Source organism: Pontibacter chinhatensis (genome assembly GCF_900113285.1).
In the GTDB taxonomy this organism is placed as follows: domain Bacteria; phylum Bacteroidota; class Bacteroidia; order Cytophagales; family Hymenobacteraceae; genus Pontibacter; species Pontibacter chinhatensis.
Genome location: NZ_FOOT01000002.1, coordinates 230,686 through 461,371, shown reverse-complemented (window position 1 = coordinate 461,371; position 230,686 = coordinate 230,686). Strand labels below are relative to the sequence as shown.

General features: G+C 53.6%; 170 protein-coding genes, 1 tRNA gene and 1 riboswitch (2 of these 172 running past the window's edge). Of the genes, 82 read left to right on the top strand and 89 right to left on the bottom strand.

Annotated features, from left to right (window positions below; translation table 11 throughout):
• The 14 genes from BM040_RS07200 to BM040_RS07130 all read left to right on the top strand — a co-directional run.
• A protein-coding gene (locus tag BM040_RS07200; protein ID WP_217646761.1) for a sulfatase family protein crosses the window boundary here: on the top strand, positions 1–1,165 show its 3' portion. The gene continues 374 nt to the left of window position 1, outside the view; the window shows 1,165 of its 1,539 coding nt (coding positions 375–1,539); its start codon lies off the left edge, out of view; it ends in the stop codon at positions 1,163–1,165.
• 356 nt (positions 1,166–1,521) lie between these two features.
• Complete coding sequence (locus tag BM040_RS07195; protein WP_092099833.1) at positions 1,522–4,044, top strand: glycoside hydrolase family 84 protein; 2,523 nt, start codon at positions 1,522–1,524, stop codon at positions 4,042–4,044.
• A 70-nt stretch (positions 4,045–4,114) separates the two neighbouring features.
• Positions 4,115–5,746, top strand: a complete 1,632-nt coding sequence (locus BM040_RS07190) for a beta-N-acetylhexosaminidase (RefSeq protein ID WP_092099832.1) — start codon at positions 4,115–4,117, stop codon at positions 5,744–5,746.
• Between the two features lie 220 nt (positions 5,747–5,966).
• Positions 5,967–7,664 (top strand): beta-N-acetylhexosaminidase, encoded by a 1,698-nt coding sequence (locus tag BM040_RS07185; protein ID WP_092099831.1) that lies wholly within the window; start codon positions 5,967–5,969, stop codon positions 7,662–7,664.
• Between the two features lie 91 nt (positions 7,665–7,755).
• Entirely contained in the window at positions 7,756–9,291 is a 1,536-nt protein-coding gene (locus tag BM040_RS07180; protein WP_092099830.1) for a sulfatase, read from the top strand.
• A gap of 39 nt (positions 9,292–9,330) precedes the next feature.
• Positions 9,331–10,881 (top strand): alpha-L-fucosidase, encoded by a 1,551-nt coding sequence (locus BM040_RS07175; protein ID WP_245756127.1) that lies wholly within the window; start codon positions 9,331–9,333, stop codon positions 10,879–10,881.
• Positions 10,882–11,319: 438 nt separating this feature from the next.
• Positions 11,320–13,644: a glycoside hydrolase family 20 protein gene (locus tag BM040_RS07165; RefSeq protein ID WP_217646724.1), complete on the top strand. Its 2,325-nt coding sequence runs from the start codon at positions 11,320–11,322 to the stop codon at positions 13,642–13,644.
• A gap of 158 nt (positions 13,645–13,802) precedes the next feature.
• A complete protein-coding gene (locus BM040_RS07160; protein WP_092099827.1) occupies positions 13,803–15,245 on the top strand; it encodes a glycoside hydrolase family 125 protein in 1,443 nt (480 codons plus the stop codon).
• Positions 15,246–15,462: 217 nt separating this feature from the next.
• Entirely contained in the window at positions 15,463–16,440 is a 978-nt protein-coding gene (locus BM040_RS07155) for an isoaspartyl peptidase/L-asparaginase family protein (RefSeq protein WP_092099826.1), read from the top strand.
• On the top strand, positions 16,421–17,173 hold the full coding sequence (locus BM040_RS07150; RefSeq protein ID WP_092099825.1) for a copper homeostasis protein CutC: 753 nt from the start codon (positions 16,421–16,423) through the stop codon (positions 17,171–17,173). Before BM040_RS07155 ends, BM040_RS07150 begins: the two co-directional genes overlap by 20 nt.
• A 516-nt stretch (positions 17,174–17,689) precedes the next feature.
• Positions 17,690–19,540: an alpha-L-fucosidase gene (locus tag BM040_RS07145; protein ID WP_092099824.1), complete on the top strand. Its 1,851-nt coding sequence runs from the start codon at positions 17,690–17,692 to the stop codon at positions 19,538–19,540.
• 269 nt (positions 19,541–19,809) lie between these two features.
• Positions 19,810–22,122 (top strand): family 20 glycosylhydrolase, encoded by a 2,313-nt coding sequence (locus tag BM040_RS07140; RefSeq protein ID WP_092099823.1) that lies wholly within the window; start codon positions 19,810–19,812, stop codon positions 22,120–22,122.
• A gap of 330 nt (positions 22,123–22,452) precedes the next feature.
• Positions 22,453–23,604, top strand: a complete 1,152-nt coding sequence (locus BM040_RS07135) for a carbohydrate-binding family 9-like protein (RefSeq protein ID WP_092099822.1) — start codon at positions 22,453–22,455, stop codon at positions 23,602–23,604.
• Positions 23,601–24,695, top strand: a complete 1,095-nt coding sequence (locus BM040_RS07130) for a family 10 glycosylhydrolase (RefSeq protein ID WP_092099821.1) — start codon at positions 23,601–23,603, stop codon at positions 24,693–24,695. Before BM040_RS07135 ends, BM040_RS07130 begins: the two co-directional genes overlap by 4 nt.
• 949 nt (positions 24,696–25,644) lie before the next feature.
• Here the strand turns inward: BM040_RS07130 and BM040_RS07120 are convergent.
• The 3 genes from BM040_RS07120 to BM040_RS07110 form a co-directional block, all read right to left on the bottom strand.
• Complete coding sequence (locus BM040_RS07120) at positions 25,645–26,328, bottom strand: 2'-5' RNA ligase family protein (RefSeq protein ID WP_092099819.1); 684 nt, start codon at positions 26,326–26,328, stop codon at positions 25,645–25,647.
• Between the two features lie 108 nt (positions 26,329–26,436).
• Entirely contained in the window at positions 26,437–28,737 is a 2,301-nt protein-coding gene (locus tag BM040_RS07115) for a GH92 family glycosyl hydrolase (protein WP_092099818.1), read from the bottom strand.
• Positions 28,738–28,903: 166 nt separating this feature from the next.
• Positions 28,904–31,255, bottom strand: coding sequence for a glycoside hydrolase family 20 protein (locus BM040_RS07110; protein WP_092099817.1), 2,352 nt, complete (start codon positions 31,253–31,255; stop codon positions 28,904–28,906).
• Between the two features lie 286 nt (positions 31,256–31,541).
• On the opposite strand from BM040_RS07110, the gene fucP reads away from it, so the two are divergent.
• The 9 genes from fucP to BM040_RS07065 all read left to right on the top strand — a co-directional run bounded on the left by fucP (position 31,542) and on the right by BM040_RS07065 (position 43,560).
• The gene (gene fucP, locus BM040_RS07105) at positions 31,542–32,807 is read left to right on the top strand and encodes an L-fucose:H+ symporter permease (protein ID WP_092099816.1); all 1,266 of its coding nucleotides are present in this window, start codon (positions 31,542–31,544) and stop codon (positions 32,805–32,807) included.
• A 1-nt stretch (position 32,808) separates the two neighbouring features.
• Entirely contained in the window at positions 32,809–33,138 is a 330-nt protein-coding gene (locus BM040_RS07100) for an L-rhamnose mutarotase (RefSeq protein ID WP_092099815.1), read from the top strand.
• A gap of 739 nt (positions 33,139–33,877) precedes the next feature.
• Complete coding sequence (locus BM040_RS07095; protein ID WP_092099814.1) at positions 33,878–35,533, top strand: UxaA family hydrolase; 1,656 nt, start codon at positions 33,878–33,880, stop codon at positions 35,531–35,533.
• Between the two features lie 91 nt (positions 35,534–35,624).
• Positions 35,625–36,389, top strand: a complete 765-nt coding sequence (locus BM040_RS07090; RefSeq protein WP_092099813.1) for an SDR family NAD(P)-dependent oxidoreductase — start codon at positions 35,625–35,627, stop codon at positions 36,387–36,389.
• 224 nt (positions 36,390–36,613) lie between these two features.
• Positions 36,614–37,465 (top strand): fumarylacetoacetate hydrolase family protein, encoded by an 852-nt coding sequence (locus tag BM040_RS07085; RefSeq protein ID WP_092099812.1) that lies wholly within the window; start codon positions 36,614–36,616, stop codon positions 37,463–37,465.
• Complete coding sequence (locus tag BM040_RS07080; protein WP_092099811.1) at positions 37,458–38,291, top strand: amidohydrolase family protein; 834 nt, start codon at positions 37,458–37,460, stop codon at positions 38,289–38,291. The genes BM040_RS07085 and BM040_RS07080 overlap by 8 nt, the downstream gene beginning before the upstream one ends.
• A gap of 2 nt (positions 38,292–38,293) precedes the next feature.
• Complete coding sequence (locus BM040_RS07075) at positions 38,294–39,073, top strand: L-fucose dehydrogenase (RefSeq protein ID WP_092099810.1); 780 nt, start codon at positions 38,294–38,296, stop codon at positions 39,071–39,073.
• A 109-nt stretch (positions 39,074–39,182) separates the two neighbouring features.
• Positions 39,183–41,468, top strand: coding sequence for a GH92 family glycosyl hydrolase (locus tag BM040_RS07070; RefSeq protein WP_092099809.1), 2,286 nt, complete (start codon positions 39,183–39,185; stop codon positions 41,466–41,468).
• Between the two features lie 685 nt (positions 41,469–42,153).
• Entirely contained in the window at positions 42,154–43,560 is a 1,407-nt protein-coding gene (locus BM040_RS07065) for an alpha-L-fucosidase (protein WP_092099808.1), read from the top strand.
• Between the two features lie 37 nt (positions 43,561–43,597).
• On the opposite strand, the gene BM040_RS07060 is transcribed toward BM040_RS07065, so the two are convergent.
• The 6 genes from BM040_RS07060 to BM040_RS07030 form a co-directional block, all read right to left on the bottom strand.
• On the bottom strand, positions 43,598–44,662 hold the full coding sequence (locus tag BM040_RS07060) for a LacI family DNA-binding transcriptional regulator (RefSeq protein ID WP_092099807.1): 1,065 nt from the start codon (positions 44,660–44,662) through the stop codon (positions 43,598–43,600).
• Between the two features lie 314 nt (positions 44,663–44,976).
• Positions 44,977–46,434 (bottom strand): Gfo/Idh/MocA family protein, encoded by a 1,458-nt coding sequence (locus tag BM040_RS07055; protein WP_092099806.1) that lies wholly within the window; start codon positions 46,432–46,434, stop codon positions 44,977–44,979.
• 54 nt (positions 46,435–46,488) lie between these two features.
• Positions 46,489–47,133 (bottom strand): carbohydrate-binding family 9-like protein, encoded by a 645-nt coding sequence (locus tag BM040_RS07050; RefSeq protein ID WP_092099805.1) that lies wholly within the window; start codon positions 47,131–47,133, stop codon positions 46,489–46,491.
• Positions 47,130–49,217: a phosphotransferase gene (locus tag BM040_RS21915; RefSeq protein WP_217646722.1), complete on the bottom strand. Its 2,088-nt coding sequence runs from the start codon at positions 49,215–49,217 to the stop codon at positions 47,130–47,132. Before BM040_RS21915 ends, BM040_RS07050 begins: the two co-directional genes overlap by 4 nt.
• A 409-nt stretch (positions 49,218–49,626) precedes the next feature.
• Positions 49,627–50,655: a LacI family DNA-binding transcriptional regulator gene (locus tag BM040_RS07035; RefSeq protein WP_092099804.1), complete on the bottom strand. Its 1,029-nt coding sequence runs from the start codon at positions 50,653–50,655 to the stop codon at positions 49,627–49,629.
• Between the two features lie 216 nt (positions 50,656–50,871).
• On the bottom strand, positions 50,872–52,017 hold the full coding sequence (locus BM040_RS07030) for a formylglycine-generating enzyme family protein (protein ID WP_092099803.1): 1,146 nt from the start codon (positions 52,015–52,017) through the stop codon (positions 50,872–50,874).
• Between the two features lie 456 nt (positions 52,018–52,473).
• Here BM040_RS07030 and BM040_RS07025 point away from each other — a divergent pair, with 456 nt between their 5' ends.
• From BM040_RS07025 to BM040_RS07010, 4 genes are all read left to right on the top strand, one after another.
• Positions 52,474–55,608, top strand: a complete 3,135-nt coding sequence (locus tag BM040_RS07025) for a SusC/RagA family TonB-linked outer membrane protein (RefSeq protein WP_092099802.1) — start codon at positions 52,474–52,476, stop codon at positions 55,606–55,608.
• Between the two features lie 43 nt (positions 55,609–55,651).
• Positions 55,652–57,340, top strand: coding sequence for a RagB/SusD family nutrient uptake outer membrane protein (locus BM040_RS07020; RefSeq protein WP_175491011.1), 1,689 nt, complete (start codon positions 55,652–55,654; stop codon positions 57,338–57,340).
• A 312-nt stretch (positions 57,341–57,652) separates the two neighbouring features.
• Entirely contained in the window at positions 57,653–60,778 is a 3,126-nt protein-coding gene (locus BM040_RS07015; RefSeq protein WP_175491010.1) for a SusC/RagA family TonB-linked outer membrane protein, read from the top strand.
• Positions 60,779–60,795: 17 nt separating this feature from the next.
• Positions 60,796–62,289: a RagB/SusD family nutrient uptake outer membrane protein gene (locus tag BM040_RS07010; protein ID WP_092099799.1), complete on the top strand. Its 1,494-nt coding sequence runs from the start codon at positions 60,796–60,798 to the stop codon at positions 62,287–62,289.
• Positions 62,290–62,882: 593 nt separating this feature from the next.
• Here BM040_RS07010 and BM040_RS07005 read toward each other — a convergent pair.
• Complete coding sequence (locus BM040_RS07005) at positions 62,883–66,041, bottom strand: beta-galactosidase, LacZ type (protein WP_217646720.1); 3,159 nt, start codon at positions 66,039–66,041, stop codon at positions 62,883–62,885.
• A 253-nt stretch (positions 66,042–66,294) separates the two neighbouring features.
• Between BM040_RS07005 and BM040_RS07000 the strand changes: the two genes are divergently transcribed.
• The 14 genes from BM040_RS07000 to BM040_RS06930 all read left to right on the top strand — a co-directional run bounded on the left by BM040_RS07000 (position 66,295) and on the right by BM040_RS06930 (position 88,365).
• Entirely contained in the window at positions 66,295–67,713 is a 1,419-nt protein-coding gene (locus BM040_RS07000; RefSeq protein WP_092099797.1) for an arylsulfatase, read from the top strand.
• A 55-nt stretch (positions 67,714–67,768) separates the two neighbouring features.
• Positions 67,769–70,132, top strand: coding sequence for a glycoside hydrolase family 95 protein (locus BM040_RS06995; protein ID WP_245756126.1), 2,364 nt, complete (start codon positions 67,769–67,771; stop codon positions 70,130–70,132).
• Positions 70,133–71,261: 1,129 nt separating this feature from the next.
• Entirely contained in the window at positions 71,262–72,812 is a 1,551-nt protein-coding gene (locus tag BM040_RS06985; protein ID WP_092099794.1) for a GAF domain-containing protein, read from the top strand.
• Positions 72,813–72,887: 75 nt separating this feature from the next.
• A complete protein-coding gene (locus tag BM040_RS06980; RefSeq protein WP_092099793.1) occupies positions 72,888–76,988 on the top strand; it encodes a chemotaxis protein CheB in 4,101 nt (1,366 codons plus the stop codon).
• Positions 76,989–77,484: 496 nt separating this feature from the next.
• Positions 77,485–79,164, top strand: a complete 1,680-nt coding sequence (locus tag BM040_RS06975) for a GMC oxidoreductase (RefSeq protein WP_092099792.1) — start codon at positions 77,485–77,487, stop codon at positions 79,162–79,164.
• A 124-nt stretch (positions 79,165–79,288) separates the two neighbouring features.
• On the top strand, positions 79,289–80,755 hold the full coding sequence (locus BM040_RS06970; RefSeq protein WP_092099791.1) for a Gfo/Idh/MocA family protein: 1,467 nt from the start codon (positions 79,289–79,291) through the stop codon (positions 80,753–80,755).
• 52 nt (positions 80,756–80,807) lie between these two features.
• On the top strand, positions 80,808–81,371 hold the full coding sequence (locus BM040_RS06965; RefSeq protein ID WP_092099790.1) for a gluconate 2-dehydrogenase subunit 3 family protein: 564 nt from the start codon (positions 80,808–80,810) through the stop codon (positions 81,369–81,371).
• Positions 81,372–81,595: 224 nt separating this feature from the next.
• Positions 81,596–82,759, top strand: a complete 1,164-nt coding sequence (locus BM040_RS06960) for a Gfo/Idh/MocA family protein (RefSeq protein ID WP_175491009.1) — start codon at positions 81,596–81,598, stop codon at positions 82,757–82,759.
• Positions 82,760–82,831: 72 nt separating this feature from the next.
• The gene (locus BM040_RS06955) at positions 82,832–83,887 is read left to right on the top strand and encodes a sugar phosphate isomerase/epimerase family protein (protein WP_092099788.1); all 1,056 of its coding nucleotides are present in this window, start codon (positions 82,832–82,834) and stop codon (positions 83,885–83,887) included.
• Positions 83,888–83,920: 33 nt separating this feature from the next.
• Entirely contained in the window at positions 83,921–84,427 is a 507-nt protein-coding gene (locus tag BM040_RS06950) for a c-type cytochrome (protein ID WP_092099787.1), read from the top strand.
• Positions 84,428–84,436: 9 nt separating this feature from the next.
• Positions 84,437–85,192, top strand: coding sequence for a 3-keto-disaccharide hydrolase (locus tag BM040_RS06945; protein WP_092099786.1), 756 nt, complete (start codon positions 84,437–84,439; stop codon positions 85,190–85,192).
• 30 nt (positions 85,193–85,222) lie between these two features.
• A complete protein-coding gene (locus BM040_RS06940; RefSeq protein WP_092099785.1) occupies positions 85,223–86,509 on the top strand; it encodes a nucleoside permease in 1,287 nt (428 codons plus the stop codon).
• Between the two features lie 15 nt (positions 86,510–86,524).
• On the top strand, positions 86,525–87,430 hold the full coding sequence (locus BM040_RS06935) for a hydroxypyruvate isomerase family protein (protein WP_092099784.1): 906 nt from the start codon (positions 86,525–86,527) through the stop codon (positions 87,428–87,430).
• 62 nt (positions 87,431–87,492) lie between these two features.
• Positions 87,493–88,365, top strand: coding sequence for a sugar phosphate isomerase/epimerase family protein (locus BM040_RS06930; RefSeq protein ID WP_092099783.1), 873 nt, complete (start codon positions 87,493–87,495; stop codon positions 88,363–88,365).
• A 78-nt stretch (positions 88,366–88,443) separates the two neighbouring features.
• Here BM040_RS06930 and BM040_RS06925 read toward each other — a convergent pair whose 3' ends face one another.
• The 6 genes from BM040_RS06925 to BM040_RS06900 all read right to left on the bottom strand — a co-directional run bounded on the left by BM040_RS06925 (position 88,444) and on the right by BM040_RS06900 (position 97,948).
• The gene (locus BM040_RS06925; RefSeq protein ID WP_092099782.1) at positions 88,444–88,893 is read right to left on the bottom strand and encodes a hypothetical protein; all 450 of its coding nucleotides are present in this window, start codon (positions 88,891–88,893) and stop codon (positions 88,444–88,446) included.
• Between the two features lie 321 nt (positions 88,894–89,214).
• Positions 89,215–90,522: a sugar MFS transporter gene (locus BM040_RS06920; protein ID WP_092099781.1), complete on the bottom strand. Its 1,308-nt coding sequence runs from the start codon at positions 90,520–90,522 to the stop codon at positions 89,215–89,217.
• Positions 90,523–90,805: 283 nt separating this feature from the next.
• Positions 90,806–92,083, bottom strand: a complete 1,278-nt coding sequence (locus BM040_RS06915; RefSeq protein ID WP_092099780.1) for an MgtC/SapB family protein — start codon at positions 92,081–92,083, stop codon at positions 90,806–90,808.
• An 88-nt stretch (positions 92,084–92,171) separates the two neighbouring features.
• Positions 92,172–93,509 (bottom strand): TolC family protein, encoded by a 1,338-nt coding sequence (locus tag BM040_RS06910; protein WP_092099779.1) that lies wholly within the window; start codon positions 93,507–93,509, stop codon positions 92,172–92,174.
• Positions 93,510–93,569: 60 nt separating this feature from the next.
• Positions 93,570–96,656, bottom strand: coding sequence for an efflux RND transporter permease subunit (locus tag BM040_RS06905; protein WP_092099778.1), 3,087 nt, complete (start codon positions 96,654–96,656; stop codon positions 93,570–93,572).
• Positions 96,657–96,817: 161 nt separating this feature from the next.
• Positions 96,818–97,948 (bottom strand): efflux RND transporter periplasmic adaptor subunit, encoded by a 1,131-nt coding sequence (locus tag BM040_RS06900; RefSeq protein WP_092099777.1) that lies wholly within the window; start codon positions 97,946–97,948, stop codon positions 96,818–96,820.
• 189 nt (positions 97,949–98,137) lie between these two features.
• Here BM040_RS06900 and BM040_RS06895 point away from each other — a divergent pair, with 189 nt between their 5' ends.
• Together BM040_RS06895 and BM040_RS06890 are read left to right on the top strand one after the other, a co-directional pair.
• Positions 98,138–98,479, top strand: coding sequence for an MGMT family protein (locus BM040_RS06895; RefSeq protein WP_092100302.1), 342 nt, complete (start codon positions 98,138–98,140; stop codon positions 98,477–98,479).
• A 58-nt stretch (positions 98,480–98,537) separates the two neighbouring features.
• Entirely contained in the window at positions 98,538–99,263 is a 726-nt protein-coding gene (locus BM040_RS06890) for a YoaK family protein (protein ID WP_092099776.1), read from the top strand.
• Between the two features lie 121 nt (positions 99,264–99,384).
• Here the strand turns inward: BM040_RS06890 and BM040_RS06885 are convergent, their stop codons facing one another.
• Positions 99,385–99,960: a DUF1579 family protein gene (locus BM040_RS06885; protein WP_092099775.1), complete on the bottom strand. Its 576-nt coding sequence runs from the start codon at positions 99,958–99,960 to the stop codon at positions 99,385–99,387.
• A 324-nt stretch (positions 99,961–100,284) separates the two neighbouring features.
• Between BM040_RS06885 and rlmH the strand changes: the two genes are divergently transcribed.
• Positions 100,285–100,758 (top strand): 23S rRNA (pseudouridine(1915)-N(3))-methyltransferase RlmH, encoded by a 474-nt coding sequence (gene rlmH, locus BM040_RS06875; protein WP_092099773.1) that lies wholly within the window; start codon positions 100,285–100,287, stop codon positions 100,756–100,758.
• A 5-nt stretch (positions 100,759–100,763) separates the two neighbouring features.
• Here rlmH and BM040_RS06870 read toward each other — a convergent pair whose 3' ends face one another.
• Entirely contained in the window at positions 100,764–101,303 is a 540-nt protein-coding gene (locus BM040_RS06870; protein ID WP_092099772.1) for a hypothetical protein, read from the bottom strand.
• A 255-nt stretch (positions 101,304–101,558) separates the two neighbouring features.
• On the opposite strand from BM040_RS06870, the gene BM040_RS06865 reads away from it, so the two are divergent.
• The 5 genes from BM040_RS06865 to BM040_RS06840 all read left to right on the top strand — a co-directional run bounded on the left by BM040_RS06865 (position 101,559) and on the right by BM040_RS06840 (position 106,424).
• The gene (locus tag BM040_RS06865) at positions 101,559–102,668 is read left to right on the top strand and encodes a sensor histidine kinase (RefSeq protein ID WP_092099771.1); all 1,110 of its coding nucleotides are present in this window, start codon (positions 101,559–101,561) and stop codon (positions 102,666–102,668) included.
• A 230-nt stretch (positions 102,669–102,898) separates the two neighbouring features.
• On the top strand, positions 102,899–103,657 hold the full coding sequence (locus tag BM040_RS06860; protein ID WP_092099770.1) for a LytR/AlgR family response regulator transcription factor: 759 nt from the start codon (positions 102,899–102,901) through the stop codon (positions 103,655–103,657).
• Positions 103,658–103,837: 180 nt separating this feature from the next.
• The gene (locus BM040_RS06855; RefSeq protein ID WP_092099769.1) at positions 103,838–104,878 is read left to right on the top strand and encodes a hypothetical protein; all 1,041 of its coding nucleotides are present in this window, start codon (positions 103,838–103,840) and stop codon (positions 104,876–104,878) included.
• Positions 104,879–105,347: 469 nt separating this feature from the next.
• Entirely contained in the window at positions 105,348–105,701 is a 354-nt protein-coding gene (locus BM040_RS06845; RefSeq protein ID WP_092100300.1) for a hypothetical protein, read from the top strand.
• Positions 105,702–105,887: 186 nt separating this feature from the next.
• Positions 105,888–106,424 carry a ferritin gene (locus BM040_RS06840; protein WP_092099767.1) on the top strand — a complete coding sequence of 179 codons (537 nt, stop codon included), beginning with the start codon at positions 105,888–105,890 and terminating at the stop codon, positions 106,422–106,424.
• Between the two features lie 63 nt (positions 106,425–106,487).
• On the opposite strand, the gene BM040_RS06835 is transcribed toward BM040_RS06840, so the two are convergent.
• From BM040_RS06835 to BM040_RS06825, 3 genes are all read right to left on the bottom strand, one after another.
• Positions 106,488–106,775 (bottom strand): (2Fe-2S) ferredoxin domain-containing protein, encoded by a 288-nt coding sequence (locus BM040_RS06835; RefSeq protein WP_092099766.1) that lies wholly within the window; start codon positions 106,773–106,775, stop codon positions 106,488–106,490.
• A 110-nt stretch (positions 106,776–106,885) separates the two neighbouring features.
• The gene (locus BM040_RS06830; RefSeq protein WP_092099765.1) at positions 106,886–107,311 is read right to left on the bottom strand and encodes a hypothetical protein; all 426 of its coding nucleotides are present in this window, start codon (positions 107,309–107,311) and stop codon (positions 106,886–106,888) included.
• A 44-nt stretch (positions 107,312–107,355) separates the two neighbouring features.
• Complete coding sequence (locus BM040_RS06825) at positions 107,356–108,156, bottom strand: hypothetical protein (protein WP_092099764.1); 801 nt, start codon at positions 108,154–108,156, stop codon at positions 107,356–107,358.
• A gap of 147 nt (positions 108,157–108,303) precedes the next feature.
• Between BM040_RS06825 and BM040_RS06820 the strand changes: the two genes are divergently transcribed.
• On the top strand, positions 108,304–110,757 hold the full coding sequence (locus BM040_RS06820; protein WP_092099763.1) for a S9 family peptidase: 2,454 nt from the start codon (positions 108,304–108,306) through the stop codon (positions 110,755–110,757).
• Positions 110,758–111,443: 686 nt separating this feature from the next.
• Here BM040_RS06820 and BM040_RS06815 read toward each other — a convergent pair.
• On the bottom strand, positions 111,444–112,208 hold the full coding sequence (locus BM040_RS06815; RefSeq protein ID WP_092099762.1) for a peptidylprolyl isomerase: 765 nt from the start codon (positions 112,206–112,208) through the stop codon (positions 111,444–111,446).
• 428 nt (positions 112,209–112,636) lie between these two features.
• On the opposite strand from BM040_RS06815, the gene BM040_RS06810 reads away from it, so the two are divergent.
• Entirely contained in the window at positions 112,637–113,815 is a 1,179-nt protein-coding gene (locus BM040_RS06810) for a S8 family serine peptidase (protein ID WP_245756125.1), read from the top strand.
• Between the two features lie 60 nt (positions 113,816–113,875).
• On the opposite strand, the gene BM040_RS06805 is transcribed toward BM040_RS06810, so the two are convergent.
• Positions 113,876–114,376 carry a GNAT family N-acetyltransferase gene (locus BM040_RS06805; RefSeq protein WP_092099760.1) on the bottom strand — a complete coding sequence of 167 codons (501 nt, stop codon included), beginning with the start codon at positions 114,374–114,376 and terminating at the stop codon, positions 113,876–113,878.
• A 132-nt stretch (positions 114,377–114,508) separates the two neighbouring features.
• Here BM040_RS06805 and BM040_RS06800 point away from each other — a divergent pair, with 132 nt between their 5' ends.
• From BM040_RS06800 to BM040_RS06785, 4 genes are all read left to right on the top strand, one after another.
• Entirely contained in the window at positions 114,509–115,507 is a 999-nt protein-coding gene (locus BM040_RS06800) for a quinone oxidoreductase family protein (RefSeq protein WP_092099759.1), read from the top strand.
• A gap of 87 nt (positions 115,508–115,594) precedes the next feature.
• The gene (locus tag BM040_RS06795) at positions 115,595–116,515 is read left to right on the top strand and encodes a serine hydrolase (protein ID WP_175491008.1); all 921 of its coding nucleotides are present in this window, start codon (positions 115,595–115,597) and stop codon (positions 116,513–116,515) included.
• 29 nt (positions 116,516–116,544) lie between these two features.
• Entirely contained in the window at positions 116,545–117,549 is a 1,005-nt protein-coding gene (locus tag BM040_RS06790) for an N-acetylmuramoyl-L-alanine amidase family protein (RefSeq protein WP_092099757.1), read from the top strand.
• A 31-nt stretch (positions 117,550–117,580) separates the two neighbouring features.
• Positions 117,581–118,267: an N-acetylmuramoyl-L-alanine amidase gene (locus tag BM040_RS06785; RefSeq protein ID WP_092099756.1), complete on the top strand. Its 687-nt coding sequence runs from the start codon at positions 117,581–117,583 to the stop codon at positions 118,265–118,267.
• Positions 118,268–119,168: 901 nt separating this feature from the next.
• Here BM040_RS06785 and BM040_RS06780 read toward each other — a convergent pair.
• Complete coding sequence (locus BM040_RS06780; RefSeq protein WP_092099755.1) at positions 119,169–121,352, bottom strand: S9 family peptidase; 2,184 nt, start codon at positions 121,350–121,352, stop codon at positions 119,169–119,171.
• 163 nt (positions 121,353–121,515) lie between these two features.
• Here BM040_RS06780 and BM040_RS06775 point away from each other — a divergent pair, with 163 nt between their 5' ends.
• On the top strand, positions 121,516–121,770 hold the full coding sequence (locus BM040_RS06775; protein ID WP_092099754.1) for an acyl-CoA-binding protein: 255 nt from the start codon (positions 121,516–121,518) through the stop codon (positions 121,768–121,770).
• Positions 121,771–121,827: 57 nt separating this feature from the next.
• On the opposite strand, the gene BM040_RS06770 is transcribed toward BM040_RS06775, so the two are convergent.
• The 4 genes from BM040_RS06770 to BM040_RS06755 all read right to left on the bottom strand — a co-directional run bounded on the left by BM040_RS06770 (position 121,828) and on the right by BM040_RS06755 (position 126,154).
• Complete coding sequence (locus tag BM040_RS06770) at positions 121,828–122,271, bottom strand: putative signal transducing protein (protein WP_092099753.1); 444 nt, start codon at positions 122,269–122,271, stop codon at positions 121,828–121,830.
• 10 nt (positions 122,272–122,281) lie between these two features.
• A complete protein-coding gene (locus BM040_RS06765) occupies positions 122,282–122,509 on the bottom strand; it encodes a CDGSH iron-sulfur domain-containing protein (protein ID WP_092099752.1) in 228 nt (75 codons plus the stop codon).
• A gap of 141 nt (positions 122,510–122,650) precedes the next feature.
• Positions 122,651–123,460 carry a hypothetical protein gene (locus BM040_RS06760; protein ID WP_092099751.1) on the bottom strand — a complete coding sequence of 270 codons (810 nt, stop codon included), beginning with the start codon at positions 123,458–123,460 and terminating at the stop codon, positions 122,651–122,653.
• A 252-nt stretch (positions 123,461–123,712) separates the two neighbouring features.
• The gene (locus BM040_RS06755) at positions 123,713–126,154 is read right to left on the bottom strand and encodes a GAF domain-containing protein (RefSeq protein ID WP_092099750.1); all 2,442 of its coding nucleotides are present in this window, start codon (positions 126,152–126,154) and stop codon (positions 123,713–123,715) included.
• 215 nt (positions 126,155–126,369) lie between these two features.
• On the opposite strand from BM040_RS06755, the gene BM040_RS06750 reads away from it, so the two are divergent.
• Positions 126,370–126,999 (top strand): hypothetical protein, encoded by a 630-nt coding sequence (locus BM040_RS06750; RefSeq protein ID WP_092099749.1) that lies wholly within the window; start codon positions 126,370–126,372, stop codon positions 126,997–126,999.
• A 76-nt stretch (positions 127,000–127,075) separates the two neighbouring features.
• On the opposite strand, the gene BM040_RS21695 is transcribed toward BM040_RS06750, so the two are convergent.
• Entirely contained in the window at positions 127,076–127,246 is a 171-nt protein-coding gene (locus tag BM040_RS21695) for a hypothetical protein (RefSeq protein ID WP_175491007.1), read from the bottom strand.
• A gap of 172 nt (positions 127,247–127,418) precedes the next feature.
• Here BM040_RS21695 and BM040_RS06745 point away from each other — a divergent pair, with 172 nt between their 5' ends.
• The 3 genes from BM040_RS06745 (at position 127,419) to BM040_RS06735 (ending at position 131,045) form a co-directional block, all read left to right on the top strand.
• Positions 127,419–128,033, top strand: coding sequence for a deoxynucleoside kinase (locus tag BM040_RS06745; RefSeq protein ID WP_092099748.1), 615 nt, complete (start codon positions 127,419–127,421; stop codon positions 128,031–128,033).
• 785 nt (positions 128,034–128,818) lie between these two features.
• Positions 128,819–130,477, top strand: coding sequence for a dipeptidyl-peptidase 3 family protein (locus BM040_RS06740; RefSeq protein ID WP_092099747.1), 1,659 nt, complete (start codon positions 128,819–128,821; stop codon positions 130,475–130,477).
• 352 nt (positions 130,478–130,829) lie between these two features.
• Positions 130,830–131,045 (top strand): hypothetical protein, encoded by a 216-nt coding sequence (locus BM040_RS06735; protein WP_092099746.1) that lies wholly within the window; start codon positions 130,830–130,832, stop codon positions 131,043–131,045.
• Positions 131,046–131,116: 71 nt separating this feature from the next.
• Here the strand turns inward: BM040_RS06735 and BM040_RS06730 are convergent, their stop codons facing one another.
• The 8 genes from BM040_RS06730 to BM040_RS06695 form a co-directional block, all read right to left on the bottom strand.
• Positions 131,117–132,625 (bottom strand): glycosyltransferase family 39 protein, encoded by a 1,509-nt coding sequence (locus tag BM040_RS06730; protein ID WP_175491006.1) that lies wholly within the window; start codon positions 132,623–132,625, stop codon positions 131,117–131,119.
• Between the two features lie 124 nt (positions 132,626–132,749).
• Complete coding sequence (locus BM040_RS06725; protein WP_092099744.1) at positions 132,750–133,895, bottom strand: NAD(P)/FAD-dependent oxidoreductase; 1,146 nt, start codon at positions 133,893–133,895, stop codon at positions 132,750–132,752.
• Between the two features lie 3 nt (positions 133,896–133,898).
• A complete protein-coding gene (locus BM040_RS06720) occupies positions 133,899–134,150 on the bottom strand; it encodes a hypothetical protein (protein WP_092099743.1) in 252 nt (83 codons plus the stop codon).
• Positions 134,102–134,800 (bottom strand): alpha/beta hydrolase, encoded by a 699-nt coding sequence (locus tag BM040_RS06715; protein ID WP_092099742.1) that lies wholly within the window; start codon positions 134,798–134,800, stop codon positions 134,102–134,104. The genes BM040_RS06720 and BM040_RS06715 overlap by 49 nt, the downstream gene beginning before the upstream one ends.
• A gap of 80 nt (positions 134,801–134,880) precedes the next feature.
• On the bottom strand, positions 134,881–135,828 hold the full coding sequence (locus BM040_RS06710; protein WP_092099741.1) for an alpha/beta fold hydrolase: 948 nt from the start codon (positions 135,826–135,828) through the stop codon (positions 134,881–134,883).
• Positions 135,829–136,001: 173 nt separating this feature from the next.
• The gene (locus BM040_RS06705; protein ID WP_092099740.1) at positions 136,002–136,403 is read right to left on the bottom strand and encodes an SPW repeat protein; all 402 of its coding nucleotides are present in this window, start codon (positions 136,401–136,403) and stop codon (positions 136,002–136,004) included.
• Positions 136,404–136,415: 12 nt separating this feature from the next.
• Positions 136,416–136,976, bottom strand: a complete 561-nt coding sequence (locus BM040_RS06700; protein ID WP_092099739.1) for a vitamin K epoxide reductase family protein — start codon at positions 136,974–136,976, stop codon at positions 136,416–136,418.
• A 149-nt stretch (positions 136,977–137,125) separates the two neighbouring features.
• On the bottom strand, positions 137,126–138,601 hold the full coding sequence (locus BM040_RS06695) for an APC family permease (protein ID WP_092099738.1): 1,476 nt from the start codon (positions 138,599–138,601) through the stop codon (positions 137,126–137,128).
• Between the two features lie 292 nt (positions 138,602–138,893).
• Between BM040_RS06695 and BM040_RS06690 the strand changes: the two genes are divergently transcribed.
• Positions 138,894–139,091 carry a hypothetical protein gene (locus BM040_RS06690; protein ID WP_092099737.1) on the top strand — a complete coding sequence of 66 codons (198 nt, stop codon included), beginning with the start codon at positions 138,894–138,896 and terminating at the stop codon, positions 139,089–139,091.
• Between the two features lie 24 nt (positions 139,092–139,115).
• Here BM040_RS06690 and BM040_RS06685 read toward each other — a convergent pair whose 3' ends face one another.
• From BM040_RS06685 to BM040_RS06670, 4 genes are all read right to left on the bottom strand, one after another.
• A complete protein-coding gene (locus tag BM040_RS06685; protein WP_245756124.1) occupies positions 139,116–139,598 on the bottom strand; it encodes a hypothetical protein in 483 nt (160 codons plus the stop codon).
• Between the two features lie 188 nt (positions 139,599–139,786).
• Positions 139,787–140,161 carry a hypothetical protein gene (locus BM040_RS06680; RefSeq protein WP_092099735.1) on the bottom strand — a complete coding sequence of 125 codons (375 nt, stop codon included), beginning with the start codon at positions 140,159–140,161 and terminating at the stop codon, positions 139,787–139,789.
• Complete coding sequence (locus tag BM040_RS06675) at positions 140,158–140,826, bottom strand: DUF2461 domain-containing protein (RefSeq protein WP_092099734.1); 669 nt, start codon at positions 140,824–140,826, stop codon at positions 140,158–140,160. Before BM040_RS06675 ends, BM040_RS06680 begins: the two co-directional genes overlap by 4 nt.
• Before the next feature lie 180 nt (positions 140,827–141,006).
• Positions 141,007–141,702, bottom strand: a complete 696-nt coding sequence (locus tag BM040_RS06670) for a hypothetical protein (protein ID WP_092099733.1) — start codon at positions 141,700–141,702, stop codon at positions 141,007–141,009.
• Positions 141,703–142,083: 381 nt separating this feature from the next.
• Between BM040_RS06670 and BM040_RS06665 the strand changes: the two genes are divergently transcribed.
• The 3 genes from BM040_RS06665 to BM040_RS06660 all read left to right on the top strand — a co-directional run bounded on the left by BM040_RS06665 (position 142,084) and on the right by BM040_RS06660 (position 146,560).
• Complete coding sequence (locus BM040_RS06665; RefSeq protein WP_092099732.1) at positions 142,084–144,615, top strand: PIG-L family deacetylase; 2,532 nt, start codon at positions 142,084–142,086, stop codon at positions 144,613–144,615.
• An 86-nt stretch (positions 144,616–144,701) separates the two neighbouring features.
• On the top strand, positions 144,702–144,848 hold the full coding sequence (locus BM040_RS21690; protein ID WP_175491005.1) for a hypothetical protein: 147 nt from the start codon (positions 144,702–144,704) through the stop codon (positions 144,846–144,848).
• Positions 144,845–146,560, top strand: a complete 1,716-nt coding sequence (locus tag BM040_RS06660) for a sodium:solute symporter family protein (protein ID WP_092099731.1) — start codon at positions 144,845–144,847, stop codon at positions 146,558–146,560. Before BM040_RS21690 ends, BM040_RS06660 begins: the two co-directional genes overlap by 4 nt.
• 535 nt (positions 146,561–147,095) lie before the next feature.
• Here BM040_RS06660 and BM040_RS06655 read toward each other — a convergent pair.
• Both BM040_RS06655 and BM040_RS06650 read right to left on the bottom strand, forming a co-directional pair.
• Complete coding sequence (locus BM040_RS06655) at positions 147,096–148,010, bottom strand: class I SAM-dependent methyltransferase (RefSeq protein WP_092099730.1); 915 nt, start codon at positions 148,008–148,010, stop codon at positions 147,096–147,098.
• Positions 148,011–148,092: 82 nt separating this feature from the next.
• Positions 148,093–148,962, bottom strand: a complete 870-nt coding sequence (locus tag BM040_RS06650; RefSeq protein WP_092099729.1) for a DUF2911 domain-containing protein — start codon at positions 148,960–148,962, stop codon at positions 148,093–148,095.
• Positions 148,963–149,163: 201 nt separating this feature from the next.
• A riboswitch (TPP riboswitch) is annotated at positions 149,164–149,266 on the top strand.
• Between the two features lie 78 nt (positions 149,267–149,344).
• Here BM040_RS06650 and BM040_RS06645 point away from each other — a divergent pair.
• Genes BM040_RS06645 through BM040_RS06630 form a run of 4 tightly spaced genes read left to right on the top strand, consistent with a single transcriptional unit; the run spans position 149,345 to position 152,041 of the window.
• Positions 149,345–150,070, top strand: a complete 726-nt coding sequence (locus BM040_RS06645) for a class I SAM-dependent methyltransferase (RefSeq protein WP_175491004.1) — start codon at positions 149,345–149,347, stop codon at positions 150,068–150,070.
• Positions 150,067–151,131 (top strand): AIR synthase-related protein, encoded by a 1,065-nt coding sequence (locus BM040_RS06640; RefSeq protein ID WP_092099728.1) that lies wholly within the window; start codon positions 150,067–150,069, stop codon positions 151,129–151,131. Before BM040_RS06645 ends, BM040_RS06640 begins: the two co-directional genes overlap by 4 nt.
• The gene (locus BM040_RS06635) at positions 151,128–151,778 is read left to right on the top strand and encodes a thiamine phosphate synthase (RefSeq protein WP_092099727.1); all 651 of its coding nucleotides are present in this window, start codon (positions 151,128–151,130) and stop codon (positions 151,776–151,778) included. The genes BM040_RS06640 and BM040_RS06635 overlap by 4 nt, the downstream gene beginning before the upstream one ends.
• The gene (locus BM040_RS06630) at positions 151,775–152,041 is read left to right on the top strand and encodes a Trm112 family protein (protein WP_092099726.1); all 267 of its coding nucleotides are present in this window, start codon (positions 151,775–151,777) and stop codon (positions 152,039–152,041) included. The genes BM040_RS06635 and BM040_RS06630 overlap by 4 nt, the downstream gene beginning before the upstream one ends.
• Positions 152,042–152,075: 34 nt before the next feature.
• On the opposite strand, the gene BM040_RS06625 is transcribed toward BM040_RS06630, so the two are convergent.
• The 9 genes from BM040_RS06625 to thpR form a co-directional block, all read right to left on the bottom strand.
• Positions 152,076–152,606, bottom strand: coding sequence for a hypothetical protein (locus BM040_RS06625; RefSeq protein ID WP_245756123.1), 531 nt, complete (start codon positions 152,604–152,606; stop codon positions 152,076–152,078).
• 378 nt (positions 152,607–152,984) lie between these two features.
• A complete protein-coding gene (locus BM040_RS06620; protein ID WP_092099725.1) occupies positions 152,985–154,805 on the bottom strand; it encodes an ABC transporter ATP-binding protein in 1,821 nt (606 codons plus the stop codon).
• A gap of 1,059 nt (positions 154,806–155,864) precedes the next feature.
• On the bottom strand, positions 155,865–157,343 hold the full coding sequence (locus BM040_RS06615) for a sodium:solute symporter (RefSeq protein ID WP_092099724.1): 1,479 nt from the start codon (positions 157,341–157,343) through the stop codon (positions 155,865–155,867).
• 67 nt (positions 157,344–157,410) lie between these two features.
• Positions 157,411–158,427, bottom strand: coding sequence for an MBL fold metallo-hydrolase (locus BM040_RS06610; protein ID WP_092099723.1), 1,017 nt, complete (start codon positions 158,425–158,427; stop codon positions 157,411–157,413).
• A 200-nt stretch (positions 158,428–158,627) separates the two neighbouring features.
• Positions 158,628–159,281 (bottom strand): hypothetical protein, encoded by a 654-nt coding sequence (locus BM040_RS06605; protein ID WP_245756122.1) that lies wholly within the window; start codon positions 159,279–159,281, stop codon positions 158,628–158,630.
• Positions 159,282–159,377: 96 nt separating this feature from the next.
• Complete coding sequence (locus BM040_RS06600) at positions 159,378–161,210, bottom strand: M61 family metallopeptidase (RefSeq protein WP_092099722.1); 1,833 nt, start codon at positions 161,208–161,210, stop codon at positions 159,378–159,380.
• 173 nt (positions 161,211–161,383) lie between these two features.
• Positions 161,384–162,052, bottom strand: a complete 669-nt coding sequence (locus tag BM040_RS06595; protein WP_092099721.1) for a class I SAM-dependent methyltransferase — start codon at positions 162,050–162,052, stop codon at positions 161,384–161,386.
• A 35-nt stretch (positions 162,053–162,087) separates the two neighbouring features.
• On the bottom strand, positions 162,088–162,579 hold the full coding sequence (locus BM040_RS06590) for a CinA family protein (protein ID WP_092099720.1): 492 nt from the start codon (positions 162,577–162,579) through the stop codon (positions 162,088–162,090).
• 59 nt (positions 162,580–162,638) lie between these two features.
• Positions 162,639–163,184, bottom strand: coding sequence for an RNA 2',3'-cyclic phosphodiesterase (gene thpR, locus BM040_RS06585; protein ID WP_092099719.1), 546 nt, complete (start codon positions 163,182–163,184; stop codon positions 162,639–162,641).
• A gap of 69 nt (positions 163,185–163,253) precedes the next feature.
• Here thpR and BM040_RS06580 point away from each other — a divergent pair, with 69 nt between their 5' ends.
• Both BM040_RS06580 and BM040_RS06575 read left to right on the top strand, forming a co-directional pair.
• Positions 163,254–163,973, top strand: a complete 720-nt coding sequence (locus tag BM040_RS06580; RefSeq protein ID WP_092099718.1) for a phosphatase PAP2 family protein — start codon at positions 163,254–163,256, stop codon at positions 163,971–163,973.
• Positions 163,974–164,080: 107 nt separating this feature from the next.
• Positions 164,081–164,162: transfer RNA gene (locus tag BM040_RS06575), tRNA-Leu, on the top strand.
• A gap of 774 nt (positions 164,163–164,936) precedes the next feature.
• On the opposite strand, the gene BM040_RS06570 is transcribed toward BM040_RS06575, so the two are convergent.
• Genes BM040_RS06570 through BM040_RS06560 form a run of 3 tightly spaced genes read right to left on the bottom strand, consistent with a single transcriptional unit; the run spans position 164,937 to position 167,981 of the window.
• On the bottom strand, positions 164,937–166,571 hold the full coding sequence (locus BM040_RS06570; RefSeq protein ID WP_092099717.1) for an ArnT family glycosyltransferase: 1,635 nt from the start codon (positions 166,569–166,571) through the stop codon (positions 164,937–164,939).
• Positions 166,572–166,576: 5 nt separating this feature from the next.
• Positions 166,577–167,233, bottom strand: coding sequence for a lipid-A-disaccharide synthase N-terminal domain-containing protein (locus tag BM040_RS06565; RefSeq protein WP_092099716.1), 657 nt, complete (start codon positions 167,231–167,233; stop codon positions 166,577–166,579).
• Positions 167,220–167,981, bottom strand: a complete 762-nt coding sequence (locus tag BM040_RS06560) for a glycosyltransferase (RefSeq protein WP_092099715.1) — start codon at positions 167,979–167,981, stop codon at positions 167,220–167,222. Before BM040_RS06560 ends, BM040_RS06565 begins: the two co-directional genes overlap by 14 nt.
• Before the next feature lie 23 nt (positions 167,982–168,004).
• On the opposite strand from BM040_RS06560, the gene BM040_RS06555 reads away from it, so the two are divergent.
• Positions 168,005–168,781: a phosphatase PAP2 family protein gene (locus tag BM040_RS06555; protein ID WP_092099714.1), complete on the top strand. Its 777-nt coding sequence runs from the start codon at positions 168,005–168,007 to the stop codon at positions 168,779–168,781.
• Positions 168,782–168,785: 4 nt separating this feature from the next.
• On the opposite strand, the gene BM040_RS06550 is transcribed toward BM040_RS06555, so the two are convergent.
• Positions 168,786–169,829, bottom strand: coding sequence for an NAD-dependent epimerase/dehydratase family protein (locus BM040_RS06550; RefSeq protein ID WP_092099713.1), 1,044 nt, complete (start codon positions 169,827–169,829; stop codon positions 168,786–168,788).
• A 354-nt stretch (positions 169,830–170,183) separates the two neighbouring features.
• On the opposite strand from BM040_RS06550, the gene BM040_RS06545 reads away from it, so the two are divergent.
• Complete coding sequence (locus tag BM040_RS06545) at positions 170,184–173,060, top strand: tetratricopeptide repeat protein (protein WP_092099712.1); 2,877 nt, start codon at positions 170,184–170,186, stop codon at positions 173,058–173,060.
• 37 nt (positions 173,061–173,097) lie between these two features.
• Entirely contained in the window at positions 173,098–173,676 is a 579-nt protein-coding gene (locus BM040_RS06540; protein ID WP_245756121.1) for a SixA phosphatase family protein, read from the top strand.
• A gap of 393 nt (positions 173,677–174,069) precedes the next feature.
• On the opposite strand, the gene BM040_RS06535 is transcribed toward BM040_RS06540, so the two are convergent.
• The 6 genes from BM040_RS06535 to BM040_RS06505 form a co-directional block, all read right to left on the bottom strand.
• Positions 174,070–174,501: an RDD family protein gene (locus tag BM040_RS06535; RefSeq protein ID WP_092099711.1), complete on the bottom strand. Its 432-nt coding sequence runs from the start codon at positions 174,499–174,501 to the stop codon at positions 174,070–174,072.
• Positions 174,502–174,645: 144 nt separating this feature from the next.
• Positions 174,646–175,134, bottom strand: a complete 489-nt coding sequence (locus BM040_RS06530; RefSeq protein ID WP_092099710.1) for an RDD family protein — start codon at positions 175,132–175,134, stop codon at positions 174,646–174,648.
• A gap of 110 nt (positions 175,135–175,244) precedes the next feature.
• Positions 175,245–176,234, bottom strand: coding sequence for a c-type cytochrome (locus tag BM040_RS06525; RefSeq protein WP_092099709.1), 990 nt, complete (start codon positions 176,232–176,234; stop codon positions 175,245–175,247).
• 214 nt (positions 176,235–176,448) lie between these two features.
• Positions 176,449–178,083, bottom strand: coding sequence for a M16 family metallopeptidase (locus tag BM040_RS06520; RefSeq protein WP_175491003.1), 1,635 nt, complete (start codon positions 178,081–178,083; stop codon positions 176,449–176,451).
• Between the two features lie 46 nt (positions 178,084–178,129).
• Complete coding sequence (locus BM040_RS06515; RefSeq protein ID WP_092099707.1) at positions 178,130–179,488, bottom strand: M16 family metallopeptidase; 1,359 nt, start codon at positions 179,486–179,488, stop codon at positions 178,130–178,132.
• Between the two features lie 815 nt (positions 179,489–180,303).
• Entirely contained in the window at positions 180,304–180,927 is a 624-nt protein-coding gene (locus BM040_RS06505; protein WP_092099705.1) for a MarC family protein, read from the bottom strand.
• 161 nt (positions 180,928–181,088) lie between these two features.
• On the opposite strand from BM040_RS06505, the gene BM040_RS06500 reads away from it, so the two are divergent.
• The 3 genes from BM040_RS06500 to BM040_RS06490 all read left to right on the top strand — a co-directional run bounded on the left by BM040_RS06500 (position 181,089) and on the right by BM040_RS06490 (position 184,022).
• Entirely contained in the window at positions 181,089–182,219 is a 1,131-nt protein-coding gene (locus BM040_RS06500; RefSeq protein ID WP_092099704.1) for a 5-(carboxyamino)imidazole ribonucleotide synthase, read from the top strand.
• A gap of 2 nt (positions 182,220–182,221) precedes the next feature.
• Positions 182,222–182,749, top strand: coding sequence for a 5-(carboxyamino)imidazole ribonucleotide mutase (purE, locus tag BM040_RS06495; RefSeq protein ID WP_092099703.1), 528 nt, complete (start codon positions 182,222–182,224; stop codon positions 182,747–182,749).
• A gap of 367 nt (positions 182,750–183,116) precedes the next feature.
• Positions 183,117–184,022, top strand: a complete 906-nt coding sequence (locus BM040_RS06490) for a hypothetical protein (RefSeq protein ID WP_175491002.1) — start codon at positions 183,117–183,119, stop codon at positions 184,020–184,022.
• Here the strand turns inward: BM040_RS06490 and BM040_RS06485 are convergent.
• The 16 genes from BM040_RS06485 to BM040_RS06410 all read right to left on the bottom strand — a co-directional run bounded on the left by BM040_RS06485 (position 184,019) and on the right by BM040_RS06410 (position 206,267).
• Entirely contained in the window at positions 184,019–185,056 is a 1,038-nt protein-coding gene (locus BM040_RS06485; RefSeq protein WP_092099701.1) for a glycosyltransferase family 2 protein, read from the bottom strand. The genes BM040_RS06490 and BM040_RS06485 overlap by 4 nt on opposite strands.
• An 81-nt stretch (positions 185,057–185,137) precedes the next feature.
• Positions 185,138–186,076 carry a glycosyltransferase family A protein gene (locus BM040_RS06480; protein WP_092099700.1) on the bottom strand — a complete coding sequence of 313 codons (939 nt, stop codon included), beginning with the start codon at positions 186,074–186,076 and terminating at the stop codon, positions 185,138–185,140.
• Positions 186,057–187,103, bottom strand: coding sequence for a polysaccharide deacetylase family protein (locus BM040_RS06475; protein ID WP_092099699.1), 1,047 nt, complete (start codon positions 187,101–187,103; stop codon positions 186,057–186,059). The genes BM040_RS06480 and BM040_RS06475 overlap by 20 nt, the downstream gene beginning before the upstream one ends.
• Positions 187,100–188,719, bottom strand: a complete 1,620-nt coding sequence (locus BM040_RS06470) for a glycosyltransferase (RefSeq protein WP_217646718.1) — start codon at positions 188,717–188,719, stop codon at positions 187,100–187,102. The genes BM040_RS06475 and BM040_RS06470 overlap by 4 nt, the downstream gene beginning before the upstream one ends.
• Before the next feature lie 13 nt (positions 188,720–188,732).
• Positions 188,733–189,992 carry a glycosyltransferase family 2 protein gene (locus tag BM040_RS06465; protein WP_092099697.1) on the bottom strand — a complete coding sequence of 420 codons (1,260 nt, stop codon included), beginning with the start codon at positions 189,990–189,992 and terminating at the stop codon, positions 188,733–188,735.
• A 4-nt stretch (positions 189,993–189,996) separates the two neighbouring features.
• Complete coding sequence (locus BM040_RS06460) at positions 189,997–191,286, bottom strand: ABC transporter ATP-binding protein (protein ID WP_092099696.1); 1,290 nt, start codon at positions 191,284–191,286, stop codon at positions 189,997–189,999.
• Between the two features lie 6 nt (positions 191,287–191,292).
• A complete protein-coding gene (locus BM040_RS06455) occupies positions 191,293–192,147 on the bottom strand; it encodes an ABC transporter permease (protein ID WP_092099695.1) in 855 nt (284 codons plus the stop codon).
• A 248-nt stretch (positions 192,148–192,395) separates the two neighbouring features.
• Positions 192,396–195,710, bottom strand: coding sequence for a right-handed parallel beta-helix repeat-containing protein (locus BM040_RS06450; protein ID WP_092099694.1), 3,315 nt, complete (start codon positions 195,708–195,710; stop codon positions 192,396–192,398).
• A gap of 658 nt (positions 195,711–196,368) precedes the next feature.
• On the bottom strand, positions 196,369–197,613 hold the full coding sequence (locus BM040_RS06445) for a porin family protein (protein ID WP_092099693.1): 1,245 nt from the start codon (positions 197,611–197,613) through the stop codon (positions 196,369–196,371).
• 165 nt (positions 197,614–197,778) lie between these two features.
• Entirely contained in the window at positions 197,779–199,710 is a 1,932-nt protein-coding gene (gene dnaK, locus BM040_RS06440) for a molecular chaperone DnaK (protein ID WP_092099692.1), read from the bottom strand.
• A 299-nt stretch (positions 199,711–200,009) separates the two neighbouring features.
• Positions 200,010–200,600: a hypothetical protein gene (locus tag BM040_RS06435; RefSeq protein WP_092099691.1), complete on the bottom strand. Its 591-nt coding sequence runs from the start codon at positions 200,598–200,600 to the stop codon at positions 200,010–200,012.
• 53 nt (positions 200,601–200,653) lie between these two features.
• Positions 200,654–201,355, bottom strand: a complete 702-nt coding sequence (locus tag BM040_RS06430; protein ID WP_092099690.1) for an SIMPL domain-containing protein — start codon at positions 201,353–201,355, stop codon at positions 200,654–200,656.
• A 16-nt stretch (positions 201,356–201,371) separates the two neighbouring features.
• Positions 201,372–201,887, bottom strand: coding sequence for a hypothetical protein (locus BM040_RS06425; RefSeq protein WP_092099689.1), 516 nt, complete (start codon positions 201,885–201,887; stop codon positions 201,372–201,374).
• 462 nt (positions 201,888–202,349) lie between these two features.
• The gene (locus BM040_RS06420) at positions 202,350–202,898 is read right to left on the bottom strand and encodes a serine O-acetyltransferase (RefSeq protein ID WP_092099688.1); all 549 of its coding nucleotides are present in this window, start codon (positions 202,896–202,898) and stop codon (positions 202,350–202,352) included.
• 624 nt (positions 202,899–203,522) lie between these two features.
• Positions 203,523–204,881, bottom strand: a complete 1,359-nt coding sequence (locus tag BM040_RS06415) for a dihydrolipoamide acetyltransferase family protein (RefSeq protein WP_092099687.1) — start codon at positions 204,879–204,881, stop codon at positions 203,523–203,525.
• A gap of 126 nt (positions 204,882–205,007) precedes the next feature.
• On the bottom strand, positions 205,008–206,267 hold the full coding sequence (locus BM040_RS06410) for a competence/damage-inducible protein A (protein ID WP_092099686.1): 1,260 nt from the start codon (positions 206,265–206,267) through the stop codon (positions 205,008–205,010).
• A 146-nt stretch (positions 206,268–206,413) separates the two neighbouring features.
• On the opposite strand from BM040_RS06410, the gene BM040_RS06405 reads away from it, so the two are divergent.
• The 3 genes from BM040_RS06405 to BM040_RS06395 all read left to right on the top strand — a co-directional run bounded on the left by BM040_RS06405 (position 206,414) and on the right by BM040_RS06395 (position 211,656).
• Complete coding sequence (locus BM040_RS06405) at positions 206,414–207,136, top strand: DUF4197 domain-containing protein (protein ID WP_092099685.1); 723 nt, start codon at positions 206,414–206,416, stop codon at positions 207,134–207,136.
• 154 nt (positions 207,137–207,290) lie between these two features.
• Positions 207,291–208,571: an erythromycin esterase family protein gene (locus tag BM040_RS06400; protein WP_092099684.1), complete on the top strand. Its 1,281-nt coding sequence runs from the start codon at positions 207,291–207,293 to the stop codon at positions 208,569–208,571.
• Positions 208,572–208,722: 151 nt separating this feature from the next.
• Entirely contained in the window at positions 208,723–211,656 is a 2,934-nt protein-coding gene (locus BM040_RS06395; RefSeq protein ID WP_139217777.1) for a ligand-binding sensor domain-containing protein, read from the top strand.
• Between the two features lie 125 nt (positions 211,657–211,781).
• On the opposite strand, the gene BM040_RS06390 is transcribed toward BM040_RS06395, so the two are convergent.
• From BM040_RS06390 to BM040_RS06335, 11 genes are all read right to left on the bottom strand, one after another.
• Entirely contained in the window at positions 211,782–212,627 is an 846-nt protein-coding gene (locus tag BM040_RS06390) for a glycoside hydrolase family 16 protein (protein WP_092099682.1), read from the bottom strand.
• Positions 212,628–212,769: 142 nt separating this feature from the next.
• Positions 212,770–214,215 (bottom strand): PKD domain-containing protein, encoded by a 1,446-nt coding sequence (locus BM040_RS06385; RefSeq protein WP_092099681.1) that lies wholly within the window; start codon positions 214,213–214,215, stop codon positions 212,770–212,772.
• A 33-nt stretch (positions 214,216–214,248) separates the two neighbouring features.
• Entirely contained in the window at positions 214,249–215,757 is a 1,509-nt protein-coding gene (locus BM040_RS06380) for a RagB/SusD family nutrient uptake outer membrane protein (protein ID WP_092099680.1), read from the bottom strand.
• Between the two features lie 18 nt (positions 215,758–215,775).
• Positions 215,776–218,934 (bottom strand): SusC/RagA family TonB-linked outer membrane protein, encoded by a 3,159-nt coding sequence (locus BM040_RS06375; protein ID WP_092099679.1) that lies wholly within the window; start codon positions 218,932–218,934, stop codon positions 215,776–215,778.
• Positions 218,935–219,468: 534 nt separating this feature from the next.
• On the bottom strand, positions 219,469–220,431 hold the full coding sequence (locus BM040_RS06370; protein WP_092099678.1) for a calcium/sodium antiporter: 963 nt from the start codon (positions 220,429–220,431) through the stop codon (positions 219,469–219,471).
• Positions 220,432–220,531: 100 nt separating this feature from the next.
• Positions 220,532–221,239 carry a YebC/PmpR family DNA-binding transcriptional regulator gene (locus tag BM040_RS06365; protein ID WP_092099677.1) on the bottom strand — a complete coding sequence of 236 codons (708 nt, stop codon included), beginning with the start codon at positions 221,237–221,239 and terminating at the stop codon, positions 220,532–220,534.
• 474 nt (positions 221,240–221,713) lie between these two features.
• A complete protein-coding gene (locus BM040_RS06360; RefSeq protein ID WP_092099676.1) occupies positions 221,714–222,349 on the bottom strand; it encodes an ABC transporter ATP-binding protein in 636 nt (211 codons plus the stop codon).
• Complete coding sequence (lpxA, locus tag BM040_RS06355; RefSeq protein WP_092099675.1) at positions 222,339–223,130, bottom strand: acyl-ACP--UDP-N-acetylglucosamine O-acyltransferase; 792 nt, start codon at positions 223,128–223,130, stop codon at positions 222,339–222,341. Before lpxA ends, BM040_RS06360 begins: the two co-directional genes overlap by 11 nt.
• The gene (locus tag BM040_RS06350) at positions 223,127–224,521 is read right to left on the bottom strand and encodes a bifunctional UDP-3-O-[3-hydroxymyristoyl] N-acetylglucosamine deacetylase/3-hydroxyacyl-ACP dehydratase (RefSeq protein ID WP_092099674.1); all 1,395 of its coding nucleotides are present in this window, start codon (positions 224,519–224,521) and stop codon (positions 223,127–223,129) included. The genes lpxA and BM040_RS06350 overlap by 4 nt, the downstream gene beginning before the upstream one ends.
• A 316-nt stretch (positions 224,522–224,837) precedes the next feature.
• A complete protein-coding gene (gene lpxD, locus BM040_RS06345) occupies positions 224,838–225,860 on the bottom strand; it encodes a UDP-3-O-(3-hydroxymyristoyl)glucosamine N-acyltransferase (protein ID WP_092099673.1) in 1,023 nt (340 codons plus the stop codon).
• An 804-nt stretch (positions 225,861–226,664) separates the two neighbouring features.
• Positions 226,665–227,894: an HD domain-containing protein gene (locus BM040_RS06335; RefSeq protein ID WP_092099671.1), complete on the bottom strand. Its 1,230-nt coding sequence runs from the start codon at positions 227,892–227,894 to the stop codon at positions 226,665–226,667.
• Positions 227,895–228,103: 209 nt separating this feature from the next.
• Between BM040_RS06335 and porX the strand changes: the two genes are divergently transcribed.
• From porX to BM040_RS06320, 3 genes are all read left to right on the top strand, one after another.
• A complete protein-coding gene (porX, locus tag BM040_RS06330) occupies positions 228,104–229,666 on the top strand; it encodes a T9SS response regulator signal transducer PorX (RefSeq protein ID WP_092099670.1) in 1,563 nt (520 codons plus the stop codon).
• Positions 229,659–230,114, top strand: coding sequence for a tRNA (adenosine(37)-N6)-threonylcarbamoyltransferase complex ATPase subunit type 1 TsaE (gene tsaE, locus BM040_RS06325; RefSeq protein WP_245756120.1), 456 nt, complete (start codon positions 229,659–229,661; stop codon positions 230,112–230,114). The genes porX and tsaE overlap by 8 nt, the downstream gene beginning before the upstream one ends.
• A gap of 412 nt (positions 230,115–230,526) precedes the next feature.
• On the top strand, positions 230,527–230,686 hold the 5' portion of the coding sequence (locus tag BM040_RS06320; protein ID WP_092099669.1) for an alanine dehydrogenase. The gene runs 1,067 nt beyond the window's last position; only the first 160 of its 1,227 coding nucleotides appear in the window; the start codon lies at positions 230,527–230,529; its stop codon lies beyond the right edge, outside the window.

The following is a 230,686-nucleotide window of genomic DNA, read 5'->3' as shown; positions in this document are numbered from 1 at the left end:
TCTGGAGAGCGACCCGCAGGGCTTCGACTACTGGAAAATCCTTCCGGGACAAGGGCACTACTTTAACCCCGACTTCATCAACATGGACGGCAGCCGCGAGCGCATCGAGGGCTACGTGACCAGTATCACCGAGGACGTGGCCGAGGAGTGGCTCGAGGGCCGCGACAAGAGCAAGCCCTTTGCCTTGGTTATCGGCCACAAGGCCACGCACCGCACCTGGATGCCGGACCTGGACGATATGGGCATGTTCGATGATAAAACCTTCCTGCTGCCAGCCAACTTCTACGACAACTACACCAACCGCGAGGCGGCCCGCGTGCAGGACATGACCATCGACAAAACGATGATTATGGGCTACGACCTGAAGATGTACCCGGATTATGACAACCTGAAAGAGGGCAACATCGTGCGCATGAATGCAGACCAGCGGGCCCGGTTCACGGCGTACTACAAACCCATCTACGACGACCTGATGGCGCGCAACCTGCAGGGCAAGGAACTGGTGGAGTGGAAGTACCAGCGCTACATGCGCGACTACCTGGCCACAGCCGCCTCGCTCGACCGCAGCATCGGCCGCACCTTGGATTACCTGGACAGGAACGGCCTGGCCGATAACACCATCGTGATTTACATGTCGGACCAGGGCTTCTACATGGGCGAGCACGGCTGGTTCGACAAGCGCTTTATGTACGAGGAGTCCTTCCGCACGCCGATGGTGATGCGCTACCCGGGCGTGGTAAAGCCGGGCACTACATCAGAGCACTTCGTAATGAACCTCGACATCGCCCCGACCATGCTCGATGCCGCCGGCGTGGCTATCCCGAAAGATATGCAGGGCGAGTCGTTCCTGCCGCTGCTGACCAGCAAGAAAGCCAAGGGCCGCGAGGCGATGTACTACCACTACTATGAGAACGGCGAGCACGCCGTCTCGCCGCACTTCGGCATCAAGACGGGCCGCTACAAGCTCATCCGTTTCTACAAAAGGGTAGAGGGCTGGGAGCTGTACGACCTGCAGAAAGACCCGAGCGAGATGAACAACCTCTACGGCAAGAAAGGCTACGAGAAAATCACCGCCAAGCTCAGAAAGCAGCTGGATGGCCTGATCCAAAAGTATGAGGACGATGGAGCCAAAGAACTACTGGCTAAAGAGGGCGGGAATCTGTAAAAGTATAATCTATCCAATAAGTTACTGCTGCTGGCGCGAGTTTGCAACTCGTGTCCTCCTATAAAGTCGGGTTTGTAACCCGACTGGGCTGAAAGCCCAAACAGTGGCAGGAGGCTTTGCCAACAGCAGGCGAGGTACAAAGACAATTATACTTATGGCGCGAGCGTCCTCGCTTGTGACCGGCAATAGTTGGGCCTCCCCGAGACTGCGCCCGGGACAGGCCGGCCCAGTCGGGTTACAAACTCGACATCATACCAAGGCACAAGTTTAAAACTTGCGCCAAGTAAAGAATAAAAGTATAATCTCTCCTGACCTTTCTAAGTCAGGAGAGACCAATAGCAACAAACTACACCATAATGATCACCCTTTTCCAACGCAGCCTGGCTGCATTTATACTTCTTATTTCCTTCGCTGCGACGGCGCAGCAAATTGTGCCGCAGCCGCAGCAGGCAAGTATCAGCCAACAGCGTTTCACGCCAGCCTACTATTACAAGGTAAGTGGCCTGAAAAAGGACCCGGCAACTCTAGAGTTGCTTAGTACCATTGTGCCAGTAGAGGGAAAAGGAAAATCGCTGCCGCTGAAGGTAAAGAAACTGAAGAAGGAGGAGGGGCCGCTGCAGCGCTCGGGTGCCTATAAGCTGGAGGTGAAGCCGGAAGGGATAAGTATAGAAGCTCCTGACGAGCGTGGGGTTTTCTACGCCGTGCAGACGCTGTCGCAGTTGGTGCAGCAAGGGGCCGACGGAAGTATAACCTTGCCCGAGGCTACCATCACCGACTACCCGGATGTGGCCTATCGCGGTACGGTGGAAGGCTTCTACGGTGAGCCCTGGAGCCACCAGGACCGACTGGAGCAGCTACGCTTTTACGGCAAACTCAAACTGAACACCTACATCTACGGTCCCAAGGACGACCCCTACCACTCCTCCCCGAACTGGCGCAAGCCATACCCCGAGCAGGAGGGGCAGCAGCTAAAAGAGGTGGTACAGGAAGCAAAACGTAACAAAGTGGATTTCGTGTGGGCCATCCATCCAGGTAAAGACATCCAGTGGAACCAGGCCGACAGCAGCGCCATCATCACCAAGTTTAACCAGATGTATGACCTGGGCGTGCGCGCCTTTGCCGTCTTCTTCGACGATATCTCGGGTGCCGGAACGGATGCCAAAATGCAGGCGAATATGCTCAACTTCATCCAGCGGCAGTTCATCAACCAGAAAAAAGACGTAGCCCCGCTGATTATGTGCCCGACCGAATACAACAAGGGTTGGGCGAACAAAGAGCCGGGTACCTACCTGGACATCCTGGGCGAACAGCTCGACCCGGCCATCCACGTGATGTGGACAGGCAACACCGTGGTACATGACATCACCAAAGAAGGACTGGAGTGGGTGAACAAGCGCATCCAGCGGCCGGCCTATGTGTGGTGGAATTTCCCAGTGAGCGACTACGTGCGCAACCACTTGTTGATGGGGCCTTCTTATGGCATCGATACTGAGGCGGTGCACGATATGTCGGGCTTTGTGACCAACCCGATGGACAAGGCCGAGGCTTCGAAGGTGGCGATTTTTGGCGTGGCTCTGTATAGCTGGAACATGAAAACCTATGACCCGCAGCAGGCCTGGGAAGCAGCCAACCAGTATGTGATGCCGGAGGCGCCGGAGGCTTTCCGCACCTTCAACGCCCATAACAGCGACCCTGGCCCTAACGGGCACCGCTACCGCCGCGATGAGTCGGTGGAGATAAAGCCCTACATCCATACTTTCCTGGAGACTTACAGAGACGGGCTGCACCCTTCAGTGGCGGAAGTGAGCAGGCTAAAGCAGGAGTTTGAACGTATAGCCAAGGCCCCTGCCGAAATTAGAAGCAAGAGCCAGAACAAGCGTCTGGTAGAGCAACTGGAGCCATGGCTGCTTCAGTTTGAGCTGCTGGGCAAAGCCGGTACTCATACGCTGGATATGGTGGACAGTCGCATCAACCTGAACCCTGCCGCTGCCTGGGCAAACTACCTGCGTGTAGAGGCTGTGTTGGATAGTATGGCGACGGTGGATGCCACGCTGAACCTGAACCCCTACCAACCAGGTGTTAAAACCGGCTCGCTGGTGCTGACGCCTTTTGTGGAGGAAGTCTTCAAAATTACCGGGAACCACTTCCTGGGCGGTAACCAAAATATAGCCAGTGCCGACGCCTCTGCCAGCTATAGCCAATCCCAGCGATTGGCGAACCAACCGCTGCTGGTGAACAACAAGGGGATTGCTTATTCGCCTATGCTGGAGGTAGCCTACCTGGATAGCGCCGAGTACATTGGTCTAAAACCGTCTGCGGCACTGCAGGCGCAGGCTTTATACTTTAACCTGAGCAACAACGACCTGCTGAGCTGGGGTGTTTTCGAAACCTCCAAAGACGGCAAAGTGTGGACGAAAGCCGAAGCCACCGCAGAGCGCGGCAAAGGAAGTATAAACCTTGCCGACCAAAGTATAACGTATGTGCGCTTCCGCAACGCCTCCGACAAACGCCAGAACTTTTACCTGAAGGAGTTTCGCCTGGAGGTGAAGCCGGCAGCCGGCGCGAACGAGTCTGTTTTTGCCCACGACAAAAGTATAAACACCTACCAAACGCTCACGAGCCAGCAGCCGGTAACGGTTACACTGCCTAAGGAGCTGAGGGGAGCAGGCCTCGTGATACTTTTAAAGAACGACGGCGCCAAGTATACCATCACCGCACCTGGCCGAAACGGAAGGCAGCAGACCATTTACAGCGGCAACCGCCCCTACATCGAGCTGGATAGCAGCAAACTGAAAAATGTATCGAAGCTAACTTTCGCCACGGAAAGCCAGCAGCCAGTGCGCATCTACGAACTGGTAAAGCAGGAGCCGGCCAGCTAAGCCGGAATCATACGTTGAAATCAACCTGACAATACAGCAAGCAACCTATACCTTTGATAAATTCTCTCTTATGAAGAAACTCTTTTACCTAATCCTCCTGGTTTGCATCGCCGCCTTCGATACCGGTGCGCAGGGCCTGAACATCATCCCAAGGCCCAACAAAATAGAGCTGGCAAAAGGGCAGTTTACCCTTAGTAACGCTAAAACCATTCAGTATACTTCCGGGGCAGAGAAGGAAGCTGCTTTCCTGAAAAACGCCTTGCAGGAGAAGTATAAATTGAACCTGTCAACCAATGCCGGCAAAGGAAAGAAGAACACCATCAGCCTGGAGCTGGATAAAAAGCTGTCCAAAGACCTGGGCAAAGAAGGGTATAGACTGACTGCCACGCCAACACAGGTAACCATCAAGGCGGCCACGGAAGCGGGTATCCATTACGGCATCCAGAGCTTGCTGCAGGCTATCCATACTTCTGAAGGCAAATTTATGCCTGCCGTTGCCATCGAAGACGTTCCCCGTTTCGAGTGGCGCGCCCTGCACCTGGATGAGGCCCGTCACTTTAAAGGAAAAGAGGAGGTAAAGCTGCTGCTGGATGAGATGGCCCGCCTGAAGATGAACACTTTCCACTGGCATTTGGTGGACGACCAGGGCTGGCGCATCGAGATCAAGAAATACCCGAAACTGACGGAGATTGGCTCGGTTAGAAAGAGCACGGCCGTTGGCGAGAAGAAGTGGAACAGCAACAAGCAGTCCGGGGAGCCGCACAGCGGGTTCTATACCCAGGAAGAAATCAAAGAACTCGTAGCCTATGCTGCCGAGCGCCACATAAACGTGGTGCCGGAAATCGAGATGCCGGGCCACGCCAGCGCTGCCATTGCCGCTTACCCTTGGTTGGGCACAGAAAATCAGAAGATTGAGGTACCGGTAAAATTCGGCCGCTTCTACGACATCTACGACGTGACCAACCCGAAAGTGCAGGAGTTCCTCCAGGACGTGCTGCAGGAGGTGTTCGCGCTGTTTCCTTCCAAGGTAATTCACATTGGCGGGGATGAAGTAGGGTATGAGGCATGGGAGAAATCGGAGAAGGTAAACGCTTACATGAAGGAGCACGGCATTAAGACCTACGCCGATTTGCAGGTGCATTTCACCAACAACATCTCGAAGTACATTGAGCAGAACGGCCGCCGCATGATGGGCTGGAATGAAATCATGGGCATCAACATCCACCCGGATTTTGAGGAGAAAAAAGCAGACGCCGACGCTGAGACCGAGCTGGCCAAAAACGTGGTGGTGCACTTCTGGAAGGGCGACGTGGAGCTAATTAAGCAGGCTGCCTCCAAAGGCTACCAGCTGGTGAACTCGCTGCACTCGATGACCTACCTGGACTATGACTACCGTTCAATCCCGTTGCAGAAAGCCTACAGCTTTGACCCGATTCCGCAGGAGCTGGCCAAAGAATACCATAAGAACATCATCGGCACCGGCTCTCAGATGTGGAGCGAGTGGATTCCGACGCGCGGCGAGATGCACTACCAGTTGTTTCCGCGCCTGGCTGCTTATGCCGAAGTAGGCTGGACGCAGCCACAGAACAAGAACTACGAGCAGTTCCGGCAGGCCCTGCTGCCGCTGTTGAAAGTATGGGAGGCTAGGGGCATCCATTTCGCCCCGCTTTCAGACGCGGAAGAACAAAAGAAGAACCAGTAATTTTTTAGACAAAGGATTTTTTGACAAAGGACAAAAGACAAGGGATATACTAAGTATAGTTGCAGCATACCGATGTCCCCCTTGGAAGGGGGTAGGGGGATGACAGGCTACCGAAAGGCCAGGCTATTCGCAACTTTTACACTTTAATCACCCTTTGTCCTTTGTCAAAAAAGTCCTTTGTCCAGAAACGGATTTATACTTTTAGCTTACCCTACACCACATGAAAAACAGGCCAACCCTACTGGTTTTATACTTTCTGCTCGGGCTTATACTTCCGCTGCAGGCGCAGCAGGTGAATATTATTCCGCAGCCGGTTAGCCTGGAACTGAAGGAGGGCTATTTTATACTTGATGCGCAAACCTCCATCCAGTTTAAGCGGGGGAACAAAGAGCTAGCCGCCCTGGCCGCATACTTTGCCAACCATGTAAAAGAGGTGTCCGGCTATACCTTGCCCCTGAATAAAAAGAAGGCAAAAGCCATCCGGTTTGAGCTGACAAGTATGGCAGACCTGGGAGCGGAAGGGTACAGGTTGAACGTATCGCCGGAAGCTATTCTGATTCAGGGCAGTACCAGGGCTGGGGTATTTTACGGACTGCAGTCGCTGATACAGACGCTGCCTGCCGTGCGCACCAACCAGGCGCTGCAGGTGCCGGCCATGGAAATCACGGACGAGCCACGCTTCGGCTGGCGCGGCATGATGCTGGACGTGAGCCGCCATTTCTATACAGTGGAAGCCATCAAGGAATTCATCGACCTGCTGGCCCTCTACAAGATGAACACTTTCCACTGGCACCTGACCGACAACGAGGGCTGGCGGCTGGAAATCAAGAAGTACCCGAAATTAACTTCCGTAGGTGCCTGGCGCCAGGAGATTCCGGGCAGTGTATACTATAAAAAGGATTCTACCTACCAGCAGCCTCTAACCGGCAAACCTTATACTTACGGCGGCTACTATACCCAGGAGCAGGCTAAAGAGGTGGTGGCCTATGCCATGGCGCGCAACATTACCGTGATTCCTGAAATTGATATTCCCGGCCACTCCGGCGCGGCGCTCACGGCTTACCCGGAGTTTTCCTGCGAGCGGCACCAGCAACAGGCGCCCAACTCCGCGCTTTGGAACGGCGTGATAGACCCCTTGCAGGTGAACCTGAATTACTGCGCCGGCAACGACAGCGCTTTCCTGTTTTTGCAGGACGTGCTGCAGGAGGTCATGGCGATTTTCCCATCCGAGTACGTGCACATTGGCGGCGACGAGGTGGACAAATCTTATTGGAAGAAGTGCCCGCGCTGCCAGGCACGCATGGCGGCAGAAGGATTAAAGAACGAAGAGGAGCTGCAGAGCTACTTCATCAAACGCATGGAGCAATACCTGCTGGCGCACAACAAAAAGCTCCTGGGCTGGGACGAGATTCTGGAAGGCGGCCTGGCCCCGACTGCTACCGTGATGAGCTGGCGCGGCGAAAAAGGCGGCATTGCTGCTGCCAAACAGGGGCACAACGTGGTGATGACACCCAGCGACCCGCTTTATTTTAACCGCTACCAGGCCGGCCCGGAAGGCGAGCCCTTTGCAGCCAGGTACTCCATTAACACGCTGGAGAAAGTGTACAAGTACAACCCGCACCCGGAAGAGTTAACAGCAGAAGAGCGCAAGCTTGTGCTGGGCGGGCAGTTTGCCATCTGGACTGAATTTGTCTCCTCGGTAGAGCACCTGGAGTACCTGCTCCTGCCGCGCATGCCGGCCCTTGCCGAAGCCCTCTGGACACCGCTGGAGAAGAAAGATTTTAACAGTTTTGTGAACCGCCTGAACAGCTGGCATTTTCCGGGGTGGGAGGCGAAAGGCATTCGCTTCCACCGGCAATACTACCAAAGCCGCACGCATGAGGGTAACCGGGAGGTGGTACAAAAGCCGGTGAATTAGAGCGTCGCGTTATCATCTATATTTAAGAGAAACCGGCAGGAAAGCAGTAAGGAGGTGATGTGTACTTCACCTGCGCTTTACATAGTTAAACATGAAGAGACTCTTTGTATGCATCACCCTTATACTTGCTGCCCTGGCCACCCAGGCGCAGCAGCGGCCTAACATTGTGGTGTTTCTGGTTGATGATATGGGTTGGATGGATACCTCGGTGCCCTTTGCCGGCAAAGTATACCCGCTGAACAAGCGTTACCACACGCCTAACATGGAGCGCCTGGCCCGGGAGGGGATGAAGTTTACGAATGCTTATGCCGCGCCGGTCTGCACGCCCTCGCGGGTAAGTATGATGACGGGAATGAACGCAGCGCACCATGGCGTGACGAACTGGACCATGCCCTTCAAGGACCGAAACTCCGACACGCCGGATGAGCAGCTGGATGTTGCCCCCTGGAACAAGTATGGGCTGAGTCCGGTAGCGGGCCTGCCGCATACGGTACATGCCAGGCCTTTGCCGCAGCTGCTCAACGAGGCCGGCTATATGACCATCCATGTTGGTAAGGGGCATTGGGCCACGCCGGGCACGCCGGGGGCTAACCCTTACAACCTGGGCTTCATCGTGAATGTGGCCGGACACGTAGCGGGCCGCCCACTCAGCTACCTGGGCGAGCAGAACTATGGCAACATCCAGGGCAAGCCCTACGACATCCACGCCGTGCCGGACATGGCCGAGTACTTCGGCTCGGATACTTACCTGACGGAGGCCATCACGCGGGAGGCCCTGAAAACCCTGGAGGCGCCCATCCGCAACCAGCAGCCCTTTTTCCTGCACCTGGCGCACTTTGCCCTGCACGACCCTTACGACCCGGACAAGCGCTATTTGCAGAAATACCTGGACGCAGGCCTGCCCCAGACCGAGGCTATCTACGCCAGTATGGTGGAGGGTATGGACAAGAGTCTGGGTGATGTGCTGGACTACCTGGAGAAAAAAGGCGTGGCCGGTAATACCATACTTCTTTTTATGAGCGACAACGGCGGCCTGAGTCTGGCCTATGCCGGTCGGGGCGAAGCCCACACGCAAAACCTACCGCTCAAGGCTGGTAAGGGTTCGGTTTATGAAGGAGGCATCCGGGTGCCGATGCTGGTGAAATGGCCCGGTGTGGTAAAGCCTGCTTCGGTTAATCCCACGCCTGTCATCATCGAGGATTTCTTCCCAACTATCCTGGAAATGGCGCAGGTGGGAAAGTATAACCTGGTGCAAAACGTGGACGGCCAAAGCGTTGTGCCTTTGCTGAAATCACCCTATAAAAAGCCTGCAGACCGTGCCCTTATCTGGCACGTGCCTAACAAGTGGACGCAGGAAGATGGCCCCGGCATCAATTACAAAAGCGCTATCCGCGAAGGCGACTGGAAACTGATTTACCACCAGCGCAACGGCAAAATGGAGCTCTACAACCTGAAAACAGACCTGGGCGAGACGACCGACCTGGTCACCAAACACCCTAAGCGCGTGAAGGAATTGGCCACCAAATTAGGTCAGCAACTGCGGGCCTGGGAGGCACCCATGCCCAGCTTCAAGGGCACAGGAAAGCCGGCGGCTATGCCCGACGAAGTGCTGCAAAGTATAAACTGACAAGTGTCATCTACAAGTAACTCTTACCCATACATGCAAATGAAAAAAATAACGACAAGCATTCTTGCTCTTCTGCTAGCAGTCGCAACACCGGCTCTTGCTCAGGAGGCAGGCGAAAAGGCTAACTACTTTATCATCCAGCCAGGCGAAACAGAGGCTGATATCATTCGTAAGGCAGCCAATGTGGTGCCTACGCCGCGCCAGCTGCGCTGGCAGCAACTGGAGCTGACGGCCTTTTTCCACGTCGGTGTGAACACGTTTACCAACCGCGAGTGGGGCACCGGTAAGGAAGACCCGGCCATCTTCAACCCCTCGCAGCTCGACGCCCGCCAGTGGGTGCGTGTGGCTAAGGAAGCCGGCATTAAGCAGGTGATTCTGACGGCCAAGCACCACGACGGCTTCTGCCTGTGGCCGACGGCCACTACGGAGCACTCGGTAAAGAACAGTCCTTGGAAAAACGGGCAGGGCGATTTGATGAAAGACGTGGCCGAGGCTTGCAAAGAGTATGGCATTGGCTTTGGCGTTTACCTCTCGCCCTGGGATATGAACTCGCCGGTGTATGGCTCCGACGCTTACAACGACCTGTTCATCGAGCAACTGACGGAGCTTTTGACCAACTACGGGCAGATAGACGAAGTATGGTTTGACGGCGCCAACGGCGAAGGACCGAACGGGAAGAAGCAAGTATATGATTTTGACCGCTGGTACCAGCACATCCGCAAGCTGCAACCTACGGCCACTATCGCCATTATGGGTCCGGACGTACGCTGGGTAGGCACTGAGACTGGCTATGGCCGCGAGACAGAGTGGAGCGTGGTGCCGGCCGACAACCTGGACCAGAACTCCGTGGCGGCGAACTCGCAGCAGGCAGTGGCTTTTAAGCCTACCGGTGATATGCGCGGTGAGGTGCTGGGCGGACGCGAGCAAATCCGCAACGCCAAGGGGCTGGTGTGGTACCCGGCTGAAACCGACGTGTCTATACGTCCGGGCTGGTTCTACCATCCTGCCGAAGATGACAAAGTAAAGTCGCCGGAGAAGCTGCTGGACATTTACTACAGCTCGGTGGGCCGCAACGGCGTCCTCCTGCTCAACATCCCGCCAGATACCAGAGGGCTCATCCATGAAAACGATGTGAAGGCGCTTCAGGGCTGGAAAAAGCTCATTGATGATACCTTTACCCAAAACCTGGCACAGGGCGCCAAAGTGAAGGTATCGGGCAAGAACAAGAAGGCTATGCTCGACGGCAAGTATGACACGCACTTCACCACCAAATCCGAGAAAGACACCACCGCTGTAATTGAGTTGCAGCTAAAAGGCGCGCAGACTTTTGATGTACTGATGCTGCAGGAAAATATCAGTGTAGGGCAGCGCGTTGAGAAGTTTGTGTTCGAGTACTGGAAAGACGGCCAGTGGCAGAAAGCAACCGAGGGCACCACCATCGGTTACAAGCGCCTGCTCCGCTTCGAGCCGATAACTACCAACAAAGTGCGCCTGCGCATCGAGTCGTCGAGGCTGAATCCGACTATCTCGGAAATCGGCCTCTTCAAGAATGCACTTGAAGGCATGGCTATTTCAGCAAATGAGCATTAGGAAGGTATAAAGTATAAAATTCAGGTTGCGATAAACCCACCCCCGCCCCTCTGAGGAGGGGAATTCGGGAAACTCGCTTGTTATGGCGCGAGCGTCCACGCTCGTGACGGGCTATCGTTGGGCCTCCGGGCCCAGTCGGATTTCAAATCCGACCTCATAGTAAGGCACGGGTTGCAAACCCGCGCCAGCAAGTGGGGAAGGAAACAGCCCTGCTCCGAGGAGGGGAATTATACTTACAGAAAAGACCCCCTTTGAAGGGGGTAGGGGGATGATAATCGCTCCAGAATTCCCCGCCTTGGAGGGGCAGGTTTCCACCTTCATCAAATGAGCGAGTTTTAAAGTATAAAACCTACTGGCACCAGCATAGCAAGTATAGCAGCATACCACTTTTATACTTACACGACACAAACAATAACCACAAAGCCTAAAGTGTCCCTTTTGGCAAAAGACTACACTACCATGATTAAGAAGCTCACCCTTCTACTAGCATTTTTCTTTCCCTTTCTGGCGCTGGCCCAGCAGCCGGTTAGTATCATCCCGCAGCCGGTTAGTGTGCAGCGCAGCGAAGGCCACTTCACTATCGACGGCCATACTTCCATCCACCTGGTAAACGGGAAAAAGGAGTTGAAGCCTGCGGCCGAATTTCTGGCGGCGCGAGTTAAGGAAATCTCCGGTTACGACCTGCCTATCAAAAACCGGAAAGGCAAAGCCATCAAACTGTCCATTGAAAGTATAAACAGCCTCGGTGAGGAAGGATACCAGCTGCAGGTAACGCCATCTGAGATAAGTATAAAAGCCAACTCCAAGGCCGGAATTATATACGGCATGCAGTCGGTGCTGCAAACTCTGCCTGCCGTGCGCACCAACGCGGCGCTGCAGGTACCGGCCATGACCATCACCGACTACCCGCGCTTTACCTGGCGCGGCATGCACCTGGATGTGAGCCGCCATTTCTTCTCGCCTGAGGCCGTGAAGCAGTACATCGACCTGATGGCCACCTACAAGCTCAACAGGTTCCACTGGCACCTGATAGACGATCCAGGCTGGCGCATCGAAATCAAGAAGTATCCGAAGCTGACCGATGTGGCTGCCTGGCGTGTGGACCATACCGATAAGCCCTGGGATACCAGGCCGCAAGCCAAACCGGGCGAGGAACCCACCTACGGCGGCTACTATACCCAGGAGCAGCTCAAAGATATTGTGGCCTATGCTGCCCAGCGTAATGTCACCATCGTGCCGGAAATCGAGATGCCGGGGCACGTGGCCTCTGCCATCGCCGCCTACCCGCACCTGAGCTGCAGCGGCAAGGAACAGCTGCCGCTTACGGGCGGGGATTATACGAACATGTCGTCTAACTACTGCCCGGGCAACGAGGAAGTGTTTACTTTTCTGGAGGATGTGCTCGATGAGGTGGTGGCGCTGTTTCCGGGGCAGTACGTGCACATCGGTGGTGATGAGGTAGACAAAGCAGGCTGGAAAAAGTGCCCCAAGTGCCAGCAGCGCATGGCCGACGAGGGCCTGAAGGATGAGGAGGAGCTGCAGAGCTACTTTATCAAGCGCATGGAAAACTACCTGCTCACCAAAAATCGCCGCATCATTGGCTGGGATGAGATTCTGGAAGGCGGGCTGGCCCCGCAGGCAACGGTGATGAGCTGGCGCGGCGAGAGCGGCGGCATCGAGGCAGCTAAGATGGGCCACGATGTAATCATGACACCCGGCTCCCCGGTATACTTCGACCACTACCAGGCAGGTCCGGAAGGAGAGCCGCTGGCCAACGGCGGTTTCAACACACTGAAGAAAGTATACGACTACGAGCCTATTCCGAAAGAGCTGACCGAAGCAGAGGCCAAGCACGTGCTGGGCGCCCAGGCTAACCTCTGGACCGAATTTATCACCACGGCCTCGTACGTGGAGTACATGGTGCTGCCCCGCATGCTTGCCCTGGCCGAAGTAGTATGGTCGCCGAAAGAAAGCCGCGATTGGGTGAGCTTTAACCAGCGCCTGCAGCCCCAATTCAGGGCCTTCGACCAGAAAGGGCTCAACTATTCCAAAGGCAACTTCACCGTGGATATCAAACCAAGCTCAGAGGGTGGGAAGCTGCTGGTGACGCTCTTCACAGAGGCAGTAAACGGTGATGTATACTATACCCTGGATGGTTCGGAGCCTACGACGCAAAGTATAAAGTATGCGCAGCCCATCCAGATTGACTCCTCGGTGGTGCTGAAAGCGGTGACGGTGGTGAACAGCAAGGTGATGGGCCAGAAACCGGCGGAGCAATCGTTCAGCATGCACCAGGCCGTGGGCCGTGAAGTGAAGTATGAAAACCCGGTAAGCAAGCACTACATGGCCGATGGCCCGAACTCCCTGACCGACGGGGTGCGCGGCCGGCATGCCGTGGGCAAGTACTGGCACGGCTTCAGCGGCCGGGACATGGTGGCGACGATTGATTTAGGCGAGACCAAGTCCATCTCCAACATCACGCTGGGTTGCCTGCAGCACTACCGCGACTGGATCATGATGCCGACCGCCGTGAAGTTTGAGGTCTCTGCTGATGGGAAGAATTTTAAGGAAGTAAGTACAGTGAAGAACCCGGTTTCGCCCGACGCGCAGGAGGCCACCATGCACGATTTCAAGGCTGCGTTTCCGGGGCAGAAGGCCAGGTATGTGCGGGTTACCGCTTACCACCTGAACGCGCTGCCCAAAGGCCATAACGGTGCCGGTCAGCCCGCCTGGCTTTTTGTCGATGAGATTGTAGTAAGGTAAGTATCAATGTTTAACCAGAGAAAGGGCGCAAGCGTCTGAGTATGTCCTAAGATATGTCATACTTATCGCTGCCGTGGCGCTACACTTTCGCCCTTATTCCATATATTTAAGAACTGAAAATTTACTGATCATCTGATCAAAGGAATTATAAAATACCCATGCCTACAAGAAGAGATTTTGTTAAAACCAGCGCCCTTGCGACAGCCGGTATCGCCGCGACAGGTTTTTCGTTTATGTCGTTTGCCCAGAAGGATAAGTTTGTGAGCCAGCGCCCGGAGGTGTCTAAACGCCATTTTACCAGCAAGGCGGTCGAGAAAACCATCAAGGATGTAAAAAAGAGCATCGCCGATAAGGAGCTTGCCTGGATGTTCGAAAACTGCCTCCCAAGCACCCTCGACACCACCGTGACCTACCAGGAGAAAAACGGTCGGCCGGATACGTATGTGATTACGGGCGATATTGACGCCATGTGGCTGCGCGACAGCTCGGCGCAAGTATGGCCCTACCTGGCACTGATGGACAAGGACAAGCCGCTGCAAAAACTGATTGCCGGCGTTATCAACCGCCAGACCAGCTACATCATCAAAGACCCGTACGCCAACGCTTTCTACGACGACCCGACGAAGGAAGGGGAGTGGGCCAAAGACCTGACCAAGATGCAGCCCGGCATCCACGAGCGTAAGTGGGAAATCGACTCGCTGTGCTACTCCATCCGCTTGGGCTACCACTACTGGAAAGCCTCCGGCGACACCGATCCGTTTGATGCGGAGTGGGAAAAGGCCATGCGCCTGGTGGTGCAAACCTTTAAAGAGCAGCAGCGCAAAGAGGGCAAAGGACCTTACAAGTTTCAGCGCGTAACCGGCTGGCAAACCGACACGGTGGCGGGCTCCGGCTACGGCAACCCCATCAAGCCGGTAGGCCTGATCTGCTCTACTTTCCGCCCCTCGGACGACGCCACGATTTACCTGTTCCTGGTGCCGGCCAACTTCTTTGCCGTTACCTCGCTGCGCCAGCTGGCCGAGATGAGCGAGAAAATCAAGAAGAACAAAACCTTTGCCGCCGAGTGCACCGCCCTGGCTGACGAGGTGGAGAAAGCCCTGAAGGAGTATGCCGCTGCCGAGCACCTGAACTATGGCAAAGTGCACCCGTTTGAGGTGGATGGCTACGGCAACAAGCTGTACATGGACGACGCCAACGTGCCAAGCCTGCTGGCGCTGCCATACCTAGGCTGCTGCTCCGTAGACGATCCGATTTACCAGAATACCCGCAAGTTTGTGCTGAGCGAGGATAACCCCTGGTACTTCAAAGGCAAATATGGCCAGGGCATCGGCGGGCCGCACACCGGTTTTGACCTGATCTGGCCGATGAGCATCATTATGCAAGCCATGACGAGCAAGTCGGAAGACGAGATAAAGCAGTGCCTGCAGATGCTGAAGAACACGCACGCCGGCACCGGCTTCATGCACGAGTCGTTCCACAAGGATGACCCGTCGAACTTTACCAGAAAGTGGTTTGCCTGGGTAAACACCCTGTTCGGAGAGCTGATTCTGAAGCTCCACGCCGAGCGTCAGCACCTGTTAAAAGCACAATACAAAGTATAAACCCACCCCTTGCCTTTTCTGAGGAGGGGAGGAGGACGAGAAAAACTGTTGAACACCCATTGTCATTCTGGAAGAAACTTGGTGGAAGGGAGGTTAAGCTTATGCTACCAGCCACCAAGATCCTTTCAGGATGACAAAAGGACAAACCTCCGACTCCTCCTGGAAGAATAACTATAACTGGTATTAAGCTGCACCCATAACCGCAACAACCTATAACATGAGCACCAGACGAAAATTCATAAAACTATCTGCCCTCGGCGCTGGCCTGCTGGGCGGCGGCTTCCAGTATGCGAGCGCCTTTGCCGGCTCGCTGGGAACGGCAAAAAGAAACAGGCCTGTGGTGATTTCTACCTGGAACCACGGCATACCGGCTAACGCCGCAGCCTGGGAGATCCTGAAGAAAAAGGGCACAGCGCTGGATGCCGTGGAAGCAGGCGTACGCGTACCCGAGGCCGACCCGGAAGTGCGCACTGTGGGTTACGGCGGCTACCCCGACCGGGAGGGCCATGTAACCCTGGATGCCTGCATCATGGACAAAGACAGCAACTGCGGCGCGGTGGCGTTTCTGGAGCACATCAAGCACCCGATTTCGGTAGCCCGCAAGGTGATGGAAGACACCCCGCACGTGATGCTGGTAGGAGAGGGAGCCCTGCAGTTCGCCTTAGAGAAAGGCTTCAAGAAAGAAAATCTCCTGACGCCGGAATCCGAAAAAGACTGGAAGAACTGGCTGAAGGAATCCAAGTATAAGCCGGTCATTAACATCGAAAACCACGACACCATCGGCATGCTGGCCCTGGACGCAAACGGTGACCTGGCCGGAGCCTGCACCACGAGCGGTGCCGCCTACAAAATGCACGGCCGCGTGGGCGACTCCCCCATCATCGGGGCCGGCTTGTTTGTGGACAATGAAGTAGGAGCCGCTACGGCTACCGGCTTGGGCGAGGCAGTTATCCGCATGGTGGGCAGCCACCTGGTGGTGGAACTCATGCGTCAGGGTAACTCGCCGGAGCAGGCTTGTAAACTAGCCGTAGATCGTATCATAGCCAAGCACAAAGACGTGAAAGACCTGCAGGTAGGCTTTATCGCGCTCAACAAGAATGGGGAATACGGCGGTTACTGCATCCACAAGGGATTCAACTATGCTGTGCAGGATAAATCGGGAGTGAAGCTGCTGGATGGAAAGAGCAAGTTCTAAACCGCTGCTGGAGATCTGCATCGAGTCGGTGGCCTCGGCTATTGCTGCCGAGCAGGGAGGCGCCCAGCGCGTGGAGCTGTGCGACTACCTGGCCGGTGGTGGCACTACGCCCAGCGCGGGTATGATTGAGGTAGTGCGTCAAAGTATACGCATCGGCCTGCACGTGCTCATCCGTCCGCGCCGTGGCGACTTTTTGTACTCCCCGGCCGAGTTTGAGGTGATGAAGCGTGATATACAGCTTTGCCGCCAATTAGGGGCAGACGGAGTCGTGATTGGGGCACTGACGAAAGACGGAAGTATAGACGTGGCCGGCACGCAGCAGCTGATAGAAGCAGCGGAAGGTATGAGCATCACCTTCCACCGCGCCTTCGACCGGGCAGCCGACCCTTACAAGGCCCTGGATGATTTGCTGCAACTGAACGTGCACCGCCTGCTCACGTCCGGCCAGCAGGAAACGGCCCTGCAAGGTGCCGGCCTCATCCGGGAGCTGCGCGAGCGCTCTGAAGGCAAACTCATCATCCTGCCCGGCGGCGGCGTAACTCCCGACAATGTGCGGGAATTGGTTGCTAAAACCGGTGTGCAGGAAGTACATGCGTCGGTGCGAAAATCCGTGGACAGCGACATGGTATACCGCAAAGACCAACCGGCTATGTCCAGTAACCGCGTGCTCTCCGAGTTCGAGCAACTGGTGGCTGATGTGGAGCAGGTGCGGGCGTTAGGTGCTGGTTGGTAGTTATTGGTTAGTAGTTGTCAGGTGCAGTTGCTGGCAAGACTATCATTTCGACGAGAGGAGAGGGAGCTTTTAGTAGTACCGGGTCAAACCACCCCTACCCCTCCTTAGCTAAGGAGGGGAGCTCTGTTCAAGTTGCATTAGCAGCAGCTATCGGCCTTATCCCAGCCTTTGGGTTGAGCGCCTTGTAGATTTCCGGTGCCGCTGTGGCGGCATTGCGACCGAAGGGTAGCAAAGGAAATGTACACCGCGCGATGCCTGAAGGCGAGGCCTCCCGGCCTGGGAGGGAGCCTAAGCCAGAGGTGCAACTTTAGGCAAGTAGGGCTGGAGGATGAACAGCAGCTAGTAAGGATAGCTTGGTTCAAGCAGAAGGAAGCAGGAGCTAGGAAAGTATAAACTAGCAAGTATAAAGTATAGCCAAAGTATAAACCTGGCTCGTGCGGATGACAAATCCGTCATTCTATACTTTCGGATTGTTAATCCGGAAGCGCGGGATAAAAAAAGTATAGCTCAAGTATAATGATAAACAAGTACAAACTATTACTCATCTTTCTCTTCGTGCTGAGCGGCAACTTCGCCTCCGCACAAGCTAAAAAAGCCACTCCGCAGGACAGCACCAAAATGCAGTGGTTCGGCGATGCCAAGCTCGGTATCTTCATCCACTGGGGCATTTACGGCGTGAACGGCATTCCGGAATCGTGGTCGTTTTTCAACAACTACATCAGCCACGAAGATTACATGAAGCAACTCGACGGCTTCACGGCAGACAAGTATAAACCGGAGGAATGGGCTAAACTTATTAAGGAATCCGGCGCGCGTTATTCGGTTATCACCACCAAGCACCACGATGGTGTAGCGCTGTGGGATACCAAGATGGGCGGCATCACCACCAAAAAGCACACGCCGGCTAAGCGCGACGTGCTCACGCCCTTTGTAGACGCGCTGCGCAAGGAAAACCTGAAAGTAGGCTTTTACTACTCGCTGCCTGACTGGAGCTACGCCGACTATGACGTGTTCACACGCGCCAAAAAACGCTACTCGATAACAGAGGAGCCTCGCCGCTGGAAGAAGTTTCTGAACTTCTATCAGGGGCAACTCCGCGAGCTTTCCAAAAACTATAACCCGGACCTCTATTGGTTCGACGGCGACTGGGAGCACAGCGCTGAGGAGTGGGAGTCAGAGAAAGTGCGCCAGATGCTGCTGGGCCACAACAAAAATGTGATTATCAACTCGCGCCTGAACCACTACGGCGATTACGCCACGCCAGAGCAGGGTGTGCCTGTGGTGCGTCCGCAGGATAAGTACTGGGAGCTTTGTCTGACCATGAACGACTCTTGGGGGCACTCGCCGCACGACCATCATTACAAGAGCCCAAACCAGGTCATCCGCACCTTCGCCGACTGCATCAGCAACGGCGGTAACCTGCTGCTCGACATAGGGCCAAAGCCGGACGGCACCATTCCGCAGGAGCAGGTGGCCATCCTGAAAGAGCTGGGCCGCTGGACAAATAAGCACGAAGAAGCGATTTTCGGAACGGTGGCCGGTATTCCGCAGGCGCACTTCCACGGCTACTCCACGCTGGCCAAAGACGGCAAAACTTTATACTTGTTCGTGGAGAACCAGGGAGCTGAGTCGGTGCGCGTGCAGGGGCTGGGCACACCGGTTAAAAGTATAAAAGTGGTGGGCAGCAAGGCTGCAGCCAAGTATGAGCAGCAGGGCAACACCACCTATATCCAAGTGCCTGCCAACGCCTACGATGAGCAGCTAACTGTACTGGCTTTGTCGTTTGAGCAACCCCTGAAACTGGCTTCGCCAGCGCCAGCCAAAATAGAACTGGCTCAGTTGCAGAAGGCTGGCAAGCTGGATGCCACGCAGCGCAACCGCACCATCCGCCAACTGGCTGATAATCTGCAGGCGGGTCAAAACCCGTTCCAGAACACTGCTTTACAGCCTGATGGCACGGAGGTGAAACAGCTCAAATTGGCTGATGCGGGCGTGGAGCGCTGGGTGAAAAAGCACGCCGAAACCATGTACAAAGCCAACCCGGGTCTGCCGGAGGGACATTACGAAGGAAACACATCGCTTTCTGAAGACAAGCAGACGCTATACTTATTCGTAGAGGGTAAGCCGACCGGCCCAATCGCCATCAAGGGAATCAAAAATAAGCTGCACCGTATCCGGGTGGTGGGCAATGGTACTTTGCTGGGCCACGAAATCTTCAACAAGCAGTACTGGAGCGAAATCCCCGGCATTGCCTACATCGACGTGCCGCACGACCTGCTGGACGAGGACCTGACTGTTATCGCTGTACTGCTTGATGGCCCGGTGTCGCTCTACCGTGAGGAAGTAAAGCCGATTGAGAGTAATTAGAAATACTTAACCCACCCCTCCCAAGAGACAGAGGTGGGTTTCAGAAGTATTATAGCGCGAGCGTCCTCGCTCGTGCTGAGTATAGGGGTGGCCTCTGGCCGCTGTTTCTACTAAATGGGCCAGAGGCCCCACGATAGCCGGTCACGAGCGAGGACGCTCGCGCCATGCATCTCAGACAGCAGTAACAGCTCTACCTGCAAACCAAACTTAAGAGTGACGCTGCAAAACAGCATCACTCAACACAGCTTACGCTTTTATACTTACATATTATGTTCAAACACTACCTTTACGCCCTACTTTTCACAGTTATTTTTCTTGGGGTGCAAACCTTGTCAACGGCGCAAACCCTCGACCCGAAGTACCCCCTGATTCCGTACCCAAGCTCACTGACCCCGCAGCAGGGCAGCTTTACCATCACCTCCAAAACCAAGCTGGTGCTGCCCAAGGAGAGCATTTTTAAGAACGAGGCCGAGCAGCTGCAATACCTGCTTTCCGGTAGCCTGGGCAAAAAGCTGAAAGAGGCAAAGAAAGCCTCCGCCAATTCCATTGTTTTCCAGTACGACCAAAGTATAAACACACCCGAAGGCTACCGCCTGAGCATCACGCCGAAGCAGGTAGTACTATCGGCGAAGGAATCGGCAGGCATGTTCCGGGCAGTGCAGACGCTGCGCCAACTGCTGCCGGCAAGTATAGAGCAGCAGGCAGCGCAGGCGCAGCTTATACTTCCGGCCCTGCAGATTCAGGACGAGCCGGTGTATGGCTGGCGCGGCATGCACCTGGACGTGAGCCGCCACTTCTTCACGACCGATTACCTGAAGAAGTTCATCGACCTGATGGCGCTTTACAAGTTTAACAAGCTGCACCTGCACCTGACCGACGACCAGGGATGGCGCATCGAAATCAAAAAGTACCCGAAACTGACCGAGGAAGGCGCATGGCGCACCTTCAACAACCACGACCGCGACGTGATTGCCCGTTCCAAAGAGAACCCGGATTTTGCCCTGGACGAGCGCCACGTGGTGCAGAAAAACGGGCAGACGATGTATGGCGGCTTCTATACGCAGGAGGAGATGAAGGACATCATCGCCTACGCTGCTGCCCGCCACATCGAAATCATCCCTGAAATTGACATGCCCGGCCACATGAAGGCCGCTATTGATGCCTACCCGTTCCTGACCTGCGGCGAATCGGGTTGGGGCGAGACGTTCTCCGTGCCGATTTGCCCGTGCAAGGAGAGCACCTATGAGTTTGCCGAGAACGTGTTCAACGAGATTATCGCGCTGTTCCCGAGCCAGTACATCCACCTGGGTGCCGACGAGGTGGAGAAAACCACCTGGGCCAACTCCGCCGGTTGCCAGGAGTTGATGAAGCGCGAGGGCCTGAAAAACGTGGAGGAGCTGCAGAGCTACTTTATTTACCGCATGCAAAAGTTCTTCCACTCCAAGGGCAAGACGCTGATTGGCTGGGATGAGATGCTGGAGGGTGGCATTAATTCGGATGCTGTGGTGATGTTCTGGCGCACCTGGGCACCCAATGCCCCACTGCACGCCGCCAGAAACGGCAACAAGGTCATCATGACGCCAAACAGCCCGCTATACTTCGACGGAATACCTGATAAGAAGTCAGTGTATAACGTGTACCATTTCAACGTGGTGCCGAAGGGGCTGAACGCCGAGGAAGCCAAGGCTATATTGGGGGCGCAGGCCAATATCTGGACCGAGTACATCCCCTCCGAGAACCGGGCCGAGTACATGTACATGCCGCGTATGACGGCGCTGGCTGAAGTGGTTTGGTCTGACAAGCGGGATTATGAGTCTTACCTGAAGCGCCTGCAGACACACTACAAACGCCTCGACGCGCTGGATGTAAACTACCGCCTGCCTGACCTGGAAGGTTTTATGGACGTGAACGTGTTCACCGACAAGGCCACGCTGGACATCCCAAAACCACTCGACAACCTGATTATCCGCTACACCACCGACGGCAGCCAGCCCACGACTTCTTCCAAGGTACTGGACAAGCCGCTGACAATTACGGAGACGACCACGCTCAAGATAGCTGCCTTTACACCGGAAGGCTTGAAAGGCGATACCTACACCACCACGTACGAAAAGCAGACGTATGCCAAGGCGGTAGCGGCTAAAAGTACAAAGCCAGGTTTGCAGGCGACCTACTACAAGGCGTCCTTCAAGAATACAGGAGGTATGACCAAGGCCACGCCAACCGGTGTGGCAGAGGTAGCGCAGCTGCAGGTTCCACGTGAGGCACAGGCGCCAAGCTTTGGCGTGCAATTCAGAAGTTACCTGGAGGTGCCGGAAACAGGAATCTATACTTTCTTTTTCACCTGCGACGATGGTGGCGTGCTGCGTATTGCCGACCGCCTGGTAGTGGATAACGACGGTCTGCACCCACCACAGGAGAAAATCGGTCAGGTAGCGCTGGAGAAAGGCTTGCAGCCATTTGCGCTGGATTTTATTGAAGGTGGCGGAGGCTATACTTTGCAGCTTCTTTACAGCAAAGACGGAGGAGAGCCGCAGCCCATTCCGGCCAGCTGGTTTAAGTATGCGCCTGCTGTGCAATAGTATAAAAAGTACATACCGCCAGTTTGAGCGCAGCTGTAACTGGTGGTAAAGTATGGCTGCCAGTTTGTAACTGGCGAAAGTATAGTTCTGATATGTGCCAGTTGCAATCGCCCTTTCGGATTTGCAATCCGAAAGTATAATACCCGCGGATTTGTCATCCGCAAGAGCAAAGGCAATAGCTACTGGCAAGTAAGCGGATTGCAAATCCGCAGTTAGTAGGGTTCCGAATTGCAAATCCGGAACAGCTTCCTACAACCATCAAGTATAAATTCTGCTTTAGCGTCTCTCTTTGATTTTTATAGATAAGGGAGACGCTTTTATACCTTACATATGATAAAGCATTACCTCACCCTTTGGCTGGTACTTTTTGCCGTACTGGCCGCGCAGGCAGAAGATAATCCCTCCGCGAAAGCGAAGCGAAAGGCTAAAACGGCCTCTCCGTTTGCTGGGCTGGAGCACCTGTTCACAGAACCGAAACATTACGTTACCCACTTCACAAAGGAGGCCCCCAATATAGACGGCCACCTCAACGACAAGGTATGGCAGCAAGCTGCCTGGACCGATTTGTTCACCGACATAGAAGGTGACTTAAAACCGGCGCCAACCTATGAGACGCGTGTGAAAATGGCCTGGGATAACGAGCATTTATACATTGCCGCCGAGATGAAAGAGCCGCACGTTTGGGCTAACCTGACGAAGCACGACGAAGTGGTGTTCTACGACAACGATTTCGAAGTATTCATCGACCCAGATAACGACACGCACCAGTATTTTGAGGTGGAGGTGAACGCGCTGAACACCATTTTCGACCTGTTCCTCTCTAAGCCTTACCGCAACAACAACGGCGCCCTGATTGCCTGGGATTTGCATGGGCTGAAGTCGGCAGTGCAGGTGCAGGGCACCCTCAACGACCCGACCGATACCGACGAAGGTTGGACGGTGGAAATGGCTATCCCGTTCCGCTCGGTAACGCTAGGGAATGTTACACGTGTACCCACCGAAGGCACGCTGTGGCGCATCAACTTCTCGCGGGTGCAGTGGGATGTGGATGTGGTAGACGGAAAGTATGTAAAGCGCAAAGGTGAGGACGGAAAGCCGTTGCCGGAGTATAACTGGGTGTGGTCGCCGCAAGGGGTGATTAACATGCACCTGCCCGAGCGTTGGGGATATTTATACTTCAGCCAGCAGCCTTCCGGTGAGCAAAGTATAAATTTCACCATGCCGTACGCCGAGATGCAGAAACAGTACCTGTGGCTGGTGTATTACCGCCAGAAAGAGTATTTTGGGAAGCACGGACGCTACAGTAAATCCTTGAAAGAGCTGGGCCTGAAAAACGGCAAGGTGGAGGTGGAAGGCAAGGCAAACCAGCTGAAACTGGAGGCGGGCACGCTGCAGTTCATGGCCGCCATACAAGGGCCCGACGGCAAAGTATGGAGCATCAACGAAAACGGATTTGTACAAACGATAAAAGGCTTACAATGAAAACAAGAAGATCCTTTCTGAAAGCGGGTGCGCTAGCCGGTCTGGCAGCAAGTATACCTGCGCCTGCTCTAGCCGAACTTGCCACAGCGCCAGCAGCTAAAAACAAACAGCTCAGGCACTGGGTATGGGTAAGGCCCAATAAAGCCGATAAAGAGGCTGAACTGCAGCGCCAGTACAAACGCTTCTACGAGGCAGGTATCCGGGGGATCTTTTTTGAGGCGGATAGCGAGAAGCATTTCCGGGCGGCCAAAGCTAACAAACTGGAGGCCCACCGCTGGATGTGGACCATGAACCGGGGCGAGAAGGAGTTGCTGCAAAAGCACCCGGAGTGGTATGCCCAGAACCGCAAGGGCGAGTCGTGTGCCGACAAGCCGCCGTATGTGGGGTACTACCGCTGGCTGTGCCCTTCCCGCGAGGAGGTGAAGCAGTACCTGGCCGAGGACGTGCGCAACATCCTCAGCAAAGATTACATCGACGGTATCCACCTCGATTATGTACGCTTCTGCGACGTGATTCTGCCGGTGAACCTGTGGAGTGATTATAAGATTGAGCAGACCAAAGAGCTGCCAGAGTACGACTACTGCTACTGTGAGGTGTGCCGCACTAAGTTCAAAGCATGGCGTGGCAAGGCCATCGAGGAACTGGAGTACCCGGAAGCCAGCCTGTCGTGGCGCCTGTACCGCTACAACGCCGTAAATACCATCGTCAACCACCTGGCCGAAGTGGCCAAGGAGAAGAAGAAACCCATCACGGCCGCCGTATTCCCAACCCCGGAGGTAGCCCGCCGCATCGTGCGGCAGGACTGGACCAACTGGAACCTGAACGCGGTGTACCCAATGATTTACCACGGTTTCTACAAAGAGGATGTTCGCTGGATAGGCGATGCCGTGACGGAAGGCGTGCACTTTCTGAATGGGAAATTCCCGCTCTACGCCGGTTTATACTTGCCTGACTTTAAAAGCAACGAAGAACTACAGCAAGGCATCGAAATCGCGCTGGCCAACGGAGCCAAGGGCGTGTCTATCTTCGGTGATGTGAATGAGCAGGTGCTGCAGGCGCTGGAACGCGCCTCGGCCTCGGTGAAGTTGTAGGAAAGTATAAAATCGAGCTGCCAACTGCAGCTCGATTTGTTTCTGCTGGTACTTATCTCCATTACGGAACTTTCCTGGCGCAAGTCTTCAGATTTGTGTCCTGTTATGACGTCGGGTTTGCCACCAGACTGGCTTGAAAAGCCATACTTGCGCTGACCATACTCTATACTTTGTCTGAATCAGGATCTTCAGGATTGAAAGATTAGCAGGATTGCAGTGCCGGGTCCAACCACCCCTTTATCCCCTCCTTAGCTAAGGCGGGGAGTCTGTGATTACTGGTGCGAAAGTATAAGTTTTATAGCTGCAGCTCTCGCGCGGACAGGTCGCGACCTGTCCCTACAAAGTATAAATCCACCCCCACTTGCTGGCGCGGGTTTGCAACCCGTGCCTTTCTATGAGGTCGGATTTGTAATCCGACTGGGCCGGAGGCCCAAGTATAGCGGGCGCCATAACAAGCGAGTTTACCAGAAGGAAATCGCATTGTCCAGAGAGGAGAATGATCTACAGGCGATTCTCATCCCCCTACCCCCTTCAAAGGGGGACTTGGCTGAAGTTGCATAGCAAGTGGCTATCGACCTTAACCCAGCCTTTGGGTTGAGCGCCTCGAGAGATTCCGGTGACGAGCGCAAGCGAGGCAGCCCGAGGTACGAGGGCAGGAAGCGAAAGCAGCGCGATGCCCGAAGGCGAGGCCTCCCGGCCTAGGAGGGCAGAAAGTAGGAGATGAAACGATAGGTATGTAAGTCTGGAGGATGAACTTTAACCGGTAAGGATAACTTGTGACCAGTTGTAGGAAGCGGCGGCTATGAAAGTACAACTCAAAGTATAAAAAGACACGAGCTACAAGCTCGCGCCAGCGAAAGTATAAATCAGGAAGTATAGCCAAAGTATATAAAGGCACAAGCGGATGCTTGCGCCAGAAGAGAGCAGCGGGGGAGAAGCAGCAATACACTTATCCTAACTTAAACCTACCCAACACCTTTACTTTCTCCGCCCGCTGGTACCAATCGTTGTACACCACCTCCAGTTCCTCCACCTCAAAGGTGCCGAAATCATAGGTTCTATAATTCTCCAGTAACCTTAAAAGCTTCTCCGGCTGCTGAACGGGTGCCCTGAACCGGAGTACCGTAGCGTGAGCGGTTTTTAAAGTATAGCGCTGGTCCAAAGACTGCAGCAGCGAGGTGGAGCTAAAGGCGGCGCGTATACTTTCCCGAAGCATCTGCAGGCTGTTGTCCAGTGGGAAGCCCTGTACCATGACAGCTTCTGGGGAGGCGGTGATGCCGTTGATATCAATTTCAAAAGGGCTGGCGTGGTGGGTTATACTTTCCAGCAACTGCACGTAATCCGCTGGTTTTACCGCGCTTAGTGTGAAGCTGGCAGTGCAGGAAATGATAGACAGGATGGTGATGTGCAGATCAGTGTCGGGATAGAAATACTGCTCCGGCGCTACCTGTTGCAGCTCGTCCAGAAAGGCGCGGATGCGCTCTCTTACCTCACAGGAGGGACGCGCCAGCAGGGTGATGCCAAGCCTGTCGTCAGCAGGGTTATCAATCCAGGGATCAAGCTTAAAGCTACCGGCCTCAAAGCCTGCCCGTGATTTCTCCCAAAGCGTGTTATAGTGCGTCTGCAGGTCCATTTTATACTTTCAAGTATGGCTGTGTCTTGCTCAAAGTATAAAGTTAAAAATAAAGCCCTCTATAGTAAATCTACAGAGGGCTTATACCTTATTGGGTGAGTTTATGGGTTACTGGGCAGGCTCGGATTTTGGTCGATCTGCTTTGGCTGTGCCCCAGGTAGGGCTTGGCGTGTTGCCCATCTCGAATACCAGTTTGCCGCCCTTTATCAGATCCCTGTGCAGGATGTAGGACTTGGTGTATGGCTTCCCGTCCAACGTAACACTTTGGATGTACTTGTTCTCCTTGCTGTTGTTGTTGGCCACAACCTCCAGCTTGTTGCCATTCGGTAAGGAAAGTGTGGCCTGATGCACAGCCGGGCTGCCGAACACGTAAGTACCGTTGGCAGGGTTTTGTGGATAGAAGCCCAGGGTAGAGAAAATATACCAGGCCGACATCTGGCCCACGTCCTCGTTGCCGATCAATCCGTCCGGTTTATCAGTATAAAAGTTCTCCACAATGAAGCGTACTTTCTCGGCCGTTTTCCAGGGCTGGCCCACGTAGGCGTACATATAAGTGATGTGGTGGCTTGGCTCGTTGCCGTGCGCATACTGCCCAATCAGGCCGGTGATGTCGTTCGAGGCCTCTTCGCCCATGTCGCCTTCCGCTACGAACAGCGAGTCCAGCTTCTGAGCAAAGGCTTCCTCACCGCCCATTAGGCTAATCAGGCCTTCCACGTCCTGCGGCACCAGCCAGGTGTACTGCCAGGAGTTGCCTTCGGAATAATCATCCTTGCGGTGCGTAGATTTAAACGGATCGAACGGCGTGCGCCACTCATTCTCAGAAACTCTGCCGCGCATAAAGCGGGTCTGTTTGTCGAAGTAGTTCTCGTAGTAGCGGCCGCGCTTGCTGAAGTATTCGTAATCGGCCTGCTTGCCTAGTTTTTTGGCCACCTGCGCGATGCTCCAGTCAGCAATGGCGTACTCCAGACCTTTGGCCACGCTTTCCACTTCCTCATCGGCAGGAATAAAGCCCAGCTCTTTCACGTAATTCACGCCAAACTCATTGCCCATGGCTGTGGCTTTCATGGCCTCAAAGGCCAGTTCATGGTCAAAACCGTCAAAGCCTTTCAACACGGCATCAGCCACCACCGTCACGCCACTGTAGCCCGGCATGGTGTTGGTTTCGTTGCCCATCAGGTGCCACACGGGCAGCTTACCCTGCTGCTGGTAAATGGCCAGCATCGAGTTAATCATGTCGTTCACACGGTCGGCCTGCGTGATGGTGAAGAGCGGGTGCGCCGCGCGGTAGGTGTCCCAGAGGGAGAAGGTGGTCAGGTTGGTGAAGTTGGCCTTCTCGTATACTTTCTTGTCGGTGCCGCGGTAGTCGCCGTTGTGGTCGTTGAAGATGGACGGGGCGATGAGCGTGTGGTAGAGGGCGGTGTAGAAGGTGCGCATCTGTACCGAATCCAGCGTGGCAATGCGTACTTTCTGCAGCTCGCGGTTCCAGGCAGCGTCAGCGTCGGCCACCACTTTCTCAAAATCCCAGTGCGGCACTTCGGCGTGAATGTTGGCAAACGCATTCTCGGCGCTCACCGGCGAGATGCCCACTTTCAGCTTTATCTTTTCGCCTTCCTGAGTTTTAAAATGTGCCACGCCTTTAATCATCCGGCCCTTGGAGGCAGGAACAGGCGAGGAGGCGGCTGTATCGACTACCTGGAAGCTCTCAAACTTCTCGATTGGCTTGGAGAACACGGCGGTAAAGTACACGCGCTGGTCGTTGGCCCATCCTTTGGAGAAGCGGTAGCCGGCCAGGGTGCTGTCGTTGAGCTGCTCGATAAAGGTCTCGGTCGGGGAGTCCCAGCCGATGCCCTCCTTCAGGTCAATGATGATGCTGGCCTCGTCAGACTTCGGGAACGTATACTGGTGGAAGCCCACGCGCTCGGTAGCCGTCAGCTCAGCCCCGATGTTGTAGCGCTTCAGCTTTACCGCATAATAGCCCGGTTTTACTGTTTCGTCGTCGTGCGAGAAAAGGGAGTAGTAGCCGCTGTTCGGGTCTTTTATACTTCCTTTCACCAGCTGCACCTTGCCTGTCACGGGCATCACCGAAATATCGCCCAAATCGCCGATGCCGGTGCCGCTCAGGTGGGTATGGGCAAAGCCGATGATGGTGGAGTCGGAGTAGTGGTAGCCGGAGCACCAGTCCCAGCCCTGGGTGATGTTGGTTGGTCCCAGTTGCACGGCCCCGAAGGGTACGTTAGCGCCCACAAACACGTGTCCGTGGTAGCTGGAACCGATGTAGGGGTCAACATACTGGGTAAGCGAACGGGTGTTGGGGTTGCTTTCTTGCTGGTTGGAGGTGGTGCAGGAGGCGGCGATGCATGCCAGCGCCACCAGAGGAGCTTTGAACTTTCGTAAAGCTTTCAGGTACATGAATTTTAAAGTATAGTTTTAAGATGGTAGCAGCGGCTGTAAGCTATACTTGCCAAACCGCCTGACTAAAGTAAGTATAAATCTGCTAGGGGAGAGCGTATGGCAGAAAAAAGGCAGGCCTCACTTCGATAAATGAGGCCTGCACTGGTTTTAACCTTAATTCTGTTTACTCTACTACAATTTCATCGGTGAAAATCCAGGCCTTTCTTCTGTCCTGCTCGGTACCTGGCATTGGGTTTTTGGCTGTTACCTTGATGTAGCGGGCCTTGGTGCCCGGAAGCTCTGCCGTCAGTACTTCCTTGAACACGCCCGGCTTATCGGTAAGCTCGGTTACTACCTTCACAGTTTTATACTTCTTACCATTCTTGGAAACGGCAAACTCTACCTGTGCCGGCAGCTGAATGCCGTCGTTCTTGGTTTGCAGGTAAGAACTGGTGATACGGTTCACCGGCTTTTTCTCCTTCAGGTCAATCACCGCCTCGAAATCATCGCCCAGGAAGCCCAGCCACTGGCCGTTGGTAAAGCTGTTGCTAGCTAGCTGGCCGTCTACCAGCGTCAGTCCGCCGGCAGCGGTGTAGTTGCGGTGAGGCGCGTTCTTCAGTTCTACGGAGTGTGCGAACGCCTTGTGCTGGTTCACGTCGCGGCTGCTTACCTTGCCCAGCATTTTGCCCTTCTCGTCAAAAGAAGCGGCCTTGATGGTAGCTGTGTTGCTTAGCTGGAACGGAGCAGTGTAAGCCTTCGAAGAAGTGGTTGGCTCGGAGCCATCCAGCGTGTAGTAGATTTTCGGGCCTTTGGCATCTGTCGCCAGGCTTACTGTAGCCACGCCTTGTGCCGGATCCACGGTGATGTTTTGCTTCACGTTGAAGGTGCTGCGTGCGTAGTTCACGCCCAGGTGGTCGTAGCGCTTGTACTGCTGCTGCATGCGGGTCTGGAAGTCGTTCCAGTTTTTCTGGGCAGCCGGCGTCCAGAGCACTTCCGACAGCGCAGAGATGCGCGGGAACACCATGTACTCCACGTGGTCTGTGCTTGGGATATACTCGGTCCAGAGGTTAGCCTGCGCGCCCAGAATGTACTTCTTCTCGTCCGCGGTCAGCTCTGCTGGCGTAGGCTCAAAGGAGTATACTTTCTCCAGTGTTACCAGGCCTCCGATAGCCGTTGGCTCCAGGCTTGGCTCGCCCTGGTAGTAGTCAAAGTATACATGCGAGCTCGGTGTCATCACCACATAATGCTTCTGCTTGGCGGCGGCAATGCCACCCTCGGTGCCTCTCCAGCTCATCACGAGCGCGTTCGGGGCCAGTCCACCCTCCAGTATCTCGTCCCAGCCAATGATGGTGCGGCCTTTCGCGTTCAGGAATTTCTCCATGCGCTGGATGAAGTAGCTTTGCAGCTCGTGCTCGTCCTTCAGGCCTTCGTCTTTGATGCGCTTCTGGCATTTAGGACACTCTTTCCAGCGGGTTTTTGGTGCCTCGTCGCCACCGATGTGCACAATCTTGCTTGGGAACAGGGCCAGCACCTCGGTCATCACGTCTTCCAGGAAAGTGAAGGTCTGTTCGTTTCCGGCGCAGAAGATGTCGTCAAATACACCCCATTTCTTCTCTACCTCAAAAGGGCCGCCGGTACAGGAAAGGTGCGGGTAGGTGGTAAGCGCCGCCACCGCGTGGCCCGGCATCTCGATTTCCGGTACTACGGTGATGTAACGCTCCTGCGCATACTTCACCACGTCCTTTATCTGCTCCTGGGTATAGAAACCGCCGTAGCGCTCGTTGGTGAACTTGTGTGGCTGGTCGCTGTAGTGCCCGATCAGGGTACCGTCGCGCCAGGCGCCTACTTTTGTCAGCTCCGGGTATTTCTTTATCTCGATGCGCCAGCCCTGGTCCTCGGTCAGGTGCCAGTGGAAGGTGTTCATCTTGTGCATGGCCAGGTAATCGATGTACTGCTTCACGAACTCCACCGGGAAGAAGTGACGGGCCACATCCAGGTGCATGCCGCGCCACTGGTAGCGTGGCTTGTCCACTACCTCCAGGGCCGGGATGCTAACGGGGGCTTTGGTGGGCTGTGCCGGCAAAAGCTGGCGCACGGTCTGCGTGCCCAGGAAAAGGCCATGTGGCTCCTTGGCAGCAAGTATGATGTTGTCAGATGTTACGTTCAACGTATAGCCTTCCGCGCCCAGCGTGTCCACCGGGGTGTTGAGCGTGAGGTGCAGGTAGTTGCTGCTGCCCTGGGCTGGCGCTTTCTGCTCTACCTTCGGCTGCACGCCGGTCATGTCCTTAATGTTCTTGGCCAGGTACTCCCCGATTTTGCGAAGCTCGTCGTTTTTCGGATCTACAAAGATTTTGGTGTCCTTGTTAAGGGCGAAGCTGCCGCTCTGCTGGGTTAACTTAACAGGCTGCGGGATAATGGAAACAGTTTGCTGCTGCACTGTGGTGGCCTGGGCAAAGGCAGGCACCGGGCTGAACAGTAGCCCAGACATCACACAAGCAGACGTGGCAATAGCTGCAATCGTACGCTTAAAATACATGTTGTAAAGAGTTATCAGGTGGTTGTTTACTAGTGATTTTAAATATTGTCTTCTTCTGTTATTAAACTGTGTTATCGAACACAAAGTATCTGAGGAAGCATAAAATTAGTATATATTTCCAAAAATATTCCGATTTTGTTGGTGACGGATTATGTAATACTTAAATTAAAGAATTAATCCTCTAAAATGCCACAGGAGGGGTTGATATAGGAAGGGGCACCACACGCAGCGTGCCCCGGCAGGAACTACCACAACGCGTTTAGATAACTAACCATACTTACAGCCTATGCAAGCAGCCAAAAAGAACAGGTACTTCCTGCCTTTTATACTTATCACCTCGCTGTTTTTTCTCTGGGGCTTTGCCCACAACCTGAACCCCATCCTTATCCCGCACCTGAAAAAGGCTTGTCAGCTGACGGATGTGCAGTCGGCTTTTATTGACTCGGCCTTCTTTATCGCTTACTTTTTGATGGCGCTGCCTGCGGGCTACTTTATGAGGCGTTTTGGCTATAAGAGCGGCATTGTACTGGGGCTGGTGCTGTTTGCAGTGGGCGCTTTCCTGTTTTACCCGGCAGCGGAACTTCGGATGTTCGGTTTTTTCCTGGGCGCCCTCTTTGTCATCGCCAGCGGACTTACGTTTCTGGAAACGGCGGCCAACCCTTATGTCACGGTGCTTGGCTCACCGGAAACTGCCACCCAACGCCTTAACTTCTCCCAATCGTTTAACGGACTTGCCGCCACGCTGGCCCCGCTGATGGGAGGCGTTTTCATACTTTCCGGCACCTCTTATACCGACGAAGAACTGGCTGCCATGCCGGCCAGTGAGGTAACTGCTTACCTCGACCTGGAGGCTTCCAGCGTGCAGGTGCCTTACCTGATCATCGGGCTGGTGGTGCTGGCAGTGGCGCTGGTGCTGTGGCGGGTGCCGCTGCCCGAGATACAAGAAGAGGAAGAGGTAGCAGAAACGGGTAGCGGGGAAAGTATCCTCAAGAAGCGTAACCTGATGCTGGGCGTGGTGACCCAGTTCTTCTATGTGGGCGCGCAGGTATGCATTGCCAGTTTCTTTATCCGCTTTTCGGGCAGTGCTGCCGGGGTTGGCGAGAAAACAGCTGCCATGCTGCTGGCCGTGGCGCTTTTCGGTTTTATGATCGGGCGCTTCGTAGGCACTTTCCTGATGCGGTTTATACCTCCGGCCAGGCTGTTGGCGATTTACGCTGTGCTTTGCTTCCTGCTTACGGTGGCAGCCGTGGCGGCCAGCGGCTACGTGTCTATCTATGCCCTGATGGGGGTGCAGTTCTTCATGTCTATCATGTTCCCGACCATTTTCTCGCTGAGTATACAGGGGCTGGGCGCCAAAACCAAACAGGCTTCGTCGCTGCTGATCATGTCGATTGTGGGGGGCGCGATTCTGCCGGTAGTGATGGGCGGCGTGTCCGACAGCTATAATATCCGGGTGGCTTACCTGGTGCCGGCCGTGTGCTTTTTGTTTGTTTTATACTTTGCCTACCGCAATATGGCTGTGAAGCAGCAGGAGGTAGCTTTAGTGCATTAACATGAAACGATACTGTTTAACACTCGACTTAAAAGACGACCCGGCGCTCATCGCCGAGTATGAGGCGTATCACCGGCAGGTATGGCCTGAGATACAGGCAAGCATAAAGGGCGCGGGCATACGCCATATGGATATTTACAGGTGGGGCAACCGGCTGTTTATGATCATGGAGGTGGACGAGAATTTCAGCTTTGAGCAGAAAGCCGCCATGGATGCCGGCAATCCGAAAGTGCAGGAGTGGGAAGAGCTGATGTGGAAGTACCAGCAGGCCCTGCCCGGCGTGGCAGCAGGGGAGAAATGGCAGCTGATGGAGCGGATTTTTGCGTTGTAGGGTCGGGTCCAACCACCCCTAACCCCTCCTTGTCTAAGGCGGGGAATTATTACCCCACCCCGGCCCTCCCCTAAAAACAGGGGAGGGAGTTCTGCTACTCCTATTGTCATCTCGAGCTGCGCGAGAGATCTATCTGGAATTCTAGTTAGATCTCTCCCGAAGGTCGAGATGACAGCAGGGGCAGGAGCTATCGAATTGATTCCCAGCCTTTGGGTTGAGCGCCTCGAGAGGTTCCGGTGACGAGTGCAAGCGAGGCAGCCCGAGGCACGAGGGCAGGAAGCGAAAGCAGCGCGATGCCCGAAGGCGAGCCCTCTCGGGCTTGAGAGCTCCAAAGCAAGATATGAAACAAGTCGCTTGTGGGAACTAGAGGATGAACGGCAGCTAGCAAGGATAGTTTGTGTCCAGTAGAAGGAAACAGGGGCTATGGAAAGTATAAATTGTAGTATAAAGTATGACTTACGCGGATTCTGAAATCCACAGCAACTTTGGTTCCGAATAAGGATGTCCGGAACAGCGGTGTAGCAAAGTATAAAATTTAGCAGAAGTATAAAGTATGGCTTTTCAAGCCACTCGGATTGCAAATCCGAGAAGATATAAAGGCACGAGTTGCAAACTCGCGCCAGCGATGAGAGATAGAATAAAGTATGGCTTTTCAGACCAGTCGAGGCACAGACTCGATAACGTTTATGGAACACAAGTATGAAGACTTAGGCCATTTGAAAGTATAACCGAGTACCCAATGATATCAGAAACCAAACAAACATACCTCCAGATCCACCCCAAAGACAACGTGCTGGTGGCGCTGCAGGACCAGCCAGCCGGCAGCCTGATTTACTTTGACGGGCAGGAATTTGCCCTGAAGGACATGGTGGCGGCCAAGCATAAGTTCACCATCACCGATATGGCCGCCGGTACCGAAGTATACATGTATGGCGTGCTGGTGGGCAAAACCACCTGCGCCCTGTCAGCCGGTAGCCTGCTGACCACCGAAAACTTGAAGCATGCAGCAGAGAGCTTTTCAAAGAAAACAGAGGATTACGAATGGCAGGCGCCGGACGTGAGCAAGTGGCAAAACCACACCTTCAGGGGCTATCACCGCGCTGACGGACAGGTGGGCACGCGCAATTACTGGCTGGTGCTGCCGCTGGTTTTCTGCGAGAACCGCAACATCGAAACGCTTAAAAACGCTTTCCTGAAAGAGCTGGGCTATACTTCCACCGACAAGTATGAAGTGCAGGTGCGGGAGTTGGTAGAACTATACAAACAGGGCAAAGACCTTCGGGAGTATACTTTTGACGCAGCTCCGGCTCATACGTCGCAGCAGCGCCTCTTCCCGAACGTGGATGGCGTGAAGTTTATCGTGCACGACGGGGGCTGTGGCGGTACCCGCGAAGATGCTGACAACCTTTGCGCTTTACTGGCGGGCTATTGCGTGAATCCCAACGTGGCCGGCATTACGGTGCTGAGCCTGGGCTGCCAGCATGCGCAGGTAAGTATACTTCAGGAAAAGCTCAAGGAGCGCGACCCGAACTTCTCCAAGCCGCTGCTGATTTTTGAGCAGCAGAAAGCTGCCTCAGAATCGGCGATGCTTACAGATGCAATCCTTCAGACATTCATAGGTATAGCCGAAGCCAATAGGATAGAACGACAGCCTGCCACGTTGGATAAACTGGTAGTGGGCGTGGAGTGCGGCGGTTCCGATGGTTTCTCTGGCATTTCAGCCAACCCGGCAGTGGGTTATGCAGCTGATTTAATTACTGCTTTGGGAGGCAAGGTGGTGCTGAGTGAGTTTCCGGAGCTGTGCGGAGTGGAGCAGGAACTGATTAACCGCTGCGTAGATGAGGAAACAGCCAACCGCTTCGTAACACTCATGCGCGATTACGCTGCCCGTGCTGAGGCCGTGGGCTCCGGTTTTGACATGAACCCTTCGCCGGGCAACATCCGCGACGGCTTGATTACGGACGCCATCAAATCAGCGGGGGCTGCTAAAAAGGGCGGTACTTCGCCGGTAACCGATGTGCTGGGCTATGGGCAATACGTGCGCCGCAGCGGCCTCACCTTGCTTTGTACCCCCGGTAACGACGTGGAAAGTACCACTGCTATGGCCGGTTCAGGCTGTACGGTTCAGCTGTTCACCACCGGCCTGGGCACGCCCACCGGCAACCCCATTTCTCCGGTCGTGAAAGTATCCAGCAACACCAGCCTCGCCACCCGCCTGCCCGACATCATCGACCTGGACGCCGGGCCGGTTATCAGCGGGGAGAAAACGATTGAGCAGTTAGGCGAGGAGATGCTGGAGTACATCATCGGTTTGGCCAGCGGCGAGTACGATACCAAAGCTATGGAACTGGGTCAGGACGACTTCATTTTCTGGAAGCGTGGCGTATCGCTTTAATGGTAGATTGTTTTAAAGTATAAATATCGCTTGAGACAAAGTATAAAGCATCAACCCAAACCCAATAAAAAATAACTAACAAAGAATAACCATGTTTGAGTTAACCGGAAAGAAGGCCGTGGTAACTGGTGGCGGAAGTGGCATCGGTAAGGCTATTTCCATTGTTTTTGCCCGGCAGGGCGCCGAGGTGCATATCATAGAGCTGAGCCACGAGGCGGCAGCGCAGATACTCGCCGAGATAGAAGCTAACGGCGGCAAAGCCTACTGCCATACGTGCGATGTGAGCAAGCAGGACCAGGTAAAGGCCGTCTTCGAAAGTATAGGCCAGGTGGATATCCTGGTTAACAACGCCGGCATCGCACATGTGGGCAACTTGGAAAACACCTCTGAAGCAGACCTGGACCGCATTTATCAGGTAAACGTGAAGGGCGCTTACAACTGCCTGCAGGCTGCCGTGTCAAGTATGAAACAGCACGGGGGCGGTGCTATCCTCAACCTGGCGTCCATTGCCTCGCATGTGGGCATACCCGACCGCTTTGCCTATACCATGAGCAAAGGCGCTATCCACGCCATGACCATGTCGGTAGCTAAGGATTACCTCGGTGCCAGCATCCGCTGCAACAGCATCTCGCCGGCACGCGTGCACACGCCTTTTGTGGATGGCTTTATCGCAAAGAACTACCCGGGCCAGGAAGAGGAGATGTTCGAAAAACTCTCCAAAACGCAGCCTATCGGACGCATGGCCAAACCAGAGGAAGTAGCCGCACTGGCTCTCTACCTGTGCTCCGACGAGGCCAGCTTCATCACCGGCTGCGATTATCCAATTGATGGCGGCTTTATCAAGCTGAATAATTAGGACTTGTTCCCGAATCTATAATTCTAAAGTCTCCCCTTGAGGGGAGTTAGAGGGGTGTTAGAATTTAGCAGATAACTTTTGCTACTGGCTTTACACCCCTATGGTCCCCTCAAGGGGACAGTTTTCTTTTATCGTGTAGGAGGTAAAGACCAACTTACTTTCTAAATCTAAAATAAACCGCTCCAGCGCAAGCTGAGAGCCAAAGTATACTTACAAAAATTACCATGAAATTAATCCGATTTGGTGAGCCGGGCCAGGAGAAAGCCGGCGTAATGCTGAACGATGTAAAGTATGACGTGTCAGCCTTTGGCGAAGACTATAATGAGCAGTTCTTCCAGAGCAACGGGCTGGAGCGCCTGAAGACCTACGTGCAGCAGAACGAAGGCAAGCTGCCGCAAGTGGCGGATGATGTTCGCCTGGGCTCGCCGATTGCCCGTCCGTCCAAGATTGTTTGCATCGGGTTAAATTACGCCGACCATGCCAAGGAAACAGGAGCCGCCATTCCGCAGGAGCCAATCGTGTTTTTTAAAGCTACCTCTGCGCTTTGCGGTCCGAACGATAACGTAATCATCCCCAAAAACTCCGAAAAGCTGGATTGGGAAGTGGAACTGGCCGTAATCATCGGCAAGAAAGCAAGCTATGTGTCGGAAGAGGAGGCGCTGGAGTACGTGGCCGGTTATGCCCTGCACAACGATTACAGCGAGCGCGCCTTCCAGCTGGAGCGCGGCGGGCAGTGGGTGAAAGGCAAAAGCAACGACACCTTTGCACCGGTTGGTCCGTTCCTGGCTACGCCGGACGAACTGGAAAATGTAGACAACCTGCGCCTGTGGCTGACCGTGAACGGCAAAACCATGCAGGACGGCACCACCGCCAACCTAATCTTCAAGATTCCTTTCCTGGTTTCTTACCTGAGCCAGTTTATGACCCTGCTGCCAGGCGATATGATTACCACGGGTACACCAGCCGGTGTGGGTCTGGGCATGAACCCGCAAGTATACCTTAAGGAGGGCGATGTGGTAGAGTTGGGCATCGACGGGCTGGGCTCTTCTAAGCAAACCGTAAAAGCCTATGCTTAAAATAGACGCCCACCAGCATTTCTGGAAGTATAACCCCTGGCGCGAGAGCTGGATAACCGACGAGATGGCGGCAATTCAGCGCGACTTCCTGCCCGGGGACCTGCAGCCCCTGCTGCACCAGCACGGCTTCGACGGCTGTGTGCTGGTGCAGTCGGCGCAGCCGGAGGAGGAAAACGATTTTCTGCTGGAGCAGGCCCAAAAGTATGATTTTGTGAAAGGCGTGGTTGGTTGGGTGGATTTGCTGGCCGAAGACGTGGAGGAGAAGCTGGCGCACTATAAGCAGTTCGAGAAGCTGAAGGGCTTCCGCTACATCCTGCAGGGCAATCCGGACCCGGCCATCATGCTGCGACCCGAGTTCATGCGCGGCGTGGGTAAGCTGGCCAAGTATGGCTATACCTACGATGTGCTCATCTACCCCAACCAGCTGGATTTCTCAAGGGAGTTCGTGGCAGCTTTCCCTGACCAACCTTTCGTGATTGACCACCTGGCCAAGCCCGACATCAGAAACCAAAGTATAGTTGACTGGCGGCAAAGTATGAAAGCCTTTGGTAAGTATGAAAATGTGTCTTGCAAAGTATCGGGCATGGTAACAGAGGCCGACTGGCAGCACTGGGAAAAAGAGGATTTCCGCCCCTACCTCGACACCATTGTGGAGACGTTCGGCACGAGCCGCCTGATGTTTGGTTCCGACTGGCCGGTGTGCCTGGTAGCCGCCAGATATGGCGAGATGCTGGGTATTGTGGAGGATTACTTTTCCGAATTCTCTAAAGAAGAACAGGCGGCCATTTTCGGCGGTAACGCTACCAAGTTTTACAACCTCACTTAAGTATGGATTTAGAACTCAAAGATAAGGTCATCATCGTAACCGGCGGGGCCAAGGGCATTGGCGAAGGCATCGTGCAGGTGCTGGCCAGTGAAGGTGCTATTCCTGTCATCATCGGCCGAAACAAAGAAGACAACCAGAAAACGCTGGCCGAAGTAGAGGCTGCCGGCGGACAGGCTTTTGAGGTGGTGGCCGAATTGACAGAACCCGCCGCTTGCGAAGAGGCGGTGCAGGCGGTGCTGCAAAAGTATGGCCGCATCGACGGATTGGTGAACAACGCGGGCGTGAACGATGGGGTAGGGCTGGAGAAGGGCAGCTACGACGCTTTTATGGCCTCGCTCCACAAGAACGTGGTGCACTATTACCTGATGGCGCATCATGCGTTGCCGGCACTAAAAGAGTCCAAAGGCGCGATTGTGAACATTGGCTCTAAAACGGCTGAGACCGGCCAGGGCGGAACCTCTGCCTACGCCGCCTCCAACGGCGCCCGCAATGCCCTTACCCGCGAGTGGGCCGTGGAACTGCTGCCCTATAGTATAAGAGTCAACGCCGTGATTGTGGCCGAAGCTTGGACACCGCTTTACGAATCCTGGATTAGCACGTTCGACAACCCGGAGGAGAAGCTGAAATCCATTACACAGAAAATTCCGCTGGAGCAGCGCATGACCACCACCACAGAGATTGCCAACACCGTGGCCTTTTTGCTCTCTCCGAAATCCAGCCATACCACCGGTCAGCTCATCCACGTGGACGGCGGCTATGTGCACCTGGACCGGGCTTTGTAACCGGAAAGTATAAATCAGCGCGGCACTTTATTCAGAATGTTGTATACTTGAAGGACGAAAAAACACCCTATCCTCTAAAGTATACAACATCCTGATTCGCTTACCTATCATGAGAAAACTTTTCCTGTTCCTTTTCACCCTTGTTACCTGCTCTGTCTCTGCCCAAACCGTTTTGGTGGATAAAGTGACAGACCCGGTGGAGTGGGTGAGCCCGCTGGTGGGCACCGACTCCAAACACAGCCTTTCGAACGGCAACACCTATCCAGCCATTGCCCTGCCTTGGGGCATGAACTTCTGGATGCCGCAGACCGGCAAGATGGGCGACGGCTGGGGCTACCAGTACAGCGCCGACAAAATCCGTGGCTTTAAGCAGACGCACCAGCCCTCGCCGTGGATGAACGATTACGGCCAGTTTGCCATCATGCCCGTTACCGGCAAGCTGCGTTTCGACCAGGACAGCCGCGCCAGCTGGTTTTCTCACAAAGCTGAGGTGGCCAAGCCCTACTACTACAGCGTATACCTGGCCGACCACGACGTAACGACCGAAATCACGCCAACCGAGCGTGCAGCCCGTTTCCGCTTTACCTTTCCCCAAACCGACAGCGCCTTTGTGGTAGTCGATGCCTTTGACCAGGGCTCTTATGTAAAGGTGATTCCGGGTGAGAACAAGATTGTTGGCTATACCACCAAAAACAGCGGCGGTGTGCCGGAGAACTTCAAGAACTACTTTGTTATCGTTTTCGACAAGCCTTTTGCCTATACCCACACCTGGCGCGACAGCGTGCTGAGCAATAACCTGGAACTGCAGGCCAACCACGTAGGGGCAGTTATTGGCTTCAAAACGAAGAAAGGGGAGCAGGTAAACGCCCGCGTGGCCTCTTCTTTCATCAGCCCAGAGCAGGCAGAGCTTAACCTGAGGGAAATCGGCAACGACGACTTTGAAACGGTGAAGACCAAAGGCAAGCAGACCTGGAACAAGCAGCTGAGCCGCGTGGCCGTGGAGGGCGGTACGCCTGAGCAAATTCGCACGTTCTACTCCAACCTGTACCGCACGCTGCTCTTCCCGCGTAAGTTTTATGAGCTTGATGCCAACGGCCAGGTGGTGCATTACAGCCCGTACAACGGCAAAGTGCTGCCCGGCTTTATGTATACCGACACCGGTTTCTGGGATACCTTCCGTGCCCTGTTTCCTTTCCTGAACCTGATGTACCCGTCTATTAATGCTGAGATTCAGGAAGGCCTGGCCAATACCTACAAAGAGGGTGGCTGGCTACCGGAGTGGGCGAGCCCCGGCTATCGCAACGTGATGGTGGGTAATAACTCTGCCTCCGTGGTGGCCGATGCTTACCTGAAAGGCATTCGCGGGCAGGATATCAAGGCACTTTATGAAGGCATGCTGAAGGGCGCTAACAACGAAGGGCCGCTGACGGCGGTAGGGCGTGCCGGTGCTTCCTACTACAACAAGCTGGGCTATGTGCCTTACGATGTGAAAATCAATGAGAACGCTGCCCGCACGCTGGAGTATGCGTACGACGACTTTGCCATCTACCAACTGGCCAAGGCCCTCAAGCGACCTAAGAAGGAAATCAACCTGTACGCCAGGCGTGCCCAGAACTACCGCAATCTCTACGACCCATCTACGGGCCTGATGCGCGGCAAGAACCAGGACGGTACATTCCAGAAACCGTTCAACCCCTTTAAGTGGGGTGATGCTTTTACCGAGGGCAACAGCTGGCACTACTCCTGGTCGGTGTTCCACGATGTGCAGGGCCTGATTGATTTGATGGGAGGCAAGGCTAATTTCACTGCCAAACTGGACTCTGTTTTCAGCCTGCCACCGGTGTATGACGAGAGTTACTACGGCTTTGTGATCCACGAGATTCGCGAGATGCAGATTGCCAACATGGGCCAGTACGCGCATGGCAACCAGCCCATCCAGCACATGATCTACCTCTACAACTATTCCGGCGAGCCCTGGAAGGCGCAATACTGGGTGCGCGAGACGATGAACCGCATGTATACTTCAGCGCCGGACGGCTACTGTGGCGACGAGGACAATGGCCAGACTTCGGCCTGGTACGTGTTCTCGGCTTTGGGCTTCTACCCGGTAACCCCGGCCGTCGATCAGTATGTGTTAGGCGCGCCGCTGTTCCGCAAGGCTACCCTGAAGCTGGAGAACGGCAAAGAGATCGTGATCAACGCATCGCAAAACAGCGACGAGAACCGCTACATCCAGAGCATGCGCCTCAACGGCAAAAGCTACGACAAAAACTGGCTGAGCTTCACGGAGCTGATGAAAGGGGCAAGTATGGACTTTGAGATGACCAACACGCCGAACAAGCAGCGCGGCACGAAAGAGGAAGCTTTTCCTTATTCGATGTCACGAGAAAAATAAGACTTCATCCCTCTCCTAAGTATAGGGGAGGGATGTCTTTTAGTATTGGGCCCAACCACCCCTGGCCCTTCCTTATCTATGGAGGGGAATTTCTGTTAACGATTAACACCCCTCTTGAGCATTGCTCGCAAGTTTCGAACTCTCGTTCTCACTTGTCCTCAAGGGGACAGTCTATACTTGTTGCATAGTATAGGCTGTGGCTATCGAATGATTCCCAGCCTTTGGGTTGAGCGCCTCGAGAGGTTCCGGTGACGAGCGAAGTGAGGCAGCCCGAGGCACGAGGGCAGGAAGCGAAAGCAGCGCGATGCCCGAAGGCGAGGCCTCCCGGCCTTGAGGGGACCAAAGCAGGAGATGAAACGAGCTGTTGGTGGGGCTGGAGGATGAACGGTAGCTAGTAAGTATAGCTTGGTTCAAGCGGGAGGAAGCAGGGGCTAGCAAAGTATAATTGGGCAAGTATAAAAAGTTACGAGCTACAAGCTCGCGCTAGCGAAAGTATAAATCAGCTAGCATAGCCAAAGTATAAGTATGGCTTTTCAAGCCACTCGGATTACAAATCCGAGAAGATAGGTAGGCACGGGTTGCAAACCCGCGCCAGCAGGGGAGACAGAGGCACGAGCGGACGCTTACGCCAGAGAAAGTATAAAGTATAGCTCAAGTATAAAAGTATAACCTAACCTACAACCCCATGCTACAACCCGGAAACAACCTCCCCAAAACCATCCTCCTGCTGCTCCTTGCCATACTTCCCTTTACCACTTTCGCACAGCAGCAAGCAACCCCTTCCTGGGCTAGGGAAACGGCGGAGGAGAAGGCTAAACGGATGCAGTGGTGGACAGAGGCACGCTTTGGGATGTTTATCCATTGGGGGCTGTACGCCGTGCCGGCGCGCCATGAGTGGGTGCAGTATTATGAGCAGATTCCGCCAGAGGAGTATAAAGCCCGGTACTTCGATAAGTTTAACCCTGACCTCTACGACCCGAAAGAGTGGGCCGCGCAGGCCAAAGCCGCCGGCATGAAGTATGTGGTGCTCACCGCGCGCCACCACGAAGGGTTTAGCCTGTGGGATACAAAATACAGCGACTTTAAAGCGCCCAACACACCGGCAGGCAAAGACCTTATTAAACCATACTTAGACGCCTTCCGGGAGGCGGGGCTGAAGGTAGGGTTTTACTACTCGCTCATCGACTGGCAACATCCCGACTTTACTATCGACGGCACCCATGCCCTGCGAAACAGCAAAGAGGCCCGCGCCACCAACAGCAACCGCGACATGGACAAGTACCGCCAGTTCATGAAAAACCAGCTGACCGAGCTCCTGACCAAGTATGGCAAAATAGACCAGCTCTTTCTGGATTACTCGTACCCCGGCCCCGACGGGAAAGGCAGGCAAGACTGGGATAGCGAAGGCCTGCTCAAACTCATCCGGAAGCATCAGCCGCACATCATCGTGAACGACCGTATGGATTTGAACGACGTGGATTGGGGCTGGGACTACCGCACGCCCGAGCAGTTTATGCCGCAGGAATGGGTAAAGGATAACGGTCGCCGCGTTCCATGGGAAACCTGCCAGACTTTCTCCGGCTCCTGGGGCTACCACCGCGACGAAAACACCTGGAAGAGCACCAACCAGCTAATCGCCATGCTGATTGAAACCGTGAGCAAGGGAGGAAACCTGCTGCTGAACGTGGGACCAACGGCACGGGGCAACTTTGATGCGCGGGCGACGGAGCGTCTGGAGGGTATTGGGCAGTGGATGAAGTATAACAACCGCGCCATCTATGGCTGCACCCAGGCCCCCGAGGAGTTCCAGAAACCGGATAATTGCTTCCTGACCTATAACCCCGAAACCAAGCGCCTGTACGTGCACCTGCTGCAGTGGCCTTTCAAGACCTTATACCTGCCGGGCTATAAGGGCAAGGTGAAGTATGCGCAGTTCCTGCACGATGGCTCGGAGATAAAGTATACTTCCCGCTCCAATGCCAGCGCCAGCGAGCACATGGCCATCACTGCCGGCGAAAACGACCTGATTGTGCACCTGCCGGTGGAGAAGCCCCAGGTGGAGATTCCCGTAATAGAGCTGTTTCTGGAGTAGGAGGGAGCAAGTATAAACCAGCGCCTCCGCTGCAGCCTTACTGGTCTGCCTCGATGTAGTAGTGGAGGTTTTCCTTGGTGATGATATCCAGGGGCAGGTACTTGATCGGGTTGTTCTTCTTCTTGAAGATCAGGTGGTCTGCCAGCCCTTGAATGCCCCAATAGCCCTGGCCTTTCGGGTTCTGGTTGATCAGGAAGTTGATGCGGTTGGTGTTCAGGTGCGCCAGGTTCTCCTCTATCAGGTCGTAACCCACCAGGTGCACCTGCTGCAGCTTTTTCTGCGCCAGGTAATCGGCCATGATGTGGGCCTTGGAGTTAGTTACAAAAACGCCTCTGATGTCCGGGGTATCCTTAAAAAGTTTGTCCAGTTGCTGGGTTATACTTTGCTTGCCGCCGCTCTGCACGTCTATCTGCACCACGTTATACTTGCTTTCCAGCTCCTGAGTCACGAAGTAGTCCACAAAGCCCTGCTCCTTGCTGATGAGGTGGGAGGAGTTGGCTACGTCCTCCTCGATGTGGGCCACTACAAAGGATGCATTCTCTTTGTTACCGTAATGCAGCAGCTTGGCCGCCAGAAAACCACTCTGGTAAGAGTCCTGGCCAATGTACATGAGCGGCTCATAGTTGGGGATGTGCGTGTTGAAGAGCACAAACGGGATGCCCTGGCGCTTCCACTTGCTAAAGTGCGCCAGCGACTGGCGGTAGAACACGGGAGCCACCAGAATGCCGTCGAAAGGCTTAGCGGCCAGTTTTTCTGCTTCTTTCACAAAAGACTCTGCGGAAAAAGGATCAAAGCAGAATTGTGATACCCGCATGCCATACTGCTGCAGTTCCTCCTCCGCCTTTTCAATCCCTTCCTGCGGGGCCTTCCAGTAGCTGTCGAAAGCGGGATCGGGGATTAGGGCGGCTACCTGGTAGGTTTTGTTATTCACCAGGGCACGGGCCAGGATGTTGGGCTTGTAGTTAAGCTCTTCTGCTATTTGAAGTACCCGCTGGCGTACGTCTTCAGCCACCCTTCCGCGGTTATGCAGCACACGATCCACGGTTCCCGTTGATACGTTCGCTTTCTCAGCGATATCCTTTATCCTAATAACCTTGTTCAACTTCTGCGTCTCTTTTGTGAATTTATACTTTGCCCCGCTACTAACTTTAGCGGAAGGTTTATACTTTGTTCCGGCACATGCCTGCAAAACGACCAGTCAGCAAAAGCGGTTCAAACACCTTATTAGCCGGGGTTCATACAATTATGTCGCAACAATATATAAAATTACATGAATATAACTTGTAAGCGAAGTATAAATGAGCAAAAGTATAGCCGTAAGCAAACGGAAGTATAAAAAAAGCCCCGGCGTTAGCGGCCGGGGCTTTTAGATAAAGTATAACTTCTTGCGCCTAAGACAGCGCGTTATACTTTGGTTTAGTTTGATTTAACGATCACGTTAGTTGTGCCGCCGCCTGCCAGCGAAAGATCCACAGGGGCGTTGGTTTGCCAGGCACCGGCAGTAAAGTCCGGCACGTCGATGGAGTTGGAGCGGTTAGCTACCGACCACTCGCTCAGCAAGCCAACAGCCGTCCAGGAAGCCGCGTCGTACACGTCCTGGTCCAGTGGCAGTCCGTTGCGCAGGCAGTCGATCAGGCGCCAGTCCATCATGAAGTCCATGCCGCCGTGGCCGCCGATCTTCTTGGCCATCTCGCCAATTCTCTTCACGATTTCCGGCGTGTACTGCTCCTCCAGCGCTTTTACCTCCTCTTTGGACAGCCAGCCGTGGCCCGTGGCGATCTTTTGCTCCGGCCACTTGCGGGCGATGCCCTTGGTGCCGCTCACCAGGTGAATTCTGGAGTATGGGCGCGGCGAAGTCACGTCGTGCTGGATCATGATGGTGCGGCCTTTCTTGGTGCGGATGGTCGTGGTGTTCATGTTGCCACGGTAAGTGTCCTGCACAAACTCTTTGTAGAAATTATCGCCCTCGGCACGCTTCTGCGCCTCCTCGTACATCATAAAGTCGTCGCTCGAAACGGAGGTCAGGTAATCCATCACGTCGCCGCGGTTCACGTTCATGATCTGGCAGATCGGGCCGAGACCGTGGGTAGGATAGAGGCTGCCGTTGCGGTTCATGTTCTCCTTCAGGCGCCACATGTCCTGGTAGCCGTTCTTGTCGAAGTTCAGGTCCACCAGCTGGTGAATGTAGGCTCCCTCACCGTGTATGATTTCCCCGAAATATCCTTGGCGGGCCATGTTCAGCGTCAGGATCTCGAAGAAGTCGTAGCAGCAGTTCTCCAGCATCATGCAGTGCTTCTTGGTGCGCTCCGATGTCTCCACCAGCTGCCAGCACTCTTCTATGGTCGTGGCGGCCGGAACCTCCACGGCGGCGTGCTTGCCGTGCTCCATAGCATATACTGCCTGTGGAGTGTGCAGGTGCCAGGGCGTCGTGATATAAACCAGGTCGATATCATCCCTGTCGAACATTTCCTTCCATGAGTCTTCCTTGCCGGAGTATAAAGTAGGGTTGTGGGCAGTGCCGGTTCTTTCCTGCAGCTGCTGCTTCACCTTCTCGGCACGCTCCGGTATCAGGTCGCAGAGCGCTACGATTTCTACGCCTTCAATATTGCTCATGCGGTATACGGCACCCGGGCCTCTCATGCCTAGGCCTACAAAGCCGATGCGCACTTTGTCAAGCTTCGGGGCGCTGTAGCCGCTCATGTTAAACTGTTGCGTATACTTGCGCTTGGCCTGCTGCGCAATCTGGTCGAGGTTAGACTTTGCCTGCTCTTCTGCTGCGCTGCCTGTGGCACAGCCCGCCAGCAGACCTGTGCCGGCTATACTTATACCAGCCAGACCAGATAGTTTCAGGAATTCTCTGCGGTTGCTACTCATGGTTTTAAGGTTTTAGTTAAGCTGATGTTCTTATCTGTTAAATAAGCATATATGCTATGCGAACGAGATGGCCCCAAAGTACTCCGGCCTATGAAAGTCCGGCTCAGGTGCCTCGATGGGGTGCCATGCCAGGAAATGGGGCTCGGGCAGGTCATCCCCGCACTTGTAAAAGTTGCCCCGGGCCTGCAGCCCCGAAAAATTTTCCAACTGGTGCTCCGTAAACACTGATGCGGGTATCCGGAGGGTCAGTTCCCATGCTTTGCCGGTGCGGCCATGGTTCAGTACCTTCAGGTGCGCCAGGTGCTCTATCTCTGAGATAACCGTGGCGGGCAGCAGTTTCCTGTTATGCCTGTCCGGTCCGTAGCCTAGCAGGCAGGTGCCCAGGCAGTTTACCTCCAGGTTGTAGTAGGCCTCCTCCTCTCCAAACGAGATGAAGAACTCTACGCAGCTGTCCTTGTACACCGGATCATTCGTATTTCTGTACCTGGCCAGCACGTTTTCCTCCTCCACTTTATACTTCAGGTAAAGGCTATCCGCACCGTGTGCCAGTGTAAACGCCACCTCAGGCTGCGTGCCACCATTTGCCCAGGGGGCTGAGTCAATCCGCTTCGCCGGGAGCTGGTCGAGTTTGCTGCCTACCAGGTCAAGCGGGCTGCCGGGCGGCAGGTCAGGAATGAACGGAACCGTCAGTTGCTTCATTTTTCTTGTCTCAGCTGCTCAGCGGCAACTGCTTTATATGCCTGCGATGTTTTCTGAATCGTATTCTGCAGCCGCTCTTTGTTCTCCTCCAGTACCTCCACCAGCCTGAACTGCGCTCTGGCCCGTTGCAGGTTGTGCTCCGGGAAGTGAATCTTGTAATAGTTGTCTCCGTCAATGTAATCGGTCAGGAAGCGCACCCCCATGATGAAGGGCAGCAGCCTTACGCCAGGCTCCAGCGACTTTACCTCTTCTTCGGTAAGGAAGGCGTTGGTTTCCTGCAGAAAACCTTCCGTGAAAGCTTTGAACAGGTCGTAGTCTACCTTTATCTTGCTCAGGTCCGCTTCGTCCTCAGCCGCCTTATTCACTGTCGTCCGGATAGCATCACCAAAGTCGTACGCCACATATCCAGGCATAACCGTGTCCAGGTCTATCACGCAGAGGGCCTTGTCATACTTGTCGAGCAGCACGTTGTTGAACTTCGTGTCGTTGTGCGTGGTGCGGAGCGGCAGTTTGCCCTCGCGGCCAAGCCGGCGGATGGTGCTCATCTCCTCGGCGCGCTGCTGCACAAAGCCTAGCTCTTTGCTAACCTGTGCCACTCTTCCTACCGGGTCCTGCTTCACGGCTTCTGCCAGCAGGCGCAGCCTGTTTTCAATGTTATGGAAGTCCGGGATGGAGTCGTGCAGCTGTGTGGCATCCAGGTCAGCCAATAGCGCCAGGAACCTGCCAAACGCCTTGCCTCCTTCGAAGGCTTGCTGCGGCGTTTCCACGATATCATAGCTGCGGGTGCCTTCCAGCAGCAGGTACACTCTCCAGAAGTTCCCCTCCGGATCCTGGTAATAGCTCTGGTTGTTCAGCGTTGGCACTAGCGTAAGCACTTCTTCCTCCGGGCGCGCACCCGGTATATCCTGCAGCTTCTGGCGCAGGTGTTCTGTCACCTGCTCAATGTTCTCCATCAGCAGGGGCACGTTTTTGAAAACGTGGTGGTTGACGCGCTGCAGCAGGTAATCAGGGCACTCCGGTTGGCTGTTCTTAACAGCATAGGTGTCGTGGATATGGCCTGAGCCATAAAGCATGACGCTGCTGATGCCTCCCTCCAGTGCAAAGTGCGCGAGTACATCCCGCAGCTTTGTGTCCGCCTGCTGGTCGGTTTCTTTACCGTGTTGCTGTGTAGCGTTTTCCCATAACTGACTCGGGTATACTTTCGCTTCGATAAGTTTTGCTATTTGTCTGGTGGTGTTAGCCTTGTCTTCTGGATAAGTCACGCCAAACCATTTCTCAGGTGTGGGGATAACCTTTACCTGCGCGGTGCCGGCCGCCAGCATCTGGTTTACCACCGATGGAAGGTAAAACTCAGACTTCAGCTCCTGTCCTTTTTCATCCAGAAACGCCTTCAGGTACTGCCCGAAGTAGGGGAGTACAGAAGGCTTAAAGGCCATCAGGTTCATGGATACCAGCTCGTTGCCGGTCAGTTGCCAGTGGTGTGCGCCCTCGTCCTGCACGGTTATACTTCCGTCGGGGGTGCGGGTAATCTGAGTGAGCTCCGTCAGGGAGGCTAGGGCCCCGTTGGGGGCTTGTGTGCAGATGCCGCGCGACACGCTGCCGTGCTCCGAGAGGGTGTTGGCCAACGTGTACGCGATCAGTCCATACTCCTGCGCATCGGTACTCTCCTGCAGGAAATCGGCTGCCAGCTTAAAGGACTCGTATCCGTAAAAATCATCGGCGTTGATAACGGCAAAGGGCTCCTGTATGCTGGAGGAGGCTACCCAAACGGCGTGGGCAGTGCCCCATGGTTTGCTGCGACCTTCCGGTACATGGTACCCTTCCGGCAGCATGTCAAGTTCCTGGGCCACGTAGGCTACCGGTATGTGTGCCGGCAACCTTTCCTGCATCAGTGCTTTAAACTCCTGCTCTATCGACTCCCGGATAACGAACACAACTTTGCCGAATCCCGCTTTTACAGCGTCGTGGATGGAGTACTCAATAATGGTCTCACCGTTAGGGCCAAAGGCATCCAACTGTTTCAGGCTGCCATACCTGGAAGCCATGCCGGCTGCAAGTACCAGTAAAGTTGGGCTTTTATGCATGTAATGTGCTTTAACTGTACTACAAGAGTGAATGTCGTTGCTGCTAGTGAGCGATTATTCACTCATTCAAGGGTTTATACTTTGTTAAGGGTAAATGCTGTATACTTTTTACAAGCCTGCCGGCGCATGGTTTCTCATATTAAAAAGAGTAGCGGCCGAAGCATATTAGCACATAAAAAGGAAGAAACTGCTTAAAAGTAAATAGCCCTATATTACAAAGCAAGAAAAAAGTGCTTTATGTTTACGAACACGCAAGCTTGCAAGTCAATCCTGAATGCACAGCCGACACCCTAGGAACTGCATCTGGCGTCCGTTTCGGCACTTTATATAATCCTATGGGTAATGTTGGATTCTGTATTAATGGACTTTCCTCACTAACCGTAAAGTATAACTGGTAGCCACACGCTACTTACTGCTGGCCGCTCTCTATCAGCTGGGACTCCACAATAACTTTGTAGAAAGCCTGCTGGCGTGGGTACTGTTCCTCGTTGGAGCGTAGCAGGTCCAAAAGGATTTCGGTTGCCTTCTGCCCCTGCTGGTAAGGGAACTGTTCTACAGAAGCGAGCGGCGCGAAATCCATGTACTCCATCATGGGCAGGTTGGCGTAGCTCACAAACTCCAGGTCCTTATTAATACGGATGCCCAGGCGGCGTGCATGCTTCTGGGCGTACAGCCACACGTAGTCGTTGAAGGTGACAATGGCGGTGGCCTTACGCTTGTTGGCCAGCAACTCCTCCAGGGCTGCTATGGTGCCTTCCTCGGTCAGGTCGCAGCCAATTATAAGGGAGGGGTCATACTTTAGCCTGCTCTTCTGCATTGCCTTGATATAACCCTCCCGCCGCTCGGTGCTGGCATAAAGAGTGTCGGGGCCGTTAATCATGCCGATGGCCCGGTGCCCCTTTTTTAGCAGGTACGACACGGCCTCCATGGTGCCGGTTACCATATTGCAGGCGACGGAGTGGATGCCGTTAATGGGCGGGATGCGGTCGAAAAACACAACCGGAATATTATACTGGTTCAGGCAGCTGAAGTGCTCAAACGTGGAGGTGGTTTTCGCAACAGATACCAGCAGGCCGTCCACACGGTGGCTCTTCATTTTATCTACCAGCTGTTTTTCCTTCTCCTCATCGTCGTGCGATTGGGCGAGCAGCACCGTGTAGTTTCTTTTGTAGGCTGTGTCCTCGATGGCGCTTATGGCCGAGGAGAAGAAAGCCTCCGAGAGATCCGGCAGAATCACACCTATCGTATAGGTTTTGCCCTGCTGAAAATGCACTGCTGTCTGGTTGCGCTCGTAATTGAGCTCTTTGGCCAGCTGCTTCACCTTTTCGCTGGTAACCGTGCCAATGCTGGGGTGGTCGTGCAGCGCCCTGGACACGGTAGAGGTGGATACGTTCAGTATCCGGGCGATTTCCTTGATAGTAACTGGTTTCCGTGACATGGTAATAAGTATAGCAGGCTAGATTTCAGGATATGGTTTCTCAGGCAATGTGCGGCAGGCGGAATGCAAGATCAGAGAAAATAGAAAATAATGTATATATTTCTTGTGTGTTCGTTCACAAATTATATCTTTGTTATCAACAAGCTTTAGGGAAGCTGAGTGTTTTTAGTTAGTATTAGGTGAATGCATGCCTCCGTGAAAGCGGGGGCATTTTCATTATTTATCCTTCACGCATCGGAAACCCACGTGCTCCATGCTGCTGTCTTCCGTGGTTTTCATGCGGGCGGCTACCCTGAAGCCGGAGCAGTAGCTGTCGTTGCACAGGAAGGACCCGCCCCTGATCACTCTTTTCCGGGCATGCGGCTCATCCGGGTCGTAGCTGGTGGCCGGCCCTGCAGGGTTTTTTACCCCCACTGCAGTATGGATTGTGCTGTAATAATTGCTGTGGTAATTGTCGGCACACCACTCCCATACATTACCGGCCATGTCGTAGAGGCCTGCATTGTTGGGGGCATAGGATTTAACAGGTGCCGTGTGATAGTAGCCGTCCTGCTCCGTGTTTTTTGTCGGGAAGGTGCCGCTCCAGGTGTTCGCTTTAGGCTGGCCTTTGTGAATGGGCTCGTTGCCCCAGGGGTAGAGGTTGTTTTGAGTGCCTCCGCGTGCGGCCCATTCCCATTCTGCCTCTGTGGGAAGCCTTTTGCCGGCCCACTTGGCATAAGCCTGCGCGTCGTGCCAGGAGATGTGGACTACCGGATGATTCTCTTTTCCCTTTATACTACTACCGGGGCCATGAGGCTGTCTCCAGTTGGCGCCTTCCTGCCAGGTCCACCAGCTGGCGAAATCGCGCAGGTCTACCTGGCCCTTTGGCGACTGGAATACCAGCGAGGCAGCCACCAGCAGGCTCTCGTCCGGCTTAGGCGTGCCGGGTGGCAGCTGTTTCTTCAGTTCTTCCCAATCCGGTTTCTGCTCGGCCGTGGTCACGTAGCCGGTGGCCTCCACAAAGCGGGCAAATTCGGCGTTGGTTACCTCCGTGGCATCCATCCAGAAGCCATCCACTGTTACTTTATGCTTGGGGTATTCATCCGGGCGTGCCTGGTCGTTATCAGCCCCCATCATAAACGTGCCCCCCTCAATCCATACCATTGCCTTTTGCGCATCCTCTGCCGGGTTTTCGGTAGCAGATGGTTCCATACTTTTCGGAGCAGCAAAGCGCGGTGGAGCGGAGGAAATGCAGCAGGAGGCCACAGAATCGCGTGGGGGAGAGGCGGTAGTTATGGTGTTTTGCTGCTCTCCCGGCTGTTGCTGGCCGCAGGAAAACAACGCTATAATGGTAAGAGCAGGAAGCAAGCGCTGGTAATTCATGAAAGTAAGTTACAAAAGCATTTTGGGCGAAGCAAGAATAAAGTAATCGTACACGCAAACTGTTTGACTGCCTTGCCCTAACGCATAGATTATCACCCTGCCAGAGGCGACTTCGGTAACTGGGCGCAAACGTTTGTTTATACTTCTCATATACTTAATCTAGCCTTAACACAGGCTTCACAATAACTTCAGGTGATAGGCATCACCGAAAAACATACCATCTATACTTTCTAACAGGCCTTAAAAGCCCTAAGTATCTTACTTGTTATACGCAAGATGTCCTACAGACAGAATAAGTAATGTTTAAACACTGATGGTATGGCACAAAACCTAACAGTATGCAAACGTTTGTGTGCTGAAACTTCGGCCAATTTTAGGGGATTCAGCTTTTAAAATCCTAGTTTAACAGAAGTGTTTACGAGCACACTCATAATAATCACTAATCCTATAAAAAGTATGAAGCAGTGTTATGGTCGGGATGGATCCACCCTTGGTGGAAACCACTTCCAGAAGCAAAGGCACCACATGGGCGGAATAAGCTTGCTGGTAAGTGCCTTGTTTTTCCTTCTCAGCATTACTACCGGTTACGCCCAGGAGCGGCGGCAGGTAGAGGGTAAAGTAGTTGATGAGCAGAATGAACCGCTCATAGGCCTTACCGTTGTGGTAAAGAACACCACCACGGGCACCACCACCAGGCCGGATGGTACCTTTACAATTGCCGCGGCCCCAACCGATGTGCTGGTATTCTCCTACATCGGGTATGAAACCAGAGAGGTAACCGTGGGCAACCAGGCCAACATCAGCGTTACGATGAAACCGGATGCCAAGAGCCTGGAAGAAGTAGTGGTAGTGGGCTACGGCACCCAGAAGCGGGCGGATGTAACCGGCTCGGTGGCTACAGTAGATACCAAGCAACTGACCGAGCGCCCGGTAACATCTATTCAGAATGCGCTGCAAGGTGTTTCGCCAGGCCTGACTGTAATACAGCGCCCCGGGGATGTGGGCAGCGTAGGCACGATTACCGTGCGCGGACGCACCAACCTGGGTTCTCCCGGCCCGATGATCATTATTGATGGTATACCGGCATCGGATACAGAGCTGGCGGCGCTTAACCCGAACGACATCGAGAACATGTCAGTGCTCAAAGACGCCTCCGCAGCCTCTATCTACGGATCGAGGGCGGCTAACGGGGTGATTGTGGTAACCACCAGGACTGGAAAGAACACTGAGAAAACCACCGTTGGCTTTAACGCCAACTACGGCTTCCAGTCGCCTACCCGCCTCCCTGAATACATGGATGCTGTGGGATATGCCCGTTTCTACAACGAGGCGATGAGCAATGCTGGCAAGGCCCCTGCCTATACAGAGGAGCAGATCCAGAAGTTCGCCAACGGAAGCGAGCCGGATATGTACCCGAACACCAACTGGTACGACCTGGTGCTGCGCGATGCGGCGCCTCAGAGCGACATTAACCTTAACATCTCCTCCAGCGGCAAATCTACCAGCTATTACCTGGGCGCTTCCTACTTTAACCAGCAGTCGCTGCTGCCGGGCAAGGATATGGACCGCTACACGGTAAAGCTCAATACCAATACGGATGTATTCCCTGAGATCCTGAAAGTAGGAACCAACATTTCCTTCATCCGCCAGGATTACGACACCGAGGGTGCGGGCTTCAGCTGGACAGAACTGAACCGTTCGCTTCCGGTAACAGTGGCCCGCCACTCCGACAGCTCCTGGGGCTCTGTGAGCGGTGGATCAGCCAACGCGAATACCGCTGCCCGAAACCAGTTGCGCCTGATGGAAGAGGGCGGTAGCAGCTGGTCACGCAACAATTACCTGCAAACGGCAGCCAACGCTAGCCTGACTCCTCTGGAAGGTTTGACCATAAACGGCCTTGCTTCCTTGAAGTATTCCAACCTAATGAACTGGTCCTTTAACAGCAGGATGGATCCTATCGTGAACTTTATCACGAAACAACCTATGAATGCCTCGGCAGTGGCAGTTAACCAGATGCAGGAGAACTGGGGGCGTCGTCAGGAGATCCTGACCCAGGGAACAGCGAGCTACGAGCGTACTTTTGGCGACCATACCGGTAAAATCATGGTGGGTGCCTCACAGGAGAGCAACGTGTACCGCACAGCATTCCTGGGCCGCAAGAACTTCCCGAACGATGAAATGACTACCATTGGCACAGGTTCGGCAAGCCCGGAGAATATTGTTTCTGGCGCCAACAGTACCGCCGAGACGCAGTGGGCCATCCGCTCTTTCTTCGGCCGCGTGAACTATGATTTCAAGAACAAGTACCTGTTTGAAGGTAGCTTGCGCGCAGACTATTCTTCTCGCTTCCACCCGGATCAGCGTGAGGCAGTGTTTCCTTCCTTCTCGGCTGGCTGGAGACTTTCCGAAGAGCCGTTTATCAAGAACATCTCCTGGATTGACAACCTGAAACTGCGCGGCTCCTGGGGTGCCCTGGGCAACCAGGACGTGGTGCCACCAGGGAACTACTATTCCCTGCTGAAAACAGGCTATGCCTACAACTTTGACGGCAATGCCGTGGATGGTGCCTGGCAAGAAACGGGTGCTAACGCATTGGCCACCTGGGAGAAAGTATACATGACCGACTTTGGTATTGACTTCTCCATTTTCAGGGGTAAGCTGGATGTGGTGGCTGACTACTACATTAAGAACACCGAGGGTATCCTGATGCAGCTGCCGGTGCTGTCTACCTACGGACTGGCTGCGCCTTTCAGAAATGCGGCCGAGACACGCAACAAAGGTATAGAGCTGAACCTGGTGCACAACGGAGCCATTGGATCAGACTTTACCTATACTATCGGGGCTAACTTCTCTAAAATCAATAACGAGATTATAAGCCTGGGTGGCGTAGAGGAGCGCATCAACGGCTACTGGATAGAGCGCGTAGGCGAGTCGGTAGGTGCTTTCTACGGATACCGTTCCGAAGGGCTTTTTGTGAATGAGGAGGACGTGCAGAGCCACGCTTTCCAGAGCGCTGCCACCAAGCCCGGCGACATTAAGTATGCCGACATCAACAAAGATGGTGTGATTGACGCAGCTGACCGTGTGATTTTGGGCAACGACGTGCCGTGGATGACTTATGGCCTGAACCTGGGTGCTTCCTACAAAGGCTTTGACCTGAACGTGATTACGTACGGTGTGGCTGATGTGGATACCTACCTGGAGTCAGAGGCTGCTTATCCGTTCTTCAACGGGGCCAACATCAAGACAGCCTATGAGAACCGCTGGACAAAGGAGAACCCTGACCCGAATGCTCATTTCCCGCGCACGCTGATCAGCGCCGATGCCTCGCACAACTACAACACTTCTTCCTTCTGGCTCTTCAGCGGCTCATATTTCCGCGTGAGGGCTATCACGCTGGGCTACAACGTGCCTGAATCCGTGAGCAGCAAGCTGGGAATGCAGTCGCTGCGCGTGTACGCTACCTCGAACAACCCTTTCACCATTATGGGGGATGACCGCCTGACAGACTACGATCCGGAGTTCGGTTCTGGCCGTGGGGGATACCCGGGCACTAAGACCATCTCGTTCGGTGTAAACGCCAGGTTCTAAAATTGTTGGCTGTATGGCTTTACAATCATCAACACAAGATATCATGAAAAGAAGTATAAAATATATTACCTATGCCGGAGCGCTCGCCGGGCTCCTGCTTACCACTTCCTGCAACGACGACTTTTTGGAGAGGCCGCCGCAGGACCAGATCTCAGATGCGACTTTCTGGAAATCAAAGGACGATTTGTCCAAGGCGCTGAATGCGGTGTATAGCCAGCTTACCCGTGAGGGCATCATTTACGACGATGGCAGCAGCGACAACGCTTACGCGCAGTATCCCTGGGAGAGTACGGCCACCATCGTTTCGGCGGGTACGATTAACACCAACTCTAATGCCGGCTGGGGCTACACGGGCATACGCCGCGCTAACCAGTTGATTGAGAATGCTGATAATATAGAGATGGATGCTGAACTGCGCGAGCGGTTCAAGGCCGAGGCAAGGTTTCTGCGCACCTGGTTCTACTGGAACATGGTGCTCAAGTTTGGCGATGTTCCACTGGTAACCAGTACTTTGGCTGCTGGCGAGGAAGACGTGGCGCGCACTCCGCGTAAGGATGTGGTTGATTTCCTGCTTAGCGAGCTGACAGCGGTAGCCGAGGTGCTTCCTGTTATGTACGGAGGCGGGGACTCAAACGAGAAAGGCAGGGTAACCAAAGGGGCTGCTCTTGCCCTGAAAGCCCGCATTCTGCTCAACGAGGCCAGCCCGCGCTTTAACACGGGAGGCGATGCCACCAAATGGAAAGCCGCCGCTGATGCTGCCCAGGAGGTAATGAGCCTGGGATATTCGTTATTTAAAGTGAACGAAGAATCCGGCAAGGACCTGGAGGACGACTACGCCAAGTGGGTGGACTTTGCCGACGCAGAAGATGAGCGCAACTTCCGCCTGGGCCTGCGCAGCTACGAGAAACTTTTCCAGCAGCAGTATGAGGGCAACAGCGAAGTGATCCTGGACCGCCAGTTTATCATGCAGGTGGATCCGCAGTGGCACAACACCTACCTGCTGCCAAGCGTGTTGAACGGCTGGAGCTCCGTAACGCCTACCCAGGATCTAGTGAACGCCTATGGCAACTACAAGACCGGTGGTCCTGCTAATATACTCACTCCTGAAAAGAGAGCGGAGCTATACTTAAACGATGACCCGGCCTTTGCTAACGAGTATAAGAACCGTGATCCACGCTTCTACGCCTCTATTCTGTTTAATGGCAACCCTTGGAACGCGCTGGAAGACGGCTATGCTTTTACCTGGCAGATAGGCGGCAGCAACAACTCTCAAACAGGGTATAACTTCCGCAAGTTGGTAGACCCGCAGTCACGCCGCGAGAACATCGAGAGCCACGCCAACATTATCCTGCTGCGCTATGCGGAGATTCTGCTGACCTACGCCGAGGCCATGAACGAGTTTGGCGGTCCGGATGCCACCGTATATGCAGCCCTTAACCAGATACGGGAAAGAGCCGGCATGCCTGCTGTGGACGAATCTGTGTACAACACTAAGGAAAGCCTGCGTGAGCTGATCCGGAACGAGCGCCGCGTGGAACTGGCCCTGGAGGGGCAGCGCTATATGGATATCCGCCGCTGGGAAATAGCCCCGCAGGTGATGCAAACCATCTACGATATCCGCAACAGGCTGGTGCAGGCCAGGGTATGGGACGACAGGCTGTACCTGATGCCGGTGCCGCAGGCGCAGATAGACCTGAGCGATAACGTTCTGACGCAGAATACGGGCTACTAGTCCTTAGAGATAGTTTTAGTTGTAGTAGTAGTTTAAGCGGGTGGGGCTCCGGAAGGGGTTCCACCCGCTTTTTTTTGGGATAATGAGAAGGAGCTAGAAGACTGGCAATGCTTTTTGAACGCAGGCGCTCCACCCGGGGCGTGAGGCGCTACATAAAGTATGGGAAATTGCACTTAAACAAACGTTTGTTCTGAATTTATCTATAAAAAATTTGGGGTTGTAGTGGTATTTTAATAAGTTAATCATCGTGTTTACGAGCACACTTTGCTCTTACCTAAGTCAAATCCTAAATCTCTAACCTTAATGAAAAGTATGATTAAGATTTATCAGGAAGGCAGAGCTATCCTTATGCGGATACTCTTCCTGCTCAAGAAGGAAGACCTACGGGCCATCCCCGTGTTACCGGTGCTGTTAGGCATCGTGTGTCTTATAAGTGTACCCGATTTGGCTTATGGGCAGGAACGGCGGCAGGTAAGTGGCCGCGTGGTGGATGACAAGAGCCAGCCCCTGGTGGGGGTAACGGTGGTGGTGAAGAACAGCACCTCAGGTACGGCCACCGGAGCAGATGGTAGCTTTGCTATAGCCGCCACTCCATCCGATGTACTGGTATTGTCCTACATCGGCTACCAGACGCAGGAAGTGAGTGTGGGCAACCAAAGCACCCTCAACATCACTATGAAAACCGACGCCAAGAGTTTGGAAGAAGTAGTGGTGGTGGGCTACTCCAGTAAATCACAGTCGGAGCTAGTGAGCTCGGTTTCGGTGGTGAGTGGCAACGAACTGCGCGATGTGACTACCAATAACACAGCGGCCATGCTGCAGGGTAAGGCCTCCGGTGTTACCGTATCAAGTGCCAGCGGCCAGCCCGGCGAGGCACCCAAGGTGCGTATCCGGGGAACGGGCTCTATCTCGGCCAGCGCCGACCCACTGTATGTGGTGGATGGGGTGATTGGCGGCACGGCCAACCCAACAGACATTGAAAGTATAACGGTGCTGAAAGACGCTGCCGCTACAGGCCTGTATGGCTCACGGGCGGCCAACGGGGTAATCGTGATTACCACTAAAAGGGGCAAGGCTGGCAAAACGAGAGTTTCTTATAACGGTACCACCGGCGTGAGCCAGCGCACCACTGGCAACTTTGAGGTGATGGACGGCCAGCAGCTGTTTGACTACACCAACCGCATGTACCAGAACGACTACACCGGCAAGCGCAACAACCACATCGCCGCTTTAAATAAAACGACGCCTAACCCGTCAGAGGCCGACATCAACGCCTATCTGGCGTCGAAGAACTTCCCGCTGACGTATGCAGATTTTGTGACCGGCGTGCTGCCCACACAGCCGGGTAACACCAACTGGCTGGACGAGGCTTTCCGCACCGGCATCACGAATAACCACCAGCTTTCCGTGTCCGGCGGATCGGAGAAGACGAGGTTCTACATCAGCGGAAACTACTTTCAGGAAGAGGGTACGGTGGTCAACACCAAGTATGAGCAGACCAACTTCCGGGCCAACATCGACCATGACATCAACGACAAGCTCACGCTTACGGCGCGGGTAAACACGCTGTTCTCTAACCGCAATAACGACCCTTCGGGCGCCATTTACCAGTCCTTTATCAACATGCCGTGGGATAACCCTTACAACGAGGATGGCACAGTTCGCTATGTGGACGCCAACACGGTAGGATGGTATGGCCGCGACAAGAGCAATTTCCTGTACACGAGCCAGTATAATTACAACCGCAACCGGGGCCAGGCGCTGGACGGAGACCTGAAACTGGAGTATAGAATCACTGATTGGCTGGCTTTCTCCACCACCAACCGCTACTCCACAGGAAACTCGCGGGCTGAGTCCAACAACGACTCGCGCACGCCCGGCGGCAAGGCAAACAATGGCTCGCTGAGCAACTCCTACGGCTACAGCAACAGCTTCCTGACTTCGAACCTGCTGACGGCGAATCAGCAGTTCGGTTCCCATAGTGTGCGTAGCATTTTGGGTGCTGAATACCAAAAGAACTATACCGATGGTATGAATGCGTCGGGACAGGGCATTTTCCCGGGCTTGGAGGTGCTCGATGCCGTGGCTACGCCGGTGAATATTGGCGGGTATAAAACAGAGAGCAAGTTTATGTCCGGCTTCCTGAACGTGGACTACGACTTCGACAGCCGCTACTTTGCCACCGTTTCCTACCGGCGCGACGGTTCCTCCCGCTTCGGCCGCGACAAGCGCTTCGGCGATTTCTACTCAGTTGGTGCTGCCTGGGCAATTTCCAGCGAGGACTTCTTCCAAGGGCTGACTTCTACTGTTAACCTGCTCAAGCTTAGAAGCAGCTACGGTACCACCGGTAACGCTAACATCGGGGATTTCGAGGCAGTGGATCTGTATCAGTTTAACGTGCAATATGCTGACCTGCCAGGTGGCTTCCCGCGCCGCCTCGTGAACCCGAACCTGACCTGGGAGAAAGCCCATACCTTTGATGTGGGACTGGAAATCGGCTTGTTCAACAGAGTCGACCTGGCGCTGGACTTCTACAACAGAACGAACAAAGGCATTCTGCAGCAGGTGCCCCTTTCCTCGGCCACGGGTTTTTACTGGCAAACACAGAACATCGGCTCCGTTAGAAACCACGGTCTGGACATCGAGCTGAGCACCAAGAACCTGCAGGGAGCTTTGGCCTGGGAAACAGACTTCAACATCTCTTTTAACCGCAACGAGGTACTGGAGCTGTATGACGGGCAGCCGATTGACCAGGGCAGCCAGCGCATTGAGGAAGGCAGACCGATTGGCTCCTGGTTTATGCGGGAGTGGAAGGGCGTGGATCCGGCCACTGGCGATCCGCTTTGGCTCCTGAAGAAGTATGATGCCGACGGCAACTTTGTGGAGGACACGGTTACCAACTCCTACAACAGCGCAACCAGATTATACACCGGCACTACCACGCCTAAGTTTGCGGGCGGTATGCGTAATACCTTTGCTTACAAGAACTTCACCTTATCTGCCTTTGTGAATTTTGTGTATGGCAACAAAGTGTACAACTACAACCGCGAGCTTTTCGATGCTGATGGGGCTTATCCTACTTACAACAGCATGGTGCTGCAGGATGGATGGAGCCGCTGGGAGAAAGAAGGCGACGTAGCCACGCATCCGAAGGCAGTGCTGAACGGCAACAAAGCCTCTAACAAAGTTTCGTCCCGTTACCTGGAGGATGGCAGCTACCTGCGCCTGCGCAACGTCACGCTGTCTTATAACCTGCCGGAGGCTGTTACCAACCGAATTAAAGCAGAGAACATCCGCCTGTTTGTGAGCGGCGACAACCTGTGGACGCTGACCGACTTCTCTGGTATGGACCCGGAGGTGGATCTGACTTCCGGTTACTCCACCACCCGCTACCCGGGCAGCAAGAAACTTATGTTCGGCGTTAACATCGACTTTTAATTCAAAATCCCTGAGCCATGAAATTTAAATTCAGAAATTATATATATCCTGCCATACTTTGTGCAGCAGTGCTGACCGGTTGCTCCGACGACCTGGACGTGCAGCCCTACGACGGCCTCACCATCGACCAAACCACCGGCACGCCTGAAGGCTTGAAGGCGGCTACCATCGGTAACTATAACTACATCAAAGACCCTTACTATACCCGTAACTTCCACATGCTCGTGGAGTATCCGAGCGACAACGTAGCGCTGAGCGGCACCACTACCGACCCGCTGTTTTACGCCTACAACTACCAGCACCTGACGTCGATGGGTATTACGGACAACTTCTTTAGGAAGGCATACCAGGCCATCTACGGCACCAACGTGGTGATCGAGAAGCTGCAGGAGGGACAGTCAGCGGAGCTGGACCAGGTGCTGGGCGAGAACTACTTCCTGCGCGCCATGGTGCACTTTGACTTGGTGAACATCTTTGGCCGGCCTTACGCTCAGGATGGGGGCGCCTCGCCGGGAGTGATGATCCGCAACAACACCGACATCAACGATCTGCCGCCGCGCAGCTCGGTGAAGGAAGTATACGAGTTTGTCATCGGGGACCTGGAGAAGGCGGCGAGCCTGATGGGCGGCTCGAAGAGCAGCAGCTTTGCCTCGAAGGAGGTAGCCCAGGCGCTTTTATCGAGGGTGTACTTATACATGGAGAACAACGAGAAGGCCATTGAGTATGCTGATTTGGTGATCAACTCCGGCCGCTATACCTTGCTGCCGACGGCTGACCTGCCCAACTACTTCACCTACGCCAACGAGACCAACCGGGAAACCATTTTCGCTATCAAGCACACGCTGCAGGACGACCAGACCTGGGGCTCGCTCGGCTCGATGTACCTCAACGATGGCATGGGCTACGGCGAGATGTATGCCTCGGAGAGTTACCGCAACCTGATTGATAAATTTGAGGAGGATAAGCGCCGGGAGTTTATTGTGCCGGTGTATGAGAAGAATGCCGATGGCTCTATCAAAACAGGTGCAGATGGCAAGCCGGTGCTGGCAGCCCGGAACGGATATCAGAAATACTACATCACCAAGTACTCTTACCAGGAGGGGGTGGTGACGCTGAGCTCGCCGGTATACCTGCGCCTGGCCGAGATGTACCTTAACCGGGCCGAGGCCAACGCTAAACTGGGCAACGACGAAGCCGCGCTGGAGGATGTGAACCTGATCCGCAGAAGGGCGGGCTTATCCGGTGATGCGCTGTTTTCCGCTTCTAACATGATGGGTTATACTTCGGTGCTGGATGTGGTGCTGGACGAACGCCGCCTGGAGCTGGCCTGGGAGGCGCAGCGCAAGTATGATGTGTTCCGCAACAAACGCACGATGGTACGCAATTACCCGGGCACGCACCTGCCATCCGGCTCGAACACCCAGGAGATTCCTTACACCCATCCGCGCGTGGTATACTTCATCCCGGAGCAGGAAATCATCCTGAACCCGAAGCTGGAGCAGAATCCGTAGAAGTAGCGCTGGTTTATACTTTGGAAGTATAAAAGTATAAACTGAAGTATAACACAAGTATGGCTGGCACCTCCTGCAACGGCAGGAAGGTGCCAGCCATACTTTTTATCATAGGAAGGGACTGAGAATGTTAGCTTTTCTTGCCATCCTGAAAGGATCCTGGTGGCAAGTTGTATAGGCTTATTCCTCATACTGCTGCTTCGGATTACAAATCCGCGGTTCCTATACTTTCGGATTGCAAATCCGAAAGAGCAGGTAGAATTGTCCCCTTGAGGGGAGCTAGAGGGGGGTAAAGCTACGGAGCGGCTCCCCTTACGTGCACAAAAACGGGGAATAAGCATGAGTAAACACCCCTATAATCCCCTCAAGGGGATAGTCCTTTATTCCCTTTGGCTTTGGATATCTCAAATGAGCCAAATCTGAAAAAGATATGGGACAGAATAAGGCTACAAGCTCGCGCCATACACACTACAGTAGTAAGAGCTTCATAGACCAGCCCTTGAAAGGGGAGATGGTAAGTATAAACCACTTGAAAACACAAAGGCCGAAGTATAAACTATACTTCGGCCTTTGCTATACTTGCCTACTGTGGGTTATCTGAGTGGCTTGATCCAGTAGCTATACTGGTGTTCCTGATACGGAATGCGGTACTGCTCGAGCGGTTGGCTGCCCCAGCTGTCCATGCCTTGCATACCGGTTTGCTGCAGGTCTACGCGCATATAGATGCGGTCGCGTTTCTCCAGTTCGCCGGAGTGGTACTGCTTTTTGTCCTGCTCCGGATCCAGGTCCTGTAGGGTGTAAGGCAGGGCAGCGAAGTTGAGCAGGCTATCGGCAAACTCAAAGCGCAGGCCTTTGCCCCTCTTGGTCGTCAGGTTCACCCAGCGCACATCACTCTTGTTGCCGCTTTCCTGCGGACGGGCGTACGGGAAGTACTGCTCATCCAGGGTTTGCTTGTAAACACCCACAAAAGAGGCGGTCTTGCGGTCCCAGTAGTTCTCCCACGGGCCGCGGCCGTAGAACTCGATGTGCTCCAGTTGCTTGTTCAGCTGCAGGTCGTTGCCCACGCGCAGGAGTACTTTGTGGTCGCCTTTCAGCGGTTTGATGCGGTTGTCTACCTTCACCGTACCGTCGTTGTAGATGGTAAATACCTGTGAGGTAACGGCGTCACCGTTCACCAGTTCCTTTTCAAACGTCACCTCGTAGCCGTTGGCGGTCTGGTTATACTTGGCGTTTGTCAGTTTGCCATTGTCGTAGGCTTCGCGCCACATGCGCTTGGATTTGTTGTAGCCCGCGCCGATGTCGTTATCAGTAGGAGCGCGGTAGAAGCTTGGCTTCGGACCTTGCTGCAGCAGCGTTTCGCCTTTTAATGTATAGCCGCTCATCGTGCCGTTCTTCTTATCAAAGCTCACGGTAAAGTCTTTGCCGGTCAGCACCAGCTTGTCGCCATTCTCGCTTGCTTTCAAGGAGCCTTTGCCGCCTCCGGCCATTGCAGCTGGCTGCAGGGCAGGGCTTAGGGCAAACTGCTCGTTAGCAATCTCATACCCTTTCTCCAGGAATGGCTCGGCGTTTTTCAAAGTATAGCGCACGTTCAGGAAGTACTCTCTTCCTGCTTTCTGCTGCTTCTTAATCGGAAGGGCTACGGTTATACTTTGCTGCGGCGCTACGTTCAGGTCTTTTATACTTCCCTTCTCGATAATCTTGCCGTTTTCCAGCACTTCCCAGTTCAGTTGGTAGTTGGCAAGGTCGCGGAAGAAGTAGCCGTTGCGTACTTCCAGGCTGTTGTTGCCATTATACTTGGTCTTCACGTGCTGGTATACTTTCTTCACCTCCACAGCCATCGGCGTCAGGCCACGGTAAGCGGTCACCACACCTTTCACGATAAAGTTGTTGTCGCTCAGGTTCTCATCCACCGGGCCACTGAGCGGGAAGTCGCCGCCGTAAGCCATAATGCGCTTGCCGTTTTTCACCGTGTCGATGGCCTGGTCAATCCACTCCCAGATAAAGCCGCCCTGCAGGTAAGGCTCTTTTTCAATCACATCCCAATAATCCTGGAAGTTGCCCAGGCTGTTGCCCATGATGTGCGCGTACTCGCTCATAATCAGCGGACGGTCCGGGTTTCCTTTGGAGAAGCGGGCCAGCCAGTTCGGACTCGGGTACTGCGGCACGATAATGTCGGTGTTGTAGTCCCAGCCGGCGCGCTCGTACTGCACCGGGCGGAAGTCCTGTGCTTTCATCCAGTCGTAGGCCTCGTAGAAGTTGGTGCCGTTACCAGCCTCGTTGCCCAGCGACCAGGTTACAACAGAAGTATAGTTCTTGCTGCGCTCGTACATGCGCGAAATGCGGTCGAAGTGCGGGTTGCGCCATACTTTGTCGTTGCCAAAAGTATAGGCCAGGTCATAGCCACGGCCATGCGATTCGATGTTGGCTTCCTCAATCACATACAAACCATACTCATCGCAAAGCTCCAGCCAGTAGGGGTCGGGTGGGTAATGCGAGTGGCGCACGGCGTTCACGTTGAGCTTCTTCATCATCTCCATGTCTTTGTGCATGTCTTCCTTGTTCAAAGTATGGCCTTTGGTCGGGTTGTGCTCGTGGCGGTTCACGCCTTTGAGGAACACGCGCTTGCCGTTCACCAAAAAGTTCTTGTCTTTGATTTCCACGGAGCGGAAGCCCACGCGCTGTGGTACCACCTCCAGCACCTTGCCATCTTTGTCTTTCAGGGTGATGTATAATGTGTAGAGGTAAGGGATTTCGGCAGACCAGGTCTTCACGTTTGGAACGGTCTTGTGGAACTTCACCTCCTTTTTATAGTTGCCCAGCACGCGCTGCACGTCCTGCGTCTTGTCAGTGAAAACAGTCTTGCCGGCGGCGTCCACCAGTTCAACCTCGATGGCAAACGTGTCTGGTTTGCTGTGCATGGTTTTCTGGTCCAGCTTGTAGCTGTTAATCTCAGCTGTCAGGTCGAACACGCCGTTGGTATAGCTTTCGTCCAGCGTGGCCATCACTTTAAAGTCGCGGATGTCGAGCTTGGGGGTGGAGTAGAGGTAGACATCGCGCTCGATGCCCGAGATACGCCACATGTCCTGCGCCTCCAGGTAGCTGCCGGAGCTCCAGCGGTATACCTGCAGGGCCACCAGGTTCTCGCCCTTTTTAACATAAGGCGTGATGTCGAACTCAGCGGCCAGTTTGCTGTCCTCGCTGTAGCCTACTTTCTCGCCGTTCACCCAAATAAAGAACGCCGACTTAACAGCGCCCAGGTGAATGAACACCTGACGGCCATCCCAGCTGTCAGGCAGGGTGAACTTCTTGCGGTAAGAGCCTACCGGGTTATTGTCCTCCGGGATGTCGTGGGGCGGGTTGAGCTTGGCGCCCTTCTTGGCGTGGCCCGCAAACTCGTAAGGGTGGTTCACATAGATGGGCAGCCCGTAGCCGTTCACCTCCCAGTTAGCTGGTACCTTAAAGTTGTCCCATTGGGCGTCGTTGAAGTCGGTTTTGTAAAAATCCAGGGGGCGCTTGCGCGGGTCCTGTACCCAGTTAAACTTCCAGGTGCCGTTGAGCGAGAGGAAGTACTGGGATTTTTCTTTCTGCCGCTGCTCGGCCAGCGACCGGTTTTCGAAGGCAAAAGAAGCGGCCCGCATCGGCATCCGGTTGATTTCCACAATCTGCGGCGTGAGCACCTCGGTGGGTACCTGCTGGGCCTGCAGCGGAATTGCCATCAACAGGGCAAATAAAAATGCATAAAGTCTACTCATGATGTAAGTGGGTGAAAAAGAAATAACTATGAGGTATTAAGAGTTAAGGGATATCGTTGGCCTCCAGGTATCAGGGGCTTCGGTATTTGAAAGTATAACATATCCCCCATACTTCCGGAAAGGAACACCACGCAAGCGTTTGCGTGTGCTGCGGGTTTCTTAATCTGCCTTTAAATAGCTATTTTCAGGCTTTTGCAGCTAAAAATCCCGCTTTTAGGGTTGCTGCATTCCACATCACCCTAACCTGCACCTCATGAAATTGTTACCCAGTGCCCTGTTTCTGCTCCTCCTGCTGGCTGTAGTTTCCTGCCGCACCTCAGAGCAGCCCGACGACGCAGCAGCCACGGCAACCAGACCTAACATCATCTTTATATTGGCCGATGACATGGGCTATGGCGACATCGGTCCCTATGGGCAGACCAAAATCCAAACCCCAAATTTGGATAAGATGGCTGAGCAGGGCAGGCGGTATACCCAGTTTTATGCCGGTTCCACAGTGTGCGCTCCCTCCAGGGCTGCGCTCATGACGGGGCAGCACACGGGGCACAGTTACATCCGGGGCAATGGCGAGGTACCCATGCGCACCACCGATACCTCGCTGGCAAAACTCCTGAAAGAAAGCGGTTATACTACCGGTATGGTGGGCAAATGGGGCCTGGGACTGGAAGGCACGACGGGCGTGCCGGAGCAGCAGGGCTGGGATTTCTTTACCGGCCACCTGCACCACCTGGAGGGCCACAAGCAGCAGGCCGATTCCCTATGGCGGCTGGCCAATGGCAAAAGCACCAAAGTACCTGTTCCGGCAGGAAGTTTCGTGAATGATATTTTCACGGAGGACGCGCTGGCTTTTATCGAAAACCAAAAGCAGAACCCGTTCTTTTTGTATGTGTCTTATACGTTGCCGCACGCTGAGCTCAAAGTGCAGGACAAGTACATGCAGCCCTACCTGACCGCTGATGGCGGAAGTGTTTTTGCCCCTGAGAAAGAGCAGCCGGACGGAAACTGGTATGGCCCGCAGAAATACCCGAAGGCGGCCTATGCCGCCATGGTTACCGCGGTGGACGATTACGTGGGCCAGATTATGCAGAAGCTCCGCGAACAGGGCCTGGCTGAAAATACCTTGGTCATCTTTACCAGCGACAACGGTACCCACATCGAAGGCGGTAGAACGTTGGCAGACGCAATGGAGGCCCATAAGAGCAGCGGCCCGCTCCGTGGCGTGAAGCGCGACCTTTACGAGGGCGGTATCCGGGTACCTTTCATCGCCTTTTGGGAGGGCAAAGTGAAGCCCGGCACCAGCGAACACATCGGCGCCTTCTGGGACATGCTGCCCACCTTTACCCAACTGGCCGGCAGCACAGCGCTTGAAAGTATAGACGGCATCTCCATTGTGCCGGACCTTCTGGGGAAAGAAGAGCAGCCACAGCACCAGGCCCTGTATTGGGAGTTTGGCGAGGGCGGCTTTAAGCAGGCCGTGCGCCAGGGCGACTGGAAAGCCATTCGATTCTACAAAAAGGGACAGCCGGAGCGGATGGAGCTCTACAACCTGAGCACAGACATAGGCGAGCAAAACGACCTGGCCGCCGCCAACCCCGAGAAGGTGAAGGAGCTGGAGCAACTGATGGAGCAACTGCGCACCCCGGCCGAAAACCCGCTGTTCCAGATTAAATAAACCATTTCTGAAAGTATAAACCCTGCACCTATAGCTCATGCTACACCTGACATCCTTGAAAAGAACGCTTCTCCTGTTGCCCTGCTTTCTGTTGCTGTTGTTGCTACCGGCCCGGGCCCAGGACAAAACGCTGAAGCTGTGGTACGACAAACCTGCCACCGACTGGATGCGGGAGGCCCTGCCGATTGGCAACGGCTACATGGGCGTGATGTTTTTCGGGGGCGTGGGGGAGGAGCAACTGCAGTTCACCGAAGGCACGCTCTGGTCGGGTGGCCCCCACTCGAACGCCAAGTATAACTATGGCAACAAACCGGAAGCCTGGAAGTATCTGCCCGAGATCAGGCAGCTGATTGCAGAAGGCAAGCTGAAAGAAGCCAATCAGTTGGTGCAAAAACACCTGACGGGCACTGCGCCGGCCAGGCTGGAGGGCAGCACCGAGTGGGGGGATTACGGGGCGCAGCAAACCATGGGCGACCTGTATGTGAAGCCCGGCCACGGCGAGGCAACTCCGCAAAACTACCGCCGCGAGCTGGACCTGAACACGGCCACCGGCAGCGTGCGCTACCAAATCGGCAAGACAAAGTATAGCCGCCTGTACTTTGGCAACTACCCCAAGGGTGTGATGGTCTACCAGTTCACCTCCAGCCGTCCCGAGAAGTATACGATTACCTATAAAACGCCTCACCCCAAGGATGAGGAGCGCTTCGAGAACGGCATTTATACTTTGAGGGGCCACATTAACGATAACAAACAGGAGTTTGAAACCGCGTACCGCATCGTGACGGATGGCAAAGTATCCTATGAAAACGGCTCCGTGCAGGTAAGCGGTGCCAAATCGGTGCAGCTTATCCATACCGCCGCCACCGACTATAGCTGGGACTACCCCACTTACAAAGGAACGGATTACAAACGTATAGTTGCTAAGCGGCTGGAGGCTGTGAAAGCCCAAAGTATAGGTGCAATTTTGAAAGAGCACACGCAGGATTATACTTCGCTTTTCAATCGGGTCACGCTCACTTTGGAGAGGAGCAAGTATAACGAGGTGCCAACCAACATCCGCCAGCATAATTACTTTGAGGGAGCAGAGGACCGGGGGATGGAGATGCTCTACTTTCAGTATGGTCGTTACCTGATGATATCCGCCTCGCGGCCCGGCACCATGCCTATGAACCTGCAGGGCAAGTGGAACAACAGCACCAGCCCGCCCTGGGCGGCAGACTATCACACCAACATTAACCTGCAGATGCTCTACTGGCCGGCCGAGGTGACAAACCTGGCCGAGTGCCACGTGCCCTTGCTGGACTATACCGAAGCGCTGGTGGCGCCCGGCAGGCAAAGCGCCAAAGAGTTCTTTAACACGCGGGGCTGGGTCGTGAACACCATGAACAATGCCTACGGCTATACCGCGCCGGGCTGGGAAGTGCCCTGGGGCTTCTTCCCGGGCGGAGCGGCCTGGCTGGCGCAGCACCTGTGGGAGCACTACGAGTATACCCAGGATGCCGCGTACCTGAAGCGACAAGCCTACCCGGTGATGAAGGAGGCCGCCCTGTTCTGGATGGATTACCTCACCCCCGACAGCAGCGGCTACCTGGTTTCTTCTCCGTCTTACTCCCCGGAGCACGGCGGCATTTCGGGCGGCGCGTCCATGGACCACCAGATAGCCTGGGACGTGCTCAACAACTGCATCCAAGCGGCTAATGTTTTGGGGACCGACGCGGAGTTTGCCCAACAGGCGCAGCAGGTGCGCGACAAAATCCTGCCGCCGCAAATCGGCAGCTGGGGCCAGCTGCAGGAGTGGAAAGAGGATGTAGACGACCCAAACAACAAGCACCGCCACGTATCGCACCTGTTCGCCCTGCACCCGGGCAGGCAAATCTCCCCCCTGGAAACCCCGGAGATGGCCAAAGCGGCCCAGGTAAGCCTGGAGGCCAGGGGCGATGAGGGCACCGGCTGGTCGCTGGCCTGGAAGATAAATTTCTGGGCACGTCTGCGTGATGGGAACCGGGCGCACAAGCTTTACAAAATGGTGATTAAACCGGCCGGAGGAGGCATAAACGGAGAGTCCTTTACCAGCGGCTCGGGTTCCTACGCCAATCTCCTGGACGCCCACCCGCCCTTCCAGCTCGACGGCAACATGGGCGCTACCGCCGGTGTGGCCGAGATGCTGCTGCAGTCGCAGGCGGGTTCTATAGAACTGCTGCCGGCGCTGCCGCAAGTATGGCAGGCGGGGGAGGTGAAAGGCCTGCGGGCCAGGGGCGGCTATACGGTAGACATCGCCTGGAAGGAGGGCAAGCTGCACCGGGCAAGTATAAAAGCCGACAAGGACGGTGAGTGTATACTCAGCTATCGGGGCAAGCAGCTAACAGTGCCAGTTGTTGGGGGGAAAACTGTTCGCTTGCGGTTTCAGGATTTTAGGTAGAGGGTAAATAAGGCCGTCTCTCTTCCTGGAAAGGAATTGTTACTTCTCCCTCTCCCAAAAACAGGGGAGGGAGCTTACAGCGGTAGCGGACTCAACCACCCCTGGCCCCCCCCTTAGCTAAGGCGGGGAGTCTGTAATTATTTTAGCCGAAGCATAAGTTTTGTAGTCGCTGTCCCTGCGAAATATAAACCCACCCCAACCCCTCCAAGGAGGGGAATTATACTTACTACTCACTCTGTCATTTCGAGCAGCGCGAGAGATCTAGCTGGAATTCTGGTTAGATCTCTCCCGATGGTCGAGATGACAGTAATTGCAGCGGCTATCGATTGCTTCCCAGCCTTTGGGTTGAGCGCCTTGTGGATGTTGCGGTGCCGCGGATGCGGCAGCCCGCAGCGGAGCGAGGAGCAGCTTCAGGCACACAGCGCGATGCCCGAAGGCGAGGCCTCCCGGCCTGGGAGGGAGCCAAGTATGAAATGCAACGAGACGCCTGTGGGAACTAGAGGAGGAAAGGGAGTTTGGAAGTATGACTTGTGTCAAGTAGAGGGTAGCAGCGGCTATGAAAGTATAAATCCACAAGTATAAGTATAATCTACGCTGACTTGGAAGTCCGCAGCAGCATTGGTTCTAGACAATGAGGTCCGAAACAGCGGAAGCAGTGGCTATAGGAGTATAAACCGATAAAGTATATCAGTATAGCTCAAGTATAAAGTATAACTTTTCAAGTCAGTCAGGTACATACACGACGGCACCCCAACATTATATAGTATAGAGATCATCAAACTTACCCAGCGCCGCACAACTGAAAAGAATTTAAATTTTCATCATCTCTGCCTTTCTTGCAATTTATGTAGAAAGGCCCCTCGCGAATAGCAGATTATATGCTATGTTTCTCATCAGAAGATGTTACTTTTATGAAATCTGGGATAAGCCTTTCAGCTACTAGACTTACAGATTTCTACGTTTGCCTGTAACTTTAGAAGCTTCTGTTGGTTAATCCTGCACAGCAGGGCAATGTATACTTTGGCCTACTGTGGTTTATGATTCTGGAGTGGTGCAGCAGAAGCCTGCGCCCTTTATTGCTTACTTATGTTGCACCCGGCCTTGTAGCGCCAACAGCGTTAAACACTAAATGGAGAAACCCACAGCCCCAGTTAATATTAATGTTGAGAAAAATTACGACTCGGAGTTTTGCGGAAGTATTCCGCTGCATCTGGTAAACCTGGTACAGCCGCATGGCGTGCTGCTGGTGCTGGATAAGCAAGACCTGCGCATTCTGCAGGTCAGCGAGAATGTGGAACGTTTCCTGCTTGCCAAACCCGATGAGCTGCTGGGCCTGCCGTTCTCCGAGTTGCTGGCTGAAGGGCAGTATGAGGAGATTCTGAACAAGATCCACACGCAGGACAGCCAGGACAAAATACCGCTCACGCTCAGCTTTAAGGTGCAGGATAAGGAGGCTGCCTTTTCGGTGCTGCTCCTGCCGCAGCAGGACTACGTGCTGGCAGAGCTGGAGGAGAGCGTGGCAACCCCCAAGGAGTCTTTTGTGCGCCTGTACCAGCACATCAAGTATATTACTTCGCTACTGAAACAGGCCGGCACCTGCCCTGAAATAGCACAGCGCGCGGCCGAGGAACTCAAACAATTCTCCGGCTTCGACAGGGTGCTGGTGTACCAGTTCGACCCGAAGTGGAACGGCATCGTGATAGCGCAGGCAAAGGAGGAGGACATGACCGACTACATGGGCCTGCGTTTCCCGGCCTCCGATGTGCCCAAGCAGGCACGCGATTTATACTTCCGAAATCCTTACCGGCTTATTCCCACCCGCGATTATAAACCCATGCGGCTTGTCCCTGTGCTGAACCCCCTGACCCAGCGCTTTACCGACCTCTCGGAGAGCAGCCTGCGCAGCGTGGCCAATGTGCACCTGGAATACCTGGCCAATATGGGCATCATGGCTTCCATGTCGCTGCCGCTCATTATCGATGGGCAACTGTGGGGGCTGGTATCGTGCCACCATAAAACGGCGATGTATCCGGGTTTTGAGATGCGGTCGGCCATGGAGTTGCTGGCAGGCATACTTTCGGCCCAGCTGGAGGCCAAGCAGCGGGAAGAAGTGATGGCGCTGCGGGTGCAGCTGCGGAGCATACATATAAAGCTGGTGGAGCAGCTGTACGGCGCTACCCATTTTGCCGATGGCCTGCTGAAAGGGGGAGATAGTCTGCAAGAATTGCTGTCGTTGGGCGGCGCAGCGGTGGTGTATGAGGGCAACATCTGGCTTAGCGGCGACACACCTGGCAGGGACGAGGTAAGGGAGCTGGCATCGTGGCTGAGGCGCAACAAAAGCGGTCTGTTTGCCACCAGTATGCTCATCCACGACTACCCGCACAGCAAGCGTTATAAAGAGGTGGCCAGTGGCCTGATCGCGCTGCCCATTAATGCCGAACAGGGCGATTTTATACTTGGTTTCAGGCCAGAGGTGGCGCAAACCATTGCCTGGGGAGGCGATCCCAACAATGCCATACAGATGGAGCCGGATGGGAAGACTTATCACCCGCGCAACTCCTTCGCCATTTACCGCGAAACCGTTAAAAACACCTCCCAGTCCTGGAGTAAGGAAGAATTGGAGGCCGCCGAAAAACTGCGAAATGCCGTGTTGGAGAAGATAGTAAAGGAGCGGTACTGAACGCTTTAACTGCCTCATCTGCCATAACATTAGTTGCAGATATCAAGTAAACAGCAAGTATTACCAGTAGCTTACATGACAGCACCCAAATCAGCACCCCAGATTAAAGACAGTAAAATTGCGCCCACTGACCATTACCTGGTAGGCATAGGCGCGTCGGCCGGCGGCCTGGAGGCAATCCACAAACTGTTCGACCATTTTCCGAGTAATTCCAGCTTTTCCTTTGTTATCATACAGCACCTCTCGCCAGACCATAAAAGCCTGATGGCCGAGCTGCTGAGCAAGCACACGCAGATGCAGGTGCAGGAGGCCGAGGACGACACGTTCACCAAGCCCAACTGTGTGTACGTGCTGCCTAGCGGCAAGCAGCTGACGATGGAAAACGGCCGTTTGCGCCTCTCTGACAAGGTTCGCAGCCGGGAGCCCAATTTTGCCATAGACCTGTTTTTTGAGTCGATGGCAAAGAGCCGGGGCAAGTATGCCATCGGCATTGTGCTTTCCGGCACCGGTACCGATGGCACCAAAGGCGCCCGCGCCATACGCAAGGCCGGGGGCATGGTGGTGGTGCAGAGCCCTGAGAGTGCCAAATTCGACGGCATGCCCCGCAGCGCGATAGATGCCGGCGCGGCCGATTATGTGCTGACCCCGGATCAGATGCCCGAGGAGATAATGGAGCATACCCGCAAAGTGCCCTTGGTGAAGAGCCTGATAGAGCAAAACGAGGACGGGCAGGACTCGGAGGTGCTGAAAGAGATCCTGGACCTGATTTGCAACCATACCCAAACCGACTTTACCAACTATAAGGAAGCCACCTTGATGCGGCGCATCCGCAAGCGTATGGATTACCTGCGCCAGAAAACAATGGCTGACTACCTGAACTTCCTGCACGAGCACCCGAGCGAGATCAAAAAGCTGTGCCAGGAGTTCTTCATCAACGTGACAAACTTCTTCCGCGACCCGGAGGCCTTTGAATGCCTGGAGAAGGAAATCATCCCCCAGATTATAGAGGCAAAGGCAGAGACAGAGGCCGTGAAAGTATGGGTGGCGGCCTGCAGCACCGGCGAGGAAGTATACTCGCTGGCTATACTTTTCAGGGAGGCCTTTGATAAGCTGGGGCGTGAGCCAAACGTAAAACTGTTCGCCACCGACATAGATCAGCATGCTATCATGTTGGCGTCCAAGGGCAGTTACCCGCTTTCCATTTCAAAGCATGTTTCGCCGGAGCGGCTGGAACACTTCTTCCACCTGCGGGGCAACCGCTACATCATTAACGAAGAGGTACGCAAGCTGGTGGTATTTGCCCAGCACGACCTCCAGAAGGACCCGCCCTACAGCCGCATCGATCTAGTGACATGCCGCAACATGCTTATTTACCTCAACCCGGACCTGCAGAACAAAGTCCTTTCCTTGTTTCCGTATGCGCTGAACCTGGGCGGGTACCTGTTCCTGGGCTCGAGTGAAAATATCGGCTCCATGAAGTCCTTTTTCACGGAGGAGAACCGGAAATGGAAGATCTACCGCAAAATAAAGGAAGGTTCGGGGTCAAGGCAGAGCTATGGTCTGACCGACTACGCCAGCAACGGCAGTACAAACGGGCAGTCTGTCCCCAACAAGCCTTCCCCCGAGTCGCGCTACAACAACTCTTTCATGGATGCCGTGTCGCAGGATTTTAAGGTGACAGCGCTTTATGTGGACGAGCACTACCAGCTCCTGCACGGCATCGGCGACATTAACCGTTTCCTCAAGTTTCCTGACAGGCGCCTGCACTTCAACCTTATCAAGATGGTGCCCGAGGAGCTGGCCGTCACCCTGAGCGTGGGTATCCGGAAAGCCCTGAAGCAGGACCGCAAGGTGGTGGCCCGGCAAGTGGCCTTAAAGCTGGGCAAAAAGGAGCAGTTGGTGCATGTGTCCATCCGGCCTGTTTCCCTGGATAAGGGGCAGCCCAAAGTTATACTGGTGCTGTTGCAGGAGCTGGGCGAGGTAACACCACTGCCTAAGGTATCGGACCTTTCGTTTGTATCAGACGATGACTATTACCAGCAGCTGACGGCCCTGGAAACCGAGCTGAAGGAAGCGCGCGAAGGACTGCACCTGACCGTGCAGGACCTGAGCACAGCCAACGAAGAGCTGCAGAGCACCAACGAGGAGCTGATGTCATCCAACGAGGAGCTGCAGAGCTCAAACGAGGAGATGCAGTCGCTCAACGAGGAACTGCACACGGTAAACTCAGAGCATCAGCTAAAAATAAGGGAGTTGCAGGAGCTGAACGAGGACTTGGACAACTACATCCGGAGCTCGAACATTGGGCAACTGTTTGTAGACCATCACCTGATTATCCGCAAGTTTACGCCTTTTATAGAAGGGCTCATCAACATAATTGACAGTGATTTGGGCAGGCCCATCCATCACCTGTCGCACAACCTGAAGTACTCTCGCCTGATAGAGGACATCAAAGAGGTGAACAATACCTCGGTGGAGAAGGAGCAGGAGGTGGAGACCATGGACGGTAAGTATTACCTGATGCGCATTATCCCCTACCTGAAGCACGATGGCAACAAGGATGGCGTGGTGGTGAGCTTCGTGGACGTGACCACCCTTAAAACGCTGAGCAATGTGGTGCAGGGGGTGCTCAACAGTTCGTTTAACAGCATTATGGCCTTTAAGGCAGTGCGCGACGAGAACCAGCAAATTACAGACTTTGCCTGGACACTGCTCAACAGGAAAACAGAAAGCATTATTGGGCAATCGCAGGGGGACCTGCTGGGCACAAGTGTGCTCTCGGTAATGCCTTTCCTGCGCAAGAGCGGCCTGTTCCGTAAGTTTGTGGAGGTGGTGGAGACCGACAAAGCCGTGCACGTGGAGCAGCAGCTGGAGATAAATAACCAGAAAACCTGGTATGAGATTGCCGCTGTAAAGATGGGCGATGGCGTTACGGTGACCATGGCCGACATCACGGAGAAAAAGAACAGCGAGGACAAGGTGCTGATGGCCTACGAGGAGCTGAAGGTGGCGGAGGAAAACCTGATCAAGCTGAACAACGAGCTGGAGAAGCGCGTGGCAGCGCGCACACAGGAACTCTCGTCCAGCGAAGAGCGCTTCCGAATGGTGTCGATGGCTACTACCGACGTGATTTGGGATTGGGATGTGGTGAATAATGAGATATGGTGGAGCGATAGCCTGAAGGCGATGCTGGGCTACGAGAAAGAGGAGATGGGCAAAGGGGTGGAGTCCTGGTATAAACTGGTGCACCCCAACGACAAGGCGGAGCTGGAGAAAAGCATTACGCTTGCCATCAACGCCGGAAATGACCAATGGACGGGCACCTACAGGGTGCTGAAAAAGGACGGCTCCTACGCCTACATCTCCAACCGCGCCCAGATTATGCACAACGAGTACCAGATGCCGTACCGCATGCTGGGCTCCTTTATAGATCTGACAGACCTGAAACTGACGCAGGAGAAACTGCAGGCCACCAACGAGCACCTGCTGCGCGTTATCGAGGATCTGGATACCTTCGTCTATACTGCCTCGCACGACCTTAAAACGCCTATCAGCAATATAGAAGGACTCTTGCTGCTGCTTGAGCATCAGGTAGCCGCCGCAGGCCCCATTCCGGGGGAGCCTATACAACCGGTGTTCGATATGATGAAGGGGGCGATAAGCCGTTTTAACAACGTGATAAAAGACCTGACAGACATTGCCAAGGTGCAGCGCGGCATCGACGGGGAGCCGGAACAGGTGGATGTGCAGGAGGTGTTTGAGGAGGTGACGGCGAGCATGCAGGAAACAATTACCGGAGAGAATGCCCGGCTTGAGGCTGACTTCAGCGGTGCCCCGCAAATCAGGTTCTCCAGGAAAAACCTGTACAGTGTGCTCTACAACCTCATCAGCAACGGCATTAAGTATAAAGCTGCCGGGCGTAACCCCGAGGTAACGCTTAAAACCGAGCGGATTGAAGGTTACGTGCTGCTTACCGTATCTGACAACGGTTTGGGCATCAGCAGGGATAACCAGACCAAGCTGTTCACACTGTTCAAGCGCTTCCATGCGCATGTGGACGGAACAGGTATGGGGCTCTACATTGTAAAGCGCCTGGTAGATAATGCCAACGGTTACATCACCGTACGAAGTGAGGAAGGGGTAGGGTCCACCTTTGAAGTATACTTTAAGGGCTAGGACTCCATAGCTATCTGCATCAGCTGCCAACGCTTTGGTGCGGGATCGGGTAGATCATTCCTGTATGGCCGGTTCCTGCTCTGTAAAGTATAAAAAGCTTAATCCCTAGGCATACCGTGCAGGACTCTGAACACCGGGCATTGGCTGATAGATCTCACGTTTCGGTCCCGCCCAAGTCAGAAATAAACGCACGACAGAGGCCACCCCGGTACTTTCCGGGGTGGCCTTTCTTGTTTCTGGCTGCCACTTATAGCCTGCTTAATAGTGGTTAAACATAGATTTGAATATGGTTTTTTCTGAATTTTCTGAAAATGAGCAAGAAGAATTAAGCACTCACTTGATTTTTTGTTTCCTTTCCAATATCTTGATTCCTTAAAGCCTGAATTAGCAGCAGGTGAACAGGGCGCAGCTTTTCTATTAGGAGTTCCTCTCTGCAGCTACGGGTACACCAGGAGAAACTTAACTAAACAATCTAAACAAGGATTCACCCTTACTTATGGCGGAGAATGTATATGACGCAATCGTAGTAGGCTCAGGTATTTCGGGCGGCTGGGCTGCCAAGGAGCTTACTGAGAAAGGCTTAAAAACTATCATGCTGGAGCGTGGGCGTAACATTGAGCACATCAAGGATTACAAGAACGCAACCAAGCACCCGTGGGAATTCCCGCACCGCGGACGCAGAACGCAGCAGATGATCGAGGACTACCCCGTACTCCGCCGCGACTACCCGCTGAACGAAACCAACCTGGATTACTGGGTTAACGAGAAGGAAAGCCCTTACACTGAGGTAAAACGCTTCGACTGGTACCGTGGCTACCATGTAGGGGGCCGCTCTTTGATGTGGGGCCGCCAGAGCTACCGCCTCGGCGACATCGACTTCGAGGCCAACGCCAAAGACGGCATCGCTGTGGACTGGCCTATTCGCTACAAGGACCTGGCGCCGTGGTATAGCTACGTTGAGCGCTTTGCCGGCATCAGCGGCGCGAAAGACGGCATCCCGCACCTCCCGGACGGCGATTTTATGCCTCCGATGGAGATGAACTGCGTGGAGAAGGACGTAGCCGCTCGCCTGAAGGCACACTACAAAGGCAACCGCCACATGATTATCGGCCGCGTGGCCAACCTCACACAGCCGCACCACAGCCGCACCAACTGCCAGTACCGCAACAAATGCTGGCTGGGCTGCCCGTTCGGGGGCTACTTCAGCACGCAGTCGGCTACCTTGCCGGCCGCCATGGCCACCGGTAACCTCACACTGCGCCCATACTCTATTGTTACCAAAGTAATCTACGACAAGGATACCAAGCGCGCCAAAGGCGTGGAGGTACTTGACGCCGAGACAAACCAGACGTATGAGTACTTCGCCAAAGTTATCTTCCTGAACGCCTCTACCCTGAACACGACCTGGATTCTGATGAACTCCGCCACCGATGTGTGGGATGGCGGTTTGGGTAGCAGCAGCGGTGTGCTGGGCCACAACCTGATGGACCACCACTTCCGTCTGGGCGCTTCCGGCGTGGCAGAGGGCTACGAAGACAAGTATATTTATGGCCGTCGTCCGAACGGTATTTATATCCCGCGCTTCCGTAACCTGAACGGCGAGAAACGCGATTATATCCGTGGCTTCGGTTACCAGGGCGGCGCCGGTCGCGAGGGCTGGGGCCGTGAGATTGCCGAGCTCACTATTGGCGGCGAGTTTAAAGACGCCCTCACCGAGCCAGGTAACTGGACGATGGGTATCACCGCCTTCGGTGAAATCCTGCCTTACCACGAGAACAAGGTAACACTGGACAAGACGAAGAAGGACAAGTGGGGGCTGCCAGTGCTTTCCATCGACTCTGAGCTGAAGGAGAACGAGATGAAGATGCGCAAAGACATGATGGAGGACGCCAAGGAAATGCTGGAGGCTGCCGGGTTGAAGAACGTGAACGCATACGACGCCGGTTACGCCATGGGCCAGGGCATCCACGAAATGGGTACCGCCCGCATGGGCCGCGATCCGAAAAGCTCTGTGCTAAACGGAAACAACCAGGTATGGGATGCGCCAAACGTATATGTTACGGATGGAGCTGCCATGACCTCAGGCGGTTGCCAGAACCCATCGCTTACCTACATGGCCCTTACGGCCAGAGCGGTAGACCACGCGATGGGCGAGCTGAAGCGCATGAACCTTTAAGAACCAAGTATAAACTGAAGTATAACCCGCATTATCCGCCAGGTGAAACGCCGCGGCAGGGGCGGGTTATACTTCAGCCTTACCTTTTGCCATACTTTCCTTCATTCCAAACCCTTTAAAAGCTATGTCTGAGAAAGATAAGAATACATCTCTGAACAACTCCCGCAGGAATTTCATGAAGGTCGGTGCGCTGGCCGCAGCAGGTTTCTTTATTGTGCCCCGCCATGTGTTGGGCAAAGGCTATGTAGCCCCAAGCGACAGGCTGATCGTGGCAGGTATAGGCGTAGGAGGAATGGGCGGCAACGACATCAACGGCGTGTTTAACAGCGGCAAGGCCGATATCGGCTTTCTCTGCGATGTGGACGACCGCCGGGCGCAGAAATCAAGGGAGAAGTTTGCCAAGGCCAAGTATTACAAGGACTGGCGCGAGCTGTTTGAGAAGGAAGGGAAGAACTTTGATGCCGTCACCGTTTCCACCCCCGATCATAACCACGCCGTAGTGGCTATGGCTGCCATGCAGATGGGCAAGCACGTGTACGTGCAAAAGCCGTTGTCACACGATATCTATGAGGCCCGCGTCCTGACAGATGCCGCCAAAAAGTATAAGGTAGTCACGCAGATGGGCAACCAGGGCTCCTCCGGCGACGGGGTGCGCCAGCTGCGCGAGTGGTACGACTCCAAGGCCATTGGCGACGTGCACACCGTGTACTGCTGGACCAACCGCCCGGTATGGCCGCAAGGCATACCGTGGCCTGGTACCAAGGCTGAAGTGCCGCAAGGCCTGGATTGGGACCTGTGGCTGGGTACGGCCCCTTACACCGACTACGTGGAGAAGCTGGTACCCTTTAACTGGCGCGGCTGGTGGGAGTACGGAACCGGTGCCCTCGGCGACATGGGCTGCCATATCGTAGAGCCTGCGTTCGCGGTGCTTGACCTCACCTATGCCAAAGACGTGCAGGCCAGCGTAGGCAGCGTGTATGTAGACGAGTTCCAGCGCGGCTACTTCCCGGAAAGCTGCCCGCCCTCAAGCCACGTGACCCTCACGTTCCCTAAAACGAAAAAGACCAAAGGCGATGTAACGGTTTACTGGATGGACGGTGGTATTCAGCCGTCGCGTCCGGAGGAACTGGGCCCGGGTGAAGTATTCGGGGATGGCGGTAACGGCGTGCTCTTTATCGGCACCAAAGGCAAAATGATGGCAGGTACCTACGGCGAGAACCCGCAGTTGCTGCCAACAAGCCGTACGGCCGAGTTCAAGGTAAAAGACAAGCATAAGATTGCCCGCGTACCGGGCAGCGCCGGCGGCCACTACAACCAGTGGGTGGAAGCCTGCATCGCCGGCTACGGCAACAAGGAGGTGAGCTCGCCGTTTGAGATTGCCGGTCCGCTGACCGAGGCGCTGCTCATGGCCAACCTGGCCATCCGTGGCATCGACATCCGCACGCCAAGGGCAGACGGCAAGGGCTACAACTACCCGGGCCGCGACCTGAAGCTGCTGTGGGACAACGACAATATGCGCGTGACCAATTTTGATGAAGTGAACAAATACGTGAAGCGGGAGTACCGCACCGGCTGGACGCTGAGTGTCTAATCCTGCTGCTTTAAAAGTATAAAAAGAACCATATCGCTGTAACGACAACACAATGAATAGAAGAGAAGCATTAGGAGCCGTAGGCTGGATACTGGGTGGTGCCCTGATTAGCGCCGACCTGTTGGTGTCCTGTACCGCTAAACCGGTGAAGTATAACGACCTGTTCGACCAGGACCAGGTGGCTTTCCTGAACGAAGTAGGCGAAACCATACTGCCTGAAACCAGCACACCCGGCGCCAAAGCCGCTGATGTGGGAGGCCTGATGGCCGTGATGGTGCAGGACTGCTATACCAAAGAAGACCAGCAGATCTTCCTGGACGGCATCAAGAAGCTTGACGAGGCGGCCGAAGACAAGTTTGGCGACAAGTTCATGAAACTGACGCCTGAGCAGCGCACCGAGCTGCTGACCGCCATCGATGCCGAGGCCAGGAAATACCAGTCTGAGAAGAAGCCGGAGGACCCGAACCACTACTTCCGCATGATGCGGGAGCTGACGCTGTTCGGTTTCTTCACCTCAGAAGTAGGCGCCACCAAAGCCCTGCGCTACGTGGAGACACCGGGCCGTTACGACGGCTGCGTTCCCTACAAAAAAGGCGACCGTGTTTGGGCTACGTAAGCCTGCACGTTAATTTCTTCTCTGGACGGATTGGGTTACTCTTATAGGGTAAATCCACCAGATGTAAAGTATAAACCGCTGCGCCTGAGCAAGTATAGAAAGTATAAGCGCGCGTGCAGCGGGTAAAGTATGACAAAGTATAAATGCAGCCGTACAAGGCTGTATTTATACTTTGTTTATGTGTTTAAAACTACTCCTGACACGGAGTCGAATTGAGTAAAACTATGTCTAAGAAACTACGCTTAGGAATGATAGGCGGTGGGCAGGGAGCCTTTATAGGCGCCGTGCATCGCATCGCCCTGCAAATGGACGGAGAGTACGAGCTGGTATGCGGCGCCTTCAGCAGCAACCCCGAAAAATCGAAGGCCAGTGGCCAGGAGCTGGGGCTGCAGCCGGAGCGGGTGTATACTTCCTACCACGAGCTTTTTGAGCGGGAGCTGCAACTGCCCGAAGACCAGCGCGTGCAGGTTATCAGCATCGTTACCCCAAACCACGTGCACTTCGAGCCGGCCAAACTGGCGCTTCAGAACGGCTTCCACGTGGTGCTGGACAAACCCATGACCTTTAGCCTGCAGGAAGCGCTGGAGCTGCGCGAGATAGCGAAAGCATCCGGCAAGCGCTTCTGCCTCACCCATACTTATACCGGCTACCCGATGGTAAAAGAGGCGCGCCAGGTGGTGGCTTCAGGCAGATTAGGCAAGATTCGCAAAGTATACGTAGAGTACCCGCAGGGCTGGCTGAGCCGCTTTGAGGAGGGCGAAGGAAACAAACAGGCCTCCTGGCGCACCGACCCCAGCCAAAGCGGCGTGGCCGGTGCCATGGGCGACATCGGCACTCACGCCTTTAACCTGGCCGAGTATGTGAGCGGCCTTTCCGTAACGAAAATCTGTGCCGATATTAATATTGTGGTAGAAGGCCGTCAGCTCGATGACGACGGGGCCGTGCTGCTGAAGTTCGATAACGGTGCCAGCGGGGTACTGATTGCCTCGCAGGTAGCGGCCGGGGAGGAAAACAACGTGAAAGTGCGCGTGTTTGGCGAGCATGGCGGCGTGGAGTGGCAGCAAAGCGATCAAAACACCATGATGCTGAGGTGGCTCGACATGCCAGCTGAAGTATGGCGCACGGGCGGTGGCTATGTAAGTTCTTATGCCCAGCACAACACCCGCACACCGGCCGGTCACCCGGAAGGATACCTGGAGGCTTTTGCCAACCTGTACCGCAACTTCGCCCTCTGCGTTAAGGCCGATCTGGCAGGTGAGCAACCAAAACCTGAATGGCTCGATTTTCCGGGCATAGAGGAGGGCGTGCGCGGCATGGCCTTTATCGAGGGCGTGATTGCCTCCGGTAAATCAGATCAGAAATGGATGGACTTTAGCACGGAAGTATAAGGCGTCGCTGCAAAGTATAATTTATACTTTAGATAGACCGCGCTTCCATACTTTAACATGAAATTATAAACTATGAACACGATAAAAGGACCGGCAGTTTTCATTGCGCAGTTTGTGCAGGACACGGCACCATTCAATAACCTGAAGGACATCTCCCAGTGGGCGGCCAACCTGGGGTACAAGGGCATCCAGATTCCCACCAACGACCCCCGTTTTATAGATTTGCAGAAAGCCGCCGAGAGCAAGACTTACGCCGACGAGATCAACGGCATTGTGCAGGAGGCGGGCATTCAGATCACGGAGCTGTCCACGCACCTGCAGGGGCAGCTGGTGGCGGTGCACCCGGCCTACGACACCCTCTTCGACGGCTTCGCGCCGGAGGCTTACCGCAACAACCCGAAGGCGCGTCAGGAGTGGGCTGTGCAGCAGCTCAAGTATGCCGCCAAAGCCTCCCAGAACCTGGGCCTTAACGCCTGCGCTACATTCAGCGGTGCGCTCCTGTGGCCTTACGTGTACCCTTGGCCGCAGCGTGCCGCGGGCTTAGTGGAGACTGGCTTCGAGGAGCTGGGCAAACGTTGGACACCGATTCTGGATGTGTTCCAGGAATGCGGTGTGGACCTCTGCTACGAAACCCATGCCGGTGAGGACATCCACGACGGCATCACCTACGAGATGTTCCTGGAGGCGGTGAACAACCACCAGAGCGCCTGCCTGCTCTACGACCCGTCGCACTTTATCCTGCAGGCCCTGGATTACCTGGAGTTCATCGACATTTACCACGAGCGTATCCGGATGTTCCATGTGAAAGACGCCGAGTTTAACCCATCCGGAAGGCAGGGCGTGTATGGCGGCTACCAGAACTGGGTGAACCGTGCCGGCCGCTTCCGCTCGCTGGGCGATGGACAAGTGGACTTCAATGGCGTGTTCAGCAGACTCACGCAGTATGATTACAAAGGCTGGGCTGTGCTGGAGTGGGAGTGCGCCCTGAAGCATCCGGAGGACGGTGCCCGCGAGGGAGCGACCTTCATCAAAGACCACATCATCCGGGTAACCGAGCGTGCCTTCGACGACTTTGCCGCTTCCGGCATCGACCAGGGCATGAACAAAACGATACTTGGCTTATCCTAAAACTGACTATACACTAAACGATACTTCTAAACGATGAGAAAGAACCTGCTTATACTTGGCGTTGGCTGCCTGGCCTTTGCCTACGCCTGCGGCGATGCCTCCAACACCAACAACGAAGAGGGCGGTAGTACCACCAGTTACAGTGTAGAGGGGAGCGAGATGGACTCTGCCTCCGGGGCCGCTGTAAGCGCCTCTGCCAGACAATCCGAGGTAGACACCAACCGCATGGACATTGGCACCGACCGCGCAGCGGGGGGTGGCGGAGCAGCCACGGCAGGAAACTTTGAAAAAGGCTCCAAGCTGATTGCCGGTTCCGACTGCCTTGCCTGCCACCAGGTAGAGAAAAAGATAGTGGGCCCGTCTTATACAGAGGTGGCGCAAAAGTATGAGTTCAACGACAAGAACGTGGACTACCTGGCAGGCAAGATCATCGAGGGCGGCTCCGGCGTATGGGGCCAGGTGCCGATGACACCGCACCCGAATATCCCGAAAGCCGATGCCCAGGACATGGCACGTTACATCTTATCGCTCAGAAAATAACAGAAACTCATGCTGAAGAAATACATAGCCGGATTAGCCCTGCTTGCACTGGCGGGCTGCCAGTCTACCGACCAGGAAACCAACACCACGACCATGGCCGATAACGAGCAAAACCCGACCACAGCCGAGGCGGAAGGGGAGTGGATCTCCCTCTTCGACGGCGAGACCACCAAGGGCTGGCACACCTATGGCAAGAATGCCGTGGGCAAAGCCTGGATAGTGGACGACGGTGCCCTGCACCTGGACGCCTCTAATAAAAAAGACTGGCAGACCAGCGACGGTGGCGACATCGTGACGGAGGATGAGTTTGGCAATTTCCACCTGCAACTGGAGTGGAAAGTGGCCGAGAATGGCAATAGCGGTATCATCTTCTACGTAAACGAGGATACATCCCAGTATAAGTATAGCTGGAACACCGGCCTGGAAATGCAGGTGCTCGACAACAACGGCCACCCGGATGCCAAGATAAAGACCCACCGCGCCGGCGACCTGTACGACCTGATTGCCAGCAGCCCTGAAACCGTGAAACCGGCCGGGGAGTGGAACCAGGTGGAGATTATCAGCAACAACGGCAACCTGGTGTTTCACCAGAACGGGGAGAAGGTGCTGGAAACCACCCTGTGGGACGACAACTGGCGCCAGATGGTGGCCAAAAGCAAGTTTGCCGACATGCCAAACTGGGGTACCTTCAAGTCGGGTAAAATAGCCCTGCAGGATCACGGAGACAACGTGTGGTACCGCAACATCCGCATCAAAAGACTCTAATCATACACCATCCACCCTTAAACTGCAACCATGAACTCACTGACCCGCATTAAACTATCTTTCATGATGTTCCTGGAGTTCTTTATCTGGGGCGCATGGTTTGTAACGCTAGGCACCTTCCTGTTCAACAACCTGAACGCCACAGAGCTCGAAACGGCCAGCGTTTTCTCCACACAGTCTTTCGGGGCCATCATCGCTCCGTTCATCATCGGTCTTATCGCTGATAAGTACTTCAATGCGGAGCGGATTCTGGGGGTGCTTCACCTGATAGGCGCTGTGCTGATGTACCAGATGTACAGTGCTACAAACGTGGGCGATTTTTACCCGTACGTGCTGGCCTACATGATCGCCTACATGCCAACGCTGGCCCTCGTTAACTCGGTGTCGTTCCGCCAGATGAGGAACCCGGAGAAGGAGTTCTCTGTGATCCGCGTGTGGGGCACCATCGGCTGGATTGTGGCGGGTCTGTCGATTAGCTACATTTTCCACTGGGACTCGGCCGCCGGCATTGGCGAAGGACTGCTGCGCAACACGTTCATGATGGCGGGTATTGCCTCGCTTGTGCTGGGCGTGTATAGCTTTATGCTGCCTAAAACGCCGCCGGTAAAGAGCCAGGACAAGAGCAGCTCAATCTCTGAGATCCTGGGCCTGGATGCCATCAAGCTGCTGCAGAACAAGAACTTCCTGATCTTCTTCATTGCCTCCATCCTTATCTGTATTCCGCTGGCCTTCTATTACCAGAACGCCAACCCTTTCCTGTCGGATATCGGCCTGGAGAACCCAACGGGTAAGATGACGATCGGCCAGATCTCCGAAGCACTGTTCTTACTGCTGCTGCCTGTGTTCTTCACCAGATTCGGCTTTAAGAAAACCATTCTGATAGGCATGCTGGCCTGGACGCTGCGCTATGTACTGTTTGCCTACGGCAACGCCGGCGAGCTGTCCTTCATGCTGATCATCGGCATCGCCTTGCACGGCATCTGCTACGACTTCTTCTTTGTGTCGGGCCAGATTTATACCGATGCCAGGGCAGGGGAGAAGTATAAGAGCTCGGCCCAGGGCCTGGTGACGCTGGCTACCTATGGGGTGGGCATGCTGATCGGTTTCTGGGTGGCTGGTTATATCAGCGAGTACTACAGGGCGGCAGACGTGGAGAACTTCTGGCAGAGTGTGTGGCTGGTGCCGGCTGGCATCGCGGCCGTGGTAGCGTTGCTGTTCATCATCTTCTTCCGTGATGAAAAAGAGACCACTGCCAACGCAACCGATAAACCCTATGGCGCCGAAACCGAAAGGCAGGAGCTGACAAGTTTACCATAATTCACCCGTTCCGATATGTTACATAATTCGAGCCGCAGAAGCTCTATTAAAAAGATTGTGGCTAGTACAGCCTCCATCACGGCAGCCGCCACCGTATTGCCTGTGCTTACAGCCTGCGCACAAGGTCAGGAAGCCGAAGAAAAAACCAATACAAAATTGAAAGGAAACATTAACCACGCCGTGAGCCGCTGGTGCTTTGGACACTTATCGTTAGACGAACTGTGCAAAGAGGCCAAGGCGATGGGTATCAAGGGCATTGATTTAGTAGGGCCCGAGGACTGGCCTACGCTAAAGAAGTATGGCCTAGAATCCACGATGTGCAACGGCGCCGAGATAAACCTGGTGGATGGCTTTAACGACAAGAAATTCCACGCGCAGCTGATTAAGAGCTATACCGATATGATCCCTCGGGTGGCAAAAGCCGGGTATAAAAACCTGATTTGCTTTAGCGGCAACCGCCGTGGCAAAACCGACGAGGAGGGCTGGAACAACTGCGTGGAAGGCCTGAAACAACTGTTGCCGCTGGCCGAGAAGCACAACGTGGTGCTGGTCATGGAGCTGCTCAACAGCAAAGTAGATCACAAGGATTACCAGTGCTCTAAAACCGCCTGGGGCGTAGAACTGGCCAAAAGGCTCGGTTCAGAGAACTTCAAGCTGCTCTACGACATCTACCACATGCAGATAGACGAGGGCGATGTGATCCGAACCATCCGCGACAACCACCAGTACTTCGCCCACTACCACACTGCCGGCGTTCCCGGTCGCAACGAGATAGACGAGACCCAGGAGCTCTACTACCCAGCCATCATGAAGGCCATCGTGGAGACCGGCTTCAAAGGCTACGTGGCGCAGGAATTTGTGCCAAAGCGGGACGATAAATTAGCTTCGCTGCGCCAGTCTATCCAAATCTGCGATGTATAAGCTGTATTTTTAAAGTATAAATCTCAAATCCTGAAAACCAACTCCTAACGAGATAATTATACATGACAACAAGACGGAATTTTCTGCAGCAGGCAGGTTTGCTGACGGCAGGTATACTCATTGCCCCAAGCTGCATGGTGGCCAAGGCGGACACTAAAAATATCGGCATACAGCTGTACACGCTTCGAGAGGAGTTGCCAAAAGATGCAAAAGGCGTGATCGGGAAAGTGGCCCAGGCCGGGTACAGGGAGGTAGAGACCTTCGGTTACTCTGATGAGTGGGGCTTTTTCGGCATGAAGCCAAAGGAATTTGCTGAACTACTTAAGCAGCATAACCTGACTGCCCCTAGCGGGCACTTTGGCCTGGACCCTTACATTGCCGGGGAGAATGAGGACATGCTTAAGTCTTACATCGACGCGGCCAAGGCGGTGGATATGAAGTATATTATCGCGCCATACTTGGGCCAGCAACTACGCCAGAGCGCTTCGGATTACCAGCGTGTGGCAGAGCGTCTTTCCAAAGCCGGAGAGGCATGTAAGGCTGCCGGTCTGCAGATGGCCTACCACAATCATGACTTTGAGTTCCAGCAGATGGATAACACCACTGGCTACGATATTCTGTTGAGTGAGACAGACCCTGAGCTGGTGAAGTTTGAGCTGGACCTGTACTGGGTAGTGCGTGCCGGCCTGGACCCGGTAGAACTGTTCAAGAAAAACCCTGGTCGCTATGAGCTATGGCACGTGAAAGACATGGACAAAGCCAACCAGAAACTCAACACCGAGGTAGGCTCCGGCTCCATCAACTACAAGCAGATCTTTGATAACGCGAAGATGGCCGGTGTGAAGCACTATGTGGTGGAGCAGGAAAACTTTGCCATGGATCCTTTCCAAAGTATAGCCCAAAGCTACACTTACGTGAAGGATAACCTGCTGTAGTAGGGTTACACTCCTAGAACAAAAAAGGCAGGCTATACTTTAAAAGTATGGCCTGCCTTTTTTGTTCGTACCGGTAAACTATAGGGACGTGTTTGGGGCCGATACGTTAGACAGGTTCTTTTCAGCGCTCAGCCACGCCCGTGCCTGTTCTTCATCGGTAAAGTTCTTCAGCTCAAACGGGGGCAAAACAGTGGTGTGGACGGCCTGTTCATTGGCTATGGCACGCTTCTCCACTTCAGGGTTAAACGACTCGAGCCGTGCCAGCTTTTGCAGACGTGTGTGAGCCAAGCCTGTCGCCAGTTTCAGGGCTATCTCCCTGCCATACTCCGGAGGGGTCGTGACGATGGTTTGGCGCCCATCGAGCAGGAGGGACTTGATATCATAATTCCTGACCGTCTCGATGATCACGCCAACGCTGTGGTGGATCTCGGGGAGGAGGAATTCATGCAGGTCCGGGTACTGCACACACAGGATGTCTTTGGCTGGGTCATAATCAAGCTTGATCAGGCCATTTTGGTAAAGCAGCATATCAGGAAGTATGTGATGAGGTCAAATTAATAAAATCCAGGTACATAATACTACTATCAGGTTAGTTGTGCACATCTGCCTTTATTTTGCCATCAAACCCACCCCTAGCCCCTCCAAGGAGGGGAATTCACGCTACATGGCAAGTAGTTCCGTTGCGCATAAATGAATCCGTGGGAGTATAAGTAATTAAATAGCGGAAGGCCGTGCGGGTTTGCTCAAACTGCTCTCTTCCTAAAGCTCTTTTAGAAGGACTACAAATAAAAAGCGCCTCCCGGATACCATTTTCCGGGAGGCGCTTGAAGTATAATACTTTAGAGTAGTTTATACTTTCCTGCCTACCTTGTGGCCTTTCGCGGCATAGAACCAGATAAACAAGTAGCAAGGCACCATGATCCAGTAAGCATCCTGTGCGTTCCAGCTGTCGGCCAGGGCGCCATAGGCAAGCGGAATAATGGCTCCACCGGCAATACCCATCACCAGCAGCGACGAGGCAGCTTTAGTGAAACGCCCTACGCCAGCCAAGGCAAGCGGCCAGATAGCAGGCCACATCAGGGAGTTAGCCAGGCCCAGCAGGGCGATGAAGGCCACCGATACGTAACCAGTCGTCATGATGGCGCCAATCGTGAAGGCTACACCAAGTATAGCGCAGATCTTCAGGGCATCCTCCTGCTTAATATACTTGGGGATGGTAACGATACCAATCAGGTAGCCGATTACCATGGCCGCCATGGTGCCGCTGGTAAAGAACTTAGCCGTAGTAAGCGGAATTCCCTGCTCTGCGCCGTAGCTGATGATGGAGTCGCCGGCCATTACTTCCACGCCCACATAGAGGAACAGCGTCAGCACACCCAGCATTACGTGAGGGATCTCGAATACGCTCTTTTTGCCGGTTGTTGCAGCGGCCGAAGTCTCGTCCTCCTCGTCGGTGTCAATCTCCGGAAGGGAAGAGCGGTAGATCCAGATGCTCAGGGCAAGCAGCACGATGATGATGCCAATGTAGGGCGGAATTACCTCCAGGGCCATCTCATCGAGGGCAGCGGCGCGGGCGCCAGCCTCCATACCTGCTACTTCAGCGCGCAGGGTGTCGGCCCCTTCCAGGCTCAGGAACAGGCCCAGGATGATAGGAGCTACGGCACCGGCCACTTTGTTACAGATACCCATGATGCTGATACGCTTGGCAGCACTCTCCGCAGGGCCTACGATGGTGATGTACGGGTTAGAAGCCGTCTGCAGAATAGCCAGGCCGCAACCGAGCAGGAACAGGCCTATCAGGAACAGCAGGTAAATGCGCGTCATGGCAGCCGGGATAAAGAGCAATGCGCCTACTGCCATCACCACCAGGGCCACTGACATGCCTTTCTTAAAGCCAAAAATGCCCAGCACACGCGGGGAGATTGGCGTCATCACCAGGTAGGCAATGTAAAAGGCGAAGGTTACGAAGAAAGACTGGAACTTGGTCAGCTCACAGGCGATCTCCAGGTAGGGGATCAGCAGGGAGTTTAGCCAGGTAACAAAGCCGAAGATAAAAAAGAGGGCACCGATAATGATCATGGCACCTGTGCTGCCCTGTTGCTGCTGGGCCAGCTCCGGCGTGTGTTGCCGCTCGTGTGTCGTGGACGTGTTTGCCATAGTGTTGTTACTAAGGTTGGATGAGTGGTAAAGGTTTGTTCAAGGATGCTTGCTTTATGTAGAACTTATCCGGCAACTTGTAGTGTGGCCTGTGTTTGAAGCAGAAATTATACTGCTGACTGAAGGCTATACTAGCTCCCTGCCAAGGGTTCTGAAATGCAAGATACTCTTATTTTTAAATTATCTCTTGTGTAGGCGCACACAGTTTAACGGAAAGTATAAATTTTTCTTCAATGAACGGGAAGTACAGGCGGTAGCGCGGGAACAGGTGCAGTATAGCAGGTTATGCAGCGCCGCCCACCCCGATGTCCAACTGAAAGTTTTCGGGCCAGAGCCAGAGCACCAGCAAGCCGCCGGCCAGCACGATGCCAAACAATAAGGCCACTTTACCAAACACCGAGCGGTTCCCAAGCACCCCAACCAGACCAGCCTTAAACGCAATATTAGAGAGTGCTGCCACCAATATCAACCGCCAGCCATGGTCGGTATCTAGGTTGCCAACCTGCATCAGCCTGGAGGTCGAGAGCGTAATGGCGTCTACATCCGTTAGGCCAGAGACAACGGCCACAAAGTATAAACCGCTATCGCCCAGCTTGTCTTTGGCAAAGGCGATGGCAAGTGTAACGATGGCATAGATAGCCCCGAAAACAAGTGCGGTCTTGAGTTGAGCCGGGTTACCCTGCTCCGGCATGGTGTCGTGGCTGTCGTCCCGCTTCAGGTACACCATTATGGCCAGTATAACCATCAGCAGGAAAACTGCGGCCAGCGGAGGAGCCACTGTGGGCAACGTGCCCGGTGCCACGACAGCCACCTCGGTGATGATGCGAACAAAAGAAACAGTGGAGGCAATAAAAATAACCAGGGCGGCCAACATGCTGCTGGCGTGCTGGTCTTTGCTGCGCCGGGCATAGCTCACTGTCGTTGCTGTACTCGAAATCAGGCCACCCAGTATACCGCCCAGCACTGTCCCGGATTTCTGCCCGAACACCTTATAGGCAAAGTAGCCAGACAGCCCCAATCCCACAATCAGCACCACCATCAGCCATATATTGTATGGGTTGAGCACCTGGTAAGGGCCGAAGGTACGGTCGGGAAGTACGGGCAACACCACCAACGAGATCACGACAAACTGCATGATGGCCCTCAGGTCATTTTGTCCTATTTTGGCCACAATGCCGTGGAGGGTGTCTTTCAGGTGCAGCAGTACGGCCACGCTGGCGCCCACGGCCACGGCCACAGTTGTCTGTCCCAGCACCAGGTAGGCGCCCACCACATACATCAGCAGGGCGGCTGCCTCGGTGGTAAGACCGATGTCGAAGTTGGGGGTTTTGCTGCGCATAAAGTTAGCCACAGCCATCAGGGCAGCCAGACTGAAAAGGCCGGAAGCCAGAATCCAGCCGCCAAAGTCCTGTGCCAGAAAGCCGGACAAGGTACCGAAAAGGGTGATAAGCGGGAAGGTGCGGATACCCGCCAGTTGCGACTGGTCATGCTGCCGCTGCAGCCCTACCAACAGCCCCAGGCCAAGCGCGATAGCAAGGGTTTGAAAAAGCTCTAGCTCCATAAACTGTTGAAATGTACTTTGAAGGTACAGCTATAAAGTATAAAAGTATAGCCATGGCTATACTTTTATACTTTAGGATACGTGATTCTTACTGCTGGTTTTCCTGCAACAGGGTGCTGCTCAGGCGTTTTAACTCAATCTCAGCAGATTTTGCCTGGAACTGTATATCGATGAGGCGGTTGGAAGCCACCAGTTCGTTTCGTTGTGCCTCGCGCAGCTCAATAGCGGTCAGGATGCCGAGCCGGTATCGCTCCAGGGCTATCTCTGCGTTTTCCTGTGCCAGTTTCACGTTGCTTTCCTCCAGCTCCAGCAGTTGCAGGCGGTTGGTGTATTGGCTGTAGGCGCGGGCCAGGTCTGCCTGCAGGCGGTTCTCCTCGCGCTGCAGCTCCAGGCTGGCCGTTTCGAGGTTGATGCGGGCATTCTGCGCCTGCCTGTTCAGGTTAAAGCCGTTGAAGATAGGCACATTCAGGCTAAGGCCGTAGTTGTAGCCGCGGTTCTGGTTAAAGCGGGCCTGGAACTCGTTCAGCGGCTCGGCCTCCGAGCGGCTGAAGTTGTAGGCGCTTTGTGCCGTTACCGTTGGGAACCGGCGGGCGCGTACCGACCTGATGTCGAGGTGGGCTAGCTGGCGCTCCAGCTGCAGGCGCTGCAGCAGGGGGTTGGCTGCCTGCAGATTGTTGGCGGCGAGGCTATAGTTCACCGTCTCGTCCACCACAATGCTGTCGGTTACCTCGAAGTCAATATCGGGGTTGCGGCCCAGCAGCTGGTTCAGGTTAATTTTGGCATTTTGCAGCACTTCCTCCTGCAGCAGCAGCTCCGAGCGGTCGGCGTTGTAATCCACCTGCGCGCGCAGGATCTCCACTTTGGCGCTCACGCCCACCTCATACTGTGCTTGGGCAATTTCCGCACGTGCCTCGGATATGGCGATGGCATCCTGGATGGCTTTTATCTTGGACGACTGCCGGGCCACTTCGTAGTAGCTGGCGATGATGTCGGCTACAGTGTTCTCCACCGTTTGCTTTGTGAAGAGCTCCCCCGATTTTTCCAGCGTTTTCAGTCGCTCGAGGTTGATGAACATCCCCAGACCATCAAAGATCACCCAGTTCAGGTTCACCCCGTAGCTGATGTTGTTGGAGCTGGCTCCCTCCCGCACGCGGTCCGGACCGGTGTTAAACTCCTGCCGCGAGTTGTTCTCGCTGAAGGTACGAGAGGCGCGCCCGTCAATATTGGGCAGAATACCGGCGTTGCCCAAGGTCACGTTGTTCTGGGAGATGGCTTCCTGCCGGCCGGCTATCTGTATGTCGTAATTGTTCTGTAACCCTATTCGGATGGCTTGTTCCAGCGATAGTTGCTCCTGGCTAAAGGCCTTTCCTGGTAGTAATAGCACCAGCCCTATCAGGGCAAGTGCTGCGGCTCTGTATGAAAACATTTATACTTTGCTCTGTCGCGTTTAAATCCTTTGGCTAAAATAATTTAATAGTGGCAGCGGCTATACATACTCTGGCTGACGCTTGCCTACCTTCGCTTCCTCCTCTACTTCCTCCACCACGTTGGCTTTGGACGATGAGAAGTATGAGTAAACTGCCGGGATTACATACAGTGTAAGCCCAGTGGCCAGTATCAGACCACCTACCACGGCAATACCCATCGGAATACGGCTCTCGGCACCAGTACCCAGCGCCAGCGCGATAGGCAGGGTACCCAGAATGGTGGAAAGCGATGTCATCAGGATAGGGCGGAAGCGCGACACGGCGGCATCTGTGGCAGCCTCTAGCTTGGTCAGGCCTTCCTGCTTGCGCTGGTTAGCAAATTCTACCAGCAGGATACCGTTCTTCGTTACCAGGCCCACCAGCATGATCATACCAATCTGGCTGAAGATGTTCAGCGTCTGCCCATAGAACCACAAGCTGATCAGGGCGCCGGCAAGGGCCAGTGGCACGGTCAGCATGATGATGATTGGGTCGACAAAGCTCTCGAACTGAGCTGAAAGCGCCAGGTAAATCAGGCCCAACGCGAGCACGAAGGCAAACAGTAAGCTGCCGGAGCTCTCCGAGAAATCCCTGGACTGGCCGCTAAGGGTGGTTTGGAAAGTTTCGTCCAGCACCTCATCCGCGATGGCGTCCATGGCCTCTATACCATCGCCAATGGTTTTGCCCTTGGTCAGGGTGGCGCTAAAGGTGGCGGCTGCAAAACGGTTAAAGCGGTATACTTGCGGCGAGGCGCTTTCTTCCTTCAGCTCGATCAGGTTATCCAGCTGGATAAGTTCGCCGGTGTTGCTCTTTACGTACAGGCTGCGCAGGTCAAGCGGTTCGCTGCGGTTCTCGCGGGCAACCTGGCCCAGGATCTGGTACTGCTTTCCGCCTTTCACAAAGTATCCGAAGCGCGTGCCGCTCAGGCCCAGCTGTATCGTCTGGGCAATGTCGCGCACACTTACACCCAGGGTCTGGGCTTTCTCACGGTCAATCTCTACCCGCAGCTCCGGCTTGTTGAACTTCAGGTTCACGTCCACGAAGTTGAAAGTCGGGTCTTGCTGGGCTTTCTCCAGGAAAGGTGGGATGATCTCGCGCAGCTTCTCCATGTTCTGCGACTGCACCACGAACTGCACCGGCTGACCGGCACCACGTCCGCCCCCCAGGCCCTTGTCGCCCGAAGCAAATGCCCTGGCCCCCGGAATCTGGTTTATCAGCGGAGGCAGGCTCTCCACAATCTCCTGCTGTGTCTGGTCACGCTCATCGGCCGGCACCAGGCGCAGGCGGATGAAGCCCGAGTTGGCGTTCCGCGTCATCGAGGTTATGCTAGAGATACCTTCAATCGAATCGTTCACCAGGGCCGTCAGCTCGTTCATGTACTGATCCATAAACTCGAAAGAGGCACCCTCCGGACCCGTGGCGTTAATTCTAAGGCCAGCGCGGTCTTCCTCTGGCGTTAGCTCTGATTGTAGCGTAGACATTTGCCACCAGATGGTGCCGGCGGCCACAAGAATAAGTATAAACGCCATCCAACGCACCCGCATAAAGGCTTCCAGGCTGCTACGGTAGCCGTTGGTCAGGGCCAGGAAGAATGGCTCGGTCTTACGGTAGAACCAGTTCGGCCTTTCTTGGTGCTTGAGGATGCGCGAGGACATCATCGGCGTAAGCGTGAGCGACACGAAGGACGAGATAATCACCGAGCCTGCCACCACGATACCAAATTCCCGGAAAAGCCTACCGGTTGTGTCTTCGAGGAAGGCCACCGGCATAAACACCGCCGCCAGGGCAACCGTGGTGGAAATAATGGCAAAGTATATTTCCTTGGCCCCGTTCTTGGCGGCCTGCAGCGGTTTTTCTCCCTTCTCTATCCGGCTATAGATGTTCTCCAGCATTACAATGGCGTCGTCCACCACCAGGCCGATGGCCAGCACGATACCCAGCAGGGTGAGCACGTTGATGGAGAAGTTCATCACATACATGATGAAGAAGGTGCCGACAAGTGACACCGGAATGGCTACTACCGGAATAAGCGTAGAGCGCCAGTCGCGCAGGAACAGGAAGATTACAACCACCACCAGGCCAAAAGCCACGATAATGGTTTCCTGCACCTCGGAAATGGAAGCCCGCACGTACTGCGAATTGTCAAAGCCTATGGTTAGCTGCAGATCTTCCGGGATGTCTTTCTTGATGTGCTCGAGGCGCCTGTAAAACTCATCGGCGATTTCAATCTGGTTAGAACCTGGCTGCGGCACCAGCACCACGCCAATCATCGGGATGCCGTTGTAGCGCAGCACAGTTTTCTCATTTTCAGGGGCCAGTTGCGCGTAGCCAATGTCGCGGAAGCGAATCAGGCGATCAGCATCCTGGCGCACAATCAGGTTGTTAAACTCCTCTGGCGTGGAGATGCGGCCCATGGTTCTTACCGAAAGCTCGGTAGTGGCGCCTTCTATACTTCCCGAAGGCAGCTCCACGTTCTGGCGGGCCAGGGCAGTCTGCACTTCCAGCGGAGTTACGCGCAGGGCCGCCAGTTTCTCCGGATCCATCCACAGGCGCATGGAGTAGCGTTTATCACCCCAGATCATGATCTCACTCACGCCAGGGATGGTCTGCAGCTGCTCCTTAAACACGTTCATGCCTATGTCCGAAAGCTCCAGCAGGGAGCGGCTCTCGCTCCGGATGCCCAGGAACAGGATAGGGTTGGCGTCGGCGTCGGCCTTTGCCACGGTAGGAGGCTCGGCGTCCTCCGGCAGCCGGCGCTGTGCCCTGGCTACCCGGTCGCGCACGTCGTTCGCTGCCGTTTCCAGGTCCACATCCAGGTTAAACTCTACGGTAATGTTGCTGCTGCCCTCGCTGCTGGTAGAGGTAAGCGTGCGGATACCGGCAATACCGTTAATGGATTCTTCCAGCGGTTCCGTTATCTCCGACTCTATCGTTTCGGCGTTGGCGCCCACGTAGGTGGTCCTTACGTTAACGATGGGCGGGTCTACGCTGGGGTACTCCCGCACTCCGAGGTAAGTGATGCCGATAAAACCGAACACCATGATCGCGATGCTCATCACGATGGCCAGTACGGGGCGTTTTATACTTATATCTGATAAACTTGCCATAAGCTTCTTCTATTTTCAGGGCCCAACATGCGGGAGGAGTACACGGGTGTGGTTCCTGCCTTTTTCCGGGCGCTATACTTCCTAAATAAGTATGCCAGTGGCTCTGGCGGTATTAACCTTAAACGTTTCAGCCTGATTTTCAGGCATAGGCGCTTTGCAAATTATTCAGCCTCAGGTGCCTGGGCCGGCTGAGGTCCTGCCTGCGTTAGGGTGTCAGAAGTTTGTACCCGGCGGATGTTCAGGTTAGAGCCGTCGCGTACCTGCAGGATGCCCGAGCGGATGATCGTGTCGCCGGGGGCTACTCCTTCCATAATCTGGATCATGGTTTCGGAACGCTGACCGATCTTCACCATCTGCGGCACGGCCTTCCCGTTTCTGGACAGGTAAATCTTGTGGCCTGTGGCTTCCGGTATGATAGCTTCCGTTGGGATAAGGATGGCGTCGTCTGAGTCGCTGAGGGCAAGGCTTACGCTTACGAAAGCGCCTGGCTTCACTTCCTCGTTCTTATTGTCAAACAGGGCACGAACCTGCAGGGTGCGGGTGGTTGGGTCTATGCCTGGCTCCACAGCATATACAGCGGCCTCGTATACTTTCGGGAGGCCTTCCACCGTGAAGCTGATTTTGTCGCCGGTTTTTACCTGCTGGCTGTAACGGCCAGGTATGGCAAAGTCAATCTTGACAGGGCTGATGTCCACGATGCGGGCAATCGGCGTGGTAGCCGATACATAGCTTCCCTCGCTCACCTGGCGCAGGCCAATCACGCCATCAAATGGCGCACGCACGTAGGCTTTGGCCAGCGTTGCCTTCAGGGCCTGGATGTCGGCAGTGGCGGTGGCTAGTTGGTTGCTTACCTGGTCATACTCCTGGGCGCTGATGTACTCTTTCTCCAGCAGGGTGCGCTGGCGCTCCTCCATCTCACGGTACAGCTTTTGGTTGGCCTCCAGCTTCTGCAGCTGCGCGCGCAGCTCGGCATCGTTTACCGTTAGCAGCAGCTGGCCTTTGCTCACCTTGCTGCCTTCCTTAAAGTTGATTCCGGTTACGCGGCCGGCAATCTCGCTTCGCAGCTCCACATCCTCGTTCGGCAGCACGGTGCCCGTGGTGGTGATCCGGTTCTGGAAAGCCCCCGGGGAGACCACGTATACGTCAACGGTTACGCGCTGGGCCATAGGTCCGCCGCCGCCACGGCCTGCCTGCCGCTGCGGCTCCGGCTCAGCCGAAATCTGCCTGTAAACAAAATAGCCTACTGCCGAAACAGCCACTAGAATCAGGATGGTTTTTAATGTTTTGTTCATGTGTGCTTTAACACAGTTTTGTTAGGTGAACGTCTAAAAGTTTTAATGTCGGGGCAATGAGGTAAGTCGTAGTTTTAAAGATAAGGCCAAATTGTGCAAGTATGAAAGTTGCCGTATCTTAAACTCTGCAAACTGTCTCATTTTAAAGACAGAAACTAGTATAGAAGGTTTAAAATGAAAGTTGAGAAAATGTCAAAAAAAGACAGCAAAGAGAATTTCTTTCAGAATGTGTATGAGGTGGTGCAACTTATACCCCGCGGCAGGGTTACCTCTTACGGAGCCATTGCCAGTTACCTGGGCGCAAAAGGCTCTGCCCGGATGGTGGGCTGGGCACTCATCGCCTCGCACCCCATGACCAAAATTCCGGCGCACCGGGTGGTAAACCGGGTGGGCATGCTGACGGGCAAGCAGCATTTCGAACACTCTGGAGCCATGCAGGAGCGGCTGGAGGAGGAGGGGGTGCGCGTGGAGAACGACCAGGTGGCGGATTTTGAGAAGCTGTTCTGGGACCCCTCCAAAGAGTTGCTCTGATCGGGTGCCCCTAACCCCGTAATTTTATACTTTGCGCCTTCTAAAGCCTTAACCACGTATGTTCCGTCACAGAGGGAAGAACCGTACCCTGAAGCATAACCTGAAGCTGGCCTCGCTGCTCTCCGGTGTGGCGGGCATTGTAAACGTGACAGGGGTGTTTGCCTTGAAGCAGCTGACCACCAACGTAACGGGCCACTTTGCCTTTTTTGCCGATGAGGTGGGCCGCCGCAATTTTGAGACCGCCTGGGGCTACCTGCTGTTTATACTTGCCTTCCTGTTTGGCGCCATCGTGTCGGCCGGGCTGCTGGAGGCCATGCTGCGCCGCAACAAACGGCTGGTGTTCCTGCCGCCTGTAGGACTGGAGATACTGGTGCTGGTAGGGGTAGGGCTGCTAAACCTGGAGTTTATCATGCAGCACCGCATCTGGGTGGCCTGCTGCCTGTTGTTTGCCATGGGCCTGCAAAACGCACTTGTTACCCGTGTCTCGAACGCCGTGGTGCGCACCACCCACCTGACCGGGCTTTTTACAGATTTGGGAATTGAGATTGCCCAGCTATACTTTTACCGCAAAGAGGAGCAGCAGAAAAAGCTCAAGGACTCCATGAAGCTGCGCCTCACCATTATCAGCTTTTTCTTTCTGGGGTGTATTGTGGGCGGCTCTTTATACTCTGCCTTTGTCATGAAAACCCTGTTGCTGGCCGCAGCCATACTTACTACGGCGCTGGTATACGACAGCGCCAAGTATAGAATGATGAAGCTAAAGCGGAAGTTCGCGAGGCCCTGACAAGTCCGGTATAAGAACTTACAAGTATAAATATAAGAACTTACAAGTATAAAAGAAAGCTGAGGGTCGGGAGCGACCTGCCGGGTACAGTAGCGGCAGATCGCTCCCGGGTTAGCTGCTCTCAGTGGAGCGCTGTATGCCTGGGCACGAAGTATACTTTTGAGTGAATCAGGTAATTCCCCTCTTCATCCAGGGAACGCGCCATTTTCAGCAGGGTGTTCTGCGGCAGAAATATATACACATACTCCATACTGGTAGGGTCTCCCTTCTTCAGCCCGTCCGGGTGCCTTAGGGTAATGGCATTATACTCAGGGTTCCACTCACCCACCAGCAGCGAGGTGTTTTTGTCTTCCCCATCTGCCTGGATTAGCTCAAAGCGGCCCTTGGCAAGGGAATACCCCAGGAAACACTCCTGTCGCTGTATACTGCCGTCCGGAAGTTTTACGTCTGTCTGCTCCAGCAGGTAGCTGCCCTGGCGGGCACGGCTGATGTTAGCCTCGCCCGTGGTTTGATGGAACATCTTGCTGTGAGGCTGCCAGGAGTAGTGGCTCACCAGCCAGTTACCGGACAAACGGCGGAGCAGTTCATGCGCCTGCTTGGAGCTTAGCTGCTCCGCCTCGGTTTCCTGTGCCTGGGCGCCAGGCGCGGTCACTACCAGCAATGCCATTGCCAGCAGGGTAAAGATTACTTTTTTCATAGTCTTATATTATTTGGTGTCGGGTTTGGTAGCTACTCCGGTCGGGTGCAAGTGCTTGAGTAGTAGTATAAAGATAAGAAAGTAGGAGGGAAGGTTGCCTGTGTTCTAGACAGACAGGCGCAAGATCTATACTTATGCTTTGATTCCTTGTGTCGGTACAGAAACTGCGGGTAAAAGTACCGATGAACTGAGGCAGGAACAGGATAAAATGGGACAGATCCTTGAATCCAGATATTTTAACCTGTTCAGGAGTATAGCCTATTACGACGCCCCCGTTTGCAAACTCCCCCTTTATGAGCGAAATTGGCGCGAAATCAACACCGGATGAAGATAAAACTAATCGTTATAGGCAAAACCGATGAAGCGTTTCTGGACGAGGGGATTGAAAAGTACCTCAAACGGCTGAAGCATTACCACTCGGTGGAGTTTATCGTGATACCAGATCTGAAGCAGGCCGGAAAGTATACGGCAGATAAGCTGAAGGAGGCAGAGGGCAAACTTATACTTGGCAAAGTGCAGGAAGGCGACCACCTCATCCTGCTCGACGAGAAAGGCAAGAGCTTCACCTCACAGGAGTTTGCCACCTTTCTGCAGAAAAAGCTCAATGCCGTTACCACCAACCTGGTATTTGCCGTGGGCGGTGCCTTCGGGTTCTCGCCCGAAGTATACGCGCGGGCCAACGACAAGATCTCGCTTTCCAAAATGACGTTCACCCACCAGATGGTGCGCCTTTTCTTCTTCGAACAGCTCTACCGCGGTTTTACCATTCTGCGGGGCGAGAAATACCATAATGACTGAAAAGCTTACTTGAAGCCGTAGCCAACCGACATGCCAAACCAGGCAGGGGAGAAGCCGGCGCTGTTAAAGGCAGGAGTCCAGTCAAAGCGGAACACGAGGCCATCGTTGAGCGGCTGGTAGCGATAACCCATGTTGATAAATCCGGTGGCGCCCCAGCCATCCACCTTCGTTACGCCCGGGTTATTTGTTTTCTGAACCGCCATACTTGCGTAAACAGGCGTTAGGCCTATGCCTGCCTCAAAGGCACTCCGGCGCTGGCCTGCCAGGTAATTTAAGGTAAGCGGGAAAGTGACGAGGCTGCTGGTAGTGGAGGTGCCGTCAGAATCCGCAGTACCCAGTGCCAGGCCTCCCACGCCCGCGCGAAAGCCAAACCCGCCCTGCTCCCCTTTGGTGAGGCGCATGTCATAATTAGCGGTAATGCCCAGCCCATTGCCAAGGACCTCAACAAAGATGGCTTTGTTATACTTGGCAGCGGCCTCCACTTGTGCCTTGGCATAGGTGGCAATGACTAAAATTAAGAAGCAGGTTAAGTTTATCTTTCGCATGGTGGAGGTATGTAGGGAATTTGGGTATAATGTATAAATTTAATTTTAAATATAAAAATATTTGAATAGTGGTTTTTTGAGCTTTCGCAAAGCGCTGGATAATACCTTCCCGTGTGGATTTGCTGTGTGGGGCACTTTTTCCCGGGAAAGCTGTTAGTAAGCCAAAGCTAGCCGTTTAAGCCGCTAGTGTGGGCGCACGTCTAAAAGTAAGGAAGAGCGTATAACGCCTTGCACCAGAAAATATACCTTTGTAGTATGGAGATGAAGTTGAGTACGGCCAACACCCTGGAGAGCAACGTAGCCACCTGGAGCCTGCCAGAGGTTGGTAATGTAACACAAAACCGAATGCTGCTGCACCTGTTCTTCTGGGCGGTGTATGTGGTATTCTTCGGCCTGCTGTATGGCAGCTATATCGACGACTATTATAACGCCTTTATGGTGGAGTTGGTGGAGCTGCCGTTTAAGATGGCCCTGGTATACTTTAACATGTACTACCTGATGCCGCGCTACCTGCTGCAGAAGCGCTACCTGGAGTTTTTCGTGTACCTGCTGCTGCTGATGGGGGCCATTGCCGGGCTGATGCAGTTTGTGCTGCTGCCGTTTCTGATCCACCCTATTTTCTGCCCCACCACCTGCACCGAGGACAGCCTGACGTTTTACCGCTTTATCAAGAACATCGTCAACATCAACTACGTGGTGACCATCACCGCCGTCATTGCGTTGCTCAAATACTGGTACAGCCATCAGCGGGCCGCCCGCGACCTGACGCAGGACAAGCTGGAGGCCGAGCTCAAGTTCCTGAAAGGGCAGATCCACCCGCACTTTTTGTTCAACACGCTCAATAGCCTGTACTCGCTTACGCTCAAGAAATCGGACAATGCGCCGGAGGTGGTGCTGAAGCTCTCGGGCCTGATGGACTACATGCTGCACGACGCCAATGCCCCTATGGTGCCCCTGGATAAGGAGCTGGCCTATATTCAGAACTACATTGCCCTGGAAGAGGTGCGCTACGGCGACAGGGTGGATGTGCAGTTTTCGGCCACCGGCAGTATAGCCGGCAAGCAGATTGCGCCCATGCTGTTGCTGCCCTTCGTGGAGAACGCCTTTAAGCACGGCGTGAGCACCGAAACCAAGGATGCCTGGATCAGGATTGATGTAAAGGTAACGGACGGCAAACTGGTGCTGCTGGTAGAGAACTGCAAATGCTCGAACAAAGCTAGCAGCAGCTCCCGCGACATGGCCTCCGGCATCGGCCTTAAAAACCTGCAGCGCCGCCTGGAGCTGCTCTACGAAGGCCGCTACGAGCTGGAAGTGGAGGAGGAGCAGGACAGCTACGCCGCCAGGCTGGAAATAGAAATCGAGTAAGAACGGCACCTGCCGCAGGCTTTTTGCTTGTGGTAAAGTTACATTTACCATGCATCTGGCCCGAAAGGGGAAAGTGCAAGCAAGTATGGGCAGGCTGGAGCCAGCTGAACTACATCTCTGGCATTAACGGTGGAGGGACATGAAGTATAAATCCGCCTCAATGAGGGCGTTTATACTTTTAGACGCTACCCTTTGCCATACATTCCGTTATACTGAAACAAGTATAGACTATGAATAAAATACGCTGCATGATAGTGGATGACGAGCCTCTGGCGCTGGACGTGCTGGAGACGTTTATCCAGCGGCTCGACAACCTGGAGCTGGTATGCCGCTGCAACAATGCCGTGGAAGCCTATACCTGCCTGCAAAACGAGCGCATCGACCTAGCTTTTCTGGACATACAGATGCCGAAACTGACGGGCATCGATTTCCTCAAATCGCTGGCCAATCCGCCCAAGGTAATCTTTACCACTGCCTACCGCGACTATGCCGTGGAGGGTTTCGAGCTGAATGTGGTGGACTACCTGCTCAAGCCCATCGCCTTCGAGCGTTTTCTCAAAGCCGTATCCAAAGTTACAGTACCCGACCCACAGCCCATTGCCGCTGCGCTAGCCCCGCACGTGGCGCCCGTGGCTCCGGCAGGTGCTTTCCTAGATTATAAGGAAGCCTTTATTTACCTGAAAGCCGATAAGAAAATGGTGAAGGTGATGCTGGCGGACATACTTTATATCGAGAGCCTGAAAGACTACATCCGGGTAAAAACCGAGACGAAGGAGATAATCTCTTATCAGAAAATCTCTTTCCTGGAGGAGAAACTGCCGCCGGAAAAATTTCTGCGCATCCACCGCTCTTTTATCGTAGCCCTCGACAAAATACAGGCCTTCTCAGCCTCCACCGTAGACATCGGAAAAACAGAAATCCCTATCGGTCGCTTCTACAAAAACGAAGTGCTGCAAGTGCTAAATCAGAATAACCTGCTGGAGAGTTAGCTTCAGTTAGAGAGTTGGGGAGTTTAAGAGTTTGAGAGTTAAAAAGGCTTCTGGCAGGCAGTATAGTTATTTGCTGCATTTACTCGTAATTTATCTGCAGATAAGAAAAGGGGTGAAGTACGGCTGGATCTACTTTTACACCTCCTAAACTCTCTAACTCCTAAATTCTTTAACTCCACCGTGTATATCTCCAAAAAGAAGCTGTTTTACCCGATCAGCAAGGGGTTGCGCAAGTACCTGCAGTACTACGACCGCGAAACGAAGCTGCCGGTGCTTTACGAAGGCCTGCTGCATTACTCGGACTCCTTCCCGTACTACGACAAGCAGGGCCATGATACGCTCTGGGAGACGGTGATGTACGACCAGCAGACGCAGCAGGAGCTAAACAAGGGCCTGACCATGATCTACGCGCTGCTGAAAACCGACGGGGATGTGTCGGTGATGGAGCACCTGTACGTGTCACGGATCGACTACTGCACCTTCGGCAATTCCAATCCCTTCCGGGTGCAGATCATGAACCAGCTCAACGACAACTACGACTACTTCTACGTGAAGCGCGCCGATGCCTCGCGGGTGTACGGCCTGGAGTTGGAGCACATCCTTTCGCCGAGCCGCATTAACTACCTGGTGGATGGCGACACGCTGATTGAAGAGCACATTGCCGGCATTCCGGGCGATACGTTCATAAAAGATTACCTGGGCAGGCCCAACGCCAACAAAGTGCGCATTGCCAAGGAGTTTGTGAAGTTTAACGAGCGCTGCTTTGTGCGCCTGCTGGGGGATATGCGCTCCTACAACTATGTGGTGGACGTGACCCCCGATTTCGAGGACGAGCAGTACCGGGTGCGGCCCATCGACTTCGACCAGCAATCGTACGAAGGCAAGAAGAGCATGTACCTGCCCCAGTTCTTTAAAGACAACAACAAGATTGTGGACCTGGTGCTAAAGCTGCTGAAGCCGGATGTGGTGCGGCAGTACCAGAACGAGGAGCGCACCCTTATGTTCCGGCGGCTTAAATCCGCTCGCTACCGCCTCAAAGACCTTATCGACTGCATGCGGCAAGACACTATCTCCACACCCGAGAAAATAGAGCAGCTGAAGCAGGAGCTGGCGCAGCACCATGGCACCGAAGAGTTCCTGAGCTGCAAATGCATGGGCGATTTGGTGCGTCTCAACCTGAAAATTATACTTACCAGAGCCAGCAAATTAAAGGTACTGTAAGGGGATAGAAGTATAGCGCATCGCCTGCTTCATGAAAGTATAAATCCATCAGCTTCCAGGCCATATTTTATACTTCATTTATACTTCCCTTCAAGTTCTGATGAACCCACCCCTTAGAGCTACGCTCGCTAACTCAAAACTCACGTTTTGGTTAGTCCAGATGAGGGGAATTATACTTGAAGCTAAGTCCCCCTTTGAAGGGGGCAGGGGGATAATAATCGTTCACCGATTCCTCTCCTCCCAGGGGTGGGGTGGGTTTAGACCTTCACTAAAGCAAATCGCAACCTGGGTATTATACTTCAACTGGGGGTAGTTTACCAAAACAGGGCTGTGCTAAAGTATAAAATGAATACAAAGGCAATTATCTGGAGAGATTCTAAATTAAGTTGAATTTATTTGGACTGGTTCTAAATAGTCTTTAGATTTGCAATACCAGCAAATAAGCAGCCTGGGCAGCCATTTATTTTACATGATGCATACAGCCGCGCAACTACCCGAGATTTATACTTCCGAAGCCGGAGCCGTTTACCAGTGCGACCGCCACAACCGTTTGATGCTCAGTTTTGCAGGTGAGCTCACGGTATTAAAGTTGGATGCTTTCCTGCGCCTCAAGCGCACTGTGGATAAGATAGATCTGGATGCGATGGCCAGCAGTCCGGAGCGCTCCTCCGATTTCAGCATTATAACCGTATGCGGCTGCGACCGCTGCTTTGTGCTGCCACTCACTGAGGTATACGCACTGAAGGAGCTGCTCTCCGGGGCTAAGTTTGTGCTGGAGCTGAACAGCATGTTGCACGAATGCCTCAATGCCAGCCTTGTGTAAGAACACCAAGCAATTGTTATAGATTAAAACTGAAAGCATGGCCTAAAAGGCTGTGCTTTTTTTATTTAGACTGCTTCCGAATTTTGCCTCTGTGTTGCGTATGCACAACAAAAGTGATAATCTTAGGGTATTAAGAAAGGGCGATATGTGCCCATTAGTTCCAATCACTACCAAAAACACCCAAAGATGAAAGACTTACTAAGACTGAGAACATCGCTCAGCGAAACGATAGAGCAGATACTGAACGAGCAGATAAAGATGGAGGCGGAGGCCTCGGCCATGTACCTGGCCATGAGCAGCTGGTGCGACCGAAACGGGTTCGACTTTAGCGCAGGCTATTTTAAGCAGCAATCGGATGAGGAGCGGGAGCACATGCTGCGTCTGTTCAAGTATGTATCCGACATGGGCGGCCGTGCCATTTCACCGAGCGTAAACAACATCCAGATCGAGTTTGAATCCTTTAGAAGCGTATTTGAGCAGGCGCTGCAGCAGGAAATTGCCGTTACGCAGTCTTTTAACCGCATAGCCGACAAGTGCCAGAAGGAGAAGGACTACGTTACCTTTACGTTCCTGCAGTGGTTCCTGAAGGAGCAGATCGAAGAGGAGTATGTGGCACGTCGTGCCCTTGAGCTTTTCGAGGTAATTGGCGAAGAAGGTACCGGCCAGTACGAAATCGACAAGCGTGTGCCGAAGATAAAGTATGAAGACGAGTATGAGGGGTAAAACCCAAGTATAAGGAAGTATAAAAACAGGGCGGCCCCGGAAATTTCCGGGGCCGCCCTGTTTTTATTGGTCTTCTTTTCTGGCAGAGAGTACATGTTGCTCAAAAGCCTCTTTGGCCTTTCGCTCGTCGGTGTAGGGCATCCAGGCGTTGGCGGGCTGAATGCAGGTAACGGGAGCAAAGTCGCAGCGGTCGGTGCAGTCGGTTTTTACCACTTCCACCTGCCCCTTCAGGCCCAGTTCCTTAATCAGGCCTCTGAAAAACTTGCCAAGGTCTTTGCCGCCCTTCTTTTTGCACTTGCTGCCCGTGCATACATATATCACCTTCTCAGGTATATCAAATCTGCTGCTCATGAAATCAAAATAGGGTGTTGTTACTTGTTAAAGCCCATTTAGGATAGATAAGTTTCGGGAAGGGGCATTAGTTGCTGGTTGATCGTTATCTGATTTAAACTCTAAACGCGTTAGCTTTCTAGTTTCTGACAGTCCCGGAGCCATTTTTTTGCACTTTCCATGTCGTTGAAGACGCGCATATCAAACATGTCCTGGCTGCGGCTTTGCATTTCTGCAGCAGATGGCGCTGCAAACGATTCCTTGTTCGCCACATGGGCATAGCAGCGTAAGCCGGCAGCCACTGCCTTCGGCATCCATTCTTTCTCAATCCAGTCAACCGACTCGTCCCAGCGCCCCACCAGTTCTGTGTTGTTGTTCAGGCCGTAGGGAGTTTTGTATTCCTGAAAGGCTTCCAGTACGGCCAGAGAGCCCAGCTTCACATTGTCGGGGCTAACATATCCCAGCCAGTTATTGTAGATCCAGTTGTTAACCGCATCATACTCAATCGTCAGGAATACTTTTCCGGTAACGGAGGTGAGTTCTACTACTTTGATCATCTGTTAAGCTTAGGATGCTTCTCTAAATATATTGAAAGTATAGATTAGTACCCTATAGGGATTGCTTCCGGTAAAAGTGCCTGTGATTGCTGTTCTAAATTCACCAGCATCAGTTCGCCGTTTTTGGCCTCCCTTACCTCAGAATGGAGCAATTTTCCATCAGCGCAAAGCGAGCCGCCTTTGCCAGGTATACCGTTTCTTCCCCTCGTGCCCGCTTGGTAGAGTATGTTAATATTACGCTTGCTCTTACTATGATTGAAGACAGGTATAAAGTCGGCCGCGCTGTAGAGAAGAATGATGTTGCCGCCATGGCCTCCATTTCCGCCCATAGTGGCATTGCCTCCATCAGTGCAGGACTTTACTGAAACCGTCACAGTAGAGACAGTTGTCTTCCCATTTGCGTCTGTTACTCTTACATCCCGCGTCTCCTCCTTGCCATTCTGCCCTTTCTTGCCATATACTCCATTGCCACCCCGTCCTCCCCTGGTGTCTATGGTCAGGCCACCGAGATCTACGAAGGGCAAAACCAGACTTAGATTGCCGCCATTTTCACCGTCAGTGCCAGGATTGGCGTTTTTGCCGGCTTTTCCGTTTGCGCCTCTTGAGGTTATCAGGCAATCCTTTCCTACAAATACCACCTTCGTCTCCAGAACGCCCTGCCGGTCGGGGGCAAACTGTATGGTGGCCTTGTCCTCCAGTATAAGGGTGTCTACAAACAGTGTATTCTCAGGGCCAACGACGTAGGTTTGCCCCTTTTCAATTACAAGTTTTGGAATCTTTTTGTCCTGTGCTGAAAGACTGGAGGAGAGGAAAAGCAGGCTAGCAAGTATAAGTAATTGTTTCATAGCGGTTAGATGGTGTAGCGTATAAAATCATTAGATTTACTAAATATAGTATTCTGAAAGTATACGTGCAAACATCAATCTGCTTTAAACTTTTAGCTTTGCCGGGAGTCTACATAATCAACTTTAACTAATCTTTCACCTATAAGTATGAACCTTACAAAAACAAAGGCAGTAAAGCGCCTCGCCTCCAGCGTGCTGTTCGCAGTGCTGCTGGGCAGTGCTCCTGTGGCAACGGCCCAGGATGCCAACTCCGGGTACCAGCGCCCACCCGAGGCCATCGCGGCAATTATTGAGGCGCCGAGCACACCGGCAGTAAGTATAAGCGCCAACGGGGAGTGGATGCTGCTCCTGGAGAGCCCGGGCTACCCAAGTATAGAGGAGGTGTCGGCGCCGGAGAGCAGACTGGCCGGCATGCGCATCAACCCTGCCACCAATGGCCCCAGCCGCGGTAACTACTACAACGGCCTCAAGCTGAAGAAGGTGAGCAATGCCGAAGAGTTTGAGATAAAGGGCCTGCCGCAGAACGCACAGCTCTCCAACATTACCTGGTCGCCGGACCAAAAGTATATTGCCTTTACGCACACCAAGGCCAATGGCATAGAACTCTGGACAGCCGACCTTAGCACCAGGCAGGCCAAAAAACTGACGGAGGCCGTTATAAACGATGCCTACAGTGGCCGCCCGTTCGAGTGGCTGTCGGACAGCAAAACGCTGCTGGTGAAGTTTGTGGACGAGAAACGTGGCCAGATGCCACAGGCCACCCACGTACCTTCCGGCCCAACCATCCAGGAGAACATCGGCAAAGCCAAGCCCTCGCGCACCTACCAGGATTTGCTGAAAAACCGTTACGACGAGCAGCTGTTCGACTATTACATGCAAACGCAGCTGAAGCTGGTAAGCATAGACGGCAAGCAGGAGCCGGTTGGCAAGCCAGGCATCGTTAAAAGTATAGATGCCTCTCCGGACGGGCAGTACCTGCTGGTGCAAACCATTCAGAAGCCCTACTCATACCTGGTGCCGCATTACTACTTCCCTTACAAGGTGGAAGTATGGAACCGTAGCGGGCAGGTAGTGAAAGAGCTGGCGCAATTGCCTTTGGCCGAGGACATTCCCATCGCGTTTGATGCCGTGGCCAAAGGACCGCGCAGCTATAACTGGCGCCCTGATAAACCGGCCACCCTTTACTGGGCCGAAGCACAGGACGGCGGCGATGCCAACAAGGAGGTTGCTGTACGCGACCACGTGTACATGCTGGACGCTCCCTTCAACGGAAAACCAACGCAACTGGCCGCTACCAAGTACCGCTACCGTGGCGTGATGTGGGGCGAAGGCTTGGCCATCGTGAGCGAGCGCTGGTGGAAAACCCGCACCGAACGCAACACACTGGTAGACCCTGCCAAGCCGGCTGCCAAAGCCACTGTGCTGATCGAGCGATCTTATGAGGATAATTACAACGACCCCGGCTCTCCGGTATTCACCAGGAACAAGTATGGCCGCAACGTGCTGCTGACCGATAAAAAGAAGCAGAACATCTACATGATCTCCGAGGGTGGCTCACCGGAAGGGAACCGCCCGTTTGTGAGCGAGTTTAACCTCAAATCGAAGAAAGCAGATATTCTATGGCGTTCCGAAGCGCCTTACTACGAGCGCCCGGTAGATATCATCGACCTGAACAGCAAGAAGATTATCACCCGTAGAGAGTCTGAGAATGACCCGCCGAACTACTTTGTGCGCGACCTGAAAAGCAAGAAGCTGACGCAGGTAACGAAATTCCCGCACCCTGCACCGCAGCTGGAGGGCGTGCAGAAGCAGATGCTGCAGTATAAGCGCGAAGACGGTGTGAACCTGACGGCCATGCTATACTTGCCGAAGGGCTATAAGAAAGAAGATGGTCCGCTGCCGATGCTGCTTTGGGCTTATCCACGCGAGTTCAAGAACGCTGCTGCTGCCGGCCAGGTGAAAAGCTCACCTTACGAGTTTACGCGCATCAGCTGGGGCTCCCCGCTGTTCTGGGTAACGCAGGGCTACGCTGTACTCGACCGCACCGACATTCCGATTGTGGGCGAGGGTGATGCGCAGCCAAACGATACCTACGTGCAGCAATTGGTGTCCAGCGCCAAGGCTGCCATTGATGAAGTGGTGAAAATGGGCGTGGCCGATCCGAAGCGTGTGGCGGTGGGTGGTCACTCGTACGGCGCGTTCATGACGGGTAACCTGCTGGCCCACTCCGATCTGTTTGCAGCCGGTATCGCCCGCAGCGGCGCCTACAACCGTACGCTGACGCCATTTGGCTTCCAGCAGGAGGAGCGCTCTTACTGGGAGGCCCCGGAAGTATACTTCCAGATGTCGCCGTTCTCGTTTGCCAACAAAGTAAATGAGCCGATCCTGCTCATCCACGGCGAGGCCGACAACAACTCCGGTACTTTCCCGGTGCAGAGCGAGCGCTTCTACAACGCCCTGAAAGGCCACGGCGCCACTACCCGCCTCGTGTTCCTGCCAGCCGAGAGCCACGGCTACCGCGCCAAAGAGTCGGTACTGCACATGCTCTGGGAAATGGACCAGTGGCTGGATAAATACGTGAAGAACCGCCAGGTGCAGTAACACGCAGCCTATTTATACTTTCAAACCCGCCCCGGTTATATGTTATAGCCGGGGCGGGTTTTTTGTTTAGGAGAGTGATGTTGGCAAGTATGAAGTATGGCGGAAATATAAAGTATAACCTGGCAAAGTATGAGTGCGGTTCTGGTCAATAAGTATGGTTGAAGTATAAAGTATAGCGTAGCTGTTCGGGGATTTTCTGGTTGCGCAGTGCCTGGTCCAACCACCCCTGGCCCCTCCCAAGAGGGGAATTATCTTCAGGCGGTTACACCCCTATTGAGCTTTGCTCGCAAGGTTCGAACTCCCGTTCTCACTTGTCCTCAAGGAGACACTTTGGTTCACGTTGCATAGCAGGAGCTATCGAACCTGTTCCCAGCCTTTGGGTTGAGCGCCTTGTAGATTTTCGGTGCCGTAGGCAGCCCGAGGTACGAGGGCAGGAAATGTACACCGCGCGATGCCCGGAGGCGAGGCCTCCCGGCCTAGGAGGGAGCCAAGTTGGAGATGAAACGAGACGTTTGTGCGAACTAGAGGATGAACGGTCGCTAGTAAGGTTAGCTTGTGTCCAGTTACGGGAAGCAATGGCTATTAGCGGTACAAGTGGGAGATGACGCTACAAAGTATAAATAGCATAAAAAATGCGCTGCAGTGCTGCAGCGCATTTTCTACTATTATCACAAATCAAAACCTGCTTACTCATTCACCACTTTAATAGTATGCTTCACCACCTGGCGTGGCCACTCCGAGGCATCCACAGGCTCCTGCTCTATCTTCTCCACCACATCCATGCCTTCCACTACCTCCCCAAACACCGTGTACTCCGTGTCCAGGCCAGGTTCGCCGCCAACCGATAAGTAGATCTTTTCCTGCTCTGGCGTATAGTCTATGCCATGCTTTTGCTCAAAAGCCAGCAGCTGCTCCTTATCCACCGGCTCTCCGGTTACAATATAAAAGTTGTGGGACGATGATTCCTTCTCCGGGTTACGGTCGTCGCCGTAGCGGGCCATGGCCAGCGCGCCGCGCTTATGGATGTACTTCGGGTTAAACTCCTGCGGGATTTTATAGGCCCCCTGCTTCATGGTGCGATCATCTGAGTCGCCGCCCTGGATGGCGAAACCCTTTACAACGCGGTAAAACTCGCCCTGGTCGTAGAAACCTGCTTTGGCAAGCCTAACAAAATTGGCGCGGTGCAGAGGCGTCTCCTTGTACAGGCGCACCTTGATTTCGCCGTGGCGCGTGCCGATAACCGCCAGGCTGTCGGGGTTGTTTTTGCCGAACTCCTCCAGCTTAGCAACCACATTCTCTGAGGTTAACAGTTCCAGCGTCGGCTCCTCACTAGGGGCTTCGACGGTCTCACTGCCCGTCTCGTCAGAGGTTTTGTTACAGCCAGCTAGCAGGAGTAGGCTTAAGGCCAGCAACACAGAGTGGCCAAGATGGGATAAGAACGGTTTTCTCATAGTGCTTATACTTTCATGTTTACCTAAAGATAGCCTTTTTAACTTAATCCTGGCATATATCAATACTATTTAATATCTATATAATTGTAATGTTCTATGAAGTTGGCCTGTTGGGTAGTTCGATGTTGTCCCGGTAAAATTCAAGTGCGTAAAAGCGTGAATACTTCTGTTATAACACAGGGAAAGTAAAATTTTGCTGCTGGAGCGAACCCGGAGAAATGATACAATTTGCCTTTGTAGAAAATAGCCCTATTCTTTAGCAGGGCGGCCTTTTTTGCAGTGTTGATAAATAATTATATTAAAATATTTGCAGATAACATCCTGTGTTTCTAGTTTGTAGTCATTGTTTATTAATAAATTTTTATCTCACCTTAATTTTATCTCACATGAAAAACAAATTACATTTCAAGGGTGTAATGCGATCCCTTATGTTAGGAGCAGCAGCAGTTACATTTTCCTGCACTTTCACAGCCTGTGACAACGAGTCGGTTGATGCCGCAGATCCGGTTGCTGAGTTTAAGGCAGAAAGTGAAAATGGTGCAATTATACCCGGACAGTACATTGTTGTATATAAGGATGGTGCCAAGCTGCGTATGAGCGAGGCTGCCACTTATGCACAGCGTGTAGAAATGGTGCGTGACTTCAGCAAAAACATTCTGGCTGAGAATGGCATTAGCCAGACAAACGTGGAGCAGGCGTTCGGGCAGGCTATTAAAGGAGCCGCTGTAAAGATTACGGCAGAAGAGGCAACAAAACTGCGCCAGGACCCACGTGTGGATTACGTGGAGCCGGATAGAATTGTGATGCTTGCCAAGCCGGGCACCGGTGGTGGTGGCTCAGCCGGGCAAACAGTGCCTTACGGCATTACGCGCGTGGGTAACGGAAGCGGCGCCGGTAAAACAGCCTGGGTTATCGACTCAGGCATCGACCTGGACCACCCGGACCTGAACGTGGACGTAGCCAGAAGTATAACCGTGTTTACCTCGGGCAGAGATGCCGGTTCGGCTGATGACGGTAACGGACACGGCACGCACGTAGCCGGTACCATTGCGGCAAGAAATAACACTGTGGGTGTGATAGGCGTAGCCTACGACGCAACCGTGGTAGCTGTTAAAGTGCTCGATTCCCGTGGCAGCGGTTCTTACTCCGGCGTAATTGCAGGTGTGGACTACGTGGCCGCTAACGGTAAGTCCGGCGACGTGGCGAACATGAGCCTGGGCGGACCAGTTTCGCAGGCCCTGGATGACGCTGTGGTGGCAGCAGCCTCTAAAGGCATTAAGTTTGCCCTGGCAGCTGGGAACGAGAGCACGCATGCCAGTAACTCTTCGCCAGCCCGCGCTAACCATGCCAACATCTATACCGTGTCGGCGATGGACAGCAACGACCGCTTTGCCTCTTTCTCTAACTATGGCAACCCACCGGTAGACTACTGCGCCCCGGGCGTGAGCATCCTGTCTACCTGGAAAGGTGGCGGCTATAACACCATCAGCGGTACTTCCATGGCCTCTCCGCACGTGGCCGGCCTGTTGCTGCTGGGCAACATTGCCACAGACGGTTATGTTAAAAATGACCCTGACGGTAATGCAGACCCAATCGCGCACCGCTAATATCGTACAAGTTTAAAGTGAGTGAGTAAAAATGGCGGCCTTAAGGCCGCCATTTTTGTTTTACAAGGCTTTCCGCATCACAAAGTCGTTCATCCAGTAGGGGCCAATGGGGATGTCCTCCTGCTGGTGCACCTGGTAGCCGCAGTGCTCATAAAAGCCCTTGGCCGGGTTGTGGCGGTTTACATTCAGGTCGAGTGTTCGGGCACCCAGCTTTTTAACCCGATCCTCCACCGCCTGTAGCAGCACCTTGCCGCTGCCCTTGCCCTGCTCTTGCGGCAGAAGGTATATCTTGTTCAGTTTGTAGAGATTTGCCTGCGCATCTTTCACCGAGAAAGAGGCAAAACCCACAGGCACGCCTTCATTTTCCAGCAACAGGAACGTTTGTCCCTGCCGCATCTGCTCCTCCAGCGACTCCCTGCTGTAGATCACCCCAAACATATAGTACAGCTGCTCTTTGGAAAGTATACTTTGGTATGTGGGGCCCCAGGTGGCCTCAGCCAGTTGCATCAGCACCGGTAAGTCGGTGGAAGTGGCCTGGCGGATGTGGTATGAGTTAGGCATAAAGTATGGCGTTAGCAATGCCTGCAAGTTAGGCGCTGCAAGTATAAATGACAACGGATGGCCTGCTTTCAACTCTGACCCGATGTCTTATCTTTGTCTGCGTTAGTGCGTATCAACACAAAAACATGCCGTATGAAAGCAGTATACTTAGAGGATATCAACAAGCCTTTTACCCTGATAGAGGCGGAGAAACCCGTTGCCGGGCCCGGCGAGGTGGTGGTGCAGGTAAAGGCCGCCGCCCTTAACCGGCGCGATGTATGGATTCAGAAAGGACGCTATTTTATTAAGAAATACCCTGCCATACTTGGTTCCGACTGTGCGGGCGTGGTGGCTGAGCTAGGCGAGGGCGTGGACAAGGCCTGGCAGGATCAGCAGGTGCTGGTGGACCCCTCCGCCGACTGGGGCGACAACTCGAGGGCCCACTCGGCTGAGTATACCATATTGGGTATGCCTCACCATGGAGCCTTTGCCGAATACGTAAAGGTGCCGGCTGCAAACCTGTACCAACTGCCGCTTCACCTGAGCTTTGAGGAGGCCGCCGCTCTGCCCTTGGCGGGTGTTACAGCCTACAGGGCCTTGTTTACCAAGTGCGATCTGCAGCAGGGCGAACGTGTGCTGGTAACAGGTGCCGGGGGAGGCGTGGCGCTGTTTGCCATACAGTTTGCCCTGGCGGCCGGCGCCGAAGTATGGGTTACCTCGGGCACAGATGAGAAGATTGCCCTGGCCAAGGACTTGGGCGTGACCGGTGGCATCAACTATAAAACAGAGGAGTGGGGGAAAAAGCTGAAAGCCGAGACGGGTGGTTTTGATGTGATAATTGACAGCGCGGCGGGAGAGGGCTTTGTGCAGCTGGTGAAGCTGGCGCGGCCCGGAGGCCGTATCGGTATCTATGGCGGTACCACCGGCATGATAGGGCAGGTAAATCCTGCGGAGATCTTCTGGAAACAGTTGTCCATTTTTGGCAGCACCATGGGTACAAGTCAGGATTTTGCCAGCATGGTGCGACTGGTAAGCGAGAAGGAAATTCGCCCGATTGTGGACATCGTTTATCCGCTGGAGCAGGCCGAGGAAGCTGTGCGCTACCTGGAAGAGAACAAGCAGTTTGGCAAGGTTATTTTAAAGGTAAGCTAACCTTTCAATATGCTGAACAATCAGTTGCCGCTAAGGAATATAGAAATCCTCCTTTTCAGGGGGATTTTCTTTTTACTATATTTAAATATGAGAATCCTTTCTTGCATCAGCCTGGTGCTGCTACTCCTTTGTATAAGTATAAACACGATGGCACAGACCTCTGCTCAAAAGGTGCTGCGGCAGCAAACCGAGAACCAACTGGCCGCGATCATCAACCGCTCTCCGGCCGTGACGGGGCTCGTGGCGGTAGATCTTACCACTGGCGATACGTTCTCATTTAATGCCGGGGTCGTGTTTCCGCAGGCCAGCGCCATCAAGATTCCGGTGCTGATGAGTGTGTACAAGCAGGCGCATGAGGGAAAGTTTTCGCTGACAGACATTAGACAAGTGGCGGCGGCAGATGTAGTGGGAGGAACCGGCGTACTCAAAGACCTGGATGGCCCACCTCCGATGAGCATCCGCAACCTGGGCATTCTGATGATCACGCTGAGTGACAACACGGCCACTAACGCGCTTATCGATCTGGTAAGTATGCAGGAGACCAATGCCATGCTGCGCGCACTCGGGGCAAAGCACACCCTGCTGCAGCGCCGGATGATCAATGCAGCCGCCTCGGGTAGGGGAGAGGAGAACATTTCGACCCCGGCAGATGCTGCCAAAATTCTGCAGTTACTCTACAAAGGCGAGTTCATCAACAAAGCCGCCTCCGAGGAGATTGTCTCCATACTTTCCAAAACCGATCGGCAGACAAGCAGGCTGGCTCCGGGCCTGCCAGACAACGTACCGATTGCCTTTAAGCCGGGCATTCTGAATGGTGTTTCCACGGAGTGGGCGATTGTGCTGCTGCCCGAGCGGCCGTATGCGGTGGCCGTGATGGAGAGCTACAAAGTAAAAGGGCAGGCCGAGCACACCATAGAGGACTTGTCCGAGGTGCTGTACCAGTATTTCTGGCGCATGGGCAACGCCACCCGCTACGGCACTTACGTGGACCCGAAGCTGATTAAGTAACCGGTAGCCATACTTTATACTTTATCCTGATGTCAAAACCCCTTTCTCTGCTGCCGCTCATCATACTTTGCATACTTCTGTGGGAGCCTATACTTGCCCAGAAGCAAGCCAGTCCGCTGGCCGGCAAGGTTGTCTGCCTGGACGCGGGCCATGGCGGTACGGCTGCCACCGACAGCTACAGGGCAGGGCCTACGGGCGAGCGGGAAGAGTGGATCAACCTGCGGGTGGCCCTGCTGCTGCAAAAGATGCTGGAGAAGAAAGGCGCAACGGTGGTGATGACACGCACGGCGGATGATAACATTCCGCTGGCGGACCGCGCCCGGCTGGCTATCGACAAGAATGCCGATGTGTTCCTGTCGGTGCACCACAACGCCACGGCAGACCCGGCGGTGAATTTTCCGATCATCTACTTTCACGGCAATGCCACCGAGAACGCGGCTAGCGTAGCTTTGGGGATGGATGTGGCGCAGGCGCTTGCAAGGCATCTTTACAAAAGCAAGACGCCGGTAAGCCTGGTGTCCGACCACGTGATTTTTGCCACTGCCGGCACCAAGGTGCTGCGCGATACCTATGGTATACCGGGCGTTATCGCAGAAGCTTCGTTTTTTACCAATGCAGCGGAAGAGAAGCGATTGAAGAAGAAAAAGTATAACCGTCGGGAGGCGCAGGCTTACGTGGAAGCACTGGAAGCGTTTTTCAGCAAGCCGATGCCAGCCGTTGCACCGAAGAACTCAGCGGTGCACTTTCCGCCTTTCCGGGCGTTTCAGGAAGCTGAACGTATGAGCGAAATCGCAAAAGCATGGCAGCAGGATTACCAGGAAGGCCTAGAGCTAATGGCGCTGCCAGACACGGCTTTCTGGCAGCAAGCCTATGAGCTGTTTACACGATCGGCCCGCTCCTTTCCGGATTCATACGTGGCGGCGCAGTGCCATCAGAACAGGGCCATACTTTTGGAGAGACTGGGAAAACCCCAGGAGGCTCTGACAGAGGCTATCCGGGCAAAGGAGCATTACGTGCCGGTAACCATAAAGTAAATCGTTACCATTCATACTCATTTATACTTCCATGAAAACACATTCCAGGTTGTTCAGAGGGATAGCATTAAAAGCTAGTGCGGTGGGTTTATACTTCCTCTGTTCCTGCGCCGGCCCTGCCTTCCAGATACTCGAAAAGCCCATCGTTTTTGACGAGGAGCGGCAGCAGCTCTCGCTCGAGTACATGAAAAACCGGCATAACATTGAGAAGGATGCGCCTTACATCGAGCCCAAAATCATCGTGCTGCACTGGACTGCCATCCCTACGCTGGAACGGTCTTTCGCAGCCATGAACCCGACGCTTCTGCCCGGTGCCCGAACCGAAATCGGCTCTGCCAGTAACCTGAATGTGTCTGCCCAGTTTCTGGTGGACCGTGACGGCACCGTTTACCGCCAGCTTCCGGACACGGCTTTTGCCCGCCATGTGATCGGGCTTAACCATTGCGCCATCGGCGTAGAGAACGTGGGAGGAGGCAAGGAAGGCCTGACCAAGGCCCAACTAAAAGCCAATGAAGATTTGGTACGCTATCTCAAAAGCAAGTATGACATTGAGTACCTGATCGGGCATTATGAGTACCAGGACTTCGAGGGCCACCCGCTGTGGAAAGAAGCCGACGCCGGCTACAGAACCATAAAAGTGGACCCAGGAGAGGAGTTTATGAAGCAGATCCGGGACAGGGTGAAGGATCTGGGTTTGAAGGGATCGCCTAAATCTTAGGGGCTGGGGTAGAAGATGGTAGGTAGGATGGTTGGCGCTCCTATGTATACTTTTTGCAGTACCGGGTCCAACCACCCCTGGCCCCTCCTTGGCTAAGGAGGGGCGCTTGGGATTGCTTTGGCTGAAGTATAAGCTTCGTTGCTGTTGTTCCTGCAAAGTATAAACCCACACCTCCGAGGAGGGGAATTATCAGCAGACGACTACACCCCTCTTGAGCTTTGCTCGCAAGCATCGACCTCTCGTTCTCACTTGTCCTCAAGGGGACAGTTTGTATTTATCACCTTCCTTGTCATCTTGAGCTGCGCGAGAGAACTATCGGGAATTTTAAAGAGATCTCTCCCGATGGTCGAGATGACAGCAGGGGCAGTGGCTATCGAATGATTCCCAGCCTTTGGGTTGAGCGCCTTGTAGATTTCCGGTGCCCGCCAAGGGCATTGCGACCGAAGGGTAGCAAAGGAAATGTACACCGCGCGATGCCCGAAGGCGAGGCCTCCCGGCCTGGGAGGGCACCAAAGTCAGAGATGCAACGATAGGCTTGTGGGAACTAGAGGATGAACTTAGGCTAGCAAGAATAGCTTGGTTCAAATGGAAGGAAGCGGGGGCTAGGAAAGTATAGCCAAAGTATAAAGTATGGTCGAGGCAAGTATGGCTCTGCGAGCCAGTTGGGTACAAACCCAACTTCATAGGTAGGCGCGGGTTGCAAACCCGCGCCAGCAATGGAGGATGAACGGGAGCTAGCAAGGATAGCTTGTTTCAAGTCGAAGGAAACGGTGGCTAGGAAAGTATAATCAAAGTATAAAATGGCACGGAAGAAATACCCTACACAGAAGAGGTAAGTATAAAAAGGGGGAGGCGAGCAAATTAGCCCGCCTCCCTCTTTTATTATAGCTATACTTCCTCGTTACTGATTCTGCTGCTCCAGCAGGTTCAGCAGGAAGGCATACTGCAGAGCCGTCTCTTTGTAGCGCTGGAAACGACCAGAGGCGCCGCCGTGGCCGGCTTCCATGTTGGTGTGCAGCAGCAGCATGTTGTCATCCGTCTTCATCTCGCGCAGCTTGGCAACCCACTTGGCAGGCTCCCAGTACTGCACCTGCGAGTCGTGGAGGCCGGTGGTTACGAGCATGTTCGGGTATGCCTTGGCCTCTACGTTGTCGTAAGGCGAGTAGGAGAGCATGTAGTCGTAGTACTCCTTGTTAGCCGGGTTGCCCCACTCGTCAAACTCACCGGTAGTCAGCGGTATACTTGTGTCGAGCATAGTCGTTACCACGTCCACAAACGGAACGGCTGCAATTACACCCTTATACAATTCCGGACACATGTTGATTACGGCACCCATTAGCAGGCCGCCGGCGCTGCCGCCCATGGCAAACAGCTTGTCCGGATTGGTGTACTTCTGCTCAATCAGGAACTCAGAGGCATCGATAAAGTCGGTGAAGGTGTTCTTCTTCTTCAGCATTTTTCCATCCTCATACCATTGGCGGCCCATTTCCTGGCCCCCGCGGATATGGGCAATGGCGTAAACAAAGCCGCGGTCCAGCAGGCTCAGGCGCACGGAGCTGAAGCTTGGGTTCATGCTGTTGCCGTAAGAGCCGTAAGCGTAAAGCAGCGTCGGGTTGTTGCCGTCCAGCGTCAGGCCTTTGCGGTAAACCAGCGACACCGGAATCTTAGTGCCATCGTCTGCAGTGGCGAACATGCGCTTGGCTTCGTAGTTGTTCGGGTCAAAATCGCCTACCACCTCGTCACGCTTCAGCAGCTCGGGCTCCTTCGTCTGCATGTTGTAATCGTAAGTGGAGTAGGGGGTAGTGAGCGACGTATAACCAAAGCGCAGCTCCTTGCTGTCGAAGTCCGGGTTGTTGCCGATGTAGGCGGTATAGGCCTCTTCCTCGAAGTTGATATAGTAATCGGTTTTGGCGTCTTTCCAGCCTTTGATGCGGATTTGCGTGAGGCCATCCTTGCGCTCCTGCAGGGCCAGGTAATCCTTGAAAATCTCGATGCCTTCCAGCAGCACATCCTTACGGTGCGGAATCACCTCTTTCCAGTTCTCCTTGCCTGTTTTGGTTACCGGCGTCTGCATCAGCTTAAAGTTGGTCGCGCCATCCTTGTTGGTTACAATGTAGAAGTTTTCGCCGAAGTGGTCCACGCTATACTCCAGGCCGCGCTCCCGTGGCTGAATCACCTTAAAGCCACCGTTAGGGTTGTTGGCGTCCAGGTAGCGGTACTCCTGGGCCATGGTGCTGTGGCTGCCGATGATGATGTACTTATCAGACTTGGTCTTGAACACGTAGGTGCTGAAGGTTTCGTCGGCCTCGTGGAATACCTCCTTATCCTGCGAGGCGGGCGTGCCCAGGGTATGGCGGAAAATTTTAAACGAACGCAATGCCGGGTCCTTCACCGAATAGTAGACCGTCTTGTTGTCATTGGCCCATACGGCGCCACCGGTGGTGTTCGGAATGGCATCGGGCAGCAGCTCGCCGGTCTGCAGGTTCTTAAAGCGGATGGTGTACTGGCGGCGGCTCACGGTGTCCTCGCCGAAGGCCAGCAGCTGGTTGTTCGGGCTCACGCTCAGGCCAGCGGCAGCGTAGTATTTTTTGCCCGCAGCGCGTTCGTTGGCGTTGAGCATCACCTCGTCCTTAGCCTCTCTGGTTTCTTTCTTGCGGGCATAGATAGGGTACTCCTTGCCTTCCTCGTAGCGCACAAAGTACCAATAGCCGTTGTCCTTGTAAGGCACCGTTTCGTCGTTCTGCTTGATGCGGCCCACGATCTCGTCATAGAGCTTTTGCTGCAGCTCCTCGGTATGGCCCAGCACCTGCTTGGTGTAGTCGTTTTCGGCGTTCAGGTAGGCAATCACCTCCGGATCTTCGCGCTGGTTGAGCCAGTAATAGTTGTCAATGCGGGTATGGCCGTGGGTGGTCAGCTCTTTAGGCACCTTTTTAGCCACCGGCGGCTGCGGCAAGGTGCTTTCAGCGGTGGCGGTTTGGGCCGTGGTGGCGCTGTCGGTGGTAGTGGACGAGCAGCCGGAGCCTGCTACAAGGCAGGCAACCAGAAGCGACGCAGAGGCGGCCGCCTTGGGCTTGAGGTATTTCATAGGTTGATGTTAGTTTAGTAGTATACTTTCCGGGAGCAGAAACTGCTATGGGAGCCTCAATTTATGTAAAATAAGACGTAAACAAAACAGGAGATAACGTTATGCATGCCGAGTACTTTTGTGTATATTGTGCCTCATCACAAAACAAACTAGTTTGATAAATATGGCCACACAAGAAGAATTTGAAAGCGCAGTAGCAAAGTCCAAAACCCTGACCGAGCGTCCCAGCAACGACGTGCTGCTGAAACTGTACGCCCTCTACAAGCAGGCCACCGAAGGCGACGTGAACACCGAGCGCCCGGGCGGCTTCGACTTTAAAAACATTGCCAAGTGGGATGCCTGGAAAAAGCAAGAGGGCAAAAGCCAGGAAGCGGCCCGTGCCGAGTACGTGCAGTTTGTAAACGAGCTGGTGGGCTAAGGACGCAGGTTTTATACTTTAAAGTATAAAAAAGGGAGCCTCCTCAGGCTCCCTTTTTTATTTTTTCGCTTTCCAGAAATGGCCGCAGTTGTAGCATTTATACTTACGGCTGCGGAAAGGCACCGGAAAACCCAGCAACAGGTAACTAAGCGAGAAAACCGTTTTGTTATACTTTTCCTCTGCCACGTTGTCGGAGCCGCAGTTGGGGCAGGTGCGCGCCGGGGCATGCTCCTGCATGGGCGGGGCCAGCTCAATGGTGTCGTAATCAAACTGGCTGGTGCCCTCCTGTATGCGCGCCAGGATGGCCTTGGCCTCCATCACGTCGCTTTCCGATACCTTTAGTTTTACGCCTCCCACTGCCACCGAGTAAAAGGGCTGCACCCCCACAATGTGCTCATCCCCCAGAAAGCAAAGTATACCTTCTGCCTCCAGGCGGCCCTTCAGGATGTGGGCCTCGGTAAGCTCATGAAACGTGGCAATGGTAACCAGGCGCTCTGCCATACTTTATAGGTTATACTTTTCTGGGAGGAAGGTCGAAGGCTTCGGCGTTGTGCTCAAAATGACCCTTGTGCGAGCCATCGCAAAAAGGCTTGTTCTTGGACAGACCGCAGCGGCAGATAGATACCAGCGTGCGACCGCCCAGGCCGTATACGTTCCCGTCCTTATCTACTATTTCAAAATCCTCGCCCTCTATGCGCAGCGACCCGTTATTGTTTACTGTAATTTTAGTTTTAGACATGGTGTTGCATTGTTTTTGTAAAGCAATATACTCATTGTTGCCGGAATTTCCGCAAAAGGAGCAAATAGCGGCAGGTATAAAACAGCAGCGGCCCCTTATTATTGTAATAGGGGCCGCTGCTGCAAGTTTGGCTAATAGTTGTTAATGGCTGTACAGGTACTGGTAGGTTACACGCTTGCCGCTTGGCGACGTTACCGTCTGGGTTTGTGGGTAGCCACGCTCATCGTACGTATAAGTGTAGCTGTACTTGTATGTTTTCTTGCTGTTGTGCACCACTGTGGTGGAAGCTGTCAGGTTATTGGGGCTGCTGGCCGTTCCGGGCTCAGTTAGGTTATGGAACGGGTTCACGTTACCGTCGTAGGAGTTGGTGGTGGTAGAGAACAGCTTGGCCTCTTTGTTGTCGTCTATCACGTACTGCTTCTCCTGGGCGTAATTGCCGTTGGGCAGCACCTCATACGTGGTGTAAGACTTCAGTTTGCCTTCTCCCTCACCTTCTTTTCCTTCAAAAACTGACTTTTTCTCCAGCTTGTTGTTGGCGTCGTAATCATAGGTGGCGTAGGCGGTGTACTCCAGCTTGCTGCCGTTGTAGTAGGCCATGGTGCTCTTCTTCAGCTCGCCGGAGGTGCTGTAGGTAAAGGTCTGCTCCGAAAGCAGCGACTTGGTGCCGGCGGCATAGGAGCTGCTCTTCAGGATACGGCCTTTCTGGTCGCGTTCATACTTCTCAAAACTTTCCAGCTCGCCGCTTTCCACGTCGTAGTGGTTGATTTGGCTCAGGTTAGAGCCTGCAAAATTGTAGGAGGTAACCTCGGCAGAGTCTGCCATAATGTGGGTGATAACTCCCTTCCGTTCCAGCGTAGGCTGGATTGATTCGTTTTCCTGCTTTTCGCAAGAGCTAAACGCCACCACGCCTAACATCAGCATAGCAGGCATAAATTTGTTTCTCAGTGTCATTGGGCTAAAAGTTGAAATATGATGAAACAACGCTTACCGGATGCCTTCTCCCGCAAGTCTCACTGAGAACGCCATTTAATTTAAAAAAATTGCACTTGTTCCTAAAATATAGCTGGTGGTATGGGCGGGGTGGGGGAATTTGTTGTACTTAAGTAATTGTAAAACAAGGTGTTTTGTTGAGGAGGGTGGTCTGGTAAAAAATATAAAAAATTTAAATAATATGATATTTGGTATATCTTATACTTCACTTTTTTAGTTAAGGCTGGCCGAGCGGGCAATGCTGAGCAGCTCATCGCCGGCATCTATGTTGTGGCGCAGTTCCTCTATCAGGTTCACGGTCACGCGCAGTGCCTTCAGCCCCTGCACCCCCTGCAGATCCTCTACCTCCAATTGCTCCACCTCCTCCTCGATGTAGCCCTCGGCTACCAGGAAGTGGATGTAGCGCATGTACTCCTGCACGGCCCCCTGCTGGGTGTAGACAATGGCTATCTTGCCCGGCTGGGTCAGGCGCTCCGCGCTGCCCCGAACGGTGGCCTTGTCCAAGCGCTTTTTGATGATCTCGTAGCTGATGTTGTTGGCCCCGTCCACGTCGAACTTCTTCTCATCGAGCCGGTAGCGTATCGAGATGGGGTCGGAGTGCACCAGGATGAGCTGGGTGATCTCCAGCGGGAGCTTTAGGCTGCTGCGTAGTTTGTGGGTGCGGCGTGCTATCTCGCAGGTGAGCATCAGCTGCCACAGGCGCATGTTCTTCAGGTATATCGGCTGGAAGCTTCCGGTATTAAGCAGCGAGGCGCCTATGTAGATATTATACTCCACGCCATCGGTTTTATACTTCTCAAAGTAGTGCGGGAAAATCTGCTGTGCCTTCTCCTCCTCACGGTCCAGGAAGCCGGAGATGGTTTCGTTTATCATAAACAGGCTCTCCTCGTAGGCGCGCCGCTTGTTGTAAACAGCCTTGTACGGGTTGTTGATGGCTAGCCGGTATTCCTCAATCGGCTTTACGGAGGCCGGGTCCTTTTTGGCAAAGTAGCCGAAGAGGGGCTCTATTTCCGAACGTAGGAAGTCCAGTATGGCCACTTCGTCGCCGGAAGACAGCTCGTGCAGGATGCCCTGCGACAGGCTGTCGATCTTAAAGATGAGCTCGTCAAGTATAGGCAGGGGCATTTTATCTTTCACGGTAAGTATCACCTCCTTGGCCAGCACCAGCTGCTCCAGCATATCGCCTTGTATGGCCTTGTTGCGCTCGGCAGCAGAGCTCCGGATGTCCGATGAGCCGTAGAGCGGGTAGATATCACGGAAAATAATGGGCTCCACCTCGGGACTGTCGTTGCGCTCCATCTTCTCGAGCAGGTTAATCGCCGCCTGCGTAAAGCGCCACTCCACAATGGGGTGGATGGCCGTGTACTTCTCCTTGATGATGCTTTGGATACTGCTTCGTAGCTCGTCGAGGCTGCGGTTAATGGCCAACGCGAACAGCGGCAGTATTTCCTTCAGCCTGATAGTAGACAGTGCGTTCAGCTCACCGGGAATAGGCGAGGCCAGCTCCATCAGCCCCAGCGTTTTACCCTCGTACTGCAGCGGCGCGATGATGAGGTTTCGGATGCTCTGCTCCAGCAGCCGCTGCTCGATGCGGGTAGTGTGCTGCAACTCCTGCAGGTCTTCCACCACCACCGTGTGGCCCTCGCGCAGCACGGGCTCATAGATAGAGTTGCCCAAATCTTTTAGCGAGAGGTCACAGTCGTGGGTCAGGATGAGGCCTTTCCAGATGCGGCGGGCATAGCCTGTGTCGAACTCCCGCAGGTCGGGGCAGGAGGCGAAGCCGAGCTGAATGCCGGGCAGGCCAAAGAGCACGCGCAGCTTCTCCTGCAGGCTCAGAAAGCCCTCTTCGGAGCTCACGGAGTCCCGGTCCAGCAGGTCGTAGCGCAGCGAGGAGATGGTTTCCTCCATTGTTACGTCGGTAAAATCGTGGATGGCAAAGCCGCTGAACTCGAAGTTATCAGGCGGAAGCATCTGCATCCACAGGTCCAGGTCGTGGTAGCGGTTGATGAGGTAGTTTATTTGCTGGGCCCTGAGCGGTGCGAGCTCCCCACGGGCCTTCACCTCCATAAACTTCAGGTCGATGTCTACCTTGTAGTGGCGCGGCAGGTTCGTAAACTTATCGTGCACGGTAAACACAAAGGGCTCATCTACTACAAAGTTGGCGTTGTAGAACTTGGCAAGTATAATGGTGTAGGCCTGCAGCGTAAGCCTGTAAAGCAGTGTTTTGCGGTCCAGGGCCAGGCGTTTGGAGGGGTCAGTACCTGTCAGCAGGTCCAGCTCCACGAGTTTTGGCGTGGCATAGAAGCGGTGGAAGCTGAAGGGCGGTGTAACGGCCTTGATGTCGTTCTCCCACAGGGCGCTCGGGAAAATTTCCCCCATCAGCACGTTCAGCGTGTCCAGGTGCTGTTGCATCACGGCCTCGTCCTCGATGGAGCCTGCCAGGGCCTGGCTGTTGCGCAGCGTTTGTATCAGCTCACGGATTCGGGCGGCGTTGCACTTGGGGTCGGTTTTCAGCTTGCCCTCCCAATAGGTGATCAGCGGCTCCAGGCTCAAGGTTGACTTGAACGGAAAATCGTTCATGCTCAGCGTGGGCACATCGCTGTTGCTGATCGAGATAACGGTTTCATGGAAGCTGCCTTTTGCCTTTTTATTCATATAATAGTCCCCAAACCATACTTTGTGGCGTTACTTTTTGGATGCTTACCAAGTTTAAACGAGGTTTGCCTGTATAAGTATGAAACAAGCCGTAGCGGTTGATGTTATCATTTTGTTTCCTGGCCGGAGGAAATAAAATTGGCGGCAGAATATTATTCTGGCACAATATTTACGGATGAGCCTAATTAAAGTTTATAAGTATAGCTGATACAACTATGAAGAGAACCCTTACATGGATGCTGACCATCCTGCTGACGGTAACAGCGGCAGGCGTGGTGCAGGCGCAATCGCAGCTGGAGCGCGACCTGGCCGACCTGCGCACCTGGATGAAGCAGCGCAGCAGCCAGGCAGACAGCACAATCGCCGCTGAGTGGCCCACCGTTAAAAAAGAGTTTAAAGAGCTGACCTACAGCCTGGACGGCAATACAAGAAAGCTGTCGGAGCAGTCCAGGAGCGAGTATAACGGCTACAAAGAGCAGTATGCTGCCTGGCAGCAGCGCCACGAGAGCGAGCTGGTGAACCTGGACGGGCGCGAGCTGGAGCGCTGGGAGCGCGAGATGACGGGCACCACCACGATTGACAGAATAAAACCGGTGCACCTGCGCGATGCCTTTACCCGTGCCCTGGAGTATACCCGCGGCTACCGCCAGGACTGGAGCCTGCGCGACTGGGCTTACGCCGAGTTTGTGATGGGCGAGCTCAACAGCCGCAAAGCAGACGTGCTGGACCTGCTGAGCGCGGGCGACAAAATCAAGATTGCGGCCCTGCAGGTAGAGTTTACCACCCTGCAGAAAAGCCGCCAGGCCAAAGACGCTTACGAGGACCGTAGAAAAGAGCGCCGCTAAGTATAAAGTATAAAAAAGCAGCAGCCCCGGCAGAAGTATAATCTGCCGGGGCTGCCTGTTTCTGGTTAGTTTGTTTCTAAATTGAGTTCTTGCCCTTCATGCCACCAGATTGGTCCTGCTTATCGTTGCGGCCCTGGTTTTTGTCTTTCTGCTGGTCGCCCATGCTGCGGTTGCCTTCCTGGCCTCCTTGCTTCTTCGCCTCAGGTTTCTGCGACTTGTTCTTGTCCTGATTATGTCCCTTTGTCATAACTTAAATTAAGTTTGGTACTATACTATGTACGATGGGCATTAGCCTTGGTTGGTGTTTGAACATGTATAGGGTTTTCGTAATGTTGATAATCCCGTGGGCAACTTGTAGATAAAGCTTTGCTAAAATAGCTTACTTTTGTGGCCCTTATACTTAAAAGTACAGAATTACCATGCACATCGCGATAGTGGGTAACATTGGCGCCGGCAAAACCACGCTGGCCACTAAGTTGGCTCAGCACTTTAACTGGGATTTATACCTGGAGGCAGTAGACAATAACCCCTACCTGAAGGATTTTTATGAGGACATGGAGCGTTGGGCCTTCCATCTGCAGGTTTATTTCCTGAACAGCCGCTTTAACCAGGTGCAGCAGATACAGGCCGCCAGCAAAGATGTTATCCAGGACCGCACCATCTACGAGGATGCCCACATTTTCGCCAAAAACCTGCACCAGTCGGGCCTGATGAGCACCCGCGACTACGAGAACTACTACGCCCTGTTCCAGTCGATGATCAGCATGGTGAAGGCGCCTGATCTGATGATCTACCTGAAGGCCGACTTGCCGAAACTCATCGGCCAGATAGAGAAGCGCAACCGCGACTACGAGAACAACATCAGCATTAATTACCTCCGCAACCTGAACGAGCACTACAACACCTGGATGGGCAACTACGACCTGGGCAAGCTGCTGGTGGTAGACGTCAACAACCTGGACTTTGTAGCCAACCCCGAGGACTTGGGCGTTATCATCGAAAAGATCCAGCGCGAGCTGTTCGGCCTGTTTTAGCGAATGTTTTTATACTTGCTTATACTTTAGAAAAGGGCGCAACCTGGTTGCTGCCCTTTTTCTTTTGGTAGTGGATTCATTTACACTTGGCCACATATAAATCCTAGCCACGTCTTAAGAACAGGGGAGGGAGTTATTGCAGTGCCGGGTCTAACCACCCCTGGCCCCTCCTTGTCTAAGGAGGGGAGTGTGTTATTACTTTGGCTGAAGTATAGATTTCATAGCTTCTGTTCTCGTAAGGGCAGGTCGCGACCTGTCCCTACAAGTATAAACCCAGCAGGTGATTACACCCCTCTTGAGCTTTGCTCGCAAGCTTCGAACTCCCGTTCTCCCTTGTCCTCAAGGGGACAGCTTATACTTGTTGCAAAGCTAAGGCTGTGGCTATCGAACCTATCCCAGCCTTTGGGTTGAGCGCCTTGTGAGATCCGGTGCCCGGTAAGGGCATGCTGAGCGGCAGCGAGGCAAGGAGGGAACACCGCGCGATGCCCGAAGGCGAGGCCTCCCGGCCTGGGAGGGCACCAAGCAAGAGATGAAGCGAGACGCTTGTGGGAACTAGAGGATGAACTGTAGTTTGAAAGTATAGCTTGCCTCAAGTTGCAGAAAGCCGAGGCTAGGAAAGTATAACCAAAGTATAAGGTATCGGCTAAGTATAGGGTACATTCAAAGTTGCTGTAAAACCGGTATCAGTAAACAGCTTGAGGAAGTATAACCGAAGAAGAACCCCTGCATTGTCGTAAACCCAAAAAACATTAACTTCATCATCAAACTAATCCTAAACTAACCTCATGAAACCACGCCACATACTTTTTGCCTCGGCCATCGCCGCAGCTACCTTTGGCTGCGGCGGCAATAACTCCGAAACTAACGGGGCAACAACCGAAACTTCTGCCTCAGACGAACTGCAGCGGAAGCTGGACGCCTATACCACCGTGCGCCTTACCTCCGACCTGAGCCACCTGAGCGAGAACGAGAAAAAAATGATCCCGCTGCTGATCGAGGCCTCGGACATCATGAACGGCCTGTTCTGGTATGAGGCGTACGGCAAGAGCGATTCGCTGCTGGCCGCGCTGGACAACGAGACTGCCCGCAAGTATGTGCAGATAAACTATGGCCCCTGGGACCGCCTGAACAACAACGAGCCGTTTATACCTGGGGTAGGGCCAAAGCCGGACGGCGCCAACTTTTACCCGACCGATATGACGAAGGAGGAGTTTGAGCAAGCCAACCTCCCTGACAAAGCCAGCCAGTATACGCTCCTGCGCCGTGATGCGGAGGGGAAGCTGATCACAGTGCCTTATCATGTGGAGTTTAAGGAACAGGTGCAGCGCGTGTCGGACCTGCTGAAGCAGGCTGCTGCCCTGGCCGAGGACGCCGGCCTGAAAAAATACCTGACCCTGCGTGCTGAGGCCATGCTGAATGACAACTACCAGTCATCCGACCTGGCCTGGATGGACATGAAAACAAATAAGCTGGACATCGTGATCGGCCCGATCGAGACGTACGAGGACAAGCTTTTCGGCTATAAGGCTGCCCACGAGGCCTACGTGCTGGTGAAGGATATGGAGTGGAGCGACCGGCTGTCCAAGTATGCTGCCTTCCTGCCAGAGCTCCAGCGTGGCCTGCCTGTTGCGGCACAATATAAAACCGAAAGCCCCGGTACCGACTCCGATCTGAACGCCTACGACGTGGTATACTACGCCGGCGACAGCAATGCGGGAAGCAAGACCATCGCCATTAACCTGCCCAACGACGAGGAGGTGCAGTTGAAGAAGGGCACACGTCGCCTGCAGCTCAAGAACGCCATGCAAGCCAAGTTCGACAAGATCATGGAGCCGATTGCTGACGAACTGATCGCAGAGGATCAGCAGCAGTACGTTACCTTCGACGCATTCTTTGCCAACACCATGTTCCACGAGGTGGCGCACGGACTGGGCATCAAGAACACCATCAACAAAAAAGGCACGGTGCGCGAGGCCCTGAAAGAGCATGCCTCCGCGTTGGAGGAAGGCAAGGCTGATATCCTGGGGCTGTACATGATCACGCAGCTGCACGGAAAAGGCGAAGTGGAGGGTGACCTGAAGGAGTATTACACCACTTTCCTGGCCGGTATCTTCCGTTCGGTTAGGTTTGGGGCAGCCAGTGCCCATGGCAAGGCAAACATGGTGCGCTTTAATTTCTTTAAAGATAACGGCGCCTTTGAGCGGGATGAGGCTACTGGCAAGTACAGCGTGAACTATGACAAGATGCGTGAGGCCATGAACAAGCTGTCGGAGAAGATACTGACGCTGCAGGGCAACGGCGATTACGCAGGTGTGGGTACGCTACTGAATGAGCAGGGACAAATCAGTCCGCAGCTTCAGGCTGACCTGGACCGCCTGGCCAAAGCGAACATACCCGTAGACATTGTGTTTGAGCAGGGCACCGAGGTGCTGGGCCTGAAGTAAAAATCAACCTAAAAACCTTTTTGTAAAGTATGGATGAGCCCGGCTACAAGTCGGGCTCATTTTATTTAAGAGTGTGACGTGTGTGTACTATTCGAGTGTAGATTATAACTTATTGTTTGTCCTCTCAACAAAGCTGCCGGAAAGATTTAATTGTAGCGGTGTTCGTCTCACTTCTGAGGAGTTACGTGTAAAAATTAAGTAAACAACTCGCCTTTTTTAGTGAAGCCTCCAGTTTTTGGATAGAAGTTAAGTAAAGATTGGGAATCTCAAAAACTTAAACAATGGGGATAGAGTATGTTATGGTTGTTTAATTTATTACTAACCAAATACTTAAAATCATCCAGTACCAGCCATGAAGAGTTTCTATGACTTTAACAGAAGTAGCCCGGAGGAGCGCCAGCAGCAGTACAAGTACTTCCCCGAGATGGCGCTTTTTCACATTGCGCTCCGGGAGGAGCTAGGGGAAGAGGAGTATAATGCTTTCTACCGCGCCGAGCAGGAAGCAGCGCAAAAACGCTCCATTACACCAATGTCTCACCAAACTTCCAGGAAATGGGTAACCGCGTAAGGCAAAGCCAGCATACTATGTGAGGAGGCAAACTGTAACAGAACAGTTTGCCTCTTTTCTTTTCTGAGAATCTATTCTACTCCAGAAACCCGATACACTCCTACTGAGTCTACAGGGGCCACAGAGAGGTACCAAGGGAGTTGGTATGAATAAGAGTTATAAAACCTGGCAAAATGTGCAGTAGTGAAGAAGTTCAGCAAGGTGGGGGAGTAGCTTATACTTTCCTCTTTCTCTAGCACAATGTTATCCGATACTTTCTGCTTTGCGATGACTTCAGGAATAACGAAATAATCTCCCGCTTGAGGATCAGATACATCGTACTCATAAAACAGCATGCCAGCCTTTTTGCTGTACCACTGCCATCCCCAGTGTCCTGTAGTCCATACCTTGCTGTTTGTAGGCACGTGCTTTAGAGCCATCGGAACAGCTTTTCTGTAAAAATCTGCATAAACCCAGTCGGATATCCCTAGTGCTAGACCCAAAAAGCAGGTGAGACCTATTGATGCTTTAGTGGCCTTAGGCAATGTATTCCTATAGACGTACCCACCAAGTATAATAAACGGGGGAAGAAGCAGGAGCACGTGTCTTGTTGCCATAAATGGTGAATAGATCAGAATAAATGCACCCATCGCTAATCCCCACAGAAACACTATTACTGCCTTCCTGTCAGGAACCATTCTTCTTGCAGCAAAGAAAAACAGGATGATAACAAGTAAACCGTTGTACGCAAATATGGTCCAAAACAGGCTATAGGGAATAGATCTCACCACGGGCCCATATACCAGGACATAGGCAGCCACCACAAATATGGCAATACCGATAGCTACCGCTATTACTATCCTTTTCTTTTCTACTTTCTGGAAGGCGCTGATAAACATCAGTGAAAAAGGCGCGACTCCTCCGGTTGTGAGTATGAATGCAATGAAGTTATTACTAATGAGGCTCAGGGTAACTTCATTTCTAGGCCTCCCTAGCATGTGCGAACTGCCAAACTCCATGTAGTTTAAACCTGCCCAGGCAAGCAGCGCAACCGCAGGGATTAGAAGCGCCTTTATTAAGTGGGGCTTCCTCTTTTCAAGTACGGCATACAGCAGTACCAGCAGGAGGGGCAGTAATGAATATTTTAATAGCAGACCGAACGTAAGTATAATAGAAGCCAGGTAAATATTTCTTGCTTCATCTGCTTGCACAAGTAGGTAAATGAAGATGATAGATAAGCACAGGATTGGAATATCTATCATTAGGTTTTGATTTACTAAAAACGCAGGTCCGAGAGCCAGAAAGCATGTGCCTGTCAATGCAAAATCCTTTTGGAAGAGGCATAGTAGCTTGTAAAAATAGACAATGGCAAGAAGGCTGATCACAGCTTGTGCCAGGTGCAAGGGGACTTCGGAGAAGCCAAAAACAGCCCCCACCATAGCTACGAAATAAAAGTACCCAGGAGGTTGATTGAAGTGGAAAATTGGCTCACTGATATTATACCAGTTGATGGTCCCCGACATTGGTCGGAGTGGGTTGAGCCTAATCCACTCAGCGGCCTCTAAGTGGAAAACGTCATCAATGTGAAATGCTTTGTTCACATTGATAGCAGTTACAAGCGCCCAAATAACTAAAAGGACAATATAGGGGGAAGTATTAAGAGTCTTCGCGACTCTCCTTGATATACTCATTGTGTTCAGAGGGTGGAGTTTGTTTTTGAAGCTTTCATACCTGCTGCAGCACCAACTCCGCGCCCTCCTCGCCAATCAGGGAGCCAATAGCCACGCCCATCCCTCCTAAACGCACGGCACAACTTACCCGGTCCGTTACCTTCTGTATCAGTGTGGTTTTGGCGTTACCAGTGCCCAGGCCCATGATGCCGCTCCAGCGCTGCTCTATTTCAAAAGGCGTATCCGGAAGTATAACTTTATGCAGCAGCTCTTCTAGTCGTTGCTGAATCAGCTCTGTTAGCCCCAGTTCGGTGGTGGTTTCCTCTTCGAAAGCCAGGTTGCGGGCACCGCCAAAGAGCACCCTGTCGCCGATATTTCGGAAGTAGTAATAGCCTTTGTCGTAGTGGAAAGTGCCTTTGAACTTCAGGTTGTCGATGGGCTTTGTGATGAGCACCTGCGCCCTGGCAGGCTGTACCTGCAGTTGGGGCAGCAGTTTTTGGGCAAAGCCGTTGGTAGCCACCAGCACAGCGCGCGCCTTCAGGTATATGCCCTGCGCGGTGGTTGCCAACACGTCCTGGGAGTTCTCCTGCAGCGCCTGCACCTCCAGCCCGTTCAGCACCAGCACCCCCATACTTTGTACTTTCTGCGTGAGCGCCAGAATCATCTTGCCGGTATCAATCTGGCCTTCGGCTGTGCTCAGCAGCAGGTGCTGCACGCCCTTAAAACCAAACCGGCCAATTTTCTCATCCGCCCGCTGAAATATTTCCGCCTCGTTGAGTAAACTTTGCAGCTGCCTGTTCAGGTAGGGGAGTTGGTCCAGGCAGGCCTCGTACACCTCCTGCTGCTGCGGCTCGAACAGCTCGTACCCTCCCCAGCGGTGGTAGTCCAGGGTCGTGTCGCCGAGGTTCTGGCGCAGGCGCTGCAGGCCTTTCCAGCGGCGATCCACCAACCCGAACACCTCTTCTTCGGAGTGGTGCTGCAGGTCGTCCAGCAGCTCGGAGGGGCTGCCGAAGCAGGCAAAGCCCGCATTTTTGGAGCTGGCCCCGGTTGGCAGCAGGCCGCGCTCGGCCACGAGTACCTTTAGCTGCGGCTGCTGTTGTTTCAGGTGCAGGGCCGCGTTCAGCCCTACAATGCCACTGCCAATGATGAGTACATCAAGGTGGTTAAAGTATGTTTCCTGTTCCCAAAAACTCAGTTGCATAGGCTAATTGTCTGTCCGGAAGTAGGGGTGGTTGTAGTGGCGGGCCTCCTGCTCGTCTATCAGCTCGTAGCTTGTAAGCATGATCTCGCGCTCGCCGCTGTTCATGGCTTTTACAAAAATGCCCTCAGGTGTCTCGTAGATGGCGTAGTTGTGCTGCCCGAAAGGGTAAAGGTTGTTGCTGCGCAGGATTTGTGCCTGCGTAAGGTCTACCTGCCGCCCGTTGGTGGTGGTAACGATGTATCTGCTTTTATCCATGTTTCTTCTAATATGCGGCTTAGTATGGCACTTACTTCATCAGCCTGGCGCAGCACCATCAAGTGCCCGCCGTTTTTCACTTTAATGATATCAGGCCTGTCGTAGAGGGGCAGGATGCGGTCTTTGGTGCCGTGGATCTGCACCAATCCCGGCAGCACCTCCTCCTGCGGCCACTCCAGCAACTGGCCCAGCGACCAGCGCAGCACCTTCTCGTCAATCTCCAGGATGGCCCTTTTGAGCAATTGCTTCTCTGACCTGGATTGTGCCCCGAAAAACAGCGGTGCCAGCGGGTGTATGCTTTGCATGAGCTTTAGAGGCATCCAGCGGTGCAGGTGCGTTTTGCCCGCCAGGCGGTAAATGGCAGGCAGGGCATGGTGCGTTGCCATGCTGGAAATAAGGATTGTCTTGCGCGGCTTGAGGATCTTGCTCAGCTCAATGGCCACCAGTCCGCCGTAAGACATGCCCACCAGAATCGGCTCAGGGTCGGTGATCTGGTCCAGAAGCCGGAGCACGTACTCGTGCAGAGGCTCATCCAGGTGCTTTGGCGCTACCCACTCCACATACTGCTGCGGTATGTACTCGGGCAGCTTCAGGTACTGGAACATGCGCCAATCTGCCCCCAGCCCACTGATAAAGTATGCTTTGCTCATGGTGTGCTAACAGGGGAGAAAGATACTTGTTTTTTGGCAGAAGGAATAGCCTGCGGCAGCCTTTATACTTTGCGCATGCCTTATTCTGTCGTTGCCAACTCATGGCCCAGAAAGCGTAGCGCATCCTGCACCGTCTCCTGCGGCAGCTCTTCCATGGGTATATGGCCGGCACCGGGGTAGGTGATGAGTTTCGCGCTCTTTATACTTTTCTGGAAGCGTGCCGCATCAGCAACCGGCACCCAGGCATCGGCCTCGCCCCAAAGTATAAGCGTGGGCGCCTGCACCTGCGCCAGCTTATGCAGGTTGTCGGTGTCGAGCGTATTCATGCGGACGATGAAGGCCTCCCGGTTGCCTTCGCGCAGCAGCATGTCGTGGCTCAGGGAGATGGCTTGGTCGCTTAGCTTGCTGTCGTCGCCGTATACTTCGCGCAGGCTTTGGGCCACTATAAAGCGTGGCGTGATATACCTGAGCGAGTGCCTGAGCAGCGGCGTCTGGGCCATCCGGAAGGGCATGGAGATGCGTTTGTCGTTGGCGTTGGTAACACCCGTTGGGGCTAGCAGTATCAGTTTCTGCACCCGCTCGGGGTGGTTGGCGGCAAAGTCGTAAGCTATTTGCCCGCCCAGAGAACTGCCCGCCAGGTGGACTTTCTCAATGCCAAGGCTATCGAGGAAGTGCAGCAGCAGGCCGGAGTAGTAATCGATGGTGTAGGTATCGGTGGCGTTCGGGCCGGTGAGTCCAAAGCCGGGCAGGTCGAGGCGCAGCACGCGGTGGCTTTTGCTAAGCTCGGAGGCCCAGCCTTCCCAAGTGTTCAGCGAGGCGGCCGTGCCGTGCAGCAGCACTATCGGCATCCCCTGGCCCTCGTCGCGGTAGTGCAGGGTAGCGCCAGCTATGTTTTTATACTTTGAGGCCGGGTGTTTATACTTTGCCTCCAGTTCCCCGGCGGGTATATCGGCACGGAACAGAAGCGAAGTGCCAGCCACCAGCACCAATACGGCCGCTACGGCCATGCGTTTTACTCTGGAAGTCATCGTTTTAAGGTATGTATCGGGATGATGCAAAGTATAAATTTATACTTTAAAAGTATAAGAAAGGTAAGGCTCCTTCAGTATATTTTGCCTGACAGGAAAGGGGTCACACGGGTAGAAACACAAAAGCACCAGTAGCACAGGCCACTGGTGCTTTTGTGTTTCCACTCAAACGCTTACTTGTCCAAATCGACGCGCGGCTGCCTGCTGGCCTCCCGTGCGTGCAGCGTGTCTGATTTCCAGACAGCAGACCAGCCTCCGCCGTAGGAGTCTTCTATCTTGCCCTTTACAAAGCTGAGGCCTGTTACCAGTGCGCCCACCAGCGTGCTGTTCACCGTGGCCGCGGTATTGTCGAAGCCCAGCACCCAGGGCGCCAGCAGCAGCCAGAGCCCCAGCGGCACGTTGTAAAGGCGCACCACGCGCGTCGCCTCCCACCACGAGATAATGGCAAAGCTGGCGATCACGGGTCCTAAGATGTGCTCGTTGTTGGTGATGGTTTTGTCATCGGCGTAGCCGAGTATGGCGGCAGCGGCCATCAGCCAGATGCCGAGTATAGCGTTAATTACCTGTGCCCACATTGTTTTATACGTTTAGATAACTCTTCCCTGTACTTCCTTATAGCCCCAAAAGGCTTTCCACATCGATACTTTGGCATCTTTTACCCGCTTCATGTATTGCAGGCTGGCCAGCATCTCGTCCATGGCAGGGCCAATCATCACCACCGATATGAGCGCCGTAACCAGGCAAAGGGTACACCAGGCGTCGTAGAGCACCGGTTGCAGTACCACCAGTAGTACGCTAATAAACCCAAGCGGACCCACAGCCAAACCGAAGGCAATCACAATCCAGGGCATGGTGCGCCACCTCCGGGTACCCCCGATTATACCTGCCAGCGCATCCACCAGGTAACCGATGGCCCCAAGCGCGGCATCCGGGATAGGCAGTAACTGCGAGGTTTTGGATGTGAGTATTTTCTGGCTTCCATTGCCAAAGAACGGTTCCCAAACCGTGTCTATCACTTTCAGCTGGAACAGGGCCAGGTAGGTGGCAATGGCAAAGCCTACCATCGCCGCAATTACAATGGGCATGCGTTGCCCCCAGGAGGCCGGGTTGTAGCTCCACCCGGGCGGAATACCTTTCTCTTTGCTCATATAGCTTTTCCTGATTATAAGGATGTACTACGTGAGCGGCGGTGGTGCGTTTTGTTTTATACTTTCAGGGCACCTTGGGGCAGAAGCAGCGGCAAAGAAAAAGCCCGCAGCGCTTGCTGCGGGCCTTCCTATACGTCAGAAGTATAAATCTATACTTTGGATTTGCTGAACTTGCTGCCGAAGAGGTAGTACACCGGTATCCCCAGCGCCACGATAATGAGCCCCGGCCAGGTATATACCGGCTTGTAAATGAGCAGAATGACGCAGATAGCGGAGGCGAGGATAACGTATAGCGCGGGCAGCACCGGATAGCCGTAAGCCTTGTAAGGGCGCGGCAAATCAGGCCGTTTTTTGCGTAGCACGAAGATGCCGATAATAGTGAGGATGTAGAACAGCATGATGGCGAACACCACGTAGTCGAGCAGGTCGCCGAAGGTGCCGGTGAGGCAGAGCAAACAGGCCCACACGCACTGCAGCCACAGCGCCGCAGCCGGTACCCCGTTTTTGTTCAGGCGCCCCAGCCGCTCGAAAAACAGCCCGTCCTTGGCAATAGCATAGTATACGCGGGCCCCGGAAAGTATCGCGCCGTTGTTACAGCTGAACGTGGAAATCATGATGAGGATAGCCACGGCTATGGTAGCCTCGTAGCCCCCAATCACCTCGGCCACAGCGGCGGCCACACGGTCGTTGCTGGCAAAGGTGATGCCTTGCCCCACCACGGTGGTCGCGTCGGGAGAGCCGTGCATCGGCAGCACCAGCAGGTACACCAGGTTTATCAGCATGTAGATGCCCATCACAATCGCCGAACCAATCACCATGCTCAGCACGATCGTGCGCTTCGGGTTCACGATCTCATCGCCCGAAAACCCGATGTTGTTCCAGGAGTCGGCGGAGAAAAGGGCACCAACCATGGCCATACCCAGGGCTGAAATTAGCACCGCGCCTGTCGGGACCGGGGTAGCAGAGCCGCTGGCTCCCCAGAAATCGGAAAAGTTGGCCTCGATGGCCGTGTCGTTAATACCGAACAGCAACCCGAAAAGGATAAGCCCGAAAAGCGCGATCAGTTTGGTGCTGCCAAAGATGTTCTGGATCAGCTTACCGCTTTTAACGCCCAAGGAGTTCATGTAGGTCAGGAAAATGATGCTGATAATGGTGAGCAACTGCACAGAGGTAAACCCGAATCCGGCTATCTGCAGCAGCACGTTATCCTCGCTGAACCACGGAATAATTACGCCGGTAAAACGGGCAAAGGCCACGCCCACAGCCGCAATCACGCCAGTTTGTATCACCAGGAAAAGCGTCCAGCCATACAGAAAGGCCACCATCTTATTGTAGGCTTCCTTCAGATACACATATTGCCCGCCTACTTTGGGGAACATGGATGACAGCTCGCCATAGCTGATGGCGCCTACCATGGTAAGAAAGCCGGAGATGAGCCAAACCAGCATCATGTAGCCGGGGCTGACGACGGTGCGGGAGATATCGGCGGTAACGATAAAGATGCCGGAGCCGATCATGCCTCCCGTAACTATCATGATGGCATCGTAAAGGGTGATTTCGCGCTTGAAGCTCCCTTTTTCCTGCGCCTGGTCCTGCTCCTCGCTTAGTTCTGAAATATGCTGCATAAGTATAAAATAGGGGTAAAGGTAAGTGTTTTTCAGCCTCGGTGGTACAAATCAAGCCGTCCGGTTGCAGATTAACGTTGGGCGGCGCGGAGTGGAGGAAGTTTCCTTGAAAATGGCCTTTAAAAAGCCCGGATTATACTATGCCTTTTGTCTGTAATTCGGGGGTGTTCACGGATACTTTCTGGATGTTTGTATAATAAAGTAGTAACTGATGTAACAGTACTTTGCAATACCAAGTACTATAGAGTAGATTTGCAAGAACAAAATGTTACACAATTTAAATCTTAAAACTATGAAAATCATCGTTCTTATCGCCGCCTCAGTTTTTGGTTTTGGTTTCGCCGTTCAGGAGAGTTACCATGTAGCAAAGCCAAAACAAGTACTGGTGCTGTACCATGCCCCTGCAGCGCTGGAGGAGCCTGTTATGGATGTTGTATTAGACACTGTAGAAATCACAGTGGAAGCTCCGGCAGCGGTTGCCAGCCTGTAGGCAACCGCTGCGGAGCAGCAGCTCTCAGGCAGTTTGCTCCATGACAGTGGGAGGGAGGTTTAGAAGCCAGTCCAGCGCTTCATCTCTGTTGCTGAAATTCTGCATCTGCAGGCGTGGTGTTATGCGCAAGTATAAATCCCGTGCCGAAAGCCTGCTGAACATGTTGTTGGAGTAGATGTGCGCCAGGTAGTGTAAACCCGCATATAGCACCTGCGGCAGCCAGTCAAACTCCAGCCAGTCGTTGGCATCTGACCAGTCTCCGGTAACCAGGGTCTTGTCGTTAAGCAGCTTATCCGGGCAAGGGTAGGTCTGCAGCAGCGCCAGGTATACTTTAGAGGCCGTCACAACGTCGCCGCTGGTAATGTGACCATACCATTTGGCCTCTATGTAATCGGGATGCGACTGCAGCGTCACAAAAACATTGCCGCCGGGGTGCGCCAAATGGATAGGCTTTGGCCATGCAGCTATTTCCTTCTCAAATTCGCATGCATTTGGTGATGTCTTCATCGGATTGCCGCAATTAAGAGTAATAGGCGGCACAGCAGCGCCGTCCACCATGCATCCTTTACGGGCTGGGGTAACAAATGGCTAAACTTGAGCTTACTATACTTAAGTTTAATGTTTGTAAAGTTTAATGAATTGCGCCTGCTAACTTCTATTACTTGAGGGTAGCGGATGGTGCAGAGAGGTCCTATTTACGGGCTGATTCGCACTGCCTTCGCATAACCAAGCACAGGAGCCTTCTCCTGTACTTCCCCTTCGAACCAGGCCTGTATCTGGTGCCCCTCGCGCAGCTGGCCGATATCAAGCTTTTCACCAACCTCGTTTTCCATCAGGGTGTGCTCATCTATCCGCACGCTGGCATCCTTATAAGTTGACACCACATCCTCCAGCGACTTCACCGCTACCACGGCGCTGGATTTGCTGCCGTTCTTGGCCGTATACTTTATGTGCGTGATGTAGCCGTACACATCGGGTTGCGTGTCGGGCATGCGTTTAGGCTCCTGCCTGCAGGAGAGCTGTGTTAGCAGTAGCAACACACAGATCAGGTAATAAGGTGCTTTTTTCACGATGGTTCTGCTATGGCGTTGTTGAGAAAGTCGTGTAGCGGTTTTACCAGGCGGAAGAGGGCCGGGAGCCGTTCGATGAACCCGGGCTGGCTTACCTCCTCATCACTGAAAAAGTGCAGCACCTGAAAGCCTTTATACCTGAGCAAGTCCAGTTCGGGGTGCGTCTTGTCGTATCCCTTCGGCGTAACCCTAGTCTGCTCTCCCCTAAACCCTCCGAAAGTGTTCTTGAAAGCCGGCTCATCCAGCAATTGCTGCAGCTGACCGGGGTTGTAGTCAATCTCCTCCCGTATCAGTTCTAACTGCTTAGTGCTTGGCTTACGTATACCACCCCCAATTCTCGACCTGTTTCCGGGCTCCAGCACCAGCACATAGTTGGCAAATACCGAGTGGCGCCCTCCCGGCGATATTCCGGCCCCGAAATGCCCTTTATACGGTGCCTCGCCTTTTTTGGAGAAGTCATTCTTGTTAATCCGGAAAATGCACTCCTGTACGTTAACCCCATGCAAGGACGGGTCGATCTGCTGCAGTTGGGCCAGCTGGTACTCCACTACCTCTACAAAGTATGCCTTTGCCTGTAAATACTCGTCCCGGTGCCCGTCCATCCATACTTTGCTGTTGTGCTGCTGCAGTTGCTGCAAAAAGGAAAGTATAAACGGGATGTTCATAGGCAGGCAAAGGAGTTAGTATATCAGCGTCTACGCCGCATACGGTATTGCAGAAAGTAGCAACCAGGCATACGTCGCGCAGCCTGCAGTCAGGAGCAGGGTTCTGTTCTTGTACTCAGTAAGCTTCCCTGTTGTTGCACGGCAGCATCAGGGACTATGAAAAGGAATGCTAAAACAAATTCAGGCCACGCGCAGTACGGAGTCGCCTAGAAGCGCCTTCCGGATGCGGCCATCCGCCTGGTAATGAGAAAGGAAGTCGCCACGGCGGCAAACAGCTGGCTTTGGCTCTTTTATCAGCACCACTTTGGCGCGTTGGCCCACGGTAATAATACCGATGCCGCGCCGCTCACAGGCAGCCAAAAAATGCTTGGCTAAAGGGTTGTGCCGGAGGGTCATGCTGCTGATGGAGAGGCCCAGCCACTGCTCGTCGGCAGGGGTTTTCTTCAGGTCGTCGAGCAGGTGCAGCAGGCGGTGTATCCGCAGTTTTTGCTCCAGGTACGTATGCAGCACAAAGGTGGCGCCGGAAAGAACAACGGCAAGTATAGCCCCGGCAACGGTGTAGCCCAGCCTCCAGCCCACAGCCAGTACCAGCAGCGCAACAAAAAAAGAAGTGGCAAAGCGCAGTTTGCTCAGGCCGCTCTTTTTATACTTCGTAAGTGCCGTAGCAATCCGGGGAGAGTTTAAGGTGTGCAGCGAGGCTATAAACGGGGTATTGTCCTGCTTTTTGAGGGAAAACAGGCCCTGTGCCGCATGGCCCTGCCTGGTCTGTTCGTCTTTATCAACTAAAACAAGCTTAGCCCCAAAGCGGGCAGTGTAATGGCTACGCAGGTAGTCAAACGCAAAGTCGTTGATGTTGCTTGCTTGCTGGCTGGGCATATATTTTGGTTACATAGGTAGTTAAAGCGGTATGTAACGCGCTTGCAAAGGTACGTTTTTAAGGCGTTCTATTACGCAAGCACAATGCAAATGTTAATCAAAAAGACAAAGCAGCGGGCTCAGTTCGTACAAATATAGATGTTTGCTGATTTTAATCTAATTTTTTCTAGTTTTTTTTCTTGATCCGCCAAAAATAGGCCTATGCCCCATTTATTGCACTTTCCGGCTAGCAGGCAGGCGCCCAGAATGCCGCCGGCTATTTTACGCCCTGCATACTTTGTGAATGCTGCCTAAGAGTGTCTACGATACTTTCACAGAAATGCTTAGATTTACAAGGCCTTGCTAAGCTCGGCACACAATCAGCTGCTCATATACAACTCTATGAAGATACACCGCCTACTGTTCCGTTTCCTGTTTCTTTCCCTCGGGCTGATGTTACGGCAGCCGCTGCAGGCGCAGGCTCCCCAGCGGGCCTCGGCCGCCGACGTGCTGCAGGATCTGCAAAAATTAAACGTGCTGGGCCGGGTGCTTTATGTGGCGGCCCACCCCGATGATGAGAACACCCGCTTGATTGCCTACCTGGCCAACGAGAAACTTTATACGACCGCCTACCTTTCCATCACGCGCGGCGATGGCGGACAAAACCTCATCGGTCCGGAAATCAGTGAGAATTTGGGCATTATCCGTACGCAGGAGCTGCTGCAGGCACGGCGTACGGACGGCGGCCAGCAGTTCTTCACTCGCGCGAACGACTTTGGATTCTCCAAGAACCCGGAAGAGACCTTTACCATCTGGGATAAGGAGCAGGTGCTGGCCGACATGGTGTGGGTTATCCGCAAGTTCAGGCCTGATGTGATGATAACGCGCTTCCCGCCTGATGAGCGTGCCGGCCATGGGCAGCATAGCGCCTCGGCTATACTTGCCGAAGAGGCATTTAAGGCCGCTGCAGACCCGAAGCGCTTTCCTGAGCAACTGAAACAGGTGGAAGTATGGCAACCCAAGCGCCTGCTCTGGAACACGGGTGTTTGGTCGTTCAGGAGCCAGGAAGAGTTCGAAAAGTATGGCAAGGAGTTGCTGAAGGTAGACGTGGGCGGTTACAGCCCGCTGCTGGGCGAATCGTATGGCGAGGTGGCCGCGCGCAGCCGCAGCATGCACAAAAGCCAGGGTTTCGGAGCGGCCAGCTCCCGCGGCACCAGTATAGAGTACCTGCAACATACGGCAGGGGAGAAGGCGCAGCAGGAGCTGTTTGAGGGTATCAACACCAACTGGAGCCGTGTAAAAGGCAGCGAAAAGGTGCAGCAACTCCTGCAGCAGGCCATCAGCTCTTTTGATGCGACAAAGCCTGCCGCCGTAGTGCCGGCTTTGCTTGCCGCCCGAAAAGAGATGCAGCGGCTACCGGAGAGCTATTGGAAACAAACCAAACTGCAGGAGTTGGAGCAGGTGATGCAACAGGCGATGGGGCTTTTCCTGGAGGTTACGGCCAGCGAGTATAGCACAGCGCCAGGGCTGCCGGTGCGCCTGCAGGTAGAGGCCATCAACCGCTCAGAGGTGCAGGTGACCCTCCAAAGTACAAAGTATGGTTTTGCCGCCTCAGACACCACGCTGAACATCCCCCTGAAAAACAACGAGCCGCTAAAGTATAGCACTGGCAAAACCCTGCCCCAAAACACGCCTTACTCACAGCCTTACTGGCTACGCGAGGCAGGCACGCTGGGAATGTTTGCCGTGAGCGAGCAGCAGCTGGTGGGGCAGCCGGAGAACAGGCCGGCAGCGGAATTAACGTTTCACCTGCAAATCTCCGGGGAGCCGCTACAGGTGGCCGTGCCGGTGGTGTACAAGCGCACCGACCCGGTGGACGGCGAAGTATACAGGCCCTTTGTGGTGACGCCCCCGGTTTACGTGAACCTGAGCGAGCGCGTGCTCATGTTTGCCAACGGGGAGCCGAAGCAGGTGCAGGTGCTGGTGAAGGCCGGCAAGCAAAACGTAAAAGGCGACCTGCAGCTGGAGATGCCCAAAGGCTGGCGCACCGAGCCCGCTTCGGCGTCTTTCGAGCTGGCTGCCAAAGGGGCTGAACAACGCATCAACTTTATGGTGTATCCGCCTAAAAAGCAGCAGGAGGCGCAGCTCAAGGCTATTGCTACCGTGGACGGAAAAGCCTACACCAAAGGGCTGAACGAGATCAACTACAAGCACATACCGGCACAGGTCACCTTTCCGGAGGCCAACACCAAGATCGTGAAGCTGGACTTGCAGAAGCGCGGGGAGCGGGTGGCCTACCTGATGGGCGCCGGCGACGACATCCCGGCGAGCCTGCAGCAGATCGGCTACCAAGTAACCCTGCTCAAGGACAGTGATATGTACCTGACTTACCTAAAGCAGTTTGATGCGGTTATACTTGGCGTGCGGGCTTACAACACCGTGGAAAGGATACGGCATTACCAACCCACCTTGCTGGAGTACGTGCGGCAGGGAGGTAATCTGATTGTGCAGTATAATACCAACCACGCCCTCGTTATCCCGGAGGTTGGCCCTTATCCCCTCAAGCTTTCCCGCGACAGGGTAACCGTGGAAGATGCCGAAGTGCGCTTCCTGAAGCCCGGCCACCCGGTGCTGAACACGCCCAATAAGCTGAGCAAGGCTGATTTTGCAGGCTGGGTGCAGGAGCGTGGGTTATACTTTCCCAACGAGTGGAGCTCGGAGTATGAGGCCATCCTTTCCTCCAACGACCCCGGCGAGCCGGCCCGCGACGGCGGCCTGCTGGTGGCAAAGTATGGCGAGGGACACTATATCTACACCGGCTACTCTTTCTTCCGGGAGTTGCCGGCCGGCGTACCCGGCGCTTACCGCCTGTTTGCCAACCTGATATCGCTGGGCAAAGGCACGGACAACGCAGCAAAGTCAAGTATGAAATGATATGACATATGACTAAGAGACAAAGGACAAAAGACTATTAATTAGCTCAGTCCTTTGTCTATTGTCACAAAATCCTTTGTCCAAAAATGAAGAACTATCACCCTGTAGACGAAGAACCGCCCACTGAGAAGCCGCCTTTCTTTAAAACCTGGAAAGGGATGTACTGGCTGGTGCTGGGCAACCTGGCTTTTATGGTTGTGCTGTTCTATGTCATCACTAAATTCTACGAATGAGACCTCTTGATTGGATAGTGCTGCTGGGCACGTTGGGCTTTATCGTTATCTACGGCATCTGGAAAACCCGCGGCAGCAAAGACATAGAAGGCTACCTGAAAGGCGACAACAGTATGAAGTGGTGGACCATCGGCCTGTCCATTATGGCCACGCAGGCCAGCGCCATCACGTTCCTGTCCACCCCGGGGCAAGCGTACGAAGACGGAATGCGCTTTGTGCAGTTTTACTTCGGTTTGCCCATTGCGATGGTCATCATTTCCATCACGGTCATTCCTATCTTTTACAGGCTGAAAGTATACACGGCCTATGAGTTCCTGGAGAACCGATTCGACCTGAAAACGCGCTCGCTGGCCGCTGTGCTTTTCCTGATACAGCGTGGCCTGGCTGCGGGCATCACCATTTACGCCCCTGCCATCATACTTTCCACGATGCTGGGCTGGAGCCTGACGGCCACCATCATGGTAATAGGCCTGGTGGTAATTGCCTATACCATGTCGGGGGGTACCAAGGCCGTGAGCGTGACGCAGAAGCAGCAGATGGCCGTGATGATGGGCGGCATGATCATCGCCGGCTTTATGGTAGTGCGCTACCTGCCCGAGAACGTTAGTTTTGGCGAGGCCGTGGCCGTGGCCGGCAAGATGGGAAAAATGAATGTAGTGGACTTTTCCTGGGATTGGAAAACGAGCTGGAACGACCGCTACAACTTCTGGTCGGGCATTACGGGCGGGCTCTTCCTGTCGCTCTCTTACTTTGGCACCGACCAGAGCCAGGTGGCACGCTACCTGGGCGGCAAGTCCATTGCCGAAAGCCGGCTGGGGCTGTTGTTCAACGGCTTGCTCAAGATCCCGATGCAGTTTATCATCCTTTTTATTGGGGTGATGGTGTTCGTGTTTTACCAGTTTAACCAGCCGCCGGTGTTTTTTAACGAGGGCACCAAGAGCAAAGTATACGCCACCGCCCATGCCGACGAGCTGCGCAGCCTGGAGTCAAAGTATAACGACATTTTTGAGCAAAAGCAGCAGGCGGTGCATGGGCTGGTGGATGCCCTGAAAACGGAGGACGAGGCTGCCATTGCCGCCGCGCAGGAGCAGGTGAATGCTTATACGTCAGCGGGCAAGCAGGTGCGGGAGGAGGTGAAGGGTGTGATTCAGAAAGCGGTGCCCGATGCCGAGACCAAGGACACGGACTATGTGTTTATTTCCTTTATCATGAAGTACCTACCCGCTGGACTGGTGGGGCTGCTGCTGGCCGTGATCCTATCGGCCGCGATGTCGTCCACTGCCTCGGAGCTAAATGCGCTGGCTTCCACGTCCGTGATTGACATTTACAAACGCTCGGTGCAGCAGGATGGCAGTCCGATCCACTATGTGAAAGCCTCCAAGCTCTTTACCGTTGGCTGGGGATTCATTGCCATACTTTTCGCCACCTATGCTTCCCTGCTCGATAACTTGATCCAGGCAGTGAACATCATCGGGTCAATTTTTTATGGCACCATCCTGGGTATTTTCCTAGTAGCTTTCTACCTCAAGCGCATCAAAGGGAACGCGGTGTTTTACGGGGCCATACTTGCCGAGGCCGTTGTGCTCTACTGCTACTTCTTCACCGACATCGCCTTCCTCTGGTTCAACGTGATCGGCTGTGTGGCGGTGGTAATATTCGGGTTTATACTTCAGGCGCTGATTGGCAAGAAGGAGAAGGAGTTGGTTGCGTAGGAGGGGGAGCGTTTTTGACGTGTTGGGTCCAACCACCCCTTTATCCCCGCCTTGTCTAAGGCGGGGAGCCTGTAATTGCTTTGGCTGAAGTATTAGCTTCGTAGTCAAAGTATAAACACCCCTGTAGTCCCCTCAAGGGGACAGTTTGTGCCTGTTACATAGCAGAGGCCGTAGCTACCGAAACTGTTCCCAGCCTTTGGGTTGAGCGCCTTCTAGATTTCCGGTGCCGTAGGCATTGCGACATCAGGAGCGAAGGAAATGTAGACAGCGCGATGCCCGAAGGCGAGCCCTCTCGGGCTTGAGAGCACCAAAGTCGGAGATGAAACGAGCCGCTTGTGGGAAGTAGAGGATGAACGGCAGCTAGTAAGGATAGCTTGGTTCAAGTTAAAGGAAGCAGCATAAGGCACAAGCGGACACTTGCGCCAGCTGGAGCTATAAAAGTATAAGTCAAAGTATAAAAAGACACGAGCTACAAGCTCGCGCCAGCAGCAGCTTAGTAAGTATAACCAAAGTATAAACCTGCAGCCTACCCTCACTACCTCGGCTTCTGCGCCGCTACAATATACACCAGGCTTCCCCCCGCCGATACGTATTCCTCTTTCTGCAGCTTTTCCTTCAGCATAATTTTATTGTAGAGCAGCTTCTGCCAGTACGCGTCAAACTTATCCTTATCGCCGCCACCGGCCATAAAGTAGTTAAGGTTGTCTTGGTAGTCGTAGCCCATGGCCTCGGTTTCTATCCAGTTCAGCATCTGCTCCACACGCATGATTTTCTCCTGCGTGTCATAGGGCGGGATGATGGAAAGCGCTTTATCAGAGATCCATACTTTTACGTCCCTCAGACCGGCTTTCAGAAACAGGTCCGGTACCACGTCACCGAGCGAGTTGAAGCCTTCGCCCAGATTCTTCTTGCCCTTCTCGATGCGCAGCTTCACCTCCAGCACCTCCAGCATGGCCTCCACGTTGTAGTCGGTTTCGCCGTAACGGTCAAACATGAGGTTAGGCACCAGGTTGTTCGGCTCCAGGGCCACGACCCAGCCGCCGGGTTTGGTCACGCGCATCATCTCGGCGATGACCTGCTTCGGGTTTTTTACGTGGATCAACAGCGTCTGGCAGAGAGTAACGTCGGCGATATTATCTGGCAGCGGAATGTCATCGGCATAGCCCACCTTGAACTCATAATCGATGTTGGTGTGCCCGAACTCACTCTGCGCCCGCTGCCGCGCCTCGGCAATGTAGCCCGGCTCGTAGTCCACGCCGTATACTTTTCCGCCCGCCGGCATATACTTCGAGAACCTGAACCCCATCATGCCCTTGCCGCAGCCAATGTCTACTAGCGTTTGGGTATAGGGGATGTAGAGGCGCTCGGCCAGCAACTCCAGGTAGTCTTCGTTCCACCAGTATTCCCGTGCCGGGCCCAGGTGCTCTTCAGAATGCTTCTTCTCTTCCAACTGCTTTATACTTTAGGGTACAACAAAAAGCCCCTGGAAGTACGCTCCCAGAGGCTTTTATACGATAAAAGCGGCGATCGCTTTACTTCATTTTCTTCCACTCGGCAATGGCCTTCTCGTTCAGGCGCACATAGTCCTGGTTGTTGGCAGCCTTGGCCAGTTCCATCGATTTCTCGGCGGTTTTGATGGCGGCTTTGTAGTTCTTCAGCTGCGCCTCAATCTTGGCCTGTGCGTGCACGTTCCAGAACTTAGGGTCTTTCTCGTTGGCTTTCTTCATCCACTCATGCGCCTGCTTCAGGTCGTGACCGTTTTCCATATAGTAGCTGGCCGCCGCTGCGTACAGGTTTGGGTTCACGTTGGTGCCTTTCACCACGTGCTGGTCAATCTGCGCCATCACTTTGCTGTCTACATCAGCCTTTACCGTGAACGGCACCACTACATTGTCCCACATGATTTCCACGTCGGCTCCGTCAGAGGTAAGGTTGGCAAAATTGATGGTGAAAGACTCTGCCTTGCGCGGGTTTTGCTCCGGCTTCACCTTAAAGCGCACCAGGTCCTCGGCCTGGTTGTAGTCCTGGCCGCCATCGCCCCAGTGCTTGGTGTTCTTGTGGATGATCACCGTCCACTCGTTCTTATCCGGAATAGTATAAAGTGCGTACTCGCCGGCAGGTACCTTGTTACCCTCAACGGTCACGTCCTCCGAGAACCTGATTTTGGTGGAGGCGTTGGCCCCTGTGCGCCATACTTTGCCGTAAGGCACCAGGTCGCCGAAGATTTGGCGGTTTTTCACGGCAGGGCGGGAGTACTCTACCGAGATGGTGCCAAGGCCCACGGCCTGCTCAATTTTCTGGCTTGGGCTGGCGGCCGGCATCTTAATACCCTGCGCCTGCACGTTGCCAGCGCCCAGCATAAGCGCCGCCGATAAGACAATACCGAATAATGCTTTTTTCATGTTTATACTTTTGTTTGGATAGGTTTTTTCAGGAAGTAATATTACGGAATATCTGATACTTTAACCAGTGAAATTTGCGATAGCGGCAGCCTGTAAAGTATAGCAGGAGCAGCCTGTGCCTGCAAAATGCCCAAAAGCACACAAGTGCCGAGGCCAAAAGTATAGCAGGACTGTTTTTCAACAATATTTTCTGTACCTTAGCAAAAGTACATGGGGTGCTTGGCATTTAAAGCTGCCAGGCTGAGATAATACCCGCAACCTGATCTGGATAATGCCAGCGTAGGAAACGTATCAACCTGTAGCGCCTCTCCAAGGCGCTATCCTGTCTTTTTCCTATCTGCTTTAAACAGTCAGGCTATTTTATAACCCTAAAATACCTGCTGTGAGCAATCTGCAACAACAAAAATTTGACCTGGTAACCCGCGACCTGCGCAAGTGGCAGGGCCGCGAGGAGTGGTTCTTTAACCGCGACCACACCGACACCTATGAACTCTGGTATGAAGGCCGCTACAAGCGGGCCGAAGTATGGCAGAAGAAAGTGATCGGGCAGCTGATCAAGAAAGATGAGCGCGTGAAGACCCTGCTCGAGTTCGGCTGCGGCACCACCCGTTTCACCCGCTGGTGGAAGGAAATCGGCATCGAGGCCAGCGGCGGCGACATCTCGCCTTTTATGCTGGGGCAGGGCGTGCATCTGTTCGACGGCGACCTGGTCCTGGCCGACTCGCACCACATGCCCTTCAAAGACCACACGTTCGATGCCCTGGCTTTTATCACCACCTTCGAGTACTACAAAGATCCGGTGAAGGTAATCCGGGAGGCGGCGCGGGTGGGCAAGTATGGCATCGTATTCGGCATGATGAACCGCAACTCCCCTAAAGTGGCCCGAAGGAGGATACAGGAGCTGCTTGGCAAGAATCCTTTCTACGTAACCGCCACGTTCTACACCCCCAAAAAGTTGATGGCCGTGATTGCCGAGGCCCTGCACGACCGGGACTACACCGTGGAGTGGACGGCCACGGGCCTGCCGGAGTGGTTTCCGGTGCAGCAGTGGCAGCAGCCTTACGGCGATTTCTTCGGGTTGCATGTACGCTTAAACGATGTGAAATGAGCGCCTTTGACGATAATTCCGGAAAGGTAGCTGCCACTACTTTTAAAGACGTGCTGCTGCCTTTTAGCGGCGCAAGGCGTGCGGAGGTGCTGGTAGGCCCGAAATTCGGCGTGGATACGGCTGTCATCGACCTGGGAAATAGCTTGGGCATGGCCGTTTCCAGCGATCCGCTCTCGCTTATCCCCTCGCTGGGGCTGAGGGAATCGGCCTGGCTGTCGGTGCACCTGCTGGCCAACGACATGGCCTCCACCGGCTTTGCCCCCATGTATGCGCAGTTCGTGCTCAACCTGCCCACCAGCCTGTCGCTGGAGGGCTTCAGGGAGTACTGGACCTTCATCCATCAGTTTTGCGAGGATATCGGTGTCTCCATCACCGGCGGCCACACGGGGCAGATCGAGGGGCAGAACTCCACCATCTCCGGCGGGGGCACCATGTTCCTAACGGCCCCGCTGGACGAAATCCTCACCAGCAACCGGGCGGAAGCAGGCGATATACTGATCGTGACCAAGGAAACGGCCCTGGTATCAACTTCTATTTTGGCCATGAGCTTTCCGGAAACGGTGAAGAATAAACTCGGCAAGGAAGTATGGGAGAGCGGCTGCGAGAATTTCTACCGCACCTCCGCACTGCCCGATGCCCTGGCTGCGAAAGAGGTGCTACAAAGCAATGCGGAGCTAAAGGCCATGCACGACGTTACCGAAGGCGGCGTGGTGGGAGCTATCTGCGAAATGGCTAATGCGGCCGGCTGTGGCTTCCGGATTTATGACGATGCCCTGCCGGTGGGGGAGGCGCAGGAGCAAATTGCCGGGCTTTTTGGTGTTGACCACCGTTTTTGTGTGGGCGCCGGATCTATGATCATGGCTGTGAAGCGGGGAAGCGAGCAGAAGCTGATAAACCATCTGGCAACCAAGGCTATCAGGGCAACGGTGATAGGAGAGCTAACCCCCAGGGAAGCCGGATTCAGAATCGTGGAGCAGGATGAGGAGCGGCCGCTTTCCTTTGATGGCAAAGACCCCTACTGGGAGGCATTTTTTAACGCATATAAAGCTGGCTGGAGATGAGAAAGTATAAGCCTATTACGGGTGGCGTATACCTGGTGCTGGACCCAAGTATGGACAAGCCCCTGCTGCTGCAGAAGGTAAGGGAAGCGCTGGACGGCGGCGCCAGCGTGCTGCAGATCTGGAACAACTGGCCTACCGGCTATACTTACTCCGACAAGTTGCTGTTAATTCAGGAGTTGGTAGACTTGGCTGCTGCCTATCAGGTGCCGGTGCTGGTAAACGAGGAATGGCAACTCCTGAAGGATACAGAACTGGCAGGCGTGCATTTCGATAGCATTCCCGAGGATTTTGAAAGTATAAAAGCTGCGGTTGGGCGGGATTTTATCTGCGGCATCACCTGCAGCAACAATTTGGAGGTAGTGCGCTGGGCTGAGGAGCGTCAACTGGATTATGTCTCTTTCTGCGCCGTATTTCCCTCGCCCTCAGCCGGTAACTGCGAATTGGTGCAGCCCGACACGATCCGGGAAGCCAGAAAGATTACGCAGCTGCCGCTGTTTCTTTCCGGAGGCATTACCACAGAAAATATAGATAAACTACAGGAGCTCGATTTTAACGGCGTGGCAGTGATCTCAGGGATACTGAACGCTGCCTCTGCCCAAAAATCCACCGCTGCTTACAAGGATGCATTAAACAAGTATAAGGTATGAAACTATCCTTCTTAGAAAAGCTATGCTGTCCCGTGGACAAGCACGAACTGAAGTCGCAGGTATTTGCGCAGCACGAGAACGGGGATATTCTGGAGGGGCTCCTGACCTGCCCTTCGTGCAAGCGGTATTACCCGATTGTGTACGGTATCCCGATCATGACGCCCGACGAGTATAGGGAAAAAGCACTGGAAGCGCCGATCCTGGAAAAGTGGGGGCTGGTGCTGGAGGAAGCTGAAGAACAGCCGTTTTTGCTGAGGGGGTAGGCTGCCGCTCTGCGGCAACGGTTTATACTTTGCCTCAGAAGCTGCGGCCTATACTTAGCCCAAATCGGGGTACCACTGCCAAGCCAGGCGTATCAGATTTGTTCTCTGGTGAAACAAACGGCGTAACGGCCAGCCTGACCAGCAGCCCGCCGCGTGGGTCCTGGTAGCGGAAGCCGATGCGGGCAAAGTACATGTTCTGCATCAGGTCGGGATGGTCGGTAAAGCGGCGGGTATAGCCCAGGCCAAACTCCACGTGGTTCTGGGTGGCGCCAATCATGCCCAAGGCCTCTATCGGTACAATGGGGTATACGCCAGGCTCGCCTTCCTGAAAAAACAGGTTGGTGCCAACGCCTGCACGCACAGCGGCCTTAAAGTTATAGTACTGGTATACGATGCGGTCGAAGTTGAGGGAGTAGGTGTCGGAAGAGCCGCTTACCTCCAGGTAATAAGCGTTTCGGGCGGTAAAGGTACCCGGCCGCCGCTGGGCCTGCGCCACCTGGGCCAGTAGCAGAAACGAGAGTAGAAGGGTGCTATACTTTAGAGCTGAGCTAATAACAGGGTGCATGGGCCGCTTATTCGAAAATATCGCCTAAAGTATATCTATAAAACATAAAATCCTACTGCAGCACTGGCCACAGTAGGATTTTATGTTTTATAGAAATGCTAAGTATGAAAACAGAATCAGGTTAAAGTGTAAAAAGCCCGGCATTTTGGATGGAGTTCAGCGGAACAGCGGAGCCCTTTCAAAGTTGCTAAGCCTATATTGCCAGCTACTAAGATCCTTTCAGGATGACAAAATAACAGAAGCTTATCCGCGCCTCTTATACTTCGCCAGAACTCAACTTTTTAACTTTCTAACCCTCTAACTTTCTAACTCCTAGGACGCAAGGTATTGCGTCTCTACAACTCTCTAACTCCTAAACTCCCCAACTCTCTAACTCCTTCAGCTTAGCTCGAACTGCAGGCGCAGCAGGTTGGCGTACATGCCTTCCGGGTTCAGCGACAACTGCTCGTGCGAGCCTTCCTCCACAATCTCCCCATTCTCAATCACCAGGATCTTATCCACCTTGCGGATAGTGGCCAAACGGTGGGCGATAACGATGGTAGTGCGGCCTTTCATCAGCTCGTCCATGGCCTGCTGCACCAGGCTTTCCGACTCGGAATCGAGGGCGCTGGTGGCTTCGTCAAGTATAAGGATGGCCGGGTTTTTAAGGATGGCACGGGCAATGGCCACGCGTTGGCGCTGGCCTCCCGAGAGCTTGATGCCGCGTTCGCCCACCAATGTGTCGAACCCTTCCGGGAATGTCTTGATGAAGTCGTAGGCGTTGGCCTTTTGGGCGGCTTCTATAATTTCTGCTTCTGTAGCCTCCGGGCGGCCATAGGCAATGTTCTCGCGGATAGTGCCCCCAAACAGCAGCACCTCCTGCGGCACCACGCCAATATTGCCGCGCAGCTCCGTCAGGTTCATATTACGGATATCTTTTCCGTCTACGGTTATACTTCCGCCCAGCACATCGTAATAGCGCATCAGTAGCTGTATGATGGTGGATTTACCCGAACCGCTCGGGCCAACCAGCGCCACTTTCTCGCCGGCTCTTACGCTGAAGTTAATGTCGCGCAGCACCTGAATGTCCTGGCGGGTAGGGTAGGAGAAGGCCACGTTCTGGTAGCTGATATCGCCTTTCACGCGCGGTATCTCGCTCAGGGCCTTTATACTTTTATCGGTAGGCTCCTCCTGCTCCTGCAGTATCTCCAGGATACGCTCGGTGGCTCCCAGCGCGGCTTGTACCTTGCCGTAGAGATCACCCAGACCGCCCACCGAGGCGCCAATAAACACAGTATAAAGCACAAAGGAAACCAGGTCGCCCTGCTCAATATCACCGTTTGCCACCAAGGTAGCCCCGTACCAGATCACAAGTATAATCCCTCCGAAAAGGCCCACAATAATAAAGGTGATGAAGGCCCCGCGGTAATAGGCCCCGGCGATGGCCGTTTTTACAGCCTTGCTCAGGGTGCTCTGATAGCGGCCCACTTCAAACATCTCATTTGTAAAGGCCTTTACCGTGTTTATCGCCTGCAGCGTCTCCTCCACAATCACGTTGGTGTTGGCCAGTTCGTCCTGGGTTTTCTTGGAGAGCATCTTGATTTTGCGGCCAAATACCAGCGCCAGTGCCACCAGCACCGGAAAGGTAGCCAGCATAAACAGCGACAGCTTGATGGATGTCCACATGATGATGATCACGCCCACAATGAGTGTGGTGGTCTGACGGAATAGCTCGGCCAGCGTGATGGACATGGCGTCCTGCACCTGGGCCACGTCGGTGGTGATGCGGCTGGTGATTTCCCCCACGCGGCGCTTCTCGAAAAACGAGATAGGCAGCTGCACGAACTTGCTGTAGAGGTCGCGGCGGATGTTGGCCACGGCGTTCTCGCTCACCTGCGCAAAGAAGTATACCCGGAAGAAGGAGAAAATACCCTGCAACAAAATAACGGCAAACAGACCCATGGCAATCATGTTGATGTCCTGGAACAGGCCGGAAGTGTTGCCGGCTGAGGAGTCAAAAAGCTTGCCTACCAGGTACGGGAAGGCCATAAACGTGAGGCTGGACAGTACCAGAAACACCAGGCCAACGATAAATTTATACTTGTAAGGTAGGACGTAGCTGAAAATCTTCAGACCCCGGCGAAAGCTTTCCTTGGTGATCTTCTTTCTGCCTTCCTTATCCTGTTCGCCTCCGCTAGACCCGAATCCGCGTTTTGCCATTAATTGTAAGCTGCTTAAAGTGTTTAAATGCCCCGCCCGCCCCTGTAGCTAGGGCAGCGCGTTTTAGAGGCGTGGCGTTATAACAACAGTTAAAACAGGTATAAGATGCCACCTCTCTGCAAAATACTGCAAAGGTACGGAATATGTGGGAAAGTAAGGAGGGTTTGTTCAACACGCCCGATGGTGTTGAGGATGGAAGCTGGATGCTGGGGAATGCGGTTCAAGTATACTTTATACTTCGGCTATACTTTTATACTTTCTCAGGCACAGAGCGTCCACTTATGCCTTCCTCTTCCATGGCGCAAGTCTTCAGACTTGTGTCCTATTATGGTGTCAAGTTTGCAACTTGACTGGCTCGAAGAGCCATACTTATACTTTGGTCATGCTTTATTGCTTCTGATATACTTTAATAACTGCTTATTCATACGTTATACTTGCCTGTACTTGCATAGCCACTGCTTCCTTCCACTTGAACCAAGCTATCCTCATTATCCTCCGTTCATCCTCTAGTTCCCACAAACGGCTCGTTTCATCTCCTGCTTTCTGCCCTCCTAGGCCGGGAGGCCTCGCCTTCGGGCATCGCGCTGTGTTCCCTCCTTGCCTCGCTTTCGCTCGGCATGCCCTTGACGGGCACCGGATCTCACAAGGCGCTCAACCCAAAGGCTGGGAATAAGTTCGATAGCCGCTGTCTTTGCTATGCAACAGGTACCAACTGTCCCCTTGAGGACAAGTGAGAAGGGGAGTTCGAAGCTTGCGAGCGCAGCTCAATAGGGGTGTAATCGCCTGCTGGATTTACACTTTGTAGGGACAGGTTGCGACCTGTCCGCGCAAGGAGAACAGCTATAGAGCTTATACTTCAGCCAAAGTAGCTACAAATTCCCCGCCTTAGACTACCGAGAACGCGAGTTCGAAGGTAGCGAGCGTAGCTCTGAGGGGATAAAGGGGTAGTTGGGCCCGGTATTGCAGAAACCCTACACAGTTCTAAAAGTATAAAAAAGCCACCGCCCTCCCCTGAAGACCAGAAGAGGGCGGTGGCGCTATATACTTATAAAGTAGGTATTACGCCGTCTGCTGCTCGCGTGCCAGCTCCAGCTCGTCTATTCTACCGGCCGACACGGCCATCAGGCCAACAAATGTCAGGAAGCCGTTAAGGATGAGTACCTCGAAACCGAACTCGTAGCCCCAGAACCAATCTGCTGAATTGTAGCTGATAATGAAAGTAAGCAGCGGGGCGATGATGCAGACTGCCGGCACCAGCCTGTCGCGCACGGCACGCTTGGTGTAGATGCCAAAGGCATACAGGCCAAGCAGCGGACCATACGTATAGCCTGCCACCTTAAAGACGGCCGTTACTACGCTGTCGTTGTTCAGGAGCTCGAATACAATGATAACCAAACCCATGACTAAGGAGATGCCACCATGCACAAGGTAACGCAGGCGAACGCGCTCCTGCTCCGGACGGTCCTTGAAGTTTAGGAAGTCCACGCAGAAGGAGGTGGTAAGTGCCGTAAGGGCTGAGTCGGCGGAGGCGTACGTAATAGCAATGATGCCAAGTATAAACACGATGCCGGCAAAGGCTGAGAAGTGGTTAAGGGCCAGGAATGGGAACACATCGTCGCCTCTCTCAGGAAGGGTAATACCCTTCGCCTGTGCATAAATGTAGAGCAGGGCACCCAGCGAAAGGAACAGGATGTTCACCACAAACAGGATGATGCTGAACCAGAACATGTTTTTCTGGGCTTCGCCGATATTCTTGCAGCTCAAGTTCTTCTGCATCATGTCCTGGTCCAGGCCGGTCATCACGATGGTGATAAAGGCACCTGAGAAGAACTGCTTAAAGAAGTTTTTGCTGTCTTTGCCATCCCAGAAAAACACTTGGGAGTAATCGCTGGCAGTGATCGTATCTACTATTCCCTGGAAGCCCAGGTTCAGCTCGTCGGAAATCAACCAAATCGTAATCCCGACGGCCGTGAGCATAGCGGTGGTCTGGAAAGTATCGGTCCAGATGATTGTCTTCATCCCGCCACGGAAAGTATATACCCAAATCAGGGCAATCGTAATCAGCACGGAAACGGAGAAGGGAATGCCCAGTTCATCGAAAACGGCCAGTTGCAGCACGCCGGCAATCAGGAACAGGCGAATGGCCGCCCCAAGCGTGCGCGAGAGCAGGAAGAAAGCTGCCCCTGTTTTGTAGGACCACCACCCGAAACGGTCTTCCAGGTAAGTATAAATCGAGACCAGGTTCATGCGGTAGTAGAGCGGCATCAGCACGGTGGCTATCACGAGGTAGCCCAGCAGGTAGCCCATCACAAACTGCAGGTAAGAGAACTGCGCCCCTGCCACCATGCCGGGTATCGACACGAAGGTAACGCCGGACAGGGAGGTGCCAATCATACCAAAAGCCACCACATACCACGGCGAGGAGCGGTTTGCCAGAAAGAAGGTCTCGGAGTCGGTGTTGCGGCTGGTGAGGTATGAGATGAAAATAAGAATACAGAAATAGCCTAAAATAAGGCCTATGATAAGGGTAGGGGACATGGTTAAGCTATAGGTTCTTAGAGGTTATAATCCACAAATATAGCAAAACTATGTTCCGACGCCACCCCTAAATTAGCTCCTGCAGCAGCACTGGCTCGCCAATGGCCGGCATGCGCAGGCCCTGTAGCATTCCGGAGGCGGCAATCTGCTCCAGCAGGCGTACCGGTTCGCTCGGCGGCTCGTCGCTGAGGTCGTAGGTGCCGTAGTGCATGGGGATGAAGGTGCCGCCGCGCAGCAGGTTATAGGCTTTCACAGCCTCATGCGGGCTGAGGTGGCTTTTCTGCATCAGGAACGAGGGCTTGTAGGCGCCCACCGGCATCATGCAAACATCCATAGGGCCCAGCAGCTGCTCTATTTCCTCAAAATGCGGGGCAAGGCCCGTGTCGCCGGCAAAGTATAGCGTGTGCTCCCTGGTCTTCAGCACGAAACTTCCCCACAGCACCTTGTTCATATCGCGGAGGCCGCGGCGGTGCCAGTGCGAGGCAGGCATAAAGTATACTTCCACCTCATCGGGCACCAGGTCATACTTCTGAAACCAGCCGGCCTCCTGGTAGGGCAGGTGCGGGTCTATACTTCTGAGGATGTCGCCGACACGGAGCGGGGCCAGGGCCTTGAGCTGCGGGTTATTCTGGAAAATTACCTGTACCGATTTTTTGTCGAGGTGATCGCGGTGGGCGTGCGAAAGCAGCAGGAAGTCGATGTTGCGCAGCTCCTCTGGCTGGCAGGGCAGGCCCACCCGGCGCTTTAGCAGCGGCAGGTCGAAGAGCACCGGATCGGTCAGGAAGGTGATGCCGCCCAGGCGCAGGAAAAAAGACGAATGCCCCAGCCACACAAGCATGTCCCGGTTATCATGGATAAACTCCTTGCCCTGCTGCACATGCGGCGTGTAGTGGTCGAGCTTTTTCTGCTCCCGCTGCGGGTTGCGGCTCAGCTGCCAGCGCAGCACCTTGCTGAAGTCAGGGTTATAGAGCTCGTTTCCATTGGCGAAGCGCCCATCAATGGTCTTGTTGCCTCGGTAGCCGGGTTTTATAGTTTCGAGGCGCTCGTTTTTCAGGTGGCGGATCAGTGTTTTATTCTGTTGCAACGTTTGTCTTCGTTAAGTAGTCGTTAGAGAGCGGTGCCTGTTGCTAAAACCTTTGCCCAGGCTCTCCCAGTTTTGCCTTCTTTCCCTCTGTATACTTCTAAAACGGTGAGTTTGGTTAGGATAAGGCCCTGTAAGGCTGAAAAAAACGCTTCCCCGCATGAACAGGGAAGCGTGGTATAAGTTTTCGAGGCTGCTGCCCTTTACCAGTACCCGTACCGGCTGCCGTAGCCCGGGCCATAGTATGGGTTACCGTAAGGCGAGGCGCCGTCGGTATAACGGATGCCGCCGGTTACACTTAGGTGTTCCGTGATTTTATAAGTGGCCCGGAAATCAGCGCCCATGCGGCCGGGGCTGTAGAGACCGCCTCTGAAGTCGTTGGTAGGCAGTTTAGAAAAGTCGCGCCAGATGTTGCCGCTCAGGATCAGGCGGTCGCTGGCCAGGTAATCCACGCCCACGCTGCCGATGTAGTGGCTGCCGCCGCGGTTTCGGTAAAGCACTGTGGTACCTTCAGGGCCGGCAACCGGCACATTGTAGCCGGAAGTATGCACGTAAGCCAGGCTGGTGTTCACCCTAAAGCGGTTGCTGACCTGGTAGCGCACCGAAGGCTCCATGTACGTGGCGCTGCCAAGGCCGTTGCTGAAGCTGGCGCCCATGTTCAGGCCGTAGCTTAACTTAGGTCCTTGCCAGGAGGGCTTCTCGGCCTTTGTTTGCTCCTTTTCTACAGTGGTCGTCGGGACAGGCGTGGTTTGAGCCGGCACCGGCGCAGCCTCCAGGCTCGGCTTTACGCTCTGCGCTAAGCCTGGCCCGGCATACAGCAGTCCGGCAACCAGTAGGGTTCTAAGTATATTTTTCACGTGGAAATTGCTCAAGTATAAAATCTTATACTAAGGTACGGCTTAGATGGTTCAAATGCAAAACGGAGCGGGCCGCCATAAAGTATACGGATACTGCTATTTAGCCTTTGCCCCCAGCCATCCCGCGCGGAAGGACTGCATCTGCGGCGTCAGTTGCTTGCCTATACTTTCGTAAGGCACTACCTCGAAGAGCGGCACTTCATCCAGCACAAAGCTGGTGGTGCGGGTCTGCCCGTGCCGCGTGTAGGTAACCGGTACTGTATCGCCGGGTTTGTGCTTTTTGAGAATTTTCTCCAGTTCTTTTTCTGATTTGAGCTTACGCCCATCAAAGGTCAGGATTACATCGCCCTTCTCGAGGCCGGCTTTGTAAGCGCCTGTGTGCACAAACGTGCCGTTGGCGATGGTGGCCGTGCCGTCTTTATAGGTAAAGTTGAGCATGCTTACCGTAGCCTCACCCGGCTTGGACTTTCTCAATTCAAGCCCAGCCAGCGCGAGCAGTGCTGTGTAGTCGGGCAGTTCGCTTCCGAAGATGCTCTCCGCGAAGAACTTTCGGGCAAAGGCGGCATCGCCGGTTACCTGCGCCAGCGTTTCCTCCACATCGGCCATGGTATAAGGCTTTTCGGTAGCGCCATACTTTTGCCAGAGCGCCTGCATAAAGTCGTCCAGCGTTTTGTTGTAGTCGCGGCGCAGCGTCAGGTCCAGGCCCATGCCAATCATGCTGCCATAAGTATAGTAGGAGATAAAGGTGTTGTGGCGGTTCACCGGGTCCACGGAGCGGGCGGCATCCACAAAAGGCGCCTGCTGGCTCATCTCAACCAAACTGTGATACTGCCTGCCCGGCGTGAGCAGCACGTAGTTCAAGTCTCCGGCCAGGTCAGAAGCATACTTTTTCAAGTCGTAAATGCCGGCGCGGGCCATCGTCAGGTCGCCGTAGTAGCTCGTGAAGCCCTCAGCCAGCCACAGCGCCTCGCTCATATTGGCCTCCTGAAAGTTGAATGGCTCCAGGGATTTAGGGCGGATGCGCTCCACGTTCCAGGCATGGAAAAACTCATGAGACACCGTGTTCAGCAGCGGCCCCATGGCCGAGGCCAACGGGCGTGAGCTGGTCAGGATAGTGGAGTTGCGGTGTTCCATGCCGTCGCCGGAGGCCTGCGGAAGATAGCAGCCGATGAAGGTATAACGACCGTAATCAAAGGCAGGTAGCTGCCCGAACACGGCCTGCTGCTCGGCTACGATAGCCTTGGTGTGCGCCACGTATTCCTCGAACTGCTCTTTGGTGCCGTGGTGGTGCAGCGCCACTTGTATGGTTTGTGGCTTGCCGCCGCTATTCACCGTCCACTCGGCAAAATCGAAGTTGCTCAGCTCCATGGGGCTGTCCATCAGGTACTGGAAGTTGGGGGCGGAGTAGGTGTTGCCTTGCTCATGCCGTAGCTGCGTGGCCACTTTCCAGTTGCTGCCTTGCGGGATATGAAAGGTGAGGTAAGCCGGTGCCGCCTCGAACTCGCGCGCATACATCAGGCTGGCAGGTGCGTTCAGGTGGGCGTGGGTTTCGTCAACAGCGGCGTAGGTGCCGTCGGCCTGGTCGGCAAACAAAGTATAGCTGACGGTGGCCTGGCCCTGGTGGTTCACTACGCCCCACTCGTTTACGTTCAGCCGTACCAGTTGCAGCGGCTGCCCCTGCGCGTTGGTGGCTTTTACGTTGTACACGTTCTTGGCAAACTCGTGCAAGGCATAACGACCGGGCGAGCTGCGCGGCATCAGTACCTTCAAGGTGTCACCCTGGATATCAGAAAACGTAACTTTTATCTCCGTCTCGTGGTGCGCTGCGTTCGGGAAAGACAAATCATAAGTTACCTGCTGCTGCGCCAGAGCCGGTTGCATCATCAGCCCCATCGCCAGCCCCAGCAGGCTATATACTTTTGGTTTCATTTTAGGTCAGTAAAGTTGGAAAGCTAAATATAGGGATTGGTAAATAGGGGAGCAACTCTAATCAGTTAGCAATTAACAGTTATCAGTTAACATTTATCTGTTTTTAGTTGCTCATTGAGCTTTAAGCCAACGCCTAACTTTTTAACTTTCTAACCTTCTAACCTTCTAACTTTCTAACTCCCCAACTCCCCAACTCTCTCCAGCGCTTTTGCCTGCACCATGCCCCCGTAAAACGGCTGGCTATACTTTTCGCGGAACCCTAAGGCGTCGAAATGGGCTTTGTAGTCTGGTAGTTGCGTGGCCTGTACGTTGCTGAGCCATCCGAAGAACGTATACATACCCCTGATTAACAGATGCTGCCACCAGGGCGCGGGCTGCTGAACAGGCCAGAAGTCGGCAAAAAGCCATTGGCCATCCGGAGATAGAGCAGCCGCCAATTTGCTCATGAGCACCTGCAGGCGCTGCGGCGGGAAAAGATCTAACAGGAAAGGGGTGAAGATGACGTCGAATTGCTCGCCGGGATTTATACTTTGCTCGGTGCCCAGGCGAAAGGTAACGTGGCAGTGAAGCGGCTTTTTATACTTGCTATACTTTCGCTCGGCACGCTGCAGCATGGCCGGGGCGGCCTCCAGGTATAAAATGTCGAGCTTCTTGCCGGTTTGCAGCAGCTGCTCCAACAGCCAGCCCGTGCCGCCGCCAATCACCAGCACGCGCGTCTGCTGTGGCACAAAGGGCAGCAAGGCCAGCTGTGCCTGCTCCAGGGCATTGCCATACACCAGCCGCGCCAGTGCATCGTAAAAAGGGGCAACCCGGTTAAATCCGCTATCAGGGAGTTGGGGCAAAGTATAAGTGATTGGTGCGGGCGCTAAGGTAAGGATTAGCGTTTGTAATGTTGGTCCAGGATGCCTACCAGTTTCTGAAAGATGTAGTCTACCAACTGCTTGCGTATACTTTCGGTGTTGCCCTCAAAGTGCTCCCGGAATTCCTCGGCCTTGCCGTTGTAAAGTATGGAAACGAACATCGTGCCCACGGGCTTCTCCTCTGTTTCGGAGCCGCCGGGCCCGGCCAGGCCGGTAGTGGCGATGCTGATATCGGCGCCCAGCATCTTCTTCAGGCCCATTACCATCTCGTTGGTCACCTGCTGCGATTCCGCTGTGTAGAGGTCCAGGGTCTGTTTCTTAACGCCCAGCAGTTTCTGCTTTACCTCCGGCTGGTACACCACCAGGCTGCCTTTCAGCACATCGCTGCTGCCCTTTGCCCTTACAAACTCTGAGGCCAGCATGCCGGCCGTGCAGCTCTCTGCAAATGCCACGGTCAGGCCTTTGTCCTTCAATCCCATTACCAGCTCGGTAAGTTCTGCTTGGTTCATATATGCTCGTTAGAAACTTAAATTGCAGCTTGTTGTACTGTGTTTGGCGCCTGCGGGTTTTAGCCCAGCGGGTATCGTTCCAGCACCGAATAAGTAGGGTGAGGCGAGCCCAGCACCGATTGCCACAGGCCTACCTCCTGCACGGGCAGTTCCAGGGGCTTTTCTGAGGTGACAAGCGGCAAATCCCGGGGCGGTTGGCTGTCTTTCCGGAAGCGGGCCAGCGTAATATGCGGAATGGCCTTCAGGTTTGCCGGGGGCTGCGCAGTCAGTTCTTCGGTCAGGTGCCTGCTCAGAGCCTCAAAGGAAGCGTGGCGTGCAAAACGTGCCCAAATCAGGCGCGGGTGCCTGGGTTTGGGACCAGGCTCCGTCTGCTCGAATTGCAGCGTAAAGCGCTGGTGCTGTTGGGCCACGCGTGCCACGCGCTCTTTTATACTTGGCAGCTCGTGCGCCGGCACGTTGCCGATGAAGTAGAGCGTGAGGTGCAGGTTCTGGGGCGGCAAAAAGCGCAGCGCAGGGTGTTTAAATTGCTGCAGTTGCTGCTGCAGCTCCTGCAGTAAATCGGCCGGAAGAGGGGCAGCCACAAATAACCTGATGCTCTCTTTCATAGTTTACGTATGATGATATTCTGTAGGAAACAGGATTTAAATACGCTTCTAAGATGATAACGTGATAGTATGATACGCACTTTCTATAAACGGATGGTGGCCTCTGCGGCGCTTTTTACCGTGGAGCTGGTCTTTATCTGGGCGCTGTTTATCGCCTGCATTGTGGTGTTTCTGTGGCTGGGCCGGGAGATAATGCAGGGCGAAGAAGTATGGCTCGATGAGGCGGCCTTTGGCTTTGCGGCAAACATCAGCAGCCCTTTCATGGACGGGCTTATTAAGTTCGTTACCTTTTTCGCCTCCCGGCAGTTTCTGACGCCTGCGGCTTTGGCGCTGGTGGCCTATTACCTGTTTGTCCGCAAGCACCGCTGGAATTCCGTGAGGGTGCCGGTGGTAGCACTGGGCAGCATCTCGCTCAACATTATCCTGAAGTATTTTTTCGACCGCGAGCGGCCAATCTCGCCCTTGGTGGAGGCTTCCGGACTGAGCTTCCCGAGCGGGCACAGCATGGTGGCGGCTTCGTTTTACGGGTTGTTGATTTACCTGGTGTGGCACAATGTAAAGGATGTGCACCTGCGTAACCTGCTCATTATGCTGCTGGTTGTTTTTGTAGTCCTGATTGGGTTCAGCCGTATTTACCTGCGCGTGCACTATGCCACCGACGTATTGGCTGGCTTTGCTGCTGGTTTTCTGTGGGTTGTGATCGGGCTGACGCTGCTTCGCCGGCTGGAGCGCTACTCGGGTAAGGAGATTACGCCCCTGGTGCTGGAAGAGCCGGAGGAAAAGAAATAAATTTTTTCTCCAGGGTATTGACTTATCTGAAAGCTTGCCTTACTTTTGCAATCCCAATAAACAAAGGGTTAAAGGGTTTTGGGACGTTAATTGATATAGTGAATCAAGCGCAAGTGGCGAAATTGGTAGACGCGCTGTCTTCAGGCGGCAGTTCCGCAAGGTGTGAAGGTTCGAGTCCTTTCTTGCGCACACTAAATCATAAAAAGGCTGATCTTTCGGGGTCAGCCTTTTTTGTTTTTATAGCTTGGTATACTTTCGTTATACTTTGTACTTCGGCTACACCGCTGTTTCGGACACCCTTGTTCGAAGCCAATGCTGCTGCGGACTTCCAAGTCCCCGGAACTTATACTTCATCTACTTGCTGCTTTATACTTTGGTACCAGCTGGCGCGAGCTGGTAGAACATGTCTTTTCATACTTGCCGGCTTATACTTTCATAGCCGCTGCTTCCCGCAACCTGAACCAAGCTATCCTTACTAGCTACCGTTCATCCTCTAGTTCCCACAAACGTCTCGTTGCATCTCTGGCTTTGGAGCTCTCAAGCCCGAGAGGGCTCGCCTTCGGGCATCGCGCTGCTTTCGCTTCCTGCCCTCATGCCTCGGGCTGCCGCTCGTCACCGGAACCTCTCGAGGCGCTCAGCCCAAAGGCTGGGAATCATTCGATAGCTCTGGCCATTGCTGTCATCTCGACCTTCGGGAGAGAACTGAAGAGAATTCCGGATAGATCTCTCGCCCTGCTCGAGATGACAGAGAAAGTATGAAGTATAAACTGTCCCCTTGAGGGGTCCACAGGGGTGTATACACTTTTGCGGATGAAAACAGAAGCTATAAAACTTATACTTCAGCCAAAGCAATTACGTAAATCCCCGCCTTGGATAAGGAGGGGTTAGGGGTGGTTGGACCCGGTTAATATAAACAAAATCACTGAGCTGTTCCGAAGAAAGGCGCAAGTGCCGACGTCATCCTTAATAATACACCGTCCACTCACCCACCTGCCGCTGCTCGTCAAAATGCTTAAGTATCCATCGTCGCTCCTCAGGAAGCTCATTTTTTACCACCAGCACCGGTTCTTGTTGCAGCAACTCCTGCAGCCGCTGCATGGACTCCGGACGGCTCAGTTGCAGCAGTTCCTCTTGCCACTTCTCGTCGCGCTCAAACTGTACTTCCCGTACTAGTTTGTCGCTGCCGTCATTAATCGAAACGATATTTTTGTTAAGCTCAAAGGCCAGCGATGGGAGCAGCCTGTTATACACCAGCACCGGCCGCTGCTCCAGGTTGTTCTCCCGGATGACCTCGGCAATAGGGCGGCTGCCGTTCGTGAACTGTGGGTTGTGCTCCAGCAGCTTGGTGGAATAGGGCAGGAGCAGCGCCGTAAATACCAGGGCACCATACACAAGTTTCTGCTGGGGCAACCGCTCGCCCGTCCAAAGCACTGCCAGGGCGCCTAGTATAAGCACCGGAAAGGTGAGCACCCGCCAGGGCAGCGTGATGCCTACAGGCAGCAGCGGCGCCACAAAGAGCGCTACTGTCAGCACCACCAGGTATGCAAGGCCGTAGTTCATGGCCTTTCTGGCAGTTTTCTCGGGCATGTGGATGAGCACCCAGGTAGTCAGCAGCGCCTGACCCGCAAAAATGGGCAGGATGTAAAGTATGAGCTTGGAGCCGGAGAAGGAGAAAAAGACCAGTGGCACCAGTATCCAAAGTATAAAGAGGCGCTTGAGCGGGCGCGGCATCTCCCGCAGTTGCCGGAAGCGCGCAAAAAGTATGGCCGACCAGGGCAAACTCAGGGCAGGGGCTAACACCAAGTAAAACCACCAGGGCTTGGAGCGGCCAAAGGTTTCGGGGTTGGCGTAGCGCTGCACGGTATGCTTAAACAGGAAGTAGTCCACAAACTGGGCATCCTTGACCATGAGGTAAATATACCAGGAGCTGCCCACTGCCAGGAAAAGCAGCAGCGCGGGCAAGTGGTGCCATCGGGAAGTATGGCTGTCAGGCGAAGTATAATTTCCCCCAAGGCCAATGGCCACTAGTACCGGAAAGATCAGCCCCACCGGCCCCTTGGTCAGGAAGGCCAGCGCCAGCAGCAGGTAAAAAAAGTATAGCCAACCCGTCTTTGCCCTGGTTTTATACCTGAGCCAGGCCAAAATGGCGGCCAACTCAAAGGTGGCTAAAAAGGAGTCGGTGGTGAGGTTGCGGGCTGAGACGAGCACAGCCGGAATGGTAAAGTATAAAACAGCCGCCAGTAGGGCCTGCCGCGGGTTGCCGAAAAGCACCTTTGCAATCAGGTAAACGAGCCATACTTGCAGCAGCAGCGAGAACTGCAGGAAAATGCGCGCACCGAAGGCATCAGGCCCAAACAGCTCCATCCCAAAGGAAGTGATGATGTAGGTAAGCGGAGGTTTATGATAATGCTGAATGCCCAGCAGGCGCGGGTGCAGCAAGTCGCCGCTCTGCCACATCTCGCGGCTAATCTCGGCGTAGCGGGCCTCGCTGGTCTCCACCACGCCCCACCCTCCCAGGTTAAACAACAGAAGCAGCAATAACACAAGCAGCAGGCCAAGCAAAGAGCGGTCTGCATTCGTTTTGCGGATAAGCAGCATCAGGGCTAGTTTGGTGTAGAGTGTTCAGGGGCCGACCGCGCCTCGCGCAGCCCCAGCATAAAGTTACGAGTATAAGCGGCTACACCAAATATCTGACCTAAAAACAGCACGGGGTCCAGGCGCAGCACGGCGTAGGACATAATCATGAGGCTGCCTACCAGGCTGATAACCCAAAAACCGATGGGGATAACCGACTCCTGCAACCGCTCCGAGTACCACCACTGGTACACAAAGCGCAGCGTGAAAATCAGCTGCCCGGCACCACCCCAGGCGATGAGCGCCCCGGATATTTTGCTGTGCTCCATGATGTAGCTGAAGCTATAGGTATCGCTCCAGAGGAGCCAGCCAACGGCCACGAACGGGAAAAGCAGTGCTCCCCAGCGGATGGGCCAGGCCAGCTCATCCCATACATTTTTGAGCTTGATGTTTCGCAGGTAGATAAAGTAAGAGATCAGCTGCCCGCCCACAATCACGATGTCGCTGCGGAGGGCGCCGTAAGCCATTAAAAGTATGGAGGCAACCATGCTGGTGGTCCAGAAGGAGGCGGGGGAAAGCACGCGCCCGGCCCGCTCCGATGTTACCCACTGTATCAGGATGCGCGCCGAAAACAGCAGCTGCGCCAGCAGGCCCACGCCGTAGATGAGCATCTCAGAGATGTCCATTGGCTACGGGCTGGTTCTCAAACTCCTCGGCAATACCATACTTTATATAGCGCTTGCGCATCCACCGGAAGGCAAACGTATCATTGAGCGGGCCCCAGAGGCGGTTGAAAAGGTGGTATTTGGAGTAGCCGGCAAAGCGCTCGAAGTGCTGCACCGGCAGCTGCTTCACTTTTCCGCCCTGCAGCTGTATGAGCGCGGGCAGGAAACGGTGCATGCCATCAAAAAAAGGCACGCGCTTGGCAAAGGCGGCGTCCATGATCTTTAAGGGGCAGCCGGTATCCACAATGCCGTCGTTTATCATGTAGCGGCGGAAACCGTTGGCAATTCTGGAGGAGATTTTCTTGATAAACGTATCCTTGCGCTTGGCTCGGATGCCGATCACCATCTCATGGCCCGTCACCTGCTCGAGCAGCAGCAGGAAGTCCAGCGGCGAGGTCTGCAGGTCGGAGTCGATGTAGCCGATGTGCGTGGTCTGGCTGTGGTCGATACCGGCCTTGATGGCCGTGCTGAGGCCGTGGTTGCGGTCCAGCGAGATATAGCTGTAACCCGCACTGCCCTGGCAGATCTGGCGGATGAGCGCCAGGCTGCTGTCGGTAGAGCCATCGTTTATGAAGAGTACCTGCGTGGGCACCGGCGCCTGCGCCAGAAAGGCGTCCATGGCCTCGCGGAAGCGCTGCAGGCAGCCCTCCTCGTTAAAAACCGGTACGAGTACCGTCAGTGTTATTCGCTCTGTGTTCCGATGAAGCATTCTGCCTACTTATTTATGGTTTAATGCATGCTTTTAAACAGCAGCTGCTGCAGCTAAGTTTATACTTTAACTACATTATTTCGCTGCCCGTATCCTCCTACCATATGAGGCAACGGCTAACCCAGACTTTCCTGCGCCTGCTGGCGCTGCTCACTGCCGAGGTGCTGGTACTGGGCCTGGCGATGTTGCTCTGCCTGGCGCTTTTCCTTTTTATGGCGCACCTGGTGTTCGTCGCCCGCGACAATACCCTCGATGCCGCCCTTTTTGCATTTGCCGACCGGTTTCCCTCGCCAGCCATGACACAGGTAATGCGGGGCGTCTCTTTTTTTGCCTCTTTTGAGTACCTTCTGGTCGTGCCGCCGCTGGTGGTGCTGGTGTTCAGCTTTTTCAGGGGCTGGCGCTGGTTGGCGCTCAAGGTACTGCTCATCTCTTTTTCCACCTCCATCCTCAACCAGCTCCTCAAACGCTACTTTGAGCGCCCCCGCCCCGAGACGGCCCTGCTCGAGCAGTCGGGGATGAGCTTCCCCAGTGGCCATGCCATGATTGGCGGAGCCTTCTATGGGGTACTGATTTATATTGTTTGGCGCATGGTACGCGCGAAAGTATGGCGCTGGGTGTTGACGCTCTTGCTCACGCTGCTCGTGTTGCTTATCGGCTTTAGCCGCATCTACCTGCGCGTGCACTATGCCACCGATGTGCTGGCCGGTTACGCCATCGGCTTGCTCTGGCTGCTGCTTTCTTTATACTTCATGCGGCGCCTGGAGGCAAGCTATAGCAGGAAGTATGAGCAGCAGGTATAAGCCGTCAGGGAACTGCCAGCGCGGGCACCCCATGATACTCTCTGAACCAAGCCACGAACTGCTCCAGACCCTCTTCCAGCGTCGTCTGCGGCGTAATGCCGGTTGCCTTGGCTAGTTCCTCCACATCGGCATAAGTGGTTTGCACGTCGCCCGGCTGCATGGACTGCAGGTCCAGCCTGGCTTTGCGCTGCAGCAGCCGCTCGAGTATAGCCACCATGCTGAGCAGCTGCTCAGGCTTATGGTTGCCAATGTTATAGAGCTTGAAAGGTACAGGATTGGCCTCTGGCCGCACGTCCACCAGCCGCACAATACTTTCCACCACGTCGTCCACATAGGTAAAGTCGCGCAGCATATCGCCGTGGTTAAAGATGCGGATAGGCGTGCCCGCTACAATGGCCTTGGCGAAGCTGTAGTAGGCCATGTCGGGCCTGCCCCACGGACCATACACCGTGAAAAAGCGCAGGCCGGTAGTAGGGATGCCGTAAAGGTGGGCGTAACTGTGGGCCATCACCTCGTTGGCCTTTTTAGTGGCAGCGTAAAACGAGATGGGCGCATCGGTGCAGTGGCTGGTACTAAAGGGCGTCTGCTTGTTGAGCCCGTACACCGAACTGGAGGAGGCAAACAGCAGGTGCTTTATCTGGTGGCGACGACTGCACTCCAGCACATTGGCAAAGCCTACCAAGTTGCTCGTCACATACTCTTCCGGATGGTCGATGCTGTGGCGCACCCCGGCCTGTGCCGCCAGGTTCACCACCACGTCAAACTCTTGGCTGGCGAACAGCTGCTCCAGGGCCGCCGCATCCGAAATATCGAGCTGCTGGAAGTATAGATTTGGTGATTTTATACTTTGGATGAGGGTTTCAGGCGCTGCAGAAGGTATGCAGAACCCCTGCTGCTCAAGCCGTTTGTACTTCAGCTGCGGGTCGTAGTAGCTGTTCAGGCTGTCGATGCCCACCACCGTGTGGCCGTACTGCTGCAGGGCCAGCACCAGGTGATGGCCAATGAACCCGGCACTGCCGGTAACAAGTATGCGCCGTGTTGCACCCATAAAAATGCTGTACTGGTGGCAAAGAAGTATAGGACGCTAAAATTCTGTCGGGAATCTGTAGTAAATCTGAAGAACTTCCGGTTTGCTATATTAAATTATGTGGGAAATAAATATTAAGTTGAACTTTGAAAGTATAAAAACGCATAGGCCTTGCTTTGAGTTGTGCTGAAGGAGGGGAAAGGAGGAGGTTGCTGCTGCGCAAGGACAACAATGTTTTTTCTGGTGATAAATGGCTACTATCCAAAAAAAGTATCCCTTGTCAGGCGTGAACTTTAGGAAGATGATGGCGTCATACTTTTTTCAAATGCCGGAAAGTCATACTTTTAAAAATCAAAAGCATAGTGCCTGATACTCATGTTGACTTTCCCTAAAAAATTACTGGTTTATACTTTCGGATTTCTGCTAACACTGCCTGCCTTTGCCCAGCACCCTGACGAGGTGGGGGCTGTGCGGCAAAAGCTGCAGCAGGAGCGGCGGCAGGCGCTGGCGGCAAGTATAGAACCGGCCCCAAAAGCCCTACGCTTGCTGGAACTGGGCGCCTGGCAGGAAGCAAAGCAGGTGCTGGCAAAAGCTCCCGCCGGCACCGCGACAAAGCTGGCGCAGGCGGAGGTAGCCATGCTGGAAAACAGGTTTGCCGAGGCCGAAGGGTTGGTGAAGCAGGTGCTGGAGGAAAATCCGCAGCAGCGGGAGGCCTTGCTGTTGCAGAGCAGGTTGCAGGTACAGGCCTGGGAACTGGAGAAGGCGAAGGCCACAGCGGAGCAGCTGCTCGCAATAAATCCGACCGATGAGGAGGCTGCCCTAATGGTGGGGCGTGTGCTGATGCTGCAGAAAAAGTATGAAGAGGCGCTGGCTTGGGCCAAAAAGGTGCAGGGCTGGAACCGCAACAATGCCGGGGCCTGGCTACTGGAGTCGGATGTGCATTTCTGGAACCAGAAGCCGGAGCTGGCCGAGCAGCCGCTTATCAACAGCCTTACCCTGAACCCCTTCAACGCTGATGCACGCTTTAACTACGGCTATGCCATCTGGCGCCGTGTGGATGCTACCCAACTCAATGCCATGGCCGCCCAATGGGAGCTGGCCCTGGAGCTCAACCCGCTGCACTACGTCACACACTGGCATTGGGGCAACGGCCATACCAACCTCACCTACGCCGACTATGCCCAGCCAGAGGATGATCAAGTGCGCCAGGAACTGCAGCATGCTGATAAACTCCTGTCGGAGAACAAGCTGAAAGAGGCCCTGGTGGAGATAGAGCAGGTACAGCAAAAATATAAAACCTCGGTGCTGCCGGCCATGCTGCGTGGCTCTGCCTATTACATGGCTTTCGATATGGAACGCCAGGCACGCCTGGATTCGGCCGAGGCTGTTTTCCAGCGTATCCTCCGGAAAAAGAAACACTACGGCCCGGCGCACAACGCCCTGGCTGCCGTGATTAAGCAAAAGCAGCTCATTTACCTGCACAACTACGATTCGCTGCAGCAGGTGGTACAGCAGACCGTTATCAAAGACCCGGTAAACTTTGCCAGAGTCTTCCCCGACGTGACCTATTACCCCGGCGACGAGGTGCAGAAGATGGTGTGGTCGCAGCTCTATGAGAGCATCGTATACTTTCCATTCCTCTCCAAGCAAGGCGAAACGTTCGTGATTCCGCCGCTACACGTAGACCTGGCTATCGCCATGAAATCGCCATACTTCAGGCAGGCCACTACTTTTGATAACCGCCAGTGGATGGATATCCGGGGTGTGGGCAGCGGAGCCGCAGCCATCGAGTACGTGGTGCGGGGATCATACCTGGAGCGCAATGTGGTGCTCCATGAGTATGTACACCTGTTCCACGGGCGCGTGTTTACCGATGCTGAGAACCGTGCCGTGCGCCGCCTCTACTACAACGCCATGGAGCAGGGTCGTACGCTGGATTACTATTCGGCCAACAACGAGCACGAGTACCTGGCACAGACCTACCCGGCTTACTTTGAGCCCGTGAAAGTACACCCGCTCAACCACAAATCCATTAACACCACCGCTGATTTAAAAGCCAAGGACCCGGAGTTGTATACTTTCCTAGACGGGCTGGTACAGCGGCAAAAGGCTTACCTGGCTGGTGACAAACAGGCCATGGCCAGCAACTGGGCGCAAGTATACCTGAACCTGGCCACCCGCGCGCAACGCCAGAACGAACTGCAAAAAGCGACTTTATACTTAGACAGCGCCCTGGTGTGGGATAAGGATTACCAACCGGCCCTGCTGGCCTATGCCGGCGTGGAGCAGCGGCAGAAAAAGTATAAGGAGGCGCAGGCCTGGCTGGAGAAAGCCAAAGGCATCAACCCAAACTATGCCCCCATTTACCTGGCAGAGGCCGAGCTGCAGGAAACCATGAAGCGCAACGGCAAACTCAACGCCCACGACGCACTGATGAGCCAGATGGCGCTGTACAAAAAGGCCGCTGAGCTGGAAGACGATCTGCTGATGCAGGCGCAGGTGAACCAACGCTTCCGGGAATTCTTCGTGAACTACGGCATGGTGCCTGAGGCCATTGCTGTGGCACAGGCTTACGTGGAGAACGCCCCGACTATCTCCACCTACCTCCGCGACCGCCGCGACGAGGCGCTGGCTTACGCCAACTGGCTGAAAGGCACCACCAGCATTAACCCGGAGGCGGAGCAGGAGCTGAGAAGACTGGTGTCCCTGAAACCGCAACACTACGAACTGCGCAGGCAATATGCTGAGGTTCTGGCGACGCAGGGCAAGTATAAAGAAGCCCACGAGACACTGGCCGAGGCGCAGCGCATCCTCACGGCGGCTGGCAACCCGCGCACAGACTACATGGCACTGATGGCTACTTATCAGTTGCAGCTCCAGAACAAGGAGGCCGCCCGTGTCGCTGCACAAGCCCTGCTGGATGGCAAGAAAACCCTGCCAGAGGCGGACCGCCACCTACTGGTGCCCCTGTTCGCGGCGCTGGGGCAGGGCGATAAAGCCAAAACTTCCCTCAAGTCCCTGCCAAAATCAGCGACGGTGGTGGAGAGCGCGAAAGCGCTAACGGCAAAGGGACACTTGTATGAGGCAGAGGGCAAGGTAAACAGGGCCATCCAAGCCTACGAAAACTCGCTGCTGCTGTACCCTTACCAGCTGGAAGTGCGCCAAAGCCTGATACGCCTGCTCCAGAAGAAGGGCCGAACTCAGGATGCTGAGGATGTGGCCGGGGCGGGCGAGCAACTGGTACATTCGTAAACCAACCAACTATATTATCTAACCTACAATCGTTCACATGAAAAAATCTTTACTCAAACAACACGTATTTTTCCTGCTGATGCTGCTGACGGTAGCCTGCCGTCAGTCGCCGGAGATGCATGAGGGCAACAGCGCCGTGGTGGACCCTGTGGATAATACCGCACAGCCTACCATCGTATACCTGGTGCGCCACGCCGAAAAAGAGACCGCTGACCTCAAAGACCAAAACCCTGGCCTGTCTGCCAAGGGACTTGCACGTGCCGAGGTGCTGGGCAACCTGCTAAAGGAGCAGCCCATCGGTGCTTTGTACGCCACTAAGTACATCCGCACCCAGCATACCCTAAAGCCCTTGTCAGATTCGCTTTCGCTGGAGATTCTGCAGTACGACGCCAATGATTTTGTAGGCCTGAAAGAGCGTGTGCTGAAAAGCCACCAGGGGCAGATGGTGGTAGTCGCAGGCCACTCGAACACGCTGTTACCGATTCTGGAGGCCTTCGGCGCCAAGCGTCCGGTACCTGATATTTCGGAGCAGGAGTACGATTACCTCTTCAAGGTAACGCTGGCCCCGGACGGAAAAGCTACGGTAGAAACAGACCATTACGGCGTTAACCCTTAAGGTCTGTTTCAAAGCTTAGGTTGATTTATACACTTTCGCGGTAAAGCAGCCCTTAGCACCTGTGGAGCGGTTAGAAGGGTGAAGTTCTATAACTTATTAATCCTTAGTTCTTAGCTCAGCACCTTCAGATAGTAATCTTATAGACTCTCCCCTTGAGGGGAGTTAGAGGGGTGTTGCTTTTAGCAGAGGCTTTAAGTACTTGCTCTACACCCCTATAGTCCCCTCAAGGGGACAGTTCCCGCCGTAACGTAAGGGTTTGTATACTTGGAAGGGTAGGGGTGGGGTCATCTCAACAAACATTTTATACTTTTTAACACAGCCCCTGTAGCCCTTGAGTTGCAGGGGCTGTTTTTTTGCTACGAATTAAAAGCTTGCCTAAATAAGAGTAGCTATTTACTCCGCTATCACCCGCGTGCCAGCTAGCTTGTCGTGAAAGGTGCGGCGGCTGCTGTGGCCATAACCGGTTATAAACTGGAAGATGATAATCAAGGCGGAGATGGGCCGGAGCAGGAACCGCAGCGTGGCGGCACGGAAGCGAATTCGCTCCCCATTGGGAGTTATCACGCGCAGGTTGAGCAGGTATTTTCCCAGTGTGCCCTGGCAGGGGCAGGTTTCGGTGCCGGCAAAGTACAGCCATGCCAGCAGTACAAACAGGAAGCGCTCCGGCTTCAGCAAAAACACTTCTTCGTTGCTGCTGAAGGTAAAGTAATCCACTATTCCGACTAGCGTTAAAAGTAGCAATACATCCAGGCCAAAGGCCATCAGGCGGGTGCTAAGGGAGGCCAGCCCGGACCTATGTTTGCTTTGGGTATAGATAGTTTGCATGCGTAAGTATAAATAACAATGTACCTGTTTTATACTTACAGATGCCGCCTTGGTTACGGTATTTCCGGGTTATACTTTATACTTTAAAGAAGCGCAAAGTATAAAGTATAACCGATGTTGCTAATCTCTGCAACGTGTAAAAAGTTAATCCTCAGTTGGCTTGGTGGGAGCGATGCCCGGGTGCTGCAGCACCAGTGTGCCGGCAATCTTGTCGTGCAGGGCCTGGCGGCGGCGGGTAAAAGCGGCCATCAGGTAGCCTATCAACAGGGTGAGGTTGGAGACAACCTTGCCGAAGTATCGGCCGGAGGCTCTTAAAAAGGAGAGGCGGTAGCCTTCTGTATCGGTTACAAAAATGCCAAAAACCTGCTTGCCCAGCGTAGCTTGCCTGGAAGAACTCTCGAAGCTGGCAAAGTATAACCAGGCTACCAGAAACACCAGCCCCTGCAGTTTCAGCCGCCCTTCAATATCCGTAAGCTCCGGAATAGTGTCAATGCCGATGACGGGCAGCACAAAGAGGCTCATGAAAAAGGAAATAATCAGCGTATCGGTAAAGAAAGCCGCCATACGTTTCCAGAAGCTGGCGTATTCCAGGTTTATAGGAGCTCTGGATTCCTCGTTTTGGTAAAGTTGCATGCGTAAAAGTTATCCTTCAGCGATGATACGACATCCCGGGCAGACCTGCAACAAAAAAAGCTGCCCACAGGTGCAGGCAGCTTCCGGAGTATAGTCTCTTTTGTGCTGTTTTACGATTTAGCAGCCGGGGTAAAGCGCTCTACCTTGTTTTTAGCCGGCACCTGAGTTCTCAGGTATTTGTAAATGGCGCGCAGGTCTTCCTCCTTCATGCCGGAGTACATTTTCCAGGGCATCAGCGTTTGCATCTCGCCCGGCGCCAGTTTTCGTTCGGCAAAATCAGTATCCTGGTACATTTTAAAGCGCATCAGGAAGGCTTCCTCTGTCCAGGAGCCTATACCGGTTTCCTTGTCGGGGGTGATGTTGGCAGCGCGCAGGATGGAGCCGTCCGGGAACTGGAAGTCCATGCCGCCGGCAAAGGCGCCCAAATCAGCATCTTTCGGGGAGTGGCAGTCGCCGCAGCCGGCTATCGTTACCAGGTACTTGCCCCGCGACAGATCGTTATCCAGCACAGTTTCTTTCGGTGTGTGGGACACGCCGCTGGATGGCATGGTGCGCAGAATCAGGTTGAACGGGAAATCAGGATCGGACTTGGGTACTTCGTTTCGGATAGGCTCCAGGGTGCGGATGTAGGCAATGATAGCATAAGCGTCCTCGGTGGTCAGGTTTTTATAGGCGCCGTACGGCATCATCGGGAAAAGCGGGTCTCCGTTTTTGCTAACGCCCATGGTCATAGCACGGTACAGCTCTCCGTCTGACCAGGTACCGATACCGGTTTCCTTGTCGGGGGTAATGTTCTTGGCGTAAAACACGCCCGGGAAGCCGAGGGAGTGGTCGAACCTGTCTCCGCCTTTACCCAAGGTGCCGGGAACAGGAGGGGCTGAGGGGAGCGAGAAGTCACGGGTGGAGTGGCAATCGATGCACACGGTGACGTGGTTGGCCAGGTAGCGGCCGCGCTCAATCTGCTCTGTGGTTCTTTCCACGATCAGGTTTGGGGCCGCGTCCACCCTCGGGAAGGCGTACTGCAGGTAAATGATACCGCATGCGATGGCTATCATAGCCACTACAATGACATAGCCGGTAACTTTTAAGGCTTTTTTCATGAGTTTAATAGTTAGATAGGTATAAGGTGTAGGGGCATTAGCACTTAATAATGTGGTAAATTCTATAATAAATATGATTTAATCAAATATAGAATAATCTATATTGAGTTAATTTTAGTCTGATAGGGTATAAGCTGGGTGTGGGGCAACAAAAAAGCCGCAGACGTATCATCTGCGGCTTTTTTATACTTAGCGGGCAAGTATAATGTATGGCTTACTTAAAGGTGTCCTTGCTGTCCACAATCTTCACCTCGGTTACATTCAGTTTATACTTGGCAATTGCGTCGTCCTCGGCCAAAACCTCCTGCGGCAGCCCCTCCTTCACCAGGTTGGAGTAGCTCATCGGCGATGGCGTATTGTTGAGCAGTGCCTCCCGCAGCGGACCGGCCTCGCTGTCGTCGGTTACGATGGTGACGAACATGTTATCCGTCTGCCAGTACTTTTTCACGGCCTGGTTCACCTCTTCCACCGTCAGGTTGGCCAGCAGCTGGTCCATCTCCTCAATATAGTTCTCGCGTCCGTAGAAGCGGGAGTCCATCAAAAAGCCGAGCTGTTTTTCCATGGTCTGAATGTAGAGTTTCATGTAGGAGCGCAGGAAGGTGCGGGTAAGCTCAAACTCCTCCTGCGTCATGCCCCTGTTAATCAGGTTGTCCACCTCGCGGATGGCCAGGCGCAGGGCAAAATGGGCATGGCCCACGTTGATGCCACTCAGCTCGGTGTACTGCTGCTTCAGGCCTTCGGCAATTTGTACCGGCCTGATCCAGAGGGCGAAGTAATTGGAAGTACGCGGCACACCCGGGTTGGGCAGCTGGAAAGAGCCGCCGCGGTCGTACCACTCAATATAAGAGTAGTCGCCGTAGTTCATGGAGCGGGTGGTGCGGATCTTATCATAAAGCTTTCCGTAGCTCTTGCGGTGCTCGCCCAGAAAGGAGTTGGCCACCATCAGCGCGGCAAAATCGTCGGCGGAGCGGGTAACCGGCATCGGGGTTCCGGTGAAAATGGCAGAGCCGAGGGCATTGTTTTTCTGAATGATCTCTACCTGCACGCCCTTCGGCTGGTTAGGCTCCCCGGCCACCGGGATATTAGGTTGCGCGCCAGACAACTGGGCCACGTCAGCTTTCAGCTTATTCAGGAAATCAGGGCTGTAGTTGCCGGCAATGCCAATCATCACGTTGTTTCTGGTGAAGTAGTTCTGCCAGTGGTTACGCACATCCTCCAGGGTGATGCCTGGCACGCTGGCCGAGTTGCCCTCCACCATGTGCTGGTAGTTGGTGCCACGGAACAGCAGGTCTTCCAGCGCCTTTTTGCTGTATTCCTCATCCGAAGAGGCACGGATTACCTCATCCACAAAGTTCTGCTGGTTCGACTTTACGCGTTTAAAGTCCTCCTCGGCAAAGGCAGGGGAGAGCATAAGCCCGCGTACGATCGGGTAAAAATCGTTGATAAAGTCCTGGTGCACGGCAAAGGTAAACGTAGTTACCTCCTTGTCCACGTTGCTGTAGTACTCGGCGGCCCAGGGGAAAATCTTGTCCTTTATCGCCGACACCGGCATCTCCTTCGTTCCCGACTCGGTAATCATCTGGGCGGTGGTGTAGGTCAGGCCTTCCTTGCCTTTAGGGTCCGCCATGGAGCCGTTTTTGAACATCAGCTTGATGATCACCTTGTTAGACTCCGGCTGGCGCAGCTCTACCACTTTATCCGGGCCGAAGGCCGTGTTAGCATCAAAGACAGTGGCTGGTGCGGTGGTTTCCGCTTTTGTTTCAGTGGTTTGCTGGGATGCCTGCGGTTGCTTGGCGCAGGAGGCGGCCAGCAGGGCTACAGGCAGTATATAGGCAGCTATTTTTTTCATGCTTTCTCGAAACTTTGTCATTTATACTTTAAAGTATGGCCGGGCCTTATTTTACCGGAGACTTCTCGGTTGGGGCGATAGTGCCTACCGTGAGCGTCTGGGTTACAAAGTATTTCTTAGCAACATTCATCAGGTCTTGCGCCGTGATGGAGTCATATACTTTGTAGATGTTGTTGAGCGACTCCGGATCGCCGCTTAGCCAGATGAAGCGGGCCAGGGAGTTGGCAATGGCGTCCGGGCTGTCCATGCTCATGGCAAAGCTATACTTGATGCGCGACTTGGTATCCTCGATTTTCTGCTTGTCTATCGGCTTGGTTTTGGCCTCGTTCAGCGCCTTCATCAGCTCATCCTTTACATACTGCATGTCCTCGGCTTTTAGCACGGAGGCCGACACCTGGATCAGGTTCGGATCGCGGGCAAACTGTGGACCGCCGCCAATAAAGCGGGCTTTCTGCTCCTCCACCACCAGCTTGCGGAAAAGGTCCGAGTTCTCGGCAAAAAGGATGGTAGTCAGGATGCTCAGGGCAGGCAGGTCTTTGTCCTTGTCGGAGAAAGCGGGGCCTTTAAAGTTGAGGCTCAGGTAAGGCGGGAAGCCCTGCTGCTGCACGTGCGCGTAGCGTGTTTCTTTCTGTGCCGGCTCCTTCGGAATCTCAGGCTTATAGCTACCGCGCTTCCAGTTGCCGAAGTACTGCTGAGCCAGGCTGTTTACGCGCTCAGGCGTTACATCGCCCACCACTACAATAGTGGAATACTCCGGGCGGTAGAAACGGTCGAAAAAGGTGAGGGAGTAGTCGTACTGGTTTGGCATGTCTACCACATCCTCGAAAAAGCCCATGGTGGTGTGGGCGTACGTATGGTTTTTGAAGGCGGTGCTTACCGTTTTCTCATACAGCTGCATGTACGGGCTGGCCGAGTTCTTGGTGTACTCGCCCTTTACGGCGCCAGCCTCGGTTTTGAAGTCATGCTCGGTGTACTTCAGGTTCTGGAAACGGTCTGCTTCAATCTCAAACATCTTATCGAGCATTTCGGCGTTGCCGGTCATGTGGTACACGGTGCGGTCGATGCTGGTGTTGGCGTTGGCGGCGGCACCCATTTCCTTCATGATGTCGCCATAGGCCTCTTTGCTATACTTGTCGGTTCCCCGGAACATCATGTGCTCGAAGAAGTGCGCGAAACCGGTTTTGCCTTTCTCCACCTCCTCGCGCGAGCCGGCGCGCACCACGATGTAAAAAGCGGCCAGACCCGGGCTGTTGTAAGGCACGGTCACCACGTTCAGGCCATTATCCAGTTTTTTCTGGTGGATAGGGTAGGGCAGGATTTTGTTGTTCTGGCTGCTTCGCTGGGCTATGGCCGGGGTGAGGGCGAAAGCCAGCAGCAGCAACAGGGCTACTAATCTGTTTCTCATTGTTTTTGGTTTAGTTTTTATTCCTTTTGCCAAAGGCTTTATACCTGATAAAACTACACAAATTGGGCTGTACGTGCAAAGGCGTCAAAGCGATCGTGTTTTCTTCTAGACGAATGGGTGGGTTTTGTCTGTGGAATAGGGGGAATTCTATATTCTTGGGGGAGTAGGATGTTTATACTTTCTGCTGTTTCTCCGAACTATTGCTGGCGCGGGTTTGCAACCCGTGGCTACTATAATGGTGGATTTGTAACCCAACTGGCTTGAAAAGTCAGACTTTATACTTGAGCTATACTTCCATAAGCCGCTGCTGACTGCAACTTGACACAAGCTATCCTTACTAGCCATCGTTCCTCCTCCAGCCTTACATAAGCTATTGTTTCACCTCTGGCTTTGGTGCCCTCCCAGGCCGGGAGGCCTCGCCTTCGGGCCTCGCGCTGTGTTCCCTCCTTGCCTCGCTCGCGCTCAGCATGCCCTTGACGGGCACCGGATCTCACAAGGCGCTCAACCCAAAGGCTGGGAATCATTCGATAGCTCCTGCCCTTGCTATGCAACAAGTACAGACTGTCCCTTGAGGACAAGCGAGAACGGGAGTTCGAAGCTTGCGAGCAAAGCTCAACAGGGGTGTAATCGCCTGCTGACAATTCCCCTCCTCTGAAGGGACGGGGTGGGTTTATACTTTGTAGGGACAGGTCGAGACCTGTCCGCGCGATATCAGCAACTATAAAACTTATACTTCAGCCAAAGTAATGACAGAACTCCCCTCCTTAGCCAAGGAGGGGTAGGGGTGGTTTGACTCAGATCCTTCCGGGAAAGCTTTACCGTTCCGCAAAGAACAAGGCCGTCAGCGCCGAAACGATAAAGTTAACCCCGATGGAAAGCACGATAAAGCCCATAATGCGTGACAGGGCCGCGAGACCGGCCTTGCCCATGTAGCGCGTGAGCTGGTGCGAAAAGCGCAGGATAATGTAGGAGACTGCCGCCAGCAGTATAATCCCGATCAGGATCATGACCATGTCGACATAGGAGAGCGATGTGGTGAACAGACCTATACTTACCGCAATGGCGCCCGGACCGGAGAGCATGGGCATGGCAAGCGGCGTGAAAGAGATATCCTCCTTCAGCTGCCCTTCCTCCACTACATCTGGTGAAATCTTTTTCTTGCTGGCACCCGGCGAGAGCAGCTCAAAACCTGCCCGCATGATCATCAGTCCGCCGGCGATGCGCAGGTCGTGGATGCGGATGCCGAAGAAGTTGAGTACATACTGCCCCGCCAGAAAAAACACCGCCAGAATACCCACCATGTACAGGCAGGCTTTCAGGGCCTGCTGGTTTCTGTAGGTGGGCGTGTCGTCCTGCGTCAGGGTCAGGAAAACGGGCATCGCTCCGAACGGGTTTACTACAGAAAAAAGGGCGGTGAAAGTGGCAAGTATGATTTCCATGTATAAAACGGCTACTAGAGTATAGTGCAGCTTTAAATATAGGGCATTGCGGATGTAAATCAAAAGAATGAAGCCCGCTGTCGGGAAATGTTTCTTTTTGTCTTCGCGCTCCGCTCATAATCCGTATTTTTGAGGGAAGATCAACTAAACCGTTACACTACATGAAAGGAGAAGTAAAGCTGGGTATATTGGGCGGTGGGCAGCTGGGCCGCATGCTGATGCAAGCCGGGCTCGATTTTAACCTCTATACCCTGGTGCTTGATCCCGATGAGAATGCGCCTTGCAAAGACATCTGCAACGAGTTTTATGTGGGCAGCTTCCGCGATTTTGACACCGTGTATGAGTTTGGCAAGCAGTGCGACATCCTCACCATCGAGATTGAGCATGTAAACGCCGATGCGCTTGAGAAGCTGGAGCAGGAAGGGGTGAAAGTATACCCGGACGCCAAAACCGTGCGCACTATCCAAGACAAAGGGCTGCAGAAGGAGTTTTACCGCCAGCACAACATCCCAACCTCTGATTTTATACTTCTAAAAGACAAGTCGGAGCTGGAGCAACGTATAGATTTCCTGCCGGCCTTCCAGAAGTTGCGTCGCGAGGGCTACGATGGCCGTGGCGTTACGCGTCTGACGGGCGAGGCCGATTTTGGAAAGGCCTTTGAGGAGCCGTCGGTGCTGGAGAAACTGGTGGATTTTGAGAAGGAAATCTCCGTGATTGTGGCCCGTAACGAAAAGGGCGAAGTGACTGCTTTCCCGGTAGTAGAGCTAAGCTTTCACCCGGAGCACAACCTGGTGGACTCGCTTTTTGCCCCAGCCAACGTGGCTTACAAGCTGCAGCGCCATGCTATTGAAATTGCCACGCGTGTGATTGAGGCCTTCGGGATGGTTGGTATTCTTGCCGTGGAGATGTTCCTGACCAAAGACGGGCAGATTTTAGTGAACGAGGTGGCGCCGCGTCCGCATAACAGCGGGCATCATACTATAAAAGCCAACTATACATCGCAGTACGAGCAGCACCTGCGCGCCATCCTGAACCTGCCGCTGGGCTCTACCGAAATCCAGAGCGCCGCCGTGATGCTGAACCTGCTGGGTGAGCCGGGCTACGACGGTGAGGCCAAGTATGAGGGATTGCAGGAGGCGTTGGCAGTGCCGGGTGTGTACATTCACCTGTATGGCAAGAAGTTTACCCGCCCTGCCCGTAAAATGGGGCACATTACCGTATTAGGGCAAAGTATAGAAGAGGCGCAGCAACGCGCTGAATCCGTTAAAAATGTCATCAAAGTAATCGCATAAGCATGGCCGAAGAAGTTAAGAACGCACAACCGCTGGTAGGCATCATCATGGGCAGCCAATCTGACCTGAAAGTGATGGATGCCGCCGCCGAGATCCTGGAAACGCTGGGTGTACCGTATGAGCTGACGATTGTATCAGCCCACCGCACGCCACACCGCATGTTTGAGTACGCCGAGAACGCTCGCAAGCGCGGCCTCAAGGTAATTATCGCCGGAGCAGGCGGTGCCGCCCACCTGCCGGGTATGGTAGCTTCAATTACCACACTGCCGGTAATCGGCGTGCCGGTAAAATCCTCTAACTCTATTGATGGGTGGGACTCAGTACTAAGTATACTTCAGATGCCGGGTGGTATACCGGTAGCAACCGTAGCGTTGGACGGCGCCCTTAATGCCGGCATACTGGCTGCAGAGATCGTTGGTGCCTTCAACCCAGCCGTGGCTGACAAATTGGAGAAGTATAAAATCAGCCTGAAAGACAAAGTGATGCGCTCTGTAGAAGAGCTCAAGCGCGGGGACCGGGATCTGGATTAGAAGTAAAATTGTGTATGATTTTGAAGAGTAGCACGCCGTGCTACTCTTTTTTTATATCCGTTCTACATCAATATAGCGCTTTTCTTTGTTTGCTATATAAGTGCCTTTACATGATTTATACTTGCAACCACTTAATTATCTGATATTTAAAAATAAACAGGCAAGCAATTTGCTTTGAATTTATTTAATAAATTTTTGCACTATTTCTAACCTTGTGGATAAAGCAGCCGTTAAATTCTGACAAACTATTTTGAGGTTTTCGGGAAGTATGGAGGTTATTAACAGGGTTGAAAGCCCCCATGGGCAGCGCTACATCACCTCAGCTGGGCGGAGTAAGGCGCCGTTTATCCAAAGAGTAAGAAACAGATTGATAGGGGCATTCAGCTATGGCACTCCGGAGTTTTTTCTGTGGAAGAACAGTTATGCGCGATTGGTGCAAACCAAGTACTGCATCAACGATTATGTGCTTAGGCCCAGGTATAAAGAAATAGCGTACAGGCAGGAGTTTCAGCAGGAACTGACCTTTGTCTTGCCCTTTGCCTACTGGCATCACCTGAACGGCACACTGGGGAAAACGATCTCCTCCAAGTATACCAAAGAGCTATACTTTTTCAGTGATAACCACGAGGAACGGTTTGATAAGAGGGTATGGAGGCTCCCAAAGGACGATTTTACCGTTCCGAACATGTATCATTGCAGCACTGTGTCTTTTGAAAAATGGGCACAGGTTCCGCTTAAAGAATATTATGAGAATGACCTGTTTGTGTTCGACAAGCCCTTATTAATCATCGCCAACAAGTATAATACGGAGTGGGGAAAAGGGCCAATAAACTATTTCAGCCTTCCGATGCTGGACCGGATTCTGACCATGTTCAGCCATAAGTACCAAATCGTGTACAACCGCCCAGGTCCCGATTACATTGTCATGGACAACAGCGACATCCTGGAGTTGAAGGAAGCGGAGTTCATCCGAAAACACTATCCTGAAGTTATACTGGCAGATGATTTATTTCAGGCACATCGCGGGCAGGTGAATAACTATAATCATTTCCAACTCCTGCTATACGCCAACTGCGAGCGGTTTTTGTCTGTTCACGGCGGCACGGCGGCACTGGCAAGTTACTTCAGCGGAAAGAATGTTATCCTATCCCGGCGAGGCCACGAACACCGATACAACGAGTTTAAGGCCATTTTCCCGGCCCTATCCGGGGCAGAGATTTACCATGCCAGGAACGAGGCGGAGGTGCTACGGTACCTGCAGCAGCACTATTAGATGTAGTGCTTTATGTGCTCGGCCTTGCCTGTCACGGTGTGTGGCCTGAGTTGCAGGTCGTGCAAGGTCATTTTTGCCAGCAGCTTTGCCGCCTTCAGGCACAGTTTTGCATCGGTGTGCATTTTCAAGGCCTTTGTCAGGTTGGCCTCCACATACTTTCGGTTACCGGTTTCCTCCCACATGACCTGAGCTACGCGCATGCCGTAGTTGGCGAAGTTCTTCTGCGCCCGCTTCAGTACCCCCTTTCGGTGCTCTGGCGGCAGGTGTTGCTGGATAAGCTGAAACAGACGGGCAATATCGTCGAGGTACTCTCCCGTGAGAAATTTAACACCCGAGATGGAGCCCGAGTGTTTTCTGTACTCCGCGAGCACCCTGGAGGTAAAGGCTACCGGATAGTGTCTGGCGATGCGCACCCACATTTCCCAGTCTTCGCCGTAGGTCATCCCGTAGAAAGATCCCAGCTTTTCGTATACTTCGCGCTTTACTGTGATGGTGACATACTGGATGTGTTGCCGCTCACTGATACGCAGGAGCCAGTTCTCCAGCAAGCCCCAGTGGGAGTCATCGTCCTTTACATGCCTGGAGATGATGTTATTGTGCTCATCAATATTTAAGTGGCGGCAAAAGGCGGCACCGGCCTCCGGAAACTCATCGAGGAGGCGTTGGATGGTTTGGTAGTACCCCGGCCGTACCCGGTCGTCGCCATGCAGCAGGTGCACCAGGTAGCCCTGCGCCCTGTTGATGCAGGTTTCGAAGTTACGCAGGCTGCCCACATTCTGCGGTTGGCGGTAATAGCTTACCCTGCCTTTTCCAACCTCCCGCACGATGCGCTCTACATCGGCGTCGGTGCTGGCATCGTCCACGACTTCTATCTGCATGTCTGCCACAGGAATCCCTTCAGCCAGCACACTCTCAAGGGTATGCACCAGAAAAGCTGAGCAGTTGTATACTGGTATCATCACCGACCACCTCGGGCGGTCGGGGGATGCTGGCAACGGAGAAATAAGGGGTGGGGAAGTAGGGATGCGTTCCATAGGCGTGCTGCTTAACTGGGTCGTCGGTTTTTATACTTCTGCGGAAATATGGGTTGTGTAGAACTAGTGTGAGGAGCTTATTTATACTTTGGCGGAAAGCCAAGCCTGCCTCATCCTTTCCGCCCGAGCGTGCTTTTTAAGAAAGCGCTTTAGGCGGCCCGGGACCAGACGCGCTATAAACCTGAGTGGCGAAACATTATACTGTCGCCAGGCCTGCTGAAGAAGCAGATCTACCTCCTTATACTTTTGGGGGTGCTGCCGCAGGTATTTCTTTAGCCAGCCAAGGTATTGTTTCCGGACCACATGATAGGCCGTCGTGTGCTGCGAGGCGCCCACCAGCGAGTCAGCTCGCTGGCGGTAGAGGTTGTGGTGGTTAGATGAGATGTACACGGGTACGTTCAGGTAGAGTTTGCTTAGAAACACCTGATCTTCATACATACCCCTGAAGGAATCTTCAAAGCCGCCCAGCCTCCGGAGCAGTTCCCGCTCAAGTATAATCCCGCACATGCAGGGAGCGGCCCCTTTTCCCAAGGGGTACAACTCCAGCATGAGCTGTGGTGGGTGGTAGAGCTTGTCCTGTGCTGCACCTATGTATACTACCTGGTTCTCCTTCTCCGGCGCGTTCCAGTTGTGCCAGTATTCTGTTGCTTCGCAGATGACAGGCACATTTTTTTGCCGTAGCAGGCTTACTTGTACTTCCAGGTAATTCGGTAACCACACGTCGTCTGCGTCCAGAAAAGCCACCAATTCTCCTCTGGCTATACTTAAGCCCAGGTTCCGGCTGGCACTCAAACCTTTGTTTACATGCTCCTGATGCTCCGAAAACCGGATTCTGGTTGAGTGTGCTGCGGCATATTGCTTGGCTATCTGCGTACTGCCGTCCGCTGAGCCGTCGTCTATCAGCAACAGCTCCCAGTTCGTGAATGTCTGGTGTAGTACACTGTCGATAGCCTCCCGCAGGTATCTTTCGACATTGTAGATACACATGATGATGGAAACCTCAGGCTGGGAAATGTGCATGCGCGTTTACTTTAGTAGTTAGCCAGGACTTCAGATAAGTATCCAACTGTTTTCCGCCCCAGTCATCCACCAGGAATCTGCCTAGTTTATACTTGGCAGAGGTGGAGACTACGGGACAATCTTGCGTCGTGACAGCGGCGTGGAAGCCAGCCTCAGCCGCCAGCCTTACCGTTTCCAGGTTACAGCTCCCGTAGGGATAGGCCAGCAAGGTAACCTCCCGGGAGATAGCTTCTTCCAGAAATCTTTTGCTTTTCACCAGCTCCTGTTGTTGGGCAGAGGGGCTGAGGGAGGCAAGGTCCGGATGCGAGACAGTGTGTGATCCAATGTGGAAAAGCCTGTTCCAGGCCAGGTCTTTAAGCTGCTCCAGGTTCATACTTTGGTAGGCAGCTCGTGTGTGTCCAGGTGTTCCCGCCCATACTTTGACCTGCTGCAGGTACTCTTGCTGTAAGTGGCTGGGTAGGGACTTTAGCTGCTCCCATAGCTTTAGGTAAAGTATGCATCGTAGGGTAGGAGGCTCCTGCACAAAGGCCTTCCACTGCTGGTGTTTCTGTCTTATGTCTTCGGTCAGGTGCCATTCATCACCCAGATCAAAGCTTATTAGTTCCTGATTGATCCGGATGCCTAATGTGTGCGGCAGCTCTTCAGTAGAAAGTATAAGATGCTCGAGCTCATCCCACCAAAATTCAGCCCCGCTACCTAATTTTCCGGTGCAGATAAAGAAGGTAGCAGGCACATTATACTTTTCCAGAAGCGGCCGGGCAGTTACATAATTGTCTGCGTAGCCATCATCGAACGTGATAGCGATACTGTTTCTGCGTAGCCTGTGGTTGGTGAGGCCGTCTACCAATTCCGCCAGCGGCACCACGCGCCAGTTGCTGCGGAGCACCTGCAGGTGCTCTTCAAAGTGCTGCGGCCTTACGGCAAGACGCCAGACATCGGTTTCCAACGCTGCCACACGGTGGTACATGAGCACCAGCGCTTTGGGCTCATACGGCTTTCTGATAGTATGGAGAAGCTGCCGGATCATCTGTCTGCAGGTTTGATGGCCTTCACCGTAATGATAACCTGAAAATGCGGGTCGTTGTACATCAGCTTCGTCTTCGGTACCTCCGGCAGTCCCATCCCATACAGGAAAGCGGTAGCCGTGAACACGTTACCATAGGGAGTTACTTCTGAGGTGCCTCCAGGGAAAGTTTCTTCCATCAGCCGCCTCATGGATTTATCGGTAAAAGACCAGTACCAGGTTTCTTTCCACTCCCCATGGTCGATGGGCGTGATGCCGGGTACTGTGAGTAAGAGTGCGCCGCCAGGTTTTAGGATGCGGTAGCAGGTTTGGAGGGCTTCCCGGAAGTTATAGATCAGGTGCAGGGTTTGGGTAAGTATAATGCAGTCAAACGTATTATCGGGAATGTGGGGCGCGTGGCTGATATCCCCGACCAGTGTGGCGTTCGGGTTGCTGGCGTCCACATGCAGGATATCGCTTTGTGTTACTTTCTCAGCACCATATTGCAGCGTATAGGAGTTGTCCCCGATCTCCATCACACGACCCTTTATAATGCCAGCTTCCTGCCCCAGGAAATTCTCGATGTAGTAACGGTCAACAGGGCCGCCCCGGTCGTAGCCGAACTGGGTGCTAAAGGGTGTGTACCTGTGCAGGTGCCCAAACCTTACCTGCCCCACAGCAGGCGTGTTGTTCCTGATCAAACTAGATTGCAGCTTTTTTCTGAGCCGGCCGGAAGGAATCAGCTTCACGATCCTGTTCATAATGGAGGCTGTACTCGTGCTGCTGGCTAGTGTGTTTCCGGACAGGTCCGGGTCAAACTTCAGCAAAGTATAGTAATCGTGCAGGGAGAACGCGCTCCCTTTCTCCAGTTTGTCAGCCATATCAGAAGTATAAAAAGCTTTCCAGATGTTGGTCCCATCCGCGTAGGCGCTACGTTCTGCCTGGGTGCGGAGGCTGTCGCTTTGGCTATGCAACACCTTTAGCGTGGTGCGTAGCATGAGTTTGCTGTTGCCGGACATGTTTGTGTTGTGCTGGCGGTAAGCAGCCAGGATGTGCGTGTGGTGATGTACCGGGTAGTCTCGGGCCACACGCAAGTATAAATCATAGTCTTCGCAGGCCCTGAGGGAAGTATCGTATTGAAAACGCTCGAAAACCCACCTCCTGAACATCACCGCTGCGTGCATCCCGATGTAGTTGCCCTTGAGCAGGTGGAGGAAATGGCTGTTGCTTACCTGCCGTACCACCGGCTTTACCTCGTTGGTGGCCGTGAAAACCAGGTTGTAAGCCCCCGAAACAAAGGCCAAATCCGGATTTTGTAGCATATATCGTGCATTCACCTCCAGGGCATCGGGGTAAAGCCAGTCATCCGCATCCAGAAACACCAGAAAATCGCCTTTGCTGTGCCGGATGCCGGTGTTACGTGCGGCAGATAAGCCCTGGTTTTCCTGGAACACGTACCTCACGTTTTCGAATGACTGAGCTACTGCTTTCGTATCGTCCGTGGAGCCATCATCCACCACCAGGATCTCAACAGCGGGATAGGTCTGCCGCTGCACACTCTCCACAGCCTCGCGGAGGTATTTCCCGTGGTTGTAGCACGGAATAACCACAGAGACAAGCGGTGCTGACGGTATGGACAAGGGTGTAACCACGTTATTTGCTTAAGGACTTAAGTAATTTTTGCTGATTCTTTTTGTAATAGATGAGGCCCGATACGATGCCCGTCATTTCGGCCCAAATGGTAGAGGTCCTTGACCGGTAGTAGGGGAAGCCCTTCCGGATGAGCTCCAGGTAAAATTTGGGGAGCACATAGTATAAGTGCCTTTTGTAGCCGGCCTCCTCTTTCTGCCGTTGCTGCAGCAGGGCCGCCACGGTAAAGCCACGCATGTAGTAAAAGATTTGATTCTTCAGCCTGCCTGTTTCCCTGCGGTGCTCGTGGAAAACGATGGCTCTCGGGTTATAATGAATGGTTAAGCCTTTGTCCAGGATGCGATACCACATCTCGGAGTCTCCGTTGCAGCCGGCCGCGCCCACATCTAGGTACTCATTAAAGAGGCCCACCTGCTCAAAAACGGACTTTCGGAAGGCCATATTTGCGCCGGCTCCTATCTCCCACACAGGAGGGCCGATAGACAAAGTTGAATGGATGAAATCCCCGGTGTATACTTTGTCTGCATAACCCCTGTTAAAGCTCCAGTACTTTTCAAAATTTACCTGGGCCCTGGTATGTAGCTGGGCAGCTATAATCAGCCCCGTCATGGCCGCAACCGACTTGTCCTGAAACGTTTGCCAGACCCAGTATACCCACATCGGGTGAACCAGCACGTCATCATCCGTAAAGGCCACCACTTCGCAGGAGGCGCTCAATGCCCCGGTATTGCGGGCGATATCCAGTCCTGCTCTGGGCTCCTTCACATAAACCACTTTTTTATACTTGGAGGCCACCTCGTAAGTGGAGTTATCCAAGGGAGCGTTATCCACCACAATAATTTCATGGGGCACGCAGCTAAGCTGATGCAGTTGCTCAAGGCACTTGTCTAAGTATACAGCCCTGTTGCGGGTACAGATAACAACGGAGACCGGTACCTCGGCCGGTATACTTTCTGGGTTATGCCCTGCAAATGCATCTTGTAAGGCGGCAGTATTCCCTTCTGATATGAGCTGTTGCCATGCTTCATCATCTTCTACGAGCTGAGGGGCATACTGGTGTAGCGCTGGCTTAAGGGCCTTTCGCAGTTTCACATAGAATGTCTCGGCTGTCAGTTTCTCCCTGATTTCTAAGTATAGATGGCCCAACGCAATTTGCCCCCACCAGAAAACCAAGTAGCTGCGCGGCACCATGCAGAAGGTATGCAGCGGCGCGTGCGGCTCGTCGAGGCGGATGTGTTTTATCGTGTAAAGTGGTGGCTGCATCGTTTTACCTGCTTAACTGACACACTTCCTGGTGATTCTCCAGCCTGAACGGGAACTTAGGCCGTACCGCTCCCCACCATTTCTCAAAATAGCAGATGTCTGCCCGGTAGTCCTCTACATCAAAGGAGAGGCACTCATCCAGGTTATACACCGGGATAGAGGCTTCTTTGGCGATTGTCAGGGTGATGTAGTAGGAACCGTCGTTGAGGAAGTTGCCGGGAATGGTGCACTCACCCTCCACCATACCAGTATGGCAGTGCAGGGCCGGGGAAAGCAGATCGAAGATGCAGTCGCCCGTGTAAGAGTATAACACAATACCCACGTTCAGGCTCATCTCCTCGAGCATGTTCCAGAACTGAAACTTCACCGTTAGCGGGGTCCGGACATCGATGATGCCATCCGAATGCTCGACATGCGGGATAAGCTCCACCTGCTTGAAGCGTATGAACTTGTTCCCAGGAGCTTCTTGTGGTGTTGCCCACTTCTGCCCCAACTGCAGTTTCTGAAGGCTGGCGATGTACTTGTTTACCACGGCAGAGGATGGCCCCATCTCCAACATCTGCCCCTTATTCAGCCAAATTGCCCTGTCGCAGAGGGTATTAACAGCCTGCATGTTATGGCTGACAAACAGGATGGTGCGGCCTTCAGCCTGCGATACTTCCCGCATTTTGCCCAGGCACTTCTTCTGAAAATCGGCATCGCCTACGGCCAGCACCTCGTCCACAATCAGGATATCGGGCTCCAGGTGGGCGGCCACGGCAAAGGCCAGGCGGACGTACATGCCTGAGGAATAGCGCTTTACGGGCGTATCCACAAATTCCTCTATTCCTGAAAAAGCCACAATCTCATCGAACTTAGCGGCCACTTCAGCTTTGTTCATGCCTAAGATGTAGCCGCTGATGTAAATGTTTTCGCGACCCGTCAGCTCCTTGTTAAATCCCGTGCCCACCTCCAGCAGGCTGCTTACCTTGCCTCTGCCCCGCACTGCGCCTGTGGTCGGCTTCACGATCCGGGAAATAATTTTCAAGAGCGTAGACTTGCCGGAGCCGTTGCTGCCCACAAAGCCCATCGACTCTCCCTGCTTCACATCAAAGCTCACATCGCGCAGCGCCCAGATCTGGTCGGCAGCTACGCCAGGAGGGGCGGTTTTATCCAAATGGAAAAATGGATCCTTTCTGCCCCGCACATACAGGTTCCACCACCATTGCAGGTCCTGCCGGAAGGAGCCCGTACCGATGGTGCCCAAACGGTATAGCTTGGAAATATTCTCTACCTGAATGATGTTGTCAGCCATACGTTTTTACACGACATCTATTAGTTTATCCCCCTGCTTGTTAAACAGGAGCAGCGAGGCACCGAAGAACGCCACCGTGAACAGGACGCTATAAGCCAGTTGCCATGTTGAAACAGTACCTTCCCCTAACAGGGACAGGCGAAATGCCTCAAACAGAGGCGACAGGGGATTGAGCTGCACCAGCCACCGCACCTTCTCCGGAACAGCAGACAAGGGATAGATGACCGGCGTCACGTACATCAGCAGGCGTACCCCTAGGTTAATTACATAGCTCATGTCGCGGTACTTGGCTGTAAGTACTGAGAAAAACAAGCCCATCCCCAAGGCCAGCAGCGCCGTGGCAAGCAGCACCAGCGGAAACCAAAGTATGGTTATACTTAGTGACAGGCGCAGCCCTTGGAAAAGCCAGTAATAGGCCACCAGAAGCAGCATCATCAGGAACTGGATCAGAAAGTTGTACAGCTGCGTGTGGATGACTGACAACGGGATGATGATGCGCGGAAAGTATACTTTGCTGAACAGGTGCACATTGTCGCGAAACGTGGTGGCCGTGCCCGTGAAGCTGTCGTTGAAAAAACTCCAAAGTATAATGCCGGCAAAATAGAACAGCACCGGGGGAAGCGTTCCTGTGGAGATACCAACCAGTTTTCCGAAAACAAGCACATATGTCACCAGGGTCAGGAGTGGCGGGAAAAGTATCCAAAAAGGCCCCAATATGGTTTGTTGGTAGCGCAGTAGGAAGTTTCGTTTCACCAGCCCCTCCAGCAGGTGCCGAAAGGACCACAGCTCACGCAGGCTGGCTCCCCAGTAACTCGTTTGGCTGGTAATCTCCCAATCCCATTTAACCTTTGGTACAGACATGAAACTCCTCAAAAAAGCTGGATTAAGTTATGCCATACTGATGCATGGCTGGGGTGCTGCATGTGCGAAGCGGCTTTTCACCCGGTGTGCCCCTTAATCGTAACTTATACGGAAGTTTGTGAGTTGTGTATAATTTAATGTTGAAAAAGTTTTATACTTCTATTTTATTGTAACGAAAAGAGGCAGATAGTGCTGCTATTCTGCCTCTAGAAAGTATAATCGCCTATGGTCAGGGCTTTATACTTTGGCTATTGTTTAACAAGCTTAAAATGGTACGACTTGCCGTCCAGGTGAGCGGTAAGGTAGTAAAAACCCGGCTTCTGCACCTGCGATAAGCCAATGGGGAGCCTTGTCAGCCCTTGTGGTAGCAGGACGGCTGTTTGCAGGACCTGAAGTCCCTTTGCGTCAGTCAAGGTCAGAGCCAGCGTACCGCTGTCAGGAGATTCGATCTCGAGCATAATCCTATCGAAGAAAGGATTGGGGTACACTGAAAAGTTGAGTTCAGCGCGCGGGAACGACACTGCCTTTACAGCAGAGTAGGAGGCAGTACCGTCTAAATCTACCTGCCGAAGCCGATAGTACCGTGTGCCCGCCTTGCCAGCTTCCGTGTCACGGAAAGTATAGGATAGTTTTGCCTGCGAGTTGGGAGATTTGCTCCGGACAAAGCCGAGCTGCCTGAATGTTTTCCCGTCTCCCGATACCTCCACTTCAAAGCCAGCATTATTTATTTCAGAGGCTGTCTCCCAGGCCAGCAGGGCATCGGCGCTCTGGCGGGTAACTGTAAATTTAGCCAACGTGACAGGCAGGGGAGCCGGTGCAGAACTGGTGCTGGCCACTGTAAAAGGGGAGAAGGAAGATACGCCGCTCAGGGTGATGTTATACATGTCCGGAATGCTGCCTTGTGCTACAGTGCCTATACTTTCCTCCATCACCTGCCAAGCCTCGCCTTCGTAGTGGCTTACAAAGCTTTCGCGCCTATTAAAGTATTCCGGCTCGTCATACTTGCTCCATTGCAGCACCAGCGTTACATCAGAGCCTCCTGTCACAACCTCGTCTATGTGCCATGTTTTTTTGATGGAGGTAGCCTGCTCCTCTGCGCTGGTAATAACCTGGCTGCGTTCTTCTACCCCAATGCTGAAGTCATCCGTTGTGCCCTTGTTGGTGAGCTTAACCGGTGCATAGCCTTTAGCGGTTCCTATCGGGAATACTCTTTGGCTTCCTGCTCCCAGCGCCTGGTAGGTTAACCTGCCTTCCCCGTCCGCTACGATGTAGCTGCTGGCGTTGTAGTTTGTAATAGTGGCCTGCTCCGAAAGGATAAGGTTCTTGCCGCCCAGGTACACTTTCCCCTTTCCCAAATCGAGTAAGTTTGTAACGATGACATCGTCCTGCAGTTTCCTGGAGCCCGGGCCTGTTAAAACCAGATTGCCATAGGCGCCGCCGGGCACCACCTGCTGCGCGTCGCTGTGTAAAATAACCTTGGAGGAGGGGTGAGTTTGAAGCCCCGAACCGGACAGGTTGCCGAATATCTCCAGCGTGGCCTCCTGTTCCAGCATGAGGGTGCCTGCCGCATCGAGATCGAGTGCTTTGCCATGCTTGCCCTGTTTAATAACCGGGTAAGTTGGGGTTGCCTCTGCCGAAATCGCTATACTGGCGCTGATGGAAGGTGTAGGAACACAGCTTGTCCAATTCTGGCTATCGAACCAATCAGATGAACCGGCTTTCCCGGTCCACGCTGTTTCCTTTGTATCGATCACCCTGACAGTATGGTGGGTTGTTTGTGCCTCTCCCTGATCATCGATATAAGTATAAGCCAATGCATGGTTGCCTACGCCCGATTCCTGTGGGGTAAACAAGCCCTCAGCTACCCCTGGTCCGCTATAAGTGCCTGCTGCGGCATGGCCAAAGGTAAGTGGCTGCGGCCCTCCGTATAAACAGGCGCGGCTGCTGTTAGTCATTTGGTGCGCTCCAATGCATAAATCCTTTCGCTGCGTAATGCTGTTGCCCCAGAAGTCTTTTTTGCCGGCATCGATGCCGAAGTCCACCGGCAGGTTCAGTCCTTTGCCAACCAAGGGGGAGGTGCGTTGTAGTTTGTAACCATCCAACGTATAAAGCAGCTTTGGGTCTGCAATGGTTACACTTTTACCCGGTGCCTCCAGCTTCGGATCGAGAGCATAACCTAGGGCCACGCCATTTCTGAGTTCCTGTGAAGTTGCCGTGCGCCAGTTCGCGAGCGAGTTGTAAGCCTTACCCGCCCAGCTAAAGGAAGGTGTAGCACCGGACGACCAGTAATTATTTCCCTCAAACCGTATGTTGGCAGTTACGTTAGAGTCCACCTGCACCAGCCTTGCGCCGCCGGTTGTCACGAACAGGTTGTTGCGGAAAGTGGCGATCGTCGTTCCCCCTGATTGCACCCAAACGGCTTTCGTTGTCCCGCTCGGCGCCGGCGTCAGGTAAATCGTGTTGTTGTAGATCTGAGCATTCTGGATACCACCCTTTGAGCCGGAGGACCAGAGGTGGATGGCACCGTAGCCGTTTTTCCTGCCGTCATTCTCGCTGATGTTGTAGCGGATGGTCAGGTTCTTCATCTCTTTGGCACCGGAGTATTGGGCTAAAAGAAAGCCAGCACCCTCGTTGTCATGTGAGTAGTTGTATTGCAGGATGCAGTTGGTGCTGCCCCCGTCGATGTCAAATCCGCCGCCGTCCTTGGTGGTGCCCGTTTTATTGTGGTGCGATTCGTTGTACTGTATGATAACGTTGTTGCTGGTGTAGCACCAGATGCCCACTGGGCCACCATCTTTCCAGGCATTCAGCCAGCCGTTGTTGTAGGCCTCACAGTATTCGATCATACCTCCGTCAACTCCGCCCAAGATGATGCCGTTGCCGCTGTGGGAGTGCGTTTTCGTAGGAATACCTGCATTATTATAGGCTTTCGAATGGCCAATGTAGACGTTTTGGTGCGCCAGTAGGTTATCCTGCGCCCATACAACGATACCCCCATCGCCATTATCATGGGAGGAGGTGTTGGTGATGGAGACGTCGCGAAAGCCCTGTGGGCCTTCCCAACTGCCAATGCTGATACCTGCCTCACGGTAGCCGTATACTTCCACGTTATGGATGACAATATAGGGCAGCTTTGTATTGGGCAAGTCCATGTAAATGTCTATCCCGGCCGTTGTGCTGAGCGTTCTGCCAGCACCTTCAAACACAAGGTTCTCTAGCTTAAAGCCGGAGGTATTATAGAGCCAGAAGCCTTGCTGTGTTCCGCTCCTGATGACGGCCCTTCCTGTTCCGTAGGAGCCAAGCACAATTGGCTTTTGCGGGGTACCTTTTACCCCTTCCTCAAAGCCCAAACTGCCTGTAAAAACTACTTCTCCTTCGAAAAGCACTGTGTCGCCAGGCACCAGGAGGGTGTTATTTACCTTGTCTATACTTGCCCAGGCAGACGTTTTGGAGGAACCGGAATTCTCATCATTACCGGTACTGCTGACATAGTAGGTTTCTGCTTGGGCACAGAAATAACCTAGTAATAACAGCAAACTGAGGGCTGCTGATATGATTCTCATAACCACAACACTTACTTAACGCATGGCTATGCCGGAGAGGTGCCGTAGGCAAAACTTTTTTGAAGTACTCGCTCCGAGAGGGAGGGAGAGGGGCAGCAAACTAAGGTAGACATGTGCCCACATGCCTGTACTTTGGAAAGGGAAGTTAAAGCGTAAAATTTTGCCATATAACCGGTTAAATACTAGAAGTTGAAATTGTATTGTTTTTATCTCTCTGCGAAGAGATAATCTTCTGCAATAGTGATGATTATTTGACACCGAACAAAACCACTCACGGAATAGTTTATAAAATGTTTGCAAGGTCAACTTGCTGCTTTAAATGTTGCTATGATGTAGAAGTTGACGTGTAATCTTGGATATCAGGGCGTCATAGTATAAATATGCTTGGAATAACACATCCTTTTTGAAACTGGGTAAAAAAATGCTGTAGTGGAATAATTATATCATTTCTTAGCGCTCTGAATGTAGGTTATTACGAGATATATGCGGAAAGATAGATTTTAAATTATACTTTCTATGTAGGTGAATCGCGGTTAAAATGCCTATGGCTGCCTCTTTAGCAGTATGATGACAGCAATATCAGGTCCTTACAACAAGGGGGTAAACAAAAAGCCAGTGCTCTTCTGGCACTGGCTTCTTGTTTTGCTGGTCTGCAAGGTTACAGAGCGTAGCTCAGGATAAAGTAGGTGCTCCTAATCCTGGTATTTATTTTGTCTATCACAGAAAAACCATCGTTTATTTCATATCTGGCCTCTAAGGACAATGCCTTGCCCTTCAACAGATAGGAGATACCGGCGCCCGAAGCTAATCCCATAGAGTATGGGCGAACGCTCTCATTATCTGGAAATACCGGGCCTTCTTCGGTGTAGCTCGATGACATGAAAGAGCTGTGCACAACTTCGTTGTCCTTCAGCTTTACAGCATATGCCAGAACCGGTCCAGCATTGATAAAAGGCCTAATCTTGCCTTTGGGGAAAGTATAGCGCAACTGGGCTGGTAATTTAAGGTAGCTCTGGTCGAATGTTATTTCACTGGTGGTTGTTCTGCCCATTTGGTTCTTTTCATAATGATAAGAGTAGAATTTCTGAGGAAAGTAAAGGAGCTCCGTTTGGATCGAAAGCTTTTCATTTATGCTAGGAATTGTAAAATTGAAGCTAACACCTCCCGTAAAATGTGTTGTGCTCTTGTCATAATTGCGCTCAACAAGCCTATGGCTTCCTGTTACTTTCAAGCTTGAGGTGAAATAACCGAAAACAGGGGCAATGGTAACCGCACCTTTCTTTTTTTTCTGTACATAAACACTGCTGCCGGGGGCAACGCATTGGTTATATGCTTGTACAATACTAGTAAGGGATGAGGCATTATAACTTACTTTTTTCAATTGTGTTTGTGAGACTTCATTACAGTCGGAGAAAACACTAGATAACACAGTAACAAACTTCTTATCAGTTACCTTCCGCTTTTGGCCTGTTGAAGCGTCTGTTATGTAATAAACTTCCTGGGCTAGCTCAACCAGTGGGCCATTGTCCTTTGATAAGTAGTAGTTCTCTTTCTGGAAGGTATCACGGTAGTGGTACAAGCTGGCTTTCCCCTTGGCTAATACGTTTAGAAACAGCCGCGTTGAGGCGCCTCCTTCCACAGCAGGCAGTACATGTGCCTCAAAGTACTTTTGCTCCTGATCAAACCCATAGGCTTGTATATCTTCTGGAGTGTATGCTTGTTCTGGAGTAGTTTCGTTCTGCTTAAAAGTCACTAATTGAGAACTGCGAACATCTCCCCTGTAATCCACCAGACCTCTGATGGTGTCACCGTTTTGAAGTATAAACCCGCTTTTGAAATTCTTCTGCGCTGAGGATAAGTTAAAAATAAATAATAGCGTGATGGTAATGTAAAGTTGTTTCATAAAATGTTGAAAGTTGGTTATCGTAAAAAGACGCAAGTAAGTCAATTATCTTAAAATTGCACTATTTAATTATAGTATGCGCCCTAATATGATGTTTGCCATAAAGCAAAAACACCCCTGCCGGAGCCCGGCAGGGGTGTTTAATATAGTTTGAGTTTTAGATGCTTACTTGTTGGTGCTGCCGTCTACTTCCTCGTAGTCCACGTCGGTTACACCGCCATCGTTGGCTGCGCCCTGCGGGCCGCCAGCCTGGCCGTTGCCAGCGTCAGCGCCTGGGGCACCCTGGCCTTGCGTAGCGGCATACATCTCCTGGGAGGCTGCGCTCCAGGCATTGTTCAGGTTCTCAATGGCGCGGTCAATACCGGCGATGTCTTTGGCACCGTGTGCGGTCTTCAGCTCGCCCAGCGCGTTCTCGATGTTAGACTTGTTGCCGGCAGAAAGCTTGTCGCCATACTCTTTCAGCTGCTTCTCGGTCTGGAAGATCATTGAGTCAGCTGTGTTCAGCTTCTCGATTTCCTCCTTCGCCTTCTTGTCAGCCTCTGCGTTGGCTTCAGCCTCCTTGCGCATGCGCTCGATTTCCTGCTCGCTCAGACCAGACGAAGCCTCGATGCGGATCTTCTGCTCTTTGCCAGTAGCCTTATCCTTAGCCGTTACGTGCAGGATACCGTTGGCGTCGATGTCGAAGATTACCTCGATTTGCGGCACGCCACGCGGTGCTGGTGGAATACCATCCAGGTGGAAGCGACCGATTGTGCGGTTATCCTTTGCCATTGGGCGCTCGCCCTGCAGCACGTGGATCTCCACTGACGGCTGGTTATCAGAAGCTGTGGAGAACGTCTCAGACTTCTTTGTCGGAATCGTCGTGTTCGCCTCAATCAGCTTAGTGAAAACACCACCCATGGTCTCGATACCCAGTGACAGTGGCGTAACGTCCAGCAGCAGTACGTCTTTTACTTCACCTGTCAGTACACCACCCTGGATAGCAGCACCGATGGCCACCACCTCATCTGGGTTCACGCCTTTAGAAGGCTTCTTGCCGAAGAACTTCTCTACTTCCTCCTGTACTTTCGGGATACGGGTAGAACCACCTACCAGAATCACCTCGTCGATGTCGGAAGTAGACAGGCCTGCATCCTGAAGGGCACGCTTGCATGGATCCATAGAGCGGCGGATCAGGTCGTCGGACAGCTGCTCGAACTTGGCGCGGGTCAGTTTGCGCACCAGGTGTTTCGGCACACCATCTACCGGCATGATGTATGGCAGGTTGATTTCAGTCTCCTGAGAAGAAGAAAGCTCGATCTTAGCTTTCTCTGCAGCTTCTTTCAGACGCTGCAGGGCCATTGGGTCCTTGCGCAGATCCAGGCCTTCGTCGTTCTTGAACTCATCGGCCAGCCAGTTAATGATAACCTGGTCAAAGTCGTCACCACCCAGGTGCGTGTCGCCGTTGGTAGAAAGTACTTCGAATACGCCGTCACCCAGCTCCAGGATAGAGATATCGAACGTACCGCCACCTAAGTCAAACACGGCGATTTTCTGGTCTTTGTGCTTTTTGTCCAGGCCGTAGGCAAGGGCAGCAGCTGTCGGCTCGTTAATGATACGCTTCACCTCCAGACCAGCAATCTGTCCAGCCTCTTTAGTGGCCTGGCGCTGCGCGTCGTTAAAGTATGCCGGTACGGTGATAACCGCCTCGGTGATGGTAGTGCCCAGGTACTCCTCGGCAGTAGCCTTCATCTTCTGAAGCACCATCGCAGAGATTTCCTGTGGCGTGTACTCTCTATCGCCAATCTTCACACGGAGCGTGTTGTTCGAGCCCTGCACGATATCGTAGGATACTTGCTTGGCTTCCTCGCTTACCTCGTTGTAGCTATGGCCCATGAAACGCTTGATAGAAGCGATCGTGTTTTTAGGGTTTGTGATGGCCTGGCGCTTGGCAGGGTCTCCTACTTTACGCTCGCCGTTTCCGTTATCCAGAAAAGCCACAATAGACGGAGTCGTGCGGCGACCTTCGCTGTTAGGTATCACCACTGGCTCGTTACCTTCCATTACGGCAACGCAGGAGTTGGTAGTACCTAAGTCAATACCTATTATTTTTCCCATTCTATAGTTTTATTATATTTCTTATTCAACTTGATTTCTTTGCTACTTCTGTTTTATCAAGCTATGTGCCAAGGGAGTCCAGAAGCTTTATTTATGTCATTCTGTCAGAAAGTATAGCCAGTGCTCCATATCTAGTAGCCGGCTTGTCGGTACCCGAACCCTCTGCCACGACATTATTGCTTACCTATACTTTACCATAACAAGCTGCGGCAGGTTTTGGGAAGGGATAAAATACAAGGGCCGCCCCTCCCGGAGACGGCCCTCTTATGCTCTTATAAGTATGGCCTCTGCGGCTATAGTTATAGCGTTGCTGTCAGGTTATCGAGCTGCCTGAGAAAGTCGGGAAGCACATCGGCAAGGCCAGCTTTTGACGCGGCATAGGTTATCTTTACCTGCTTTTCCCCAATCCTATACGCCAGCAATCCCTGCTCTTCCTCGGTGAGGTAGTATAGCTTGTGCTGCTCCGATGCCGTGGAAACCAGGTAGGTACGAAACGTGAAGCTGTTGCGGATATGCTGCTGGGTAGGCGGCTTGTTATCGGCGTAGCGCTGCGTTACCACTGTATCGAGCTGGATGATACTCTGAATCTGGGTGATGCTGCGGATGTTGCCTTCGTCTAAGCGCCAGCGGTGGATCTGGTGCGGCCCCTGTTCCTGCCAGGTATAGGAAGCCTGGCTCAGGTTGAGGTTAGCTACCAAACTGAAAAGTTGCAGATCCTCGGCCACGGTCTCTACAGAAGGGCTAAGGCTGCTGTTGTCACTGATAAAGTGGCGCTCGCTTGTCTGCAACTGGCCCAGGTCTTTCTGCAGGTCCTGCAGCAGGTGCAGCTTCGTGGTATCTGTAAGTATAAAGGAAAGGGGCAGCAGTATACTTAGGAGTAGGTTTACCATGTTGTTCTGAATAGTTATACTTTATACATCCCTGCAAATCCTGTGCGGGGAATTTACCTGAGCTCAAACACTACTTTCACTACAGCTGATAGCGGTATGGTTTGCGGGAAGTTGGTCAAGCCTGCTCCAGCATAGCTGATAGCTGCCTTTTCATGAATACTTTCGCTACGGTAGTTCCTGAATGCCGGGTCAGTATCTTCGGTATCAGCGACTTTCACGATGCGTTTTATACTTCTGTCAGACGCTTTGGCCAGCACATTGGCTTTTTCTTTGGCTACCTCAACAGCTTTTTCCAGCAGTTCTGTCTGTCGTTGTTTTAGCTGGCTGGAAGTAAAGTGGCTGTTGAATGATATAAACCCTTCTTTTATCAACCGTGCCTGTACCTCCGAAAGTTTATCTATAGCGCTGAGGGTAAACGTTACACTCTGGCGGCCCATGAAGTACTCTACCCGCTTTCTACCTGTATAATCCTGCCTCTTGTTTATTGAGAAAAGCGAGTATGCTATATCTGAAGATGGCAGTTGCAGGTCCTGCAGCAGCCTTACCATCTTATTTTCTAGCTCCCGATGCAACTGGTATACTTTCTCTATACTTGTCGAGTCCGTGGATTCGAGCACAACCGTGAATTTTACCTGATCAGCGGGGACGTCTATACTTGCCTCGCCCAGAACCACGATGCGATTTTCGGGGGAAGTTTTCTGCGCCTTTGCTATAAGGCAGCACAACAGAAAAAGTAGGGTGATGCTCAGTCTCATAGTTTATACTTATACTTTACAGCTTGGAGCTGTCCACTACCTTCCAGTTGATCTTTCCGTTGTTGACCTCATACTTAAGCAGCATGTAGCCGCCGATGTGGCCATCCTCATAGTAGGCCATTGCGTAGCGGTCGTTGAGGATGCGGGTGTCGCGGATGGCCATGGTGCCGCCCATCACCCCTTCGGTAGGTATAAGCTGGCCTTGTTTGCGGTTCAGGTCGTTCATCAGGTCGGTTTCCGGGTTTTTCAGGCCTTTGCGTTTTAAACGCTGGATATCGCTCTGGCTCAGGCTGCCTAGCTCGTCCACAAAAGCGGCTCCTCCCGGCGGCACCAGATTCATGGTGTCGGGTGGCAGCACCATCTCCTCCAGCGAGTCCACGGCCTCGGTCTGCTCTTCCAGCTCCTGGTCTATCTTGGCTACCTGGTTATCGGCAATGGCCAGGCGACTCTCGGCCTCGTTCTTCTGCCAGTAAAAGTATAGCGCCAAAAACAGGAATGAGGTGGCCAGAAGCCAGGGTAAGATACTTCTCATAGTTTTATCGGTTTGTCTTGATAATATATTGTTTTGCTAATTTATACTTTCGGCGCAGCAAAAAGTGCTAATCGGGCAGAAAATATTCTAAGCACCTCTGATGCAGCAAGGGTCTTGCAGCATCAGAAGTATAAGTATAGCAGTCTTTACGATGAATTTTTATCAGAGCGTTACCTTGGCTTCTGTAAAGCTGCTCATAGAGGGGCTAAATGAAGTAACAGTGGGGCAGGGGCAGGATCTTGAATTTTAGCCCGCCGCTGCATGTGTTAGTCATAAAGTGTCTATCAGCGAGCCTGCTCAAAAAGATAAACATCCTTTAATAAAGGAGAGCTAGCGCTGAATTGCACTTATAATTCTTAATAGAAATACTCTAGCGCCCGGACAGGTGCCCAGGCACTATAGTATCGGTCTGTCGTAGTTAGGAAATCAAGGCAGATGAATCTCTACAAAAGCAGTGTGCTGTCAGTTTAAGGTACTATTGATATATCCTTCGCAGGGAGCCTCTTTCTCCAGTATTTTGCACGGGTTTCCTACTACCAGCGAATTATCCGGAACATCAACATTGACAAAGGCGTTGGGCGCAATCAGCACATTTGACCCGATACGCACGTTACCAACAATCACGGATCCCGTCCCGATCCACACATTGTCGCCAATGGTTGGGTAGCCTTTTAACCTGCCCCTATTGGCCTGCCCAATCGTAACGTTATGGGTAATATTGCAGTTTTTACCAATCCTTGCCTTTCCGTTAATCACTATTGGCCCATAGTGTCCGATGTAAAATCCCTCGCCGATTTCGGTTGAAGAAGGAATTTGAAACCCATACTTATGCGAGTAGCGCGATTTGAGGAAATTGAATAACAGCCACTTTATGGAGTTCTTTTTATACTTTGACGCCTTGCGCAGCAAATACATGTACCTGAACCCGGGATTCTGAAGGCCTTTTAGAAGACCTTTCGTGCCTGATAATCCACCGTAGCGGAAAAGATCTGCTTCTATTATCCTATCCATTATCTTTAGTATGTGGTGAGCACAGCAAGTGGTGTTGACAGCGGATTAGGCGCAAGTTGAGCCGCCCATCCGTAATCATTGAATAAGACCAAAAGCAGAAAGAAGGCAGTATGCACTAAACCCTTTTATACTTGAGGTTCCCTTGAGCAAAAGCATTGAATGTATGAATGATACACAGGCTCGATTTCATGCCCTTGGCAGTGGGGGAAACTTCGGTTAGCTGTAAAAATGGATTTACTGTAGGTTCTGCGTGCTAACCTGAGCCTGTTTTGCCTGTCAGCCTTTCCGAAAATTTCAGACCGGACATGCTGTAACTAATATATAGTTATAATTATTATAATGCAAATAAATATAGTATAAATAAGAGTCGGGTAGAATAGGTAATGTATCCTAATGCCGAGGCCTGTTCTGTAAAGGCTGTATTCACATCCTCCGGCTAAACCGGACGGCACACATACAGTATACTGCCGCTGCTTCTGTTTATTTCTTCGCTGTGCTTATACAGGCTGCACAAACACTATTTAACACTAACAGCTGCGTATACTTTCTTTGAGCTACATGCAAAAAAATAAGCCTGCCACGGTATCGCAGCAGGCTTATTTTATATTTTATACTTTGGTCCGGCTATATCGCCTGATTTACGTCAAACTGCTCCAGGTAGTCGGCTACCCGGCGCACGAACATGCCACCCAGCGAGCCGTCCACCACGCGGTGGTCGTAGGAGTGCGACAGGAACATGAAGTGGCGGATGCCAATCAGGTCGCCCTCCGGTGTCTCGATTACAGCCGGCTTCTTTTTAATAGCGCCCACGGCCATGATGGCCACCTGCGGCTGCATGATAATCGGCGTACCCATCACATTACCAAAAGAGCCCACGTTAGAGATAGTATAAGTGCCGCCTGCCAGGTCGTCCGGCGTCAGCTTGTTCATGCGGCCACGGTTAGCCAGGTCGTTCACCTTTTTGGTCAGGCCGTTCAGGTTCAGCTGATCAGCGTTTTTAATGTTAGGCACAATCAGGTTACCGCTTGGCAGTGCCACGGCCATGCCGATGTTGATGTCTTTGTGGCGGATGATGTTGCTGCCGTCCACCGATACGTTGATCATCGGGAAATCCTGGATGGCTTTGGCAATGGCCTGGATAAAGATCGGCGTGAAGGTCAGGTTTTCGCCCTCGCGCTTCTTGTACACGTCCTTCCACTTGTTGCGCCAGTTCACGAGGTTGGTCACGTCGGCCTCCACGAAAGAGGTAACGTGTGGGGAGATGCGCTTGCTTTCTACCATGCGGTCGGCAATCATCTTGCGCATGCGGTCCATCTCGATGATCTCGGTGTTTCCGCCTACAGAGGCGGCTGGCTTCACTGCAGCCTGGGCAGGAGTGGCCTGCGGCTGCACGGCCGGAGCCTGTACCTGCTGTTGAGCCTGTGCCTGAGGAGCAGGTGCTTGAGCAGCTGGAGCAGCCGGTGCATTTTTGCGGCTCTCTACGTAGGCCAGTATATCTTTCTTAGACACGCGTCCTTCGCTGCCGGTACCTGGCACGTACTCCAGTTCCTCCATCGAGATGCCTTCCTCGCGGGCAATGTTGAGCACCAGCGGAGAGTAGAAACGGCCACTGGCGGGCTTGTCGAGCTTGGCTACGGAAGCAGCAGAAGCGGCGGCAGGCGCAGCCTCCTGTGGAGCGGCAGCTTGTGGAGCAGCCGGAGCTTCGGTAGCAGCTGGCGTGGCAGGAGCAGCGGTATCTTCGCCGTTGGTGGCGATGATGGCGATAGGGGCACCAACGGCCACTACGTCACCTTCCTGCACCAGAATCTCCTTCAGCACACCGCCTTGCAGGGCTGGTACCTCGGTGTCCACTTTGTCGGTTGCCACTTCCAGCACCGATTCGTCCTGCTCAATGGTATCACCCACATTTTTGAGCCATTTCAAAACGGTACCTTCCATGATACTCTCGCCCATTTTGGGCATAACCATTTCTACAAGTGCCATATATGTCGTTCTTCGTTGATCGTTTTTAATTCAGGGTTTACACGGAGGCCGGTGAAAAGGAGAGTGAGTACTAACCCCTCCAAGGCCCTATCGACTTAAAATCCAGACAAAGTTAAATATTTTAGGCTATTCCTCAACCGTTGGCTCCAAACTTTGCCGCAGCAGGTTCAGCACAGCCATGGCAGTATACTCGATATTGAGCAGCCGGCCTTTGTTGTAGTTGAGCAGTTTAGCCACCGTTTTATACTTGTCGGCATAGGCTATCCAGATGGTGCCCACCGGTTTGTCGGGTGTGCCGCCATCGGGGCCGGCAATGCCGCTGGTGGCCAGGCCAATGTCAGTGTCGAACTTCAGGCGCACGTTCTCGGCCATAGCGCGCACAGTAGCCTCGCTTACGGCGCCATGCTGTTGCAGGGTTTCAGGCGCCACGTGCAGCTCCTGTATTTTCACCTCGTTGTGGTAGGCGATCACGCTGCCGATAAAGTAGGCCGAACTGCCGGCTATACTTGTCAGCTTGTGCGCCAGCAGGCCCCCGGTGCAGCTCTCGGCGGTGGCCACCGTCAGACCGCGCTCGGTCAGCAGCAGGCCAATGGCTTCCTCCAGCGTCACCTCGCCGTAAGCGAAAATATGCTTGCCGAGAATTGCGGGAAGTTTTTCCACCTGCTCCTGCATTTCCTTTTCCAGTATGGCCTCGTCCGTGCCTTGCCCGGTCAGGCGGAGACGCACACCATTCAGATGGGGCAGGTAGGCCAGTTTCAGGTGCCCGGGCAGGCTCGTTTCCCAGGTTTCCAGGCGCTCTGAGAGCAGCGACTCGGGCAGGCCGATGGTCTGCACGACCTTGTGGAGGATGTGCGGGGTCTTGAAGTAAGCTTTCAGCTGCGGCAGCACCATGTCGGTCATCATGCGCTTCATCTCGAAGGGGACGCCCGGCATCGACACGAACACCTTCCCGTCCTGCTCAAACCACATGCCCGGCGCCGTGCCCAGGGCGTTGGTTACCGGGGTGCAGCCTTCGGGCAGGTAGGCCTGCTCGCGGTTAAGGTCGGTCAGCTCCTTGCCGCGGCCCCGGAAGAGCTCGGCGAGGTGGGCCAGCGAGGGCTCGTGCAGCTTGAGCGAGGTATGGAAGTAGCCGGTCAGCACCTGCTTGGTCAGGTCGTCCTTGGTGGGGCCCAGGCCGCCGGTCATCAGGATAATGTCGGCGCGGGTTCTGGCCTCATCCAGGGCCTGGGTGATATGATTTGCATCATCCGAGATGGAGGTTATCTGCTTCACCCTCACCCCGATTTTAGCCAGCTCTGCGCCCATCCAGGCAGAGTTGGTGTCCACGATCTGGCCGTAGAGGATCTCATCGCCAATCGTGATTATCTCAGCAGTAACTGCTTTCATGTATATTTGTGGTCTGATTTATGTGTAGGCTTTTTAAACCGGATAAAGGTAAAGATGTTGCGGCAGATTGCATACATTGCCGCGCCTAACTTTACGGGGCCATACGTTATAGTTTTCACAGAGAAGAAATCATTACAAAACCATACATGAAGAAGCTGATTTATACTTCTGCCCTGGCCGTGGCACTGGGCGCCTCGGCCTGCACCGTTACTGACCTGCAGCGCACCATGGACGGGGTACTGGCCGGCACCGGCGTGCCTGTTACCCAAACCGAGGTGGCGGCCGGACTGAAGCAGGCCCTGGAGGTGGGTATCTCCAACGGCGCGGGCAAGGCTTCCCAGACCGATGGCTTTTATGGCAACTCGCTTATCCGGATTCCCTTCCCGGAGGATGTGAGGCGCGTGGAGAACACCCTGCGCCAGGTAGGGCTCGGTGGCCAGGTGGACAAGTTTATCCTTACCCTGAACCGTGGGGCCGAGGACGCGGCCAAAAGCGCGGTGCCTATCTTTGTGAGCGCCATCAAGCAGATGACCATACAGGATGCCTGGGCCATCCTGAAAGGGGAGAAGGATGCGGCCACCAACTACCTCAAGCGCACCACCTCGCAGCAGCTCTACGACGCCTTTAACCCAATCATGGTTAAATCGCTGGAGAAAACGAACGCCACGAAGTACTATGCCGACCTGGTAACGCAGTACAACAAGATTCCGCTGGTGCAAAAGGTAAACCCCGACCTGGACGACTACGCCACCCAGAAAGCCATCGACGGCCTGTTTACCCTGGTGGCGGAGGAGGAGCTGAAGATCCGCGAAAACCCGGTGGCCCGCACCACAGAGCTACTGCGCAGGGTATTTTCCCAGCAGGACTAGCCACATCCGGCCGCGCCGGGCCCATAGCAGCACCCGCTTTGCCACAAGGGCAGGGCGGGTGCTCCATTTTATGGAACATTAAGAGGCAGAGGGTAGTACAATACACCAATATTTGATGTAGCGTACTTTATACTTTACACTTCGCGCCACGGCTATGGGACAAAGACCTTTTCACTATACAGCGCTTACAAAAGAGAAAGACCTGGATGTGTTACTGCAGGAGATCGGCGATGCCCGGGTGGTGATGCTGGGGGAGGCCTCGCATGGCACCTCGGAGTATTATACCTGGCGCACGGCCATCTCGCGGCGGCTAATCCAGGACAAGGGCTTTAACTTTATAGCCGTGGAGGGCGACTGGCCGGAGTGCTATGCGGTGAACCGCTTCGTGAAGGGCTACCCCCATGCCGGGAGCAAGATCGCTGATGTGCTGGAAGTATACCGCCGCTGGCCCACCTGGATGTGGGCCAACTGGGAGGTGGCGGCGCTGGTGGAGTGGCTGCGCGAGTACAACAACCAGCGCAAGCAGGGCGATAAGGCCGGCTTTTATGGGCTGGACGTGTACAGCCTGTGGGAGAGCCTGGAGCAGATCGTGCGCTACCTGGAGAACAATGACGGGCAGGCGGCAGAGGCGGCCCGGCAGGCCATCAGCTGCTTTGAGCCCTTTAACCGCGACCCGCAATCCTATGCCCGTGCCACAGCCTTCGTGCCCACCGACTGTGAGCGGGAGGTCATCGAGATGCTGCAGAAAATACAGCAGCAGCGCAGCTTCGGCCAGGATCCGGAGCAGGACTTCAACACAAAGCAAAATGCGCTGGTGGCCGCCAACGCCGAGAAGTACTACCGGGCCATGATAGGGGGCAGCGCCACCTCCTGGAACGTGCGCGACAGCCACATGATGGAAACCCTGGACCGTCTGCTTGAATTTCACGGACCCAACTCTAAAGCTATTGTGTGGGAGCACAATACCCACATCGGCGACGCCCGCTACACGGATATGGTAGATAACGGCATGTTCAACATCGGCCAGCTGGCCCGTGAAAAGTATGGCCGCGCCAACGTGCGCCTGGTGGGTTTTGGTACCTACCAGGGCAGTGTGGTAGCCAGCAAAGCGTGGGGAGCGCCCATGCAGAAAATGGATGTGCCGCCTGCCGCCAGCGGAAGCTGGGAGGAGCTGCTGCATAACATCAGCACCGAAGACAAAATCATCCTTTCCAAAGACCTGAAGCATGTGCCCGAGGTGCAGGAACACATGGGACACAGGGCCATTGGGGTGGTGTATGACCCCAAATTTGAAGTGTTCGGAAATTACGTGCCCACCATCATCCCGGAGCGCTACGATGCCTTTTTATACTTTGAGGAGACAGAGGCCGTGCACCCGCTGCGCATGAAGAGCCGTGGCGCCAAAGAACCCGATCTCTACCCCTGGAACTACTAAATCCATACTTCCATCATACTTCAAGCTCACTGAAAGTAAAAGCAGGAGCGGAGCCCTACTGTGCTTGGCCAAAAGCGCACGGCCATACTTGCAGAGAAAGCCCTTTTTTGTATATTGCTTATCTTCTATAGTATAAGCTGGTGGAAAATCCGTGAAAAGGCTCCTTTTATTATTGCTCAGTATACTTATTGGTCATGCTAATCTAAAAGCCCAGGTAAAGGACGAGGGAATTCCTTTTATCCGGAACTACGGGCAGAAGGAGTACAATGCCTCGGCCCAGAACTGGGCAGCGGTGCAGGACCACCGCGGGGTAATGTACTTCGGCAACAACTACGGGGTGCTGGAGTACGATGGCAACAACTGGCGCGTCATTATACTTCCTAACCGCACCATCGCCCGCTCCCTGGCTATTGGCAAGGACGGCACCATTTATGTAGGTGGGCAGAACGATTTCGGCTACCTAAGCCCCAACCGCCAAGGGCTTATGGAGTTTGTGTCGCTAAAGGACCAGATTCCGGAAGCAGACCGCTCGTTTGACGATGTCTGGAAAACCTACGTTACGAGCGATGGCGTGTACTTTTGCACCGTCCAGGCCATCTACCTGCTCCGCAACAACAAGTTTGATGTATACCGGCTGCCGGAGCTGCCTTGGGGTTTTCCCTTCTATGTCCGCAACACGCTGTATGTGCCGGTGCCGGAAAAGGGGCTCTACGAGATAAGCGCCGGTAAAATGACCCTCATTCCCAACAGCGATGTGCTCAAGGGCTACACCATCACGGGCATTCTGCCGCACCACAAGGCTGGCATGCTGCTGGTAACCAACCAAGGCAAGCTCTTCGCCTACGATGGCTATAACCACTTCACAGCATGGAAATTACCTGTGAGCCCTTTTCTGGAGGAGGCCCGGATAAACACTGTGATGTCCTTTTCCAACGGGTTGGCGTTTGGTACGGCGCACAACGGCCTGCTGCTCACCGATAAAGATGGCACGCCGCGGCAGCACCTCAACATCGAGAAGGGGCTGCAGAACAACGCCGTCCGCAGCATTTACGAGGACGACGCGGGAAACCTGTGGCTGGGGCTCAACAACGGCATCAGCTATGTGGAAACGAACTCGGCCTTCACCCATTTCAATGCCTATAGCGGGCTGCCGGGTACCGCCTACACGTCGCTGCTCGACAGCGGCAAAGTATACTTGGGCACCAGCGACGGGTTATACTTTAAGCAGTGGTCTAACAGCGAAAACCCAATTCAGCCGGCCCCTTTCCGGCTGGTAGAGCATACGCAGGGGCAAGTATACAACCTCCAGAAAATACGCAACAGGCTGCTGCTCGCTCACCACGAAGGGCCTTACCAGGTAAAAAATGGTGTTGCCGAACGGTTGTCCGATCACCGCGGCGCCTGGCTGTTCCTTCCCTTAAAAGCCCACCCCGATTACCTGCTGTGCGGTACCTACAATGGCTTGCTGCTCTATAAATTCGAGGGGGATAACCTGAAATTCGTACGCACCATTGAGGGTTTCAGTGAGTCTTCCCGGGTGATGGAGGAGGATGAAGCCGGAAACATCTGGATTGCCCACGGCTACAAAGGAATCTACAGGTTAAAGCTCTCCGACGACCTGAGCAGGGCGGCCAGGGTGGATTTTTACGGGCAGGCAAGCGGCTTCCCTTCCAACATCTTCATCAACGTGTTTAAGATTAACGGTGAGTTGGTGTTTACTGGGGAACGGGGCGTATTTACCTACAACAAGCGCACAGACAAGTTTGAGGATCACCCGGTGTTCAGCAAGCTGTTTGCGCCTGATGTGCACATCCGGAAGCTGGTAGAGGATTCAGACGGGCATATATGGTTCTCAGCCGGGAAAGAGGTAGGGGTGCTGAAGAAAAAGGCAAACGGCAGCTTTGAGGTAGAGAAGAACATCTTTAACAAGCTATATGACAAGCTGGTAGGAGGCTTTGAGCATATCGCGCACTACGACCGGGCCAATATGCTAATCGGTACCGACGAAGGTTTTGTGCACTACCATCCCACTTTCCGGCAAACTGAAAGTACAGACCATACTTTCCATACCTTGATAAGGCAGGTAAGCGCCACGGACGGGGCCACCGATTCGCTCATCTCAGGTGGGGATTTCCTGCACCAGGGGCAGTTGTCCATCAGCCAACCAGCCGGGCTAAGGCCGGAGCTCCCTTATACTTTCAATTCGGTAAAGTTTACCTACAGTGGCGTTACCTTCCTGGACAATGACCACGTGCAGTACCAGTTCATGCTGGAGGGCTTCGACCGAAACTGGTCCGGTTGGGGGACATCCAAGCAAAAAGAGTATACCAACCTGCCGGAGGGGACTTATACTTTTAAAGTAAAAGCCCGCGATGTGTATGGCCATGAGAGCGGGGAAACTGCCTTTACTTTTACCATTCTACCGGCCTGGTACAGCACCTATTGGGCCAAAGCTGTGTACTTTTTGTTAGGCCTGCTGGCCATCTGGTTATTGAAGCGGTTGATAGACCGCCGGGTGCGCCTGCAGCAGGGGCAGTTGCGGGAGGAGCAGGAGAAAGCCCTCCGCCTGAAAGAGGCCGCCTACATAGAAGAGGTGCTCAAAGCTGAGAAAGAGGTTATCCGGCTGAATAACGAAAAACTGGAGAGCGAGCTGGAGCACAAGAGCAAGGAGCTGGCTTCTTCGGCCATGCACGTGATGCAAAGCCTGGAGACGATAGACAAGGTGCGGGGGCAGCTGCAGACGGTGATGGAGCAGGTAGAGGACAGGCAGGCGCTGCACCAGCTGCGCAAAGTGCTACGTTCCGTGGAAGAAGACATTAAGGTAGAGAACAACTGGGACCAGTTTGAGCTGCACTTCAACCAGCTGCACCAGGGCTTTCTCAAGCGGCTGCGCCACGACTTCCCTGACCTCACCCACCGGGACATTAAGCTCTGTGCGTACCTGCGCATGAACCTGACAAGCAAGGAAATCGCCTCGCTGCTGAACCTGTCGCTAAGAGGCGTGGAAACCAGCCGCTACCGGCTGCGGAAGAAGCTGAACCTGGAGCAGGAGGTAAACCTCACCGAGTTTATACTTAAGTATTAACCTATAAAAAAGGCCCGGCTAAGTTACCGGGCCTTTCGCTTTGTCTAAAAATTCACCTTTTAAGAAAGTATAAGCGGGCTCAGAGGTAAATACTCAATGGCCTGCTGTATAGTAAGCGCTGTGCCTTATCCTTCAATCAGTTTGTAGACGCGAACATAATCCACTTCCATACTTTGCGGGTAAACGGTAGGGTCGACGCCTTGAGCGCCTCCCCAGTTGCCACCAACCGCGATGTTGAGCAGCAGGTGAAAGCGCTTATCGAATGGCCAGGAGGCAAAGCCTTTGCCCTCGTTGATAAACTCAAACACTTTTTCGTCGTCAATGAAGCCCCTGATAGAGTAGGGGGTCCAGTCCACGCGGTAATTGTGGAAGGCGGTGCTGGCGGTAGGCACTATTTTGCTTTTGCCTTTCTGGGTGCCTTTGCCGTGGTTATAGTCCTCGGTATGCACTGTGATGTGCACGTTGTTCTGGTCATAGCCCACGTGCTCCATAATGTCTATCTCACCGGATTTTGGCCAGCCTCCGTAGGCCCAGTCGGTCGGGAGCATCCAGATAGCCGGCCAGGTGCCTTTTCCGGTCGGCAGTTTTGCCCGCACCTCGATTCTGCCATACAAAAAGTCTCCTTTGTTTTTAGTGACAAGCCTGGCCGAAGTATACTCCATGCCGCCCTCGTTCTCTTTGCGGGCAGTGATGGTAAGTATGCCGTTGGCCACGCTGGCATTGGACGCCTTATCAGTGTAATACTGCAACTCGTTGTTGCCCCAGCCATGGCCGCCTGTATCGTAGCCCCATTTCTTGGGGTCTGGTGCGCCAGTGTAATCGAACTCATCCGCCCAAACAGGGGTGGTCTCGAATTTCCAGTTTTTGTCGACCGGGGCCGTAGGAGTGGCTATATAGGGTTTGGGTTCGTCTTTCTGGCTACAGGCCGCATAAGAGAACACCGTGCCGCAGGCAATCAGGGCTAGCAGCATCTGTTTTAGTCCTAGCAATAACATATAGTATGATGGCTTTCTAGCAGGCATGACATAGCGATAGTCTCCCTGCAATTCAACTTTATACTTTGAGATGAAAGTATGGCCCGGATGTCGGCCAGACCATACTTCTTTTAAAGGCTTACTCCAGCCTGAAATCGTCCAGGAAGAAGATGCCAGGGATAAAGTTGCCCTCACCGCCTGCCTGTATCACAATTCTATCCAGGTCTTTTCTGTTGATGGTTTCGGCGGCGCCGAAGTCAAAGGTCAGCTCTACCCATTCATTCAGCTTGTCCACTTGCTGCTTTATCTCCACCTGGTTTGCCCAGGGTTGCGAGGATGTGCCATCCTGCAGCTTGATGGAAACCTGCTTGAGCAGGCGCGGGTTAGCCCATGTTTCTCCATCGGCCGTCTCAAAGTCATTGTAGCCCGGGATGAACACCTTTATCTTGAACACATGGCGCTCGCGCAGATCCAGCTTATGCTCGAAGTCGGTGAACATGTTGGCGAACTCATATTGCTGGCCTGCCTGCTTCACATACATGGCTACCTTAGCAGACTCGTTTATCGGGAACGGAGCCGGGTTGTCGTAGCTCTCGTTGAGCAGCAGGTTCTCGGTTTTCCATACTACATTCCCGTTCGTGTCGAAGTCGTCGTAGATGTCGGTGATCTTGTAAGGCTTTTCCTCTACTGGCCGAGTATACCCTTTCGGTACGAAGCGGTAGAACCACGCATTGCCGGGCACTCCCTTCTGGTCGCTCATCAGGTACATCTCATTCTCCGACAGGGCAAGGATTCTATACTTGGAAACGCCCACATAGTAGGATAAAAAGCCACTGTTCGAGATGGTCAGGTACTTAACACCATTTTCTTCGGTGATGCTCCAGCTCAGGTTGGTCGGTGGCGTGTAGGATACGGTTACGTCTTCAGAGGCTCCGGAGGCTCCCCCAATCTCAGTTGCATAATCCTTGTTGGCGTAAGTATCGCCGTTGTTCTTGTATGTATAGGAGAAGCCTTCCAGTTTAAAGGTCATCTCGTCATCATACATGCCAACCCCGGCTTTTTCGTTGGCGCCGGCAGCCCACCAGTTAGGAGATGGGTTCGTTGCCACGTTTTCGCCCACCCCCAGGTGGCCGCGGAAGTCTTTCTCCATCACCCAGGTCTTGCCATTTGCAGCGTCCGCACCGCCCGTCAGGAAGTTATAATCCTCCCGGTCCAGCATCGACACATTGGTCTCGGCAATGTGAATTACCTGCGAGCTTTTGGCATAGCCTCCGCTGGTGAAAACGGTCAGGGTAACGGTATAATCACCTTCCACCGCGAAAGCACCCTGCACCTGGTCGCCTTCAGCGGCGCCTCCGTTCCCAAAGTCCCAGATGGCCTTGAAAGCTCCTGGTGTCTCATTCCGGAAGTTGATGATGTTCGCGTTGTTTGAGGCCGGCGTTGCCGTGAACTTCACCATCTCGGCGGATGGGGCAGGAGCCAGTTCCTTGTCTGATGACTCGGGTGTACAGGCCGAAAAAGCACCTGTCAGCAGCACCGCCATTAGCAGGGTGTAAAAATTGTTTATGATAATGCTATGTCTCATAATTTCTTGCTATTAAAATAAATTGCCTAAGACCTACCTGTACTCAGGGTTCTGCACCAGCTTGGTGTTGTTGAGCTCTGCCTGCGGGATGGGCAGTACCTCATGCTTGCCGGGCACAAAGCCATAGGGAGCAAGTACAGTAGCTGCCCTGCCGGTGCGTATCAGGTCGTGCCAGCGGTGGCCTTCGGTGGCCAGCTCCAGGCGGCGCTCTTTATAGATGTTCTCCAGCGTGGCAGGTACAGCAGCCAGACCTACACGGGCCCGCACAGCGTTAAGCAACTCTGCGGCACGGCCAGCGTCTCCACCTCCCTGCACCAGCGCCTCGGCCTCCATCAGGTAAGTATCCGCCAGGCGAATCTCGATGTAGTTGTTAGGCCAGTTGAGCAGCGGTTCGCCGCCACCGGTGGTTTTCCACTCTACTTTTGGCGCATACTTCTCTACAAAGTAACCCGTGTTCTGATAGCCCTTTTCGTAAGTGGCCACGCCGGCCTGCTCCAGGCTGTCGATGTTGGCAACGGTATACTTGTAGCGTGGGTCGCCTTTCAGGGCATTTACCAGGTCCAGTGTAAGCGGGTTAAAGCCCCAGCCTGCCACGTAGGTTGGGCCGGCGTAACCCCTCGGGCCAAACATAGTGACAGCCACGTTGCCCTCAAAATTCGGCCAGCTACCCCAGTCGGCATTGGCCTGGGTGGTATGCCCAATCTCCAGAATGGACTCGCTATGATACTTGTTGTTTGGACGGAAGATGTCGCCGAAGTTATCCAGTAGCTTGTAGCCGTACTGGCTTGTGCCGCCCGGCGTGCCGTTTACGTCTGCCAGTTGGGTAGCCGCTTCCCGCCACTTTTGCTGGTAAAGGTATACTTTGCCCAGCAGTGCCTTGGCCGTACCCTGCGTAGCGCGACCGCCTTCAGCGGCTGCAGACACAGTCATGGGCAGATCCGGAATGGCTTCCGTCAGGTCTTTTTCTATCTGGGTGTATACCTGGTCCGGACCCACCTGCTCTACATTGTATATCTGATCGGTAGAAAGCGAGGCCGTAAAGAGCGGCACATTGCGGAACAGGCGCACCAGCTCAAAGTAGTAGTAGGCTCTCAGGAACTTGGCCTCCGCCGCATAACGCGCAGTGGTGACGTTGTCCAGGCCGGGGATGCCACCCTGCACTTTCTCCAGCAGGGTGTTGGAGCGGGAAACACCGGTGAAGTTCCTGTTCCAGTACTCGCCCTGCGGACCGATGGCTGGGTCTAATGTATAGTTGTTCCATACTTGCCAGGTGTTCATGTCCGAGGAGCCACCGCCACCGGCATAGGCGTCGTCGGAAGCGGCATTGATGGCCCCGATGTTATGGTAAGTGCCTCCGGCCTCCCAACCCATCGGGTCGTAGGCTGCCACCACGCCGGCAAAGGCTTGCTCAGGGTTGGCATAGTAATTCGATTCCAGCACGGTGCCCCGCGGGTCTACCTCCAGAAATTCTTTTTCGCAGGAGCTGAGCAGGGGTAAAGCCAGTGCAGCTACAGCCAGGTAATGTATATAGGTACGTTTCATGTTGTCTCTTCTAAAAAATTAAAACCCGATGTTAACACCTACCATGAAAGAGCGCGCCTGCGGATAGAAAGCTCTGTCGATGCCGAAAATGCTGCCGCCGATCTCGGGGTCATAGCCAGTGTAGTTGGTGAAGGTGATTAAATTGTTGCTGCTCACGTACACGCGCGCCTTCTGCATGGAAATCTTGGAAGTAAGCGAGTTTGGCAAAGTATAACCCAGCTGCAGGGTCTTGATGCGGAAGTAGTCGCCATCCTCCAGCATGAAGTCGGAAGGGTTGGTGAAGTTACGGTTGTCGTCTGCAGTGGTCAGCCTTGGGTATTCGTTCGTGCTGCCCTCGCCTGTCCAGCGGCCCAGGGCTGACTGTTGCCAGTTCGCATTCGGGATGTCGAGGCGACGCAGGCCCTGGAAGATCTGGTTGCCGGCCGCTCCCTGTCCGAAAATCAGCAGGTCGAAGTTCTTATAGTTGGCCGTGAAGTTGATGCCGAACGTCCAGTCTGGAAGTGGCTTTCCGATAAAGGTGCGGTCATCACCGTTTATCTGCCCGTCGCCGTTCTGGTCTACCCAGCGGAAATCACCCGGTTTTGCATCCGGTTGTATCACGCTGCCTTCGGAGTTTTTGTAGCTCTGTACTTCTTCCTCGTTCTGGAAGATGCCGTTGGTGCGGAAGCCGTAGAAAGCGCCATAAGACTGGCCAACTGCCATGCGGGTGAGCGGGTAAGACAGGTTCTGAATGTTCTCACCACCTTCCAGGAACTCCTTGCCGTCACCCAGGTAGGTGATTTCGTTCTGCAGGTAGGAAACGTTACCGCTAACCCTGAAGTTGAACTCGCCAATTTGCTGGCCGTAACCCAGCTCCAGCTCCACGCCACGGTTTTCCATGTCAGCCACGTTGCCCCACGGTCTGCCGGTGGCGCCTACGTAACCAGGCAGGTCTATCTGCTGCAGAATGCCGGATGTTTTCTTGTTGTACCAGTCGAAGGTCAGGGTCCAGTTCTGGAACAGGTTGGTTTCGAAGCCGATGTTGGTCTGAGTAGTTTCCTCCCAGCGCAGGTCCGGGTTGGCAGGGGCATCCGGGCTGTAGCCAATCAGGTAAATATCGTTGCCGAACGTATAGTTACGGCCTGGCCCTACGGTAGAGATGTAGCGGAAGTCACCCAGCGCATCGTTACCCACTACGCCGTAAGAACCTCTAATTTTGAGGAAGTTCACTACATCATTGCTTGGCCAGAAGTTCTCGTTGGAGGCCACCCAGCCGATGGAGGCAGATGGGAAGTAGCCATACTTGTTGTTGGTACCAAAGCGGGAGGAACCGTCGCGGCGGATAATACCGGTGAACAGGTACTTCTCATCATAGTCATACACCACGCGCCCGAACAGTGAGCTTACGGTATGGTCTATGCCTTCGTAGGCGTCGGAAGAGCGGTTAGCAGTCGGCACCTTCAGGTTAAAGGAAGCCTCATCAAACGTCTTGGCCGGAATATTGGTAAAGGAGATGGAAATACCGCTGGTATGGCTGTCGCGGTAGGCGCCCTGTCCTGCCAATAGGGTAAAGTTATGCTTTTCTATCGAGCGGGTATAGGAGAGGATGTTCTCTATATTATAGTCAAAAGTCTTGTGCCTGTCGCGGTTAAAGGCCGTTTGCGTGCTCTGCGTGGAAGCGTTCAGGTAATAAATAGGGCGGAAGCTCTCGCCACCCCAGTAAGCCAGTTTGGTGCCTACTGTAGAGCGGAACTTCAGTCCTTTTATGGGCTCCAGCTCCGCGAACACGTTCCCCACGATGTTATCAGACCAGCCGTGGTTACCCAGCTGGGTCTGAATGTAGGCCAGCGGGTTTGTCATCTCCTGCTGCACCGTGGTGGAGATGCCATAAGGATAGCCTTGTGGGCTCCATACTGTTGGCTGCCTGTTATACACGCTGCTCGGGTCATTAATGATAGCCGGGTCTGTAATCAGCACAGGCGTAGTCGGATCAAGGTTGATGGCTGAGCTGAGCGGACCACCAAACTCGGTATTAGGGTTCAGGCTGCCCTGGCTCTTGATGTGGGAGTAGCCCAGGTTTTGCCCCACTGTTAGCCAGCTGGCTATTTTGTGGTTAGAGTTGAGGCGAACGTTATGGCGTTTGTAGTTGGATATCTCGCTGGTAACGATGCCTTCCTGGTCCAGGTAGCCGTAAGACATGAAGAAAGTCGATTTATCTCCGCCGCCGCTAATGCTAAACTCATGGTTCTGAATGCGTGCATCATCGTTGAATACATACTCCTGCCAGTCGGTGCCTTCACCAAGTGATCTGGGGTCCTGGTACACAATGCCACCTCCACCATTCACCGAGGCCTCATTACGTAGCGTGGCATACTCTGTCGCATTGAGCAGGTCCAGCTTTCTGGCCGGGGCCTGTGTGCCCAGGTAGCCGTTATAGTTCACGTTGATAGCCCCGGACTTGCCACGCTTGGTTGTTACAAGTATAACCCCCGTAGCGGCGCGAGCACCGTAAATGGCGGCAGAGGCCGCATCCTTCAGCACTTCAATCGATTCGATGTCGGCCTGGTTAAGGTAGTCGATACCGCCGTTTACCACCACGCCATCTACTACATACAGTGGGTCGTTGCTGTTGAGGGTCGTGATGCCACGCACGCGCACGGTGGCTGCCGCACCCGGAGCGCCGGAGTTACTGGCCACGGTTACACCAGTTGTGCGGCCCTGCAGCGCCTGCTCCACCCTCGTAATCTGCTGGTTCTCCAAATCTGTGGACTTCACGCTGCTGATAGCGCCTGTTACTACACTCTTTTTCTGGGTGCCGTACCCTACTACTACCACCTCTTCCAAAGCCTTGGTGTCAGGCGCCAGCGATATCTGGAAGGTGGACTGGTTGTTTATCTGTACTTCCTGAGGGAGGTAGCCGATGAAAGAGAACACAAGCGTTCCGTTTGCGTCCGGCACGGATAGGGAGAAATTGCCGTTTGCGTCCGTGGTTGTGCCTCTCGTAGTCCCTTTCAGCACTACCGTTACACCCGGAAGGCCCATGCCATTCTCATCCGACACTTTTCCGGTGAGGGTGTTTGCCCGGGTAGCTTCGAGGGGCAAAGGCTGTAACCCAAGGGTGCCGCCTGCCGCTACTGCGGAGGTAAAACTGGCAGCCAGGGTGATACAGCCCAGTGCTGTGTATAGTTTTCTTCTCATACAAAATGTTATTAGGTGAAATAAAAATGATAGGTTGTTTTGTCTCTTCGTGATTAATCAATTACTGATGTCCATAAATGCACCCCAAAAATCTGTAGTGTAACATCGGGTACTTTTATGTGTCAAAGATGAATTAATTACAGGGGCAATCAAACCGGATCCAAAAGAAGTAGCTACAGTTTTGCTACGCTACCACTACGTCACGACTACTTCACTTCTGCAGGTTTATGTGCTATGGTATTTGTAATCAGTTGATTGTGTGTTGGTGGTGTGATGTAGCATTTTACTGCCTACAGAAACAGAAGGGGAGGGGCTGAGCGCTGAATGAAGTATAAAAGTGCGGGGGCTGTAAAGTATAAAATGCCGGGAGCAATGGAGTTGAGTAAACCTTGAGGAAAGACGGTCCAGGGAGGACACCTGAATTGAGAATAGCTCGCAGAGGCGGGTAGGCTGAAGGGTATTTGGGGAGTATAAACGAGCAAGCCCCTCATCTCATGAAAAGGGGCTTGCTCGTTTATACTTATGTGTTTGGATTTAGCCTCTCATTACGAGGTAAGTGATGTAGGCAAAGTATACCAGCAGGAATACTATACCATTAAGCCGATCAATGGCGTTGCGCCTTCCGATAGGCAGCGCAATGATAAGCATAGCACTCGCCAGGATCATCATCACGATGTCCGAATTGTTCATTACATTGAAGGGTAGCGGCGTAATAAGGGCACTGATGCCCAGGATCCAAAGCAGGTTGAAGATGTTAGAACCCACCACGTTGCCAACGGCAATATCAATATTACGGCGGTATGCAGCCATCGCAGAGGTTACAAGTTCAGGAAGCGAGGTACCAATGGCCACGACCGTCAGGCCGATGAAAGATTCGCTCAGCCCGAATGATTGCGCAATGTGTACAGCACCGTCCACCACCCAGGTGCCACCCAAAAACAGGCCTCCTGCCCCCAGCAGGATAAAAAATATAGATTTCCCGATTGGCATCAGTGCTGCGTCGTCCTCCACTACCACCTCGTCTTTGTTTGTTCTGGCTACGTGGTAGATATAAATCATGAACATTGCGAAGAACCCCAATAGTATAGCGCCATCTAGGCGGCTGATGTATAGGTCGTACCGGTTGTTGAACAGGGTAGCATTAGCCAGGAAGCCCACCAGCAGGGTGGCGATCAAGGAGAAGGGAATCTCTGTGAGCACAGTGGCCCGCTTGATGGGCAGGGGGCATATGATGGCGGTAACTCCAAGTATGAGTAAGAGGTTTGCCACGTTGCTGCCAAACACGTTGCCGATCGCTAATTCGGGTTGCCCGTCGGCACTGGCAAAGATGTTGACGATGAGCTCCGGAAGGGAAGTGCCGAAGGAAACGATCGTCAGGCCTACTACCATGTCGGATAAGCCGTAGCGCTTGGCAATGGAGGAAGCTCCATCCACCAGAACGTCGGCACCTTTAATAAGGAGGACAAAGCCGATGACAAATAGAAAGTACAGCAGCATATATATTTTACTTTTAGGATACGTGTGGATACGTATATATTAAAAATAAAGTGGCTGCCCGAGTGTACCCGGGCAGCCACTTTGGTGTTAGTTTTTATACTTAGGCCATGTTGTGGTACACGGCCTGCACGTCGTCGTCTTCCTCGAAGCGCTCTATTAGGCTGAGCACTTCTTCCTCCTGCTCCTCGGTTAGCTCGGTGCGGGTGGTCGGGATGCGCTGCACCTCGGCGCTGATCACGTTCAGTCCTTTTTCCTCCAGCCCCTTCTGCATGTTGCCGAATTCTGTAAAAGGTGTTTCGATGATGATCTCGCCTTCGTGCTCGTAAATGTCCTCAGCACCGAAATCGATGAGTTCGAGTTCCAGCTCCTCCAGGTCCGCCCCCTCAGCCGATACCTTGAAGATACCCTTGCGGTCGAACATGAAGTCGAGAGAACCAGTTTTACCCAGAGATCCGCCGCCTTTGGAGAAGTGCATGCGCACGTTGGCAACTGTACGGTTGAGGTTATCTGTGGCGCACTCTATCACTACGGCAATGCCATGCGGTGCGTAACCCTCGTATATTACTTCTTCATAGTCTTTTTCCTCTTTGGAAGAGGCACGCTTGATGGCTGCTTCCACGCGGTCTTTCGGCATGTTCACACCCTTGGCGTTCTGGATTGCCGCTCTCAGGCGGGAGTTTGTATCCGGGTTAGGACCGCTTTCTTTCACGGCCATCACTATCTCTTTGCCGATGCGCGTAAAGGCCTTCGACATCTTGTCCCAGCGTTTAAACTTACGGGCTTTTCTGAATTCAAATGCGCGTCCCATAGTATAGATTTTGTGTGCCTGCAAATTTAGGCAGCTTCCGTGTAAAATGGTAATTTTTTGCCTGTAGCTTGCTTGTTAATCGCTGACATCCCTCGAGCGGGGGAAGCGCACCAAGGCCGGAATGTACTTACGGAAGTATGGAGGGAAAGTATAAAGTTATACTTGCTACTCTGCTTAAAGTACAAACCTGACTGTTCGCTTTATCGGAATTCTCTGTTCGTAAACTTTGATTGCCTTCCCGAATTTCGTCTTTAGCGAATTCGGAAGGTTTTTAATTAAAAGTGCTTGTTTGAGTGCAGCGGGGTTGTAGCAGCTAGTTGATAAAGACACTTTCTAGGCTTATACTTTCGCCAGTTCAAAACTGTCCTCATTTTATCCACAAGTCAGAACTTGCGTTAGATAAAGGGAGAAGTATAGCCTAAGCAAGCCGTCCAAGTATGAATTATGCTGCGGGTAACGAACAACCAACAACGATCAACGAACCTTCGGCAAGAGGTGGTAGTCTGAAATGCGCAGCTGCACATCGCAGAAACTGTATTCGTGCTGTATATTGGATCCGACGAGAATGAGGCGGTTTGTCTTGTTCTGGGAGACGTGCTCCTGGTACCAGGCAACGCCCTCTTGGTCCAGGTTGGTGGTGGGTTCATCGAGCAGGAGCATGGCGCTGTCGGAGTAGATAGCCAGGCCAAGTTTAAGGCGCTGCTTCATGCCGGAGGAGAAATCCTTGACGAATTTGTTTTTCGAGCGCTGCAGGCCCATTCTGTCGACTAGCTGCTCCTTGTTAAGGTTCTGGCGCAGCGGCTTAAAGCGGGAGTGAAAATCAATGAGCTCGAGCAAGGTGAATTCCTCTACCAACTCCAGGTAGGGAGCCGTGAGGGAGAGGTGGCGGTATACCTGGTCCTGCGCAACGGTTTTACCGGAGAAAGTATACTGCAGCTGGCCCTCGCTTTCCAGGTTATGCCCGGCAATGATGGTAAGAAGTGTGGATTTTCCGGACCCGTTATGCCCGAGTATGGCATAAGAGGTGCCCGACTCAAACGTGTAGGTCAGGTTCCGGAAAATCCACTCGTAGTTATAGCGTTTACCTAAGTCCGTTAGGTTAACTAGCATCTTTTGCGAAATAGCCTTTTATGATACCGCGGCCGGAGTTGCGCACAAAGTTAATTATCTCGTCGCGCTCCCTGCTTGGAGAAAGCTCCACCTCGATCTTGTCCAGCGCCTGGCTGTTGTTCAGGCCGTTGAGGAACAAGATGCGGTATACGTGCTGAATCTCGTTTATCTGCTCGCTTACGTAGCCCCTGCGGCGCATGCCGATGGAGTTGATGCCAGCGTAAGAGAGCGGCTCACGGGCAGCCTTCACAAACGGCGGCACGTCCTTGAGCACCAGCGAGCCGCCAGATACAAAGGAGTGGGCCCCAATTTTGGCGAACTGGTGCACCAGAGTAGCGGCACTGATGATAGCAAAGTCATTTATTTCCACATGGCCGGCGATCTGCACGGAATTGCCGATAATGCAGTTATCCCCAATCAAACAGTCGTGGGCTACGTGGGCGTAGGCCATCACCAGGCAGTTTTTGCCGATAACGGTCTTCATCTTGTCGATGGTGCCGCGGCTTACGGTCACGTACTCGCGGATAACGGTGTTGTCCCCGATGTGGGTGGTAGTTACCTCGCCGGCAAACTTCAGATCCTGTGGAATAGAAGAAACCACGGCTCCCGGGAAAATCTTACAGTTCTTGCCGATGCGGGCACCTTCCATAATCACGGCGTTGGAGCCAATCCAGGTTCCCTCGCCGATCTCCACGTTCTTATGGATCGTTACAAACGGCTCAATAACAACGTTGTGCGCAATCTTGGCTTCTGGGTGTACGTATGCTAATGGCTGGTTCATGCGTCTTTCTTTACTATACTTGCCGACATTTCAGCTTCCATTACCAGTTGCCCGCCCACAAAGGCCTGACCACTCATTTTGGCAATGCCGCGCTTGATAGGAGCCAGCAGTTCACATCTAAAAATTATCGTATCGCCCGGAAGAACCTTGCGCTTGAAGCGACACTTGTCTATGCCCAGGAAATAAGTCCAGTAGTCTTCAGGGTTCTCGACTGTATTCAGAACAAGAATCCCGCCAGTTTGCGCCATGGCCTCGATCTGGATAACCCCTGGTAAAACCGGGTTGCCCGGGAAGTGGCCCTGGAAGAACGGTTCGTTCATGGTTATGTTCTTAACGCCCATAACCGTGGTATCGTCTAAATGGATAATTTTATCGATCAGTAGAAAAGGATAGCGGTGCGGTAGCGTGGCAGCTATCTGGTTGATGTCCATCACCGGCTTTTTCTTCGGATCGTAGGTAGGCACGTTTTTGATAGTCGCCTCGTGGATCATCTTCTTTACCTTCTTGGCAAAGGCAATATTGGCCGCATGACCGGGCCGGGCAGCCAGTATCTGTCCTTTTATCGGACGTCCAATCAGGGCCAGGTCGCCCAGCAGGTCGAGCAGCTTGTGGCGGGCCGGCTCGTTTCTAAAGCGCAGCTCAGTGTTGTTCAGGATGCCTTCCTCCTTCACCTCTACTTTCTGCTTCTGCAGCAGCTCCGACAGGTGCGTCAGTTCCTCGTCCTGCACCACTCGGTCCACAATCACGATGGCGTTGTCCAGGTCGCCGCCCTTTATCAGGTTCTGCTTGTAGAGCATCTCCAGCTCATGCAGGAACACAAAGGTGCGGGAAGGGGCTATTTCCTTTTCGAACTGCTCCAGGTTAGTGATAGAAGCATGCTGGCTACCAAGTACCGGTGAGTTGTAATCCACCATCACGGTAACGCGGTAGTCGTCTAAAGGCAGGGCGGCGATCTCTACACCACGGGCCTCATCTTTGTAGCTGAGCCCCTGAGTGATCTCGAAGAAGTTGCGCAGCGCGTTCTGCTCCTGCAAACCCGCCTCGTGCAGCACCTTCACAAACTCTATAGAAGAACCATCCATGATGGGAGGCTCCGGGCCATCGAGCTCTATGAGTACGTTGTCTATCTGAAGGCCAACCAGGGCAGCCAGGGTATGCTCCACGGTGTTCACGCGCGCGCCGTTCTGTTCAATGGTAGTGCCTCTTGACAGGTCTACCACATTATCCACATCTACATTAATGATGGGCTTGCCAGGCAGGTCGATGCGCTGGAATTTGTGTCCATGGTTGATAGGCGCGGGCTTGAAGGTCATGTTCGAAACCACGCCGGTGTGCAACCCAATGCCCGATACAGTTACCGGAGCTTTGATGGTGTGCTGTTTATCGTTCATTCACGTATCTATAGTCGTGTAAGTGCTCGTGTTGGGTGATGCGCAGGCTACCCTTAGCCAAGGCTTTGGCCCTGCAAACTTAAGATATAAAATAGGGTATTGCCAACTTTTGTGGATAAACTAACTGCCGCAAGACGAAAAGAAAGTACAGGATAAGGCTAAACCTATACCAGCGGCATAGCAAATGCATGCCTGAGTAACCTGCCTCCTACTTAGTTCGCCAAAGGAGCGTAAATTATACTTCGACACGAAGCTATACTTGTAGAACCAAAGAGTTATACTTTCTGAGATCTACAGCCGTGTCGAGCCTACGCTTTTATACTTTCTCTTTCAGCATTTCCAGGTCCCGCTGCAACTCGGGCAGCTTGCGGAACACGGTCATGGCGCGGAGGTTCTGCTTGTAGTCGAAAGCCGGAGAGCCCTGAATGATAAGTCCTTCTTCCTTAACGGATTTAGACACGCCGGATTGTGCCCCGATAGTGGTTTTGTTGGCGATAGTAATATGGCCCACGATGCCCACCTGACCGGCAATAACGCAGTTATCCCCAATCTTAGTGGAACCGGATATGCCCGATTGCGAGGCGATAACCGTGTCTGAGCCCACTTCTACGTTATGGGCAATCTGTACCAAGTTATCGATTTTGGAGCCCCTGCGGATGATGGTGGAGCCCATAGTGGCGCAGTCGATAGTGGTGTTAGCTCCGATGGAAATATCATCTTCCAATACTACGTTTCCGATTTGCGGAACAGCCTTGTAGGTGCCGTCGGGCTGCGGTGCCCAGCCAAAGCCGTCGCTACCTAGCACGGCGCCGGAGTGGATAGTGCAATTGCTGCCCACCACCGTGTTGGCATACAGTTTTACACCCGCAAAGATAGTGGTGTTATCGCCAATGGTTACGTTGTCGCCAATGTAGGCCTGCGGGAAGATGCGTACATTGTTTCCGATGCGGCAATTAGCGCCGATGTAGGAAAAGGCGCCGCGGTAATGGTTTTCACCGATCTGGCTTCCCTGGCCCATAAAACAGGGCTCTTCTACGCCGGTTTTGGAGGCTAGCAATGCCGTCTGATAATACTGCAGCAGCGTGGAGAAACTGGAGTAGGGATCTTCTACCCGGATAAGGGTAGCCGTGGTCTCTTTTTTGAGTTCCAGCTTATCCGATACAATCACGGCGCTGGCACTAGTTGTATATAAGAATGGCTCGTACTTCAAATTAGAAAGAAAAGCGAGGGCACCGCTCTGGGCTTCCTCGATCTTAGCTAACGTGCTGACCTTTACAGTGGTGTCTCCCTCTATCTTGCCCTGCAGCAAGTCAGCAATCTGTTGAACGGTAAATTCCATTTTGTAAAATTAGAGCAAAAACTCAAAAACGCTAACGCATTGGGGGTGCAAACTTAATAAAAAAATCCTGCCCGGCACATTATATAGGAGTTTATACTTTGAATGGAAATAGCGTGCGGTGGGTTGGTGGTTAAGACTGTTAATTGTTGCGGGTTTTATGATGAATTTTTATTTGGGAGGTGTCTGCTCTGAGAATTTTTGAATGCAACAAAATATAGTCTGTATCCGGGTTTTGTTTCTCAGCTGTTCAAAGGCTTTAGCTTGAATGGGTTTGCCCGGATGTTTGTGTAGTGGGAATTTTAACCTTTTGTAAGAATGGGAGACGGGTTTTAGCATCACCTGGTCCAACCACCGCTGCCCCCTCCTTAGCCAAGGAGGGGAGTCTGTCATTACTGGTTCCAAAGTATAATTTTCATGGTAGCTGTCCTACAAGTATAAACCTGGCAGGTGATTACACCCCTATTGAGCTTTGCTCGCAAGCTTCGAACTCCCGTTCTCACTTGTCCTCAAGGGGACAGTTCATACTTGCCACTCTCCCTGTCATCTCGAGCAGGGAGAGTGAGCTATCTGAGGTTCTTTCCAGATCTCTCCCGATGGTCGAGATGACATCAAGGCAAGAGACTCTGAAAGTATAGCAACAAGTATAAAGTATGGCTTTTCAAGCCGGTTAGGTTGCCCTGTCCCGAAGCATTTTATGGAAACCTGACCTCATAGCAAAACACAAGGCTGAAGACACTTGCGCCAGAAAAAAGGCAGGAAGCTTCATGCTTCCTGCCAACTCTTTAGAGTCTTTTAATGAATCTGCTAATGCGCTACTTCCTTCGGATAACAAACGAAGTGCTTCTCCACTTTATAACTAAGCGCGCGGATATTGGGCAGATCCGAGGCCTCGGCCACATCCACCACATAACCTGATTTAGTGAGCATGTCGATTGTCTGACCCTCGGCATCGTAAGCGTTGTTGCCAATTTTGCCTGAAATCATCAGGTAGGGGATGTCCTCCTCGGCCAGGTTATACTTTTCCTGCACCAGTTCTTTCAGGCCCAGCTGCATTTCATCTTCAATAGGCCTAGAGGAGATAAGGACTTTAAACAACCTGCGGCTCAGGATGCTTTTGGCCAAATATGACAGCACAAAGTCGGGGTGCATGGCCCATTCCTTTATGCCGCTCCAGATGTCGTGGTCGTCGAGGGAGACAAAGCGCTCGAGTATACTTTTGTCCTGCCTGAAATCGTCCAGGGTGAGGTTAGAGGAGAGGAAGAAGCGGAGGCAGGGGCTGGCCGGTACCTCTACGCCGCGCTGCAGCAGCTCACGTGCCCGCTGCACCACGCGCAGCACCATGTTTTCGGCGCTAATCACGGTTTTGTGCAGGTATACCTGCCAGTACATCAGGCGGCGGCTCACCAGGAAATTCTCTATACTATAAATGGCCTTTTCCTCCACCACCAGCTTGTCATTGGCCACGTCCAGCATCTTAATAATTCGATCGGCCCCAATCTTGCCTTCGTATACTCCCGTATAGAAGCTGTCGCGGTTGAGGTAATCGAGGCGGTCTACATCCAATTGGCTGGAAACGAGCTGGTGGAAAAAGCGCCGGGGATAGTTATCGGTAAATATATCAATGGCCATACTCAATCTTCCGCCGAAATGCTCGTTTAGCAGGTGCATGATGTGCAGCGACAGGTGCTCGTGGGGCACGTTCTGGAAAATGGCCGTTTCCAAGGCATGCGAGAAAGGGCCATGCCCCACGTCGTGCAGCAAGATAGCGATGAGCGAAGCTTCGTATTCGGTTTCGTTTATTTCGTTATTTTTACTGCGCAGCGTCTGCAAGGCCGTGTCCATCAGGTGCATGGCACCCAGGGCATGGTGAAAGCGGGTATGCAGCGCCCCAGGATACACCATCTCTGTGAGACCCAGCTGCTTGATGCGGCGCAGGCGCTGAAAGTATGGGTGCTCGATGATATCGAATATCAGCTCCGTCGGGGCCGTGATAAAACCGTATACAGGGTCGTTGAAGATCTTTTTCTTATTCACAAAACCAGTGGTTTGGTTGTTGGATGGTTATACTATTAACATGCCGCACGGTTATAACCGCCACAGACTGTAAACTTGCCTCGTACGTGGCGACAAGTTATGCACCCGCTAAACTGACGGCATGGTAGTTGCGGCGTATGCATGCTTTAACATCTAAAACGTACAACCATTTAACCGTACAACAGTTTAGCAATTTATCAGAATAAACTATGCAAAGATACAATATATTATGGGCCGATGATGAGATCGACCTGCTCAAGCCCCACATCCTTTTCCTGGAGGAGCGTGGCTACGACATTACGCCGGTTAACAGCGGCACCGACGCTATTGAGGAGTTCCGCGATCGCACTTTCGACATTGTGTTCCTGGATGAAAACATGCCCGGCATCAGCGGCCTGGAAACACTCAACGAACTCAAAACCATGCGCCCCTCTGTGCCGGTTATCATGATCACCAAGAGCGAGGAGGAGCATATCATGGAAGAGGCTATTGGCTCCAAAATCACGGATTACCTTATCAAGCCGCTGAACCCAAACCAGATCCTGCTCTCGGTAAAAAAGGCACTGGAAAACAAGCGACTCGTGAGTGAAAAGACAAACATGAGCTACCAGCGCGACTTCCGGCAGCTGGGCATGGCCTTCGGCGAGCGCCTGAGCCCCGCCGAGTGGGCCGATATCTATAAAAAGCTGGTGTACTGGGAGCTGGAGATTGACGAGACGGAGAACAAAAGTATGGCCGATGTGATAAACATGCAGAAAGACGAGGCCAACTCCAACTTCGCGCGGTTTATCATGGAGAACTACGAGGACTGGATAAACGGCGATAGCGACGAGGCGCCGCTCATGTCGCACCAATTGTTCAAGGAGCGTGTATTCCCGATGATGAAGGAAAGCGACCGCCCGGTATACTTCGTGCTTATCGATAACCTGCGCTATGACCAGTGGAAGGTGCTCGAGCCGCTTATTTCGGACTATTTTTCTGTGGAATCAGAGGAGATGTTTTACTCTATACTTCCGACCACCACGGCCTATGCCCGAAATGCGATCTTCTCAGGTATGCTGCCCACCGAAATCCAGAAAAAGTACCCCAACATGTGGGTGAGCGATGATGAGGAGGAGGGCAAGAACCTGCACGAGGCCGAGTTCCTGGATATCCAGCTGCAGCAGAACCGCATCTCTGAAAAGCACAGCTACCACAAGATTACGAACGTGCAGGCTGGCCGAGATCTACTCAGCAAGTTCAGCAATCTGGCCAACAACAAGCTCAACGTAATTGTGTATAACTTCGTGGACATGCTCTCGCACGCCCGCACCGACAGCAACATGGTGCGCGAGCTGGCCCCGGACGAGTCGGCCTACCGCTCCATCACCAAATCCTGGTTCCTGCACTCGCCGCTGTTCGATACCCTGAAGATGATTGCCGAGAAGAAAGGCAGGCTCATCATCACCACCGACCACGGCACCATCCGGGTAAAAAGGCCCTTTAAAATCATCGGCGACCGGAATACTAATACTAACCTGCGCTACAAGCACGGTAAAAACCTGGGTTATACCGATAAAGACGTGTTCACGGTGCGCAAGCCGGAACGATTTTTCTTGCCAAAGGCCAATGTTTCTACTACGTTTGTATTCGCGATAGAAGATTATTTTTTCGCCTATCCGAACAACTATAACTACTATGTGAACTACTACAAAGATACCTTCCAGCATGGGGGTGTTTCGCTGGAGGAGTGCATCATACCATATGTAACGCTTACACCGAAGAATGCATAATATTACCGGAGTTGAACGGGCTCAGCTAAAGATGTCGTCGTTGGAGGATTTGCCAGCGGCGGCTTCTGTGCTTTTACAGGAAGCTGAATCGGAGCCTATCATACTTTTTGAAGGACCGATGGGAGCCGGCAAGACCACACTAATCAAAGAACTTTGCCGGCAGTTGGGGGTGGAAGAGAACGTGAGCAGCCCTACCTTTGCCCTGGTAAATGAATATGAGGGTAGGAGCGGGAAACTAATTTACCATTTCGATTTTTATAGGATTGACGACGAGCGCGAAGCGCTGGACATAGGAGCACCGGAATATTTCGAGTCCGGCAACCTTTGCCTGATCGAATGGTCCTCCCTGATCCCGAACCTGTTGCCCGAAAGCTACCTGCTAGTAGAGATTACGCCGGACGCGGAAGGGAAAGAGAGGAGGTTGGTAGTTAGAAAGTTTTTAAGATAGAAGGTCAGAAAGTTTTGTTCCTCTCCTGTGAACTAGCCGAAACGGTAGTTTTGAGCTAGTGAGCGTAGCTCTTAGGGGTGGGTTTATACTTTGTAGGGACAGGTCGCGACCTTTCCGTGTGGGGACAGAAACTACGAAGCTTATACTTTAGCATCAGTAACGGCAAACTCCCCGCCTTATACAAGGAGGGGATAGGGGTGGTTGGACTCGGTACAGTTGTCTGAAACAAGTACGGCGAAAAAAACAAATAGCTGGTCTAGGCTTTTAATCCTTACCAACGAAAGACGGTCTGGAAAGCCGGTAGCAAAGTATAAAGTATGAATTTTACATATAAATTGAGTCAGAGAATAGTGGTTAATGTGAGAAGGGTAACTCTTCACTTTTAACTCTAAACTCTTAACTAAATGAAAGTATGACGGAGAAGTTCGCCGTAGATTTTGGAAAGCTTGCCACGAGTCCGGCTCTGTACCCGAAGGAGTCGATGCTGGCGGTGGAGGAGCGGCGCAGGAGCTTATTTATTGGCATTCCGAAGGAGACTTCCTTCCAGGAAAACCGCATTGGCCTGACACCAG

Coding starts and splice junctions, on each gene's coding strand:
- BM040_RS07195 (WP_092099833.1), top strand. CDS start 1,522: ATGATCACCCTTTTCCAACGCAGCCTGGCTGCATTTATACTTCTTATT.
- BM040_RS07190 (WP_092099832.1), top strand. CDS start 4,115: ATGAAGAAACTCTTTTACCTAATCCTCCTGGTTTGCATCGCCGCCTTC.
- BM040_RS07185 (WP_092099831.1), top strand. CDS start 5,967: ATGAAAAACAGGCCAACCCTACTGGTTTTATACTTTCTGCTCGGGCTT.
- BM040_RS07180 (WP_092099830.1), top strand. CDS start 7,756: ATGAAGAGACTCTTTGTATGCATCACCCTTATACTTGCTGCCCTGGCC.
- BM040_RS07175 (WP_245756127.1), top strand. CDS start 9,331: ATGAAAAAAATAACGACAAGCATTCTTGCTCTTCTGCTAGCAGTCGCA.
- BM040_RS07160 (WP_092099827.1), top strand. CDS start 13,803: ATGCCTACAAGAAGAGATTTTGTTAAAACCAGCGCCCTTGCGACAGCC.
- BM040_RS07155 (WP_092099826.1), top strand. CDS start 15,463: ATGAGCACCAGACGAAAATTCATAAAACTATCTGCCCTCGGCGCTGGC.
- BM040_RS07150 (WP_092099825.1), top strand. CDS start 16,421: ATGGAAAGAGCAAGTTCTAAACCGCTGCTGGAGATCTGCATCGAGTCG.
- BM040_RS07145 (WP_092099824.1), top strand. CDS start 17,690: ATGATAAACAAGTACAAACTATTACTCATCTTTCTCTTCGTGCTGAGC.
- BM040_RS07140 (WP_092099823.1), top strand. CDS start 19,810: ATGTTCAAACACTACCTTTACGCCCTACTTTTCACAGTTATTTTTCTT.
- BM040_RS07135 (WP_092099822.1), top strand. CDS start 22,453: ATGATAAAGCATTACCTCACCCTTTGGCTGGTACTTTTTGCCGTACTG.
- BM040_RS07130 (WP_092099821.1), top strand. CDS start 23,601: ATGAAAACAAGAAGATCCTTTCTGAAAGCGGGTGCGCTAGCCGGTCTG.
- BM040_RS07120 (WP_092099819.1), bottom strand. CDS start 26,328: ATGGACCTGCAGACGCACTATAACACGCTTTGGGAGAAATCACGGGCA.
- BM040_RS07115 (WP_092099818.1), bottom strand. CDS start 28,737: ATGTACCTGAAAGCTTTACGAAAGTTCAAAGCTCCTCTGGTGGCGCTG.
- BM040_RS07110 (WP_092099817.1), bottom strand. CDS start 31,255: ATGTATTTTAAGCGTACGATTGCAGCTATTGCCACGTCTGCTTGTGTG.
- fucP (WP_092099816.1), top strand. CDS start 31,542: ATGCAAGCAGCCAAAAAGAACAGGTACTTCCTGCCTTTTATACTTATC.
- BM040_RS07100 (WP_092099815.1), top strand. CDS start 32,809: ATGAAACGATACTGTTTAACACTCGACTTAAAAGACGACCCGGCGCTC.
- BM040_RS07095 (WP_092099814.1), top strand. CDS start 33,878: ATGATATCAGAAACCAAACAAACATACCTCCAGATCCACCCCAAAGAC.
- BM040_RS07090 (WP_092099813.1), top strand. CDS start 35,625: ATGTTTGAGTTAACCGGAAAGAAGGCCGTGGTAACTGGTGGCGGAAGT.
- BM040_RS07085 (WP_092099812.1), top strand. CDS start 36,614: ATGAAATTAATCCGATTTGGTGAGCCGGGCCAGGAGAAAGCCGGCGTA.
- BM040_RS07080 (WP_092099811.1), top strand. CDS start 37,458: ATGCTTAAAATAGACGCCCACCAGCATTTCTGGAAGTATAACCCCTGG.
- BM040_RS07075 (WP_092099810.1), top strand. CDS start 38,294: ATGGATTTAGAACTCAAAGATAAGGTCATCATCGTAACCGGCGGGGCC.
- BM040_RS07070 (WP_092099809.1), top strand. CDS start 39,183: ATGAGAAAACTTTTCCTGTTCCTTTTCACCCTTGTTACCTGCTCTGTC.
- BM040_RS07065 (WP_092099808.1), top strand. CDS start 42,154: ATGCTACAACCCGGAAACAACCTCCCCAAAACCATCCTCCTGCTGCTC.
- BM040_RS07055 (WP_092099806.1), bottom strand. CDS start 46,434: ATGAGTAGCAACCGCAGAGAATTCCTGAAACTATCTGGTCTGGCTGGT.
- BM040_RS07050 (WP_092099805.1), bottom strand. CDS start 47,133: ATGAAGCAACTGACGGTTCCGTTCATTCCTGACCTGCCGCCCGGCAGC.
- BM040_RS21915 (WP_217646722.1), bottom strand. CDS start 49,217: ATGCATAAAAGCCCAACTTTACTGGTACTTGCAGCCGGCATGGCTTCC.
- BM040_RS07035 (WP_092099804.1), bottom strand. CDS start 50,655: ATGTCACGGAAACCAGTTACTATCAAGGAAATCGCCCGGATACTGAAC.
- BM040_RS07030 (WP_092099803.1), bottom strand. CDS start 52,017: ATGAATTACCAGCGCTTGCTTCCTGCTCTTACCATTATAGCGTTGTTT.
- BM040_RS07025 (WP_092099802.1), top strand. CDS start 52,474: ATGAAGCAGTGTTATGGTCGGGATGGATCCACCCTTGGTGGAAACCAC.
- BM040_RS07020 (WP_175491011.1), top strand. CDS start 55,652: ATGAAAAGAAGTATAAAATATATTACCTATGCCGGAGCGCTCGCCGGG.
- BM040_RS07015 (WP_175491010.1), top strand. CDS start 57,653: ATGATTAAGATTTATCAGGAAGGCAGAGCTATCCTTATGCGGATACTC.
- BM040_RS07010 (WP_092099799.1), top strand. CDS start 60,796: ATGAAATTTAAATTCAGAAATTATATATATCCTGCCATACTTTGTGCA.
- BM040_RS07005 (WP_217646720.1), bottom strand. CDS start 66,041: ATGAGTAGACTTTATGCATTTTTATTTGCCCTGTTGATGGCAATTCCG.
- BM040_RS07000 (WP_092099797.1), top strand. CDS start 66,295: ATGAAATTGTTACCCAGTGCCCTGTTTCTGCTCCTCCTGCTGGCTGTA.
- BM040_RS06985 (WP_092099794.1), top strand. CDS start 71,262: ATGGAGAAACCCACAGCCCCAGTTAATATTAATGTTGAGAAAAATTAC.
- BM040_RS06980 (WP_092099793.1), top strand. CDS start 72,888: ATGACAGCACCCAAATCAGCACCCCAGATTAAAGACAGTAAAATTGCG.
- BM040_RS06975 (WP_092099792.1), top strand. CDS start 77,485: ATGGCGGAGAATGTATATGACGCAATCGTAGTAGGCTCAGGTATTTCG.
- BM040_RS06970 (WP_092099791.1), top strand. CDS start 79,289: ATGTCTGAGAAAGATAAGAATACATCTCTGAACAACTCCCGCAGGAAT.
- BM040_RS06965 (WP_092099790.1), top strand. CDS start 80,808: ATGAATAGAAGAGAAGCATTAGGAGCCGTAGGCTGGATACTGGGTGGT.
- BM040_RS06960 (WP_175491009.1), top strand. CDS start 81,596: ATGTCTAAGAAACTACGCTTAGGAATGATAGGCGGTGGGCAGGGAGCC.
- BM040_RS06955 (WP_092099788.1), top strand. CDS start 82,832: ATGAACACGATAAAAGGACCGGCAGTTTTCATTGCGCAGTTTGTGCAG.
- BM040_RS06950 (WP_092099787.1), top strand. CDS start 83,921: ATGAGAAAGAACCTGCTTATACTTGGCGTTGGCTGCCTGGCCTTTGCC.
- BM040_RS06945 (WP_092099786.1), top strand. CDS start 84,437: ATGCTGAAGAAATACATAGCCGGATTAGCCCTGCTTGCACTGGCGGGC.
- BM040_RS06940 (WP_092099785.1), top strand. CDS start 85,223: ATGAACTCACTGACCCGCATTAAACTATCTTTCATGATGTTCCTGGAG.
- BM040_RS06935 (WP_092099784.1), top strand. CDS start 86,525: ATGTTACATAATTCGAGCCGCAGAAGCTCTATTAAAAAGATTGTGGCT.
- BM040_RS06930 (WP_092099783.1), top strand. CDS start 87,493: ATGACAACAAGACGGAATTTTCTGCAGCAGGCAGGTTTGCTGACGGCA.
- BM040_RS06925 (WP_092099782.1), bottom strand. CDS start 88,893: ATGCTGCTTTACCAAAATGGCCTGATCAAGCTTGATTATGACCCAGCC.
- BM040_RS06920 (WP_092099781.1), bottom strand. CDS start 90,522: ATGGCAAACACGTCCACGACACACGAGCGGCAACACACGCCGGAGCTG.
- BM040_RS06915 (WP_092099780.1), bottom strand. CDS start 92,083: ATGGAGCTAGAGCTTTTTCAAACCCTTGCTATCGCGCTTGGCCTGGGG.
- BM040_RS06910 (WP_092099779.1), bottom strand. CDS start 93,509: ATGTTTTCATACAGAGCCGCAGCACTTGCCCTGATAGGGCTGGTGCTA.
- BM040_RS06905 (WP_092099778.1), bottom strand. CDS start 96,656: ATGGCAAGTTTATCAGATATAAGTATAAAACGCCCCGTACTGGCCATC.
- BM040_RS06900 (WP_092099777.1), bottom strand. CDS start 97,948: ATGAACAAAACATTAAAAACCATCCTGATTCTAGTGGCTGTTTCGGCA.
- BM040_RS06895 (WP_092100302.1), top strand. CDS start 98,138: ATGTCAAAAAAAGACAGCAAAGAGAATTTCTTTCAGAATGTGTATGAG.
- BM040_RS06890 (WP_092099776.1), top strand. CDS start 98,538: ATGTTCCGTCACAGAGGGAAGAACCGTACCCTGAAGCATAACCTGAAG.
- BM040_RS06885 (WP_092099775.1), bottom strand. CDS start 99,960: ATGAAAAAAGTAATCTTTACCCTGCTGGCAATGGCATTGCTGGTAGTG.
- rlmH (WP_092099773.1), top strand. CDS start 100,285: ATGAAGATAAAACTAATCGTTATAGGCAAAACCGATGAAGCGTTTCTG.
- BM040_RS06870 (WP_092099772.1), bottom strand. CDS start 101,303: ATGCGAAAGATAAACTTAACCTGCTTCTTAATTTTAGTCATTGCCACC.
- BM040_RS06865 (WP_092099771.1), top strand. CDS start 101,559: ATGGAGATGAAGTTGAGTACGGCCAACACCCTGGAGAGCAACGTAGCC.
- BM040_RS06860 (WP_092099770.1), top strand. CDS start 102,899: ATGAATAAAATACGCTGCATGATAGTGGATGACGAGCCTCTGGCGCTG.
- BM040_RS06845 (WP_092100300.1), top strand. CDS start 105,348: ATGATGCATACAGCCGCGCAACTACCCGAGATTTATACTTCCGAAGCC.
- BM040_RS06840 (WP_092099767.1), top strand. CDS start 105,888: ATGAAAGACTTACTAAGACTGAGAACATCGCTCAGCGAAACGATAGAG.
- BM040_RS06835 (WP_092099766.1), bottom strand. CDS start 106,775: ATGAGCAGCAGATTTGATATACCTGAGAAGGTGATATATGTATGCACG.
- BM040_RS06830 (WP_092099765.1), bottom strand. CDS start 107,311: ATGATCAAAGTAGTAGAACTCACCTCCGTTACCGGAAAAGTATTCCTG.
- BM040_RS06825 (WP_092099764.1), bottom strand. CDS start 108,156: ATGAAACAATTACTTATACTTGCTAGCCTGCTTTTCCTCTCCTCCAGT.
- BM040_RS06820 (WP_092099763.1), top strand. CDS start 108,304: ATGAACCTTACAAAAACAAAGGCAGTAAAGCGCCTCGCCTCCAGCGTG.
- BM040_RS06815 (WP_092099762.1), bottom strand. CDS start 112,208: ATGAGAAAACCGTTCTTATCCCATCTTGGCCACTCTGTGTTGCTGGCC.
- BM040_RS06810 (WP_245756125.1), top strand. CDS start 112,637: ATGTTAGGAGCAGCAGCAGTTACATTTTCCTGCACTTTCACAGCCTGT.
- BM040_RS06805 (WP_092099760.1), bottom strand. CDS start 114,376: ATGCCTAACTCATACCACATCCGCCAGGCCACTTCCACCGACTTACCG.
- BM040_RS06800 (WP_092099759.1), top strand. CDS start 114,509: ATGAAAGCAGTATACTTAGAGGATATCAACAAGCCTTTTACCCTGATA.
- BM040_RS06795 (WP_175491008.1), top strand. CDS start 115,595: ATGAGAATCCTTTCTTGCATCAGCCTGGTGCTGCTACTCCTTTGTATA.
- BM040_RS06790 (WP_092099757.1), top strand. CDS start 116,545: ATGTCAAAACCCCTTTCTCTGCTGCCGCTCATCATACTTTGCATACTT.
- BM040_RS06785 (WP_092099756.1), top strand. CDS start 117,581: ATGAAAACACATTCCAGGTTGTTCAGAGGGATAGCATTAAAAGCTAGT.
- BM040_RS06780 (WP_092099755.1), bottom strand. CDS start 121,352: ATGAAATACCTCAAGCCCAAGGCGGCCGCCTCTGCGTCGCTTCTGGTT.
- BM040_RS06775 (WP_092099754.1), top strand. CDS start 121,516: ATGGCCACACAAGAAGAATTTGAAAGCGCAGTAGCAAAGTCCAAAACC.
- BM040_RS06770 (WP_092099753.1), bottom strand. CDS start 122,271: ATGGCAGAGCGCCTGGTTACCATTGCCACGTTTCATGAGCTTACCGAG.
- BM040_RS06765 (WP_092099752.1), bottom strand. CDS start 122,509: ATGTCTAAAACTAAAATTACAGTAAACAATAACGGGTCGCTGCGCATA.
- BM040_RS06760 (WP_092099751.1), bottom strand. CDS start 123,460: ATGACACTGAGAAACAAATTTATGCCTGCTATGCTGATGTTAGGCGTG.
- BM040_RS06755 (WP_092099750.1), bottom strand. CDS start 126,154: ATGAATAAAAAGGCAAAAGGCAGCTTCCATGAAACCGTTATCTCGATC.
- BM040_RS06750 (WP_092099749.1), top strand. CDS start 126,370: ATGAAGAGAACCCTTACATGGATGCTGACCATCCTGCTGACGGTAACA.
- BM040_RS21695 (WP_175491007.1), bottom strand. CDS start 127,246: ATGACAAAGGGACATAATCAGGACAAGAACAAGTCGCAGAAACCTGAG.
- BM040_RS06745 (WP_092099748.1), top strand. CDS start 127,419: ATGCACATCGCGATAGTGGGTAACATTGGCGCCGGCAAAACCACGCTG.
- BM040_RS06740 (WP_092099747.1), top strand. CDS start 128,819: ATGAAACCACGCCACATACTTTTTGCCTCGGCCATCGCCGCAGCTACC.
- BM040_RS06735 (WP_092099746.1), top strand. CDS start 130,830: ATGAAGAGTTTCTATGACTTTAACAGAAGTAGCCCGGAGGAGCGCCAG.
- BM040_RS06725 (WP_092099744.1), bottom strand. CDS start 133,895: ATGCAACTGAGTTTTTGGGAACAGGAAACATACTTTAACCACCTTGAT.
- BM040_RS06720 (WP_092099743.1), bottom strand. CDS start 134,150: ATGGATAAAAGCAGATACATCGTTACCACCACCAACGGGCGGCAGGTA.
- BM040_RS06715 (WP_092099742.1), bottom strand. CDS start 134,800: ATGAGCAAAGCATACTTTATCAGTGGGCTGGGGGCAGATTGGCGCATG.
- BM040_RS06710 (WP_092099741.1), bottom strand. CDS start 135,828: ATGACTTCCAGAGTAAAACGCATGGCCGTAGCGGCCGTATTGGTGCTG.
- BM040_RS06705 (WP_092099740.1), bottom strand. CDS start 136,403: ATGTGGGCACAGGTAATTAACGCTATACTCGGCATCTGGCTGATGGCC.
- BM040_RS06700 (WP_092099739.1), bottom strand. CDS start 136,976: ATGAGCAAAGAGAAAGGTATTCCGCCCGGGTGGAGCTACAACCCGGCC.
- BM040_RS06695 (WP_092099738.1), bottom strand. CDS start 138,601: ATGCAGCATATTTCAGAACTAAGCGAGGAGCAGGACCAGGCGCAGGAA.
- BM040_RS06690 (WP_092099737.1), top strand. CDS start 138,894: ATGAAAATCATCGTTCTTATCGCCGCCTCAGTTTTTGGTTTTGGTTTC.
- BM040_RS06685 (WP_245756124.1), bottom strand. CDS start 139,598: ATGAAGACATCACCAAATGCATGCGAATTTGAGAAGGAAATAGCTGCA.
- BM040_RS06675 (WP_092099734.1), bottom strand. CDS start 140,826: ATGAACATCCCGTTTATACTTTCCTTTTTGCAGCAACTGCAGCAGCAC.
- BM040_RS06670 (WP_092099733.1), bottom strand. CDS start 141,702: ATGCCCAGCCAGCAAGCAAGCAACATCAACGACTTTGCGTTTGACTAC.
- BM040_RS06665 (WP_092099732.1), top strand. CDS start 142,084: ATGAAGATACACCGCCTACTGTTCCGTTTCCTGTTTCTTTCCCTCGGG.
- BM040_RS21690 (WP_175491005.1), top strand. CDS start 144,702: ATGAAGAACTATCACCCTGTAGACGAAGAACCGCCCACTGAGAAGCCG.
- BM040_RS06660 (WP_092099731.1), top strand. CDS start 144,845: ATGAGACCTCTTGATTGGATAGTGCTGCTGGGCACGTTGGGCTTTATC.
- BM040_RS06650 (WP_092099729.1), bottom strand. CDS start 148,962: ATGAAAAAAGCATTATTCGGTATTGTCTTATCGGCGGCGCTTATGCTG.
- BM040_RS06640 (WP_092099728.1), top strand. CDS start 150,067: ATGAGCGCCTTTGACGATAATTCCGGAAAGGTAGCTGCCACTACTTTT.
- BM040_RS06635 (WP_092099727.1), top strand. CDS start 151,128: ATGAGAAAGTATAAGCCTATTACGGGTGGCGTATACCTGGTGCTGGAC.
- BM040_RS06630 (WP_092099726.1), top strand. CDS start 151,775: ATGAAACTATCCTTCTTAGAAAAGCTATGCTGTCCCGTGGACAAGCAC.
- BM040_RS06625 (WP_245756123.1), bottom strand. CDS start 152,606: ATGCACCCTGTTATTAGCTCAGCTCTAAAGTATAGCACCCTTCTACTC.
- BM040_RS06620 (WP_092099725.1), bottom strand. CDS start 154,805: ATGGCAAAACGCGGATTCGGGTCTAGCGGAGGCGAACAGGATAAGGAA.
- BM040_RS06615 (WP_092099724.1), bottom strand. CDS start 157,343: ATGTCCCCTACCCTTATCATAGGCCTTATTTTAGGCTATTTCTGTATT.
- BM040_RS06600 (WP_092099722.1), bottom strand. CDS start 161,210: ATGAAACCAAAAGTATATAGCCTGCTGGGGCTGGCGATGGGGCTGATG.
- BM040_RS06590 (WP_092099720.1), bottom strand. CDS start 162,579: ATGAACCAAGCAGAACTTACCGAGCTGGTAATGGGATTGAAGGACAAA.
- thpR (WP_092099719.1), bottom strand. CDS start 163,184: ATGAAAGAGAGCATCAGGTTATTTGTGGCTGCCCCTCTTCCGGCCGAT.
- BM040_RS06580 (WP_092099718.1), top strand. CDS start 163,254: ATGATACGCACTTTCTATAAACGGATGGTGGCCTCTGCGGCGCTTTTT.
- BM040_RS06570 (WP_092099717.1), bottom strand. CDS start 166,571: ATGCTGCTTATCCGCAAAACGAATGCAGACCGCTCTTTGCTTGGCCTG.
- BM040_RS06565 (WP_092099716.1), bottom strand. CDS start 167,233: ATGGACATCTCTGAGATGCTCATCTACGGCGTGGGCCTGCTGGCGCAG.
- BM040_RS06560 (WP_092099715.1), bottom strand. CDS start 167,981: ATGCTTCATCGGAACACAGAGCGAATAACACTGACGGTACTCGTACCG.
- BM040_RS06555 (WP_092099714.1), top strand. CDS start 168,005: ATGCATGCTTTTAAACAGCAGCTGCTGCAGCTAAGTTTATACTTTAAC.
- BM040_RS06550 (WP_092099713.1), bottom strand. CDS start 169,829: ATGGGTGCAACACGGCGCATACTTGTTACCGGCAGTGCCGGGTTCATT.
- BM040_RS06545 (WP_092099712.1), top strand. CDS start 170,184: ATGTTGACTTTCCCTAAAAAATTACTGGTTTATACTTTCGGATTTCTG.
- BM040_RS06540 (WP_245756121.1), top strand. CDS start 173,098: ATGAAAAAATCTTTACTCAAACAACACGTATTTTTCCTGCTGATGCTG.
- BM040_RS06535 (WP_092099711.1), bottom strand. CDS start 174,501: ATGCAAACTATCTATACCCAAAGCAAACATAGGTCCGGGCTGGCCTCC.
- BM040_RS06530 (WP_092099710.1), bottom strand. CDS start 175,134: ATGCAACTTTACCAAAACGAGGAATCCAGAGCTCCTATAAACCTGGAA.
- BM040_RS06525 (WP_092099709.1), bottom strand. CDS start 176,234: ATGAAAAAAGCCTTAAAAGTTACCGGCTATGTCATTGTAGTGGCTATG.
- BM040_RS06520 (WP_175491003.1), bottom strand. CDS start 178,083: ATGAAAAAAATAGCTGCCTATATACTGCCTGTAGCCCTGCTGGCCGCC.
- BM040_RS06515 (WP_092099707.1), bottom strand. CDS start 179,488: ATGAGAAACAGATTAGTAGCCCTGTTGCTGCTGCTGGCTTTCGCCCTC.
- BM040_RS06505 (WP_092099705.1), bottom strand. CDS start 180,927: ATGGAAATCATACTTGCCACTTTCACCGCCCTTTTTTCTGTAGTAAAC.
- BM040_RS06500 (WP_092099704.1), top strand. CDS start 181,089: ATGAAAGGAGAAGTAAAGCTGGGTATATTGGGCGGTGGGCAGCTGGGC.
- purE (WP_092099703.1), top strand. CDS start 182,222: ATGGCCGAAGAAGTTAAGAACGCACAACCGCTGGTAGGCATCATCATG.
- BM040_RS06485 (WP_092099701.1), bottom strand. CDS start 185,056: ATGGAACGCATCCCTACTTCCCCACCCCTTATTTCTCCGTTGCCAGCA.
- BM040_RS06480 (WP_092099700.1), bottom strand. CDS start 186,076: ATGCACATTTCCCAGCCTGAGGTTTCCATCATCATGTGTATCTACAAT.
- BM040_RS06475 (WP_092099699.1), bottom strand. CDS start 187,103: ATGATCCGGCAGCTTCTCCATACTATCAGAAAGCCGTATGAGCCCAAA.
- BM040_RS06465 (WP_092099697.1), bottom strand. CDS start 189,992: ATGCAGCCACCACTTTACACGATAAAACACATCCGCCTCGACGAGCCG.
- BM040_RS06460 (WP_092099696.1), bottom strand. CDS start 191,286: ATGGCTGACAACATCATTCAGGTAGAGAATATTTCCAAGCTATACCGT.
- BM040_RS06455 (WP_092099695.1), bottom strand. CDS start 192,147: ATGTCTGTACCAAAGGTTAAATGGGATTGGGAGATTACCAGCCAAACG.
- BM040_RS06450 (WP_092099694.1), bottom strand. CDS start 195,710: ATGAGAATCATATCAGCAGCCCTCAGTTTGCTGTTATTACTAGGTTAT.
- BM040_RS06445 (WP_092099693.1), bottom strand. CDS start 197,613: ATGAAACAACTTTACATTACCATCACGCTATTATTTATTTTTAACTTA.
- dnaK (WP_092099692.1), bottom strand. CDS start 199,710: ATGGGAAAAATAATAGGTATTGACTTAGGTACTACCAACTCCTGCGTT.
- BM040_RS06435 (WP_092099691.1), bottom strand. CDS start 200,600: ATGGTAAACCTACTCCTAAGTATACTGCTGCCCCTTTCCTTTATACTT.
- BM040_RS06430 (WP_092099690.1), bottom strand. CDS start 201,355: ATGAGACTGAGCATCACCCTACTTTTTCTGTTGTGCTGCCTTATAGCA.
- BM040_RS06425 (WP_092099689.1), bottom strand. CDS start 201,887: ATGAGAAGTATCTTACCCTGGCTTCTGGCCACCTCATTCCTGTTTTTG.
- BM040_RS06420 (WP_092099688.1), bottom strand. CDS start 202,898: ATGGATAGGATAATAGAAGCAGATCTTTTCCGCTACGGTGGATTATCA.
- BM040_RS06415 (WP_092099687.1), bottom strand. CDS start 204,881: ATGGCACTTGTAGAAATGGTTATGCCCAAAATGGGCGAGAGTATCATG.
- BM040_RS06410 (WP_092099686.1), bottom strand. CDS start 206,267: ATGAAAGCAGTTACTGCTGAGATAATCACGATTGGCGATGAGATCCTC.
- BM040_RS06405 (WP_092099685.1), top strand. CDS start 206,414: ATGAAGAAGCTGATTTATACTTCTGCCCTGGCCGTGGCACTGGGCGCC.
- BM040_RS06400 (WP_092099684.1), top strand. CDS start 207,291: ATGGGACAAAGACCTTTTCACTATACAGCGCTTACAAAAGAGAAAGAC.
- BM040_RS06390 (WP_092099682.1), bottom strand. CDS start 212,627: ATGCTGCTAGCCCTGATTGCCTGCGGCACGGTGTTCTCTTATGCGGCC.
- BM040_RS06385 (WP_092099681.1), bottom strand. CDS start 214,215: ATGAGACATAGCATTATCATAAACAATTTTTACACCCTGCTAATGGCG.
- BM040_RS06380 (WP_092099680.1), bottom strand. CDS start 215,757: ATGAAACGTACCTATATACATTACCTGGCTGTAGCTGCACTGGCTTTA.
- BM040_RS06375 (WP_092099679.1), bottom strand. CDS start 218,934: ATGAGAAGAAAACTATACACAGCACTGGGCTGTATCACCCTGGCTGCC.
- BM040_RS06370 (WP_092099678.1), bottom strand. CDS start 220,431: ATGCTGCTGTACTTTCTATTTGTCATCGGCTTTGTCCTCCTTATTAAA.
- BM040_RS06365 (WP_092099677.1), bottom strand. CDS start 221,239: ATGGGACGCGCATTTGAATTCAGAAAAGCCCGTAAGTTTAAACGCTGG.
- BM040_RS06360 (WP_092099676.1), bottom strand. CDS start 222,349: ATGCTAGTTAACCTAACGGACTTAGGTAAACGCTATAACTACGAGTGG.
- lpxA (WP_092099675.1), bottom strand. CDS start 223,130: ATGAACCAGCCATTAGCATACGTACACCCAGAAGCCAAGATTGCGCAC.
- BM040_RS06350 (WP_092099674.1), bottom strand. CDS start 224,521: ATGAACGATAAACAGCACACCATCAAAGCTCCGGTAACTGTATCGGGC.
- lpxD (WP_092099673.1), bottom strand. CDS start 225,860: ATGGAATTTACCGTTCAACAGATTGCTGACTTGCTGCAGGGCAAGATA.
- porX (WP_092099670.1), top strand. CDS start 228,104: ATGCAAAGATACAATATATTATGGGCCGATGATGAGATCGACCTGCTC.
- tsaE (WP_245756120.1), top strand. CDS start 229,659: ATGCATAATATTACCGGAGTTGAACGGGCTCAGCTAAAGATGTCGTCG.